Raw genomic sequence first — 206,418 nt, forward strand, 5'->3', positions numbered from 1 at the left:
AAAGGCAAACATTCCATCTTCTCACACATCCTCAGTCCCAATCCCTTCCGCGGGGTGGAGCAGCCCGGTAGCTCGTCAGGCTCATAACCTGAAGGCCGCAGGTTCAAATCCTGCCCCCGCAACCAAACATCTATGCAATACCAATAAAGCCCCCTCGTGGGGCTTTTTACACTTGGGGCCTGCAAGCGTCCGGATGCGGCCCGTATTATCCTCCAGAATTGATCGCTCGTTGAGAAACGAGGGTTCCCTCTTGCCAGAGACAAACGTCTGCAAGGGCGCATTCGCAGCGCCATGTCTGGTAGGGCGTGATGACGGGCGCCTTATCCCTTGGACAGCACGTCTTCGATACGGATCGGAAACTTGCGGATGCGGTTTCCCGTCGCGTGCCAGACGGCGTTGGCGATGGCGCCGACGGTTCCGGTGATGCCGATTTCGCCGACGCCCTTGACGCCGATCGGGTTGACGATCGCGTCATCTTCCGGGACGAGGATGGCCTCGAGCGGGGGGATGTCGGCATTGACCGGCACATGATATTCGGCAAGGTCGGCGTTCATGATCCGCCCCGTCCGCTTGTCCGTCACCGCTTCTTCGTGAAGGGCAAAGGAAATGCCCCAGATCATGCCGCCGAAATACTGGCTCTGCACCAGTCGGGGGTTGATGATGCGGCCGGCGGCAAAGGCACCGACGAGACGTGTGGTGCGGATCTGTCCGAGATCGGGGTCGATCTTCACCTCGGCAAAGACGGCGCCGTGCGAATACAGCGCATGGCCGGCCGCGACAGTCGGGTCGCGGTTCGACTTTGCCGTGCCGACGACATCGCTTCTCCCAGAGCGGGCGAGGATCTCTGCATAGCTTTCACTGCGGCTCTCGTCGTCGCGACGATAAAGGCGGCCGTTGCGAGCGGTGAGCCCGATATTGCCGGCACCGAAAAGGGGGGACGCGGGATCGTTGACGGCAAGGTCGGACAGTTGCGCGATGGCGTCGCCGCCGGCCTGATTGAGGGCGAGACCGGCGCTGGCGGTGTGGCCCGATCCGCCGGCGATGCCGGCGTCGGGAAGGGTCGAGAGGCCCGAATGGAACTCGACATGATCCGGATCGAGACCCAGAGCTTCGGCGGCAATCTGGGCGAGTGCGGTCCATGCGCCCTGGCCCATGTCGGCCGCGCCGGTTTCCACCAGTGCCGTGCCGTCGGCGCGCAGCGTCGCCCGGGCCTCTGCCGGAAAATGCGGACAACCGAAGACGGCAGTGCCCATGCCCCAGCCGACCAGCAGCCCGTTTTCATCCCGCATCTGACCTGCCGACAGCGGTCGGCGCGACCAGCCGAAGCGGGCGGCCCCCTCCTCGTAGCAGGTACGCAGCGCCTTGGACGAAAAGGGCTTTCCCGTCGCCGGCTCGGTTTCTGCATAGTTCTTGAGCCGGAATGCGAGCGGATCCATGCCACAAGCCTCCGCCGCCTCGTCGATCGCGACCTCGAGAGCCGCGGAACCGGACGCTTCCCCGGGTGCGCGCATGGGGCCGGGGGTACCCGTATCGAGCCGCATCCCTTCATGCTCGACCAGGATAGCAGGGCTCGCATAGAGCGGCAGAGATGCGTTAGCTGCAGGCTCCAGAAAGTCGTCGAAGGCTGAGGTGGCCGAAAGCGAGCGGTGATGCAGGGCGGTGAGCGTGCCGTCGCTCTTCATGCCGATCCGCAGCTTCTGCCACGTCTGGCCGCGGTGACCGACCGGGCCGTACATCTGGGCGCGGGTCAGCGCCAGCTTGACCGGACGGTTCAGCATGCGGGCCGCAAGGATCGCCAGGATTTGCGGCCCGTTGAGGATCGCCTTGGAGCCGAAGCCGCCGCCGAGGAAGGGCGAGCGGATGGTCACGTTTTCAACGGGAATGCCGAAGAAGGCGGCATAGGACGCGCAGCTCAGCGCCAGCGCTTGGTTCGGCATGTCGAGAACGACGCGGTCGCCGTCCCATTCCGCGACCACGGCATGCGGTTCCATGGTGTTGTGGTATTGCGGCGGCGTCTCGACCTCGGCTTCCACGGTGATGGCGGCGTTCGAGAAACCCGCCTCGATATCGCCATGTGCCGTCTTCGGCGGACCGCCGATGCCGACAGCCGGAGGGTCGAAGCGAATGCCGGTTTCCCGTCCGACGCGGGCCGGCTCGGTGTCGTATTGCAGATCGAGGAGGGCAGCACCTTCGGTGGCGGCTTCCAGCGTTTCGGCGATCACCAGCGCGATCGGCTGATTGACGTATCGGACGCTATCGTCCTGCAACACCTCGACGCGAAAGCCGAAGGGCGGCATCTTCTCGTTCGGATCGTGGAACAGCGGCGGACGATTGGCCGGCGTCAGCACCTCGACGACGCCGGGATGGGCCTTGGCGGCATCCACGTTCATCGAGCGGACACGGCCGCGGGCAATACGGCTGACGGCCATGACGGCGTACAACAGGCCTTCGGGGTGATTGTCGGCCGCATAAGTTGCGCGGCCCGTGACCTTGAGGATGCCATCGCGGCGGGTGAGCGGCTGGCCGGCATTGGAGCCGTAGCGGCTGGTGGCGGGCTGTTTTTCAGGCGACATGAAGATCTCCCTTCGGTGCGGGAATGTGCTGTTCCGGGAATGGCGAGGCGGGGAGGGCGGGCATGACCTTCGGCGTGCCCTCGTGAGCGAGCGTCAGCGCGCGGACGAGGATGCGGTTGGCGAGCGTGATCTTGAACGCGTTGTCGCCGGAGGGTCGTGCGTCCGCGAGGGCTGCGGTCGCGGCCTTCTCGAAGGCTTCGCGCGTTGCGCGTTGCCCGACGAGCGCTGCCTCCGCCGCATGCGCACGCCAGGGCTTGGCGGCGACGGCGCCGAGCGCAAGCCTTGCTGCGCGGATCGTGTCGCCGTCCATGTCAAGCATGGCGGCGGCGGACACCACCGCGAAGGCATAGGAAGCGCGCTCCCGCAACTTCACGTAACGGGCATTTTCAGAAAAGGCAGCAGCCTCGGGCGGCAGGCGCAGGCCGCTGATGAGGTCGCCCGGCAGAAGTGCGGACTCCCGTGCGCTTGTGGCATCGGGAAGGCTGTGGAGGTTCTCGATCGGGATGTCCTTGCGTCCTTCGACACCTTGGATCTCGACCACGGCACCGAGGGCTGCCAGAGGCACGCAGAAATCCGAGGGGTGCGTGGCAATGCACTGTTCTGTCCAGCCGAGAACGGCGTGGAGGCGGTTTTCGCCGTGCAATGCGTCGCAACCGGAGCCGGGTTCGCGCCGGTTGCAGGCGCTGGCGGTATCCTGGAAGTAGGCGCAGCGCGTTCGCTGCAGGAGGTTTCCGCCAACCGTCGCGGCGTTGCGCAGCTGTGCAGAGGCGCCCGACAACAGGGCCTCCGCGATGGCGGGGTAGGTGGTGGCAAAGCGGGTGTCGTAGGCAAGGTCCGCATTGCGCACGAGCGCGCCGATGCGCACGCCGCCGTCCGGCAGCCACTCGATACGATCGAGGCCCGGAAGCCGGCTGATGTCGATCACGCGTTCCGGACGGGTCACGCCGATCTTCATCAGATCGAGCAGGTTGGTGCCGCCCGCGAGATAGACGGATCCCGGGACGGCTGCGGCCGTCACGGCCTCGGCGAGGCTTGCCGGGCGGATGAAATCGAAGCGGTTCATGCGGCGTTCCTCCCGCTTTCTTGTAACCCTGTGTTTGGCCCCACGGTTTTCTGCGAGAGAACGTGGCCTGCCTCCAGCACGGCCTGGGTGATGCCCTGATAGGCTCCGCATCGACAGATATTGCCGCTCATCAGTTCGCGCACACGCTCCGGATCGTCGCCGGCATGGCCCTCGGACAGGAGACCGACCGCGCTCATGATCTGGCCCGGCGTGCAGTAGCCGCATTGCAGGCCGTCGCAGGCGATGAAGGCTGCCTGAACCGGGTGTAGGTCGGTACCGTCGGCAAGGCCTTCGATGGTGGTGACGGTGCTGCCGTCGAGGCTTGCGGCCAGCGTCAGACAGGCATTGATGCGCCGGCCATTGAGCAGAACGGTGCAGGCGCCGCACTGGCCGCGGTCGCAGCCCTTCTTGGTGCCGGTGAGGTGAAGCCGCTCGCGCAGGAGGTCGAGCAGCGTTACGCGCGGATCATCGAGCGCAATGCTGTTCGGCTGACCATTGACGGTGAGGCTGATGGAGAAAGGCATGGGGTGCTCCAGTCAGGATTGTGGTGTATGGAATAGGACCGCAGGCGCGGTGAACGCTTTGACGAGATGGGACGGATGCTGTTGAACCGTCGCACGAGGGATTGGCGTTCCGGTCGACGCTGCCTCGATGTGATATGCAATATACGGAGGGTTCCTCCGTTTAGCAAGGGCACATGCGCAAGTTGCGGGCAACGAGTAAGCAGATGGACCAGCAAAGTACAAAAGCAAGCCGCAAGCCGCGGGCAGATTCGGTTCGCAACCGGGAACGTTTGCTGGAGGCGGCCACCGCCATCTTCCGGCTCGGCGGGGCGCAGGCGAGCCTCGAGGCCGTGGCCCGGGAAGCCGGCGTCGGTATCGGCACCCTCTACCGGCATTTCCCGACACGTGAGGCGCTGTTCGATGCCGTCTACCGGCATGAAGTGGACATTCTCGCCGATCTCGCCCGGGAGCTTTCGACGGAGGACGACCCGGTCGCGGCGCTCAAATCCTGGCTTCAGGCCAATGTCCGCCTTGTCGCGACCAAGAAGGGGATGATCGAAGGTCTGCAGCTGGCCGTCGTCGGCTCGTCCGAGCTCAAGGCCTATTCCTACGAGCGCATGATCGGCGCCATCGATCTTCTGCTCGAACGGGCGACCGCGGCAGGCATGATCCGGGACGACGTGTCGCCGGACGAGTTGCTGCGGACCCTGCTCGGCATCTTCTACAGCCACGGGCCGACGGACTGGCAGCCGACGGCACTTCGGATGGTCGACGTGTTCGTCGACGGGTTGCGCAAACGCTGATCGTCTTTCGATCCGCATCTGTGCGCAGCAAAGCTTTCGGGCTATGGCAGGCAGACCCTCCTCCTTTGCGATTCGACATCATGCCCGTCTCCCAGTCTTCCCTTCGCGGTGTCGTCATCGCGTTCATCGCCTATGCTGTGTTCGCGTTCAGCGATGCCTCGGTCAAACTCATCGACGGCGCCATTCCCGCCTATCAGGTCGCCTTTGCGGGCGCCGTCTTCGGGCTGGTCATCCTGCCTCTGATCAAGGCGCGGGAGGATTCCTGGCTCGATATCGTTCGAACCTCCAACCGTACGCTCTGGCTGCTGCGCTTTGCCTGCGGTGCCATCGGCTCCATCGCGTCGATCATCACCTTCACCAAACTGCCGATGGCGGAGGCCTTCTGTCTTCTGTTCCTGCTGCCGTCCTTCGTCACGATCCTTTCCGTCATCTTCCTGAAGGAGGACGTGCGCTGGCAACGCTGGACGGCCGTCATCGTCGGCTTCATCGGTGTGCTTATCGTGTTGCGGCCAGGCTTTCGCGAGCTTTCGGTCGGGCATCTCGCGGGTGCCATCGGCGGGTTGAGCGCCGCCATCGCCATCGTCATCCTGCGGGGCATGGGGCCGACGGAAAAACGGATGTCGCTCTATGGCGCAGGCCTTCTGGGCGTTCTCGTCGTCAGCGGTCTTCTGATGCTGTCGAACATTGCGATCCCGACGCCGATGCAGTGGGTCTTCATCGCAAGTTATGGCATTCTTGGCTCCGCCGGCAACGCGCTGCTGATGACGGCGGCGCGGATGGCACCGGCAAACCTCGTGGCGCCGCCGCAATACAGCCAGATGATCTGGGCGATCCTTTTCGGCTATTTCATCTTCGACGACACGATCGACCTGCCGATGGCGGGCGGCATCGCGCTCATCGTCTTTTCCGGCCTGCTGACGCTGATGCGGGAGCGCAAACGCGGCACGCCGCTGCCTTCCGCCGTCGTGTCACCCGATGCACAGGCCTCGCTCGCCACGGCCGAGCCGGAGCCGGATACACGGGGCTGACGCCCGGCAATGTCGCCTTTGTGATCGCCTTCCGGCCACGAGGCAGGCACCAGAGGACTGGTCTGCCTTACGCTCCGCCCTAGCTCCGGCTTATGGATCCGCGCAATGCCATGTCGCGGAAATCTCATAAGAACATGGAGCAGAAAATGCTAAATCAGGGCGACCTTGATCTATCCCGGAGGGATCTTCTGATGGCCTCAGCAGCAACCGTCGCGGTGAGCGGCGTCGCCTCCAAGGCCCGGGCACAGGCACAAGTGCCTGCCGGCACAAAGGTGACCGGCATGCCGGCCGGCGAGACCTCCAGCGTCTCCTTCAAGGTCAACGGCCAGGACCAGACCTTATCGGTCGACAACCGCACGACGCTTCTCGATGCGCTGCGGGAGCATCTGCATTTGACCGGCACCAAGAAGGGTTGCGACCACGGCCAATGCGGCGCCTGCACGGTGATGGTGGACGGACGGCGGATCAATTCCTGTCTGTCGCTCGCCATCATGCACGAGGGCGACGAGGTGGTGACAATCGAGGGTCTCGGCGAGCCCGGCAACCTTCACCCGATGCAGGCCGCCTTCGTCAAGCATGACGGCTACCAGTGCGGCTATTGCACCCCGGGGCAGATCTGTTCTTCGGTCGCTGTGCTCGAGGAAATCAAGGCGGGCATGCCGAGCCACGTGACCGGCGATCTGACAGCCAAGGTCGAATTCAGCCTGGAAGAAATCCGCGAGCGGATGAGCGGGAACCTCTGTCGATGCGGGGCCTACTCCAACATCGTCGACGCCATTGCGGACGTCGCGGGGAGGCCGGCATGAAGTCCTTTACCTATGAGCGTGCAACCTCCGTCGAAGCCGCGGCCAAAGCGGCGGCGAGCCATGATGCCGCGCGCTTTATCGCCGGCGGCACCAACCTGCTCGACCTGATGAAGCTCGAAATCGAGACGCCGACCCATTTGATCGACGTCAACACGCTGGGGCTCGACACGATTGAGGCGACACCCGAGGGCGGCTTGCGAATCGGGGCGCTCGTCCGCAACACCGATCTGGCTGCCGACGAACGGGTGCGGCGCGACTATGGCCTGCTGTCGCGCGCGCTTCTGGCTGGTGCCTCCGGGCAGCTGCGCAACAAGGCGACCACTGCGGGCAATCTTCTCCAGCGGACGCGCTGTCCCTACTTTTACGATACCAACCAGCCCTGCAACAAGCGCCAGCCGGGCAGCGGCTGTTCCGCCATCGACGGCTTTAGCCGGCAGCTGGGTATTGTCGGTATTAGTTCTTCCTGTATCGCCACGCATCCGAGCGATATGGCGATTGCCATGCGGGCGCTCGATGCCGTGGTGGAGACCGTGGGCGCGGACGGTGCGAAGCGCAGCATTCCGATCGCCGACTTTCACCGGTTGCCGGGTGATACGCCACATATCGAAACGGAGCTGAAGAAGGGCGAGATCATCACCGCTGTCGTGCTGCCGAAGCCGATCGGCGGCAAGCAGATCTACCGGAAGGTTCGCGACCGTGCGTCCTATGCCTTCGCGCTCATCTCCGTCGGCGCCGTGATCCAGCCGGACGGCACCGGTCGCGTTGCCGTCGGTGGGGTGGCGCACAAGCCGTGGCGTCTCGATGCGGCGGACGAGGATCTGCCGAGCGGTGCCGGCCGTGTGACGCGCCGCCTGCTGCTCGACGCTGAGCCGACGGAACACAATGCCTACAAGGTGAAGCTGGTCGAGCGGACGCTTGGCGCTGTTCTTGCCGAAGCGAAGGGTTGAGATCATGAAGTTCGACACACCTGCAACACAGAACCCGATCGACCGCATGACGGTGGTCGGCAAGCCGATAGAGCGCATCGACGGGCAGCTGAAGACGACCGGCCGCGCGAAATATGCTTATGAGTGGCACGACGACGCCTTGTCCTATGCCTATGGTTACCCGCTCGGTGCCGCCATCGCCAAGGGCCGCATCCGCGCAATGGACGTGTCGGCCGCCGCCCGAGCGCCCGGCGTCATCACGATCGTGACCAGCGACAGCATGCCGGACCTGAAGACCGCCAAGCGCAATACCGCCAAGCTGTTTGGCGGACGTGAGATCCACCACTATCATCAGGCGGTCGCGGTCGTTGTTGCCGAGACCTTCGAGCAGGCGCGTGCTGCCGCGCATCTCATCAAGGTGGACTACGAAGAGACGAAGGGTGCGTTCGACCTCGAGGCGTCGATGGAAGGCGCCAAGAAGCCCGAGGATGGAGAGCCGGATTCGGCAGCGGGCGATTTCGCGCCGGCCTTCGAGGCGGCGACCGTCCAGTTCGACCAGACCTATACGACGCCCGACCAGTCGCATGCGATGATGGAGCCGCACGCCTCCATCGCCGCTTGGGACGGGGATGCGCTGACGGTGTGGACGTCGAGCCAGATGATCGACTGGTGGCGGTCCGATCTGAGCGTTGCGCTCGATATGGACAAGGAGAAGATCCACATCATGTCGCCCTTCATCGGTGGCGGGTTCGGGGCAAAGCTCTTCCTGCGTTCGGATGCGGTGCTGGCGGCGCTGGCCGCGCGTGCGGCGCGTCGGCCGGTCAAGGTGGCGCTGCCCCGGCCGTTCCTCATGAACAACACCACGCACCGGCCGGCAACGATCCAGCGCATCCGCATCGGGGCCGGGCAGGACGGCAAGATCACGGCGATCGCGCATGAAAGCTGGTCGGGCGATCTGGAAGGCGGCAGCCCGGAGGCCGCGGTGCAGCAGACGCGGCTGCTCTATGCCGGTGCAAACCGGATGACAGCGACGCGGCTTGCCGTGCTCGATCTTCCCGAGGGCAACGCCATGCGCGCCCCGGGGGAGGCACCCGGCCTGATGGCGCTCGAAGTCGCCATGGACGAGATGGCGGAAAAGCTCGGGCAGGACCCGGTCGCCTTCCGCATCCTCAACGATACGCAGGTCGATCCGGAAAAACCGGAGAAGGCCTTCTCGCACCGCGATCTCGTCGGCTGCATGAAGCTCGGCGCCGAGCGTTTCGGCTGGGACAAGCGCAGCACGCGCGCCGGCGCGGTGCGGGATGGCGACTGGCTGGTGGGCATGGGCGTTGCGGCCGCGTTCCGCAACAACATGGTCATGCCGTCAGGTGCCCGCGTGAAGTTCGATCGCGACGGTGTCCTCACTGTCGAGACCGACATGACGGATATCGGCACCGGCAGCTACACGATCATTGCCCAGACCGCGGCGGAAATGCTGGGCCTGCCGCTCGACCGCGTCGCCGTCAATCTCGGCGATTCCCGCTTTCCGGTGTCGTCCGGTTCGGGCGGGCAGTGGGGCGGCAACAGCGCCACGGCCGGCGTCTACGCGGCCTGCGTCAAGATGCGGGAGGCCGTTGCCCAATCGCTCGGGTTCAATGCCGAAAGCATCGACTTTGCCGACGGCATGGTGATCTCGGGCGACCGGCGCGTGCCCTTGGCCGATGCCATTCGGGAGGCGCCGCTGGTCGTCGAGGATACGATCGAGTATGGCGATATTTCCGAGGAGAAGCAGCAGTCGACCTTCGGCGCGCATTTCGTGGAGGTCGGGGTCGATATCGCCACCGGTGAGGTCCGTATCCGGCGCATGCTCGCCGTCTGCGCGGCCGGCCGCATCCTCAACCCGATGACGGCACGCAGTCAGGTCATCGGTGCGATGACCATGGGCGTCGGTGGCGCCCTGTCGGAAGAGCTTGCGGTTGACAAGAAGCGCGGCTTCTTCGTCAACCACGATCTCGCCGGTTACGAAGTGCCCGTGCATGCGGATATTCCGCACCAGGAGGTCATCTTCATGGACGAGACCGACCCGATGTCGTCGCCGATGAAGGCGAAGGGCGTAGGCGAACTGGGGCTGTGCGGCGTGGCGGCGGCGATCAACAACGCCGTCTACAATGCAACTGGCATTCGGGTCAGAAACTATCCGGTGACGCTCGACAAGCTGATCGGGGCGCTGCCCCAGATCAGCTGAGAATAGAGTTGTCTTTTGCTCTCAAGGCTGGCGCTTCCTTGGCGCCAGCCTTATGTCGTTTCGACGAAAAACGGGATGGGGAGGAGATCATCGATGATCCGGCATATCGTGCTTTTGAAATTCAAGGACAGCGTCTCGGAAGCCGACAAGCAGTCGATCTATCAGGAACTCAAGGCACTTAAGGGACATGTCGATGGCATCCGTGCCTTTCATGCCGGCCCGAATGTCAGCGTCGAGACCGAGATGATGCGCGGTTTCAACGATGCGTTCTGGTTCGACTTCGACAGCGCGGCTGTACGCGATGCCTATCTGGTCGATCCGCATCATCAAGCCGCCGGTGCTCGGATCGTCGCCCATACCAAGGGCGGGCCGGACGGTGTCATCGTCGTTGATCTTGAGTTCTCATCCGCTGCCGGTCAGGCGCGCAGGGCCTGACTTTGTTGAATCATCCTTTCGCCGGAGTCCGGCCGTACATCCTCCTGCAGCCTAGCGCCGTCTCCCTTTAGGAAGGCTGCGATCGCGGCGGCCAGTGGCTCGTGGACGCGTCGTCCCTCTGCCGCAATACTGGCGGAGAGGAGGCCGTTCTGGCAGGCGCGCTTGTCATCCCAGCCGGCATGGTTGACGATCGGGTAGAGGCAGAGGCCCTCGAGCGGCACGCCGGCCTTCATGGCGGCCACAGCCTCCTGTGCCACATAGGTGAACCATGCGGCGCGACGGTCATCCTCGATGCCGGTTTCCGCGATCATCATCGGCTTGCCGTAGCGGGCATAGGTTTCGATGAGGATGGTCCGGAGCGGCTTGTAGAGCGGGTGGCCGATATCGATCGGCGGGCCACCATGGATCCATTGGTTGTTGAAGTAGTAGTTGACGCCGATGACATCGAGATAGCGCTCGGCGCCCCCGATCTGTGGCCACATGCGGCCGCTCAGAAGATCCCATCCCTGGAACTGCGACTGGCGATGACCTTCGGCGACCTGGGCTTCCCAGGGTCTCGATGGGTCGGTAATGACGTTGATCACGGGATCGCAATGCACGAAGCGGGCACGGGGATCGACGGCGAGAATGGCATCCATTCCGGCAATCGCTGCCCGGGCTAGCTGTACTTTCAGCTCGAAGCCGCGGCCGTGCGCGAAGGGATTGAGATAGCCGGCATCGCCCGCGCCCCAGGAGAAGAAGGAGATTTCGTTGACCGGACAATAGAACGGGATCTCGTCGCTCTCTTCCCGCACGATGCGCGCGCAGGCGCCGGCGAACCGGGCGAAGCGATCCACGAAATGGGGCGTCCAGATATCGATATCGTCGGGCCAGCCATAATGCAGCACATCCCAGATGACTTGCGTGCCTGAGCGCGCAGCCGCCTGCAGCATGGGCCGCACGCTCGACCAGTCGAAAGTGCCGTTGTTCTCGATCAGATGCCAGCGAAAGCCGTCGCGCACCGTGCGGATGCCGTGCTCTCGCAGCTGGCGATAGTCACGCTCGGCATGGATGTCGTGGCCGATGTCGTCGATCATGTCGAGCCGGGGACCGAGTGGCTCCTCCTGCGTCGGGCGCAGGCGATGCGTCGAGCACTCGAACCCGCCCTGGACGAATGACCGGAAAAGACCGGTGGGGCCGCGGGGCGTGCGCGTCGCAACGACATCTTCGAAAAGGCGCTCCCACTGCGGTACGACGGCTTCCACGGAATAGAGGCGCTTGACCTTCTCGCGCAAAGCACTGCCGAGTGTCCGGCGAAGGCTCGAGTCCGATATCAAACGGCGACCGGCATCGGCGACGGATGCCGGATCGTCATAGGGGACGATGAGTCCGGTGGTGCCGTCCTCGATCTGCTGCAATGCGCCGTTGTCGGGCGTTGATATGACCGGCAGACCGGCAGCACCGGCCTCCGCGATGACATGCGGCATGCCTTCGCCGCGCGACAGCCACACGAAGATGTCGAACGCCTGGAGCAGGTCCGGAATGTCCTTCCGGTCGCCAAGGAACTGGAGCACATCCGACAGCCCGAGGGCAGCAGCGCGTTGTTGCAGCTCCACTGCATATTCCGGCATGAACGCATCCGGCCCGCCGACGATGACGAAGCGGGCATCGGCGTTTTCGGCCTTGAGGAGCGCTGCCGCCTCGATGACGTCCTTGACGTTCTTTTTCGGATCGAGCCGCCCGATCCAGCCGATCAGGATATGGCCGTCGGAGATACCGAGTTTCGCGCGCATCGATGCCCGCTGCGACGGATCGAAGGCTGCGAGATCGACCATGGAAGGGATTTCGATCGCATCCGCCTCGCGCCCCGGCATGCGCGAGGCTGCGGCATCACGGATGGATCGGCAGACGCCGACATAGCGCGTGGTCAGATGCTTCGGCCCCGCCAAGGCCTCGGACACGAGCCCGCCATGCTCGATCAGCGGCGGGCGGATGTGCAGGCGCTCCAGCGCCGGGTAGATATCGGCGACGTTCTGGCAGGAGACCACAACGTCATAGCCGGGCACCTTACCGGCGAGGTAGGAGACGGTATCCTCGAACGACATGGCGTAAGGGGCTGTGTCGACGGAAACACCGAGTTCCCGCAACTGCTCGTGTGTCTGCTCCGGCATGCCGGGCTTGCGGAAGCAGGCGACGACATCGATGCGGTAGCGCGCGGGATCGAGCGCCTTTGCCAGAAGCCGGACTTCGGTTTCCTCTCCGCCGACGACCAGCCAGGCGAAGACGAAGAGGATACGGATCGGCGGGTCGCCCGGTGCTGCCTCTTGTGCCGTCTGCATCATGCGCCGACCTTGAAGACGACCTGCAGGAAGTCGGGGCGATGCTCCACGAGATCCTGAAGGAAGGCCGGACCATCCTCGAACGGCACCACATGCGTGATCATGTGCTCACGGATCGCAGCCCCGTCATGCCGCAGGAGATCGACCGTTTCATTCGCCAGACGCTGGCGGTTCCAGAGCGCCGACAGGCCGCGGGGCACGCGGTTGATCTGGGCGCAGCGGATGTTGAGGCCGTTGTGGTGGAACTCCTCGCCAAGACGCAAATGGTCCGCACCACCTTGGTAGAAGGCGAGGTCGATGACGGTTCCCTGGGGACGCAGGGCCTTCAGCGCGGTCTGGAGACTGCCGGAATGGGCTCGTGTCTGGAAGACGAGATCGGCGCCGCGACCCAAGCCGCCATCATGCCAGCGGGCCTTGGCGTGCTGCCAGGCCTGGTCCTCCGTCATGGCGGTGAGGCCCATGGCCTCGGCCTTCGCGCGGCGGAAATCCGAAGGGTCGGTGATGACGACATCGGAAGCCCCGAGCTTGCGGGCAAACAGCGCCGTCATCAGGCCGACGGTGCCGGCGCCGATGACCAGCACGGGACGGCCGGCAACGCCGGCGCCGAGGTTCGAGACCTGGGTGCCCATGGCTTCGGCGTCGGCATGGAGAATACCGTTTGCGGCGATCGGCCCCATCTGTGCGACGAAGACGCCGAGGAGCGGATCGACCTCCGGCGGCATGGGCACGAGGACATCGTGGTACGGGTCGGCTGTATGGCCGGTCTTGTGGGCATAGGTCGTCGCCAGCACGTCGCCTTCGGCATAGCCGTTGGCTCGAGACTCTGACACGCGCGCGACTTCCATATAGCCGAGGAAGGGGACGGGATAATGGAGGTCCGGCTCGTTCTCGATGAAGACGCCCCGGCCGGCATCGAAGCGCGAACGGAAATAAGGATTGGTATTCTTCAGGAACGTGAGCTCGGTGCCGGCGGAAAGGCCTGTATAGAGCGTTTCCAGCCGCACCTGGCCATCGGCGGGCGGACCTTCCTCATATTCGAGAACATAGGCGCGGCCCGGAGCTTCGATGCCGAGCGAACGGATCTTGCGATGACCGGGCGGCATTCCGCGCGGTGCTTCCTCCGGTCGCGGCTGGAACTGGAGCGGTGCCGGCGGTGTCCGGGTGATCTTGGGGAGGTCGAGATGGACAGGCTGGCCGCTGCGTGACGAAGCGACCACAGCCAGCGCCAGGCGGTGCGTGGCGACGGCGTCGGCATAGGGGCAGCGGATGCGATTCTCGCCGCCGCGCACCGCATCGATGAAGTCGCGATCCTCGCGCCAGACCGGATCGCCGTCCGCCTGACGGACGGGCCGGCCACGACCGACATCGACCATGATGTCGCGATCGGTGAGCTCGATGGCGAGCTTGTCGGCGAAGATGTGCAGACCGACGCGATGGCTCCAGCCGAGGAGGCATGTCGAGGCGATGTTGGCGACGACGCCTGACTGGAAGGTAAGGCTGGCGGTGCTGACGGTTGGCACATTGAGACCGGGGAACTCCTGACGTTCGGCATGGCCGGCACGGCCATAAACCTCCGTCACCTCACCGATCAGGAAGCGAGCGAGATCCAAAAGGTGCGTGGTCTGCTCGACCATCTGGCCACCGGACTTGTCTTCTTTCCACCACCATTGCGGCGGGGGCGTCGAATCCAGCCAATAGCCCGACAGGAGCTGCGCGGGGTTATCGGCCAGCAGCGCACGTGCTTCCTCGACCGTATCGAGATAGCGCCAGTGATACCCGACCGCCGTCACCAGGTTCTTCGCCGCGATGCCCGCCGCGATCTCTTCAGCAAGGGCGATATCGAGCGAGACCGGCTTTTCCACGAAGAAGGAAATGCCATGGGCGATCAGGTCGCGCTCCGGCTCGCCATGGGCAAAGGGCGGTACGCAGACGTAGACGGCGTCGAGGCTTTCGTTCTCCAGCATCTCGCGGTGGCCGGTGAAGGATTTCGCGCCGAAGCGACGGGCTGCGGCATCGGCCCGCGCCGCATCCGGATCGGCAAAGGCGACCAGTTCGACATCCTCGAAGCTTGCAAGGATGTCGAGATGGCGGTGGGCGATGCCCCCGACGCCGATAAAGCCGAGACGGGTCTTTTGCATGGAGTGGTCCTTTTGCAGGGATGAGTTCGGCGTGAGGAACGGCCGGTAGACGGAGGCGGTTTCCGCGGCCATACGCGCGGCGGAGAAATGCTGGTGGAAGCGGTCGCGCCCTGCCTGTCCGACGGCCGCGCGCTTGGCGGGATCGTCGAGAGCCTGGGCGATCATCTCGGCGAGCGAGGAGGGATGCCCGGGCTCAGCGAAGAAAGCGTGATCCTCGCCCAACGCCTCGACGGTGCCGCCGATCCGCGTGGCAACCACGGGTACGCCCAGCGACATGGCTTCCAGCACGGCAAGCGGCAGGCCCTCGAACAAAGAGGGGAGAACGAAGAGATCGGCTACCGCAACGAGATCCGCGATATCGTCGCGGTGGCCAAGGAAACGCACGGCATGGGCGACGCCAAGGTCCGTCGCCAAGGCTTCCACGCGCGCCTGTTCTTCTCCGGATCCGACCAGAAGAAGAATGACGGTGGGGTGGTTGGCGATGATCGCGGGCAGGGCGCGGATCAGGGAGGCGTGATCCTTCTGGGCGGAAAAGCGTGCGACCGAGAGGAGGACGGTGCGCCCGGCGATGTCCATGGCCGCGATCGTCTGCTCCGCCAAGGCTTTCGGTTCGAGCGAGAAGATGCCGTTGCGGACCACTGTGATGCGCGATGGGTCGATATGATTGCCGACATAGGTTTCGCGCGACGCTTCGGACACGACGATGTGGTGGGCGAGGGCAGCGGTTTCCGCGCTGTAATGCGCCTTCTGGTCCGGGTCGGTCAGCAGATAGGGCAGGTGTTCCGTCCGGATGACGGGAATGCCCGTTGCGATGCCCGATGCTGCAAGGGCATGGGCTTCCCAGCCGATGCCGGCATGGACATGCAGCAGATCTATGTCTGTCTGTTGCAGCCACACCTGAAATTCGTCAGCAGACGCCAAATCCTTGACGGCAAGACCCTGCCGCGCAGCCTTGGCGAGAAGACGGTCGGCGCTCTCGGTATCGGCTGCGATGATGACGTCGTGATCCCGCTGCAATCCACGGGCCAGTGCCAGCATGTGCTCGCCCAGCCCCGAGGGGTCACGGCTATCGGTTGCAAGGACGATGCGCGGGCGTCTTGCGGGCTGCTCAGGCATGGGGTGTCGGCTGCTCCGGTGCTGCCCGCGCCACGAACGGTCCGGTCGCCTCGGCAGGCAGGGGTGCAGGTGCGCTCATGGACTGCTCGATCAGCAGGCGCATCTTTCGCGCCGTATCATCCCAGGATGAGCGGGCGAGAAGAGCATCCACCGATTCCAGCCAGGGCTCGGACGATTGACACAGAGCCAGCGCCGCGGCGCAGGCTTCGACGAAGCTTCTTGAATCCCCTGCAATGTAAACGCCGGGGACTTCGCCATAGCTACGAACGACGTCCGTTATCGGTGTGCTGACGACCGGTCGGCCAGCGGCAAGGTATTCCGGTGTCTTGGTGGGGCTGATAAAGCGGGTCGCGTCATTGAGCGCAAAGGGCATCATGGCCACATCCCAGCCTGAAAGGTAGGCTGGCAGCTCGGCGTAGGTCTTCTGCCCGAGATAGTGAATGTTGGCCGCTCGGGGCAGATCGTTCTGCGAGATCTTGACCACGGGCCCAAGGAAGATGAACGACCAGTCTGGACGGGCGGCGGCGATATCGCGGATCAACGCAAGGTCGAGCCGTTCGTCTATCACGCCGTAGAAACCGAGGCGGGGACCCTTGATGCCGGCCTGATCCGGCGGCGAAGCCTGACCGTTGCGGGCGTTGCGGAAATGATGCGCATCGACGCTGGAGGGGAAAGCATGAACGTTGTCGTGACGGTCCCGCTTCGCCTCGTAGAGGCTGTCGCCGCCGGTGAAGACAACGTCGGCTCGAGCCAACAGCGCCTGTTCCATGGCCTTCAACTGCGGTGGTGCGAACTTGAAGTTGGCAAGCTCATCCATGCAGTCGTAGACGACCGCTGCCGCATCCACATGGCGGGCAAAGGCAAACATCAGCGGCGTGTAGAACCAGAGAATCGGCTGCCGGCCGCCTTGCAGCGCCAGGAGATCATCAAGCAGGCGCGCAAGTGCGGTCTCGCGCTCACTCTCGCTCCACCAATGCGGCACGCGCGGACGGATCGCCTTGACCGTGGTGCCGGCAAAGGGGTGAATTTCGAGATACGCCAGATGGTGGTCGGTCGGGATATATTCCTCGAAGAAGAAGACCTGCCGATCGGCTGAGAAGCGCTGCATGAGATGCTGCGGCCGCTGGAGCACGAAATCCCAGCGCAGATGGGAGAAACAGACGAGCGGTGCGTCGGTGCAAAAAATGCCCTCGGAAACCTTTGAAAACGCACCCAGTAAATTCATCGAGCTCCCTTCCGTCAAGCTTGCAGGGAACTGCTTGGACCTCTCTAGGTTCCAGGGGTAGGCGGTCTTTTTTTGTCACTCGGCGACATCAGAGCTTCCAGCCTTCGGATCGAGTGCGGCCATGTCCAGTTTGCCCGGACGACAGCGCGCGGATCGAAGCTCGAAAGTGTTTTCAGCATGTCGGCGATCGCAAGGTGAAAGTCTTCCGCCGAAGCCGTTCGGCCGGTCTTGGGCGTGATGAACTGGCCGCCGCAGGAGAGCGCGCTGTTGGCAAGAACGGGAAGGCCGGCCAGCATGTATTCCGTCAGGATCGCGGGCGCTCCGTCATCGACACCGCAGACGACGCCGATGCGCGCCGTGTTCATCAGTCGGTTGACCTCCTCGAAGGGCACGCCCGGCGGGTCGATGATATCGACCGAGATACCGCGTTCGGCGACCTGCTGTCGGAACGCGTCCGTCAGTTCGCCGTAACCGCAGACGCAGAGCGCTCGTAGCGAGCGCGGCAGCTTCGCCATGGCATCGAACAGGATGTCGTGGCGTTTATAGCTTTGAGCGGCGGCGACATAAATGATGTCGTAGGTTTTCGGCATGTCGAGCGGATGGAACGTCGTGTCCGAGGCAAATTCGGGCCCGATCGGCAGGATCGCGGTCGGCATGTCGGGGTGTCGTTCGTGCACGGCGTCCGACTGCCACTGGGCGCCTGTCAGGATGAGGTCGAAATACCGGCTGACCTCCGGCGGAATGCGCAGGGCCGGAGCATCTATCGAATTGTAGATCTTGAAACTGTCGCGACAGGCGAGAAGGATCTCCTCGCTGACACCAAGACCCCAGACGCAGAGGATGTGCGGCGCGCCGAAGGCGGCGATATGGCCGAGCATGTCGTTGGATGCGAAAGGGGCATCCGGTCCGTTCATTCGGAAAACGCGGCGCTTGAGGTGCGAGCTTGGGCCGGCACGTGTCTCCGGCGGATGGCCGCCGCGCCAGTGCGTCCAGATCTCGGCGCTATCGACGAGGCCCGCCTTCAGGCAGGCGAGCGGCAGGCGCTCAATATAGCCGCCATCGACAGCGATATCATCGCGGTTGGCAACCATTTCCGGTATGTCGCCGCGCCGTCCCGACGCCCAGGCTTCGCGCGCTTCCTCCACCGTTGGGAGGGGAGCGTCATCCGGATGCCCGTCCTGAAAGTCGCTGATGACGACGATGCGTCTGCCTGTCATGGACGGAGTTTGCCTTTTCTTGTCTTGGATGTGTTCGCGTTGGCGTATTAGTTGGTCACGCAGGTGCGGCGTGGTCCGCTATAGGGCTGGTAGGTGTTATCCGAGGCGCGGTAGGACGAATAGCGCGCCTGACACTGGCGCACGTGATCGTCGGTCACGGCGTCGGAGGAGGGCGACATCCGGCCGATATCGTTGGTGGAAGCCACATCCATATAAGGGGAGATGCAGGCCTTCCGGTCGCCGCTATAGGCGCTGTAGCTGTTGTCGTCTGCGCTGTAGGACCGGTAGCGTTGCTCGCACCATGCCTGATGCTCGGGGTTACCGATGGCCGGGTCGCGTTCCAGTGCCAGATCGGTGTCCGCGCTCGGCGCGCCCGGCTGGGTCTTGTCGATCTCGGCGGAAGCGTTGTTCCTCAATATGACGGGTTGGGCGACGGTCAGGTTGTCGGACGATGCCAGATCCACGGGCGGTGCGGCGGGTGCACGCTCAAGCCCACGGTCGGCGGTCGAGACGCGCTTCGGCTCGGACGACCAGAGGTCGGCCACACTGATATTGGCAAGTGCTTCCGTCGCGGGCTTCGCCATCAGGGCGGACGCGCTGAGAAATCCCGCAACGAAGAGCGTCATGGCGACGGTGAGGAAGAAAGCGAGCGCGGCCGTGGCTTTCATGAGAATGCTCCTGACATGCAGACAAACGTGTCGATTCCCAAGGAATCTGCCCGTCAACGCATGCTGTGGCGCAGAGTTCCGACAGCTTTCGCGTGTCGAAAACATCAAGTGTTAGGAGGATACGATAAGGCCCGCGTGCGCTTCGCTCTTACGCGGGGCAAATTCGCCGGTCAGACGCTCTTCAGATAGAGGACGATCGAGGTCGCCATGCTGCTGACGGTGGCGAGGACGACGATGCCGACAAGCACTGCGAAGATGATTTTCGCCCGGCGGGAAGGCGGGGCGTGGTGGTCGAGATCATGGTTGGACATGCCGCATCTTGGCCGATCCCGCCACCTGCCGTCAATGGCAGGCGGCGGGATCGGTCAGCGACGGATTGGCGCATCGGATCACGGGACGGTGTCAGGCCTGCCACTTGAGCAGGATCGTCGACAGTGGCGGCAGCGTCAGCGACAGGGACTGCGGCTTGCCATGGGCGGGGTGATGCTCCGTCCACGCCTCGACATTGCCGAGGTTGGAGCCGCCATAGACGCCTGCATCGCTGTTGAAGACCTCTTCCCAATGGCCCTCCATGGGCACGCCGATCCGGTATCCCTGGCGCGGCACCGGTGTCATGTTGGAGACGGCAAGGATCATCGAGGTTCTGTCCTCGTTGATGCGCAGCATGGCGAAGATCGAATGCTCGGCATCGTCCGACACCGCCCAGTCGAAGCCCTGGGGATGCAGGTCGCCATATTGCAGGGCCGGTTCCGCGGCATAGAGACGGTTAAGGTCGCCAACGAGCCGCTGCATGCCGGCATGTTCCAGCCGGTCGAGCAGATCCCAGACGATCGAGGCGTCATGGTTCCACTCCGTTTCCTGCGCGATCTCGCCGCCCATGAAGAGCAGCTTCTTGCCAGGATGGGCCCACATGAAGCCGAAATAGGCGCGCAGATTGGCGAGCTTCTGCCAGGCGTCACCCGGCATCTTACCGAGAAGCGAACCCTTGCCGTGCACGACCTCGTCGTGGGACAACGGCAGCATGAAGCGCTCGGAGTAAGCATAGACCATGCCAAACGTCATCTGCCCATGATTGTAGCGCCGGTAGACCGGGTCTTCCTCCATGTAATGGAGCGTGTCGTGCATCCAGCCCATGTTCCATTTGAAGTCGAAGCCGAGGCCGCCATTCTCGACGGGCTCTGTCACACCGGGCCATGCAGTCGATTCCTCGGCGATCATCAGGACATTCGGGCAACGCTGGTGCACGATGCTGTTAAGATGCTTGAAGAACTCTACGGCTTCGAGGTTCTCCCGCCCGCCATATTCGTTCGGAATCCACTCGCCGGCATTGCGGCTGTAGTCGCGGTAGAGCATGGAGGCGACCGCATCCACGCGCAGCGCATCGACATGGTATTCCTCCAGCCATTCGAGCGCGCTGGCGATCAGGAACCCCTTCACCTCGTTGCGGCCGAAATTGTAGATGAGCGTGTTCCAGTCCTTGTGGAAGCCCTCGCGCGGGTCTTCGTGCTCGTAGAGAGCGGTGCCGTCGAAGCGGGCGAGGCCCCAGACGTCGGTGGGGAAATGAGCGGGTACCCAGTCGAGAATAACGCCGATGCCGGACGCGTGGCAGCGATCAACGAAATAGGAGAAATCCTCCGGCGTGCCGTACCGCCCGGTCGGCGCGAAGAGGCCGAGCGGCTGGTAGCCCCAGGAGCCGCCGAAGGGATATTCCATGATCGGCAGCAGCTCGATATGGGTGAAGCCCAGCCGTGCGGCATAAGGGATCAGTCGCTGGCTGAGCTCGATCCAGTCCAGCGGACGGTTTCCGTCCTCGGCGATCCGCAGCCAGGATTCGAGATGGACCTCATAGACTGAAATGGCCGCTTCCCCGTCGCGGATCTCCGTCTTCCGGCGCATCCAGTCTTCGTCGGTCCAGGGATAAGGCGATGCGGAGGCAACGATGGAGGCGGTGGCGGGGGCTGCCTCGCTCGCGCGCGCGATCGGGTCCGCCTTCTGCGCCAGAACGGTGCCGGAGGCGTCAACGATCTCGAACTTGTAGCGTTCACCCTTGCCGAGGCGCGGGATGAAGATTTCCCAGACACCGGCGGAAGGGCGCAGCCGCATAGGATTGCGGCGTCCATCCCAGGCATTGAAGTCGCCAACGACGGACACGCGCCGCGCATTCGGTGCCCAGACGGCGAACCGTACGCCCTCGATGCCATCCACATCCATCACCCGCGCACCAAACGTTCGGCCGAGACTGTAATGCGTGCCCTGCGAGAAGAGGTGCAGGTCGAGATCGCCGAGCAGCGGGCCAAAGGCGTAGGGGTCCTCGGTTTCCTGCACGGCTTCTGGCCAGGTGATCTGCAGCCGGTAACGGGGAAGGTCGGTCAGGGCCGCAAAGAGGCCGGCAGGATGCACGAGTTCAAGGCTCGTTGCGACGGCGCCGCTTGCCGGATCGAGAAGGTCGATCCCGACGGCGCCCGGCATCAGCACGCGGACGATGGTCCGGTCGGCATGCGGATGAGGGCCGAGAATGGCGAAGGGGTCGCCGTGGCGTCCATCGATGAGGGCGGTGATGGCATCGTGGTCGATACCCTGGAGAAGATCAAGGCGTTCCAGCATCAGGCGTTACTTTCCGAAAGTCGGCGAACGATGGCGGAGAAGCCAGCGAGCGGGATGGGCAGCCATTTCGGCCGGTTGCGGGCTTCGTAGGCGATTTCGTACGTCGCCTTTTCCAAGAGGAAGAGGTCGAGGATCTGCGTGCGGATCGCTTCCGGCATGCGCAGGTGGTCCGACGTTTCGGTCACCGTGAAGTAGCTCGACAGAAATGCCGCCTCGGCCTTTTCGATGAAGGCGCGGATGAGTACCGTCCTTCGGTCGTCGTTCGGGTCGGTCACCGCCTCATTGTCGAGTTCGGCCGTTGCACCGAGGTAGCTCAGCGACCGCAACAGGCCGGCGACATCGCGCAGGGGGTTGGTCTTTGCGCGGCGCTCGTCGAGGTTCCGGGCCGGCTCGCCTTCGAAGTCGATGAGATAGGCATCGGCTTCTGCGACGAGGATCTGGCCCAGGTGAAAGTCACCGTGGTTGCGGATCATGAGCGTGTCCGCGGCACGATCTGCGAGCGCGCCGATGGAGGCGAGCAGGGTCTCGCGCCCCTCGACCAGTCTTGAGATCTCGCCGCCAAGCGCCGGATCGACGTCGGCACGCGCGCCGTCGAGGATATCGAGACCGTCCGAAATCTGGCCGATCACCTGACGGCGCAGGTCTTCGATGTCGTTCGTCCCGGCACGAACGGGGGCGAAAGCCTCATCCTCAGTCGGTTTCGCCAGGGCGACATGAAGTTCGCCCAGGCGCGTGCCGACGTTGGAGACGAAGTCCATCAGTGGCGAGAATAGGCCTTCCTGCACATCGGTGGGGGCGATGTCGGAAACGGAGGTCAGCGTATCGTCGAGCGTGCGGCGCAGAGTGCTAAGCATCCAGGTCCAGGCATCACCTTGATTGCGGATGGCGCCCTGAATGATGATCAGCGTCGAGCGCGTGCCGTCCGGCGCGATGCGGGCGATCTCGCCGAGCAGCGGTGCGGTGTTGGCGTAGCCGACGCTGGTCAGATAGCGCGTCATCTCCACTTCCGGATGGATGCCCGGGAAGATGTGGCGGATGAGCTTGGTCATCGCGATATCGCCGACGATCAGCGAGCTGTTGGACTGCTCGGCCGACAGCCAGTGGATCGGCAGATCGTCGCGCACGTCGATGCCATCGAGCTGGTCGCTTCCAATGAACTCCAGCGTGCCGCTGCGTCCGGAGATCTGGGTGCGTTCGCGCAGCCCCTTGAGGACGCCGCGGGCAAAGGCTTCGACCGCAAAGCCATCCGTCAGGAAGCCGACACGGCGACCCTGCCGCAGACGGGCAAGCGCCAGCTGTTGGGCGAGAGCCGGCGGGTTGGCATCGTCCCAGGCGATCGCGAGCGGCAGCATGTAAGTTTCGGTATGCCCTTCGAGTTCCGCCTCGAGTTCGCCGAGCAGGATGTCGTGCGGGAAGCCCATGGGCACGGCGCTGACGATCCTGGCGCTATGCAGCGTTTCGCCCTTGGAGCCGAACCAGCGGCGCTTGGCGAGATAGGAGGGGAGGACATCGCGCGACAGGACGTTTGACAGACGCGGCTCCTCGACCACTTCCAGAAGGTCGCGGCGCAGCACCATGGTCGCGAAATCGGGCAGTTGTTCCGGCGGGTCGTTGCGCCAGGTCGGGCCGTCTGCTTCGGCAACCAGCTGGAACCAGAAAAAGCCGTAGGGTGGCAGGGTCAGGAGATAGGTGAGCTGGCCGATGGGCGGGAAGGGCGACATGCCGGTCAGCTCAATCGGTACGCGGTTCTCGAATTCGGAGAGATCGAGTTCGACGGCCTGCGGCAGGCGGGAGAGGTTGAAAACACAGAGGATCGTGTCGCCTTCATACTCCCGGAGATAGGCGAGGATCTTGCGGTTGCCGGGCTTGAGGAAGCGCTGCGTGCCGCGGCCGAAGGCGACGTGACGACGGCGGAGCGCCAGCATGTGCCGCATCCAGTTCAGGAGCGAATGCGCGTCCGCCGATTGCGCCTCGACGTTCACGGCCTCGTAGCCATAGAGCGGATCCATCACCGGGGGGAGGACGAGGCGAGCGGGGTCAGCGCGGGAGAAGCCGCCATTGCGATCCGGCGACCACTGCATCGGCGTCCGCACGCCATCGCGGTCTCCGAGATAGATATTGTCGCCCATGCCGATCTCGTCGCCGTAATAGATGACGGGCGTGCCGGGCATGGAGAGCAGGAGCGCGTTCATCAACTCGACCCGGCGGCGGTCGCGCTCCATCAGCGGCGCGAGGCGACGGCGGATGCCGAGATTGATGCGGGCGCGGCGGTCGGCGGCGTAGATATTCCAGAGGTAGTCCCGCTCCGCATCCGTCACCATTTCGAGCGTCAGTTCGTCATGATTGCGCAGGAAGATCGCCCACTGGCAATTTTCCGGGATATCGGGCGTCTGGCGCATGATGTCGGTGATCGGAAAGCGGTCTTCCTTGGCGATCGCCATGTACATGCGCGGCATTAGCGGGAAGTGGAATGCCATGTGGCACTCGTCGCCGCTGCCGAAATACTCGTTGGTATCTTCCGGCCACTGGTTGGCTTCGGCCAGCAGCATGCGCCCCGGATGGCTCGCATCCAGCGCCGCGCGGATCTGCTTCAGGATGTCGTGGGTTTCGGCCAGGTTCTCGTTGTTGGTCCCCTCGCGTTCGATCAGGTAGGGGATGGCGTCCAGCCGAAAGCCGTCGATGCCGGTTTCCAGCCAGAAGCGCATGACCGACAACAGCTCTTCGAGGACCTGTGGGTTGTCGAAGTTCAGGTCCGGCTGGTGGGAGTAGAAGCGGTGCCAGTAATAGGCGCCGGCCACCGGGTCCCAGGTCCAGTTGGATTTCTCCGTATCGATGAAGATGATGCGGGTTTCCGGGAACTTCTGGTCCGTATCCGACCAGACGTAGAAATCACGCTCGGGGGAGCCTGCCGGCGCGTTGCGGGCACGCTGGAACCACGGGTGCTGGTCGGAGGTGTGGTTGATGACCAGTTCGATGATGACCCGAATGCCCCGATCATGAGCGGCATCCACGAAGGCCTGGAACTCGTCCATCGTGCCGTAATCGGGGCTGACATCGCCGTAGTCGGCAATGTCATAGCCATCGTCCCGTCGCGGCGACGGGAAGAAGGGGAGTAGCCAGATCGCGGTGACGCCCAGCGACGAGATATGGTCGAGCTTCTCCTGCAAACCCTTGAAGTCACCGATGCCATCGCCGTTTCCATCGTGAAACGACTTGATGTGCAGCTGGTAGATGATCGCGTCTTTATACCATAGCGGGTCAGAAGAGCCGCTTTCGCCATGCGCGTGCGGGCGGGTGCGGCTGTCGTCCTCAGCCTGATCGGTGAGCATATCCATGTCGGTTCCTCCCTATCGAACCCGCCAGATGCCGAACGGCATCGACGGATCGAGGCGGATGCGTTGTATTTTTCCCGTCCAGGTGAAGGCCCGGTTGGCAATGAGGTCTTCCATCGGAAGCGAGCCGTCGTCGGGAAGGTTCCATGACCAGAGCGGCACTTCGACATCCGCTTCCTGCGTCGCGTTCGGATCGAGGCTGATGGCGATCAGCACCACGTTCTCGCGGCCGGCGCTGGCCTTTTCGAAGAACATGACATTGTCGTTCCAGGCGGGCAGCAGCGTCAGGCCGAGATGCGAGTGAAGCGCCGGGTTCTCGCGGCGGATGCGGTTCAGAAGCGCAATTTCGCCCTTGATGTGGCCCGGCCGGTCATAGTCCCATGCCCGGATCTCGTACTTCTCGCTGTCGGCATATTCCTTGCGCTTGGCATCCGGCCGGCCTTCGCAAAGCTCGAAGCCATTATAGACGCCCCAGAGCCCCGACAGCGTTGCGGCGAGCGCGGCGCGGATGAGATAGGCCGGGCGCGGCGCGTTCTGCAGGAAGTCCGGGTTGATATCGTGCGTGTTGACGAAGAAGTGCGGGCGGAAGAACTCCTTCGGCTCCTGCGTCGTAATTTCCCGCATGTACTCTTCGAGTTCCCACTTCTCGTTGCGCCACGTAAAGTAGGTGTAGGACTGCGAGAAGCCGACTTTCGCCAGACGGTACATGACCTTCGGCTTGGTGAAGGCTTCCGATAGGAACACGACCTCGGGATGACGGCCGCGAATATCGGCGATCAGCCACTCCCAGAAGGGAAACGGCTTGGTGTGGGGATTGTCGACGCGGAAGAGTTTTACGCCTTGATCGACCCAGTGCTGAACGACATCGCGCAGCGTCTCCCACAACGATGGCACGGCGTCCTTCGCGTAGAAATCAACGTTGACAATGTCCTCGTACTTCTTCGGCGGGTTTTCGGCATAGCGAATGGTGCCGTCCGGTCGCCAGTCGAACCAGCCGGGGTGATCCTTCAGCCAGGGGTGATCCGGCGAGGCCTGGATGGCGAGATCGAGCGCGATTTCGAGTCCGTGATCGGCGGCAGCCGCGACCAGCCTGCGGAAATCCTCAAGCGTGCCGAGTTCCGGATGGATGGCATCATGACCGCCATCCGGCGAGCCGATGGCATAGGGGCTGCCGGGATCTGTCGGGCTGGGCGTCAGCGTGTTGTTGCGGCCCTTGCGGTTCGTCGTGCCGATCGGGTGGATCGGCGGGAAATAGAGGACGTCGAAGCCCATCTCACGGATGGCGGGTAGTCGGCCGATGACATCATCGAACGTACCGTGACGGTTCGCATCGCCGCTCTGCGAGCGCGGGAAGACCTGAAACCAGCTGGCAAAACCAGCTGCCTTCCGCTCGGCATCGACGGGGATGACGGCGGAGCGGACGCTGAACGGCCGGCGGTCTGCGCGGGCCATGAGGGCGAAGGTTTCCGGTGCCAGCAGCCGCTTGGTCTTCGCGTCCGCATCCTCGTCCGCCAGCGTTGCAAGAAGCGCTTTCAGTTCGGGTTGAACCCGCTGGGGGCCATGTTCTTCTGCGGCCTTGATGAAGTTGATGCCTTCCTGGATTTCCAGCGTCAGATCGAGATTGGCCTCGTGCTTCTTGCCGAGTTCATAGCGGAAGATAGCGTAAGGGTTGCGCCAGGCCTCCACGACGTATTCGTGGCGACCCATGCGCTTCAGGGTAAATTCCGCCTTCCAATGGTCGTTAATGACGAACTGCATCGGAACTTCTGTCCATTCCTGCGCATCCACCGGACGCCAGAGCAGGACGGCTGCCAGCGGATCATGGCCGTCGCCGAAGATATCGGCTTCCACCTTCACGACATCGCCGACGACGCGCTTTACCGGGAAGCGGCCGTCATCAACCGCAGGTGCGACTTTCTCGATGGCCAGACGCGGCGTATCAGCGGCCGCGCGCGCATCCATAGCGGCGCCTGCCATGAGGATCGGCTTGGACGCCGTGCCCTCGAAGATGCGTAGCTCGCCCGGTGCAAGCCGCACATCGGCATCGAGCGCGCGTTCGGGTCGGGCGATATCGCACAGCGGCAGGAAGGCGGATGCCGCCTCGCGGATCGCATTGAACGGTGCTGCGGCGCTCCGGCGAAGATCGCGGTTGCAGACGATGACGCGCACGGTCTCAGCCTGACGAAGGTCCGCGTGATCGCCCTGAACGAGAGCGCTCACGGATGTCGCGCTGCCGGCAATCAGGGTGAGCGGCGTTGCAGCCGAGGGTGTTGCGGCAGCAAGCCGTTCGTTGAGGGATCGTATCTCGGAGGAGATGTCGAAGGCGCCTTGGGATTTCAGGGCGCGGATGCCGCTGCCATGACCATGCATCGGGTTCAGCGGTGTCGATGCGCCGAACTCGAAGCCCATCGGGATCAAAATGCCCTGGCCGATCGTCGCGGAGAGGCCGAGCGTGCGGATGGCGTGCCGCTTCAGGATCTCGATGCTCTCCGTGCCATGGGCGATGCGCTTGGCGAACGGTGCTTCGGGAAAAGCGATTTGGTAGCCGAAATTCCGCTGAAGCTCGTACTCGTCGAGAAGCCAGCGATCCCTGAGGTTCCACCAAGCGAGCGACGAGAAGCTGGCCTCGAATCCGGCTCCGGCAAGGGCTTTACGATCTTCGAAGGTCGTGCCCGGCGTCCAGGCGAGGAAACGGACCTGCGGCTGACGCTGATGAACGTTCGAGATCAGCGTCCGCCATGCATTCGCCGGTATGGCAGCAAGGCCGACGCAGCGGAAGCCGCTGACACCGGCGTCGGCGAGCGTCTGGATGCGATCCGCCCACGTGGTGATCAGCGTGGCTTCCGAGTCCGCGTCATGTGCGTGGACAGCCCGGCTGCCGGCGACGGTGGGCGAGATACGCGGATCGACGGAGCCGCTTGTGTCGGAATGTGTATCTGCTTCGCGTCCGACGACGAGATCCAGCATCAGGGAGAGGCCATGTCGCCGCGCGGCATCGACCAGAGCCGACACGCCGTCCTCGACGCTCTCGCCAAGCCCGAGTTCCGGGTTCAGCTTTTCGAAGTCGGCCGTGACGAACAGGCTGGTTGTCTCACCCTTCTGAAAGACGGGTGCTGATAGTACCGTGTCGAAACCGAGCGTCGCAGCATGCGCAAAGGCCGCGTCCCACGCCTCCATCCCCCGCAATTGCAGGGGGTGGACGTAGTAGATCCGCGGCGGCGTGATGACAGGTGTGTGTGCTTCGGCTAGCGAATGAACATTCATGGGCTGTCTCGCGTTGTTTCATCGAGAACCGTGCGAACCCCAAGCTTGTTCCACATCGTCTTGCCGATCATGGCAGAACGATGCCGTCAGCCACGCGCAAACGTCATCCTACGACCGCGGGCGTTCCTCCCGCATGACCGTGGATATGGCGACGAGAAGCGGCGCTTCGGACAGGGCTTCGAGCGCCAAGGACAGCTTCGGCTTCCAGTTCGGATAGCTGTCGCTCGTTCCCGGAACGTTGGTCGGGTTCTTCTCTCCGGTCATATCGGCGAGACGCACGGCAGAGAGCGCCGATGCCGTCCTGGCGATGAAGCGGTGGGCGTCGATGACGATACGGGTCAAGGCCTGATCCTGTGCCGAACCCGGAGGCAGGTGGGGAGGTTGCTTGATACCCGCGTCGTCCAGTGCCCGTGCCAGATCCTTCCGCTCCGTCTTGCGCTCTTCCTGATGCGCCTTGGTGATATCCGGCGGCAGGATGCCGTGTTCGGCGCGGGTGGTGATATCCGCACCACGCCACCAACCGGCGAGCGTCTGGTGGTCATGCGTGGAGATGCAGGCGAGCGACAGTGCCGGATACTCTTGCCCCGGCTTGAAGCCGTCTTCGGTGCGCTCGTAGGAGAGGATCCGGTAGGAGAGGATGCGTGCCTCCGTGAGGTCGTCCTGCAGGCCATCGGGGAGGACGCCGAGATCCTCGCCGATGACAAGGCATTCATGGTGCCCGGAGGTTTCCGCGAGAATGCCGAGGAGATCCTTTTCCGGATATTCGACATAGGCGCCGCCATCCGGCTTGAGGTCGAGCGGGACAAGGAACAGGCGGCGCAGGGCCGCGGCGTGATCGATGCGGATGGCGCCGGCATAGCGCATGGCGGCGGTTACCATGCGCTGGTAGGGCGAGGGGTCGCCGCTGGCGATGGCGGCCGGCTGGAAGGCGGCGAGATGCCAGTCCTGTCCTTCGGCCGCGAAGGGATCCGGCGGGCTGCCGACGGTGGCCGCGGAGACGTAGAGATCGCGCTCGCCCCAGGTGGCGGCGCCATCGAGCGCTTCGCCCACCGCGAGATCGAGATAGAGTCCGATCCGCATGCCGGCTGCTTTCGCAGCCTCGGAGGCCGCGTCGAGTTGGCCGTGCGCCAGCCATTGCAGCCACATATGGAAGCGGATCTCGTCCTCGTGCGTTTCGGCAAAGGCTGCGACGTCAGGGCTCTCCGGGTCCTTGAAGCTCTCCGGCCATGCATGCCAGCCGGCGCCGAGGCCCTGGGCCGACATCGTGAAGGACAGGGCTTCGAACAGCGCGTGGAGACGCAGAGGCGCGCCCTCGCGCGTGATGAAGGTCTCGAAATTCTCGGGGTTGGATGATCCGTTCTGTTCGGGCGTCCAGCCTGCCCAGATGTTGCGCAGCGCTTCCAGCTTCAGGCTGCAGACGCCGACATAATCGACCAGCGTGGTTTCCCGCAATTCGGCTGCCCTGCGCTCCACATCCGGATGCGGCTCATAACCGGGAACGCGATCGACGGCGATATAGAGCGGGTTCAGGCGCTGGCGACTGGAGGGTTCATAGGGGCTGCAACGATCGGGGTCGGCGAGGAACGGCGCGTGCAGCGGCGTCAGTCCGATGAAGTCGGCGCCGAGCGGACCGAACACGCGGGCGATATCGCAGAGATCCTGAAAATCGCCGATGCCCCAGTTGCGGGACGAGCGAAGCGCGTAGGGCTCGAGCGTCACGCCCCAGACGCGGGTTTTTCCGAGGAAGGGCGGGAGGTAGGAGGCGGGCAGGGTTTTCGTCGTCGCGGTCTTCTGCCCGACCAAGGGCTTGCCCGGTTGCTCGGGGGCATCGAGATCGACGTTCAGCGCCTCGAGAATTTTGATCTTCGTCTCGGTGGAGACCGTAACCTCGTCCTTCTCAGGGCTCGGTCGTGTTTCGCCGATACCGTGCCGGCGTGCAAGCTCGTCGATCGTCTCGCGCTTCATGGATGTCGTCGCCTTCTGAGGAAGTCCTGATATGGGTAATTCAGGGAGACCTAAGGCGGTTCGTCCGGATGGCAAACGGCGGCGATGCGAATGTCGTGACGTGGGTCGCTTCCTAGAGGCGGGTAAGCCCGGCTGCCCGCCTCAGTGGCTCGTCGCCGCCTTGGCTTGGCGCATGGCGGCCAGATATTTCTCGCCAGGGCGCGAGGCCATGGCGGCAACCTTGATGCGGGTCTGTTCGCGGTGGGCCTCCGCACGCTGGCGGGCGGCTTCGCCCTGGGCGATCAGGATCCGGACGCTTTCGCGCAATTCGATCTGCTTATCCATCGCATACCTCATGCTGCTGCGAGATCGGCAACCTCGCCGAACTGGATGATCAGGCGGGGATCGCTCATGTCCCCGGACTCCTCGTCGACCTTGACCGCATAGGCCGCCACGCCGGGAAAGCGGGTGGACATGGAGGTTGCGATCTTCTCGGCGCTGACGGCATTCGACGCCTGGCGCATCTCGCCGGGGGCAACGCCGCCGCGGACCTTCTTGAAGGGCAAGACAATGAATTTCTCTGCTATTGCCATCTCGAACCATCTCCTGATTTGTTCTCTAAATGTTCTATTTTTGAACGCATGTCAAGGGATCCGTTTCCGGATGGGCAACCATTGCTTTCGAAGGGACATCGCAAGCGTGGAGCAGGTCTTTCTTTCAGGTGTATAATTGACAAAATAATACTTCTTTAGATTGTGTAAAAGATCGTAAATAAAAATATAAATTAATTAGAATGCCACATTAAACCGGTTTTAACGCTCTTGAGGGAAAGTTCTCTCTATCAGATCGGCCCGGGGAACCGGCTCCTGATCCGCATGAAGCGGATCGTCATGAGTGCCCGATCATTTCCCATTTTTCTCGACCTCGGCACCTCCCCGTGCCTCCTAAATGCATGAACGGTGCCGTACCGGCACCGCCATTAACATTCCTGTCCCTCATGGGGACGCGGCTGTGGGCTCTGCCGCGCCCGTCGTTAAGGTTCTCCTCGTATGTCTGTTCAAGATCCCATGCCCTCGGTGCCTCTTGTGCTTCCGGTTGCGTTGACCATTCGCCAATCCCGAGACATTGCCGAAATGCTGCGGACTGCTTTCGAGCACCCCGGCGACGTTGTCATCGATGTTCCGGAAGCTGCTGAAGCCGATCTTTCGTTCATCCAGCTTCTCGAAGCCTCGCGGCGCTATGCCGAGACGCTCGGCCGCAGCTTTTCCCTCTCAAGACCCGCTGAAGGCAGCCTGCTGTCGACGCTCGCGCGCGGCGGATTTCTCACCGACATGACCCCGCAAGACAGCCGGTTCTGGCTGCACGGCAAGGAACAGATGCAATGAGCGCCCATATTCTCACCGTCGATGACAGCGCCAGCATCCGGATGACCACCCGGATCGCGCTGACGGGTGCCGGCTATCAGGTGACCGAGGCCGTGGATGGTGTCGATGGTCTGGCCAAGGCCAAAGGCGGCCGCTTCGACATGATCGTCACCGACCTGAACATGCCCAACATGAACGGCCTTGCCATGATCCAGGCACTACGCGCCTCGCCCGCCCATACCGGCATTCCGATCATCTTTCTGACGACCGAGTCGGATGCCGAGATGAAGGCCCAGGCCAAGGCCGCAGGCGCGACGGGCTGGATCACCAAGCCGTTCGATCCCGAGCAGCTCGTCAAGATCACCCGGAAGGTGTTGGGCAAATGAACCTGATGGATCCTGTGCAGGTCTTTCGCATGGAGGCCGCCGAGCTGTTCGTCGTCATCGAGGAGGGTCTTCTCGACCTCCTCGGCGATCTGTCGAACCAAGCGCAGATCGACGCCGTGTTTCGCGGTCTCCACACGCTGAAGGGGTCGGGCTCCATGTTCGGCTTCGAGGCGCTGGCGGCCTTCACCCACCATTGCGAGACGGCGTTCGACCGGGTGCGCAAGGGCGAGGTGCCGGCCACGGCCGAGCTCGTGGCGGCGGTGCTGGAAGCACAGGATCACATGAAGGCGCTGGTGGACACGCCGAACGGCGACCATGAGGCGACCGGAAACGGCTTGCTGGCAAAGCTGCAGGCGGCCGTGGGCGCCAAGGCTGCGCAGGGCTGTGTCGTCGCGGCCCCGCTGCCGGCGGCCGTTGCGGGTACCTCCTCTGCTGCCGCGCCGGCGGCCACGCGCTGGCGGCTGCGCTTCCGCCTGCCGGTCAATGCCATGGCGAACGGCACCAATCCCCTCGGCCTGCTCGACGAACTGGCCGATCTCGGCGACTGCACCATCAAGGCCGATACCTCCGCCATTCCGAGCCTCGACGCGATCGAGCCCGACGACCTTCATATCGGCTGGACGGTGGAGCTGACGACGACACAGCCGCAGCCGCGCGCCGCCATCGAGGACGTCTTCATCTTCGTCATGGACGATATGGAGATGGTGCTTGAAGAGGTCTCTTCCGCGCCGGCCCCGGCCGTCGCCTCCGCACCAACCCCAGCCTTGGCCCCGACATCCGTCGCGCTCCCTCTCGCCGACGCTGCACCATCCGAGCCGGCGCGCGCCGTCAATACCGCGCCTGCCATCGCCGATGCCAAGCAGACGAAGCCCGCGGCCGAGAACGTCCGCGTTCCCGCCGAACGGCTGGACGAGCTGATGGACCGCGTCGGCGAGCTCGTCATCGCCCAGTCCCGTCTGTCGCAGCTGGCCGGCGTCAGTGCCGATATCCAGCTGCGCTCGGTCTCCGAAGACGTCGAGCGTCTGTCGGGCGAGCTGCGCGACACGATGATGGTGCTGCGCATGGTGCCGGTCGGCAGCCTGTTCGGCCGCTTCCGCCGCCTCGTCCACGATCTCGCCCGGGAAACCGGCAAGGAGATCGAGCTCGTTACCGAAGGCGAGACCACGGAGGTCGACAAGACGGTGATCGAGCGCCTGGCCGATCCGCTCGTCCATCTCGTGCGCAATTCGATCGATCACGGGCTGGAGATGCCCGAGGACCGCCTGGCCTCCGGCAAGGCGCGCGCCGGCCGCGTAACGCTGTCGGCCCGTCAGGCCGGCGGCGAGGTCATCATCACCATTCGCGACGACGGGCGCGGCATCGACCGCGAGCGCGTCCGCGCCAAGGCCGAGGCCTCCGGCCTCATCCAGCCCGGTCAGATGCTGCTCGATCAGGAGTTGCTGCAGCTGATTCTTCAGCCGGGCTTTTCCACAGCCGCCCAGATCACCAGTCTTTCCGGCCGCGGCGTCGGCATGGATGTCGTCAAGAAGACGGTCGAGGCGCTCCGCGGCGTCATCGACATGCAAAGCACGCCGGGCGAAGGCTCCGAGATCTCGCTGCGCATCCCGCTGACGCTCGCCATCATCGACGGGCTTCTCGTTCGGGTCGGCACGGGCTCCTACGTCATTCCGCTCTCGGCAGTGGAAGAGTGCCTGGAACTGTCGGCCGAGGAGGACCTGCGCTCGCGCGGTCGCAGCTTCATCTCGCTGCGCGATCACCTCGTGCCCTTCCTGCGGCTGCGCGAGCTGTTTCGCACCGGCACCCCGCCGGATCGCTACCAGAAGATGGTGGTCATCTCCACGGGCAACGAGCGCGTCGGGCTCGTGGTCGACCAGATCATCGGCGACCACCAGACCGTCATCAAGGCAATGTCGAAGCTGCATCACGACGTCGTCACCTTCTCGGGCGCCACCATTCTCGGCGACGGCAATGTCGCGCTGATCCTCGACGTCACGCATCTCGTGACCGTTGGCCAGCAGCAGGAGGCGCAGTTGCGGGCTGCCGGATGAACAAGCATATCAGGAAACACGAGACCGACCTGCTCTGGAGGGACCGCGAGGATGTCGCCGTCCTGACCTTCAATCTCAATGGCGAAACCTTCGCCATTGAGGCGACGGTGGTCCAGGAGATCCTCGACCTCCTGCCCGAAACGCGGGTGCCCGGCGCCAAGGCCTTTCTCGGCGGCGTCATCAACTTCCGCGGCAAGGTCATTCCGCTGGCCGACATTCGCCTCGCCTTCGGCATGGAGGCGGGCGAAGCGACCATCGACAGCCGCATCATCGTCGTCCAGCTCGACATCGACGGCGAGCCCTGCCTCGTCGGCATCCGCACCGACAAGGTCTACGAAGTCACCACCCTTGCCCAGGCATCCAGCGAACCGCCGCCCAGCATCGGCATGCGCTGGCGTGCCGACTTCATCGACTGCCTCGTCAAGCGAAACGGCGAGTTCATCATCGTGCCGAACCTGAAGAAGATCTTCTCGGTCGATGTCACTCCGACGGGAATGCTCTTCACGGGCTAGGGCTCCGGTTACACCGATTCCGACATTCGGCCGACCTTTCATATCCGTCACTCTTCACCCTATCCACGAAAGCGAAATCCCGATGCGGATGACGATCAAACTGAAACTGGCCGGCGCGTTCGGCTTCCTCATTCTTCTCTCATGCGGCATGGCGGTGCTTGCCATCGTCAACCTGTCCTCGCTGAACAGTTCGATCACCGACATCATCCAGGGACCTGCGGCAAACCTCAGGGATTCCAGCGATCTCTCGGATGCCGTTCTGACATCCATCCAGCAGGAAAAGAACGCCATCATCAACACCGATGCGTCGCTGATCGAAGGCTACGTATCGTCCGTCACCGGACAGCGCGAAACGATCGCCCGGATCGTCAAGAGCTTCGACCGCGAAACGAATCCGCTCATCCGGCAGAAGGTCGCTGATTTCCAAGCGACCTATCCGGCCTGGGTCAAGATGCAGGACGGCGTTCTGCAACTCGCGAAGGAGAACACGCCCGACAGCAATCGCCGCGCGGGCGAGATTTCGATGGGCGACGGTGCCCAGGTCACCAAGGCATTGCTGACGTCCCTCTCGGGCCTCAACGACCAGATCGCCGCCGACCTGACCACGACCGATCAGGCGACCAACGCGCAGTATGAATTCTCCCGCAACGTGTTGATCGGCAGTCTTGTTGCCATGCTCCTGATCTCCACGGCCGTCGCTTCCATCATTGCGATGGGTATCAATAGCGGCTTGAAGAAGATCCGCATCATGGCCGAAGCCGTTGCCATCGGTGACCTCGACCAGACCGTTTCCGTCAAGACGAACGACGAGATCCGCGATGTGGTCGATGCCGTCATGGTCATGACCGGCAATCTGCGCGAAACGGCCAAGTCCGCCGACCAGATCGCCAATGGCGACCTGACGAACACGCCGAAGCCCCTCTCCGACAAGGACATTCTGGGCAGCTCCCTGCAGCTGATGGTCGAGCGCCTACGCGGCGTTGTCGGCGATGCGCTGTCGGCCTCCGACAACGTCTCCTCGGGCAGCCAGGAACTGTCCTCGAGCTCCGAACAGCTGAGCCAGGGCGCAACCGAGCAGGCCTCGTCCGCCGAGGAAGCCTCCGCTTCGATGGAAGAGATGGCGGCTAACATCAAGCAGAACGCCGACAATGCCGCCCAGACGGAGAAGATCGCCCGCCAGTCGTCCAAGGATGCAGAAGCCAGCGGTGCTGCGGTTGCCCGCGCTGTCGTCGCCATGCGCACGATTGCCGAGAAGATCTCCATCGTTCAGGAAATCGCCCGCCAGACCGATCTGCTGGCGCTGAACGCCGCCGTGGAAGCGGCCCGTGCCGGCGAACATGGCAAGGGCTTTGCGGTCGTTGCCTCCGAAGTGCGCAAGCTGGCCGAACGCAGCCAAGCGGCGGCCGCCGAAATCAGCGGTCTCTCCGGCGAGACGGTGCAGGTGGCGACCGAAGCCGGCGACATGCTCGGACGCCTCGTGCCCGACATCCGCAAGACGGCCGAACTGATCGCCGAGATCTCGGCTGCCTGCCGCGAGCAGGATATCGGGGCCTCGCAGATCAACGAGGCGATCCAGCAGCTCGACAAGGTGACGCAGCAGAATGCCGGTGCTTCCGAGCAGATGTCGGCGACCTCAGAGGAACTGGCCGCCCAGGCCGAGGAGCTTCAGGCCTCCATCGCCTTCTTCCGGGTGGACAACGTCTCGCACAAGCATCAGCCGGCCCCGATCGCCGCCGCTCCCCAGCGGTCCACGCATCATGCGGCCCATCATGGGGCAACGGCACGCCCGGCCGCCGCCCCGCGCAAGCCGGCAGCTGCCGCCCCCCGCCAGAGCGTTTCTGCCCAGCAGGCCCGCGTGAAGGGTTTTGCGCTGGATATGTCAATGGGCGGCCCGGACGCCGACGACGCCGACTTCAAGCAGAGCGCCTGAGATGGACCATATGCCTGCGGAGTCCCAGTTCGTCACCTTCAGCCTCGGGGAAGAGCTGTTTGCCGTTCCCGTCACCGTGGTCCGGGAGATCCTGGACCACGAGGACCCGTTCAAGATCCCGCACGGGCCCGACTACCTGATGGGCCTGCGCGACGTGCGCGGCCAAGGCGTACCGATCATCGACCTGCGCCTGCGGCTGGGCATGACGCCCACCGTGCGCACGCCGCACACCCGCATTCTGGTGCTCGACATTCCCTTGGGCGAGAAGGATCTCGCCCTCGGGCTGGTGGCCGACAAGGTGTTCGAGGTGACCCCCTTCCGGCGCGACAGCATCGAGCAGGCGCCCGATATCGGCGTGCGCTGGCGGTCGGACTACATCCGCGGTGTCGTCCGCCGCGAAACCGGCTTCGTCGTCATCATCGATCTTGCCCGGCTGTTTTCGGATAGCGGATCGGCGCTTGCCGCGACAGGCCTGCCGGAGCGCAGCGTCGCATGAGCACGGCAAGGCCCGCCATCCCAGGAGCATCTTTTCCGTGACACAGGCCGCTTCCTATCAAAACGCTTCCCGTCATGGCGCTTCCTCTACGGAAGGCGGACGGCTGAGTGCGCGCAACTTCAAACGGCTTGGCGCCTATATCTACGACTATAGCGGCATCAAGATGCCGCAGAGCAAGGCCACCATGCTCGAAGGCCGGTTGCGGCGGCGGCTGCGCGCCACCGGCATCGAAACGCTCGACGCCTATTGCGACTTTCTGTTCGACGGGCATGGGATCGAGCGCGAGGCGATCCACCTGATCGACGCCGTCACCACCAACAAGACGGATTTCTTCCGCGAGCCGAACCATTTCGACATTCTGCGCCAGACGATCCTGCCGGGATTGAAGGAACAGGGCGTGCGGCGCGTCCGCACCTGGAGTGCGGCCTGTTCCACGGGTGCGGAGCCCTACACGATGGCGATGGTGCTGGAGGACTACCGGCAGACCTGCAACGGCCCTGATTACTCGATCCTGGCCACCGATCTCTCGACACAGGTTCTCGAGGTCGCGACCAAGGGTATCTATACGGAGGAGATGATCCGGCCGGTTCCGGCCGATCTGCGCCGCCGCTTCGTCATGACCGCTCGGGACCCGGCGCGCGGTGAGGTGCGCATCGTGCCGCAGCTACGCTCCCGCGTCGGCTGCATGCGGCTGAATTTCATGGACGACGTCTATCGTGTCGGCGAGCCGATGCATGTGATTTTCTGCCGTAACGTGCTGATCTACTTTGACAAGAAGACCCAGATGCATGTGCTGAACCGGCTGGTCGATTGCCTGCTTCCCGGCGGGCATCTGCTGATCGGTCATTCCGAGTCGATCACCGGCATGAACCTGCCGGTCCGCCAGCTTGCCAATACCGTCTTCGTGAAGGAATAGCCTGTGCCCGGCAAACAGATCCGCGTCCTGATCGTTGATGATTCCGCCAGCGTCCGGCAGACGCTGACGGCCGTTTTGGAATCCGACCCGGGCATTACCGTCATCGGCGCGGCCTCGGATCCGTTCATGGCCGCCAAGCGCATCCAGGAGGAAATTCCCGACGTCATCACGCTGGATGTGGAGATGCCGCGCATGGATGGCATCACCTTCCTGCGCAAGCTGATGTCGCAGCGGCCCATTCCCGTCGTCATGTGTTCATCGCTGACGGAGACGGGTACGGAAACGCTGATGCAGGCGCTGGAAGCCGGTGCCGTCGATGTCATCCTGAAGCCGAAGATCGGCGCGGCGGACTATCTCGCCGAACAGGCGGCCCGGATCTGCGACGTTGTCAAGAGTGCGGCCCAGGCGCGCGTCCGGCAGAAGGCCGGACGCGTCGTGTCGGCATCTGCAGGCGGACCCAGCGAGAAGCTGACGGCCGATGCCATGCTGCCGCCGCCCTCAGGCAGGGCCATGGCGCGTACCACGGAAATGGTCGTCTGCATCGGCGCCTCCACAGGCGGCACGGAAGCGTTGCGCGAACTGCTCGAACGGCTGCCGTCGAATGCGCCCGGCATCGTCATCGTCCAGCACATGCCGGAGAAGTTCACCGCCGCCTTCGCCAAACGCCTGAACGGGCTTTGCGAGGTGGAGGTGAAGGAGGCCGAGGATGGCGACCCGGTGCTGCGCGGCCATGTGTTGATTGCACCCGGCGACCGCCACATGATGCTGGAGCGGCAGGGTGCGCGCTATCACGTCTCGGTCCGGCCCGGGCCGCTCGTCTCGCGTCATCGCCCGTCGGTGGATGTACTGTTCCGCTCGGCCGCGCGGGCGGCCGGCAGCAATGCCATGGCGGCGATCATGACAGGAATGGGCGACGACGGTGCGCGCGGCATGCTGGAAATGCATCAGGCCGGCGCCTTCACGATCGCCCAGGACGAAGCGACGTCCGTCGTCTTCGGCATGCCGAAGGAAGCGATCGCCCGTGGCGGCGTCGACCGGATCGTGCCGCTCGGACAGATCGCCATGGAAATCCTCTCCGAGGACAGGCGTCGCTAGCTGTTTTAACCCGGCCTTAACCATGACGCCGCAAAACTCGTTCCGGACGCCATGTGAGCGGCGGTCGGGACGGGCGATGACAAGCTCTGTGACGGAAACGGGGTTTGCAATGGCTATCATCACTTTCGCCAATACCAAGGGCGGCGCCGGCAAGACCACGGCCGTGCTGCTTCTGGCGACGGAACTCGTGCGGCGTGGCCATCGCGTGGCGATCATCGACACCGATCCGCAACGCTGGATCTCCCGCTGGTTCGAGGCCGCAGATCCCGTCGCCAACCTGACGGTCGCCACCTTCGTTTCGCTCTCGGCCTTGCCGCGCACGGTCGAGGAATATCGCTCCGCCGATTACGTGATCATCGATCTCCCCGGCGCCCAGTCGCCCTTGCTGGCGACCGCGCTCGGCCTGTCCGATCACGTGCTGATCCCCATACAGGGCAGTTCCATGGATGCGCAGGGCGGGGCGCAGGTTCTGGAGCTGCTGTCCTATCTCGACCGCAAGGCCGGCATCCGCATTCCCCATTCCGTGGTTCTCTCGCGGGTCAATTCCATGGTCACCACACGCGGTCTTCTCGCCGTCAAGATGCTGCTGCAGGAGCGCTCGGTGCATATGCTCTCGACCCCGATCATCGAGCGCGCCGCGTTCCGCGACATGTTCGAGTACAAGACCTTCCTGCATCTCATGAACCGCGACCGCGTCAGCAATCTCGACAAGGCGATCCTCAATGCGGAACGCTATGCCGACGAGGTGCAGGCGCTGGTGAAAGGCCGGGCGAGGGGCGCTGAGTCCAACCTTTCCCTCAAGGCCGACGCAGCCTGACGGGGGTCGAGGCTAGAACAACGCGTCTTCGAAGAGATCGTCGTCGCTCATCGCAGCAGCTGGCGCGGCCGCCGCAGGTGCTGTGTCCAGCTCTTCCGTCGGGAAGATCGACAGGTGAATGTCGCGCTCCTGCGCCATCGTGTAGGTCCGGTAGATGGTCTGCGACAGGCTTGCCGCTGCCGCTGACGGCACGGGTGCACCCAGATCATCGGCGAAACGGCCGGCCATCTCGACGCAGGCTTCCAGAACGGTGCCGAGGCTGCTTTCGAAGTCGAGCGCGCCGATGGCCGCAGCGATCTTTCCGAAGACGGCATCGCCCTGTTCGTTGAAGGCGTCGAGATTTTCATCCATCTGCGTCGAGACGGCGGAGATCGACTGGAGGGCCATGTCGAGCGGCATTGCGATATTCGCGATCTCCGAGCCGCTGCCGGACGAAAGCGAGGCGGCGGAGGTTTCGATCCGCCGCATGCCGGCGACGACATTGTCGGCGGGCTCTTCCAGCCGGCCTGCAAACGTGCGCAGTTCGCCACTGACGACGTTGACCGAGCGACCGGCATCGCCCAGCCGCGAGCATCGCAGGTTGGAGTTCAGCGCCATGTAGTGGATGTCGACCTTGATCGACCGGATCATCTCGATCGCGGTGATCAGCGTCTGCACGGCATCGACGACGGAAGCGACGAGCGCCGTCGCATCGCGGCTGCGACCCTCGACACGGGCGGCAAGGTCGCAGGCGTGACGAATGTCGCGCGCGATGACCTTCAGAATGTCCTCGTCCGGCGCGTCGCGAAAGCCCGCAAGCTCCGACCGGAGGTCGAGAATGCGGGAAGCATCCGCCGTGAAGCTCGAGATCGTCGTGAAGACGCTGGCACATTTCTTCCGGAAATCCAGCAGTGTCTCTTCCAGCTGGGCATGGGCCAGATGCAGGACGCAGGCGGCGATGCCGTCTCGCTCGGCACTGCCGAGATGCCGGCCATCGCCTTCGAGGAAGGCATCGAGATGGGTGAAGCTCGCCTGGACATGCTCGATCCGCTGGCGCGTGATGTCGCCGATCTGAAGGGCAGACAACGCCGCGGCGATCTTCGTCTGGACGTTGGCAGCAACAGCCCTGACCTCGCCGGCGCGCTTGGCCATGGCCGCGTGCTGCGCGATCAGCCGGGTCGCATTGCCGGTGAGGTTGGCGACGATCTCGGGGATGGCGACGCGAAAATCGCCGAGGACGGAGGAGGAAAAGCTGCGTGCGGTGGACAGTTCGCCTTGCATGGATTTGAGCTCGGCTGCGAAACGCTCGATCTCGCCGGCGCCCGAATGGATGCGGTCACGGATTTCGTCGGCGAAATCGGCAAACTCATCGAGGCCGGCACCGGTGATCTTGACGGTGATGGCGAAGACCTTGAGGTAGCGAAAGGTCTCGTGCATGTCATCGACATGGCGGCGCGATGCGGCGCAGAGATCGGCGATCTCGTCGAAGGACAATTGCCGTTCTGCCATGATGTCCGGCAGGCGGGCGAGCTCTGCGATCGTCCGGTGCAGACCGGCAATCGCCGCCGTGGTTGTCTCGCCGTCCAATGCGCCGGTGACACGATCGAGTGTGCCGACGAGCCCGGTCACGAGCTCCATGACGGCCACGAGAGAGGCTCCGCCATCCAGAAACGCCGTCTCGATCCGCTGATGCGCCTGTGTCAACCTGTCTTCGAGGTTGCCGCGTGCATAGGTGCTCGACTGGGAATTACGCAGGGCTAGCGGCATGGTTCTGGGTCCATTCTTCGTTCCCCCGACGTATATCGGAAAGGCCCGAAGGTGCCGTAAAGGAGCAGGCTTAAGGGATCGTAACCTGAGGTTTTATTCAGCGTGCAACCTTTCGGCTCGCTCGATGGGAACTTTTGCGCCGGTCATCCGTTGCTGCCTCGGCGCGCCGAGACTTGGTCAAACGCCTCTTCCTGTCGCGGAAACCACTGTTGCCCCGGCCGTACGCGCCAGCGATGATATCCTCTACGTCACGATCGTCGAAACCTTACGATCTCCCCAGACAAGGAACAGAACCCATGGACCAGTCCGTAAAATCGCGCCGTAAGGCCGACCTGAAGACGCCGACAGGACTTTCGCAGGAAGGTGTGAAGGACATTTCCGGAGGCGCGACCGCCCTTCTGGCCGATGTCTTCGCCCTGTATCTGAAGACGAAGAATTTTCATTGGCATATGTCCGGCGCGAATTTCCGCGACTACCATCTGCTGCTCGACGATCACGGTGCCGAACTTCTCGCCATCACCGACCCGCTGGCCGAGCGTGTTCGCAAGCTCGGCGGATCGACCCTGAAGTCGATCGGCGACATCTCCCGTCAGCAGCGGATCAAGGACAACGACGCCGACTTCGTCCATCCGCACGAAATGCTGGCGGAACTTCGCGACGATAACGGAGCCCTGGTCCAGAGCATGCGGGAACTGCATGACGTCTGCGACGAGCATGGCGACGTCGCAACGGCGAGCCTGCTCGAAAACTGGATTGACGACGGCGAGAAGCGCGTCTGGTTCCTGTTCGAGATTCTGCGCGACACCAACGCCTGACGGGTGACTGATCGGTCGTTCCGGACGACGTATGAATGAAGAGAGGCGCAGGCCTTGCAGCCTGCGCCTCTCTTCATGTTCGATGGATTGTCGAGATTTCGCTTAGATCTTGCCGTCCTGCAGGCGCGACAGCAGGTACTTGCCGTAGGTGCTCTTGCCGAGCTTCTTGCCGAGCACTTCCAGCTGGTTGGCGTCGATGAAGCCGTTGAGGTAGGCGATTTCCTCCGGGCAGGCGATCTTGAAGCCCTGGCGACGCTCGAGCGTGGCGACGAATTCGCCAGCGTCGAGCAGGCTGTCGGGGGTTCCCGTATCGAGCCAGGCATAGCCGCGGCCCATCAGTTCGACGCTGAGATTGCCGCGCTCCAGGTAGACCCGGTTGACGTCGGTGATCTCAAGTTCGCCCCGTGGCGAGGGCTTGAGGTTGGCGGCGATCTCGACGACGGCGGCGTCGTAGAAGTAGAGACCGGTTACGGCCCAGTTGGACTTCGGCTCTGGCGGCTTTTCCTCGATGGAGAGCGCCTTCATGCTCTTGTCGAACTCGACCACGCCGTAGCGTTCCGGATCGGCGACGTGATAGGCGAACACGGTGGCACCGTCCGTGCGGGCGCTTGCGCGGTCGAACAGCTCGGTAATCCCGTGGCCGTAGAAGATGTTGTCGCCGAGGATGAGGCAGGAGGGATCCGAGCCGACGAAGTCGGCGCCGATGATGTAGGCCTGTGCCAGACCATCCGGGGACGGCTGCTCGGCATAGGTGAGGTTGATGCCCCAGGCGCTGCCGTCACCCAGCAGACGCTGGAAGTTCGGCAGGTCGACCGGGGTCGAGATGATCAGGATGTCCTTGATGCCGGCCAGCATGAGCGTCGACAGCGGATAGTAGATCATCGGCTTGTCGTAGACCGGCATCAGCTGCTTGGATGTGACCAGCGTCATCGGATGCAGGCGCGTACCGCTGCCGCCGGCGAGAATAATACCCTTCATCGAAATACTCCTAAATGAATTATGCCTGGAGGATGCGGGTAACGACCGTTTCGGTCGCTGCGCGCCAGTCCTGCAGGGTGACGCCGTGCGTGGCGGAAAGCTTGCTGCCGTCGAGTTGGGAATTGGCCGGGCGCTTTGCCGGCGTCGGATAGGCACTCGACGGGATCGGGTTGACTTTCGCCGACGGGCCGCCTTGCTCTGCCGACAGGCGGAAGATCTCGGTTGCAAACTCTGCCCAGCTGGCGCGGCCGGCATTGGTCAGGTGGAAGATGCCGCGCAGCGCCGTGTCGTCGCTCTTCAGCAGGTTGCCGGCAACGGCAAGGACGGCATCGGCGATGTCGAGTGCCGATGTCGGGCAGCCCACCTGGTCGGCGACCACGTTCATCTCGTCGCGGTCGGCTGCCACGCGCAGCATCGTTTTGACGAAGTTCTTGCCATAGGGGCTGTGGACCCAGGCGGTGCGCAGAATGGCATGGTTCGGCGTGGCCGCTGCCACGGCCTCTTCACCGGCAAGCTTCGAGCGGCCATAGGCGCCGATCGGCGCGACCGGATCGCTCTCGACATAGGCGCCCGACTTGGTGCCGTCGAAGACGTAATCGGTGGAGATGTGGACGATCGGAATGCCGAGACCGGCCGCCGCTCTGGCCAGCGCGCCCGCCGCCTCGCCATTGACCGTAGTGGCGAGGTCTTCCTCGCTTTCCGCCTGATCCACGGCGGTGTAGGCGGCAGCGGAGATGATGATATCAGGCCGGACCGTTGCGATGGCCGGTCCGAGTGTTTCCGGTGCGCTGAAATCCACGTCCGGGCGGCCGAAGGTGACGATGGCGATATCAGGATGGTTGGCGGCCCGCTCGATGATCGAGCGGACGACCTGTCCTTCCTTGCCGGTGACGAGATATTTCAGGGCCATCAGGAAGCCTTCGGCTGCGTCTGGATGAGGCCGAGGCGGCCGCCATCATAGCCGTCGCGCAGCGGCTTCCACCACCACTCGTTCTCCAGATACCAGCGCACCGTCTTCTCGATGCCGGTGTCGAAGTTCTCGAGTGCCTTCCAGCCGAGTTCCGTTTCCAGACGCGTTGCGTCGATCGCGTAGCGGGCGTCGTGGCCCGGGCGGTCGGTAACGTGCTCGATCAGCTTGGCATGCGGCGCGCCCTGCGGACGCAGCGTGTCCATGAGTTCGCAGACGCGGTGGACGACGTCGATGTTGCGCCGTTCGTTGCGGCCGCCGACATTGTAGGTCTCGCCGATCTGGCCGCGCTCGGCGATGAGATCCAGCGCGCGGGCGTGATCCTCGACATAGAGCCAGTCGCGAATGTTGGCGCCGCTGCCGTAGACCGGCAGCTTCTTGCCGTGCATCGCGTTGAGGATGATCAGCGGGATGAGCTTTTCCGGGAAGTGGTAAGGGCCATAATTGTTCGAGCAGTTCGACACGACGATCGGCAGACCGTAGGTGCGCTGCCAAGCCTTGGCCAGATGGTCCGACGAGGCCTTGGAGGCCGAGTAGGGCGAGCTCGGGTCGTAGGGCGTCGTTTCGGTGAAGAGGCCGTCGTCGCCGAGCGAGCCGTAGACCTCGTCCGTGGACACGTGCAGGAAGCGGAAGGCGTCCTTGGCATCGGCTTCCAGCGTGTTCCAGTAGGCGCGCGCGGCTTCGAGCATGGTGAACGTGCCGATGACGTTGGTCTGCACGAAGTCGGCAGCACCCGTGATCGACCGGTCGACATGGCTTTCGGCGGCCAGATGCATGACGCGGTCCGGGCGGAACGTGTCGAAGGCTTCCTGGATGGCGCTGCGATCGCAGATGTCGGCCTGCAGGAACCTGTGGTTTGCCTGGTTGCTGATGCTTTCGAGAGAGGTCAGCGTGCCGGCATAGGTCAGCTTGTCGATGGTGAGAACCTCGTAGCCCTTCTCAAGGACGAGATAACGAACCACGGCCGAACCGATGAAGCCGGCGCCTCCGGTAACAATAACGCGCATAGTCGGGATTCCTGATGGTTACGAGTTGGCGTTGGGGCCGGTATAGGTGAAGCTTTCCTTCAGGTCGGCCAGCAGCGGCTGCAAGGTGTCCTTCTTCGACAGGACGGGCGTCCTGGCGACATCCGGCCAGACGACGCCGATGGCCGGATCGTTCCAGCGAAGCCCGCGGTCGTGTTCGGCGCTGTAATAGTCCGTCACCTTGTAGCTGACCTCCGTGGCCGGCACCAGAGTGCAGAACCCATGGGCAAAGCCCGCGGGAACCCACAGCTGATGGCCGTTCTGCGCGGTCAGTTCCGCGCCGACATACTGGCCATAGGTGGGCGAGCCGACGCGGATATCGACGGCGACGTCGTAGATGGCGCCGGCGATGCAGCGCACGAGCTTGCCCTGCGCGCGTGGTTCCAGCTGGAAGTGCAATCCGCGCACCGTGCCGGCATCTGCCGAAAGCGACTGATTGTCCTGACGGAACTCGACCTTGGCAGCCTGTTCTTCGAACAGGGACTGGCGGAACGTTTCCATGAAGTAACCACGGTCGTCACCGATCTTGTTCGGCTTGATCAGGATCACGTCGGAAATCGAGAGGCGCTCAAAATTCATCCAAAAGTCCATCTATCGTTGCTGAAATATCGATTGGCTGCCAATGCTTGTACCAACTTGTCTGTGCAGCTTTCAAGACATGTGTGAGAAGCAGGCCCCGGAGAGGCAGGATTTCCGTCTAATCCTTAATGGAGCCGTCTTCGCGATCGCGCGTTAGGTTGACGTTGTAGTAGGGATCGTTGGTAATCCGCTGCTTCCAACGGGCAAGGACCGTTTCGGCTTCGCGGCGGAATCGGTCCGCTTTCTCCCCTGTCATGTCGAGGCCGCGGGTGGCGCTTTCCAAGTGGATGAGGCGCGCTGCCGGCACCATGAGATTGCGGTAGCCGGCAGCATCGAGCTTGAGGCAGAGATCGACGTCGTTGAAGGCGATCTGCAGGGCGGCTTCATCCATGCCGCCGACCTCGGCATATTTGCGGCGCTCCACGATGAGGCAGGCGGCGGTGACGGTGGAAACGCGGTGCGTGGCGACGAGGCTGTCCATGTAGCCGCGATCATCCCCAGCCTTGAACTTCTGTGGATGCGCGGTGACGAAGCCGACGCCGCAGGCCATGCCGCCGTGCTGCACGTGGCCGGAGGGGTAGAGGAGCTTTGCGCCGACCGCGCCGATGTCCGGCCGCACGGCTTCCGCAACCATGTCCTTCAGCCAGGAGGGCTCGATGGCGAGGATGTCGTTGTTGACGAGGCCGAGAACCGCACCCTTGGCCTCCATCGCCGCCTGGTTGTTCAGATGTGCGAAGTTGAAGGGGCCCGGCACCTTGACGATGCCGACCTGTCCGCCCGCCACGATCTCATCGAAATAGGCCAGCGTTTCCGGCTGCGTACTGCCGTTGTCGATGATGAGGATATCGAAGCTCGGATAGTCGGTCTCGCTAAGCAGCGAGGCAACGCCATTGCGCAGGATGCCGACGCTGTCGCGTGTCGGGATCATCAGCGTGACGTGCGGCCAGCCGCCGACCGGCGCCTCTGGAGGCTGCGGCAGGGAGGCGATGGGCTTTGGCGTGACATGACGATGGTTCAGCACGTCGGGGATATGCAGAACGTCCGTTTCCGCGGCGCCAGACAGCACGGTCGCCAAAACGTCCTGCCACCGGTCGGACGACCCGCCGAGAGCTTGGCTTAGCCGATCCTGACGGATCGTGACGAAGGTGCCGATATAGCCGGTCGAGGCCTGAAAGTCCGGATCCCAATCGGGCTTGAAGAGCGGGTCGCGGCGCTCGCCCGAGACCCAATGATCCTCGTCCGTGTAGATGATGTCCGTGCCCTTGCCGCGTCTGGCGAAGATCTCTTCCGCAAGACGGAACAGCGCCGCGGGAGAAAGCCGGTCGCCCGCGTCGATATGCACGATGTGGTTGCCCTGCCGACTGTCGAGGGCTGCGGACAGGTCAGCGGGAAAAGTGGCGCCGGGGACGATGGTCTCGATCTGTTGCCGTTCCCCTGCCGTCAATGGGCGGGGTGAAAGGATGTCGAGCGTCCAGTGCGGATAGATTTGTTCTGCGAGCGATGCCAGCGTCTCGGTAATGGGCATCGTTTCCGAAGCGTCCCATTCGACGAGGACCGCCAGAGCCGGCTTCTTCGGCCAGCGTGCGATGTTCTTGCGGGCTTGATCTGGGGCAAGCTGCGACGGCGTCTCGTAGCGGCGGATCCAGCGCTGGTAGGCGTCGAGCGCGGGGTTCGCAAGGCATTGCACCAATGCTTCTTCCATGGCCGACGGGCCTTCGTTCCGGCGCTTGGCCAGGGCTTCGCGCGTCGCGGCGCGGTCCCGTTTCCACGCATGACGCACGACGCGGCTCAGCCCGGTCTGGCGCAGGCCGATCTGTGTGACGGTGAAGGGGCCGGCGGCGTTGGACGGGTCGAGCCGGAGGCCGAGGATGGGCGCTTCCAGCCGGCAGACGGCGTGGAACCGGCCATTGCGCGGGACGAGGCGGAAGGTCGAGAAGGCCTGCCACTGCGGTGCATGCTCGACATAGAGGATCGGCTCGATGATCGGCGTCGTCATGTCGATGCCGAAATCGATCTCGACCCAGCCTGGGGCGCATGCGGTGGCGCACCGGATCTCGAATTGCGGATTGTCGGTGGTTCCCGTGAGAACGCCGTCGCGAATGACCAGATTGGCCTTGGGCACCAGTTCGGCCTTTAGGTCGGTCGAGCAGGTGAGGGACGGGAGACGCGGGCGCGTCGTCGTGTCCGCCGCCGGTGCGGTATCAGTAAGATCGACGCCGGCACGCGCCAGTTCGCCCGAGAGGTCGTCCAGCAGGGCATGGAGGCGCGGTGAAAGCGGGGAGGCGGGCGGTGGCGCTGAAGGGCGCTGGATCACGCTGTTTTCGGGCAGGAGCGCGACGCGCAAGCCGGCCATCTCGTGCTCGACATTTGGTCCGTCCGGCAGCGCGCGGATGGTCTCGAACATCGTCAGCGCCTCCGGCAGCCGGTCGAGACGTTTCAACAGGTGGGCGAGGTGCAGTCTCGGATCCCATTCCGTGCCGTCGCACCGGATCGCCGTTCGATAGGCCTTCTCGGCTTCTTCCAGAGCGCCCGCGTCCTTCAGCAGATGCGCGAGCTGGACCCAGCGCGGTGAAGACGTGATCTCGCGCCGGAGTTCGCCCGTCATGGCGGTGATGGCTGCAAGACGGCGTTGGTCGTCCAGGGAGATCTCGGCGGACACGAATGGCTTCTCCGAAAGCGTGCGATGCCGAACGCTTTAAACGATCTCTGCGCGAAGGGAAACGCCGACGTCCGCCCGCAGGCTGCACGGGCCGGCGATCCGGGTGGCTAGCGTTTGCGATGTTCTTTTCAGCCCTATGGTCAGCAAGCGGCAAGCTCGCCGCTTCATGGTCGTTTTCCCGTGGGAGAGATTGCGGGGTGCGCTATAGTTTAGCGTAACAGGATTGGAAGAAAGCCGCAGACATGCCGCATCGCAGGGACGCTCGCAACAAGCAGACAGGGCGCGCTACCAGCGTGGCAGCGGGGGATCTGGAGGAGGAGCAGACGCTTGGCCAGCAGCTGCGCATGATGCAGCAGGCCTTCGTCGCCTCGCCGTCGCGGCGCATCATCCTGTTGCTGGCTGCCGGGCTCCTTGCGGTCATCATCGCCATTGCCATCGGGCAGATCTTTCTCAATCGCTGGTACAAGCCGTTCTACGACACGCTGGAGCGGCGCGACCTGCCGGCCTTTCTCGGGCAATTCGTCGTCTTTGGGCAGATTGCCGGCGTCATCCTCGTCCTCAACGTCATCCAGACCTGGCTTGGACAGTGGATCAAGATCAAGCTACGGGAAGGGCTGACGCGGGATTTGATCACCGAGTGGATGAAGCCGACGCGGGCGTTCCGCCTTGCCAATGCCGGCTCGCTCGGCATCAATCCGGACCAGCGCATCCACGAGGATGCGCGGCATCTGACCGATCTGACGGCCGGTCTCGGCATAGGGCTCGTGCAGTCCGGCATCCTGCTCGTCAGCTTCATCGGCGTGCTCTGGTCGCTGTCGGCCGGTTTCGTCTTCCGGTTCCAGGGCTATGCCGTGGCCATTCCCGGCTACATGGTCTGGGCCGCCATCCTCTATGCCGGCATCGCCTCGTGGCTCAGCTGGCTGGTCGGACGGCCGCTCGTGAAGCTGAACGGCGAGCACTACCAGCGCGAGGCAGCGCTCCGGTTCTCGCTCATGCGCGTCAACGAACATATCGAGGCGGTGTCGCTCTCGGGCAGCGAGGCGAACGAGAAGCGCCGGATCGAGCGCGATCTTGCCTCGGTGCTGGAGATCAGCCGCGGCCTGATGTTTGCGATGACCCGGCTGACCTGGGTGACGGCCGGTTACGGCTGGGTCACGGTCATCGCGCCGATCGTCATCGCGGCGCCGGTGTTCTTCGCCGGGAACCTTTCCTTCGGCGGGCTGATGATGGCCGTTGGCGCCTTCAACCAGGTGCATGCGTCGCTGCGCTGGTTCGTCGACAATATCGAAGCGGTGGCCGACTGGCGCGCGACGCTGCTGCGGGTTTCCGCTTTCCGCTCGGCCATGCTGATGACGGACGAGCGCTACGAGAACGACAAGCGGATCGTCTATGCCGAGCCGGGTTCCGGCAGCATCGTCATGGACGACCTTGCGGTGGCGTCGCCGTCCGGCAGCGTCAAGCTCGCCGATACGCATGTCGAGATCCTGCCCGGAGACCGGGTGCTGATCACGGCCCGAACCGACGTCGACAAGAGTTCGTTCTTCCGCGCGGTGACGGGCCTCTGGCCCTGGGGGCGCGGGCGGCTCGCCCTGCCGCCGTCGGACAGCATGGCGTTCATTCCGCGCACACCTTATTTTCCGCCCGGCAGCGTGGCGGAAACCTTGATCCATCCCGCCGCACCCGACCGGTTCCCGCGCGAGCAGCTCGCCTCGGTATTGACGCGCCTCGGGCTCGATCGTTTCGTGGCAGGGCTCGATCAACCGTTGCAGTCGCAGGTGAAGCCCACGGAGGCGGAACTGCGCCTGCTCGCCATCGCCCGGCTCGGCCTGCACAAGCCGCGCTGGATCGTGGTCGAGGAGGTGCTCGATACGCTCGATCCGGAAACCTACCAGCGTGTCGTCACCTTCTTCACCGTGGAGACGGCGAAGGCTGCCATTATCAATATCGGGCGGATGCAGCCGAACGACACGTTCTTCAAGCGCGTGCTGCACCTGGAAAACGACCCTGGCGGCAAGACGCTGAAGCGCCTGCAACCGCGAAGCCTGAGGACGCGTCGCGACGGTTAGGCGGCTTTTTCGCGCCGCCATTAATCGGCTATTGGCGAATTTGGCCTATCCCGGATGAAGCCGCCCTCCGGGGCGGACGCTACGGCATCCGCGCCTTTGGCGGATCGGGAGGTTCGACGTGGAAGGACCGCTGCAACATCGCTTTTCCCTCGTCGTGGCGACCCTCGGGCGGGTCGAAGAGATCGAGCGCCTTCTGATGTCGCTCGTCGCGCAGCAGCGTCGGGATCTCGAGGTTCTGTTCGTCGATCAGAACGGTGACGACCGGCTCGTGCCGGTTCTCGCGCGATTTTCCCAGGAGATCGACATCGTCCATATCCGATCAGTGGAAAAGGGCGTCTGTCGCGCGCGAAACCGCGGTGCGGCGCAGTCGCGCGGCATCTGGCTGATGTTTCCGGACGACGACTGCTGGTACCCTGGCGATTTCTTCCGGACGCTGGAGGCGCTGATGGCGTTAGAGCCGGCCGACATCTATAGCGGCCGGCCGACGGCGCCCGATGGACGGACGATCATGGGGAGCTTTGCCACGGAGACGACGGTGCTGACACGGGACACGGTCTGGAATACGCTGATGGAGTGGATCGTGGTCGTGCGGAAACCGGTGTTCGAGGCCGCAGGCGGGTTCGATGCGGCTCTGGGGCCGGGGTCGGGCACGATCTGGGGCGCACACGAGGTCCAGGATATGGTGCTCAAATGCCTCGAGACCGGCGCCAGCGGACAGTATTATCCGACACTCACGGCCCATCATCCCGAAGACCATGGCGATCGGCGGACGCGCGAGAATGCGCAGAAGATGTATCGCTACGGGGCGGGGCTCGGCTATGTACTGCGGCGGCACGGTTTTTCGATGGGGCGGTTTCTGCCGGAAATCCTTCGTCCGCTGGCCGGTATCCTCGTTTACGGTCTCAAGGGTGATAGGGCGATGGCCCGCCGCTCGCGACATTTGCTTCTCGGTCGCCTGCAAGGGTGGCGTACCGCGCCTGCCCGAAATACGGCGCCGCAGACCGTTCTCAAACCCGTCTCGCCCAAGGTCTGAAGGGTCGGATCTTCATGAGAATGATCGAATATTAACCGCTGCCGCCTTAGATTGACGAGCCGCGCACGCTTGTGCGTCCAACCAACGGAACCGAATGCGCGATGACTGCCGTCAGCATGGATGCCATCCAGATGCCCCGTCCTGCCGGTCGGCCGGTCACGTTCGAGAACACCGTTGGCCTCTTCACGCCGGCACAAGGAGTGATAACGCGCGCCGCCGTTCTGTTTATCAGCCCCTGGGGGCTGGAAGAGCTTTGCGTGCATAAGGCGTGGCGCGAGCTTGCCGATAGTCTTGCCGATGCCGGCATGGCCAGCCTGCGCTACGATCATCCCGGCACAGGTGATGCTCTAGACCTGTCCGAACCCTCAGGTCTCGAACCCTTCACGACGACAGCGCTGGCCGCTGCGCGATGCCTTCGCGATCTCACCGGGCTTGAACGTCTGGTGGTGGTGACGCAGGGGTTCGGATCGCTGTCGGTTCCGGACCTTCTGAAGGCCAATGCCCCCTCGCTTCGGTTTGCGGGCGTCGCGCTTCTCGCCCCTGTCACGAGCGGACGGCGGTATCTGCGCGAGCTTTCGCTCTGGGCAAAGGTCGTGGACGAAGGATTGGGCCTGCCGCCCGGTAGCGGCGGTCCAGGCACGTCCATCGCCGGTCTGGTGATGGAGGACAGCGTTGCCGCCGCCGTGCGCAGCGCGGATCCCAAGGCATTCAAGCCGGCGGGATCGACGCGTTTTTTCATCGCGGAACGGCCGCAATCGGATGCTGACGGTGCGCTGGCTGTTCAGTTGCAGACGGAGGGTGCCGATGTCACCCGGGTCGTCTTCGACGGCTATTCCGATCTCGTGTCGAACCCGACCATCGCCGAGACGCCTGTTGCCGTCTTCAAGGCCTTGACCAGCTGGATCCTCGGCCTCGATGCTTCTGAGCTCGAAAAGGGTGCCGGGCCGGGAGCGCCGTCTTCCGGCGTTCTCGACGGCGGCAGCTTCATCGAATGTCCCATGCGGTTCGGCGCCGGTGACCGATTGTTCGGTGTCCTCTGCACGCCGGCCGATGCCATTCCCGTGGGGACTGCCCTTTTGCTCGGTACCGGCTACGACCGGCAGTCCGGTTGGGCGCGCTCGACGGTCGAGACGGCGCGGATGCTGGCCGCATCCGGCATCGCCTCGTTCCGGTTCGACGCCGCCGGCATCGCCGACAGTCCGCCGGTGCCGGAGGGCGACCGACAGGTGCTCTATTCGCCCGGACAGATTTCCGATGTGCGCGCCGCGCTCGATCGCATCGAGGCCATCGGCCTGCCCAACCCCGTCTTCGTCGGCCGCTGCAGCGGTGCTTACCTTGCGTTCAAAGCGGCACTGGCCGATCCGCGGTGCCGCGGGGTCATTGCGATCAATATTCTGACCTTCGCCTGGGATCCGCGCGACGATGTGGATCAGATGATCCGCTACAATCCGCGCTCTCTCGACGACTACAAGCGACGCGCCCTGCGCATGGAGACGGCCTACCGGTTGATCTCCGGCAAGATCGACGTGCCGCGCGCCGCCGGCAATATCCTGAAGATCGTCGCCCGCCGCGTCTCGCGGACGGCAGCGCCGGTGCTGGGTTCGCTGTCGGTCGAAGCAAGGTTGCGCAATGGGGTGCACCGCGCGTTCCGCCAGTTGCGCGAACGTCATGTGCCCGTTTCGCTCGTCTACAGCGAAGGTGATATCGGCCTTGCGCGGCTGACCCAGCATTTCGGCCGGGACGGCCAGCTTCTGGCACGGTATCCGAACGTTTCGCGCATCCTGCTCGCCAATGCCGACCACAACGTCACACCGCCCAAGGCGCGGCGCGAACTGCGGGAGCATATCCGCGACACGATCCTCGCGATCGTGTCGGGCACGTGCAAGGCATCGTGACCGGATCGTCACTGGATAATTCCGGGCGCTCTATACGTGGATCAGAAGGGAACGGGGAGGGCGCTGCCGATGGCGGCGACGTCGCCTGAGGGACGCGCCGGCTTCTCCCTCGTCTCCGGCTGTGTCGATTGCGGCACCAGCTGGATGCGGCGGGCGGGGCCGGGCGCGAGGTGGAACCAGTTGTCGGACGGCAGGAAGCCGGGGCAGGCGATGTGCACCGACAGGGCGAGGCGATCGGTCGCGATGTCGAGCGTGAAGCCCGCATCGTTCTCGATCAGGGCGGCCGTCAGCGTCGCATCGTGGATCGCCGGGCGGCGGCCGAGCGGGAAGTGGAAGGCTTCGGCGATCGGTTCGTTCGATTCCGCCGAGATGAGGCGGGCGACCGTTACGTTGTGCTGTGGGCCGGCGAAGCGGTAGGCATAGGTCGTATCGAAGAAGGCGCCGAAGAGATCGGTTGCGGGCAGACGGAGCCTCGATCGAGCAGGCAGGACGACGTCTCGGCGGCCGGAGATGACGGGCTGGCGGCCCGCGCGCAGGCAGGTGAGTTCGAGCCGCACCGCTTCGTCGCGCGCCGTGTCGTTGACGAGATGGATGTCGAGGCCGTTCGTTCCCTCGTCGAGGAGAAGCACCTGGACCGGGCGGAAGGCGCGGCGGACGGCGTGCCAGACGGGCTTCGGCAGGCCCGTGGCATCGACGAGACCCCAGCCGGCGCCGGCCAAGAGGTCCTGAAACGTCCAGACGAGCGCGCCGCCGCAGGCGGAGCCCGCGCGGCGCCATTCCGAGAACGTCGCCTCGATCACCTCGCCGGTCACTGCGCGGGAGAGGTCGAGATAGCGCGCGGGATCTTCCCGCCGCAGGCGGGCCGGATCGAGATCGTAGAGGCGGCCGAGATAGTGGTCGCGCGTATCCTCGAAATCCCACGAGGCATCGCGGTCGCGGGGAACGCGGGCCTTCCAGCGGGGATCGTGGACGGGGGCGACAGGCAGGTGCGCATCGAGCGTCACTTGCTCCGGCACGTTGGCAAAGGCGAGGCATTCGGCAGCAAAGCTGGCATCGGCGCGGCGCGCATCCTCGAGCGGTCGTTCATAGGCGCCGACGCCGTAGTAATGGCCGATGCCGGCATTCGGCGAGAAGGGCTGCGTGCCGCCGAAGGGGGAATTGGGGACGTAGGCGATGTCCGGCCGCTCGTTGGCCACGATGCCCGGCAGGACCGTTTCGGTGAGAGGGCCGGCCCAGACCCGCTCGGCGAGACCCATCATCGCGGCCTGCTGGTACATCTCGCTGCCGCCGCAGAAGACGGCGAGCGACGGCGAGGCGCGTGTCGACCGCAGCAGCGTCTCGACTTCTTCGCGCAGCAGGGCGGCAAAGGCCTCGTCGTCGGCCGGATAGTCGAAATTGGCCAGCATGGCGTCCTGCCAGACCATCAGCCCGAGTTCGTCGCAGAGCGCGAAGAAGGCCTGCGTTTCGTAGGTCATGGTGCCGCCGATGCGGATCATGTTCATGTTGGCGTCTGCCGCAAGCCGCAGCCAGGGCGCATAGGCTTCCCGTGTTCCCGGTAAGCCTACGATATCCGCATTGGTCCAGACGGCGCCGCGGCAGAAGATGTCGATGCCGTTGACCTTCAGGGCGAAACGCGTGCCCTCGGCGCCGCGGTCGATCTCGACCCGGCGGAAGCCGGTGCGGCCGAGGACGAGACGGTCCTCACCCATGAGAATCTCGACTTCGTGAAGCACCGGTTCGCCATGGCTGCGTGGCCACCAGGGTGCGATGCCGGGCAGGGAAAGCGTGGCTTCCGCGCGGCCGTTTTCAACGATAACGGTAGTCTCGTGGCTGGCACAGCGCAGCCTGATTGGCCCTGTTGCTGTCGTCTCGAAGCGGACGTTCAGGTGCCCGGTGCCGTCGGCATCGAGCGAGGCGGCGATATCGACGGCGCTGACGGAAGCCTGTTCGGCGCGGCGGAGTGTGACGGGGCGATAGGGGCCGGCGGCATGGATCTCCGGGCACCAACCGGGCATGTAGCCGAGCGCCGTGGTGCGCACGCCGCGCAGGCCTGCGGGAACGATCATCTTGGTGCGCCAGCGCGCCCGCTTCAGCTTGCGGGACAGATGCGGCAGGAGCGCCCGGCAGCAGATGGCGAGGCGGTCGTTGCCGCTGAGGTGCACGGGGACGTTGTGGCTCATAAACATGCTGTGCGAGGACAGGATCTTCTCGCCATTGAGAAAGACGTCGGCAATGGTCGCCAGGCCTTCGAAACGGAGAACGGCCTCACCCGGCGGTTCATCCGCGATGACGGCGAGGAACCAGGCATCCTGCCCGTTCAGCGGGTGGGGGGCCGTGCGGTCGAATTGGCCCGCCGCTTCCAGGGCTCCGGCGACGGTGCCGGGAACGATCGCGGGGATGCCGTCATCGTCAGCCAAGGTCGATGGGTCGGCGTGGAGCCCCGGGGGCGTCAGGACGAGGCGCCAGCCTTGCGTCAGGGGGCGTGCATCCACGAGACGAAGGGGGGCGGGCAGCGTTGTCATGATGTCCTGAGGTTTCCTGTCTGTCGGCCGCGAATGTGGGATCAGCCGAGCTTTGCCGCCAGCCCCTGCATCAGAGCGTCCCAGGCCTCTGCGGCCGGCGTCAGCGTGCCGGCCAGCGCATCGAACTTCTTGCGGTTGACCGCGCGGGCGACCTGGAACTGCACGGTCTTGCCGACCTCGGAGATCTTCAGGGCCGCGAGGCGTTCCGCCTCATAGCGACCGTCCGGCGAAAGCCATCCGAGATGGGTGGCGAGCAGCTCGTAATTCGCGCCGAACTGGCGCAGCGTGTTGAAGGCGTATTTGTGGAAGAAGTCGAAGTCGCGGCTGGCCAGCGCCTCCACCTGCGCCGGGAACACGGCGGCGAAGGCCCGAAACGGATTGTCTTGCGGGCGGCGGGCGAAGTGAAACGCGAGCAGCGCCTGCGCCTTCTCTAGGATCCGCGCCTCGTCCGGCAGCACGGTCGGCAGCTTGGCGAATTCGGTATAGGGCAGGAGCGGCAGGGCCTCCGGGTGCCCAAGCGTCTGGAACAGGCCGTCGAAATCGTCGCCTTCCAGATGGAAGAAGCCGCCATTGTGGAAATAGTCGAGGCTACGGGAGGCCACGTCCAGCCGGTTGATGCCGATCGTCGTCTTGCCGTGCTCGCGGCCATAGGCGACGCCCGCGGTGTCGGGCATGAAGAAGCTGTCCATCTCGACGAGGCAGAGACGGCCGCGGGCGATCTGGGTCTGCAGATGCCGCTCGACCTTGTCGAAGATGGCGAGTTCCGTGCAGGTTATGCCGTAGAGAGCTTCGAGGTCTTCCAGTGGCACCTTGAAGAAGGTGAACTGGTCGCCCTCGAAGTCTTGGCCCAGCGTGAAGCCGAGCATGGCTTCCGGCGGCAGGCCCAGCGTGTTCAAGACCTCGATCCAGAGATCGATGTAGCAGTTGGTCTCCGGCCACATGCGCTCTTTGTCGTGGAGCGCATGTGGGCGATAGGTCTCGGGCGCGATGCCGGGGAAGACGGCTTGCATGGTTCGATCAGCCCCAGAGCGTCTTGCGGACGTGTGCCGGCCACTCGTTGACGTCGAGGCCGTGGTGCTTGAAGAGCGCCAGCGCGATGCGCTCCAGGCCGAAGCCGACGCAGGCGGTGTGCGCCGTTTCGCCGTCGTCCGTCGTCAGGCCCCAGGTCTTGCCGAAATGGTCCTGATGGTAGTTGAAGCTCATGCAGGCGGTGGGGCCGGCATTGGCGTTGACGGGGATCAGCAGCTCGAACTTGAGGTTCTGGTTGCGCTGGTTGTTCTTGTACATCTTACCGGCGCGGCCGAAGAAGGGGTCGTTGGCGACGTCGATCTCGACGGGCAGGCCGACCGATTCCATCAGCTTGGTGCCGCGCTCCATCCAATCCTGACGGAAGGCGACGACGTCCGTTGGCTTGCCCATGCGGACATATTCGCGCATGCGGAACAGCTGCATGCGGGTCGGCTCTTTCGACGGCTCATGACGGAAGCAGTAGGACTGCAGGTCGAAGAGACCGCCACCGACGGGCAGGGCGCCACGCTTGGCGATCGTCGGGTAGAGCGGGTAGCAGGCCGCGGGCGTCAGCACGATGTCGGTCGCCTGCTGCTGGCCGGTCCAGTCCTTGCCTTCCTCCATGCAGGTCAAGAGGCTGACATGGTCGAGCTCGCAGCCGCAGAAGGAGTGGATGGTGCCGGCGAGCTGCGGGAAGCTCTTCATATAGCCCGAGCCTTCGAAATGGGCGCGGTTCATGCCGGGCGGGAAGCGGATGGTCTCCGGCTTGTCCACACCGCCGAGACCGTCGATGACGGCTTCGAAGCGGGTGATGACGTCTTCGAACGCACCGCTGCGGCCATAGAGGCCATCGACGCCGGTGTCGATGAGGAGGCCGGCCGCAAACAGCCGGTCGAGCAAGGGAAGCTGCATATCCATGGTCGGTTACCCCAGAAGGTTGGTTTCAATCTTGTTCACGAGAAGCATGTTCGACGTATTGGCGAGAATGCGGTCGTTGGAGATCATCAGCTGCGCCGACTGGGCGTCGCGCAGGTGGCGTCCGAGCGAGAACGGGGTGCCGTTCTTGTAGCCCATGATGCCGGTGATCTGCATGGCGTGGTCGATGATCTCGGGCACGGTCCGGGAGACCGCGATCTTCACGTTGTTCATCGCGACGGAGAAGCCCATGGAGGAGAGCAGTTCCGGCTCGGCAAGGGCTGACTCATAGCGGGCAAGGCCGGCCGTGACGTTGGCGCGGACCTGTTGCAGGAGGCTGGAGGCTTCCGCGAGGTGCAGTGCGCCGGGCGGTGTCTGGCCGGGGCTCTTGCGGGCTGCGGCGCGCACGAACGCCTGGGCGCGGGTCATCGCATTGACCGCGATACCGTACCAGACGCCGCCCCAGAGCAGGTGCGAGCTTGCCAGCATCGACTGTGCCGCGATTTCCGCGAAGGGCTTGGGCAGGATCTGCTCCTTCGGGGCTTCGCCCTTGAAGAGATAGCCTTCCGAACAGGTGCCGCGCATGCCGAGCGTGTCCCATTCGTTGGTGCGCTCCAGCGTGTACTGGTCCTTCGTGAACACGGTCATGACCTGGTCGGTCGTCACGGCATCCGGATGGGCGCGGGAGGTGATGAGGATCGCATCGGCGTGGCGGCCATAGGAAATGACGGTCGCATCCTTCTGGAGCCGGCAGGTGTCGCCATTGATCTCGATGGCGCAGATCGAGTTGCGCATATTGCCGCCGATGCCGCCTTCCGTCGTCGCCGAGGCGATGAGGAGCTGCTCGTCGACGATGCGGCGCATGAAGCTCTGGTGCCAGGGGCTGTCGATGCCGTGGGACACGAGGCTCGACAGCTTGATGTGGTGCATGGCAAAGACCATGGCGGAGGCGGAGCAGGCCTGGCCGAGAACGGTGCAGACTTCCGCGATCTGCGCGGTCGTCGCGCCCTCTCCGCCCAGGGTGACGGGGATCTGGATCGACAGCAGTCGTTCCGAGATCAGGGCATCCGCCGCTTCACGCGGGAAGCGGGCATTGCGGTCCACGTCGTCGGCGTGCTGGCCGGCGATGCCGGCCACGCGGCGGGCGCGCTCCAGCAGCGTCGACCCTTGAGCGTTGAGGGCGACGTCCATCAGGCGGCTTCTTTCCCGGCCACCAGCTGGTTGACCGTCTGCTCGATGATAGCGATCGTGGAGAAGGACTTGCGGTTGAGCAGGTTGTCGGGAAACTCGACGTCAAAAGTGTCTTCGAGCGCCAGCATCAGCTGCACCGAGCCATGCGACGACATGCCGGCCGCATAGAGGTCCGCATCGTCGTCCAGACCGGCTGCCGAAGGCAGGGAGGCATATTGGGCAAGCATCTCACGGATCTGGGTCTTCACGGCGTCACTCCTTTGCAGCGCGGGGCCTGTGGCTCTGATGACGCAGGGATAGCGGTTGCAGGCTAAAAACGGGCTAAGGAATATAGCTAAAGTTTCCTCAAGCCACGCCTGATATGGCCCGACGCCCGGGACGTCCGTCCTTAAGTCCCTGCAAATGCTGTGCTTCGCATCAATGTAAGTCACGACGTTCAGGGGTTGTTAACCATAAGCTGTCAATTCTTCGGATCGAGAACCTCGTGCGGGCTGCAGGTCATTGTCCGAACCCGCCGAGCCGAGATGTGAGCGCGGACAAAACAACCTGGCGTGGATATGGAAGCCCTATGGACATCGACGTCTTTCAACTTCCGTCGATCGTGATGCGCCGCATCGGCATCGTCATCGTGACGGCGCTGATCTTCGGTGGCCTGGGGTTTGCCTTCGTTCTCAGCCAGCCGGCCGTGTTCCGTGCCTCCACCCAGATCCTGCTCGACCCCGAGCGGCTTGCCGCCGTCGGCCAGTCCGCCGGCGATACCGCCGCACCGGCGCAGGCGCAGCAGGCGATCGACAGCCAGATCTATGTCATGCAATCCTTCAGCGTTCTCTCCGAGGCTGCGCGCAAGCTCGCATTGCAGGAGGATCCTTTCTTTCAGGCAAAGGTGGGTCTGATCGGCCGGCTTCTCGGCCGGTCGCCGTCGCTCCCCGTTTCGGAAGAGGCGGCAGCGGCGGGCGCCGCAGCGACGCTCGCGCAGAACCTCATTATCGCGCGCGCCGACCAGTCGCTGGTCTTCACCATCACGGCTCAGCATCCGAACGCGGCGCGCGCGGCCGAGATCGCCAATACCGTCTCTGCGATCTACCTGGAAAAGGCGAACAAGATCGGGTCCGACAAGAGCCTCAAGGCCAGCATGAGCCTTCAGGTCGAGGCCGAAGAGCTGCGCAAGCGGTTGCTCGAAGCCGAAGACAAGGTCGTCAAGTTCCGCACGCAGAACGGTCTGATCAGCACCGGCGAGAAGGGCCTCGTGACCGACCAGCAACTCGAGGCTGTGACGCAGCAGCTCGGCAGTGCCCGCGCCGCCCTCGAGCAGCAGCAGATCAATTACAATCAGGTTCGCACGTTGACGACGGGCGATCTCGCCTCGGGCGCGATCCCCGAAGCGCTGCAGCAGACGTCGGTGACGACGTTGCGCACGCGCTATGCGCAGACGCTCGACCGGCTGGCGGAGCTGCAGACCAGTCTCGGCAGCCGCCATCCGCAGCTCCAGACCGCGCAGGCGCAGGCCGAAAGCATGCGGCGGGCGCTGGAGTCGGAATTGAAGCGGGTTCAGGACTCGGTGCGCAATACCTATGAGCGCAGCAAGGCCAATGTCGCGGCGCTCGAAACGCGCTTCGCCGCGCTTCGCAACGCCAATGGCGACAGCGGCGATGCGCGCACGACCCTTGCGCAACTGCAGAGCGAGGCCGATGCGATCCGCGGCGTCTACACCTCATTCGTCACGCGCTCGGAGGAGTTGAGCCGCCAGTACGATATCGGTTCGGGCAATTCCCGCATCATCTCGGAGGCCCTGCCGCCGATAAAGACGACGCGCGCCTCCGCCCTGCTGGTCGCCATCGCCGGCGTCCTGTTCGGGGCGGCGGCCGGATCGGCCATCGCCGTCGGGCTGGACCTGCTCGACGGGCGGGTGACCTCCGACCGGCAGATCGTCGATACGCTCGGCGTTCCCGTCATCGCGCGGATCGCGGCTCGGCAGACGCGGGGAACATCGGATGTGCCGGACGATGGCTGGCCTTCCGGGCGTTCGCGGCGCAACGTCGGTCTCGTCGCGCGGATGAAGCGCCGCCTGCCGTTTTCCGGCAAGGCGGCTGCACGGTCGCATGCCGCAGAACGCCAACGCGAGGCGGGCGTCACGCGCTCGGCCTATGTGCTGACCGATGCCGTTGCGGCCCTGCCGGCCCGGATCGTGTTTCTTTCGCCCGGCATGGAAAAGCCGGATGAAACGCTGGTGGGCGACATCGCGCTCGCGCTGGCCGATACAGGTGCGGCCGTCGATATCGCAGCGGCATCCGTGCCTGCCTCGTCTCTGCTGGCCGGCACGCTGAAGCGCATGCAGATGGGCGGTGTCCCTGCTTTTGAAAGCGTCAGTTACCGCCGTCTCGATCGCCATGCCATGCCGCGGCAGCGCAGCCGCGCTTCCGGCTCGCTCCTGTCGGCGGCAGTCAAGCCGGCACCCGCCGACTTTTCCGTGGTCGATGCGACCGGCGAAGAGAATGCCGCGCGGTTGATGGCCTTCGTGAAGGATAGCGACGCGATCGCCATCGTCATCCGGCCCGGCCGGGTGGGTCGCGCCGACCTCAAGGATCTCGCACAGACGCTCGGCCCCTGGAGAACCAAACTCGTCGGCGTCGTGATCGTTGAGGCGGTCGCCTGATGAGCGTTATTCAGGACGTGTCCGCGCGATATGCCCTGCCGGTCGGCGGTCTCGCGGCCAAGAATGACGACGCCTGGCGGGGGCTCTACACGCGGCTTGCGGCCTTCAGCGTCATCGGCGGCCTCGTCTTCAACGCGCTTCTCTGCCTCGTCAACACACGGGTGATGCGGGTCTCCGACGGGCATGTGATGATGTCGGAAATGGTGCTGGTCGGCTGCGTCTTCATCGTGGCGCTCGGGTGGCGCACGGCACCCTACATGCTGCTGGCCGTCTATATCTCCTACATGATCTTCCTCTTCACCATGCGCGGCGCACCGGACCTCAAGGCCGTGCGCGACATCCTCATCCCCATCGGATTCTATTTCGCCGGCCGGACGCTGCAGGACTTGAAGCTGGCGGATCGGCTGGTCTTCATCTCCTCGGCTATCGTGGTGGCTGTCGGCCTGTTCGAGTACATGGCGCTCGACGTCTACATCTCCTTCTTCAACGTCATCGGTTATTATCTCGCCCGCGGCAGCGTCACCGTCGATCAGCTCTACGGGCAGACGACCGGCCTCTTCATCAGCGGCATGCGGCCGAGCGCACGCACCATTCTGCCGTTTCTCGGCATGCACCGCGTGTCTTCGGTCTTTCTGGAGCCGGTTTCCGTCGGCAATTTCGGGGCGATCGTCTATGGCTGGTGCCTCTTCCGGCCGACCATGCGCCTGCGCTTCGTGACGCTCTTTCTCGCCCTTACGGTCATCGCGCTCGGCGATGCGCGGTTCGGGCTCTATACCTGCATCCTGATGACGCTGCTTCTGCCGGTCTACCGCTTCATGCCGCGCTTGGCCTGGTACGTGCTGCCGTTCATCATGCTGTCGGTGCTCGCCTATTACGGCATCCAGTCGGGAACGCAGGGCGGGCCGAACGATATCGGCGGGCGGTTTCAGGTGACGGCGCATCTCCTCACCTCGCTCGACCTACGCGTGGTGTTCGGCGCCCAGACGACGACGCAGTTCACGGCGGATTCGGGGCTTGCCTATACGCTGACGAAGTTCGGCCTGTTCGGCTTCATGGGGCTATGGGGCCTGCTCGTCTTCGCGCCGCTCAACAGCGTGAAGGCCCGCACTTTCCACGGCATGGTCATCGTCTATCTGCTGCTGCTGATGATCATCAGCGACAGCGGCTACTCCATCAAGACCGCGGGACTGCTGTGGTTCCTGTTCGGCACCATTTCGGTGCTCGACGATGCGGCGCTCGGTCGCAAGCCGCGAGACCCGCGGCCCGCAGTGACGGGTGGCAGCAGCCTCAGCGCGACCTGACCGCGTCTAAGGCCGGGCAGGCGTCTTCCTCGCGGGCGAGCTTGCGCGTCGTCAGGGCTTTCAGCTGCAGCCTGTCGCCGGTGTCCGTCGGTTGAATGTTGAGGGGTTCGTCGGGCGACCACCAGTCGCCGGCGGCCCAGTAGGTCCAGCCGATCCAGACGTCGTTTGCTTCTGCCATCACATCGACCATGCGGGCGAGCCCGATCATGCAGTCCGATGTCGCCGATCCCCCGAACTCGCCGAGGAAGCCGCGTGTCTTGTTGGCCCGGAACCAGTCGGTCATGGCGCGAAGCGCGGCGGCCGCATCGTCGCCACGCGGGCAATCGTCGTTGGTGCCGGAGAAATCGCTGTCGAGATACTGGTGCACCTCGAAGGCGAGGTTGTTTGCCGTATCCTTGACGTCGATCATAGTGGAGGCATTGGAAGAGCCCTCGATATCGGCCTGCCAGCTGTGCGCGCCCGTCCAGGAGACGCCGGGCACCAGCACGAGGTTCTTCGCACCCGTCTTGCGGATCGCGGCGATCGCGGCATTGGCCGGCGGCAGCCAGGCGGTGGGGGGCATGTCGAACGGTTCGTTCATCAGCCCGAAAACCACGCCCTTCTGGTTGGCGAAGACCTTGGCCAAACGCGCCCAGACATCGGCGAGCGCTGCGTCCGGCACGTCCTTCGTGCCGATGATCTTCTCGTTATAGCGGGCGAAATTGTGGAGGTCGAGAATGACGGTCTGGCCGTGCGCGCGCATGGCCGCGACGCTTTCTTTCAGACGGGCAAGCTCCTCCCGGTCGAGTGGGCCGTTCAGCCTGCGCTGGATTCGCTCCCAGCGAAAGGGGAGGCGGACGGTGTTGAAGCCCTTGCCGGCGAAGTAGTCGATCGTTTCCTGGGAGGGGTAGGTATATTCCTTGCCGAACACGCCGGGCATGGTGCCGAACTCTGCGCCGGCGAGATTGATGCCATTGAAGCAGCCGGCGAGTGCCGGCTGGACGCCGGTGGAAAGACAGGCCGCCAGCGCGACAAGACGGGCGGCGCGTCCGGCGAGAGAACGTGTCGGTTGCATGGTGTCGGTCCTCATCGGGCAGGGGCGGTCGTGTCGAACGACATAGCGGGGGGCGACACGGAGGCAAGGCCGAGAACCGAGCGATAGACGTCGCAGTAACGGTCCGCTACGGCGCTCCAGCCATAGGCGTGGGCTGCCGACATCAGATCGGCCCGGAGCGCAGGCCCCTGGGCCTCAAGGCGCACATAGGCGGCTTCCACCCTATCGGCTGTTGCAGCGATGTCGGCAAAATCACAGAGCGACAGCGCGGGATGCCGGCCCGCGAGATCGACGAAGGCGGCGTTGGCATTGAGCACCGGAAGCAGCCCTGCGCTCATCGCCTCGACGGCCACGAGGCCGAAGCCTTCATAGTCGGACGCTGATACGAACAGGGATACCTCGGCGAGGCGATGGTGGATTTCGGGATTGGTCAGGCCCTTGTGGACGGTCACGGCCGCCTCGACTCCCTGCTTGCGGGCCTCGGCCTGCAGCATATCCACCGTGAGGTCGGAGGGAACGCCGATGATGTCGAGGCTCCAGTCGGGATGGCGGGCCTTCAGGGCGGCCGTCAGCGCGATCAGCAGGGGCAGCCGCTTGTTGGAGGAGAAGCGGCCGATGGTAACGAGCCGGCGTGCCGGCACTTTACTGGCGGCGTCTTCGAATTTGCCGATATCGACGCCGTTCTCGATCAGGCGAACGCGGTCGCGGGCGATCGGCTGGAAGGTGCGCACATCCGCCTCGCTGCAGCCGATGATGTTGGCGTAACCCTGGGCGGATACGCGCGTGACGCTGTTGAACCACGTCGCCTTCAGGGCCGAAAAGGCCTTGGTGTGGAAGAAGCCGCCATGGGTCGTCGCGACCATCGGGCGACGGTGAAGGAGGCGTCCCCAGGACAGGGCATCGAAGAAGAAGTCGATGGCGTGGACATGGACGAGATCGGCGTCGCGCAGATGCCGGAAGACGGCAGGTGCCACGGGATAGCGCGTGGAGCCGCGCCAGGGAATGCGGACGATCTCGATGCCGTCGATGACCTCCTCGACGGGCAGGCGTCCCCGTTCCGGCTCGGAGAAGAGGCTGTCGCAGGTAACGACGCGCACGCGAAAGCCACGTTCGGGGAGCGAATGGCAGAGATTGGCGACCACGTCTTCCAGGCCGCCGCGATTGGGCAGGAACTGCCGCACGACCTGAACGATCAGCGGCTTTTGCGCTTGCGACGTCATGTCCTTCCGCTCCTGCTTGCCCACCTCAGGCTCCTTGATTCTCGATCGTCTTTGGTGCGGCGACCGCCGGCGGAAACGTGCGTCCGACGGTCGATGGGTTCGTCGTGACGGAGCCCTCGCCACCGCGCGATCCCCGGCGGTTCCATGCGCCTCTTGCGACCGACAGGGTTTCATCGAAGATCGCCCGTTCCTGAAAACGCAGGAGTGCGATGGAGATAAGCATGCTGAAGCAGGCGGCCGCGAGAAGAGCGACGGTCGAGGCCGCAAGGAAAAACTGGAGCACACCTGCCGCCACGACCAGAACGGCGGAGGGGAAAAGTGCGCGAAAAATGCGCCGGGGCATCTGGGAGAAGAGAATGAGCAGGCTGCAATCGAGATAGCCGCGGCAGAGGAAGGCGATGGCGGCACCGAGGATGCCGAACTGGTGCGTCAGGACCAGCAGCAGGAGGACATAGGGCACCATCTGCGCCACATGGATCTTCGCCGTCATGTCGGGGCGGCCTTGCCCCTGCAAAAGAGTGTAGGGGGCGAAGGTCAGGGCATTCGGCCAGCTGCCCATGAGCAGGACGATGGCGACGGTGCCGGCGATCGCCGTGAAGGGCGGTCCCATCCACAGGTCGAGGAACGGCCGCATGAGAAGGATGCCGGCCGCGCAAAGCCCGGCATAAAGAATGCCGCTCACCATCATCGCGCGTTCGGAAATGGCGATGGCTTCCGCGCGTGGCAGGCTCGACAGCCGGGGAAACAGCGTGCGGGCGAGCGAGCTGGTGAAGACCTGGCTGCGCATCACGAGGTTCATCGGCACGGAATAGTAGGTGACGGCGCTGACGCCGAGCGTCTTGCCGATGACGATCTGATCGAGCGTGTTGAGAACCGGCAGGACGATGGAGGAGAGCGTGATCCAGCCGCCGTAGTTCATCAGCGAGCGGACCTTGGCGAACCGGAACCGGTCGAAACGGAAGCCCTGCTCGGTATAGAGCGCGATCAGCGTCGCCACGACGACGGAGGCCGCGCGGGAGAGGGCGGCGGCGGGAATGATGACCGAGAGATCGGGCGAGATGAATATGGCGCAGAGGACGGGCACGATCTGCCCGACGATCATGCCGCCGATCTGCAGCGCATTGGCGAGCAGGAAGCGCTCGCGCGATTCGAGGATGCCGATGGAGAAACCGGAAATGAGTGCGAGCGGCAAAAGACAGGCGATGAACGGCAGGGCGGCCGCGATTTCGGCTTCGAGTTCCGGCGGTACGGTGAAGACGGTGAGTAGGAGGAAATTGCCCGCGAAATAGAGCAGTATGGCGCCGAGGCTCGCCAGTGCCATATTGAGAAGGAAAGAGGTCGCGACGATCTCGGAGCGTTCCTGCTTTGCGGAAAACGGCAGGCGCGACAGGGCATTCGTCGAGGCCCGCGACAGGCCGAGATCGAGGAAGCCGAGATAGCCGAGCAGGACCCAGACGATCGACATGACGCCGTAGCGGGCGTCGCCGATATGGCGCACGAGAATGGGCACCGTCACGAGCGCGATCACGATCGGCGCGATCGCTCCCGCAACGTTAATGGCGAAATTCACCGATAATTGCCGTTTGGGCTTTTCCGTGGACATAGGGTCTTCCCGGGTCATTGCCGTCACCGAACAGGACACAGCCTCGCTTTTGGACGCGGATGGTCGTTCAGCGGGCAGATGTAGCGGGCAAAGACTAATGGATGCTGCAGAGATCCGGGCATGTGCTCGGAAGGGTAACCGGGATGTTAACAGGATTCGGACGATGCATCTGCGCCGCCGGGGGGAAAGCCGGTTGGCTGGAAGCGCCATGGCGACGACGCGGTAGTGACCGGATGGCCGGTTCCTGCTAGCGGATGTCGCGAAGCGGATGGACGGAGGGTTCGCAAGCACGGTAGCTTGCAGCCTGCCGGACGATTGCGTCCGCGGCGATCTGCGAAGGCGAGAGACAAACCCCATGAAGAGCTATGTGCTGACCGTCAGCTGCAAATCCACCCGCGGCATCGTGGCTGCCATTTCCGGCTATCTGACCACGCAAGGCTGCAATATCGTTGATAGTTCGCAGTTCGACGATCTCCAGACCGGTCTCTTCTTCATGCGGGTCAGCTTCATTTCCGAGGAAGGCGTCACCGAGGCTGCGATCCAGGACGGGTTCGTGGCCATCGCCGAGACCTTCGCCATGACGTGGCAGATCCACGACTCTGCAAAGCGCATGAAGGTACTGCTGATGGTGTCGCGTTTCGGACATTGTCTCAACGATCTTCTCTACCGTTGGAAGATCGGCGCGCTGCCGGTCGAGATCGTCGGTGTGGTGTCCAACCACTTCGAGTACCAGAAGGTGGTCGTCAATCACGACATTCCCTTCCATCACATCAAAGTGACGAAGGAGAACAAGCTCGAGGCCGAGGCGCGGCTGATGGAGATCGTCGAGCAGTCGAATGCGGAGCTGATCGTGCTGGCCCGCTACATGCAGGTTCTTTCGGATGCCGTCTGCAAGAAGATGTCGGGCCGCATCATCAATATCCACCACTCCTTCCTGCCGAGCTTCAAGGGTGCAAACCCCTACAAGCAGGCCTATGAGCGCGGCGTGAAGCTCATCGGCGCGACGGCGCACTACGTCACCGCGGATCTCGACGAGGGCCCGATCATCGAGCAGGACATTGCCCGCATCACCCATGCGCAGTCGCCCGACGATTACGTCTCCATCGGCCGCGATGTGGAAAGCCAGGTTCTCGCCCGCGCCGTGCATGCCCATATCCACCACCGCGTCTTCATGAACGGCAACCGCACCATCGTGTTTCCAGCAAGCCCGGGCTCCTACGCGTCCGAGCGGATGGGCTGAGGCTTTTTCGCTCGCGATGGCGGGTTGACAGGCGCGGTCGCTTCACGCTCCCATGCGGGGTGAGGAGGGCATGACCTCCGTTCCCGCTCCGCTTGCTCATCCGGATGACACTATGGTCCAGACATCGCCGCCACGGCTGGTTATCCGGCTCGATCTGCCCGGCCCGTCGGGGCCCGAGCGGCTGGGGCGCGGCAAGATCGCGCTTCTCGAACATATCCGCGAGACGGGGTCGATCTCGGCTGCGGGCCGTGCCATGGACATGAGCTATCGCCGCGCCTGGCTGCTGGTCAGTGCCTTGAACGCAATGTTCGAGGAGGATTCGGTCACCTCGCAGCGCGGCGGCAAGCAGGGCGGCGGCGCGGTGGTGACACCGTTCGGCGAAGCGCTGATCGCCCGGTTCCGGGCCATGGAGGAAAAGGCTCTGGCGGCCATGTCGGACGATATCGTATGGCTTGAGGCGCATCGCGCCTCGTCTTGAGGCATGTCGTTTTCCCGAAACCGCTCCACCCTTTCTTTCGGGCGACATGCTTTCAGGGATCCAGCGCCACCGTCTTGATCACGGCATGGACCGGCATTCCGGGTGCAAGGCCCAGCATATCGGCGGAGACGCTGGTGATGCGCGCGGTCAGCCGCGTGCCGGCACAGTCGAGCGCGACATCGACCTGATCCCGACCGGACGGCTCCATGCCGGTGATGACCCCTTCGATGATGTTCAGCGCGCTCAAGCCTTCAGGCCTCTTCGTGGCGAGCATGATGTCGCGGGCGGCGGTCCGCAGGCGCAGACGCTGTCCGGGTAGCCGCTCGGTGCCGACCAGCCAGAATGTCAGGCCGCCAGCGGCGACCTTGACGATGCGGGGATCGGGCTGGTGTGGTGCAACCCTCGCCTCGATCACGGTTCCCGCCTCGCGGCGGCTGATCGCCGCGCTCGATCCGGGCAGGCTGAGCATCTCCGACGCGGTGCCGCTTGCGGTCAGCCGGCCGTTTTCGATCATCAGCACGCGATCGGCGAGCTGGGTTACCTCCGTGACGGAATGGCTGACATAGAGGATGGGGATGTCCGTCTCGTCGCGCAGACGCTTGAGATAGGGCAGGATTTCGGCCTTGCGCGCGTCGTCGAGGGCGGCAAGCGGTTCGTCCATCAGGAGAAGGCGTGGGCGTGCCAGAAGCGCCCGGCCGATCGCCACGCGCTGCTTTTCACCGCCGGAGAGATTGGCCGTGGGGCGGGCGAGCAGCGGGGCGATACCGAGAAGGTCGACGATGCGCTCGATGTCGCCGGTGCCGACAGGGGCTTTGGAAAACCAGCGGCCGTAGAGCAGGTTCTGCCGCACGCTGAGGTGCGGAAACAAGCGGCCCTCCTGAAAGACCGTCCCGAAGCGCCGGCGGTGCGGTGGCGTGACGGTCCGGCTTGTCGTGTCGAGGATCGTTTCGCCATCGAGCCGCACATAACCCTCGTCAGGGCGGATCAGGCCGGCGAGGATGCGGATGAGCGAGGTCTTGCCTGAGCCCGAGCGGCCGAACAGAGCAGTGATGCCGCCATCCGTCGAGAAGGCGATGTCGAGCGAGAAGGCGTCGAGCCGGTGACGCACGGAGACATCGAGCGTCATGTGCCGGACACCCTGCGGGCGGCGGCAGTCGCCAGCCATTCCGACAGCAGAAGTGCCGCCATGGAGAGGACCACCGAGACGAGCGTCAGGCGGAGCGCGCCGCTATCGCCGCCCGGCACCTGCGTGAAAGTGTAGATAGCGGCCGACAGCGTCTGCGTTTCGCCTGGAATGTTGGAGACGAAAGTGATGGTGGCGCCGAACTCGCCCATGGCCTTGGCAAAGGAGAGGATCATGCCGGCGATGATGCCGGGCAGGATTAGCGGCAGGGTGATGGTGGCAAAGACCCAGGCGGGCGAGGCGCCGAGCGTGGCGGCCGCCTGCTCCAGCCGCCTGTCCACCGCCTCGATCGACAGGCGGATGCTGCGCACCATCAAAGGAAAGCCCATGACAGCGCAGGCAAGGGCCGCGCCCGTCCAGCGGAAGGAGAAGACGAGGCCCGTATAGGTTTCGAGAAACGCGCCGACCGGACCGCGCCGCCCGAACAGGATGAGCAGCAGGAAACCGGTAACGACCGGCGGCAGGATCAGCGGCAGGTGGACGATCCCGTTCAAGAGGGAGCGCCCCCAGAACCGACCGCGGGCCAGCGCCATCGCCGCCAGAAGCGCTAGGGGCAGGCTCGCCAGCATGGCGACGGCTGAGACCTTCAGGCTCAGCCGGATCGCCGTCCATTCCGCATCGCTGAGCGCAAGCCAGTCCAAAGTCGCAATGTCCTTCACGCCGCCGGGCCCGGTTTAAAGGCCGGATGGAAGCCTTTTCCTATTTGGCGAGAACGGTAAAGCCCTGTGCCTCGAAAAGCGGCTTTGCGGCCGGTGAGCGGACGAAATCGAGATAAGCGGCCGCGTCTGGATGGGTGCTCTCCGAGAGGATCGCGATCGGATAGACGATCGGCGGGTGAGAGCTCTCCGGGAAGGTGCCGACGATCTTGACCGAGGGGTCGGCGGCAGCGTCCGTTTCGTAGACGATGCCGAGGGGTGCCTCGCCCTTGGAGACGAGGAGGAGGGCGGCGCGGACGTTCTCGGCTCCCGCGACATCCTTCTCGACCGAAGACCAGACGCCGAGCTTTTCCAGCGCCGCCTTGCCGTATTTGCCGGCCGGCACGGAGTCCACCGCGCCCATGGCGAGCTTGCCGCCGGCAAGCTGCGCCTTCAGGTCGAAGCCCTGGCCGATCTCCACCGGCTTGGCGTCTGAAACCGGCGCGACGAGGACGAGACGGTTGCCGAGAAGCGTCGAGCGGCTGTCCTCGCGGATCAGCTTCTTGCCTGCGACGTAGTCCATCCAGGCGAGATCGGCGGAAATGAAGATATCGGCCGGTGCGCCCGCTTCGATCTGCTTGGCCAGCGCCGAGCTTGCGGCATAGGAGGCCGTCACCGCATGTCCGCTCTGCTGCTGCCAGGCGTCGTTCACAGCATCGAGCGCGTTCTTGAGGCTCGCGGCGGCAAAGACCGTCACTTTCTCCGCGGCCATGGCCGGCGTCGCCAGCGCCGCTGCTGCGACAATGAGAGCCGTCAACACGGCCCGTACGTTCGTCTTCAGTCCTTGCATTGTCAGCATTATAGCATCTCCAGAGATCGAAATATCTTGAGGAATATAACGTGCGCGAGGCGATTGGCCAGCGATATGTTTGTGGAAATACATTGCAATAGTGCTCTTGCGATGCCGGCGCGATGATCTATCGTTTCCCGCTCGTGGGACGACCGGCAACAAGCAGGAGACGGCAGGATGGACGGGACGGTGAGGCTGGAGGAAAGCTGGAAACAAGCGCTTTCGAAAGAGTTCGACAGCGCCTACATGGGCACGCTCAAAGGCTTCCTTCAGGCGGAGAAGCAGGCGGGGAAACAGATCTTCCCCAAGGGGTCGGAGTATTTCCGGGCCTTGGACCTGACGCCGCTCGAAAAAGTCAGTGTCGTCATCCTCGGGCAGGACCCCTATCACGGCGAGGGGCAGGCACATGGGCTGTCCTTCAGCGTACGGCCCGGCGTGCGCATTCCGCCGTCGCTCGTCAATATCTACAAGGAACTTCAGAACGATCTCGGCATACCGCTGGCGCGCCATGGTTTTCTCGAGCATTGGGCGGAGCAGGGGGTGTTGCTTCTCAACAGCGTGCTGACGGTGGAGCGGGCTCTGGCTGCATCTCACCAGAAGCGGGGATGGGAGACGTTCACCGACGCCATCATCCGGGCGGTCAACGATCAGCCTCGGCCGGTGGTGTTCATCCTCTGGGGCTCCTATGCACAGAAGAAGGCCGCGTTCGTTGACCAAAGCCGGCATCTGGTGCTGCGCTCGGCGCATCCGTCACCGCTGTCGGCGCATAACGGCTTCTTCGGCACGGCGCCGTTCTCCAAGGCGAACGCGTTTCTCGAGGCCAATGGCCGCCCGCCGATCGACTGGGCGCTGCCGCCGCTCTGAATGCCGGTATTATGCCCGCGGGTGCGTACCCGCGGCGCCGGCCCGGCGGGCGACGACGCTTTCGCGCCAGACGGTGAAGATGCCGGCGGCGACGACGATGACGGCACCGACGATCATGTTGACGCTGAGCACCTCGCCGAAGACGGAAACGCCGATGATGCTGGCAAAGACCAGCTGCAGGTAGGTCAGCGGCTGCACTTCCGACGCGTCGAGATATTCATAGGCCTTGATCAGAAAGAAGTGGCTCGATGTGCCTGTGATGCAGAGGAGCCCCATCCACAGCCAATCGACCGGGGCGAACCATGTCCAGTAGAACGGGCCGATCAGCGTGATCGCCACGGCGCCGGCAGCGCCGGTGTAGAAGAAGCTCGTCATGGCCGTATCCTCGCGGCTGACGAGGCGGGTGGTGACGACGTAGAAGGCGAAGATCAGCGCGGAGGAGACGGGAACTACGAGCAGAGAGGCCGATTCGTCGCCGGTCGGGTCCAGGATAACGATGACGCCGATGAGGCCGACGAAGATCGCCGTCCAGCGCCGCCAGCCGACACGCTCGCCGAGAATGACGATCGAGAGAAGGGCGACGAAGATCGGCCCGACGGAGAAGATCGCTTGGGAATGGGCGAGCCCGACGCTGGCGAAAGAGGCGATGACCAGCACGATCTGGCTCACCAGCAGCAGCCCGCGCACGATCTGCAGGACGGGGTGCTTCGTGGTCACCGCCGCCTTCAGCCCGCCGCTCGACCGTGCCGCCAGGATGAGAACGAAGGCCGCAAACGCCCAGTAGCGGATCATCGTGATGAAGACCGGGGGATAGAGCCCGCCCATGTGCTTGGATGTCGCATCCTGCAACGTGAAGATCAGGATCGCGACGAAGACGAAGAGATAGCCTTTGCGCTTGGATGTCATCAGTCGTCTTGCCGTGCTCGCCTCGACGACCGTGTTGGACGCGCTCAGGTCTTAGGACATGCCCCGGTCGGGCACGCTTGTCTCTACTGCATAATTCCGGGGACCGGTATCGGTTTCAGGAGGAATTATCCAACCGGTATAAAGTGGTAGAGCGACGTTAAGGTGCTGCAGGAAACGGCGCTCCCGAGCCGGGAGCGCCTGTTCGTCCTGTCAGTCTTCCCGGAAGGTGCGCTGCATCTGCTCGGTCAGCGGCTTGGCGAGATAGGAAATGACGGTGCGGTCGGCGATCTTGATATAGGTTTCCGCCGGCATGCCCGGATAGAGCGTGAGGCCTTTGAGGGCGCTAAGGCTCTCCGGCTTCGGGCGGATGCGCAAGGGGTAGTAGCTTGCGCCCGTGCGCTGGTCGGTTACCTGGTCCGGAGCGATATTGGCGACCTCGCCCTCGACCATGGGTGTGGTGCGCTGGTTGAAGGCGCTGAAGCGGATCTCGACTGCCTGGCCAAGCGTGATCTGGTCGATATCGCTGGTGGCGATGCGGGCTTCGACCGTCAGCGTGTCGGCGGCGGGAACGACGAGCATCAGGACCTCGCCGGCATTGACAACGCCATCGACGGTGTGGATGGCAAGCTGGGAGACGCGGCCCGATAACGGCGAGCGGATGTCCAGTCGCTTCAGCTGGTCGAGGGCGGCCACGCCACGATCCTCATATTCCGCGATGCGCGCTTCGACATCGGTCAGGTCCTTGGCGTTCTCCGTCCGGCGATCTTCGTCCAGCTGCAGGATCTGCAGGTCGATCTCGCTCGATTTGCCGGCGGCCTGCGCGCGGGCGGCGATGCGGGCGCCGCGGTCGCCTTCGAGCTGGGCGCGGTCGCGCTTGAGGGCGGTGACGCGCTGCATGGAGACGAGGCCCTGGGCATAGAGCTTGTCGACGCCTTCAAGCTCCTGGCTGATCAGCGTCAGGCTGTCGGCGATGGCGTTGAGCTGAACCGTCTGCCCCTCGATCTCGTCCTTCAACTGGGCCTTGCGGGAGGCGAGCTGGTTCTTCATGCCGACCAGCGCGCTCCGGCGGCTGTCGAAGAGGCGTCGTTCGCTGTCCTCGAAGCCGGTGGAGACCATGTCCGTCGGCACGACCTGCGTGATTTTCGGTACTGTGAAGGTCTTTTCTCCCGCCTGCTCGGCGAGGATCCGGGCGCGGCGGGCATAGAGCTGGGCCAGCGTGTTCTGGACGATCGACAGGTTGGCGCGCACGGTGGTGCCATCCAGCCGCACGAGCACCTGCCCGGCCTCGACGGTTTCACCCTCGCGCACGTTCAGTTCGCCGACGATGCCGCCGGTCAGGTGCTGGATCTTCTTGACGTTGTTCTCGACGACGACGGTGCCGGAGGCGACGATGGCGCTCGAAAGCTCCGTCGTTCCGGCCCATCCGCCGATGCCGCCGACGAGCACCACCGCCATGACGCCGACGGCCGTGATGTGGCGGGAGAGGGAGCGGCGCGACTGTGCCGGGGGAAGCGCGGCGGACGATTCGCTGGTGCTCATGATGCGGTTTCCTGTCCATTGCCCACGGCTTTCAGCGCGGGCGGCTGCGCCTGCAGCTGTGTCTGGAAATTCGGCTGGAACGGTTGTCCGGCTGCGGGGCGGGGCGGTTCCCGCCGCAGGATCTGCGCCAGAACTTCGTCCTTCGGCCCGAACGCCTGCATGCGGCCCTCGTTCATCATCAGCACCAGATCGACGCTCGCCAGCGCGCTCGGGCGGTGGGCGACGACGATGACGATGCCGCCGCGGGCACGCACGCCGAGGATCGCTTCGCTCAGCGCCTGCTCGCCTTCGGCGTCGAGGTTGGAGTTCGGCTCGTCGAGAACGACGAGGAAGGGCTCGCCGTAAAGCGCGCGGGCAAGGGCGACACGCTGTCGCTGACCGGCCGACAGGGACGAGCCGCCATCGCCGATCTCGGTTTCATAGCCGTTCGGCAGTTTGAGGATGAGGTCGTTGACGCGGGCGGCCTTGGCGGCCTCGACGATCGCGCCGGGTGCGGCGTCTTCCTCGAAACGCGCGATGTTCTGCGCCACCGTGCCGGAGAACAGTTCGACGTCCTGGGGCAAATAGCCGATATGTTTGCCCAGGCGGTCGCTGTCCCACTGGTCGAGCGCTGCGCCATCGAGACGCACCGCGCCGCGCAGGGTCGGCCAGATGCCGATCAGCGCGCGGGCGAGCGAGGATTTGCCGGAGGCGCTCGGCCCGATGATGCCCAGCGCACTGCCGCTTTTCAGGGTGAAGGTGACATCCGCAAAGGTCAGGCGCTGAACGCCGGGCGGTCCGCCGGCAATGCCCTCTGCGGTCAGCTTTTCGCGCGGCACCGGCAGTTCCAGCGGTGCATCGCGTTCCGGAAGGGCGGTGAGGAGTTCGCCGAGACGCTTCCAGCTCTGGCGTGCCGCCACGAAGGAGCGCCAGTTGCCGATCGCCAGTTCCACCGGCGCCAGCGCCCGGGCGGTGAGGATGGAGCCCGCAATGATGATGCCGGGCGACGCCAGGCCCTCGATGACGAGCACCGCGCCGGTGGCCAGAACCGCCGACTGGAGGATCATGCGGGACACCTTCGACAGGGCGCCGTAGCCGTTCGAGACGTCGGAATTGACGAGGTTGTGGTGGCGATAGGCATCGTTGCGCTCGCCCCAGAGAGTGGACATGCGGCCGAGCATGCCCATGGACTGCATGACCTCGGCATTGCGCTGGGATGCCTGAGCGAAGGCATTGCGCAGGTTTCCGGTTTCCGACGCCTTCTTGGACGGGCCCTGCGTTCCCCGGTTGGTGAGGAAGGTCAGGGCGATGAGGATCAGTGAGCCGACCACCGAGACCATGCCGATGACCGGATGGAACAGGAAGCAGATACCGATGTAGAAGGGCAGCCAGGGCAGGTCGAAGAAGGCGGCGGGCCCTGCGCCCGAGAGGAAGGCGCGCACCTGATCGAAATCGCGCAGCGGCTGCAGGCCATCGCCGGCCGTGCGCATCTTCAGCGGCTGGCGGACGACGGTGCGGTAGATCCGCCCGGTCATCGCCTCGTCCAGCGCACCGGCGATACGCACGAGCATGCGGCCGCGGATCCACTCGAACGCGCCTTGGAAGGCGTAGAGCATGAGCGCGAGAATGCAGAGCGCGACGAGCGTCGGGATGCTGCGGCTCGGCAGGACGCGGTCGTAGACCTCCAGCATGAAGAACGAGCCGGTGAGGTAGAGCACGTTGACGAGCGCGCTGGCGACGCCGACGCCGATGAAGGCGCCTTTGCAATCCCGCAAAGCCTGCGCCGGCTCGGCGCCTGAATGTCTGGTCTGTGTCATCGTTACCCCGAGTGCCCGGCAGCCGCCTGCCATCCCGAACGTGAGCCACCCACTGCGGTCGCTCTTGCCCTTGTAGATGCGGGCACATTAGAGAACATGATGTCAATTTTTCATCACCGAACGGACATTTTCGATTTTATTTTAGCATTACCCGTTTCTCGGTTCCACGGGCTATAGGCACGGGCAGAATGCCGCAGGCCCTGCGGCGCGGCGAATGCTCTGCGTGATCGTGCCTTGAAGGAGAAGCCATGCGACGGATTCTGGTGATCGGCATCGGTACGGGACATCCCGACCACCTGACGCTCGAGGCCATCCGGGCGATCGGCGATGCGGACGTGATCTTCGTGCCGACCAAGGGCGAGGACAAGGCCGAGCTTGCCGATGTCCGCCGCAGCATGATCGCCCGGCATGGAGCGGCGGGCGCAAGGCTGGTCGATTTTGCCGTGCCACGGCGGCAGACGGATGGCGTCGGCTATCGGCAGGGTGTCGATCTCTGGCATGCCGAGATCGCCGATATCCACGAGGGGTTGTTTCTCGACCATCTGGCAGAAGGGGAAGTGGGGGCCTTCCTCGTCTGGGGCGATCCCATGCTCTACGACAGCACGATCCGTATTCTGGAGCGCGTGCGCGACGGCGGGCGCGTTGCGTTCGAGGTTTCCGTGCTGCCGGGCATCACCAGCATGCAGCTGCTGGCGGCCCGCCACCGTATTCCCATCAATGGCATCGGTCAGCCGGTGACCATCACCCCCGGCCGCCGGCTTTCCGAGATTTTTCCGCAGACGGCTCAAGCGGTCGTGGTGATGCTCGATGGCGAAGAGGCGTTTCTGGCGGTCGAGGACCCTGAGACCGAAATCTTCTGGGGCGCCTATCTCGGCCTGCCGCAGGAGATCACGATTGCCGGGCGGCTCGGTGCGGTGCGCGAGGCGATCGTTGCGGCGCGCGCCGCGGCACGGGCGCGGCATGGCTGGATCATGGACATTTATCTCCTGCGCACGCCGGCGTCGTCGTCGGCTGCATAGAAGACGTGCCTTTGAACCGGGATTTGCACGGCCCTTGCCGCATGCTGTATGACGGCTGATCGAAGGGCACCGACATGATGATGGCCGGGATGGCAATGCACAGGGATAGGACGACGACGGGATCACCATCGGCGCTGCGTCGCGGTGCCTGCCCGACGCTGGCAGCCCCGATGCAGACCGGCGACGGACTGCTTGCGCGGCTGCGGCCGGCCTCCGGCTTCTTCACGGTGGATGCTTTTCTGGCCCTTCTGGATGCGGCGGACGCGTTCGGCTCGGGCAGGCTCGACATTACCGCGCGAGGCAACCTGCAGATCCGGGGTCTGCGGGCGGAGAGCGTTGCGCCCTTGTCGGCCGCTATTGCCGGTGCAGGCATCATGCCGTGCGAGGGCATTGCCGTGGAAATGCCGCCTCTTGCAGGGCTCGACCCGTCCGAAGTGGCCAATTCACGCCCGCTTGCCCGAGAGCTTGCCGACCGGATCGGCGACAGCGGCCTTCATCTTGCGCCGAAGCTGGCCATCATTGTGGATGGCGGGGGGAGGCTGCATCTCGATGGTGTCACGGCTGACATCAAGCTCGTGGCGCAAGCTGCCAGTGGCCAACCGCTCTGGCATCTGCTCGTTGGAGGGCAGCAGACGGGTCTTGCGGGCACGGGAGACGAGATGATCGAAGCGGCGATGTCCGTCGTTGGGCGCATCGCGGCCTGCGGACCTGCCGCGCGGGCGCGCGATCTTCCGGCGGATCGGCTGCCGTCCAGTTCTTCGTCGCTCGTCAAACGGGACATAGCCATGTCGCCGGTTGGCCGGTTCGATCTCGGTACGCATGTCGTGCTGGGGGTGGCGCCGACATTCGGACAAATGGAAGCGCAGGCCGTTCGACAGCTGGTCCTTGCCGCCATGGCCGGGGGCCTGTCCGAGGTGCGGCTCGCGCCTGGCAGAGCGCTTCTCTTCGTCGGTCCTGCCGGGCGCGAGACGTCGGCGCTTGCTCTCCTCGCCAAGGCGCTCGGCTTCGTCGTGGAAGCCGACGATCCGGCGTTGCGCATCGATGCCTGTGCCGGTCAGCGTGGCTGTGCCTCGGCGCGTATCGACACGCACGCCGTCGCAGAGCACCTGATTGCGCACGCTCCGGCGCTGATGGACGGCTCGCTCGACCTGCATGTGTCCGGCTGTGCCAAGGGTTGCGCCCGGCCGCGTGCTGCGGATCTCACGCTGGTTGCGGCGTTCTGTGACGGCCAGCCGGGGCTCGGCATCGTCGTCGGTGGGCGCGCCGGTGACAGTCCGGTTGCGACAAAGCGGCTGGAAGACGGCGCTTGCGCCATCACGGCGCTTGGCCAATGGGTTGCCGAGACGATAGAGAAGGGCGAATCGGCTGCCGCCTGCCTGAAACGGCTGGGGCCGGCGCGGATCGCCGCCGCCTTCTCAGGGGCTCGCTTCAACGGGATTGACCATGCCGGCTTATGACTACATCCGCGATGGCGACGCCATCTACGAACGCTCCTTCGCCATCATCCGGGCGGAAACCGACCTGTCGCGGTTTTCGCCGGAGGAGGCCGACGTTGCCGTGCGCATGGTGCACGCCTGCGGGCTGGTGGAAGCGGCCCGCGACTTCGTCTTCTCGCCAGGCTTCGTCACGGCGGCGCGCACGGCGCTGGCCGCCGGCGCCCCGATCCTCTGCGATGCCTTCATGGTGGTGAACGGGGTGACGCGCGCGCGGCTGACGGCTGGAAACGACGTGATCTGTACCCTGCGCGAACCGGAAACGCCGGGGCTTGCCCGCGAGATTGGTAATACGCGGTCCGCCGCCGCGCTGCGGCTCTGGGGCGAGCGGATGGGCGGCGCGGTGGTTGCCATCGGCAATGCGCCGACCGCGCTCTTCCATCTCCTTGAAATGCTGCGTGACGGCGCACCGAAGCCGGCGGCGATCCTCGGCATGCCGGTCGGCTTCGTCGGCGCAGCGGAATCCAAGGATGCCCTTGCCGAACAGTCCTATGGCGTGCCCTTCGCCATCGTCCGCGGCCGGCTCGGGGGCAGCGCCATCACGGCCGCTGCCATCAACGCCCTGGCGAGGCCGGGCCTGTGAGAGCGTCGATGACGGGAGATATGGAGACGAGTGTCGGCGGCGCAGCCCTTGCGGGCGTGGCGGCCGGACGCCTGATCGGCGTCGGCACCGGGCCGGGCGATCCGGAGTTGCTGACGCTGAAGGCGGTGCGGGCGCTGGCCGAGGCCGATGTGCTCGCCTATTTCGCAAAGGCCGGTCGGCGCGGCAACGGGCGCACCATTCTCGATGGCCTGGGGAAGGCGGACGGCGTTGCCGCCTTGTTTGCGCCGGGGCAGATGGCGGGCATCCTGAAGCCCGGTCGCATCGAGCTGCCGCTCTATTATCCCGTTACCGTCGAGATCGACAAGGAGCACGACGACTATAAGGGCCAGATCACCGGCTTCTACGATGCGTCTGCCGCGAGCGTCGCCGCGCATTTGGATGCCGGGCGGACGGTGGCGATCCTCAGCGAAGGCGATCCAATGTTTTACGGGTCCTACATGCACCTGCATGTGCGGCTTGCCGGTCGTTACGCCGCCGAGGTCGTGCCGGGGGTGACGGCAATGTCCGGCTGCTGGTCGCTCGCCGGCCTGCCGATCGTGCAGGGCGACGACGTGCTGTCGGTCCTGCCGGGCACCATGGACGAGGCCGAACTCTGCCGCCGGCTCGGCGATACGCAGGCGGCGGTGATCATGAAGGTGGGGCGCAACCTGCCAAAAATCCGCCGCGCGCTTGCCGCTTCCGGCAAGCTTGAAAACGCTGTCTATGTCGAGCGTGGCACGATGGCGAATGCGGCGATGACGCCGCTTGCCGACAAACTGACCGATGAAGCGCCCTATTTCTCGCTGGTGCTCGTGCCCGGCTGGAGCGGCCGCATCATGGACGGTTCCGCATGAGCGGCCGCCTGACCGTCGTCGGCACCGGCCCGGGCGATCCGCGCCAGACGACACCGGAGGCGCTGGAGGCGATCGCTGCGGCCAGCCATTTCTTCGGCTACGGACCTTATCTCGACCGCCTCTCGCTGCGCCCAGATCAGGTGCGCGTCGCCTCGGACAATCGCGAAGAGCTCGATCGCGCCAAAGCGGCGCTGACGCATGCTGCAGAAGGCGCCGACGTCTGCGTCGTCTCCGGCGGAGATCCGGGCGTCTTCGCGATGGCCGCTGCCGTTTGCGAGGCGATCGACCATGGGCCGGACATCTGGCGCGAGATCGACTTTCGCGTGACGCCCGGCGTGACGGCCATGCTGGCGGTTGCCGCCCGGATCGGCGCGCCACTCGGGCACGATTTCTGCGCCATTTCGCTCTCGGACAATCTGAAACCCTGGGAGATCATTACCCGGCGGCTGGCGCTGGTGGCGGAGGCCGGGCTCGTCATCGCGCTCTACAATCCCATCAGCAAGGCGCGGCCGTGGCAGCTCGGCGCTGCCTTCGACGTGTTGCGGCCTATCCTGCCGGCGCAAACGCCCGTGATCTTCGGCCGCGCCGCCGGCCGGCCGGACGAGCGGATGCGCGTCATGCCGCTGGCCGAGGCGGATGCGACGGTTGCCGACATGGCAACCTGCGTCATCATCGGCTCGCCGGAAACACGCGTCATCGCCCGGCCCGGCCGTGGCGATCTGGTCTACACGCCGCGTTTCCTGCCCGGAGCGAGAACGTGATCGATGCGGGCGAGCGCCTCCTCCACCGTGCCGACCGTGGGCAGCGCAGCCTCGCTCGAGCGTTCGACGAGGATAACGGGTATCTTCAGCGCTCTGGCCGCTGCGATCTTGCCATAGGTGGCACTGCCGCCGCTGTTCTTGGCGACGATGCAGTCGATGCCGTGCTCCACGAGCAAGGCATGCTCTTCGGTTTCACCAAACGGCCCCGTCGCGAGGATGTAACGAACATCCGGCAGGGTGAGGGGCGGATCGACGGGATCGACGCTGCGCACGAGATAGGCATGCTGCGGCGAGGCTTCAAACAGTGCTGCCTCCTGTCGGCCGATCGCAAGGAGCACGCGCCGCGGCGTTTTGCCCAGCGCTGCGACGGCGGCATTCATGCTCTCGACGCAGGTCCAGAGGTCGCCCGGCTGGCGCTCCCAGGGCGGACGGCGAAGGGCGAAGGCGGGGATGCCGGTTTCCAATGCGGCTTTCGCGGCGTTGTTCGAAATACGGGTCGCAAAGGGATGTGTCGCGTCGATAAGAAGATCGAAGTTTTCGGCTCTCAGCGTCCGCGCGAGGCCCTCGGCGCCGCCGAAGCCGCCGATGCGTGTAGGGACAGGCTGCGCCATCGGCGCGCTCGTTCGGCCGGCAAGGGAGAGCACCACGTCGTGCGCAGTCGTGGCCAAGGCACCCGCCAGCACGCGGGCTTCCGTGGTGCCGCCAAGAATAAGGATATGATGGCTCATGCGTGACGGCGAAAACGCTTCCCTGACGACGGAACCCTGGCTGACGATCATCGGCCTTGGAGAAGACGGTCTAGCGGGTCTCGGCGAGGAGGCCAAGCAGGCGATCTCCGCGGCGCGTCTCGTCTTCGGCGGCACGCGGCATCTGGCTCTGGCCGCGCCTCTGATCACGGGGGAAAGCTGCCCCTGGTCGAGCCCGTTCGAGACCGCCATCGATGTCGTGGTGGCGATGGCCGGCATGCCGGTCGTCGTGCTCGCCTCCGGCGATCCCTTCTTCTTCGGCGTCGGCGTCACCCTGTCGCGCCGCATCGATCCGGCCCAGATGCGCGTCCTGCCTGCGCCCTCGGCCTTCAGTCTTGCGGCGGCGCGGCTCGGTTGGGCGCTGCAGGATGTCGTCTGCCTGTCGCTGCACGGCCGGCCGCTCGATTTGATCCGCCCGCATCTGCACGGGGGAACGCGTATTCTAGCGTTGACCTCCGACGGGGACGGGCCGGCGGCCGTTGCCGAACTCATGCGCAATACCGGCTTCGGCGCCTCCGCCTTCACCGTGCTCGAAGCGATGGGTGGGCCGCAGGAGCGGGTGAGCCTTCATACAGCAGGCGGTTTCGATCTCGTGGATTGCCATTCCCTCAATGTCTGCGCCATCGAGGTGGTCGCTGGGGCGAATGCGCGGGTTCTTGGACTGTCCCCCGGGCTTCCCGATGATCTGTTCGATCATGACGGGCAGATCACCAAGCGGGAGGTTCGGGCGCTGACGCTCTCGGCGTTGTCTCCACGGCGTAGCGAATGGCTTTGGGATATCGGCGCGGGTGCCGGGTCCATCGCGATCGAGTGGATGCTGGCCGATCCATCGCTGCGCGCTGTCGCCATAGAAGCGCACCCGGAGCGGGCGGCGCGGATTGCGCGCAATGCCCAGGCCTTCGGCGTGCCTGACCTTCGCGTCGTGGAAGATGCCGCGCCACAGGCGCTGGCTGGTCTTGCCGGGGAACGCCGGCCCGATGCAATCTTCGTTGGTGGCGGCGGTACCGTGCCCCGTGTGATGGATGCGGCGCTTGCAGCCCTGCGGCCCGGCGGGCGGCTGGTCGCGAATGCGGTGACGACGGAGATGGAAGCGGTGCTGCTCGCCGCTCACGCCGCCCATGGCGGTAGCCTGACCCGAATCGACATCGCCCGTGCATCACCTGTGGGCACGATGACGGGCTGGCGCCCGGCCATGCCGGTGACGCAGTGGGCTTGGACCAAGCCGCTGCAAGACGACACCGGCGAAGACGTACACGACCGCACGCAGGGAGAGCCGGCATGACCGTTCATTTTATCGGTGCCGGTCCGGGTGCTGCCGATCTCATCACCGTGCGCGGGCGCGATCTGATCGCGGCCTCGCCTGTCTGCCTGTTTGCCGGCTCCATCGTATCGCGCGACCTGCTCGGCTATTGCCCGCCGGGTGCCCGGATCGTAGACACGGCTCCCTTGTCGCTGGACGAGATCGAGGCGGAATATGTGCGGGCGGAGGCTGGTGGCGAGGATGTGGCGCGGCTGCATTCCGGCGATCTCTCCGTCTGGAGTGCGGTGGCCGAGCAGGTGCGGCGGCTGGAGGCACATGGTATCGCCTATACGATGACGCCCGGGGTGCCGGCTTTTGCGGCGGCGGCGGCGGCACTTGGGCGTGAACTGACCTTGCCGGCGCTGGCGCAGAGCCTCGTGCTCACGCGGGTTTCCGGTCGTGCCTCGCCCATGCCGAATGCGGAGACGCTGGCCAATTTCGGCGCGACGGGTGCGACGCTCGCCATTCACCTTGCCATTCACGCGCTGCCGCAGATCGTCGCCGAGCTCACCCCGCTCTATGGCGCCGACTGCCCGGTGGCCATCGTCGTCAAGGCGTCGTGGCCGGACGAGCGGGTGGTGCGCGGTACGCTGGAGGATATCGAGGCGCGTGTAGCGGAAAACCCGATCGAGCGGACGGCGCTGATCTTCGTCGGGCGGACGCTCACGGCCGACGGGTTCCGCGAGAGTGCGCTTTACGATGCGGGTTACCAGCGGCGGTTCCGCGGGCGCGACGGGCTTTAGATGTCGATGCCCGGATCGGCTTTTGCCGTTTCCGTCTTGCGCGGGACGTCCGCGCTCTTTTCCGCACGGTCGCGATAGAGCGCGGACTGGCCGAGCAGCATTAGCGTGACCGGCGTGGTCACGATCATGAAGATCACGATGAGGACTTCATGCACGATCCAGCGGTTCTGGAGTACGGCGAAGGCGAGCATCGAGGACATGGCGATCAGCAGGACACCGCCGCTGGTGCAGAGCGTCGGCGCGTGCAGGCGCTCGTAGAAGCTCGGGAAGCGGACGAGCCCTATGGCGCCGGCCAGCGTGATGGCGGCGCCCGACAGCAGGAGCAGGCAGACGGGGATGGCGGCCCAGACCGGCAGATCGACCAGAAATGTCATTCGATCACCTCGCCGCGCATCAGGAACTTGGCAAAGGCTATGGTCGAAACGAAGCCGAGCATGGCGATCGTCAGAGCGGCTTCAAAATAGAGCACGTTGGCCGTGCGGATGCCGAAGGTCAGCAGCAGCAGCATGCCGGTGATATAGACCGTATCGAGCCCGAGAATGCGATCCTGTGCCCGCGGCCCTTTGGCGACGCGGTAGAGCGCGCAGATCATGGCAAGGCCGATCATGATCTGCGAGATCAGTACCGACCAGATGATGAGAAGTTCGGTCATTCGAAGATCTCCTTGAGAAGCCGCTCGTAACGGTTGGTGACGATGGACTGCCAGTCCTTGCCGTCGGCCGTGTCGAGCACGTGAATGAGGAGCATGCGGGTCTGGCGATCATATTCGAGCCAGGCGGTGCCGGGCGTGGTCGTGAGGATGCAGGCGAGCAACGCGAGGGCGTTGTCGTCCTTCAGCGTCAGTTCCAGCATGACGAAGGCTGACTGGACGGGCGGCTTGCGACGCGAGAGGACGGCGCCGAGCACCGCGACGTTGGATTGCGCGATATCCTTGATCACGGTGCCTGCCAGACGGAGCGCGGCGCCCGGCCGGCGCAGGCGCGACTTGCTCGGCTCCAGATTGACCATGGCCCAGGAAAGGGACACGGACAGGATGGTGCCCAGCACGATCTGTCCCGGCGACACCGACTGGTTGACGAGCAGCCAGAAGCCGAGAAGCAGGAGCGACAGAAGCGGATAGGGGAACCAGTAGCGCATCACGATCCCCCGTGGGAAACGACCGGCACGGCATCGCGCACGCTGCCGATGTAGATCTGCGGCTGCGACAGGGCCGTTGCCGTATCCTGGAGATAGCGCAGCGCGTGACCGGACTGCAAAGTCAGGAAGCCGCAGGCGGCGAGAAGCACGAGCACGGGCGTGATCTCGATCAGCCGGACGCGGGGCACGGTGCCCTCGATCGAATTCCAGAAGGTGCGGATGCCGACCCGGTTGAGCGCGATTAGCGCTGCAAGGCCCGAGAGGATGAGCAGCGCTACGAAGGTCCACTGCGCCGCCGTGATGGGGGCGTTTTCGCCGAGGCTCGCAAACAGCCCGTGTAGGATCGCGAACTTGGCGACGAAGCCCGACAGGGGCGGCAGGCCCGCCATCAGCATGGTGCAGGCGACGAAGCAGATGCCGAGCACGGCCATGGTGCCGGGCACGGCCGCGCCGACTTCCTTCTCGGCCTCGTCGTCATCGCCGTCGCCATAGGCTTCCATCGTGACCGCGAGAACGTCGGCGCCCGCGTCTCTGGCGCGCTCCACGAGGTCGATGAGCAGGAAGAAAGCGCAGATGCCGAGCGTGGACGAGATCAGATAGAACAGTGTGCCAGGAATGACGCCGGTGATGCCGAGGCCGATGGCGGCCATCAGCGAGCCGGACGAGATCAGCACGTAGTAGCTCGCAAGCCGGCCCATCGCCTGCGACGCCATGACGCCGATCGTGCCGAAGGTGACGGTGAGCAGGCCGCCATAGAGGAGGACGCCCTGTCCGAAGCCTGCGGAGGTGCCGGCCTCATTGCCAAAAAGAAGGAGCGACAGGCGGAGCAGGATATAGACACCGACCTTGGTGAGGATGGCGAACATCGCCGCGACGGGTGGCGTTGCCGCGGAATAGGCTTGGGGCAGCCAGAAGCCGAGTGGCCACATGCCCGCTTTCACGAGAAATGCGACGCCGAGAACGGCAGCGCCGGCCTCCAGCAGCATGCGGTTCTCGGCACTCAGATCCGGAATGCGCAGAGCGAGATCGGCCATGTTGAGCGTGCCGGATGCCCCGTAGATCAGGCTGACGCCGATAAGGAACAGCGACGAGGCGGCGAGATTGATGGCGATGTAATGCAGGCCCGCCTTGACGCGCACGGGGCCGGATCCGTGCAGCATCAGGCCGTAGGATGCGGCCAGCATGATCTCGAAGAAGACGAACAGGTTGAACAGGTCGCCCGTCAGAAACGCGCCGTTGACCCCGACCAGCATGAACTGGAACAGCGTGTGGAAATGGGGACCGGCCTTGTGCCAGCGCGCCATGGAGAACATCTGGGCGCAGAGCGCCATCAGCGTCGTCAGCGTGATCATCATCGCCGAAAGGCGATCGACGACGAGGACGATGCCATAGGGGGCAGCCCAGTTGCCGAGTTGGTAGACGAGCGAGCCATTGTCCTGCGCCGTGGCGGAGGCGATCATCAAGGCCGTGCCGGTGAGCAGCAACACGAGCGTCGCACCGAAGCTCAAGCTACCTTTCAATATTCGCCGGCGCTCGTCGATCGGGATCAGAGCCGCAGCGGTGACGAAGGGCAGGAGGATCGGCAGGATGATCAGGTGTCCGAGCCAGTTCATCGCTCTTCCCTCCCATCCACATGGTCGTTGCCGGTAAAGCCGCGCGAGGCGAGCAGCACCACGAGGAAAAGTGCGGTCATGGCAAAGCCGATGACGATGGCGGTGAGCACCAGCGCCTGCGGCAGCGGATCGGTATGGGTGAGGAACCCGCCGGCCACGCCCTTTTCGAGCACCGGAGGCGCGTTAAGCCGCAGGCGTCCCATGCCGAAGATGAAGAGGTTGACCGCATAGGACAGCAGCGCCAGCCCGACGACGACCTGATAGGTTCGCGGACGGAAGAGGAGCCAGATGCCGGAGCCCGCGAAGACGCCGATGCCGGCGGACAGAACGAGTTCCATCAGTTCTTCTCCTTTCCGGACAGTTTGACGCTGCGCATATGGGCGCGCGGCGAGCGGACGGACTGGTGGGCAAGCGCGATCAGGATCAGTACGGTGGCGCCAGTCACGAGCGAGAAGACGCCGAGATCGAACAGGATGGCGCTGGCGAGCGGCATCTCGCCGATCAGCGGCAGGTCCGCATAGCGCGAATGCGTGGTGAGAAAGGGATAGCCGAACATCCAGGATCCGAGCCCCGTGGCGGTGGAGACCAGAAGGCCGACGCTGATCCAGCGCAGCGGATGGATGCGCAGCCGCTCCTCAACCCAGCGCGTGCCGCTGCTCATATATTGCAGGATGAAGCCGATGGAGAGGGCGATGCCTGCCGCAAAGCCGCCGCCCGGCAGGTCGTGACCGCGGAAGAACAGGAAGGCTGCGAACATGCCGATGACGGGGAAGAGCCAGCGCATGATGACCGAGGGGATGTGCAGATATTCGGCCACGCTCTCCCCGGTTTCGCGCTCGGGGTGGCGCGCATCGAACGCATTCTGGACGCGCTGCTGTTCCGGACGCTCGAGGCTTTCGGCCGCCGGGCGGAAGCGCAGGAGCAGCGAGAACACGGTGAGCGCGACGATGGCGAGCACCGCGATTTCACCGAACGTATCGAACCCGCGGAAGTCGACGAGGATCACGTTGACCACATTGGTGCCGCCGCCTTCGGAATAGGCACGCTCCAGGAAGTAGCTGGAGATCGTCTCCGGCATCGGCCGCGTCATGACCGTGTAGGAGATCAGCATCAGGCCGACCCCAGCGGTGACCGCGACCACCAGATCGCGAAGGCGGCGCATGCGCACGCCGACGGACATGGCGGCGGCGTCGCCCTTCTCGAAGCGCTTGGGAAGCCAGCGCAGGCCGAGGAGAATGAGAACCGTGGTGACGATTTCGACCAGAAGCTGGGTGACGGCCAAATCCGGTGCCGACAGCCAGACGAAGGTGATGCAGGTGACGAGGCCCGCGCCGCCGAGAAGAACGAGGGCCGCGAGACGGTGGAACTTCGCCTGGTAGGCCGCGCCGACGGCGCAGGCCATACCGATCAGCCAGAGAATGGCGAAGACCGGATCTATGCCGCGGAAAGCGAAGTCGGTAGGCTGGAAGCGGCCCCATAAAAGGGGCGCGGCCGTTGCGGCAATGGCTGTGAAGATGAGGATGCGCATCTGCGGCTGGAGACGCCGCGTGCCGGCCTTCATCTCCACCATGCGTGCCCATTTCCAGGAGATGGTGACGAGAATGCGCTCGAAGATGCGCTGGCCCTGCAGCCTGCGGAAATAGGGCGGGCCCTCGACGCTGGTGGCAAGATAGGGCCGCATGACGACATAGAGCAGGATGCCGGCCACGAGCGCGAAGAGGCTCATGAAAAAGGGCAGGTTCCACCCGTGCCAGACGGCAAGGCTGTAGACCGGCGTCGCATCGCGCAGCACGGAGACCACGGCCGTGTGCAGCAGCGGCCCGATGGTGAGGCTCGGCACGATGCCGATCACGAGGCAGGCGAGCACGAGGAAGCCGATCGGCGCGATCATCCAGGGCGGCGGCTCATGCGGCTCGCTCGGCAGGTCGTGCGGCTTCGGGCCGAAGAAGACGGTGTAGATGAAGCGGAGCGAGTAGGTGACGGCAAAGAGGCTCGCTAGCGTCGCCACATAGGGCGTCAGCGTGTCGAGAAGGTTGACCCGGTGCGTTTCGATGGCTTCCGCAAAGAACATTTCCTTGGAGAGGAAGCCGTTGAGGAGTGGCACGCCCGCCATGGAGGCGCTCGCGACCATGGCGAGCGTGGCGGTTATCGGCATGTATCGAAACAGCCCGCTGAGGCGCCGCATGTCGCGGGTTCCGGTCTCGTGATCGATGATGCCGGCTGCCATGAACAGCGATGCCTTGAAGGTCGCGTGGTTCATGGTGTGGAAGATCGCGGCAACGGCGGCCAGCGGACTGCCGAGGCTGAGGAGAACGGTGATGAGACCGAGATGGCTGATGGTGGAGTAGGCGAGCAAGCCCTTGAGGTCCTGCTGGAAGATAGCGAAGTAGGCACTGAGCAGCAGCGTCGAGAGGCCGGCAAGGCCGACCAGCCAGAACCAGGCATCGGTGCCTGCCATGACCGGCCAGAACCGGGTGAGGAGGAAGACGCCAGCCTTGACCAGCGTGGCCGAATGGAGAAAGGCGGAGACCGGCGTGGGGGCCGCCATGGCCTGCGGCAGCCAGAAGTGGAACGGAAACTGCGCGCTCTTGGTCAAAGCACCGACGAGCACCAGAACGAGGATCGGCACATAGAGCGGATGGTCTCGGATCGTATCGCCGGAGGCCAGCACCACGTCGAGATCATAGCTGCCGACGACATGGCCGACGAGCAGCAGGCCGACGAAGAGGCAGAGCCCGCCGGTGCCCGTGACGGTCAGCGCCATGCGGGCGCCGTCTCGCGCATTGGCATTGTGATACCAGTAGCCGATCAGCAGGAAGGAGATGATGCTCGTCAGCTCCCAGAAGATCGAGAGGAGGATGAGATTGCCCGAGAGCACGAGGCCGAGCATGGCACCCATAAAGGCGAGGAACATCGAGAAGAAGCGCGGAACCGGATCTTCCGCCGACATGTAGTAGCGCGCATAGACCACGACCAGCAGCGCGATGGCGCTGATCAGGGCCGAAAATAGCCAGGAGAAGCCATCCATGCGCAGCGTAAAATTCAGGCCGAACTGCGGAATCCAGGCGATATCGGTGCGCAGCACGCGGCCTTCGATCACGAAGACATAGAGCGACGTGGTGATCGCCAGACACAGGAAGGCAATCGTGCCCGAAAGCCAGGCGGCCAGCGTGCTTCGGTCGCTCGGCAGGCTGATGGCGATGAGGCTTCCCACGAACGGCGTGAGCACGAGCAACAGCAACAGGGTTTGCGCGATCTCTATGGTCATTTCCCCAGTTTGATCGTTACGATGTCAGCTTCCTCGCGCCGGCCTCTGCGCGATGCAGCGGTGGACGAAGCCTTCGGGGCCGGGTGGCATGAAGGGTCGGCGCGAGCGAACGCCGCGCGACACGCCGGAAATTTATGCCGGTATTCCGCCGCGATGCCAACCCGCGAAAGTGGCAAATAGACGCCCCTCGTCGTTTTTCCAGTTTGTCTTATAAACATCATGCGGTGTTTTCGGCGGGCAGGAGCCCTGCCTAACGTTTCGTGGCCGGGAGAGCCAAGGAAACATTGCGTTACCCATTCGTGATGGGCGACAGGAGGCCGGCCTGAAGATGGCGAGCGCTGCCCGGAATGCAAAACGCACCGGAGAGAGCATCTCCGGTGCGTTTTCACGTCGGTCTTGTTGCCGTCGCTTATTTCGTCGCGACTTCGATGCTCGAGCCGCCGCCGAGGGCGACGTTGAGGGCGACGTAGTTGGCGGCCAGGCTGCGGATGGCGGCTGCAAGCTGGATCCGGCTGTTGGACAGCGTGCGTTCCGCGTCGAGCACGTCGAGCAGCGAGGTCGCACCGCCGCGATAGCTTTCGCGGGCAAGGCCGAGAGCCTGTTCCGAGGAGGCAACGACCCGGCGCAGGGCGGACACCGTCTCATAGTTCTTACGCAGCGCGATCATCGCATTCTCGACTTCCTCGATGCCGTTGAGGACGGTCTGCTTCCAGACGAGATACTGCTCCTGTGCGACGGAGCGTTGCGCTTCGACATTGGCACGCAGGCGGCCGCCGTTGAAGATCGGTACGTCGAGCGTCGGGCCGAAGGACCAGCTCGTCAGGTTGCCCGTGACGGCATTGCCGAAGGTGCGGCCGGCGTTGATCGAGCCGCTGAGCGAGAGGCTCGGATAGAGCTGCGCTTCGGCCACGCCGATGCTAGCGGTTGCGGCAGCCAGCTGCCGCTCGGCAACGCGGATGTCGGGACGGTTGCGCACGAGATCGGCGGGAACGCCGACCTTGGTGTTGAACTTCGGCCACGGCTGCGCTTTGCCGCGTGTCAGCTCGGCAGTGATCGAGGTGGCGGGAAGGCCGAGCAGCGTTGCGATATGGTTCGCCGCTTGGTGGAAGCCGGTCTCATAGGCCGGAAGTTCGGCAAGCGTCGAGTTCACGAGGCCTTCGGCCTGCACGACGTCGAGGCTCGATGCGGCGCCGGCGCTGCGGATGTCGTTGGTCAGCTTCAGGGTCTCGCGGCGCGACGACAGGCTCAGCCTGGCAAGGGCCAGAGCTTCCTGATTGTAGCGAGCGTCGATGTAGGACGTCACGAGATCCGAGAGATAGGCGAGACGAGCGACGTTGATGTTGTTGTACGCGGCATCGAGCGACGCGTTGGCGCTTTCGCGAGCACGGCGGTACTGGCCGAAGAGATCGAGCAGCCAGGAGGCGCCGAGGCCGCTATCGAGCGACTTGGTCTCGGTGTGGCTGGTGCCGGAGGTCTTCTGAAGGTACGAGCCGTCGGAGCCCTGCACGTTGCCGGAACCGCTGCCATTCAGCGCGGGAAGGCCATCGGCACCGGCGATCACGACGTTGGCGCGCGCCTGGACGATGCGTTCGATCGACTGCTGGACATCAAGGTTCTGGTTCATGCCCTGGGTCACGAGAGCGTCAAGCTTCTTGTCGTGGAAACTCTGCCACCAGGGGTTCAGGGTCACGTTGGCTGCGGGGGCGTCGGCCTTGGAAAATTTGGCTGGCAGGTTGTCGGACGGCGTCTGGTAATCCGGACCCACCACGCAGCCGGACAGCAGGAGCATGCTCATGGGAAGGAGCGCTTGAGCAATCTTCATAAGGGTCCCCATCCGGCAAACGATGCGCCGGTAACGAATGATTCACAATTGGTCTTTAGCATGTTCACCATCCGAAGCGAGGAAACAATCCAAAAGCTGAGGGCCTTCCGCATTATTGTCTGAAAGTGTTCCCCGCATGCCACGCTTCGCGAGCGTCATGTGGCGCGCAACGCATGGGCGAAGATGACGAAGTCTGTTCTAAATATCTGTAATCGCTTTCGATTTTTGGTATGTCCCAATCCATGCCACTCACGCGGATTGTGTTTTCCTTATTCCTTTTTCGGCCGTCTACCGGACGATCGAAGCGCGGCATTTCGCGTTTTCGGGCCTCAGAGCTGGCTTACCGAGGAATTCCGGTGTCCTTTCCATCGGACAGGGCGGACGCTGCATCGCACGGCCGCCGCGATATTGACGACGAACGGTCGAGACGGAGGCGTGCGGGAGAATCACTGTCGGTCGACCGGCTGGAAACAGTCATGCCGCGAAAAAGTGCGATCGCCGGGAACAAAGAGGCGTGATGTTTCGCGCATTCGAGCCGGTTGCAAAATCCTCTTGAAACCGGATTACACGTCGTCCGTCACCGGAGCGCCCGCGTCGATCATCGACACCAGCGTCTCCAGCCGGTCGGCGTCGCGCGGCAGCTTGTCCGTTCGCAGGCGCGAGATGCGGGGAAAGCGCATGGCGACGCCGGATTTGTGGCGGGAGGAGAAGGCGATGCCTTCGAACGCGACCTCCACCACGAAGCCCTGGTCGGGTTCCGCTCTCACCGAGCGAACCGGGCCGAAGCGTTCGACCGTGTTGTTGCGGACATAGCGGTCGAGCACTTCAAGCTCGGCATCGGTAAAGCCGAAATAGGCCTTGCCGACAGGCACGAGAACGTCGCCCTCGCCCTTGTCGCTCGCCGTCCAGACACCAAAGGTGAAGTCGGAGTAATAGCTCGACCGTTTGCCATGACCGCGTTGGGCATACATCAGCACGGCGTCGATATTGTAGGGCTCGCGCTTCCATTTGAACCACGGCCCTTTCATCCGCCCGGGTGTGTAGGGCGAGTCGCGGCGTTTCAGCATGATCCCCTCGATGACGGGATCGGGCGGCGCGGTTCTGAGCCGGTCAAGTTCCTCCCAGGACGAGAAGGGTACGAGCGGCGAGAGGTCGAAATGCAGCGGCGGCGTGGTGGCGATCAGTCTTTCCAGCGCTTCGCGCCTGACGTCGAAAGGCTCCGGGCGCATGTCGCGCGGGCCATCGAACAGGAGATCGTAGCCGCGCAGGAAGGCCGGATATTCCTCGATGGTCTTGCGGGTCACGACCTTGCGGTTCAGGCGCTGCTGCAGATCGGAGAAGCTGCGCGTCGCCTGATTGGAGCGCAGCGTTCCCCCGACCAGAAGCTCGCCATCGATCACGCCTTCGAAATCCACCGCTTCGAGGATGTCGGGGAAGGCCCCGGAGATATCGTCGCCGCTGCGGGAATAGAGCCGGCGGGTGCCCGAGAGATTGGCCAGCTGTACGCGGATACCGTCCCATTTCCATTCGGCGACGAAATCGGCGGGGTCGATACTATCGAGATCCTTGTCACCGACCGGCGTTGCCAGCATGACCGAGTGGAAGACGGCGGGCATGGTGAGTTCCGGGCGACCGGAATGGCCATCGAGCCAGGCGAACAGCTCGACGTAAGGCGGCAGGAGGCCGTGCCACAGCGTTTCGATTTCGCCGACATCGACCGTGCCCATCTCGCCTAGCGCCTGCTTGACGAGGCGGGACGAGACGCCGATGCGCATGGAGCCGGTGATGAGCTTGAGGAAGGCGAAGCGGCTGGAGCCATCAAGGCGATCGAGCAGGGTGCGCACGAGGTTGCGCACGTCCGCGCGGCCCACCGACTGGAGCTGCGCGACGATCGATCCGAGCGAGAGATCGCCCACGTCGGCACCATCGGGCTCGGTGCCCTCCCAGACGAGCGAGATGGTTTCGGCGAGATCGCCGACATAATCATAGGAATACTGGAAGAGGACCGGGTCCATCCGCTCCAGCATCAGTTGGCGCAGCACGTTCGGCTTGACGGTGGAGAGTGTCAGCGTGCCGGCGAGAGCAGCCAGCGCATAGCCGCGGTCCGGGTCTGGCGCCGTGCGGAAATAGTCGGTCAGGAGCCGGATCTTCGCATTGCGCGAGGGGGTGAGGACCAGACGGTCGAGAAGTTCGGCAAAATCCCGCATCATTCGCCCTCGTCGTCATAGCCGACCAGATGCAGCGGGCGGGCCTTGATGCCCTCCAGCTCGCACCAGCGGACGAGCGCTTCCTCGCGCCCATGGGTCACCCACACCTGCCCCGGCCGGATCTCACGGATGGTGTCGGTCAGTTCCGCCCAGTCGCAATGATCGGAGATGATGATCGGCAGTTCGACGCCGCGCTGCTTTGCCCTCTGGCGCACAAGCATCCAGCCGGAAGCGAAGATCGGGATCGGATCGGGGAAGCGGCGTGCCCATTTGTCGGCAAAGGCCGAGGGTGGGCCGATGACAACGGCGCCTGCAAAGGCCGGCTTCTCCTTCGCCGTGACAGTCGCCGGGCGCAGTTCGCCGAGCGGAATACCCTTGGAGAGATAGTAGTCGCAGAGCTTGACCAGCGCGCCGTGAATGTAGATCGGCTCGTGATAGCCCGCCTCGCGGAGCAGCATGATGACCCGCTGGGCCTTGCCGAGCGCGTAGGCGCCGACCAGATGGGCGCGCTCGGGAAATTGGCGCAGCGAGGTCAGGAGCTTGCCCACCTCGTCCGCATCCGGCGGATGATGGAAGACGGGCAGGCCGAAGGTCGCTTCCGTGATGAAGACATCGCAGGGCACGGGCTCGAAGGGGAGGCATGTCGGGTCGCGGCGGCGTTTGTAGTCGCCGGAGACGACGATTTTCGTACCCCCGCGACTGACCGCGATCTGGGCGGAGCCGAGAACATGGCCGGCTGGATGGAAGCTGACAGTCACGTCGCCGATTGTCATCGTTTCGCCGAGCACCGCCTCCTGCGACCGGCGGCAGAAATCGGCGCCGTAGCGGATCGCCATGATTTCCAGCGTCTCCCGCGTCGCCAGCACCTCGCCATGGCCGGAGCGGGCGTGGTCTGCATGGCCGTGGGTGATCAGGGCCTTGTCGACCGGATGCACCGGATCGATGTAAAAGCCGCCCGCTTCGCAGAACAGGCCCTTGGGCGTGGGATAAAGCAGCGTTTCCGGTCTCATGAGGATCTAAATAGCCGGACCGGGGCCGGCCGCCAGAGAGGCGGCCGGGATTCTTTGCAACCGACGCTTACGCGCGGGACAGCGTTTCGGTGATCAGCGCCATCACGGCATCCGCATCGATATCCGTGCAGACGGTCTGGCTCGGCAGCTCGTCCCAGGGGCTGGGCGGGAAGGATCGGCCATCGGCCTTCTGGATGGTCTGGCCATCCGCGATGCCGCCGCAGACGACACGGATCGCGCCGGTTCGTGTGGTGAAAAGCTCGGGCGCCACGACATAGACGCAAGCGCAGCTGTCATGCACGACCATGCCGTCGGCGACGATGTGGGCGTAGAAGTCGATGTAGAAATCGGAGATATCGGCCAGCAGTTTTGCGCGCGGGCCGGAGGCGGCGGCGATGGCTGCGAGTGCCGGGCGGGTCATGACCGTCTTCATCGTCACGTCGAGGCCGATGACGGTCACGGGCCATGCTGCACCCATCACGATGTCGGCGGCCTCCGGATCGCCATGGATATTGGCCTCTGCGGCGGGCGTGATGTTTCCGGCGACGTCGAAAGCGCCGCCCATGATGACCACGGCCTTCACCAGCGAGACGATCTCCGGATCTTCCGCGAGCGCCCGGGCAAGATTGGTCATGCGTCCCACAGCGACCAGCGTGACCTCGCCCGGATGGGCGCGCACCGTGTCGATGATGAAGCGATGGGCGGGACGCGCATCGGGTTCGCCCTCGACCGTGTCGGGGACCCCGATATTGCCGAGGCCGTCGTGCCCATGGATCATGACGGGCCAGTCGACATGGGCGCGTGCGGGGTCGATCGTCTCGGCCACGCCCTTTGCAACCGGTGCCGGAATGTCCCAGGCATTTTTGAGGAACAGCGCGTTGCGGGTCGTCGTCTCGATGGACGCGTTGCCGAAAATGGTCGTGATGCCCAGAAGGTCGATGTCAGGGTGCTGGTGCAAGAAGAGCAGCGCCATGGCGTCGTCCACGCCGGGATCGGTATCGAAAATGACTTTGTGCATGATGTCCCCTCAGGCCTTGGTGCCGCGCTGGAAGCGGCGAATGCTGAATGGCGCGAGCGCCGGTTGCTCGCCCTTGTCGAACAGGTCCGCGACGAGCCGGCCGGTGGTGGCCGAAAGCGTGAGGCCGAGATGGCCGTGGCCGAAGGCGAGCGCGATGCGCGGGTCGTCAGGGCTGAGGCTGATGACCGGCAAGCTGTCGGGCGTCGAGGGACGCCGGCCCATCCATTCCGTGCCGCCTGTCTCGGGCAGCGCGGGCACGTAACGGCGCATCTTGGTGCGCATCGCTTTCGCGCGGGCGAAGTTCGCAGGTGCGTCCGGCCGTGCCAGCTCCACGGCGCCGCCGACCCGCAGCGCATTGTCGAACGGCGTGGCGCAGAAGCCGTGCTCTGAGAAGAAGATCGGCATGGGCAGCGTCACTTGAGGATCGGCGAAGGTCGTGTTGTAGCCGCGCTCGGTTTCCAGAGAGACGCGAAGACCGAGGCCGCGCACGAGGTCGCGCGACCAGACGCCCGCGGCAATCACGGCCTTGTCGAAGGTGTGCGTGGCGCCGGCGGATGTCGTGAGCGTGATGCCATCCGGGCTCGGGCGGACCGCGGAAATGCTGGCATCGACCAGGGTCGCCCGGGCACGGACGTGCGCCTGCAGAGCGCGCAGGAAGGTCTCGGGGTGGCGGAAGGTGTGGTAGCCGGCCGAGAAGATGCCGCCTGCAAGCGAGCCCTCGAGGGCCGGAATGCGCGCGCGAACGTCGGCGGGGCTCAGGCGCTCCACCGCAAAGCCGAGCAGCTTTGCCGTTTCGCTTTCGTGGCGGAAGGCCGCATCGAGCGACGTTGGTGTGTCGAAGATCGTCATGGCGCCGGTGTGCTGCACCGGATCGACAAGGGAGGCCATGTCGGCGAGGTGCCTGTGGTCGTCGAGGACGGTTCGCATCAGGCCGAGGAGGGCGGTGCGGGTGCGGGCGGCCTGTGCGGGGCGGGCCGAGCGCAGAAAGGCGAGCAGCCAGGGGGTGAGGGCCGGCAGGTCGCTCCAACGCAGCGTCAGCGGCCCCAGCGGATCGGCAAGCCAGCGCGGGGCGGACAGAAGCATGTCCGGTCGGGCAATGGGGTCGATCTCCGGGATCGCCATAATGCCGGCATTGCCGACCGAGGCGGGAAGCCCGGTCGCGTCCTGCTCGAACAGCGTGACGTCATGGCCGCGCGCGATCAGGTGGATTGCCGTCGCACAACCGATGATGCCGCCGCCCACTATGCCGATCCGTGCCATGCCGTCCTGTCCGATGCTCAAGAAGTCTCTTGCCCAAGGTCATGCGCCATCCGCCCATCGGCAATCAAGGGCAAACGCAAGGGTGCGCACGGTTTTTCACGAAGCGCGGGCCACCGTGGGGCTGCGTGGATTAAAGCTTCCTCAACCCTGTTCGTTTACGGTCCAGCCGTGATGTCTGCCGCTGGCAGGCCATTTGGAGCGCGGGATTGGGCATGGAGCGGCGGAGGTGAAAGGTTTTTCCCTGAAGGTGCGGCTGTCGAAGAAGCGTCTTCTCGGCGCAGCTGTCGTTCTGGTCCTCGTCGGCGGCACTGGCGCTTATGTGCTGCAGAGCGGCTTGCTTTCGCATGAGGAGGCCAAGGTCAAGGCTTCCCAGCCCTCGGGCGTCGCCTGCACCACGACGGATCTCATCAAGCTCAATCGCGGCGGCCAGCGCTGGCTGCGCAAATATGTCCGTACGGACAATGTCGACGGCATCGAACGGGTGCGCACCGCGCTGCGCATTGCCGGCGTGCTCGCACAGTCGGAGAAGGCGGATCTCTATCAGATCGTCGTGCTCGACCGGGCGGGGCCAGAGGGCCGGGCGAACCTGCGCGGTGCCGCGATCGGCGCCGAAGTGCTGTTTGCGCCCGACCCGACGAAGTTGCCGGACATGGACCAACCCTTCATCGCCCGCTACGCCGACGGCAAGGCCAACGCCGTTGGTCTCTTTTATGGCGAGCGCAAAGCGCTTTCTCCCGAAGACATTCGTACGACGCTGACAGCAATGACCGATCGCGCCGATTGCGAGACGCTGGTCGCCGATGCATCCGTTGCGGTCGAGGGCGATGCGGTGGGCGGACACGGCAAGCCCGCCGGGCATGGCGAGAGCGCGGCCGAGGGACATGGCGCACCTGCGGAAGGCCACGGCGAGGCGCCGGCAGAGCATGGTGCGCCTGCCGAAGGGCCTGATGCGCCGACAGCCGCTAGCGAATCAGGCCACGAGGCACCCGTGAGCGAACACGCAGAAGGCGAGGCCGGTGGCGCGCAGACCGTTGCGGCAGAGGGCGGATGGTTCTCGACCGTAACCGCCTGGATCCCAGGCATGGGCGGCAAGGCCGCGCATGCGGATGGCGAAATATCGAAGGCTGCGGAACCTGCCCGGGATGGCATGTTGTCCACGGTCATGCGGCTGATCCCGGGAATGGGTGCGGACAAGGCGGAAGCGCCGGTGGCGAACGCCGATCATGCGCCCGAGACGCCTGAGCCCGGCACGTCCAAGCATGGTGCGCCCGAACAGGCGGTGACGGCTCCCGAGGATGGTCACGAGACAGATTCAGCGGGAACCGGGGGGCATGCAGCGGATGCGGCCCATGCGCCGAAGACGCCTGAGCCTGAGACGCCCGAGCATGGCACCTCCGAGCAGGCGGTGACGGTTCCCGAGGCCGATCACGAGAAGGATACGGCGGAAACCGAGGGACATGGCAAGGTCGCGGAAGACGCAGCCCACGCACCCGTCGCGGCCGAGGTGGAGCACGAGGCGGCGGTACCGCATGGCGTGACGCCCGAGGAAACCGGCGCCACGCATTGATGGCGCCGATCCTGAAAGACTCTTTCCTCAGTCTGCCTTGCGGCGGGCGGGGAAGAGGATGACGTCGCGGATCGACGGGGCGTTGGTCAACAGCATCACCAGGCGATCGACGCCGATGCCGAGACCGCCTGCGGGCGGCATGCCCTGGTCGATCGCATCGAGAAAATCGTCGTCCAGCTGCTTTTCCTTCTCGCCGCGGGCATGGGCCTGCTCGAGTTGCTCCACCATGCGGCGGCGCTGTTCTTCCGGATCGTTGAGCTCCGAGAAGGCGTTGCCGACTTCCCAGGCATTGCAATAGGTCTCGAAGCGTTCGACCAGACGCGGCTCGCCCGGCACTTCCTTGGCAAAGGGCGAGATGTCCTTGGGGAAATGCGTGACGTGGCTCGGCTGGATCAGCGTGCCCTCGACCTTCTCCTCGAAGATGAAGGCGAGGCATTCGCCCCAGGTCCAGTCCTTCTCGATCTCGAAGCCGGCCGCCTTGGCGGCGGCACGGGCTTCTTCGTCGGTCTTGATGGCGAGGAAATCGATGCCGGTAACGTCCTTCACGGCGTCCGGCATGGGGACGCGCTTGAAAGGGCCTGCGAAGGATAGCGTCTTATCGCCGAAGGTCACCTCGGTCGAGCCGTGGATGGCCATGGCAAGCGACGAGAACAGGCGTTCCACGAGGTCCATGATGTCCTCATAGTCGGCATAGGCCCAGTAGCACTCCATCATCGTGAATTCGGGATTGTGCCGGGTGGAGACGCCTTCGTTGCGGAAGTTGCGGTTGACCTCGAAAACCTTGTCGGCCAGGCCCGAGACCAGCGTGCGCTTCAGGAACAGTTCCGGCGCGATGCGCAGATACATGTCGAGCTTCAGCGTGTTGTGGTGCGTCTTGAAGGGCTCGGCGGTCGCGCCGCCATAGACGGAATGCAGCATGGGGGTCTCGACCTCCATGAAGCCGTCTTCTTCCATGAATCGGCGGATGCCGGAGATGATGCGCGCGCGCTGCTGGAAGCGGAGCTTCGAGTCCTCGTTGGTGAGAATGTCGAGGTGCCGCTTGCGGTAGCGCAGCTCGATGTCCGACAGGCCGTGCCACTTCTCCGGCATGGGCAGCAGCGCTTTGGTCAGCATGGTGATCTCTTGCGCGTTGATCGTCAGTTCGCCGCGCTTGGTGCGGCGCACGACGCCGGTGACGCCGATGATGTCGCCGATATCGACCATCGGCAGCAGGGCGCGGGCTTGCTCGGGCGTCGTGTCCTTGTGCGAGAAGATCTGGATTTTAGCCCCGGCATCGCGGATGTCCATGAACATGCCGGAATTACGCGACGAGAAGACGCGGCCGGCTACGGTGACCACATCTTCGGTCACGGCGTCAGGCTCCAGCCCTTCATATTTTTCCGCAAGCTCGGCGTTGGTGATCGTGCGGTGGAAGTGCGCGGGATAGACGTCACCGATCTGCTCGCGCAGCAGCTTCAGCTTCTGGGCGCGGACTTCGGTGACGTCGGATGAGAGGGCGGTGTCAAGCTTTTCGGTCATGGTTGCCTGTCCTGTGGCGGCAAGGCCGCGAAATGGTTCGATCTGATGATGATCTGTGGTGGGTGTGGCTGCCCCTCACCCTAGCCCTCTCCCCGCAAGCGGGGAGAGGGGACGTGCCCGACGGCCGCTCGGAGTCCCTTCTCCCTCGCCAAGCGGGGAGAAGGTGCCAGCAGGCGGATGAGGGGCTGCCATCCCCAATATTATTTTCCTGCGTTCGCCGCCATCGCTGCAACCACCTGGCCCGCGACCTTCAGGCGCTGGCGCACGACGGAGCGGCCGAGGATGGCCATGCTGTCGAAAAGGGGCAGCGAGCGCGACGAGCCGGAGATGGCGATGAACAGTGGTGCGAGCACGACCTTCAGCTTCTTGCCCATGCGGTCGGAACTGGCGCGCAGTTCGGCTTCCACCGATTCCGCGTTCCACTCGATGATGGTTTCGAGATCAGGCTGGACCGTTTTGAAAATTTCGACCAGCTCTTCCGGCGCAGTCTTCACCTTAGCGAAGGACGACGCGTCGAGGCCGAGATCGGCCTTCAGCAGGAAGCCGGCGAGATCGGGCAGATCGCCGAGCTTGGAGATGCGCGACTGGGAGAGGCGCAAGCCTTCCTTGATCCGGTCGTTCTCCATGGCCCAGGCCAGCACGCGGCCGACGAACTCTTCTTCTGAAAGACCTTCGCGCAGCCAGCGGCCGTTCAGCCAGTCGAGCTTCTGGACGTCGAAGATCGCGCCCGCTTTCGACAGGTTTTCCGGATCGAAGTGCTGGGTCAGCTGCGCCATGGTCAACATCTCCTCGCCTTCGGCGATCTGGATGAAGAACAGGCCGAGGAAGTTCATCAGCGCTTCCGGCAGGTAGCCGAGCGCGGAATAGTAGGAGATCGACGTTGGGTTCTTGCGCTTGGAGAGCTTCGACTTGTCGGCATTGCGCATCAGCGAGAGATGCATGAACACCGGCGGCTCGAGGCCGAGATAGCGGTAGAGGAGGATGTGCTTGGGAACCGAGGACAGCCATTCCTCGCCGCGCGCCACATGGGTAATGCGCATCAGGTGGTCGTCCACGACGTTTGCCATGTGATAGGTCGGCATGCCGTCGGCCTTGAGCAGGACCTGCATGTCGACGGCATCCCACGGAATTTCGACCGGGCCGTAGACGCCGTCGACGAAGGAGCAGACGCCTTCCGTCGGGATCTTCATCCGCACGACGTGGGGCTCGCCGCTTTCCACGCGGCGCGTCACTTCCTCGGCGCTCAGGTGCAGGCAGAGGCCGTCATATTTCGGCGGCTTGCCAGCGGCGCGCTGCGCTTCGCGCATTTCGGTGAGGCGCTCTGACGTGCAGAAACAGCGGAAGCCGTGGCCGGCATCGACGATCTTCTCGACATAGGGCTTGTAGATATCTTTGCGGTCGGACTGGCGATAGGGGCCGTAGGGGCCGCCGATATCGGGGCCTTCCGACCATTCGAGCCCGCACCATTTCAGCGCGTCGAGCACCTTGGTCTCGAACTCCGGCGTCGAGCGCGTCGCGTCCGTGTCTTCGATCCGCAGGATGAAGGTGCCGTTGTTCTTTTTGGCGAAGAGATAGTTGAACAGCGCGATATAGGCCGTGCCGACATGCGGCTCGCCGGTGGGGGAGGGAGCGATGCGCACCCGGACTGGTGTGTCTGTCATGATCTCGGCCTGTTGGCGTGCTGCTGGCGTTTCCGGGCAAGCGCCGCCGCACCGGCCCAGGCCCTCGAAGGCGGAGACGCGCGGCCACGCGCCTTGCGAGGGGCGGCCGGGCGTCTTCAATCGCGGGCGTGAGACCATATTCCCCGGCGCGCGTCAAGGCGGAGGCGGTGCGCGGCAGGTCTTGGCATAGAGGATAAGGGCCCGGCATGGCGGCCGGGCCCTTTCGATCAGGCGATCAATGCTGCGTCGGCGTCACGCCGCCGTTTGCGGCGCGCTCCCGCTCGCGCTTGCGGCGCGTGAACATGTTGAGCGCCTCGACGCCGGCCGAAAAGGCCATGGCGGCATAGATGTAGCCCTTGGGGACGTGGACGCCGAAGCCTTCGACGATCAGCGTGCCACCGATCATCAGCAGGAAGGCGAGGGCCAGCATGACGATGGTCGGATTCTTCTCGATGAAGTTGGCCAGCGGCGTTGCGGCCAGCAGCATCACCGTGACGGCGGTGATGACGGCGATGAACATGATCGGCACGTGCGGCGTCATGCCGACGGCGGTGATGATGCTGTCGATCGAGAAGACAAGGTCGAGGATCAGGATCTGGCCGATCGCCGCGCCGAAGGTCATCTTCACGACGTTCTTGCCGGCGCCGACGAGGTCTTCCTTGTGGTCCTGGACGTCGACCGAATGGTGGATTTCCTTCGTGGCCTTCCAGACCAGGAAGATACCACCGGCGATCAGGATCAGGTCCTTGCCGGAGAAGCCCATGCCGGCGATCGTGAACAGGTCGGAATCGAGCTTGACGATCCACGCGATGGCGAAGAGCAAGCCGAGGCGCATGATGAGAGCCAGGCCGATACCGATCTTGCGGGCCCTGTCGCGGTGCTCCGGGGGCAGCTTGTTCGTCAGGATGGAGATAAAGATCAGGTTGTCGATGCCGAGCACGACTTCCATGACGACGAGCGTGATAAGCGCAATCCAGGCGGCTGGGTCTTGCATGAGCAGCAGGAATTCCTGCATCGGGGCGGGTCCTTCTTCGATAGGAGTGGCCTCTTTGAGAGGCTGATACGGGATGCCTGCGGCGTGCAGGCGTCAACGTTCCCCATGTAAAGGCAAATCGCCACACGACAAGTCGCCTGGCGTGCGCCAAACCCGTACCGAAGTCACATTACTTCACGTTTTCGCGATATAGAACTTTAGAAACATCGCGATGGCCGAGCGAACCGTCCGGTCGATTTCGTCCGCGTCCGGCGGAACAGGCAGCCAGCCGAACAGACGGCGCTTGAAAAGGCCGGGCATGCAGAGCTCGATGAACTGCCGCGCGGCGAGATCCGTATCCTCGATCTCCAGCAGCCCATCGGCGATCTTGCTTTCGAGATAGGTCTTCAAGATCGAGTAGCCGTTTTCCGGCGAGGCCGAGAAGAAGCGCTGGCAGAGGGCCGGCATGCGCTCGCTGACGCTCAGCGCCATCTTCATGCCGCGCACGGTCTTGTCCGAGCATATATGGGTGACGAACGTTACGCCGAAATCATGCAGGACGGCATCGACAGGCCCGTGATTGCTCTGCAGCACGTGCTTCATGCTAGCAACCACCTTGGCACGCTCGCGCTCGATCATGGCCGCGAACAGGTCCTCCTTGCCGCCGAAGTAAACGTAGATCGTGCCCTTGGAGACCCCGGCCTCGCGGGTGATGTCGTTCATGCTGGCGGCATCGAAGCCCACGGCCATGAAGACGCGCTTGGCGCCGTCGATGATCTGGTCACGTTTGACCGGATCCTCGCCCGCCACCCGTCGGCCGCCCGTCCCGGCATCTGCCATGGACGCGCCGGGCTGCAACGCTTCGGCGACGGGAGCATCGGCCTTGACGGTTATCGTTGGGGCATCGGCTGGCTGCAGCGCAGGCATCGCATTCTCCCATCATGAACTTTTCGAACCGAGCGGTTCGATTTCGCTTGATATGCGGGATGGACTTGCCTATGTCAAATCGAACTGAGCGGTTCAGTTTGCTTTTCTTACTATTTTCTCGCGCCAATTTTCGGGGACGTCGACCATGGCAGGTTCCAGCAAGACATCGGCAGCGCATGTACGGCCGGTGGGTGAGGATTTCGACACGGCGGATGGTGCGCCCACGGCCCGTGCCGATGATGTGCCTGCCGCCGTTGCGCCCATCGCCGCACCCGCTCCCGATGCACAGGCAAAACAGCCGAAGCGCCGCCGTCTGGTCGTGCCGATCATCGGGCTTGCCGTTCTCGGGGCTGCGGGCTGGTTCGGCTATGAGTGGTGGACCAATGGCCGCTTCATGATCTCGACCGACGATGCCTATATCGAAGGTGACCTGACGTCGATCGCCCCGAAGGTCTCCGGCTATGTCGAGACGGTGAACGTCGTCGCCAACCAGCGGGTGAAGGCGGGCGATCCGCTCGTCACGCTCGACAATGGCGACTACCGGATCGCCGCCGATCAGGCGCAGGCCCAGATCGAAACCGAAAAACTGTCTCTTGCGCGATTCGATGCGCAGATCGCCGGTGCGCAGGCGAGCCTGCTGCAGGCCCGGGCGCAGAAGACCGCCTTGGAAGCGACCGTGCGCGGGGCCGAAATCACGCAGAAGCGTGCCAGTGACCTCCAGTCGAAGGCCGTGGGTTCGGTCGCTTCCCTCGATAGCGCCAATGTGTCGCTGGACCAGGCGCGGGCCAACGTGCTCGCAGCCGATGCGACGATCGCGGCCGCTGCCGCCAACGTCTCGGTGCTGCAAGCCCAGCGCGCCGAGGCCGAAAGTACGATCCGCTCGCTGGAACTGTCGCGCGACAAGGCTGAGCGGGATCTCGCATTTACGGTCCTCAAAGCCCCTTACGACGGCGTCGTCGGCAATCTCGCGGTTCAGGACGGGGATCTCGTCTCCGCCGGCCAGCGCCTTGCGGCCCTCGTGCCCGTGAACAAGCTCTATATCGATGCGAACTTCAAGGAGACGCAGATCGCCGGTCTCGTGCCGGGCTCCAAGGTGAAGGTGCATGTGGACGCCTATGACGACAAGCCGATCGAGGCGACCGTCGAGTCCATCGCGCCGGCCTCCGGTTCCGTCTTCTCGCTGCTGCCGCCGGAAAATGCGACGGGCAATTTTACCAAGGTCATCCAGCGCGTGCCGGTGCGCATCGCCCTGCCGCAGGACGTGCTCGACAGCGGGCGCCTGCAGGCCGGCCTGAGCGTCGTCGTGGATGTGGACACGCGCACCGCGCCGCAGACGACCGACACGGCCGCCGCGCGGTAACACCTCGTTTCTCCTTCTTCCCGGGCGACAGCGGCTCCGCCCTGCCGCCCGGGACGACATTTTCTGACGATATCGAGCGTTCTGCGGGCCTTTCGACAGGCGGCGGCGTTCGCACGGGAGCAACCCTATGGCTGCGAGTGCAACTGCGACCGCCGGCGGGCGGCCTGGCGCGATGACGGCGGGCTCCGGCTCCGGCGCCAGGGCCGGCGCGGAAGAGAAGATGGACCCGCGCCGGCTGATCGCGTTCTTCGCGATGGTGGTGGGCATGTTCATGTCGATCCTCGACATCCAGATCGTCTCCGCATCGCTTGCCGAAATCCAGGCCGGGATCTCTGCCGGTTCCGATGAGATCGGCTGGGTGCAGACGGCCTATCTCATCGCCGAAGTCATCATGATCCCGCTTTCGGGTACGCTCGCGCGTATCGTCTCCACCCGCGTGCTCTTTGCCTGCTCGGCGGCCGGCTTCACCGTTGCCAGTGCGCTTGCAGCAACCGCCACGAACATCGACCAGATGATCATCTACCGCGCGCTGCAAGGCTTCATTGGCGGTGGCATGATCCCCTCCGTCTTCGCCGCGGCCTTCACCATCTTCCCGCCCTCCAAGCGCAACATCGTCTCACCGATCATCGGTCTCATCGCGACGCTGGCGCCCACCATCGGGCCGACCGTTGGCGGCTATCTCAGCCATGCCTTTTCCTGGCACTGGCTGTTCCTCGTCAACATTCCCCCGGGGATCGTGGTGGCAATCGTCACCTGGAACTACATCGACTTCGACAAGCCGGAGCTTAGCCTCATCAAGAAGTTCGACTGGTGGGGGCTTCTCTCCATGGGCGTCTTTCTCGGCTGCCTCGAATATGTGCTGGAGGAGGGCAATACGAACGACTGGTTCAGCGACGGTCATATCCTCTTGGGCGCCGTTGCCTGCGTCGTCGCGGCCGTGATCTTCTTCTACCGAGTGTTCACGGTCGATTTCCCGGTGGTGGATCTGCGCGCTTTCTCCAATCGGAACTTCGCCTTCGGCTCCCTCTTCTCCTTCATCATGGGTATCGGGCTCTACGGGCTCACCTATCTCTACCCGCTCTATCTCGGGCAGATCCGGCATTATGATTCGCTGATGATCGGCGAGACCATGTTCGTCTCGGGCGTCGCCATGTTCTGCACGGCGCCGATCGCCGGCATTCTCTCGGGCAAATTCGACCCGCGCGTGCTGATGGTCATCGGCTTCGCCTCGTTCTCCAGCGGCACCTACATCATGACCAACATCACCACCGACTGGGATTTCTACGAGCTTCTGGTGCCTCAGATCCTGCGCGGATTCGGCATGATGATGTGCATGGTGCCGATCAACAACGTGGCGCTGGGCACGCTGCCGCCCGACAGGATCCGCGGCGCGTCCGGCGTGTTCAACCTCACCCGAAATCTCGGTGGCGCGGTGGGGCTTGCGGCGATCAACACGATTCTCACGCGACGGCAGGACGTGCATTACGCCCAGCTTTCCGAGCATGTGACCTGGAGCAATCCGGAGGCGATGGAGCAGTTGAAACAGATCGCCGGGAACTACAACGCCCACGGCATGGACGGCGCGACGATCGCCATGAAGCAGCTTGCCGGCATCGTCCAGCGGCAGGCGTCCATCCTGTCGTTCGCCGATATCTTCGTGCTGCTGACAGGCCTGTTCGGTGCCCTGATCTTCTGCGTCCTCGTGATCCAGAAGCCGAAGCCGGTGGCGCCCAGTGCCGGCGGCGGGCACTGACAGAAAGCTAGTCCTGGTGATCGACGCCGGCATTCATGCCGGCGTTTTTCGTTTCGATGATACTCCCTGAAAATTTCTGATTTACGTACATCAAGAATTCCTCTAGACCTCGTTTCCGGAGGAGCCATGCGACCGACCGTTCACGATATCGCTGCAGAAGCGGGCGTCAGCCTGGCCACGGTCGACCGGGTCCTGAACCGGCGGCCGGGCGTGAAGGCGGCGACGCGCATGCGGGTCGAGGCTGCCATCGCAGCCATCGGGTTCGTCCGCGACATGGCGGCCGCGAACCTTGCCAAGAGCCGGGTCTACCCCTTCACCTTCATTCTTCCCGCCGGTGACAACTCGTTCATGCGCGGGCTGGAACAGCATGTGCGCGACGCCATGGCGCGGCCTTCCGCCGACCGTGTGGCGATCTCGCTGGTCATCGTTCCCCCGTTCGACGGTGCAGCCGTTGCCCGTGCGCTCGATGCGGCGATCTCCAACGAGCCGGCGGGCATCGCCGTCGTGGCGGTGGATGCGCCCGACGTGGTGGACGCTGCGCGTCGCGTGCAGGCGTCCGGTATTCCCTTAGTAACGCTGGTGTCCGACCTCGGTCCTTCCTGCCGCGATCATTTCGCCGGCATCGACAATCACGCGGCGGGGCGCACGGCCGGCAGCCTGATGCGCCGCTTCGTCGGGCAGGAGCGCGCCACCATTGCCGTGCTCGCCGGCTCGATGCTGGTGCGCGACCATCGCGACAGGCTCGACGGGTTCCGCGCCGCGCTGTCCGATACCTGCCGCGTGCTGCCGGTGCTCGAGGGGCAGGACGATCCGGCAGCGACGGAGCGGCTGATCGCCAATCTTCTGGCGCGGCATCCGGATGTCGCGGGCATCTACAGTCTCGGCGCGGGCAATCGCGGCCTGATCGCGGCCCTGCAACGTCATGACCGGCCGCGCCCCCGCGCCGTCATCGCGCATGAACTCACGCCCCATACGCGCGCTGCGCTCGAAGGCGACCTGATCGATGCCGTGCTCAACCAGGATGCAGGCCATGAGGTGCGCAGCGCCATCCGCGTTCTCAAGGCCAAGGCCGACGGCATTCCCGCGGTGGAGGCGCAGGAGCGCATCCGTATCGATATCTTTCTCAAGGACAACCTGCCGTTCGCAGACGATGCGGACGGCATGTCCCTTCGCCCATCCGGCGCCGCAAGTGGCGCAAACTAGGAGCATTCCATGTATCTCGGCATCGATCTCGGCACGTCCGGCGTCAAGGCGCTGCTTATCGACGGCGAGCAGCGCATTATCGGTTCGGCGACCGGCGCCTGCGACGTGCTGCGCCAGCATCCCGGCTGGTCCGAGCAGGACCCGGCCGACTGGGTCCGCGCCACGCAGGAGGCGATCGCCGGCCTGAAGGCATCGCATCCGACCGAGCTTGCCGCCGTGCGCGGCATCGGCCTGTCCGGGCATATGCATGGCGCGACGCTGCTCGATGAGAGCGACAGCGTGCTGCGCCCCTGCATTCTCTGGAACGACACGCGGTCCCATGCCGAGGCCGCAGCGCTCGACGCCGATCCGCAGTTTCGCGCCATCACCGGCAATATCGTGTTCCCCGGCTTCACAGCGCCGAAGCTCGCCTGGGTGGCGAAGAACGAGCCGGACGTGTTTGCCAAGGTGCGCTGGGTGCTGCTGCCGAAGGACTATCTGCGTCTCTGGCTGACGGGCGAGCACATGTCGGAGATGTCGGATTCCGCCGGCACGTCCTGGCTCGATACGGGCAAGCGCGCCTGGTCGGAAAGCCTGCTGGCGGCAACGGGTCTCAGCGAACGGCAAATGCCGTCTCTGGTCGAGGGAACGGCGCCTGCCGGCACGCTGAAGTCGGATCTTGCGGCCGGCTGGGGCATGGGTGCCGGGGTCGTGGTGGCTGGCGGTGCCGGCGACAATGCGGCGTCTGCCTGCGGCATGGGCACGATCGGCGAGGGGCAGGCTTTCGTTTCGCTCGGCACGTCGGGCGTGCTCTTTGCGGCGAATGCGCGCTATTTGCCCAATCCGGAAAGTGCCGTTCACGCCTTCTGCCACGCGCTTCCCGACACATGGCACCAGATGGGCGTCATCCTGTCGGCCACCGATGCGCTGAACTGGCATGCCGGCGTCACCGGCCGCAGCGCCTCCGAGCTGACACAGGAGCTGGGCGATACGCTGCAGGCGCCGACCGGCGTCACCTTTCTTCCCTACCTCTCGGGCGAGCGGACGCCGCACAACGACGCGACCATCCGCGGCGCCTTTATCGGCCTTGGCCATGAGAGCGGCCGGGCGGTGCTGACGCAGGCGGTGCTGGAAGGCGTGTCCTTCGCCATCCGCGACAGCCTTGAGGCCTTGAAGATTGCGGGGACGCAGCTGCACCGAATGACCGCGATCGGCGGCGGATCGCGGTCCGCCTATTGGCTGTCGTCAATCGCGACCGCGCTCGACCTGCCGGTCGACGTGCCGGCCGATGGCGACTTCGGTGCGGCCTTCGGGGCTGCCCGTCTCGGCCTTGTCGCTGCCACCGGTGCCGACCCGCTTTCCGTCTTCACGCCGCCGAAGACCGCCCACACGGTGGAGCCGGTCGCTTCGCTGCGCGAGGCCTATGAGGACGCCTATCAGCGCTATGGCCGGCTCTATCCCGCCATCCGCGCCGCCTACTGATCCCGAACACAGACACCACTGGAGGAGACATCATGAGCACCGGTTATTTCAAGGACATCCAGAAGATCCGCTTCGAAGGGCCTGACAGCACCAACCCACTGGCCTTCCGCCATTACGACCCGAACGAGGTGGTCATGGGCAAGCGGATGGAAGAGCATCTGCGTTTTGCGGTTGCTTATTGGCACACCTTCGTCTGGCCGGGCGGCGATCCCTTCGGCGGACAGACCTTCGAGCGCCCTTGGTTCGAGGACAGCATGAAGGCGGCGAAGCTGAAGGCCGACGTCGCGTTCGAATTCTTCGACCTGCTGGGCGTGCCTTATTACTGCTTCCACGATGCGGACGTGCGGCCGGAAGGCAAGAGTTTCGCCGAGAACACGAAGAACCTGAACGAGATCGTCGATTACTTCGCCGGCAAACAGCAGGAGACGGGCGTTAAGCTGCTCTGGGGCACCGCGAACCTCTTTTCGCATCGGCGCTATATGTCGGGTGCAGCCACCAATCCGGATCCTGATGTGTTCGCCTTCGCGGCTGCGACGGTGAAGACCTGCATGGACGCGACCGTCAAGCTCGGCGGCGAGAACTATGTGCTCTGGGGCGGGCGCGAAGGATACGAGACGCTGCTCAACACCAACCTGAAGCAGGAACTCGACCAGCTCGGCCGCTTCGTCAACATGGTGGTGGAGTACAAGCATAAGATCGGCTTCAAGGGCGCGATCCTGATCGAGCCGAAGCCGCAGGAACCGACCAAGCACCAGTACGACTACGACGTCGCAACCGTCTACGGCTTCCTGAAGTCCTACGGGCTCGAGAATGAAGTCAAACTCAACATCGAGCAGGGGCATGCCATCCTGGCCGGTCACTCCTTCGAACACGAGCTGGCGCTCGCCAATGCGCTCGGCCTGTTTGGCTCGATCGACATGAACCGCAACGACTACCAGTCCGGCTGGGATACCGACCAGTTCCCCAACAACGTCCCGGAAATGGCGCTCGCCTACTATCAGGTTCTGGCCGGCGGCGGCTTTACCACCGGCGGCACCAATTTCGACGCCAAGCTGCGCCGGCAGTCGCTGGATGCCGAAGATCTTCTCATCGGTCACATCGGCGGCATGGATTGCTGCGCTCGCGGCCTGAAGGCTGCGGCGAAGATGGTCGAGGACAAGGCGCTGTCCGGTCCGCTGGACGCGCGTTATGCAGGCTGGAGCACGGAAGATGGCCGCAAGCGCCTGACATCCATGTCGCTCGAGGACCTTGCCGCGCATGTGGAAGCGACCGACCTCAATCCGCAGCCTCGCTCCGGCCGTCAGGAATATCTGGAGAACGTGGTCAACCGCTACGTCTAGGCGATCGAGACATGATCCATATCCGGCGCGTTCGTGGAAGCGAACGCGCCGGATATGCTTTCCGCGCGCTGCAAACCCTATTTTTCAGGGTAATCGTACTTTAACAATGTCTTAGGGAGGGTTGAACACCTCTCCGTGATCAGGCAGACAAAGCTGCTTTACGTACCTCATCAATTGCGCTAGCTTCGATTTCGGAGGAGATTCAGCGTGATTTCGACAGCACCTTTTGGCGCTTGCGACGGACACCCGTCAGCGCGCCGATCTGTATTTCTACGCTTGCATTGCGCACCTCGCGTTTCGTCTGGGGCGTTCGCGATGCGGAGCGTTGCATGAACACCGCTTCGCCCCTGCTGCAAACGAGCGGACTGTCCAAGACGTTCGGCATCGTCGAGGTGCTGAAGGGTATCGACCTCACGATCGAGGCCGGCAAGGTACACGCGATCATTGGCGAGAACGGCGCCGGCAAATCGACGCTGATGAAGTTGATCGCCGGCAATCTTCCGCCGACGCGGGGAGAGATCCTGATCGACGGCCAGCCGGTTACGCTGTCGGGGCCTGTTGATGCGGAGGCGCGCGGCATCGTGCTGGTGCATCAGGAAATCCTGCTCGCGCCCGATCTCACCGTCGCCCAGAACATCTATCTCGGCCGCGAAATGGTCCGTGGCCTGACGCTTAATGACAATGCGATGAACGAGGGTGCGCGCGAGGCTGTCCATGCACTCGGAGCCCACATCGATCCGCGCACGGTCGTTGCCCGGCTGTCGATCGCGCAGCGCCAGCTCGTGCAGATCGCCCGCGTGCTGCTGGTGCCTCACCGGGTCGTCATCTTCGATGAGCCCACCGCATCCCTTACGCCGCACGAGACGGCGGCGCTTCTTCAGCTGATACGGCACATCCGCGACCGTGGCGTCGCCGTGCTCTACATTTCGCACCGCCTGCCGGAGGTCAAAGACATCGCTGATACGGTGACTGTGCTGCGCGATGGCCGCACCGTCGCCACGCACGCGGCCTCCACCTTGCAGCCCGCCGACATGGCGCGGCTGATGGTCGGGCGCGACGTCGCCAAGCTCTATCCGGATCGTGTATCCGTCGCGTCCCGCGAGGCGGTGCTGGAGGTTTCCGGCCTGTCCGTGCCCGGCTATGCGACGAATGCCAGCTTCAGGCTCGGCAAAGGGGAGATCCTCGGCTTTGCAGGTCTCGTCGGCGCGGGGCGGACGGAGCTGATGGAGGGTCTGGTCGGTCTTCGCCCGGCGCATGGCACAATCATGCTGCACGGGCGCCCGGTCCAGTTTCGCGATGTGCATGCCAGCCTCAAGGCCGGCATCGTCTATCTCTCGGAGGACCGCAAGGGCAAGGGGCTGCTGCTTTCCAAGGATCTGCGCGTCAACCTCACGCTCGCATCGCTCGGTCGTTTCGTGCGCGGGTTTCAGGTGGATCGCAAGAAGGAACACGCGGCGCTCGATACGGCGATTAAGGATTTCGATATCCGAACCGGCCGCAAGGACCTTTTGGCCGGGCAGTTATCGGGCGGCAACCAGCAGAAGCTGCTGATCGCCAAGATGATGTTGCTCGACCCGCAGATCGTCATCATCGACGAGCCGACACGCGGCATCGATATCGGCACCAAGGAACAGATCTATGCCTTTATCGCCCGCCTGGCCCAGGAGGGCCGGTCCATCATCGTCGTCTCCTCGGAGATGCCGGAGCTGATCGGCATCTGCGACCGGATCGTCGTCATGCGGTCGGGGCGCATCGTCGGCGAGGTCGCGGGCGAGCGGATGACGGAAGACGATATCGTCGTGCTGGCCACGGGGGTGTCCGGGGGCGTTTCTGGGGAGGCCGCGTGACGCGGGGGACAATGACCAATATCACGGCAGACGGCGCAAAGCCGGCACGATCCATTCGCAATATCGACCTCGGGGCCGTCGCGCCCTTCATCGCGCTGGCGCTGCTGTTGGTGCTCGGCGCCTTCGCGCATCCGAATTTCCTCAGCATCGACAACCTGACCAATGTGCTGGCGCGCAGCGCCTTCATCGCGGTCATCGCCGTCGGCGCCACCTTCGTCATTTCGTCCGGCGGGCTCGATCTCTCCGTGGGGGCCATAGTCGCCTTCGTCGCGAGCGTGATGATCCTGTTTTTGAACAGCGGTGCGGCGGGCAGTCCCGGCATGACGCTTCTGGCGGGGGTCGGCATCGCCGTTCTTGTGGGGGCGGCCTGCGGGCTCGCCAACGGGCTGGTGACCACCGTCGGCCGCATCGAGCCGTTCATCGCGACGCTCGGCGCCATGGGCATCTATCGCGGGTTGACGACATGGCTCTCGCAGGGCGGCGCCATCACGTTGCGCGATCCGGCCGTCCAGTCGCTTTACCGGCCGGCCTATTTCGGCACTATCCTCGGCGTTCCCGTGCCGATCGTCGTGATCTTCGTCACGGCGGCCATCGGTGCTTTCGTGCTTTATCGCACGCGCTACGGACGGCATGTCGTCGCGGTCGGTTCCGATGAAGATGTCGCGCGCTATTCCGGCATCAAGGTCAACCGCGTCCGTACCATTGCCTATATCATCCAGGGGCTCTGCGTCGCCATTGCGGTTCTCATCTACGTGCCCCGGCTCGGATCGACATCGGCGACCACGGGCATTCTCTGGGAGTTGCAGGCGATCACCGCTGTGGTGGTCGGTGGCACGGCGCTGCGTGGCGGCGTCGGGCGCATCTGGGGGACGATCTGCGGCGCGTTCATTCTGGAGATCGTCGGCAACATCATGCTCCTGTCGAACGTGGTCAGCGAGTATCTGCTGAGCGCGATCCAGGGCGCCATCATCATCATCGCCATGCTGGTCCAGAGGTTCCTGATCAGGCGGCCATGAACGGGATAAGGGTTTGCGAGCGCCCGGGCCAATGCCCAGAAGCCCGCATCATCGGGAGGAGAGAAACATGAAAAAACGTATTCTGGGACTGGCATTCGTTATGGCGCTGGCAGGCACGGCCCTGTCATCTGGTGCCTTCGCGCAGGAGACGAAGACGATCGGCGTGTCGATCCCTGCCGCCGACCACGGCTGGACGTCCGGCGTGGTGTTCCATGCCGAGCGCGTGGCGAAGCTTCTGATGGCCGAACATCCCGGCCTCAACGTCATCGTCAAGACATCGCCGGACGCTGCCAATCAGGCAAACGCCGTGCAGGACCTCAACACGCAGGGCATCGACGCGCTCGTCATCCTGCCGTCCGATCCGGATCCGCTGGTCAACGCCATCCGGGAAGTCAAGGACAAGGGCAAGTTCGTGACCATCGTCGACCGCGCACCGAGCGTCAATGACGACACGATCCGCGATCTCTACGTGGCCGGCAACAACCCCGCGCTCGGCGAAGTCGCCGGCAAGTACATCGCGGGCAAGACGCCGGACGCCGAAGTGGTCATCATCCGCGGCCTGCCGATCCCGATCGACCAGCAGCGTCAGGACGGGTTCGACAAGGGCATTGCCGGCTCCAACGTCAAGGTGCTCGACCGTCAGTTCGGCAACTGGAACCGCGACGATGCCTTCAAGGTCATGCAGGACTTCCTGACCAAGTACCAGAAGATCGATGTGGTCTGGTGCCAGGACGACGATATGGCTGTGGGTGTGCTGCAGGCCATCGAACAGTCCGGCCGCAAGGACATCCAGTATGTGGTGGCCGGTGCCGGCTCCAAGGACATGATCAAGAAGGTCATGGACGGCGACAAGATGATCCCGGTCGACGTTCTCTATCCCCCGGCCATGGTCGGCACGGCGATGGAACTGACGGCGTCCGCGCTCTACGATCAGGTCCCGGTCAGCGGCACCTATACGCTGGATGCGACGCTGGTGACCAAGGAGAATGCCGAGAAGTTCTACTTCCCGGATTCGCCGTTCTGATCAGCGATCGAGGGCCGCCTGCGGACATCCCGCAGGCGGCTTTTTCATGCCTTGAGCGGACGAAACGTCGCGCTGTCTATGGCCGGAACGGGTTGCGCCCATATGTCAGAGTGATACCGTACCGCTCGGCTGCAACGTTGCAGGCGGGCGTGATCGTAAAGAGGATGGCAGGCCGAAAGGTCTGCTCGACAGGATCGCTGCGCTGCGGCCGATCGACAGGATGGAGGAGTTGTAAGATGAAGACGATCAAGGGGCCGGGCTTGTTTCTGGCGCAGTTTGCGGGCGATGAGGCCCCGTTCAATTCCTTCGATGCCATCACGAAATGGGCGGCCGATATCGGCTACAAGGGCGTGCAGGTACCCACATGGGATGCGCGCCTCATCGACCTGAGACAAGCTGCGGAGTCCAAGGGCTATTGCGACGAGCTGGCAGGCCAGGCGCGCGACAACGGCGTCGTCATCACCGAGTTGTCCACCCATCTTCAAGGCCAGCTGGTCGCCGTGCACCCGGCCTATGACGAGGGCTTCGACGGGTTTGCAGCACCGGAGGTGCGGGGCAATCCGAAGGCGCGTCAGGAATGGGCCGTCGATCAGGTGAAGCTCGCGCTGACCGCGTCGAAGCACCTCGGCCTGAACGCGATGGCGAGCTTCTCGGGCGCGCTTGCCTGGCCCTATCTCTACCCGTGGCCACAGCGTCCGGCAGGGCTGGTGGAAACCGCCTTCGACGAACTGGCGAAACGCTGGAAGCCGATCCTCGACCATGCCGAGGATTGCGGCGTCGACATATGCTATGAGATCCATCCCGGCGAAGACCTGCATGATGGCATCACCTACGAGATGTTTCTGGAGCGCACCGGCAACCATGCCCGCGCCTGCATGCTCTACGATCCTTCGCACTACATCCTGCAATGCCTCGACTATCTCGACAATATCGACATCTACAAGGACCGCATCCGGATGTTCCACGTCAAGGACGCGGAGTTCAATCCGACCGGCCGGCAGGGCGTCTATGGCGGGTTTCAGAGCTGGGTGAACCGGGCCGGCCGCTTCCGGTCGCTGGGCGATGGGCAGGTGGATTTTGGCGCGGTGTTCTCCAAAATGACGGCGAACGATTTCGACGGCTGGGCCGTGGTCGAGTGGGAATGCGCGCTGAAGCATCCGGAGGATGGCGCTCGGGAAGGGGCCGAGTTCGTCAAACACCACATCATCCGCGTGACGGAAAAGGCGTTTGACGATTTCGCCACTGGGGGAACGGATGAAGCTGCCAATCGGCGCATGCTCGGCATCTGACGACACCGCGTTTACGCGACATGAAAACGGAGAACAGGAATGGCCATCGAAGGTAAGGTAGCGGAGGCGCGGCAGCCGCGCATCCGGCTCGGAATGGTGGGCGGCGGGCAGGGTGCTTTCATCGGCGCGGTGCACCGCATGGCAGCGCGTCTCGACGACCAGTTCACGCTGGTCGCAGGCGCTTTGTCCTCGACGCCCGAAAAGGCGCAGGCCTCGGGCCTCGAACTCGGACTCGATCCGGCCCGCACCTATGCCGATTATCGGCAGATGGCGATCCGCGAGGCGAAGCTAAAGGACGGCATCGAGGCTGTGGCGATCGTCACGCCGAACCATGTGCATTACGAGGCGGCGCGGGAGTTTCTGAAGCGCGGCATCCACGTCATCTGCGACAAGCCGCTGACCTCGACACTTGGCGACGCCCGCAAGCTGAAGGCGCTGGCGGACGAGAGCGAGGCCCTGTTCATCCTCACCCACAACTACACCGGCTATCCCATGGTGCGGCAGGCGCGGGCCATGGTCGCGAAGGGCGATATCGGCACGGTGCGGCTCGTCCAGGTGGAATATCCGCAGGATTGGCTGACGGATGCGGTCGAAAAATCCGGCTCCAAGCAGGCGGAATGGCGCACGGACCCGGCGCGTTCCGGCGCGGGTGGCTCGACCGGCGATATCGGCACGCATGCCTATAATCTCGGTGCCTTCGTTTCCGGATTGGAGCTCGAGGAGCTCGCAGCCGATCTCGACAGCTTCGTGGAGGGTCGTGCACTCGATGACAACGCCCATGTCATGATGCGTTTCAAGGAGAAGGACGGCGTGCGCGCCAAGGGTCTGCTCTGGTGCAGTCAGGTGGCGCCGGGCCACGAGAACGGGCTGCAGGTGCGCGTCTACGGCACCAAGGGCGGGCTTGAATGGACGCAGAAGGACCCGAACTATCTCTGGTACACCCCCTTCGGCCAGCCGAAACAGCTCCTGACCCGCATGGGTGCCGGCGCGCTTGAGGAGGCCAACCGGGTTTCCCGCATTCCCTCCGGCCACCCCGAGGGGTACCTCGAAGGCTTTGCGACGATCTATGCCGAGGCTGCCCGCGCCATCCAGGCGAAGCGCTCGGGCAGTAAGGTCGATCCGGCCGTCACCTATCCCACGATCGATGATGGCATGAAGGGCATGCTGTTCGTGGATGCCTGCGTGCGGTCATCGAAGCGGAACGGGGCCTGGGTCTCGGTCTGACGCTCCACACGTTTGCAGATTATCGCCACCGGATGTTCCACGTCCGGTGGCTTTTTCGTGTGTTCTTCACGTCTCCGGTCATCCGCCGTTCATGTTCGCGTGGATAGTCTTCACAGCTCGCCGAGGTTTACGGCTCTGGCTTTCCCTGCGCGGCAGCGGTATGGGCGTCGGCCGAGACGACGATTGAAGAGGACACGAGTGATGACCGATCCCAAGACGCTGGCTGCGCGCTTTCCCGGAGATTTCCTGTTCGGGGTGGCCACGGCCTCCTTTCAGATCGAAGGCGCGTCGAAGGCGGACGGGCGCAAGCCGTCGATCTGGGATGCGTTTTCCAACATGCCGGGCCGCGTCTTCGGCCGGCACAATGGCGATGTCGCCTGCGACCATTACAATCGCCTTGAGGACGATCTCGACCTGATCGCGAGCCTCGGCGTGCAGGCCTATCGCTTCTCCATCGCCTGGCCGCGCATCATTCCCGATGGCACCGGGCCGGTGAACGAGGCCGGTCTCGATTTCTACGACCGGCTGGTGGATGGGCTGAAGGCGCGCAATATCAAGGCGTTCGCGACGCTCTATCACTGGGACCTGCCGCTGACGCTCGCGGGAGACGGCGGCTGGACCGCGCGCTCCACGGCGTTTGCCTTCCAGCGCTATGCCCGCACCGTCATCGCCCGTCTCGGCGACCGGCTGGATGCGGTTGCGACCTTCAACGAGCCCTGGTGCTCGGTCTGGCTCAGCCATCTCTACGGTATCCACGCGCCGGGCGAAAAGAACATGGAGGCGGCGCTGCATGCGATGCACGTCACCAATCTCGCCCACGGTCTCGGCGTTGCCGCCGTGCGCGAAGAGCGGGCGAACCTGCCGGTCGGCATCGTCATCAATCCCATGCATGTCTATGCCGGTAGCGACAGCGAGGCCGACAAGGCGGCGGCCGAACGGGCGTTCGATTTCCACAATGGCGTGTTCTTCGGCCCGATCTTCAAGGGCGCCTATCCCGACAGCGTGCTCGAGGCGCTCGGCTCGCGCATGCCGGAGGTCGAGGCCGGCGATATGGCCGTGATCAGCCAGAAGCTCGATTGGTGGGGCGTGAACTACTACACGCCTATGCGCGTCAGCGATGATGCGACCGAGGGTGCAGAGTTTCCGGCCACCAAGCCGGCACCCTTCGTCAACGAGGCAAAGACCGATATCGGCTGGGAAATCTTCCCGCAGGCGCTCGGCGATCTCATCCGCACGGTCAACGAACGCTACGATCTGCCGGATTGCTACATCACCGAGAACGGCGCCTGCTACAATATGGGCGTCGAAAACGGCGAGGTGAACGACCAGCTGCGGCTCGATTATATCGCCGAGCATCTCGCTGTCACGGCCGACCTGATCGCCGAGGGCTATCCGATGAAGGGCTATTTCGCCTGGAGCCTGATGGACAATTTCGAATGGGCGGAGGGCTACCGCATGCGCTTCGGCATCGTCCATGTCGATTACGAGACCCAGGTCCGCACCATCAAGAAGAGCGGTCTCTGGTATCGGGATCTCGCAAGGGCGTTTCCGAAAGGAAATCACGCCGCGGGTTGAGGCGAAAAAGCGGCCGGTGTTCAGCCGGTACGCTGCATTTCGTCAAGATCCCGCTTCAGGAGCCGGTTTGCCAGATCACTGAGGGATACACCCTGCCGTCCGGCTTCCTGCGATAGAGCATGGAGGACATCGTCGTCGAGATGCACGGGGAGCACGAGGCTGGCACCCCGGCGGTAGAATTTTCCGCGCTCGGCATTCGAGAAGTCGTATTCTTCCTTCATGGTATGCTCCGATATTGCAAACGTTCGCGCGCCGTCGGTCGCCGTGCTGAAATCAGTCTAATCGAAATACGATCAGCTGCCAAATCCGTATAGGTATGGCAGACGACGATCAGATGGGATGATCGGGTCATGCCCATCGTGATCCATCTATCCTCGCTGTCGCTATGATGCTCGTCATACTGCGATAGCATAAGGGGATCGTCGAAAATGGTGAGCGCCTCGACGAACGAAACGCCGTGTTTTCGAAGATTGGTTTTTGCTTTGGCCGGGTTCCAATCGAACTCGAAACGGACTGCCGCCATACGCTCCCCCTTTCGGCCTCAGCTTCCCAAATGCTTCGATCCGCGCTTCTTCGCAAGCTCGATCTGGCGCTGTCGCTGCCGGTAGCGCTCGCGGTCCTCGTCGGTTCGCGTGTCATGACAGTGAACGCAGGCCACACCTTCCTCATGCACCGGTGAGGCGCGCTCTTCCAGCGTCAGCGGCTGGCGGCAGGCATGGCAGAGCGTGTGCTCGCCTTCGCCCAGCCCATGCGTCACAGACACGCGATCGTCGAAGACGAAGCAGGCGCCTTCCCACAGACTTTCCTGCGGCGGCGTTTCCTCCAGATATTTCAGGATGCCGCCCTTGAGGTGGTAGACCTCGTCGAAGCCCTGGCTCTTCATGAAGGCCGTCGCCTTCTCGCAGCGTATACCCCCGGTGCAGTACATGGCGATCTTCGGCTTGTTGTGCAGGCCGGTACTGTTCTTCACCCAGTCCGGAAATTCGCGGAACGTCTTCGTCTGCGGATCGAGTGCGCCGCGGAAGGTGCCGATCGCGGTCTCGTAATCGTTGCGCGTGTCGATCACGAGCGTTTCTGGGTCCGAGATCAGCGCGTTCCAGTCCTTCGGCTCCACATAGGTGCCGACGATCGTCAGGGGGTCGATATCCTCGACGCCCATGGTGACGATCTCCTTCTTGATCCGCACCTTCATGCGCAGGAAGGGCATGGCCACTGCGCGGCTTTCCTTGTGTTCCAGATCCTTGAATTCCGGCTGGGCGCGGAGGAAGGCGAGCACGGCGGCGATGCCGGCCTCCGTGCCCGCGATCGTTCCGTTGACGCCTTCCTGCGCCAGGAGCAGGGTGCCCTTCACCCCGTTCTCGTCGCAGACGGCCTGCAACGGATCGCGCAGATCCGCGAACCGGTGGAGCCGGGCGAAGTGGTAAAGGGCCGCCACCAGAAACGCGCCTTGGGCTTCCTGGAGCAGTGTCGTTGCGCTGTTCGTCATGGGCGGTGAAATACCGCGTTCGGCGCGCGCGCGCAATCACCCGGCTGCGCCGGACGAATGCCTTACCCCTGATGCGACGGGTGGAATGCGCGCAGGCGATGACCATCGGGGTCGGCGGCGGTAAAGGTGTAGCCGAAATCGGCCTCGACCGGGGCCTGCAGGATCGGCAAGCCTTGTGCCTTCCACCTGTCATGGCATTCGTTCACGGCCTCGGCGTTCTCCAGCACGAAGCAGAGTTCGGTGCTGCCGGGGGCGACGGCGACGGGTGGTTCGATCGTATGTTTCGACCAGAGGCCGAGCATGGTCGACGGGTTCATGCGAAAGAGGGCGAAGGTCTTTTGTGCTTCCAAAGCGGCGGTTCCGAGAATGCTCTCATAAAAGGCGGCGCTTGCCAGCGGATCGTTGACGACGAGAAGGATGTAGGTCGGTTGCATGGCTGTCTCCTGATGGGCCGGACTGTCCGGCAGATCGGGTTTAGGCCGTGCTCCTGTCAGTTTCTGTCAGCATGGGACACGCCTGTCAGAGATCGTGGACGATGCCGTTCTCGCGGCGCCATTCCGCCAGAAGCACCTCGCCGCGACGGGGGCAAATCTCCTGCGTCGGCGTGACGTCGATCATGCGGTCGATGCGGAAATGCCGAAACCCTTCCCGCAACTCGCACCAGGCGACGAGGATTCGCAGCCCTTCGAAATAGCCGAGAGCAACGGGCCAGATACGGCGCTGCGTTTCCTGTGCACGCTCGTCGCGATAGGCGATGTCGAGTTTCACGCCCGCCTTGATGGCATCGCGCAAGGCTGCGACATCCCGCTCGGGGCTTTCCTTACGGCGGGTGTTGGGGACGAGGAGGGCGGATGTCTCCAGCTCCCGCCGCAGGTCGCCGGGAAGAACGGCCGCGATCTTGGCGAGCGCGTGCGCCGCGGATTGCTTCAGGCGGTCGTCGGTATTGGCGCGGACCCAGCGGGCGCCGAGTACCAGCGCCTCGATCTCCTCGCTCGACAGCATGATCGGCGGCAGCAGGAAGCCGGGATTGAGCACGTAGCCGAGGCCCGGCGCGCCGGTGATGTCGGCACCTTGCGCCTGCAGCGTCGCGATATCGCGATAGAGCGTGCGCAGGCTGACGCCGGTTGCCTCCGCCAGGGCCACGCCGCTGACCGGCCGGCGGTGGGTGCGCAGGATCTGCAGAAGATCGAGAAGGCGGGCAGAGCGGGACATGGTGGAAAGGGATAGCCGGTGGCCACGCGCTTCTCAACAGGGATGGACCGTTTGTCCGCCGCCTCAGGCGGCAGCAAGCCAGAGGATGGCGATACGCTCGGCCTCCTTGCCGGCAACGTCGCCGAAGAGGGCATCGCCGTCGGCGAGCGCGTGACGCTCTTCGGCGCGCATTTCGAGGCCGATGGCATGGCGCAGGATGGCGATGTCCTGCGGCGGCAAAAGCTCGGGTTCGCGGGCGAGCGTGTCACCCAGGACAGCGAGATCGTGGATGAAACCGAGGCGGTCGATCAGCGCCTTGACTTGCCGCTCGCGCGCCAGAATGATGCCGGGCCAGGCCGCCTGCAGCAGGAGATGATAGAAACGATAGTCCTGCGTGCGCTTGCGCAGCGTATGGAAATGCTCCGGCGTCGGCTGCTGGTGGCTGGCGGCAAGGGCAAGCTGGGCACGCTCCACCGTCTTGCGCCATGCCGCGGCCAGCATGTAGGCCGTCGGGCGGACGCCGTTGGCGAAGCTGCGCTTTCCCACAGCAGCCTTGGCATCGCGCAGTTCGGCGATCATCGCATCGATTGTCGCGTCGAGATCGCTCTCCGCGGTCACCACCCAGCCCTTGCGAACACGCAGCGCCTCGACCGCGCGCTCGGCTGCGGCCCGCTCTTCATCAGAGAGGCGCTCTGACAGGATCGTCGCGGTGTCGATCAATGCGGTCGCATCCCGGAGATCGGCCACGGTGCGCGAAGCGTCCCGCAGGCGGGCATTTTCGCTTTTGTAGAACTTGCGCGCCTCGGGTGCGGCAAGCCGGTAGAGTGCGCGCGTGCGTTTCAGGCAGCGGCGCGCGACATGGATGGCCTCGGAGGTTCCCTCCGGGCGCAGTTCCAGTGCCGAGATGGCCTTGTCGAGTTCTCGCCCTGCGATGCGCTGGAATTCGTCGGTGAAGCGTTTCGCGGGTTTCAGTCTGTAGGCCATGATCGTTCCTGTCTGTCTGCCCCGATGCCGCCGGCGGCGGCTTCGTCTCTCAGCGTCCGTCCGGCGAGATGTCCGGGCGCTGCTTGTCATCTCGCGTCGCCAGCGCAAAGTTCGAATAGCGCCGGTCGTCCGTGACCTCCTGGCCGATCCAGTCCGGCAAAACAGGGTCGTCGTTTTCGGTGCGCATTTCGACCTCGGCAACGATCAGCCCGGCATAGGGTTCCTCGAACACGTCCACTTCCCAGACATGCGTCTCGCCCTGCACGCGGTAGCGCGTCTTGGCAATGACGGTGCCGATGGCAGATGCGATCAGTTCCTCGCCGTCACCGAGCGGCACCTCGTACTCGAATTCGTCCCGTGTCAGCATGCCCGTGCCGATCTTGATGGTCAGGCGGGCGCTCTCGCCATCGATCAGGCGAATGCGGACGGTGCGGTCGTCCATGGCGGCGAGATAGCCCTGGCGCATGGTGGCGCCCGGTCCGGCCTCCGCCCGCCAGCTTTCATGCTTCACAAGGAACTTCCGTTCGATTTCCTTGGCCATCCCGTTCCTCGCGCAATGTCTTGATAACCGTGTCCTTGTCACAAAACCAACGTAATTCAGAAAATGCGAAAGTCCACCATGTCACCCCTGCGATACCGCCGCATAAGGGCACGGAGGCATCTCGACATTGGCGGATGCGGGCGGTATTGCGAAGGAAGATTCAATCGATTGAGGAGTGAAGCCGCATGATCGAGAAAACCGAACGCCTTCTGTCCGTCCTCAAACTGCAGCCGGTCGTGCCGGTGCTCATCATCGAAGACTTGGCGACGGCCGTGCCGCTCGCCCGGGCATTGGTGGCCGGCGGCCTGAAGGCGATTGAGATCACCCTGCGCACGCCGGTAGCCCTCGCCGCCATCGAGGCGGTCGCCAAGGAGGTCGAAGGTGCCGTGACCGGTGCCGGCACCATCCTCAACCCCGAGCACTATGCCGCTGCCGTCGAGGCCGGCGCACAGTTCATCGTCAGCCCGGGAACGACGCCCGACCTGCTGGATGCCGCCGACGATCACGAAGCGTCGTTCCTGCCGGGCGCTTCGACCGCCAGCGAGGCGATGATCCTGCGGGCAGAAGGCTACGAGGTCATGAAGTTCTTCCCGGCCGAGCAGGCAGGCGGCGCGGCTTTCCTCAAAGCCCTGTCCTCGCCGCTCGCCGGCACGCTGTTCTGCCCGACCGGCGGCATCTCGCTGAAGAACGCGATGGACTACCTCTCGCTGTCCAACGTCATCTGCGTCGGTGGCTCTTGGGTCGCGCCTAGGGAACTGGTGGCGGCCGGCGACTGGGCGGGCATCACAAAGCTGGCATCGGAAGCCTGCGCACTGACCGCCTGAGGCTACTGCTTGAAGATGGAGCCTGCCGGAAACGCTTGTTCGATCAGCATCTTAGCTGGCTGATCGATGCAATGTCTGCCGGCAGGATATCGCTCGACCGTCCGGGCCGTGCATTTGTTTTCCGCGTGCGACGTCCTATGTCACCTCCTCAGATGAACCAATCAGGAGGTTGACGACAGGATGTTCGACGCGAAAAAACTGCTGGACCAGTTTCTCGGCTCTCAGGGACTTGGGGGGCAGGGGCTTGGCGGCCAGGGGAACCAAGGCACGCAGGACCGTTCCGGATCTCAGCCCGGATCACAGGGTTCGTCGCAGGGCGGCTTTCTCGGCGGTGCTGGCGGAAGTTCCGTCGGCGGTGCGCTCGGCGGCCTGCTTGGCGGCGGCTCGATGAAGGACAAAGCCGGGCAGATCGTCCAGATGGCCCGCAACAATCCTTTGAAGACCGGCGGTCTTGCCGCCGTGTTGCTTGGCACGGGCGCTGGGCGCGACATCGCGGGCACGGCGCTGAAGCTCGGCGGCCTCGCGGCCATCGCCGGTCTCGGCTATACCGCCTACAAGAATTATCAGGCGGGCCAAGCACCGCAGCGGGTCGATCCGCAGACGGCACCCGAAATCCTGCCGCCGCCGGACAATTCTGGTTTCTCCATCTCGCCCTCCGTTGTCCGCAACGATTTCGTGCTGGTGCTCGTGCGCGCCATGATCGCAGCCGCGCGTGCCGACGGGCATATCGATGAGAGCGAGCGTGCCCGCATCATGGAGCGTGTCGGAGCCAGTGGCCTCGACAGCGAGGCAGAAGCCTTCCTGCGCGACGAGCTTGCGAGCCCGGTCGATATTGACGGTCTGGTGGCTGCCGCCCGCACCGAGGAGGAGAAGGTCGAGCTTTATACCGCTTCGCGCCTGACCATCGAGCCGGACAGCCGCACCGAGCGTGGCTATCTCGACATGCTCGCCGGCCGTCTCGGCCTGCCGGATGCGCTGGTCGATCACATCGAGGCGACGGTCGCCTCCGCCAAGGTGCCGGCAGGCAGCAGCCCGTCTGTGGTCGATCCCTCGATCATCTGACGTTCCCACCTCTGTTGTCCATGCGCAGCGGTGATGACCGCATCACCGGATTGCATTTGCACCGCCGCGCACCTTCGCCTATGCCGGAAAGCAAGGTCTGCCGGCTTGATGCCGGGGCAGGCCATGTCTCGATCTGGGCGAGGATGACATGATGAACCGCGATCTTACCAAATGGGCAGGATGCCCGGCACCGAAGCCCGTGACGCTGGAGGGCGCCTATGTCGTTCTCGAACCGTACGACCGGGTGCTGCATCTTCAGGCGCTCTGGGATGCCTTCGGCGGTCTCGCGATCAACGAGCGTCTGCGCTATTTCCCGCAAGCTGCCTTTGCCGATGCCGACGCCTTCGGGGTATGGCTTGATGCCGCTCAGGCCAACTGGGTGACGCTGATCTTCCGGGACAAGGCCAGCCGCGACGTCGTGGGCATGGCGAGCTACATGCGGCCGGACCCCACTTTCGGCGTCGTCGAGGTCGGCTCCGTCGCGCATAGCGATGCCATGGCGCGCTCGCCACTGGCCACCGAGGCTCATTACCTCATGGCCCGGCATGTCTTCGAGGATCTCGGATATCGCCGCTACGAATGGAAGTGCCACAACGACAACACGCCGAGCAAGGTCGCGGCGGTGCGGCTCGGCTTCACCTTCGAAGGCATCTTCCGTCAGCACATGGTGGCCAAGGGTGCCAACCGCGATACGGCGTGGTTCTCGATGATCGATGGCGAATGGCCTGTGCTGGAGGCCGCGTTCAAGGCATGGCTCGCGCCGGAGAATTTTGACGCCGAAGGGCGGCAGCGTCGGCGCCTCGAAGACCTGCGAGCGGACATTGCCGCCACCATCGGTGCGGCATGAAGACGCTCGATCCGCGGGACCGCTCGGCGGCCATTGCTGCCGCGGTCTTTCTGGTGATCTTCGGTGCCGGCTTTATGTTCCTGCCCAGAGCCATGCTCTATCTGGGCACGATATCGCCCTATCTCGCGGCTGCCGTCGGCACTCTGTTCGTGCTGGCTTTCTTCTTCGTGTTCTGGCTACGCGCCCGTTACCAGCGCCGTCGCTGACCCCGCTTCGCCTGAAAAGGGCTTCAGCCCTGCAGCGATGCGCCGAGCAGGGCAAGACCGAGGCCGAGGACCAGGACGGCGCCAAAGATCTCGATGCCGTTCGTCACCCGCATGGCCGTGCCGGCGCTCGACGCGTAGCGCACGGCGAGATCCTTGGCGGTGACGGCAAGGGTGGCCAGCACCGAGACCGTGATCGCCGTGCCCATGGACATCGCCAGTACGGACAGCACGCCGCCGAGATAAAGCCCGTTCAGCAGCGCGAAGGACAGCACGATCAGCGCACCCGAGCAGGGACGCAGGCCGACGGCCAGTACGGCCGACCAAGCCTCACGCAGCTGGAAGCGATCGCCCTTCAGCATGGACGGATCGGGCGCATGGGCGTGGCCGCAGCTGGAGCAAACCTCTCCCGGCCCATGAGCATGTCCCGCGTGATCATGATGGTCATGGCCGTGCGCGTGCCGGTGATGATGGTCATGGGCTTCTGGCGTCGCATGAGCGAAATCGAGACCACCGGCAAGCGCCAATGCAGGCCCTCGGGAAGGGCGGGCAAGCGCCCGCATCTTGCGGAACAGGAGCCAGGCGCCGAAGGCGGCGACCAAGGCATAGCTGACGCGCTCAAGGAAGGTCGTCGCCTGCGTCATCGAGATCGAGCTACCGCGCAGCACCAGATAGGCCGCACCGACGAGCAGGATCGCGACGCCCCCTTGCAGGAAGGACGACATGAAGGACAGGGTGACGCCGCGCTTCAGTTCGGTCTCGTTGGCGATCATGTAGGACGAGATGACGGCCTTGCCGTGGCCGGGACCTGCCGCATGAAAGACGCCATAGGCGAAGGACAGGCCGACCAGCGACCAGAGGTGCCAGGGATTGTCGCGCATGCCTTTCAGCGCATCGGTCAGGGTCCGGTAGAAACCCTGCTGCTCCATGTTCACCCAGGAGAGAAAGCCGCCGAGAAAGCCGGATGTGTTGAATGCCGGCTCGGCGGTGCCGATGCCGAGCGGGGACTGCGCATGGGCCGCTGCGGCGGCCAGCACCAGCAGGGCGCCGGTCATGAGGGGGAAGCGAAGGGCGCGGGTCAGCATGTGAATTCGATCCTCGTCGCAAAGAGCTTCGACATGTCGGTACCGGTCGGGTCCGTGAAGAAGGCGTCGGTCAGCGTCGACTGGTTCTGCGAGATCACCTCGTCCGGGTCCGGCCGCACCACCTTGTGCTGGCAGGCAGCAAGCTTGTCGCCGACGACGGCAAGATCGCCATCGCTCGGGAAGTCGATCGCGGTGTAGAGCGTCGGGTCGTAGATGCCGAACGACATGGTGCCCTTCAGCGGCATGGACTCGGCCGGCTTGACCGCGAAGATCAGCAGCAACTGGTTGTCCTTGAAGTCGGCATGGATCGCATCCGGCTTGGAAACCTTCACCAGCTTCCCGTTGTCGTAGATCGTTGTGTAGTAATTGTATTCGCTGAGCGAATCCAGAACGGTCTGCCCGACCTCCGCCAGTTCGTCCGGATCGAGCGTGGCGTTGGAGTTCTTGTCGAAATCGAGAAGAACGCTTGCCGAGAACAGCTCGTCGAAGCGCCAGACATTGCGCAATTGGCTGATATGGCCGGTGTCGTCCGAGACGACCTCCAGACGCGCCTCCGCGAAGATGTGCGGATGGGCGAATGCCTGCGCCGGGAGAATGAGCGCTGCGGCAAGCCCGGCAAGCAGGCCTCGCGACGAAAGGGTACGTCTCATGGAAAACAGGGTCCTTGCCTATAGCGCTTCCGGCGCGAAAGATCTCGTGTCCGACGCAGACGCGGAGCAGGTCGCCCTGTCATCCGGCCGAAAGTAGACGGAATTGGGACAGCCGCGCCGTGACCCGTCTCGTCTTGCTTAAGCATCCGCTCTTTTGCGAAACCATCCATACAGGAAATCGACCAGTGTACGCACCTTCGTCGGCAGATACCGGCGATGGGGATAGATGGCATAGATGCCGCGATCATGCGGCAGGAAGTCGTCGAGCACCGCCACGAGGCTGCCGTCCTCCAGCTTCTGCCGGGCGATGAAGTCGGGCACTCCGGCGACGCCGAGGCCCGATTCTGCGGCACGCAGGCTGGCGAGCGGACTGTTGACCTCCATCGGGCCGCTGACCGGCACCGAGAAGTTCGTGCCGTCGCGATCCACGAACCGCCAGTTGCTGTAGGAGCGACCATTGGTGTCGATCACACAGGGCATGTGGGCGAGATCCGAGGGATGTGTGATCGGTCCGTGCTTTTCGAGGAAGGCCGGGGAGACGCACATCTTGACGTGGAAATCGTCGAGCTTGCGGGCGATGAGGGTGCTGTCCTCCAAGCGCGTAATGCGGATGGCGACGTCGAAGCCTTCCTCGACCAGATCGACGAAGCGATCGTCGGAAATGATTTCCAGCGAGAGTTCGGGATGGGCAAGGCCGAAGTCGATCAGGGATTGCCCGATATCGGCATCGATGAAGGTGCGCGGCGCGGAGATGCGCAGGCGTCCCTTGAGGTCGCTGTTTCCGGCGCGCACGAGATCGGCGAGATTGTCGATCTCCTTCAGGATTTCGGCGGCGGTGCGATAATATATGTGTCCGGCTTCCGTCAGGGAGAATTGCCGGGTGGTGCGGTTGAGGAGGAGGGCGCCGAGTTCGTCCTCCAGTTCGCGCACATATTTGGAGAGCAGCGCCTTGGAGCGGCCGACGCGGCGGCCGGCCGCGGAAAAGCCCTCGGCATCGACGACGTCGATGAAGGCTCGGATGCGTGTCAGTGTGTCCATCTCGGCTCCCTTGCGCGGCGCGCGTGCCTCCTGGCCGGACATTATCCGGGAACCATTATCGCGCGCCACCATTCAAAACATAGGGTTGGCGATGTCCGCAACCCTGTTGATGATCCGGTGCGGGCCGGACGACCATCCGTTCGTTGTTTGAAGCTGGTGCGAGGCTTGCGGCGGGGCGAAAAAAGATCGGGCGCGGACCAAAAACCGCTTGATTACGACAGGGATATTTCTTATCTCCGCTCTGCCCAAAGTCGCACGTGCCTGTGGGTGTCCGCCGATCCCTCGTTTGGTGAGGAAATCGGTAAGGTACCTGGATCTAACCGCTCCAGTCGTTTTTCCGGCCAACCGGAATTGCGAGGACATCTTGAAGCAACGACGGTGCGGGCCTTTTTGTTCTCTGCCGGCTTTCCATCAGCCGGGGTTACTGAAGAGGCACACCTTCATTGCCGGACGTGCGGTAGGTTCCAACCTCCAATCCATGGCAGACAAAGCCGGATGAACGCCTCGGCGGGCTTCATCCACAATTCGCGCTGTACGAGCGCCGTCTAGGATTCCGGGGTCTCCACCGGCTGGTATCCGAGCGCGCACCCGTACGCCCTTTGTCCTTCACACCTCGGCGAGGCCTCCTCGCTGATCGTGAAGCCTAACGTATTGGGATTGAAACCATGACGACTGCTCGCATCATCGACTTCCTGAACACCCGTCGCCCCGAAGGCCCTTGCCTCGTCGTGGATCTCGATGTCGTCCGGGACAATTTCAAGGCTTTCCGCCACGCGATGCCGGACAGCTCGATCTATTACGCCGTCAAGGCCAATCCCTCGCCGGAAATCCTGCGCCTGCTCGCCGGTCTCGGCTCCAACTTCGATTGCGCCGGCGTGGCTGAAATCGAAATGGCGCTGGACGCCGGTGCGACTCCCTCGCGCGTCTCCTACGGCAACACGATCAAGAAGGAACGCGACATTGCCCGTGCGCATGCGCTCGGCGTTTCGCTCTTCGCGGTCGACAGCCATGAAGAAGTCGAGAAGGTTTCGCGCGCCGCTCCCGGTGCCCGCGTATTCTGCCGCGTCCTGACGGATGGCGAAGGTGCCGAATGGCCGCTGTCGCGCAAGTTCGGCTGCGTTCCCCAGATGGCCGTCGACGTTCTCGTCTACGCGCACCAGCTCGGTCTCGTCTCGCACGGCGTCTCGTTCCATGTCGGCTCACAGATGACCAAGGTCGATGCCTGGGACGTGGCCCTTGCCGATGCCAAGCGCGTTTTCGTGCAGTTGGCCAAGCAGGGCATCGAGCTGAAGATGGTCAACATGGGCGGTGGTTTCCCGACCAAGTACCTGCGCGACGTTCCCTCGGCTGAAGCCTATGGCAAGGCCATCTATGCGGCGCTGCGCAAGCACTTCGGCAACCAGCTTCCGGAAACGATCATCGAGCCGGGTCGCGGCATGGTAGGCAATGCCGGTGTGATCAAGGCGGAAGTCATTCTGATTTCGAAGAAGTCGGACAATGACAACCACCGCTGGGTCTTCCTCGACATCGGCAAGTTCGGCGGTCTCGCCGAGACGATGGACGAGGCGATCCGCTACCCCATCCGCACCGCGCATGATGCGGACGAGATGGAGCCCTGCGTGCTCGCCGGCCCGACCTGCGACTCGGCCGACGTGATGTACGAGAAGAACATGTACCCGCTGCCCGTGTCTCTCACGATCGGCGACGAAGTTCTGATCGAAGGCACCGGCGCCTACACGACGACCTACTCGGCCGTCGCCTTCAACGGCTTCGACCCGCTGAAGTCCTACGTCATTTGACGTTTCCGGCTCCCGCCAATGGGAGCTCGCGGTTCCCGGACACGGGAACCGCACCTTCACAATGATCCTTCGATACCGTTTGAATCGGTTTTGAGTACGGGAGGCCTTGCTATGGCCGCTGTTCTTGATTCTGTCCGCGCCTTCTTCGCGCAGAATGCCTTCACCATCGACGCCGAGAACCCCGGTGATATCGTTGCGCGCGAGCGGCTGCTCGATCGCGCCATGGGCCCGAACCGTCGTCGCAAGTCGTCCGAGCAGCTTCGCCGCGGCCGTGTTCCGGCCGAAGGTCTGGCGCTCGTCGCACGCGATTGCGATGGCCATGTGATCGGTACCGTGCGCCTGTGGAACGTCGATGCCGGCGTCGATGCGGAAGGCCGTGCCATTCCGGCGCTTCTCCTCGGTCCGCTCGCGGTCGATGCCGCGCAGGAGGGCAAGGGTGTCGGCGGCGCACTGATGCGTGCGGCGATCGGCGAAGCAATGTTGCGCGGACACGGCGCCATCCTGCTTGTCGGCGATGCGCCCTATTACGAGCGCTTCGGCTTCCAGGCGCACCATGCCCAGCACCTTGTGATGCCCGGCCCGTTCGAGCGCCATCGTTTCCTTGGCCTCGAGCTGAAAGACGGCTGGCTGAAGGGTGCCGCCGGCATGCTGACTGCCAGCGGGCGCAAGCTCTCGCAGGCGATGCCGATGCGGAAGGTTGCCTGAATGCACATCTTGGTCAAACGGCCGCCGGTGCGGTCGTTTGACTTGGCGGCAAGCCTGATCTAGCATGCGGCAGTACGGGTTGGAGCCCCGGCCGTCCGCAAGCCGTTCCGGCTTTGGTGAAGTCTCTTTTCACAGTCTTTTCGGTCATCCCTCCCGGCATGTTCCCGATGGCAATGCGGACCCCACGGATATCACGGCATGCCATTGCTGGAGAGATCCCGTTGCAATCATCATTATCACCACCCCCATTGCCCTGCCTCGACGCGCTCAAGGAGCAGGCGAAGCGGCTGCGGTCGTCCGTTGCCGCGCGCGGTATCGATATGTCCCATTCCCGCGCTCTGGAAACGATCGCGGAGCAGTATGGCTTCCGGGACTGGAATACCCTTCATGCGGCCGTCGGCAACCGGCCGCCGCTCGATCCCTATCAACTGGGTTCGCGCGTGCGCGGTTTCTATCTCGGCCAGCCGTTCGAAGCGCAGGTTCTCGGTGTGCAGGCGCTGACGGCGCAGGCTGGGCGGTACCGGTTGACGCTCGATTTCGACGAGCCTGTCGATGTCGTGACCTTCGAGAGCTTCTCGTCATTCCGCAAGCGGGTCCACTGCACGATCGACGCATCCGGGCGAACGGCTGCGAAGACATCGAACGGCAGGCCGCACGTCGAATTGCTGTGGTGAGGCGTCACGTTGACGTGAGGGCGGCGCGCGAGACGCGCCGCCACCTTGCGGCCCGGCCGAGAATGCCTACCTCGGTTTCATGACATCGATCTCCTCCACATCCGTCCTCGCGCTCGCTTTGTCGGGCATTCTTGTCTGCTCACCGGCCTTGGCCCAATCGACAGTTGCTCCGACTGCGGTCACGACTTCCTTGGATACGACGCGGCTGTCTAGCGTCCTCAATGACGCCGCCCGCCTCTCGCCGTTGGAGACGGTCGTCGTCGCCCGCAACGGAGAGATCGTCGCCGAGCGGGGCTACCGGTCGAACAAGACGACGGACAGCACCAATATCAAATCCGCCTCCAAGACCATCATCTCCGCCATGGTCGGGATCGCGATCGAGAAGGGGCTGCTGACCGGCGTGGACCAGCCGATTGCGCCGATCCTGTCGCGGGACCTGCCGGCCAATCCGGATCCGCGGCTGGCGAAGATCACCATCGGCAACCTCCTCTCCATGCAGGCGGGGCTCGACCGGATGTCCGGGCCGAATTACGGGCGCTGGGTTTCAAGCGGCAACTGGGTCCGGTTCGCGCTGGCGGCGGATTTCGTGGACGAGCCCAGCGGGCAGATGCTCTATTCCACCGGATCGACGCATCTTCTGTCGGCCATTCTCACCAAGGTCGGGGGGAAATCGACGCTGGCGCTGGCCCGCGAATGGTTTGCGCCGGTCGAGGGCTTTCGTATCGCGGCCTGGGAGCGCGACCCGCAAGGCGTCTATCTCGGCGGTAATCAGATGGCGATGAGCGCCCGCTCGCTTCTGGCCTTTGGCGAGCTCTATCGCAACGGCGGGCGAACGCCGGATGGCCGACAGGTGGTGCCGGAAAACTGGGTCACGCAATCCTGGACCGAGCGCACGCACTCCCGCTTCTCGGGCGATGGTTACGGCTATGGCTGGTTCACCCGTGAGATCGGCGGCCACAGGGTGCATTTCGCCTGGGGCTTTGGCGGGCAGATGCTCTATATCGTGCCCGACCGCAAGATGACCGTCGCCATGACCTCCAATGAGGGCGCGCCGTCTGCCCGAACCGGCTATCGCGACGACCTGCACGATCTTCTCGCCCGGATCATCTCGACTGCGGGCGCGTGATGCGGACAGACCCTTGCGGTACTGCATCGCAAGGGTTTAGCGACCGGTTGGTGGCCTCACGCGCGGCGGATGGAGAGAAGCGTGTAGTGGAAGGGACCCTTGATCCCATCCTTCGGATAGGTGGAGATGCTGACGCGATCGCCCTGATTGCCGCCGAGGCAGGTCACGGTGGTTTCCGTCATGGAGTGGAAGAAGGCGACGTGTCCTCCGTTGGTCTTCTCACCCTTCCGGCTGAAGACGACTATATCGCCGGGCTGGGGCGCCGCGGTTACGTCATTTCCCCATTTTTCATCATGCCACGACCGCGCCCATTTGCTGTCCGTGCCTTTGATCCCCGCCTGCTCGACACAATAGTTGACGAAAGAGGAGCACCAGGCGGTTTCGTCGGGCGCTTTCCCGCCTTCGGTGGTGGCATGGTACATGACGATCCGCGGGTTGTTGCCGGGTCCGGGAACCTCCGCGACACCCAAGGCAAGTTCCGCATTGGCGATATCGATCGGTTTCCGGGACCCACTGCCGGTGAAGGCTAGCGGCAGGCCGCCGATCTCGGCCTTGAGATAGGAGTTGTGCATATAGCCGTCTGACGCGCCGTCGCCCTGGATATCGACCTGCGTCCAGTCGCCGATCTGTTTCACGCCGCGCACGAGCGTGTCGAACGGATACTTCTGGATGACGCCGAAGGTCTCGCCGGGGCCGGCCCGCAGGTTGAGGCCACCACGCGCGGTGATGGCGAAGGTGGCGGATGCGCCGACGGTGCGCGGGGTTTCGACAGGACCGCCAGCCGAGAACTGGCCGAAACTCGCCTCCGCCGAATTGAAGACGTTGCCGTCATAGTCGATGCCGCCGAAGGGCAGATCGTGCTCCATGTCCTTCTGGAACAGTGTCCAGAGACCGTCCTTCAAAGCGCTTCGCGTGCCGGACCATCCAAGCGATCCGGAAAGCCAGATGAGATCGACGAGACCCTTGTCATGGAGTTTGCGCGCGACGAGACCCGACCCGTAGACGCCGAGGACGTAACGCCCGTCGAGTTCGGCTTTGACCTTGGCGAAGTAGCTTGCGATCTGGGCGAGATCGGCCGCGGCGACATAATCGTGATCGACGGCGAAGTAGATGCCGGAACCGGTCGGCTGACCGAGTTCCGCTGCAAGCTTCAAGGCGCGTTTTGCGTCGCGGGTGCCATTGGCGTCGGAAAAATCGCCCAGCTTACCGTTCGCGCCACCCCCGGCCTGAAACACGACGGCCACGGTGAGGCCGGCTGCGTGAAGCGCCGTGAGTTCTGCCTTGGTCAAGCACTTCGTCGGCAGGTTGCTGCTGTTGCCGATGTTGTAATACCGGATCACGGAGACGACTCCAAGATCGGCAAGCTTCTGCGCATAAGGCCCGACATTGTGGGCGACGTCGATGATCTGCTGCATGTCCCTTCTCCGGTTCAGCGGAAAATTAGGCATGCAGAATTTTTAATTCAATCAAAAATATAAGTGATTTATAAATACGTCTTATGCGTGCTTCTGGTTGTGCGCCTACGAGGTGAGGTCGATGACGCCGGCTTCGCCAGCTTCCGTTCCGAATGCCAGTTGCTGACCGGATCTCGACCACGCGAAAGCGCTGACCGCACCCTTGCCGGGACGGCGCAGCAGAACCTCCTTGCTGTCGGCAAAGCGAACCGCGAGCACCATGCCGTCGGAATAGCCGATGGCTGCGACCTCTTCGGACGGGTGGCAGGCGACCTGCGAGACCATGACGTCGGCGCGCGTGCCCAGTTCCAGCGGCGCCTTGCCCATGGGGCCATCCTTGGACTGGAAGGGCCAGACGATGGCGGCCGGGGCACCGGAGGATGCAAGCCATTTGCCGCGTGTCGACCACGACCAGGACTTTACCTTAGCCGGGTAACCACTCATGCGCATGTGCCGTGCTTCCGCACCGGGCTTGGTGTCCAGCTTCCAGCCATGCAGGGCGTTTTCCTGCATCATGGTGACGACGAAGCGCCCGTCCGGCGAGAACGTCACACCTGTATGCGCGCCCTTCCAGTCGAGATCGATAGCCGGGCTCGATGTCGCTACCCAGTGCAGGGACACGCCGTTGTAGCGCGCGAGCGCGATGCGAAGCCCCTTCGGCGCGAAGGCGATGCCCTCGACCGTACGCTCTTCGGTAAAGTCGCGCGTTGTGCCGTCCGACAGCCGCACGGTCGCCGTCTTGCCGGTCGCGAAAGCGACAGCGCCCTGCGGGCCGGCGGCAATCTTGGAGATCCACTTGCGCGGCGCATGGGCGAGTTCCGTCACGCCGCCATCGCGCGTGATGCGGAGCACCCGGCCATCTTCTCCGCCGGTCAGCAGCGTGTCGGTCGCGTCGTCGCGCAGCGCGACGAGCAGGCCTTCATGGGCCGGCGTGACCGCATGGCCGCCATCCAGACGATGCACGAGACCTGCGGCATCGGCAAAGACGGGAACGTCGCCCAGATAGGCGACGCCGACGATATGGGCTTCAAGATCGAGCGGGGCGACGGTCGGCATCAGTTCGGCTTTGCCGCGCAGGCCTGGAAGGTGCGTTCCAGCTTTTCGCGATCGAGATCGCGGCCGATGAAGACGAGGCGGCTTTCGCGCGGCTCGCCGTCCTTCCACGGGCGCTGGTGGTCGCCCTCGATGATCATGTGCACGCCCTGTACCACGTAACGATCGGCGTCTCCGGCAAAGGCGATGATGCCCTTGAGGCGCAGGATGTTCGGGCCGTCGGTCTGGGTGATCTTCTGGATCCAGGGAAAGAACCGATCCGGATTCATCTCGCCTCCGCGGAGCGAAACCGACTGCACGGTCACGTCATGGATGTCGGATGGGGCATGCGCGTGCCCATGGTCATGGCCGTGATGATCGTCGTGTCCATGATGGTGGTGATCGTGCCCGCAATCGGGACCGCAGGCGTGATCATGATCATGATGATGATCGTCCTGCTTCAGGAAATCCGGCTCGTTCTCCAGCGCCCGCTCCAGGTTGAAGGCGCCCTGGTCGAGGACCATGGCGAGATCGATTTCCGAGCGCTGGGTGCGATGGATACGGGCGGACGGGTTGATGACGCGGATCGTCGCCTCGACCTTGGCCAGTTCTTCCGGCGTCACGAGGTCGGTCTTGTTGAGAAGTACGACATCGGCAAAGGCGATCTGGTCTTCGGCCTCGCGGCTGTCCTTCAGGCGCAGCGGCAGATGCTTGGCGTCAACGAGCGTGATCACCGCGTCCAGTTCCGTCTTGGCGCGAACGTCGTCATCCATGAAGAAGGTCTGGGCGACCGGAACGGGATCGGCAAGGCCGGTCGTTTCCACGATGATCGCATCGAAGCGGCCGGGACGCTTCATCAGGCCTTCGACCACACGGATCAGGTCGCCGCGCACCGTGCAGCAGACGCAGCCATTGTTCATCTCGTAGATTTCTTCGTCGGATTCGACGATCAGGTCGTTGTCGATGCCGATCTCGCCGAATTCATTGACGATAACAGCATATTTGCGGCCGTGATTTTCCGAGAGAATGCGGTTCAGCAGCGTCGTCTTGCCGGCGCCGAGATAGCCGGTGAGGACGGTGACGGGGATGGGCTTCTGGACGGGTGCTTCGGACACAGGTGCTTCGGACATGGGAAACCTCGGGGGCTGAGGAAAAGGGCCCACCGGCACGCCGGAGGGCGGCCAATGCGCAGGATCGTCGCGGTGATATAGGAGATGGCGCACGGCAGTGCAAATGCTCTGCTGCAGATATTCCAGCCTTTATAACATTACATGGTTTTGGTCCGCTCAGGCGTCGAACTGCGCGAGATCGAACGCGGCCACATCCGACAGGAGGGCGAGCAGGCCGGAGACCGCATGGTCGAGCAGGTGTTTGCCCCGCTCGGCCGTGGCCGCAGCGGCATTTCCGGCTGCGCCCTTGCGGTTCAGGTCGCGCATACGCCAGCCGAAGGCATGGGGGCCATAGGCGCGCAGATGCGCAAATTGCGCCTGCCAGTCGCTCTGGCGCGAGGAGAAGGCCTCCGCCCGTGCCCGATCTACCTTGTCGGGGTGAAGGGCGAGCATGACCGAGGTTTCGATGTCGCCGGCGTGAATGTCGATGGATTTGGCGATCGGATCGATCCAGCCTTCGGGCTGGCCGAACCGGGTCCAGCTGGTGGCGACCGCCAGCATGTCGTAGCGCACCCGCGCTTCCGTCGCGACGATGGTCATCAGGGGAGCATTGCCGCCATGGGCGTTGAGCATGACGAACTTGCGGATGCCCTGCGCCTGCAGTCGGCCGGCAATGCCGAGCCAGCGCTCGACGGCCTCGTGGTAGGTCAGCGTCTTCGTTCCCGCGACATCCATGTGCTCGATCGAGTAGCCAACGGGCTCGGTCGGCAGGACGGTGACCGGCAGATCGCCGCGCGCGGCGATGAGGCGCTCCACCACGCCGTCTGCGATCAGCGTGTCGGTCTCGAACGGCAGATGGGGCCCATGCTGCTCATGCGCGCCCAGCGGCAGAACGGCGATCCAGCCGGCGCGTGCGGATGGGGCTAAGCCCGGATCGTTGTCCGCCCAACGGGCTGCGGGTTTCGTCATCGCATGTCTTTCCTGGCAGTGTCCCCGCAATAGGCGTTTCGCAAGGTCTTGCGGCCCTATTGTCATATGAGTCATACAAGCTCGACAAGGCGGTGCAAGCCTTCGGCAGGCAGGGGAGCGAGCATGGGCAAGAAAGACAAGTCCGAGAAGAAAGCCAAGCAGAAAAAGATCAAGATCGCCGATCACACTGGCATTGACGGGGAGGATGCTCTGGAGACAGCGTCCGCGCCGGTTCTGGCACCTCTGCTGGCGCAGGCGGCTCGCTCCATGCGGACCGTGCTGTCGCGCAATCTTCTGGAAAGCGGGCTTTATGCCGGGCAGGACGGCGTGATGCTGGCGCTGGCGGAGACCGACGGCATGACCGCCGGTGCGCTTGCCGGCCATCTCGGCGTCAAGGCGCCCACGATGACCCGCACCATCGGCCGCATGGAAGCCCAGGGGTTTCTCGAGCGCAAGGCCGATGCGGGCGATGCCCGGCTGACCAAGGTCTACCTGACGGCGAACGGGCGCGAGCGGCTGCAGGCCATCGAGGCTGCAGCGGACCTTTCGGAAGCCACCGCGCTCAAGGGCATGACGGACAAGCAGATCCGTACGCTCGCCAAGCTCCTGAAGGTCGTGGATGCCAATCTGCAAGGTGCCGAGTAGGCCTTGCCACGCCCTCTCGCGCAGGGATTGCAGTCTCGATTTAAACAGTTTAAAGAGGGTTTAAGAGCGCTTTCAGGCATTGCGGAAGGCGTTGGGGAGAGGGCCGTGCGAACCGGGAGGACACGTGGCGCAGAAGATCAAGCTGTCGACGATCGCGGAAACGCTGGGTGTTTCCACCGCGACCGTTTCCCTCGCTTTGCGTGACAGTCCCCTTGTCGCATCGGTGACGCGGGACAAGATCAAGGATCAGGCACGGGCGCTGGGCTACATCTACAACCGCCGTGCCGCCAGCCTGCGCACCTCGCGCTCCGGCATTATTGGCGTCGTCGTGCACGACATCATGAACCCGTTCTATGGCGAGATTCTCAAGGCCATCGAGGCGGAACTCGACCGCGACCGCCAGACCTTCATTCTCTCCAATCACTACGACTCGGTCGAAAAGCAGCGCGTCTTCATCGAGACCCTGCTGCAGCTCGGCGGCGACGGGGTGATCATGTCGCCCGCCATCGGCACGCCGCCGGAGGATATCAAGCTCGCCGAAGACAATGGCATGCCGGCGATCCTCGTGGCGCGATCGATCGAGGGCGTCGATGTCCCGATCTTCCGCGGCGACGACGCCTACGGCATTTCGCTCGCCACCAACCATCTGATCAGCCTTGGCCATCGCTGCATCGCCATGGTCGGGGGAACGGACCTGACCTCGACCGGCCGCGACCGCTATCTCGGCTACGTGCAGGCGCTGCGCAAGGCCAATATCGACGTCGATCCCGATCTGCGCATTCCCGGCCCCCGCTCCATGCAGGGCGGCTTCGAGGCGGCGGTGCATCTCTTGTCCCTGCCGCAGAAGCCGACGGCCGTCGTCTGCTGGAACGATCTCGTCGCCATCGGCATGATGAACGGCATTGCACGTGCGGGCCTCGTGCCGGGTCGCGATGTGTCCGTCACCGGCTATGACGATCTCGAGGAAGCGGCCATCGCCACCCCGGCGCTGACGACCGTCTGGAACGGGCAGTCGGATGTCGGCCGCAGTGCCGCGCGCGCGCTGCTCGACCGGCTCAATGGCAGCCACGAGCCGGACGGCATTCATCTGATCAAGCCGGAAATGCGGATCCGCCAATCGACCGGGCCGTTGCGGCTGCAGCAGGGCGACTGATCGATCTGTTTGCAGGTCGTCTGTCTAATTTCCAATCATCTCAAAGATCGGTAACCCGCAGCTTCGGTTGACGCGCGGGATCGTTGCGGTAGTTTCCGCTGCGCTGATCCTGCCGCCAAGACCTGTTGCGGCGGCTTCCCTCCGCCGATGTCTGAAAGGATTTACCATGTCGCAAGATCGCCCGGTCATTCTCATCCCCGGCAAGATGCACCCGCGCGCGCTCGAACGCATGACCGATCTCTTCGATGTCCGGCAGATCGACGGTGCGGATGCGAGCCTGATCACGCCGGACCTTGCCACAGGCGTTGTCGGCATCGCGACCTTCAATAAGGTCCCGGCAGCGCTGATGGATGCGCTGGAAAATCTGGAGATCGTTTCCAATTTCGGCGTCGGCTATGACGGCGTCGATGCTGGGCATGCCGCCGGCCGCGGTATCGTTGTGACGCATACGCCGGATGTTCTCAACGACGAGGTTGCCGATACGGCCATCGGCCTTTTGATCAACACGCTGCGCCGTCTGCCGGCCGCCGAGCAGTGGCTGCGTGACGGGCGCTGGGTCAAGGACGGGCCGTTCCCGCTCAGCCCGCTGTCGCTCAGCGGTCGCAAGGTCGGTTTCTACGGGCTCGGCCGCATCGGGCAGGCCATCGCCCGGCGGCTGGAAGGCTTCGGCCTTGAGATTGCCTATCACACCCGCTCGCGCCGTGATGGCGTGGCCTATGCCTATCACGATACCCTGCTCGGGCTCGCACAGGCCGTGGATACGCTGATCGTCATCGTGCCAGGCACTGCCGAGACGCGGCACACCGTCAATGCGGAGATCCTGCAGGCGCTGGGGGCGGACGGCGTCGTCATCAATGTCGGGCGTGGCATCACGGTGGACGAGACCGCGCTGATCGCGGCGCTCGAACAGGGCGTGATCGCCGGCGCGGGGCTCGATGTCTTCGAGCGCGAGCCGCATGTGCCGCAAGCGCTGATGGCTCTGCCGCAGGTATCGCTGTTGCCGCACGTCGCCTCGGCGTCGGTTGCCACCCGTAACAAGATGGCCGACCTCGTGGTCGACAATCTCGTTTCCTGGTTCAAGACCGGCAAGGGGTTGACGCCGGTGTCCGAAACACCGTTTACGCGGCCGGCTCGCTAACCGGCTGCTTCGTCTCGCTATAGGCGCGGACGGCTTGTCCGAAGGCCGCAAACAGGTCGTTGGAGGTCTTGTCGCGGCCGACCCAGTATTCCGGGTGCCACTGCACACCGACCGCGAACGCCTTGGCGCCGATGACCGACACGGCTTCCACGGTGCCGTCGTCCGCCACCGCTTCCACGGCGAGGTTCGGCGCAAGGTCGGAAATCGCCTGCCGGTGCAGGGAATTGACCTGCACCACGCCGGCGCCGACCACGCCCGCAAGGCAGCTTCCCGGTTCCACCATCACGGTCTGGCGGATGCCATAGGCGATGTCGAGATCCTTGACGTCGGGCTTGCGATGGTCCTGCCGGCCGGGAAGATCCTGGATCTCGGAGGCGAGCGTGCCACCGAGTGCGACGTTCAGCTCCTGGATACCGCGGCAGATGGCCAGTACCGGAATTCCGCGGGCGAGCGCCCGGCGGATCAGCGGCAGGCTGGTGGCGTCGCGGCCGGGATCGAACGGCCCATCGGTCTCCAAAGCCTCCCGTCCATAGAGCGTGGGATGGACGTTCGAGCGCGAGCCGCTGACCAGAAGCCCGTCCACACGATCGAGAATGGCATCCGGCTCGTTGCCTGCCTCGAGCGCTGGCACGAGAAGCGACATGACGCCCGAGCCGTTCAGCGCGGCGCGGACATATTGATGCGGTGCGGCATGCCAGACATTGCCCTCGATCTCACGGAAATCGGCGGGTATGGCGATGATCGGCTTCGGCATGGGATTCTCCGGTGCGTGGGGTCTGCTTCCGATTTGCCGGGAACCCGTCGCGCCGTCAATGCCTCGCTTTACGGGGGAAAATGCGATCCCGCCCGCGGGACGTGTCCCTGTGTAAGATACAGCTGTCGCTCTCGCATCCTTTGCTCTACGGGCCCAGACTGTCTATGGGCCTTGACGTCGCGGGGCAGGGCAGGCATGTCTTGATGCCAAGAGGTGCCGCGTCTTGCGGCGTGGAAACTTGCGGGGAGAGAGACGATGGCCGAACATCACACGGGACCTTCCGAAACCGGTGCGCCGATGGATTATCCCGAGCACGAGAAGACCTATCTTCATTTCCTGAGTGCCGCGAAATTCCTGACCATCTTCTGTGTGGCGCTGTTGATCGCCATGGCGGCAGCCTTCTTCACCACCGCCGGCTGGTTTACGGGCTTCGTGCTGTTCGTGCTCCTCAACATCGCCGGTGTCGTGCTTCTGCGCTGAGGCCCTTGCTGACCGTCCTTGCCGGTCTGCTCACGAAAATTCGTTGTATCTCTGCGTGATTTGCTCTTAGCTGCCGGCGTTGCCCAAGCAGCGAGAGGGATCAGGATGACGGAAACCACACGGCCGCTCGGCGCCACGGTCAACGGGCGGTGGACGCGGTTTGCCGTGCGCTCGCAGACGGCCGAGCGCATCGACCTCTGCCTGTTTCATGCCGATGGCGAGACCGAGCTGCGCCGCCTGCCGATGGGCCGCGAGGAAGGCGATGTCTTCGCGATGACACTGCCGGACGCGCCGGTCGGAACCCGCTACGGCCTGCGCGCCCATGGTGTCTATGATCCCGATCGCGGCCTGTGGTTCGATCCGGCAAAGCTTCTCGTCGACCCTTACGCGCTGGAACTCGACCGCCCGTTCCGCCACGATGCCCGCCTGACGCAGTTCGGCGCGGAGACGGCGGATCTCGTACCGAAGGCGCTGGTGACAAAAGTGCCGAAAGCCCGCGTCGCCCCGCCCCGCTTCTCAACGGATGGGCTGATCTACGAGGTGGCCGTGCGGCCGTTCACCATGCTGCATCCGGATGTGCCGGACGAGCAGCGCGGGACCGTGGCGGCGCTGGCGCATCCGTCCGTCATCGCTCATCTCAAGCGCATCGGCGTGTCCGCCGTCGAGCTGATGCCCATCACCGCCTGGATCGATGAGCGCCACCTGCCGCCGCTCGGGCTGACCAATGGCTGGGGCTACAACCCCGTCGCCTTCATGGCGCTCGATCCGCGCCTGGTGCCCGGCGGCCTGACCGAACTCAGGGACACCGTCGCCACGCTGCATCGCGAAGGCATCGGCGTCATTCTCGATCTCGTCTTCAACCATTCGGGCGAAAGCGACCGGCAGGGCGCGACGGTCTCCATGCGCGGCCTCGACAACGCCGTCTACTACCGCCATGCCGAAGGTCAGCCTGGCCAACTGGTGAACGACACCGGTTGCGGCAATACCATCGCTTGCGACCACCCGACGGTTCGCTCGCTGATCCTCGATACGCTGCGCCATTTCGTCAGCGCGGCCGGTATCGACGGGTTTCGCTTCGATCTCGGCTCTATTCTCGGGCGCGATGCCGGTGGCTTCCGGCGGGATGCGACCCTTTTTTCGGAGATGCTGGCCGATCCGTTGCTGAAGGATTGCGTGCTGATCGCCGAGCCTTGGGATATCGGGCCCGGCGGCTATCAGCTCGGCCATTTTCCGCCACCCTTCCTCGAATGGAACGACCGCGCGCGTGACGACATCCGGCGCCTGTGGCGCGGCGATGGCTGGATGATCGGATCGCTGGCCGGTGCGCTGGCCGGCTCCTCGGATATCTTCGCGCAGCACGGCGGCACGCAGAGCCGCAGCGTCACCTTCATCGCCGCCCATGATGGCTTCACGCTCAGGGATCTCGTCTCCCACAGCCACAAGCACAACGCGGCGAATGGCGAAGACAATCGCGATGGCCACAACGAGAATCATTCCTGGAACAACGGTGCCGAAGGGGCGAGCGACGATTCCGGCATCGTCTCTGCCCGCACGCGCGACGTGAAGGCGCTGCTCGCCACTTTGTTTGCCACCCGCGGCGCGATCATGATCACGGCGGGCGACGAGTTCGGGCGGACGCAGCAGGGCAACAACAACGCCTATTGCCAGGACAATCCGATCACGTGGCTCGACTGGGCCTCGGCGGACGAGGCGCTGATCGCGCAATGCGCAGCCCTCGGCGAACTCCGCCATCGTTTCGATGTGTTTGAGGGCGACAGCTTCTTCACGGGCCGGGGCGATGTCGCCTGGGTCCGCCTGGACGGCAAGCCGATGGAGGTTGCGGACTGGGAGGGCGAGGGCACGGACGGGCTCGTCATGCTCCTCTCGACCCGCGATGCGACGACGCGCAAGGCCTGCCGTCTGGCGGTGGTCTTCAATCGCGCCCATGCGGCGGAGGCACTGACGCTACCCGGCAAAGGGTGGCAGTCGCTGTTGCCGGACGCGGGAACCCTTGAAGAGGTCTCCGCCCGTTCGGTTGGCTGGTATGTGGCGCCCGGACGTTCTTGAAGGGTTGCAAGCGATGCGACAGGAATGATCGATATGGATGCGAACGGTACGAAGACGACCAGCGTCAGGGAGATCGCGCTCGGGGAGGTCAAGGACCTCGTGGGTCAGGAGGTCGGGATCTCCGACTGGATCACGGTCTCTCAGGATATGATCGACCGCTTCGCCGATGCGACGCAGGATCATCAGTTCATCCACACCGATCCGGTGCGGGCCGCAGCCGAGACGCCCTATGGCGGCACGATCGCGCATGGGTTCCTGTCGCTCTCGCTTCTCTCGGCCATGAACTACAATTGCCTGCCGGCCGTGCGCGAGCAGACCATGGCGATCAATTACGGCTTCGACAAGGTCCGTTTCCTTGCGCCCGTTCACGCGGGCGCGCGGGTTCGCGGCCACTTCACCCTCACGGAAGCCCGCTTCCGCGGCGCCGGCATGCTCGTCGTCACCTATGAGGTCTCGGTCGAGGTAGAGCATGAAGGCAAGCCGGCGCTGACCGCGACCTGGCTGACGATCATCCAGTTCGACCCGAAGGACCGGCCGGAGGATGCCTGATGTCGCGACCAGCGATGCGGCCGTCCGCGCGGCGTTCCGGTCGCAGTCCGTCAGTTGTCGTGCGCTGGGCTCGCCTTTCGTCGCAACGCTCTGCGACCTCGCCGCCGAACGCCTGACGGCCACGCATCCTGTCGGGCGGCATATCCTCGGCTGGACGGGTGATCCGTCATCGTCCGCCGACTCCGTACCGCTGCGGTTCGCCGGATCCTTGCATGCCCTCGTTCTCGACGGCGCCAATCCCGCCCTTGCAGAGGCTTATCCGCCGCATGCGACGGATCCAGATGGTCTCTGGAATGCGGTCGAGCGTGCCTGTCGCGAGCATGCCGACGCCATTCTCGCGCGCCTTGCTTCTCCGCCGCAGACGAACGAGGTGCGGCGGTCGGCAGCACTGCTGCCGGGCTTCCTCACCATTGCCAAGCGGTTCGACAAGCCGATCTGTATCTCCGAAGTCGGCGCGAGTGCCGGGCTGAACCTCCTCTGGGATCGTTACGCCTACCGCCTCGGAGACTTTGCCTGGGGTGATCCACAATCGCCGGTGATGCTCGCGCCCACATGGACAGGCGGGCCTCCACCCGATGTGCCCCTTACCGTTCGGGACCGGGCTGGCTGCGATCTCCGGCCTCTCGATCCGGCACATCCCGATGATGCGAAGCGGCTTCTGTCCTATCTCTGGGCGGATCAGGCCGACCGGGTGGAGCGGACCCGTGCCGCGCTGCGTCTTGCGGCTCTGTCCGGGCTGAAGGTCGACGCGGCCGATGCCGTGGACTGGCTGGAGCGTCGGCTCGCCGTCACCCGCCACGGCTGCGTGCATGTGATCACCCACACGATCGCCTGGCAGTACCTGCCGGCCGAGGCGCGCGAGCGGGGCGAGGCGCTGATCGAGAAAGCCGGTCGTGCAGCCACTGAAGGAGCCCCGCTTGCGCAACTGTCACTCGAAGGCGACGGCCGGGAGCGGGGCGCTGCCCTGACGCTCCAGATGTGGCCGACCGGCTCGCGGCATGAGATCGGGCGCGCAGACTTTCACGGCCGCTGGGTCGATTGGCGCGGCTGGCCGGACGTTTCCTGACGCCGGTTGGCGCCGATCAATGCTGGTCTCAGTGACCGGCGTCCTGAGCGCCGGCCGCCAGCAGTCCCGAGACGTAAGGGGCGAACGAGCGCCAGCACTCGACGCGAAACGCGGTTTCGCCCGTGCGGTAGAGCACGATCTCCGCCTTGCCGAAGACGGTGCGCGAGCAGGCGCCGACGGGGAAGGTCTTCAGCGACAGGTCCTGCGGGCAGCCGGCATTGATGGTGGCGGAGGCGCCCGGTCCGTCCACGAGAACGGCCGTGTTGCGGTGGGAGATGTCGGTTGCCGAATGCAGCGCGCCGGCGGAGCCCACGAGGCCCAGCAGATCGGTGTTCGTTTCGTCGATCACGAGCCACTCGTCCGGGCCGAGCCAGAGAGCGTGGCGGGTGCCGCTCGTGGCCGAAGCCTTCGGGCGTGTCGGCAGGGACAGGCCGAGTGCTGCCGAGAGCGCTGCCACGGCGTCCGGCTTGGCGCGGAGCGAAAGGCGACTGGCCGGTGCCGCCGGCGTCAGGCGAACGGTGGCGGAGCCGCCGTGGAAGCCGCCAAGCGGCAGGGTGCGTGTTGCGAGATCAGCCATGGATGCGGCCACCTTCCTTGTCAAAGAACACCATGTCGCTCACCTCGACGGCAATCGTCCGGTCGGCCATCGGCACGTAGAGGGTCTGGCCGAGCCGTGCCTTGCCGCCGGCCACCACTGCCATCGCGATGGAGCGTCCGCAGTTTTCCGACCAGTAGGACGAGGTGACATGACCGAGCATGGTCATGGGCTTCGGCTGGTTGGGGTCGGCGACGATCTGCGCGCCTTCCTCCAGCACGACGCTCGGATCCTTCGTCAGCAGACCGACGAGCTGCTTGCGGCCTTCGCGCACGAGGTCGGGACGCTTCATGCCGCGGATGCCGACGAAGTCGGTCTTCTTCTTGCCGACCGCCCAGGACAGGCTGGCATCGTCCGGCGTCAGCGTGCCGTCGGTATCCTGGCCGACGATGATGTAGCCCTTTTCGGCGCGCAGGATGTGCATGGTCTCCGTGCCGTAGGCACAGCCGTCGACGGCCTCGACCCGTTCGCGGATCGCGTTCCAGACATCGGGACCGAAATCGGCGGGGACGTTGACCTCGAAACCGAGTTCGCCGGTGAACGACATGCGGAAGAGGCGCGTCGGCACGCCGCAGATCCTGCCCTCAGTCACGCTCATATGCGGGAAGGCCTCGTTGGAGATGTCGATGCCCTCGACCAGCGGCGCGATGATCTCGCGCGCCTTCGGGCCCTGCAGGGCGATGACGGCCCACTGCTCGGTGGCCGAGGTCAGCCAAACATTCAGATGCGGGAATTCCGTCTGGAGATAGTCTTCCATGTGGTGCATCACGCGGGCGGCACCGCCCGTCGTGGTGGTCACATGGAAGCGATCGTCCGACATGCGGCCGACGACGCCGTCGTCATAGATGAAGCCGTCTTCGCGCAGCATGATGCCGTAGCGGCAGCGGCCCGGCTTCAGCGTGTCCCAGCTGTTGGTGTAGATGAGGTTGAGGAAGGCGGCTGCATCCGGGCCGACGACCTCGATCTTACCGAGCGTCGAGGCATCGAACATGCCGACCGTCTCGCGCACCGTGCGGCACTCGCGGTTAATAGCGGCGTGCATGTCTTCGCCGGGGCGAGGATAGTACCAGGCGCGCTTCCACTGGCCCACATCCTCGAAGGCCGCGCCCATGGCTTCTTCGGCCTCGTGCATCGCGGTCTTGCGGGTGGGGTCGAACAGGTCGCCGCGCGAATGGCCGATCAGCGTGCCGAAGGTGACAGGCGTGTAGGGCGCGCGGAAGGTGGTGAGGCCGACTTCGGGAATGCCGCGGCCGAGGGTTTCCGCGGCGATCGCGAGACCGTGGATGTTGGAAAGCTTGCCCTGGTCGGTCGCCATGCCGTTGGTGGTGAAGCGCTTGATGTGCTCGATCGAGTGCATGCCTTCGCGCACCGCGAGCCTGATATCCTTGGCGCAGACGTCGTTCTGGAAGTCGATGAAGGCCTTCACGTCGTCCTCGGCCCCGGCGCCATAGGCGGCGCCCGCCATGCCGCCCGTCCAGGCGAAGGCCTGCGTGCCGGAAATCTCGAGCCGCGTGCTGGCCTGGAAGCCGGCTGCCTGCGCGGCAAGCTCGCCACCGGCCACAGCTTCGGCAAGGGTCGCGGCGATGTCGGTGGTGCCGTTGCAGGCGCCGACCGAAACGCAGTCTTGCGCGTAGATGCCCGGAAGGAACCGCTGCGTTTCCGCGTCGAAGGCCACCTTGCCGCGCGATTGCGAGAACATGTGCACCGACGGCGTCCAGCCGGAGGAGGTGATGAGCGCATCTACCACGATCGAGCGGGCGCTGCTGCCGCCGCTGACGCGACGAACTGTTATGGAGGAGACGCGCAGCTTGCCCTTGGTGTCGGTCACGGCATGGCCGGTGAGAACCTCGATGCCGAGAGCCTGCGCCTGCGCCAGGACGTCAGCACCCGGCTGCTCGCGGCTGTCGACGATGGCCGGGATGGCGATGCCGGCACGGTGCATGTCAAAGGCGGCTTCATAGGCGCTGTCGTGGGCAGTGTAGACGCCGACCTTGCGGCCGATGGCGACGCCGAAATGGTTGAGATAGGTCCGCGCGGCCGAGGCCAGCATTATGCCGGGACGGTCGTTGTTGGCAAACACCATGTGGCGCTCGATGGCGCCGGTGGCGATGACGACGCGCTTGGCGCGCACCTGCCACAGCCGCTCGCGCGGAGCGGTGCGGGCCGGGCGGGAGACGTGATCGGTCACGCGTTCGGCCAGTGCCACGAAGTTCTGCGCATAATAGCCGAAAGCGGTCGTGCGGGTGAGCACCGTGACATTGTCCATGGCGGCGAGCCGGCGGGCGGCATCCTGCGCCCAGGCATAGCCATCCTGACCGTCGATCGTCACGCCGGCATCGTAATGCAGCGCGCCGCCAACTTCCGGCTGCTCGTCGCACAGGATGACGCGCGCGCCGGTGGCGGCAGCAGCGAGCGCCGAGGTCAGGCCGGCGACGCCGGCGCCCATGACCAGCACGTCGCAATGGGCGTAGCGGCTGGCATATTCGTCGGTGTCTTCTTCCGTCGGCGACACGCCGAGGCCGGCTGCGGCACGGATACGGGGCTCGTAGATGTTCTTCCAGGCCTGCTTCGGCCACATGAAGGTCTTGTAGTAGAAGCCGGCGGCGAAGAAGGGTGCCAGAATGTTGTTGATGCCGCCGACGTCGAAGGTGAGCGAGGGATAGCGGTTCTGCGATGCGACGGTCATGCCGTCGAAGACTTCCTGCACGGTCGCGCGCACATTCGGCTGGCGGCGGGCATTGTCGCGCATCACGTCGATCAGCGCGTTCGGCTCTTCCGGGCCGGCCGAGACGATGCCGCGCGGGCGGTGGTACTTGAACGAGCGGCCGACGAGGTGGACGCCGTTGGCGATCAGCGCCGAGGCGACGGTGTCGCCCTGCAGGCCCTGGTAGGTGCGGCCATCGAAGGTGAAGCGCGCGGTCTTGGCCGGCGTCAGGCGTCCCTTGCCGGGAATGCGGTTCGCTGCACCCATGCTGTCGGCTTTGTCTGTCCGCTTGGCGCCGCTCATTCCGCGCGTCCTTCCGTGGCTTCGTAGGTTTCGACGACGGTCTCGTCGGTCATGGCGGCGATCGGCAGCGATGGTTTGGGCTCGCCCGCCTTGTAGGTCTTGAGGAACCGGTCGCTGACGGTGTCACGCGCCGCGTTGAAGAACCGGCCGCAGCCGGCGATATGGCGCCAGCGCTCGAAGATCAGGCCCTTGGGGTTGTCCCGCAGGAAGAAATATTCCTCGAATTCCTCGTCCGAAATCGCCGCGATGTTCTCCGGCCGGGCGATATGGGCGTCGCCGGCGGCGCGGAACTCGAGTTCGGAGCGCTCTTCCTCGCAATAGGGGCAGTGGATCAAAAGCATGGGCGTGTTCCTGATGCGGGGGAGGACAGGCGAAAGCGGCGAGCCGGGGCGATCATCGTCAGTGCGCCACGGCCGCGGCTGCCGCCTCGTCGATCAGGCGTCCGGTGCGGAAGCGGTCGAGTGTCAGGCCCGCCGCCAGCCGGTGCGGCTCGCCTTTCGCGATGAGGTGCGCGAACAGGTTGGCCGACCCCGGTGTCGCCTTGAAGCCGCCGGTGCCCCAGCCGCAATTGACGAACAGGTTCGGCACGGGCGTGACGCCCTGGATCGCCGAGCGGTCCGGCGTATTGTCTGTGATCCCGCCCCACTGGCGCATCATCTTGACGCGGCGGAAGATGGGGAACAGCTCGCAGATCGCGTCCAGCGTATGGGTGATGATCTGCAGGCCACCGGTCTGGGAGTAGGAATTGTACTGGTCGGTGCCGGCGCCGATCACCAGTTCGCCCTTGTCGGACTGCGAGATATAGGCGTGCACCGTGTTCGACATGACGACGCAGGGAAAGATCGGCTTCAGCGGCTCGGACACCAGCGCCTGCAGCGGCACGGAATGCAATGGCACGCGAACACCGGCCATGGCCATGATCACCGAGTTGTGGCCCGAGGCGGAGACGCCGATTTTCTTCGCGCCGATGAAGCCGCGGTTGGTATCGACGCCGGTCACGGCACCGTCCGGCCCGCGGCGGATGCCGGTGACTTCGCAGTTCTGGATGATGTGGACGCCGCGGTCGGAGGCTGCGCGGGCATAGCCCCAGGCCACCGCATCGTGGCGCGCCGTGCCCCCACGTCGCTGCAGAGCGGCGCCGTTGATGGGGAAGCGGGCGGAGGCGGAGATATCGAGCGGTGGACAGAAGTCCTTCGCCTGCTCGGGCGACAGCCACTCATTGTCGATGCCGTAGAGGCGGTTGGCATGGATATGGCGCTTGAACACCTGTTGGTCGTGGATGCCGTGCGACAGCATCATCACGCCGCGCGGGGAATACATGACGTTGTAGTTCAAGTCCTGCGACAGGTTTTCCCAGAGCTTCAGCGAATGCTCGTAGATGTCCATGCTCTCGTCATAGAGATAGTTGGACCGAATGATGGTGGTGTTGCGGCCGGTATTGCCGCCGCCGAGCCAGCCTTTTTCGAGCACCGCGACATTGGTGATGCCGTGCTCCTTGGCGAGGTAGTACGCAGCACCCAGCCCGTGGCCGCCGCCGCCGATGATGATCGCGTCATAGGCCGGGCGCGGCTCGGGAGAGACCCACTGCGCTTCCCAGCCCTTGTGCGCCCGCATGGCTTCGCGTGCCACGGCAAAAACCGAATATTTGCGCATTCGCCTCATCTCCTGTCCGGGGTGCCCCGATCCGTCTGTCCAACACATCGCAAATCGAGGCGCGTCGCAACGTCCATTTTGCGACGTGGCAGGCCTTCACTTTCGACACTGCGAAAATGGCAGGACTGCAGGCTTTGATAAGCAGGACTATGACAGCGGCCAACTGCTTCCAATCAATGGGCGAATAAGGGACCGGCGTGGCACGACTGAGGCAGGGCCCACCCTTGAGATGTCGCTTTTGTGTGCCAGATACCCTGAAACAACGCCGCACTCCGGCGCGGGTGGACTTTGCAGCATCGATCTGCTACTTGCCGCCCATCATCGCAGCGCTCGAGCCCTTGCGATCAACGAACCATGCCGTCCGGCGGTGCCTCAAGCGCAGCCTCGGGTTCGGCCCATACACAGCAGCCTGAGCTTGTCTCGGCTCGATATCAAGGAATGTAAACACGTGCAGGTACTCGTTCGCGACAACAATGTTGACCAGGCGCTTCGTGCGCTGAAGAAGAAGCTGCAGCGCGAAGGCGTCTTCCGCGAAATGCGCGCCCGCGAGGCGTATGAAAAGCCGTCGCAGCGCCGCGCGCGCGAAAAGGCCGAAGGCATCAGCCGCGTTCGCAAGCTGGCCCGTAAGCAGGCCCAGCGCGAAGGCCTACTGCCCATGCCGAAGTCTGCCGCCAAGTTTGCGGCCAAGGCACGCTGATCGGCGCTTGCTCCGAGAATGGTGACGGCGGAGGCGATGCATGCGCCGCCGCCTTTTTTGCGTTAGACGTATCCGGTGGCAGTCGCGTATTTGCTGTGGATGCGGCGCTTGCGTGAACGAACTGCCTGTTGCGGCGTTACCGTGGCAGCCGGGGCGAGACTGCGGACCTGTGACGTGCCTGAGGCATTCTTGATTTGAGGGATCGATCTTGACATCGACTGTGACGACAGAGGGTTTCGCCAGCCGGGACGCATCCCGCAAAGGCACGCAGCGCTCCAGCCGCCTGGGCATCCTTTCCGCGTTTGGAGCAGCCCTGCTTCTGACGGCCTGCCAGACGGATCCCTCGAACGACAGCACGCTGCAGGTCGAGCGGGCGCAGGGATCCGAGCAGAACATCGCCTCGCTGTCGGGCGTCATCAACAGCAATCCGAGCGACCCCGAAGGCTACAATGTGCGCGGCTCGGCCTATGGTCGCGCCGGCGAATTCCGCCGCGCGGTGGCCGATTTCAACAAGGCGATCGAGCTGAACCCGCGTTTCTACCAGGCCTATGCCAACCGGGCTTTGGTCGAGCGCAACATGGGCGATCTTGCCGAAGCGCTTGCCGACTATAATTCGGCGCTGCAGCTCAACCCGCGCTACGACGTCGCCTATATCGGTCGCGGCAATCTCTATCGCCAGAGCGGCCGGCTGGATCAGGCCTTTGCCGACTTCAATAAGGCGATCGAGAACGACACGACCGATCCGCGCGCTTATCACAATCGCGGTCTGATCTACCAGGCACGCAACCAGCATGGACAGGCGATCGAGGACTTCTCGACGGCCATCTCGCTGTCGCCGAGCTCGCCTGAGCCGTATAATGGTCGCGGCATCTCCTATGTCGCCCAGAACGACGACGACAACGCATTCGCCGATTTCAACACAGCCATCAACCTCAATGGCAAGATCGCGGAATCCTGGGCCAATCAGGCGCTGGTCTACGAGCGCCGTGGCGAAAAGGCGAAGGCGCAGCGTTCCTACGGCCATGCCCTGCAGCTCGATCCGAAGTACGAGCCCGCCCGGACAGGCCTTGCCCGCGTCAAAGCGGCATCCTGAGACCTTCAATCGCATTTCATAAAAAACGCCGCTTCGAAGCGGCGTTTTTCGTTTGTGGTTTTACTGACGGGCCGATGATCAGGTGATGACTGTCGGTTCCGTGCGGCCGGTGCGTTCCTTGATGCCGGCCAGTGCGTCCGCGGCTTCGATCAGGTCGGCCAGGGCGACCTGGGTATCGACATCGTGCTTCGTCGCATCCGGCTCGAAGCGCTCGATGTAGACGCGCAGCGTCGCGCCTGACGTTCCGGTGCCCGACAGGCGGAAGACCACGCGGGAGCCGCCCTCGAACAGGATGCGGATGCCCTGATTGTTGCTGACGGAGTGGTCGACCGGATCGTGATAGGAGAAATCATCTGCCGTCTCGATCGTGAGATCGCCGAGCTTGCGGCCGGGAAGGGTGGTGAGTTGCTCGCGTAACGCATCCATCAGGCCGTTGGCAGCAGCAGAATCCACCTCTTCATAGTCATGGCGCGAATAGTAGTTGCGGCCATAGGTCGTCCAGTGCTCGCGGGCGATATCGACAACGCTTTCCTTGCGGACAGCGAGGATGTTCAACCAGAGCAGCACGGCCCAGAGACCATCTTTTTCGCGGACGTGGCTTGAGCCGGTGCCTGCACTTTCCTCGCCGCAGATCGTCGCAAGACCCGCATCGAGCAGGTTGCCGAAGAACTTCCAGCCGGTCGGCGTTTCGTAGATGCCGATGCCGAGCTTTTCGGCCACGCGGTCGGCCGCACCCGAGGTGGGCATGGAGCGCGCGATGCCGGCAAGGCCTTTGGCGTAGCCGGGCGCCAGCGTCGCGTTTGCGGCGAGCATGGCCAGGCTGTCGGAGGGCGTTACGAAGATGCCCTTGCCGATGATCAGGTTCCGGTCGCCATCGCCATCCGAAGCCGCGCCGAAGTCGGGCGCGTTCTCGCCCATCATTTCCTCGTAAAGCGCGCGGGCGTGGACGAGGTTCGGATCCGGGTGGTGGCCGCCGAAGTCGGGCAGAGGCACGAAGTTCAGCACCGAACCCTTGGCGGCACCGAGACGGTTTTCGAGGATTTCCTTGGCATAGGGACCCGTGACGGCGCTCATGGCATCGAAGACGATGCGGAAGCCGCCGGCGAGGTGGGCGCGGATGGCCGTAAAGTCGAACAGGGTTTCCATCAGTTCGGCATAGTCGGAAACTGGGTTGATGACCTGCACGGTCATGCCCGCGACCTCCTGCTCGCCTTCGGCGTCGAGATTGACGTCGGCGACATCGGCGATCTTGTAGCGCTCGATGGTCTTGGTGTGGGCGTAGATCGCGTCCGTTACCTTTTCCGGTGCCGGGCCGCCATTGCCGATATTGTACTTGATGCCGAAGTCTTCGGCCGGACCGCCCGGATTGTGGCTGGCCGAGAGAACGATGCCGCCGAAGGCTTCGTACTTGCGGATGACATGGGAAGCGGCTGGCGTCGAGAGGATGCCGCCACGGCCGACGAGGACCCGGCCGAAGCCGTTCGCCGCCGCCATCTTGATGGCGATCTGGATGACCTCGCGGTTGTAAAAGCGGCCGTCACCGCCGATGACCAGCGTCTTGCCCGCAAAGCCTTCGAGGCTGTCGAAGATCGACTGAATGAAGTTCTCGGCATAGTTCGGCTGCTGGAACACCGGCACCTTCTTGCGAAGCCCCGACGTTCCGGGTTTCTGGTCGGTATAGGGGGTCGTGTTTACGGTTTTCGTCATGATTCAACCTTTCGCAAGAAGACCGGCATAAAGCGCGGCGTAGCGCGTGGCACTCATATCCCAGGAGACATCGGATTTCATACCGCGCGCTTGCAGGCGCGCCCAGATTTTCGGTTGGCGCCACAGGGAAAAGACGCGGCGGAGTGCGAGCCGTAGGCTTTCCTCCGAGACGGGGGAGAACAGGAAGCCGGTGGCGACATTCGCCGCCACCGCCGCCTCGTTGGCATCGATGATCGTATCGGCAAGGCCACCGGTGCGGGCGACCACCGGCACGCAGCCATAGCGCAGGCCGTAAAGCTGCGTCAGGCCACAGGGCTCGAAACGCGAGGGCACGAGGATGGCGTCGGCGCCCGCCTGCATGAGGTGCGACAGCGGTTCGTCGTAGCCGACAACGATGCCGACACGACCTGGGTGCACGGCGGCGGCCGTCCGGAACGCAGCCTCGAGCGCGGGATCGCCGGAGCCGAGGACGGCCAGCGTACCGCCGTTGTCCACGATCATGTCGATGACACCGGCCAGCACATCCATGCCCTTCTGGTCCGTCAGGCGACTGACGACGCAGAAGAGCGGCCCGTCCGTTGCGACTAGGCCGAAGCGCTCGCGCAGGGCATCGCGGTTTGCCGGCCGCTTCTTCAGGGTGGCGGCTGCATAGGGTGAGACGATGTGCGGATCGGCTGCCGGGTTCCACACATCCGTGTCGATGCCATTGACGATGCCGTGGAGGTCGGCGATGCGGTTCGCCAGAACGCCTTGCAGGCCCATGCCGAATTCTGGGGTCAGAATTTCCTGCGCATAGGAGGGACTGACGGTGGTGATGGCCGTTGCCGCCATCAGGCCGCCCTTGAGGAAGGAGACGTCGCCGTAATATTCGACGCCCTGCACCGAGAAGGCGCCCCAGGGAAGGGCGAGTTCCGGAAAGGTGCTGGCGGGAAACTGGCCGCGGAAGGCGATATTGTGGATGGTCAGCACGGTCGGGACATGGGCGGCACCGCCATGCTGCATATAGACCGGGGCAAGGGCTGACTGCCAGTCATGGCAATGGACGAGGTCCGGCGTCCACTCCGGCAGGACGCCGCGCGCGATCTCGGCCGCCGCCAACGACAAGGCGGCAAAGCGGCGGAAATTGTCGGGGTGGTCGAGGCCTTGTGGGTCGAGATAGGGTCCGCCCGGCCGGTCGAACAGCGCAGGGGCGTCGAGCACCAGAAGGTCGAGACCTTCATGCTCGGCAGCCAGAAGCGCGGCGGGATAGCCGAACAGCGTGTCGAAACCGCCGAGCCGCGTCGTCTCTCCGATCTTCGCCATGACGGCGGGGTAGCCGGGTAGAAGCGTGCGCATGCGTATGCCATGGGGTTTGAGCGCCGCGGGCAGGGCGCCCGCGACGTCGGCCAGGCCGCCGGTCTTGATCAGCGGAAAGACTTCGGAGGCGACCGAAAGGACGTTCATCGTCCTCACAGTCCCAGCTTGTCGATCATCGGTTGTGTGATCAGGCAAATGCCGTTTTCCGAGCGACGGAACCGCTTGGCGTCGAGTTCCGGATCCTCGCCGACGACGAGACCTTCCGGGATCACGACGCGGCTGTCGATGACGACGTTCTTCAGCTGCGCGTGACGGCCGATTTTGACGCTCGGCAGGATGACGGCGCCGTCGAGGCGGGAGAACGAGTTCACGCGGACGCCGGTGAAGAGCATGCTGCGGTTGAGCGATGCGCCGGAGATGATGCAGTCGCCCGAGACCAGCGAGGAAGTGGCCGAACCGCGGCGGTTCTCGTCGTCATGGACGAACTTCGCCGGCGGCTTGATCTCGGCAAATGTCCAGATCGGCCAGGTGCTGTCGTAGATGTCGAGTTCGGGTGTGACATGCGTCAGGTCGATATTGGCCTGCCAGTAGGCATCGATCGTGCCGACGTCGCGCCAGTAGGCCTCACGCTCGAAGTCCGAGCGCACGCAGGACTCGTTGAAGCGGTGCGCGATCGCCTTGCCGTGCTGGACGATGTAGGGAATGATGTCCTTGCCGAAGTCGCGGCTGGAGGTCGGATCGGCCGCATCGCGCCGCAGGATGTCCATGAGGAACTTCGTGTGGAACACGTAGATACCCATGGAGGCCAGCGCCATCTCCGGATTGCCGGGGATGCCGGGCGGGTCGGAGGGCTTCTCGACGAAGGCGATGATGCGGTCCTTCTCGTCCACATGCATGACGCCGAAGCCGGTCGCTTCCATGCGCGGGACCTCAAGGCAGCCGATGGTGACGTCGGCGCCGCTGTCCACGTGCTGCTGGAGCATCAGCTCGTAGTCCATCTTGTAGATATGGTCGCCCGCCAGGATGACCATGTACTCGACGCCGTGGTCCTCGATGATGTCGATGTTCTGGTAGACGGCATCCGCCGTGCCTTCGTACCATTGTGTTTCCGACACGCGCTGGGAGGCTGGCAGGATGTCGAAGCTCTCGTTTCGCTCGGGTCTGAAGAAATTCCAGCCGTTCTGCAGGTGGCGGATCAGCGAGTGCGCCTTGTACTGCGTGGCGACGCCGATGCGGCGGATACCCGAATTCATCGCGTTCGACAGCGCGAAATCGATGATGCGGGCCTTGCCGCCGAAGTAGACGGCGGGTTTGGCGCGACGGTCCGTCAGTTCCTTCAGACGGCTTCCGCGGCCACCGGCCAGAACGTAGGCCATTGCGTCGCGAGCCAGCGGCTGTATGCGTTTTTCCATGATATCCTCCCGATTTTGCGGTCTCTTGGCCGGTCTGCCCGCCCTCTCAAACGGGCCGACCGGCATATGCTTTCGTCTCGGCCGGATGCCCGGCCTCGTCGGTTTTCAGTCCTTCTCGAGCATCAGCGTGGCGAGCGGGGGCAATGTCAGGTCCGCCCGGATTTCACCCGATGCGGTGCGCACGGCATGAACCACGCCGCCATTGCCTTTGCCGCTGCCGCCGTAGATCTCGGCATCGGTGTTGACGATCTCGCGCCAGCGCCCTTCGCTCGGCAGCGGGATCGAGTAGACCTCGCGGTAGACGGGGGTGAAGTTCGAGATGACGGCGACGGCCTTCTCGCCCGGTGCCTTGCGCAGCCAGGCAAAGACCGAATTGTCGCTGTCGTCGGCGATCAGCCACTCGAAACCCTCGCCCTCGCAGTCACGTGCATGCAGCGCCTGCTTGTTGCGGTAGGTGCCGTTCAGGTCGCGGATCAGGCGGCGCATGCCCTGATGCAGGGGGTATTCGAGCAGGTTCCAGTCGAGCCCGCGCTCCTCCGACCATTCCGCCCACTGGGCGAACTCCTGACCCATGAACAGCAGCTTCTTGCCGGGATAGCCCCACATGAAGCCGTAATAGGCGCGGAGATTGGCGAATTTCTGCCAGTCGTCGCCGGGCATCTTCGCCACGAGCGATCCCTTGCCGTGCACCACTTCGTCATGGGAGAGCGGCAACACGAAATTCTCGCTGAAGGCGTAGACGAGGCCGAAGGTCAGGTCGTTGTGATGATGCTTCCGGTGGATCGCGTCACGCGCAAGATATTGCAGCGTGTCGTGCATGAAGCCCATGTTCCACTTGAACCCGAAGCCCAGACCCCCGGTATGGACCGGTGCCGAGACGCCCGGCCAGGAAGTGCTCTCTTCGGCGATCGTCAGGATGCCCGGGTGGCTGCCGTAAACCTCCTTATTCATCGTCTGGAGGAATCGCACGGCATCGAGGTTCTCGTTGCCGCCATATTCGTTTGGAACCCATTCGCCGTGCTTGCGGGAATAGTCGAGGTAGAGCATGGACGCGACCGCATCGACACGCAGCCCGTCGAGATGGAACTTTTCCGCCCAGTAGAGGGCGTTGTTGACAAGATAGGCGAAGACCTCGGCGCGGCCGAAATTATAGATTGCCGTGTTCCAGTCAGGGTGGAAGCCCTGGCGGGGGTCCTCGTGTTCGTAGAGGGCGGTGCCGTCGAAGTTGCGCAACCCGTGTGCGTCGACGGGGAAATGGGCGGGCACCCAGTCGAGGATGACACCTAGACCGACCTTGTGGGCGCCGTTGACGAAGCGGGCAAAGCCCTCCGGCTCGCCGAAGCGGGCGGTCGGCGCATAAAGGCCGGTCGTCTGGTAGCCCCAGGAGGGATCGTAGGGGAACTCGCTGATCGGCAGGAATTCGATATGTGTGAAGCCCATGTCCACGCAATAGGGGATCAGTCGGGCGGCCATCTCGTCCCAGCTCAGGAACGCGCCGTTGTCGCCGCGCTGCCACGAGCCGGCGTGCACTTCGTAGATGGAGATCGGCTGGCGACGCGGGTCGGCAGACGCCCAGTGCGCGCGGTGCGCCTCGTCTTCCCAGACCTGTGCGATCTCGGATGTAGTGACCGACGCCGTCTGCGGTCGCAGTTCCGAGCGGCGAGCGAACGGATCGGCCTTCAGCGGCTGCAGCTGGCCGTCCTGTCCGATGATTTCGTACTTGTACGGCGTTCCCGCGGGGACGTCGGGAATGAAGATTTCCCAGATGCCGGTGTCGAGACGCAGCCGCATGACGTGGCGGCGCCCGTCCCAGGCATTGAAGGCGCCGACGACCGAAACGCGGCGCGCATTCGGTGCCCAGACGGCGAAGTGGAAGCCATCGACACCTTCATGGCGGACCGGGTGGGCGCCGAGCTTGTCGAACAGGCGAAGGTGCGAGCCCTCGCGAATGTAGTAGTCGTCCATGGGGCCGAGAACGGGGCCGAAGCTGTACGGGTCGGTGACCGTCCAGCGTGCGTCCGCGTTTTCGGCCTTATAGCGTACTGGCTGCACCTTGCGCAGGCTCACCGTGCCTTCGAAGAAGCCGGCTTCGTGGCGAAGCGCCAAGGTGCCGAGGTCCTTGCCGGACAAGGTCTCGACCGAGACGCTGGTGGCGCCCGGCAGAAAACACCGGACGACGACGTCCTTGCCGACCGCATGAGGCCCGAGGCTTGCAAACGGATTGGTATGCGTACCCTCGATAAATGCTGCTACCTCGTCATCCGGCAGACGCGCCGGCGACGAGGCCTCTTTCAGCTCGGAGGTCATCCGGCTCTCCAAATCTCATCGGCATACTGCCGAATCGTCCGATCGGATGAGAACCAGCCCATCCGTGCGGTGTTGCGGATGGTCTTGCCGTACCATTGGCTGGGATTGGTCCAGATCGCATCCACTTCGCGCTGCGCCTTGGCATAGGCATCGAAGTCGGCCGCGACCATGAACCAGTCGTGAGAATAGATGCCGTCGATCAGGCCGGAGAAGCGGTTGCGGTCATCGGGCGAGAAGACGCCGGACGCGATCGCCTGGAGGGCCTGCGAAAGCTCGCGCGACGCCTCTATGACGGCCCGTGGTTCGTGGCCTTCCTGGCGCAGGTTGGAAACTTCTTCCGCGGTCATCCCGAAAATCTTGATGTTCTCCTCACCGACGCAATCGCGCATTTCAACGTTGGCGCCGTCCAGAGTTCCGATGGTCAGCGCACCATTCAACGCGAACTTCATGTTCCCGGTTCCCGACGCTTCCATGCCGGCGGTCGAAATCTGCTCCGACAGGTCGGCGGCAGGCACCATGATTTCTGCCAGCGAGACGTTGTAGTTCGGAATGAACACCACTTTCAGCAGGCCGCGTACCGCCGGGTCGTTGTTGATCACGCGCGCGACGTCGTTTGCCAGCTTGATGATGAGCTTGGCGTTGTGATAGCTCGGCGCCGCCTTGCCGGCGAAAAGCTTGACGCGCGGGACCCAGTCGAGCTCGGGATGCGAGCGGATCTGGTCGTAGAGCGATATCGCCTCGATGATGTTCAGAAGCTGACGCTTGTATTCGTGGATGCGCTTGATCTGGATGTCGAACATGGCCGACGGATCGATGCGGATGCCCATCCGGCTCTGGACGAGCTGAGCGAGCCGCACCTTGTTGTTGCGCTTGATGGCTGCGAAACGATCCTGGAAAACGGCGTTGTCGGCATGCGGGTCCAGCGCCTTCAAGGCCTCGGCGTCATCCATGAAGTCGTCGCCGATCGTCTCGCGGATCAGCGAGAACAGCTCGGGATTGCACTGCATCAGCCAGCGGCGCGGGGTGATGCCGTTGGTCTTGTTGTTGATGCGCTTCGGGTAGAGCTTATGCAGGTCGGCAAACACCGTGATCTTCATGAGATCCGTGTGCAGCGCCGAGACGCCGTTGATCGAATGCGAGCCGACGAAGGCGAGGTTGCCCATGCGCACGCGGCGATCGCCGCTTTCGTCGATCAGCGAGATGTTGCGCACCTGCTGGTCGCTGTAATTCGCCAATTTGCGTGCCTCGAGCAGGATCTTCGCGTTGATCGCGTAGATGATCTGCATGTGCCGCGGCAGCAGGCGCTCGAACAGCGGCACGGGCCAGGTTTCCAGCGCTTCCGGCAGCAGCGTGTGGTTGGTGTAGGAGAAGGTTCGGCGGGAGAGATCCCAGGCGGTGTCGAAATCGACGCCGTGGACATCGGTCAGCAGGCGTACCAGTTCGGCGACCGACACGGCAGGGTGCGTATCGTTCAGCTGGATGGCGACCTTGTCCGGCAGGGAGGTGAAGTCCGGATATTGCTGGAGGTGGCGGCGCAGGATGTCCTGCAGCGAGGCGGAGGAGAAGAAGAACTCCTGGCGCAGGCGCAGTTCCTGGCCGGCCGGCGTCGCGTCGGCCGGGTAGAGGACGCGGGCGAGCGCTTCGGCCTTGTTGCTTTCGCGCAGAGCGCCGATGTGGTCGCCGGCATTGAAGGCGTCGAGCAGGATGGGGTCGATCGGATGCGCGCTCCAGAGGCGCAGCGTATTGGTGCGCTTGCCGCGCCAGCCGACGACCGGCGTGTCGCAGGCGGTAGCGATGACGCGCTCGGCGGGCTTCCAGACGTAGCGGGTCAGTTCCTCGTCGATATTGACGGTCTCGACCGAGCCGCCGAAGCCGATTTCGTAGGAGCTTTCGCGGCGCTCGAACTCCCAGGGGTTGCCATGCGCCAGCCAGGTTTCCGGCAGCTCCACCTGCCAGCCATCCGCCATCTGCTGGCGGAAGAGGCCGTGCACGTAGCGGATGCCGTAGCCATAGGCCGGGATGTCGACGCTTGCCATGCTCTCCATGAAACAGGCGGCAAGCCGGCCGAGACCGCCATTGCCGAGCGCGGCATCGGGCTCCAGTTCGGCGACCACGTCGATATCGACGCCGAAGGAGGCGAGCGCTTCCTTCAACTCGTCCATCAGGCCGATATTGGTCACGGCATCGCGCATCAGGCGGCCGATCAGGAACTCAAGCGACAGGTAGTAAACGCGCTTGGAACTGTCGGTGTAGGCCTTGCGGGTGGACTCCATCCAGTTGTCGGTGATGCGGTCGCGCACGACCAGGATGGCGGCCGTCAGCCAGTCATGCGGCTTGGCGACCTTGGGGTCCTTGCCGATGCGGTAGGTCAGGCGCTCGATGATCTCCTGCGCCAGAATTTCGGCGCTCGACTCGCGGCGCGCGGCGTTCGGAATTTTCTCATTTGAGATACGGCTGACCATGGATCCGGGCTACCCTTTTGGACGTTGTTCCGACACCACCGAAGGCGCATGCCGACGGAGAATTCCAGCAATGTATGCACCGATACGAAGCGCTTGCAATAAGTGTTTTCAAGAGGATGTAAAATGAAGCCGGCGGGCGGCGGGCGCGTGCTCGGTGGCGCAAGGCTTCATCGCCGCCGCTTCCGATCCATCGGCCGCAGCGTGCTGCAACCGGATGATCTGCAAGTACGAAAAACCCGCGCGAACGGGTCGCGCGGGTTTGAAAGAGGTGACGTCGATGTCGGTTTACTGCGTCAGCCGGACCATGAGGTTGCTGGCCTTGTCGCCGATCGTCTTGAAGGCTGCGACGAGATCCTCGCTCTTTTCTGCCTGGAAGTAATAGGTCGGGTCCGTGGCGCAGCCCTGCAGAAGATCCTGGCCGCGCTTGGGTGCCTTGAAGGCGACGGTGAAGACCTTGATGCCGTCGTCGCGAGCCTTGTCGCAATAGAACTTCGTGGCGGCGTCGGATCGCATCGCCTGACTGTCGCCGGTTCTGTTCTGGTAGAAATTGTTCTCGCCATCCGTCATGAAGACGATGTACTTGGTCGGTGTCGCCCCGGTCTTCTGCGCATGGGCCTTCGTCTCCGTGTTTCCCGACAGGTCCCTGTAGGCAGAGGTGAATGCGTCGCTCGAATCTGTTCCTCCCTCTGCCACGAGGGTATTGACGTAGGTTCCCGTGCCGGCCGTTCCCCAGGCGAGCACGCCGGCTGCATCCTGCGCGTCGTTGTAGGAGACGGCGGAGGTTCTCACATAGATCGAGGTCGGATCGGCGGTCTTCAACTGGGTCAGTAGGCTGTTCACGGCCTTCTTGAGCGTCGCGATCTTTGAGACGTAGCAGGGCGTGCTCCACTTCGCGTAGGGCCAATAGGCCTCCTCGTAGATGTAGCAGCCATTGGTCGAGGTGTCCTTGGTGTCGGTCTTCCAGGCCATCGAGCCGGATCGATCGAGCACGAGCACCATCGACAGGGCGTTCTTCGTGTCCGAGACGCCTTCCGACTTTCCCGTGGCCGACAGGCTGATGCCGTTGCCGCTCACGAGGCGCGTCATGGCATTGAGGTCGATGGACAGGTTGGATTTGACGCTGATGTCGTAGCCCTTCGCGCCCGTCTGGAGGGTCTTCGGCTCGATCGTGACCGATGTGTTGTCGATCAGTAGCTTATCCGCCGCAGCCTGCTTTATGAGGGCTTCCGCCGCCGCGGGCGTACCGACCTCTATCGCGCTGGAATTGGTCTTCCGCATGGCCATGACCACGTACTCGTGCGCCGTTTCGCGGGCCTCGTCCACGCTCATATGTTTGTTGGCAAGGCCGGAGGCGGCGGCAAGTGCGCCGCTGTCCACCGCCGCCTGGAGTCGGTTTTTCTGGAGCACGATGTTGGTGGTGTCGATCGCCACGCCGGCGCCGAAGAGAACCACGGGAAGCGCTACGGCCGCCATCAGCGCGATGTTGCCGCCCCGATCCTCCAGGCAACGCCCGATCATGCCGAAAAATCGCTTCATGTTCCGCTCCTGCGCCCACGGTCCGCTTCGCGATATCGCGGAAGCCCATCTTGCTGCTTCGATATCACGGGTTCGTTGGCGACTGCTTACAAGAGCGCTTAAACTTTTACGGACAAGGCAGGCTTTCGGGCATGAACCTGTCTCGCATTGCGGACAGGTGGTGCAGAACAGGACAGATGAACGAGAAAAGGACCGTCAGGACACGGGGACGACATCGACGGCCTGGTCCGTCTTGTGGCTGCCGTAGCTCTTGAGGACGCCGATAACCGGCGCGACGTCCGAATAATCGCGGCCGTGGCCGACGACGATGTGATCCGTGCCGGCGGGCACATTGTTGGTGGGGTCGAGCTCCACCCAGCCCAGCATCTTGCCGCACCAGACGCGCACCCAGGCATGCATGGCGTCGGCACCTTCCAGCCGCTCCTTGCCCGGTGGCGGCAGCGTGCGCAGGAAGCCGCTGACATAACCGGCGGGAATGCCGAGTGCGCGCAGCGCGACGATCATGATATGTGCGAAGTCCTGGCAGACGCCCTTCTTCAGCCGGAAGGCCTCGATCGGCGTGCTGTCGACCGACGTCGCCTTGGGGTCGTAGGTAAAGTCCTTGTAGATCCGCTCGCACATCAGGCCGGCGATCTCGCGGACGGTCATTCCGGGCTTGACCATCCCCCGGGCATAGGCCGCGATCGTCGGGTCCTCGGCAAGGCGCGGGCTCGTTGCCAGGAAATGGTGGGGGGAGCCGGGATCGAGCGACCAGACGGCGCCGATCTCTGCGGGAAAGGCGGCGAGGTCCGGCGAGAAATCCGCCGTGGGCATCGCAGCTTCCAGCTGGACCCGCGCCTTCATATGGATGATCAGCTCGTCGTGAAGCTTGCGAAAGAGGATCGACGTCGAGGGGTTTTGAAAGAAATCCAGCATGTCGGTGCGTTCTTCGGGCACCGGCGTGCAGGTGACGGTGCCCGCCACCAGACGCTGGCGCGACGGCAGGGACAGCGGCAGCACGCGCACGATGTGGCGTCCGCCGGAAACCGGGATCTCGTAGCTATAGGTGATCTTGAGGCTGATATCGTAGAGCATGGATCCCCCGCGGTCTGGTCCGTCCCGACTCTATGCCCTGTTTGACGTTTCTGCGCATTCTAAAAGCGGCCGCGTCACGAAAGCATAAGACGGCTCGGATGGCGCGCCATCAGCTCAGATAGGTCTGCGCGAGAATGTCGGAGAAGCGTTCCATCTCCTTCTCGAGGTGCTCGTAGACCTCGCTCGTCATGCCCTCGGGCGTCATCACTGCGAGACCCGAATGCAGGCGCACCGCCTCACGGTAGAAGGGCGACATCTGGCCGTTCTGGTAAGCGTTCGGCAGCTGTTCGACCTCGGCGCGGATTTCGTTCAGCTGATAGAGGATGGAGCGCGGGTTGAGCGGATCGAGCGCCAGGAGGTCGGTGACCGTCAAAGGCGCGGTGTTGACGTTGTAGCGGCGGCGATGGGTCATGACGCTGTCGCCGATCTCCAGCAGCATGTCGAGCGCGCCGTCCGGCGCATCCCGGCCCGACATATGGCCGAGCAGGCGGGTCATGTGCATGCCGCGCTCGAGATAGCGGCCGATCGACAGGAAGCGCCAGCCGGTGAAGCGGTACATGTTTTCGTGCACGAGACCGGCAAAGCCGGCGAGCTTGCGCAGCAGAATGGTCATGGCGTGCGTCGCGTCGTCGCCGGCCTCTACCGTCGCGCGGAACTTGCGCACCGTCTTCGACAGGTCGTTGAGCGCCAGCCAGCCATCGGCCGAGAAGCGGTCGCGGATGTTGCTTGCCGAATAGAGCGCGCTGTCGATATTGGCGACGAGACTGTCGGGCACCGGCTGCGCCGAGTCGATGTCGAGCACCTTCAGATATTCGGAGACGTCCTTCAGCAGCGGCATTTCGCTGTTGGCGTTTTCGGCAAAGCGCCCGTGCCAGGCCCGCAGGATGCGCAGGGCGCCTTCCGAGCGCTCGATATAGCGGCCGAGCCAGAACAGGTTGTCCGCAGCCCGGCTCGGCAGGCTGCCGGGCATGGTGCGGATGAAGGTTTCGTCGGAGGTGAGGAGCGTGGTGCGCTCGACAGGGCGATCGCTGACGATCCAGACGTCGGCCGCCGAGCCGCCGGCCTGCATGGCGATAGCGGCGGCGTCCGCCCCACTTGAGATCCGGGCAAAGCCGCCGGGCATGACCTGCCAGCCGTTGCGCGTGCGGGCGAGATAGACGCGCAGGCTCATCGGGCGGGGCGTCAGCTTGCCATCCACCCAGGCGGGCGTGGTGGAGAGCGTGACGACTTCCTGGCCGACCAGCTTCTGCCCGTCATTGGCCAGCCAGTCGCGGATCGACAGCTTGGCGTTTTCGCGCATGGACGAGCCGAGTACAGATCGGCCGTTGTCGTCGAAGAAGGGGCGCGTGGAGTAGGCGGGGCCGATGACCATCTTCTCGATGTTGCGGGCCACCTGCTCGCGCTCGGGTTTCTGTCCGCACCACCATGTGGCGATGCTCGGCAGCAGCAGGTCTTCGCCCAGCAGATGATGGCAGATCGTCGGCATGAAAGCGAGGAAGGCGCGCGTTTCCAGAATGCCGGAGCCGAGGGCGTTGACGATGGAGACGGTGCCCGCGCGCAGCGCCGCGAGCAGGCCGGGGGTGCCGATGTGAGAGCGCTGGTCGAGTTCGAGCGGATCGGCGAAGGAGGAGTCGAGGCGGCGCCAGAGAATGCCGATCGGCTTCAGGCCGGCCACGGTACGCACCATCACGCGCCCGTCCACCACAGTCAGATCTTCGCCCTCCAGCAGCATGAAGCCGAGATAGCGGGCGATGTAGGCGTGCTCGAAATAGGTCTCGTTGGCGAGACCCGGTGTCAGCACGGCGATGCGGTCGTCCGGCGAGCGCTTGCGCATCTGCAGCGCATCGCGGAAGGCGACGAAGAAGCGGGCGAGACGGTGGACATGGGTCTCGGCATAGATGTCGGAAAAGGCGCGCGTGGTCGCCACCCGGTTTTCCAGCGCGAAGCCGGCGCCGGAGGGGGCCTCCGTGCGGTCGGCCAGCACCCACCAGTTTCCGTCCGGGCCGCGGCCGATCTCGAACGACACGAAATGCAGGAAGTTGCCGTCGGCCGGCTGCACGCCGACCATGGGGCGCAGGAACTCGGTATTGCCCGCGACCAGCGCCGGCGGCAGGAAGCCTTCGTTGACGAGCGTGTTCGGCCCGTAGATGTCGGCGGCGATCCGCTCCAGCAGGTCTGCGCGCTGGATGAGGCCAAGCGACAGCTCTTCCCATTCGCGTTCGGCAATCAGCACCGGGATGTGCGACAGCGGCCAGCTACGCTCGGAGTTCTCCTTGGTGCCGTAGGCGCGATAGAAGACGCCGGCGTCGCGGAGATAGCGGTCGGCCCGGGCGAAGCGGTTGGCAAGCTCCGCCTCGTCCATGCGGCCGATGGCCGAGACGAGATGCTGCCAGACGGGGCGGACATTGCCCTGCGCATCCACCATCTCGTCGGCGATGCCCGGCAGGGCGCGATAGTCGGCCACCGGGTTCCCCGTCCGCTTCGGGATACCAGCGGCCGTCCCGGCCAATCCCGCTTTGATGGCCTCCCCTTTGATGGTCCCGGCCGTCGGCTTCTGTGTCATGTCGTCCTACAGTCCCGCCGGCCGACGTAGATCGAGCGTGAAGGGGAACTCCGGCGACGGGGTTTCCGGCGTCAGCGCATAGCCGCCGGCCGTGTGGCCCCAGGGCTCGAACCGCGCCAAGCGCCGCGCCTCCGCCTCGTTGCCGTTGACCGGGAACGTATCGTAATTGCGGCCGCCGGGATGGGCGACGTGGTAGATGCAGCCGCCGATCGAGCGGCGCGACCATGTGTCGTAGACGTCGAAGGTCAGCGGGGTGTTGACCGGGAGCACCGGATGCAGGCCGGCTGCCGGCTGCCATGCCTTGTAGCGTACGCCGGCCACCGAGACGCCGTTGACGCCCGTCGGGGTGAGCGGCACCGGGCGGCCGTTGCAGGCCACCGTGTAGCGGCCGGGATTGGCGGTCTCGAATCGAACCTGCAGGCGCTCCACGGAGCTGTCGACATAGCGCACCGTGCCGCCGATCGCGCCCTGTTCGCCCATGACGTTCCAGGGCTCCAGCGCCTGCCGCAGTTCGAGCTTCGTGCCCTCATAGGTGACTTCGCCGCAGAAGGGGAAGCGGAACTCCAGCTGTGCCTCGAACCATTCCGGGCGGAAGTCGAAGCCATTGGCGCGCAGGTCGGCCAGCACGTCGAGGAAATCAGCCCAGACGTGATGCGGCAGCATGAAACGGTCGTGCAGGGTGGTGCCCCAGCGCACCAGCCTGCCATCGGCCGGGTTCTGCCAGAAGCGGGCGATGAGTGCGCGCACCAGAAGCTGCTGGGCGAGCGACATGCGCGCGTTCGGCGGCATTTCGAAGCCGCGGAACTCGACGAGGCCCAAGCGACCCGTCGGGCCGTCCGGGGAGAACAGCTTGTCGATGCAGATTTCCGAGCGGTGCGTGTTGCCGGTGACATCGGTCAGCAGGTTGCGGAACAGGCGGTCGGTCAGCCACGGCAAGGGAGCCGTGCCCTGGCCGGGCAGGGGCACCTGCGCCATCGCCGTTTCCAGTTCGTAGAGGCTGTCGTGACGGGCCTCGTCGATGCGCGGCGCCTGGCTGGTCGGGCCGATGAACATGCCGGAGAAGAGATAGGAGAGCGACGGGTGGCGCTGCCAGTGCAGCACGAGGCTCTTCAGCAGGTCGGGACGGCGCAGGAAGGGGCTGTCGTTCGGATTGCGCCCGCCGACCACCACATGGTTGCCGCCGCCGGTGCCGGTGTGGCGGCCGTCGATCATGAACTTGTCGGCGCCGAGGCGCGACTGGCGCGCTTCCTCGTAGATGACCGAGGTGATGTCGACGCATTCCTGCCAGTTCGCTGCAGGGTGCACGTTGACCTCGATGACGCCGGGGTCCGGCGCGACGCGCATGACGTTGACGCGCTCGTCGTGCGGCGGCGCGTAGCCTTCGATGTGGATGGCGAGGCCGAGGTCGCTTGCGGCGGTTTCGGCCGCGGCGATCAGGTCGAGATAGTCCTCGACCCGCTCCACCGGCGGCATGAAGATGCAGAGGCGGCCGTTCTGGGGCTCGACTGTGATCGCGGTGCGTACGGCGCCGCCGATTTCGGCGAGCACCTGCTCGTTGCGGTCCTGCTGGGCTTCCGCAGCCTGGAAGGATGCTTCGGCCATTGCCCGATCCGGCTTCGGCTCGGCTTTCTCACCGGGCTTCTCGGTCACACCGGCAGCACGACCCGGGCCGACGGGGAAGTCCGGCAGGGCGGTGCGGGGGATCGAGGGATCCGCCTCGTGGATATAGGGGAACTGCGACGGCGGGATGTAGGGTAGGGCACCGAGCGGGATGCGATAGCCGACAGGGCTGTCGCCGGGCACGAGGAAGATCTTGCCGCGGCGCGTGCGCCAGCGTTCGCTCATCCATTTACGCCCGCCCATCTGTCCGCCGGAGGCCTGTGCGTTCCAGGCCTGCACGGGCAGGACGAAGCCGGTGGGAACCGTCAGGCCGCGCTCGAAGACGCGGGCGATGCGGCTGCGCTCCTCGGCGTCCTTCAGCTTGGAATTCGACGGATCGACGTTCTCGGGCAGACTGCCTTCCTTGATGATCCATTCGGCTGGGTCCTCATAGGCCGGCAGAACCATGTCCGGCTCGATGCCGAGCGCGACGGCGATGCCGGTCAGAAGCTTTTCGGCCTCTTCCGGTCCCGCTTCGGTGTCCACGTCCTCGCGCGCGACGAGCTCGGGATTGCGCCAGATCGGCACGCCGTCCCGACGCCAGTAGAGCGAGAAGGTCCAGCGCGGCAGGCTTTCGCCGGGGTACCACTTGCCCTGGCCGTAATGGAGGAAGCCGCCGGGCGCAAAGCGCTCGCGCAGGCGCCGGATCAGATCGTCGGCCTTGCCGCGCTTGGTCGGGCCGACGGCGTCCGTATTCCATTCGCCGGATTCGAAATCGTCGATCGACACGAAGGTCGGCTCGCCGCCCATGGTCAGGCGGACGTCGTTGGCGGTGAGAGCGGCATCGACCTCATGGCCGAGCGCGTTCAGCGCATCCCAGCTTTCGTCGGAGAACGGTTTGGTAATGCGCGGATGTTCGGCGACGCGGTCCACCCGCATCTCGAAGGCAAATTCGGTCCGGGTGTCGGGATCGCCGGCGAAGCCGCCGGAAATCGGCGCGGCATTGCGGTAATGCGGCGTGGCTGAGAGGGGGATATGGCTTTCGCCGGTCAGGAGGCCGGAGGTCGGGTCGAGGCCGAGCCAGCCGGCGCCGGGAAGATAGACCTCGCACCAGGCGTGCAGGTCGGTGAAATCGACCTCGGTGCCGGAGGGGCCATCGAGCGCCTTCAGGTCCGGGGCAAGCTGTATGAGATAGCCGGATACGAAGCGGGCGGCGAGGCCGAGATGGCGCAGGATCTGCACCAGAAGCCAGCTGGAGTCGCGACAGGAGCCGAGCGCGTTCGTCAGCGTTTCCTCGGGCGTCTGCACGCCGGGTTCCATGCGGATGACGTAGTTGACGGCCTGCTGCAGGCGCATGTTGATGCCGACGACGAAATCGACCGTGTTCATCGGCGTCCGGTCGAGGCCGTCGAGATAGGCCTGCAAGGCGGGGCCGGCCGGCTCGGGCTGGCTGTAGATGGCAAGGTCTTCGCGAATGTCCTCGGGATAGTCGAACGGCCAGGTCTCCGCGCTCTCTTCGACGAAGAAATCGAACGGATTGTAGACCGTCATGTCGGCGACAAGATCGACCTCGATCTTGAACTCGGTCACCGGGTCGGGAAACACGTACCGCGCGAGATAGCTGCCATAGGGGTCCTGCTGCAGCGTCACGAAATGGTTGGCGGGCGTCACCTTGAGGGAGTGGCTCAGCACCTTCGTCTTGGAATGCGCGGCCGGCTTGAGGCGGATTACCTGCGGGCCGAGGCGGACCGGCCGGTCATAGGTATAATGAGTCAGATGGTAGATGCTGGCTTTGATCGACATGCGGTCCCCTCGATGACGGATGGAATGTGTGCAATGCAACGAAATAAAGCAAGGCTGAAAAATCGGCAGGTCGGCCGCGGCTCTGCCATCGCACCCAGATGCAAAATGACCCGACCGAGCGATGCCCGGTCAGGCGTAAGTTTCGAATCTCATACATGATCCGCCCGCACCGGCAGGCAGGTATGACTCTCAAGAGGAGGAAAGCGGGCCTGCGGTCGGCGCAGGCCCGGATGGCTCGGTCTAGAGCGTTTCCGCGTTTTTCCGAATCGCGAAAACCCTCTATCTCATTGTTTCAACGCAATTCCGGACGCAAAACCGCTGCGCACTTTTGCTGGAGGAATTGCCCTAATCCGGCAGGATGCGCACAGCGCCCTTGTCGGCCGAGGTTGCGAAGGCGGCATAGGCCTTCAGCGCCGTCGTCACCTTGCGCTTGCGCAGCTCGGTCGGCTTCCAGCCATTGGCGTCCTGCTCGGTGCGGCGCAACGCCAGTTCGTCCTCGGACACGCGCAGCGAGATCGTGCGGTTGGGGATGTCGATGTCGATCATGTCACCCTCGCGCACGAGGCCGATCAGGCCGCCATTCGCCGCTTCCGGCGAGACATGGCCGATGGAGAGGCCGGAGGTGCCGCCCGAGAAGCGGCCGTCGGTGATGAGCGCGCAGGCCTTGCCGAGGCCCTTCGACTTCAGATAGCTCGTGGGATAGAGCATTTCCTGCATGCCGGGGCCGCCCTTCGGGCCTTCGTAGCGGATGACGACGACGTCGCCGGCGACGACCTGGTTGGACAGGATCGCCTTCACCGAGGCGTCCTGGCTTTCGAAGACGCGAGCGGGACCGGAGAATTTCAGGATCGACTCGTCCACGCCGGCCGTCTTCACGATGCAGCCGTCGAGCGCGATGTTGCCCTTGAGCACGGCAAGGCCGCCATCCTTGGAGAACGGGTGCTGTGCGTCGCGGATAACGCCCTTTTCACGGTCGAAATCGAGTTCCTTCCAGCGGGCGCTCTGGCTGAAGGCGACCTGCGTCGGCACGCCGCCGGGCGCTGCGGAGAAGAGTTCGAGAGCTGCCGGATTGTCGGTGACGGCGATATCCCACTGCGACAGCGCGTCGCCGAGGGTCTTTGCATGCACCGTCGGCAGGTCGGCATTGATGAGGCCGGCGCGGTTGAGCTCGCCGAGGATCGCCATGATGCCGCCGGCGCGGTGCACGTCTTCCATGTGCACGTCGGCCTTGGCCGGCGCTACCTTGGAGAGGCAGGGCACCTTGCGCGACAGGCGGTCGATATCGTCGAGGTTGAAGTCGATCTCGCCCTCGTGGGCGGCCGCCAAGATGTGCAGGACGGTGTTGGTCGAGCCGCCCATGGCGATATCGAGCGCCATGGCGTTCTCGAAGGCGCCCTTCGAGGCGATCGTGCGCGGCAGCGCGGTTTCGTCGTCGCCTTCGTAATAGCGCTTGGTCAGGCCGACGATGGTGCGGCCGGCTTCCAGGAACAGCTTTTCGCGATCCGAATGCGTGGCGAGCGTCGAGCCGTTGCCGGGCAGGGACAGGCCGAGAGCTTCCGTCAGACAGTTCATGGAATTGGCGGTGAACATGCCGGAGCAGGAGCCGCAGGTCGGGCAGGCCGAGCGCTCGATGGTCTGGACGTCCTCGTCCGACATCTTGTCGTCGGCCGCGGCCACCATGGCGTCCACGAGGTCGAGCGCATGGATCTTGCCGTCAGACAGGAGAACCTTGCCGGCTTCCATCGGGCCGCCGGAGACGAAGATGGTGGGGATGTTGAGGCGCAGCGAGGCCATCAGCATGCCGGGGGTGATCTTGTCGCAGTTGGAAATGCAGACCATGGCGTCGGCGCAATGCGCATTGACCATGTACTCGACGCTGTCGGCGATGATCTCGCGGGATGGCAGCGAATAGAGCATGCCATCGTGACCCATGGCGATGCCGTCATCGACCGCGATGGTGTTGAATTCCTTGGCGACGCCGCCGGACGCCTCGATCTCGCGGGCGACCAGCTGGCCGAGGTCTTTCAGATGTACGTGGCCCGGCACGAACTGGGTGAAGGAATTGACCACGGCGATGATCGGCTTGCCGAAGTCGCTGTCCTTCATGCCTGTGGCGCGCCACAGGCCGCGGGCGCCGGCCATGTTGCGGCCGTGGGTGGTGGTTCTGGAGCGATAAGCTGGCATGGCGTTTCCTCGAAGCGTTTATGAGGCTCGGGCGGGGCCTGGTTTGGCTTGGGCGCGACGTCCGACGACAGTTTCGGGGTCTCTAGCGTAAAACAGTCGTCGCGTCACGGTCTTCATACGGCAATCCGGTACGGTGCGATCAGGTTTTTGAACGACCAAGTTCTTCGCATCTGCAAAAGAGTTTGCTCATGCAGCACGTGTGGCGGGAACCAACAGGCGGGGATGCCTGTTGATGCAGCGCCCGCGTGACGGTCCGTCACGTCATCCCGGGTTCCCGTGCCGTTTCGTCCGCTCCTCTCAGAAGGCAGGTCTTCCACGATGACAGTTCCGATCGCCACCTATCGGCTCCAGTTCCGCAACGGCATGACCTTCGACAAGGCCATCACGCTGATCGACCACTGGAGGGCGCTCGGCATCAGCCATCTCTATGCCTCGCCGATCTTTGCTGCGACGGAAGGGTCGACCCATGGTTATGACGTCACAGATCCTAATGCGTTCGACGTGGCGCTCGGCGGACGCGAGGGCTTCGACCGGCTGTCGGCGGCGCTGAAGGCCGCCGATATCGGCCTGATCCTCGATATCGTGCCGAACCATATGGCGGCGTCGCTCGAAAACCACTGGTGGCGGAGCGTGGTTGAATGGGGGGAGCAGAGCCCCTACGCGCATTATTACGACATCGACTGGTCCCGTCCGCTGACCATTGCCGAACTGGGTAAAAGCTTCGACGAAGCGCTGGATGACGCGGAAATCGAAATCCGGCTGGACGAGGTCGCTGGCAATTTGGCACTCGGCTATTACGAAAGCAATATTCCGCTGCACCCGTCGAGCTATAGTGCCGTGCTCGACGGTGCGCCGGGCACGCTCGGCGCGAAGATTTCGGCATTGGCCGCCTCCGCTTCCGCGCAAGAAGACGAGGCGTTCCACCACACGATGCAGACGCTGGTTACGGGCAGTTCGGAGAGTGACCGGAAGGCGCTGTCCTCTTTCCTCGCCGGCCTGCCGGTGGAGCGGGTGAAGGCTGCGCATGACGCACAGGCCTTCCGGCTGGTGCATTGGAAGACGGCGGCGAGCGATCTCAGCTATCGCAGGTTCTTCGAGGTAGCAGGCCTTGCCGGTCTTCGCGTCGAGGCGCCCGACGTCTTCGATGCCGCGCACCGGCTCGTTCTGGAGCTCGTCAAGGACGGTACGGTCGATGGGCTGCGAATCGACCATGTCGATGGTCTCGCCGACCCCGTGGGGTATCTGAAGACGTTGCGCGATGCGGTCGGTCCCGACGTTTATCTCGTGGTCGAAAAGATCATCGAGGAAGACGAGCGTGTTCCCGCAAGCTGGCCCATCGCGGGAACGACCGGCTACGAGTTCATCGCTGCTCTCGCGCACCTGTTCGTGGATTCGGCTCAGGCGAAGACGCTGGACGCGGCCTATGCCGACTTTGCCGGGAGCAAGGACTATGCGGCGATCCTGACGGACGCCAAGCAGCTGATGCTGGATCGCAATTTCGAAGGCGAGATCAAGCGGCTCGTGGCGCTGGCCGGTTCGTCTGTGGGTGAGGCATACGACGCCAAGGCACTGGAGCAGGCGCTGAAGGCCTTGATCACGGCGTTTCCGGTGTACAGGACCTACGGCACGCGCGATGCGCTGGGCGAGGACGACCGCGAGATTCTCGATGGTGCGGCGGAAGAGGCGGCGCGCACGCTGTCCGGCGACAGCCGCGAGGCGCTCGACGCCATCGTCGCGGTGCTCTCGGGTGCGACGGAGGGTGATGCCTTCGAATTCCGCAGCCGGTTCCAGCAGGTGACCGGGCCGATCATGGCGAAAGCCATGGAGGACACCGCCTTCTATCGCTACCACCGCCTTCTCGCTCTCAACGAAGTGGGCGGCAACCCGGCGGAAGCGGAGATGTCGATCGCGCATTTCCATGCCGCCATGCAGCGCCGGGCAGCCGAGCAGCCGCATGCGATCACCACCACCTCGACCCATGACACCAAGCGCGGCGAAGATGCGCGCGCCCGGCTCTATGCCATCAGCGAGGCGCCCGATGTCTGGGCGAAGGCTGTCGCCCGGTGGCATGATATGAATGCCCACCTCATCCAGACGCTCGCCGATGGCCCGGCGCCGGAGCTTGCGGTCGAATGGGCGCTCTACCAGGCGCTGGCCGGTGCCTGGGAGGAGACGTCCGCGACGCCGGACGCAGAAGTGCTTGAAGCGTTCAAGGAACGCTTCTCCGCCTATGTGGAAAAGATGCTGCGCGAGGCGAAGGAACGTAGCGACTGGTCCGAGGTGGACGAGGACTATGAGAACGCCGTGCAGGCCTTTGCCGCCGGACTTCTTTCGCCGGATAACAAGACGTTCCTAAACGATTTCCTCGAGACCGTGCAGCCGTTCGCTGAAGCCGGCTTCGTCAATGGCCTGACCCAGACGCTGGTGAAGATGACGGCGCCGGGCGTGCCGGATGTCTATCAGGGGTCTGAACGCGCCGATTTCAGTCTGGTCGATCCCGACAATCGCCGCATGCCGGATTATCCGGCGATGGCAAGGCTTCTCGAATCAGCAGATGGCTTTCTGTTCGACACCACAGCTCTTGCTTCGGGACAGGCGAAGGTCGCTCTGACCGCTGGGCTGATTGCGGCGCGACGTGCCTCGCCAGACCTGTTTCAGGATGGCGACTATCGCGCACTTGAGGTCTCGGGGGAGGGTTCCGATAGCGTCGTTGCCTATGCCCGCCGGGTGGGCGATGCGGCCGCGATCGTCATTGCGCCCTGCAAGGTGCTGGCATTGCTGGAGAAGGGCGCTCTGGAGCGTGCCTTCGACGCGATCGAGGTATCCCTGCCGGAAGATTTGGCCGACCGTTCGTACCGCAACGTCCTGCAGGGCGGAACGGTCGATGCGGGCCTGGCCCTGCATATGCGCAATATCTCCGGAGCACCCTACATTCTCCTGATCACGGAATAGTTGCCGCCTCAGATCGCATCGCATGGAACTTTCTGACCCTCGTGGCGTTTCGAAGCGCCACGAAGTTTGGCCATGCGTAACGGTCGGGGGGAAGTGCACGTGTTTCATGTCGGCCAGAAGAATGACGGCGATCGTCTCGGCGAGGATTCTTCAAGTGGCGGTGAGACGGGTATCATCCGGATCGGTGAAAATGCCTGGCGTCGGGAGATGGCAGACAAGATCGCCTTCATGATCGATGGCAAGGCGTATTTTCAGACGCTGGATCAGGCGCTGCGGCTTGCTTACCGGCGTATCTGGATCATCGGCTGGGATTTCAGCCCCGACATTCGCCTGACACCCGAAGATCCGGAAAGCCCGACGCTTGGAAGCCTGCTTCTTTCGCTGGTCGAGGCGAAGCCCGAGCTTGAAATCCACATCCTCGTCTGGGCCATGGGGCCGATCTATTCCGGCAAGTCGCTGAAGCTCTTCCGCAAGAAGGGCTGGGCGAGTCATGCCCGCATCCACCTGAATTTCGACACGCATCATCCGCTGCGCGGTTCGCATCACCAGAAGATCGTCTGCATCGACGACACGACCGGCTTCATCGGCGGCATCGATCTGACTGCCCGCCGCTGGGACGACAGCGACCACAAACCGGGTAACCCCCTGCGCGTGACGCCCGATGGCGAGACCTACGAGCCGGTGCACGACATGCAGGCCGCCGTTTCCGGCCCTGCGGCGCGCATGCTCGGCGATATCTGCCGCGAGCGCTGGCTGTCCGCCATGGAGGAGACGATCGCACCCGTCGAAGGCGCGGCCACCGCATGGCCCGAAAGCCTCGTGCCCGCCTTGACCGGGTGCCTGGTCGCGATTGCCCGCACCACGCCGGCGACGATCGGCCATGACGGCATTCACGAGTCCATCCACATGCTGACGGATGCGCTGAAATCGGCGCAGCGCATCGTCTATATCGAGGCGCAGTATCTCGCTGCTTTCGGCATTGCCGATATCCTCATCGAGCGCCTGTCGCGGCCCAATGGCCCCGAAGTGCTGATCGTCGTCACGCGTATCTCGCATGGCTTCATCGAGAAGGTGATGATGGGCACCAATCGCGACCGCCTGATCCGCCGGCTCAAGCGCAATGATCCGCATGACCGTCTGCGGGTGATGTATGCCGTCGTGCCCTGCGACGACGCGGACGGGGAGCAGGAGGTTCTGGTGCATTCCAAGCTCGTCATCATCGACGATCGCTTTCTGCGCCTGGGGTCCTCGAATCTCAACAATCGTTCCGAAGGCATGGACACGGAAGCCGACATGGCGATCGAAGCGGTCAACGAGGATCAGCGTGGCGCCATCGCCGATGTCCGCTATCGGATGCTGGCCGAGCACCTCAACTCCACGCCAGAGGGGGTACGAGACGCCATCCTCAGGCTGAGTTCTCTACATGACGGCGTGGAATCGCTGAACACCGGTCGCCGCGGCCTACGTCACTTTGATATCGATCTCGCCCAAGGCGAGGAGGACCCGTTGCCCGGCACCGATATCGTTGATCCCGCCGGGCCGATCCATCCGATCGACACGCTACGCCGCCGCGCCGGCGCTATCGCCAGCCGCATTTTCGGCCGCGCCTCGTAAAGGGTCGTTCGGCGCTTGACGTCCCTCAGGCCGGCGATCCCGCATGCCGACCCTGTGGCTCATCGCCCCTGCTTGACGTTCCCTCCAAGGTCTTGTCCTTCATCACGATCTCGCTGATCAGAAGGGTCGGAAGACCGATGGCGAGCGGGATGAAGTAATAGATCACCCGGAAGGCGATGACCGCGGCGACGGACTCCGCGCCCGGCAGGATATGCGCGACCGTCGCCTCCAGCACGCCGATGCCCCCGGGGACGTGGCTGATGATCGCAGCGACGTTTGCGATGATCGAAACGGAAGCGACCTTGAGGTAGCCGGCCTCGGCAAAAGCCGAGAGCATCTGGTGCAGGCTTGCCGCCACGAAGGCAAAATTGAGCGTTCCCACGACGATCTGTGCCGCGGCGATCGGCAGCTTCGGCAGGTCGAAGCTCCAGTCCCTGATCGTCAGCGGCTTTCGCACGAAGGCCGATAGAACAAGGTAGATGACGGGGGCGATCAGGGACGCGATGCCGATGGCAAAGACGGCGCTGCGGCTGAGCCCGGTCATGTCGGCCGCATCCTGCGGGCGAAGCAGCAGGCTGGCGCCACCAAGGGTCATGAGCCCCAGCGCGACGGTGACGCCGCAGAACAACACGATCTTTGCCACATCTTCGGCCGTCAGCCCCCAGCGTGCATAATAGCGATACCGGACGGCACCGCTGCTGAGAGCGGCGACGCCGACATTGTGCCCAATGGACAGGCTGACGAAGGAGGCCAGCGCTGTCTTGTGAAAGGGCAGGCGCTTGCCCGTGTAGCGCACGCCCAGCGCATCGAAGCAGGAAAGGCACGCATAGGAGGCGGCGGCAAAAGCGAGACCGAGAAGCAGATGCGAGACCGGTATGGCCCGCAGCGCGGTCAGGATCTCGTCCAGCGTATACTGACGCAACGTCTGGAAGAGCAGATAGAGGGCGAAGAGAACGGCCGCGACGGCGACCAGGCGGAAGATGATGCGAAGGCTCATTCTGTGGTCGCTCTCTTGAGATACGGACTTAGAAAACAGTGAAGGGGACGTTGTGAATGTCCCGTACACCGCAACGCAGCACGCATTCGCCACTGCATCATCGCACGGAACGAATTGGGGCCCCTCCGGGTTCCCTCGCCATGTCCGAACACGATATCCAGCCTTCGCTCGACCCCGCCGCTGCTACGCTGCCTCAAGCCTCCGGCGTCCTCTCCATCCTCACCTACAATGTCCACAGCTGTATCGGTACCGACCGGCGGATGGACCCGGAACGCATCGCCGAGGTCATCGCCGCGGCGCGACCGGATGTCATCGCGCTGCAGGAACTCGATGTCGGCCGCGCCCGCACCGGGGGCATCGACCAGGCAGCGCGCATCGCCGATCTCCTCAGGATGACGTCGCATTTCCATCCCGCGCTGCATGTGCGCGAGGAGCAGTATGGCGATGCCATCCTGACGGCACTGCCGTCGCGCCTGATCAAGGCCGGACCCATCCCGTCCGTGGGCGAGACGCGCGGCGCGCTCTGGGTGGAGGTCATGGTCGACGGACGCCCCGTGCAGATCTTCAATACGCATTTCGGCCTGAGGCGGGGAGAAAGACGGCAGCAGGCGGAGACGCTTCTCGGAGATGCCTGGATCGGCAACGACGCCTGCCGGGACCAGTCCATTATTTTGACCGGAGATTTCAACGCGATCCCCTCATCGGTCGCCTATGGCCTTCTCAAGCGCCGGCTTCTGCCCGTCCGCGTCGGTGTTGGCGCTGGCAGTGCTACGGGGATGAGGATGGCACCGACCTTCCCCTCGCGCTTTCCGCTCCTGCGCCTCGACCATATCTTCGTCTCCGAAGGGATAGAGACGATCACAACGGGCCCTGTGCGCACGCCGCTTTCGCGGATCGCGTCCGATCACCTGCCGCTGCAGGCAAGCCTGAGGATCGGCGGTTCGTAAACCTTCGGAACCTTCGCCAGACCGGGCCGTTAGTCTCGCGAACGTAATGGAAAGGATGAGATCATGCCAAATCGTGACCCACTTCCGACGCCCGAAACCGATACGCCACGGGGCCCAACGTCGACACCGGGTGTCCCCGATCGCGGACAGGACCCATCACCGGTGCCACCCGTGATCGCCCCGGGCGATACGAAGAACCCGAATGATCCGGCCCTGCTGCCGATCGGAGATCCCGCCGGGATCGCCTGAAACGGAAGCAAGATTCCTATATATGACAAAGGGCCTTTACAGAAATGTAGAGGCCCTTTTTAGGATGATGCACCCTTTCAAAGACTGCCCTCCCCTTTGAAATAGCCCGGATATTGTACGAATTCGGGGTCGGGTTTTCCCGGAACCGGCGAAGGTGGCGTCTCGCCTTCCTCCTCATCCGCCAGAAAACCGTGCGTGCGCATCCATTCGCGAAGGATGCGACGGACCGCTTCGTCACGCGAGATGTTCTGCTGACGGGCGTGGGCGGCAAGGGCTGTTTCGAGATCGGTGGGGAGGGTCGTCATGTGGCAAGCCTCTCGGGTCTGGTGTCGATGCCGGACAACGTCTGCGTGTCCGGATCGTTCCCGATCCTCCCGAGACCACCAGTGAACGGGCGGCGGCATCGTCCGCCGCTTCAAAGCCCATCCATTCGGCAGGCTGGCCTGCGGCGCAGCGAACCGATATCCACTGCGCCGTTCCGTTAACGATATGAAAAGGCAACGTCGTCTTACGGTGTCACCGTCAGCTTGTCCTGCATGCCTGCCTCGTAGTGACCCTTGATGTTGCAGAATACCAGATAGGTTCCCGCCTTCAGGCGCGTCTTCAACTGGCCATCGGCACCCGGCTTCAGGTCCTCCACCTCGCCGAGGCTCTTCAGCTTGCTTTCATCGACCCGGTGCTTGGTCACCTCCAACGGGATTTTCTGGTCGGCGGATTTCAGCCGCACGACGATCATCTCGTGCTCCTCGCCGACGGCGGCATTGTGCACGCTGAAGACGGTGGCCCCAGCCTTGACGGTCGCGGGCTCCAGGCTCAACCCCATGGTACCGCCACCTTCACCGGTTTCCACGACCTTGATCGTGTTTTCGGCAAAGGCCGCTGTGCTAAGAAGCGCACATCCGGCAGCCGTGAAAAGGGAAAGCGCCGTTCGGGACAGGGAGATCATGGGACAATCCTTCAGATAAGACCTCGCGCCGCGCAGGGTGCATCCGCATCCTGCCACGCGAGCGATGATCCTCGCTGACGGACCCTGTCGATCAGCCGTCGAAGCCGGGCGGGCTCGATCATTGATATGAAAAGTGTCCCGTTGTCGGCGGCTGCCGGAAGCTCAGAGACCCGCCGCCTTCCGCAGCACATCGTCGATTCTCGACTGCCACCCCTTGCCCGTTGCCTTGAAGGCGTCAATGACCTCCGGGGAAAGTCTGATCGAAATCTGTTGCTTCGGCTTCTCGACGGCCGGCCGTCCGCGTTTTGCTTTCTCCCCATCGATGCTGGCAGCAAGATCAGGGAATACCTCGCGGAAAGGCTTTGCCGTCTTCCCTTCGTCAGGCTGGAGGGGGCGTTCGATGTCGGGATCGGGACCGATCAACTCGCCCGTCGCATCCTCGATCCACCAGCCGTCCGCGTCCTGATGAACGCCGCCGGCGCGAATGATCGCCTGCATCTGATCATTGTAGATCTGCCAGCGCCGCAGCATTTCGGCATCGTCGTTCTCACCAAGGTCTTTCGTCACAAAACTGGGCCATGTCTTCGGCATGAGCTTATGTCCTTTCCGTGCGGTTTGCCCGGCGCATGGAGATAACCGACAGGGCTTACGAGCCGAGGGGGCGGAAAACAACCGCGACGACCAACGCGCCGTTAAATCACCGATGGCGAGGAACCGTCCATCTTTCGCGCTCTCGATGCGGGCGGTTTCGAAGAACGCGATCGTCAGGTCCGCGAAGTCGAAGCCGTGCTTGGAGATGTTTGAAAGACGCTTGGGTTCATCGTACGTGATTTTCATGTGATTAAACGTATCACATAAATCAAGGCGCGCAATAAAGGCTAATCCAAAAGACGGAGTAAATGCTTTTCGACAACGCTGACAAGCGGCCTCCGCAAGATTGCGTGCCAGTCCCCGGAAACGGAAAAATCCGCCGAAGCGGATTTCTCAACGTATTCGAGATTAGGATGGTGGGCGTGACAGGGATTGAACCTGTGACCCCTACGATGTCAACGTAGTGCTCTCCCGCTGAGCTACACGCCCATCCGTGCCGCGCATAGACCACAAACCTTTTTGAGCGTCAACAGGCATCGTGATGCTTTTTTGACAAAAGAGGTGGGCCGGTGCGGGGGCTGGTGCCGGCGCCTTGTCAGGCAGCTAGCATCTTGTTCACTTCGTCGACCAGGTCGCGCAGGTGGAAAGGCTTGGAGAGGACCTTGGCGTCCTTTGGAGCCTTGCTGTCGGGGTTCAGCGCCACGGCGGCGAAGCCGGTGATGAACATCACCTTCAGGTCCGGGTCGAGTTCGGTCGCGCGGCGCGCGAGTTCGATCCCGTCCATTTCCGGCATGACGATGTCGGTGAGGAGGAGCGAGAAGGGCTCTTCGCGCAGCCGGTCGTAGGCACTGGCGCCGTTATCGAAGGAAAGGACCTTGTAACCGGCTTTTTCCAGCGCCTTCACCAGGAAACGGCGCATGTCGTTGTCGTCTTCTGCGAGGAGAATTTTGGGACTCATGGATTTCCAGCCGTTGCTGTCTAGGTCTTAATGATACTGACGGGAAGGTGCGGTCGCCTCATGAAACCGTTTCGGAGTAAATATCCCGTGAAGACCGGCCGTCAAGGGCCGGGCGCCACGCGAGCCCGCAACCCTCGTGAGGGGCGACTATGGACACAGATGCGGCCAACTGGCAACATGAACGAAGCGGCAAGATGACGACATGGTAAAAAGGATCGCGATGGAGGAGACGGTTCGGGAGCACGACCTGTTTTGCGTTCGCGAGCCGGACCATCAGCGAATTCCCTTTGTTTTCAACTCTCCGCACAGCGGCAGGCTCTATAGCGACGCGTTTCTGGCGCAGTCGCGGCTCGATGCGCGCACGATTCGCCGCTCCGAGGATCATTATGTGGATGAGCTTTTCGGCCGTGCGGTCGGGCTCGGCGCACCGATGCTGGTCGCGCATTTCCCCAGGGCTTTTCTCGACGTCAATCGCGAACCTTACGAGCTCGATCCACGCATGTTCGACGGTGCATTGCCGCCGCATGCCAATATCAGCTCCATGCGGGTCGCCGGCGGCCTCGGCACCGTGCCGCGGCTCGTTGCCGAAAACATGGAGATCTACCGCTCCCGCCTGCCGGTCGAGGATGCGCTGGAGCGGATTGAGACGATCTACAAGCCGTATCATGCGACGCTTCGGCGGCTGATCGCGCGCACCCATGTGCTGTTCGGGCGGGCGATCCTGATCGATTGCCATTCCATGCCGGGCAATGTCCGTGTGGCGGGCAGCAGCATGCGGCCGGATATCATCATCGGCGATCGCTACGGCACCAGTGCGTCTGCCGATCTCTCCCGTATGGCGGTGACGCTGCTGGAGGATCTCGGCTTCACGGTGACGCGCAACAAGCCCTATGCCGGCGGGTTCATCACCGAGCACTACGGGCGTCCGAGGCGGGGCCTGCATGCGCTGCAGATCGAGATCAATCGCGGGCTCTATGTGGACGAGACGACGCTCGTGAAGAAGCCGGAATTCGACTGGCTGGCGCATATTCTCGGAACGTTCTTCGCGGAATTCGCAGCCCATGTGGAGAGCTCGACCGAGAGCCTGCCGCTCGCCGCGGAATAGCGCGCTCAAGGTGTCTCCCGATATGCGCGATCCGGTTCTGCCATAGGTGGCGACCGGCAAAAAAAACCGCGCTTGTGGCGCGGCTAAGTCTAGGGAGGAAACACCCAAGGAGGGTATTTACAGCCACGAGTGACTGTAAGGCGAGTTTGATATTGCGGCGCACAATTGTCAAGGCCACTTTGCCGCGCGTGACGAATCGGCGGCGGGCTAAGCCTTAGCTTTCGCAAAAGAATTTCTGACTTTGCCCAATCATTGAGCGGAAATTTCGGCATGGCGTGCGAATGTGCATATGTCTTGTGCGGATCGCCTGAAAACTGCTGAAATCTTGTTCTGCATTTTCTTTTGAAAAAATTCGTCTAAGCATCCTCAGGTCGATCTTCACGCCCATCTCCAGGAGAGTGCCATGTTGCCGGACCGCCCGTTCTTCGATCGCCTTGCAGATGCAGCCAAGGCGGAGACGTTGCCGCGGTTTCGCATGGGAATCGGTGTTTCAAACAAGCTGGAGAGCGGGTTCGATCCTGTGACGGAAGGCGACCAGGCGGCGGAGCGGGCGATCCGGGCGCTGATCGAGGACGCTTTTCCGGAGCACGGCATCCTTGGCGAGGAATACGGCACCGTGGGTGCGGATCGCGATTACGTCTGGGTCATCGATCCGATCGACGGCACGCGCGCCTTTATCTCCGGCCTGCCGGTCTGGGGCACGCTGATCGGTCTCTACCACAAGGGCCGGGCCGTGATGGGGCTGATGGATCAGCCTTTCACCGGCGAGCGCTTCTTTGCAGCCGATGGCGTCACGCATTACCGGGGGCCGGAGGGCGAGCGGACGCTGGCCACGCGCGACTGCGCGTCGTTGTCGGAAGCCACGATGTTCACGACCTCGCCCACACTTTACCACGGCGACATCAAGACGAAATTCGAGGCGGTGCAGGACAAGGTGCGCCTCGCCCGCTACGGCTGCGATTGCTATGCCTTTGCACTGCTGGCGGCCGGGCATATCGATCTCGTCATCGAAGCAGGCCTGAAGCCCTACGATGTCGGCGGGCTCATTCCGCTGATCGAGCAGGCCGGCGGCATCGTCACCGACTGGAACGGCGGGCGCGCGGAAATGGGTGGCGAGGTGATCGCGGCGGGAAGTGCGGCGCTCCACGCCGAGGCTCTGGCGATCCTCCGGGGCTGACCCGCAAAGAGGCTCAGAGCACGAGCATGTCGTCGCCGCTCAGGCTTTCCGTCACGTCGGGGCCCGTGCTGCCGGGTATGAAGGCTTCGATCGCCGCGATCGCCTGCGCACGGTAGCGGTCGTCCTCCTGGAAGACCTCGTGGCGGGCGCCGTCGATGGGGATGAGCGTGGCGGCGCGGAAGTTGCGGGCCAGCGCCTCGATGGCGGCATAGGGCACCAGACGGTCGCGCGTGGGGGCGAGCAGCAGCGTTGGTACCGTAATGCGCGTCAGGTGCTCGCGGCGCGTGACGCGGCGGATGGCGCGAAAGGTTTCGTGCAGCCAGCGCGCGCTCGGGGGTCCCAGTGCAAGTTCGGGATGCGCCTGCGCAATCTCGGCGTTGCGGGTGTAGCGCACGGGGTCCGAGGAAACGAGGTTCTGCGGAAAGAGCATGGGCCGTTCCTTCGAGAGGGCCAGGGCGCCCAGGCCGAACAGGCTGAAGGCAGCCGAGAGCAGGCCGATCTTGCCATGGCTCATGCGCTGGTTGCCCAGCGCCACGAACGGCGCATTCAGGACCATGCGGTCGATCCGCGTTGCCAGTCGCGGGGCCTGTGCCAGCGCCACCAGCGCGCCCATGGAGTGGGCAACGAGGAAGAATGGCAGGCGCGTATCCGGCAGCACGATCTTTTCGAGGAAGATCGACAGGTCCTCCTCGTAATCGGAAAAGCGGCGCACATGGCCGCGGCGCAGCTGCTTCAGCAGGCGCTCCGATCCCGCCTGTCCTCGCCAGTCGAACGTCGCCACCCAGAGGCCGCGGGCGAGCAGATCGCCGATCATCTCGAAATATTTCTCGATCGATTCATTCCGACCGTGGAGGAGAACGACGGTGCCCTTGGCCGCGGTGTCGCCGCTGCGGAAGACGGCGTATCGTAGGCGTCGTCCGCCGGCGCCGGTAAAGAAGCCGACGGTGTGCCGGCGCGGATCGGCGGCAGCAGGCGGCAGCGGGTTATCCGGCGTTGGAAACAGGCGCGGCTTCAGAAGCGTTTCATCTTCCGCGCGCGGCACGTCTCCGGATCTGGTCGCTATCGCGGCGACAGCGTTCCCAGGGTTGCCGGTGTCATGTCTTTGCGGAGCGGAGCGTGTCTGCATCTGGGGTTCCCGATCGGCGGTCTCGGCGTCGTGCGGCCGCGCCGTAAGGCGTCATCCTAGACCCGCGGCCTTTCGGGCGAGTGAACGACAGACGACGCGGCCGGACGTCAAGGAATAGTGCGAGCGCGATGGGCGGTCAAAGGATTGTCGTCTGTTCTCCGCTGCGTCCGACCATAAAAAAGGGGCCGGAGCGGCGGGGAACCGCTTCCGGCCCGGAAGGGCGAAACAGGGGCGCAACGGGGAATGCAACCTTTCAGGGACGATCCGGCTGCTGTCTTGCTCCTGTTCCGATGACCCCGTTCTAGCGCAGCTCAGGTGAACCGAAACGGAACCGGCCGTTCATCCCCGGTTTATGTCAGCTTCGGCACGCTCGTATGGTTACGCCATCATGCGAAATCAAGGGCTTGGCTTGATGGCGGGGGACACTGAGAAAATTCCGATGCCTGCGATTTTGTCTCTGGAACGCCTCTTGACGGTCGAAATCGTCATTCCCATCTCATGGTCACGGGCGCCGAAGAGGGCCCGGCCACCGGCCTCGCCATCGCCGCTTACGGGATGACGGGCCAGAGAACCGCAACACGTTGCTCGAATAGTGAGGACACCATGCGTCACGTTGATTTTTCTCCGCTTTACCGCTCCACCGTCGGCTTTGACCGGCTGTTCACCATGCTCGACAGCCTAGGCCAGCCCGACCAGTCGCAGAGCTATCCGCCCTATAATATCGAGCGGACCGGCGACAACACCTACCGGATCACCATGGCGGTTGCCGGTTTCGACGAAAGCGAGCTTTCGATCGAAGCGCGGGAACACACGCTGACGGTCAAGGGCGAGAAGAGCGAGGAGCAGACGGCTGAAAACCAGTTCCTGTATCGCGGCATTGCCAAGCGCGCCTTCGAGCGCCGCTTCCAGCTGGCCGAATATATGGAAATCCGCTCCGCTTCCCTGAAGAACGGCCTGCTGCACATCGATCTCCTGCGCGAGATCCCGGAAGCTGCCAAGCCGCGCCGCATCGAGATTTCGGCCGCGCAGAGCGCACCGAAGCAGATCGAGGCGAACCAGGTGGACGCCAGCGTCAACTGATCGGCTTATCGCCTGATAGAAGAGACGGCGTCCCGAATGGGGCGCCGTTTTTCGTTGTTGCTCTCAAGCGCTGCGGCAGCCTTCGAGGAAGGCATCGACGTCGGCCGGCTCGGTGGCAAAGCTGGTGACCAGGCGATACAGCCCCTCGTCGGTTCCGAGCGTGCCGGCCAGCGCATGCGGCACGGGCCAGTCGTAGAACAGCGCGCCCTTTTCCTTCAGCGCCTCGGCATTGGCGGTCTTCAGGATCACGAAGAGCTCGTTGGCATTCGACGGCCAGGCGAGGCGGGCGCTGTTGCTGTCGGCGATGCCGTCGGCCAGGCGTTTGGCCATGGCATTGGCGTGCCGCGCAAGGTCGAGCCAGAGGTTGTTGTCGAGATAGGCTTCGAGCTGGGCCGAAACGAAGCGGGTCTTGGAGAAGAGCTGGGCCGAGCGCTTGCGCAGATAGGGCATATCGCCGGTCTTTGCGGGATCGAACAGGATTAGCGCTTCGGCGCACCAGCAGCCGTTCTTGGTACCGCCGAAGGAGAGGATATCGACGCCCCGCTTCCAGGTCATTTCTGCCGGTGTCGCATCCAGCGCGACCAGCGCATTGGCAAAGCGCGCGCCGTCCATGTGCAGTGGCAGGTTATAGCGTTGCGCAATCGCGGAAATCGCGGAAATCTCGTCGAGCGTGTAGACCGTGCCGGCCTCCGTCGCCTGTGTCAGCGTCACGGCCATCGGCTGGCCCGCATGAACGAAGCCGGGCGGAAAGCGCTTGATCTCGGCCTCCAGCCGCTCCGGCTCCATCTTGCCGAAGGCGCCATCGACCGGTGCCATGCGCGCGCCGAGCGAGAAGAATTCGGGCGCGCCGCATTCGTCGGAATTCACATGCGCCTCGCGGTGGCAGAAAACGTGGCCGCCGGGGCGGGTGACGCTGGCAAAGGCCAGCGAGTTGGCCGCCGTCCCGGTGCCGACGAAGAACACCGCGACCTCCCGCTCGAACACCTCCGCCAGCATCGCCTCGACCCTGCGGTCGAGCGGGCTGGTGCCATAGGCGGGGGCAAAGCCCGGGGCCGCCTTTACCAGGCTTTCCGCAATGAGAGGATGGGCGCCGGCCCAGTTGTCGGAGGAGAAGATCATGGGGGCTTCCGATGGTCGAGAGAAGAGGGCGGATCCTAAAGCGCATAGGCGCGCCGAACCTTCACACGACCATAATCACCCGGCGTCGGCAATCCAATCCAGACGAGAATGATCAGGACAATTGCAGACCAGTTTGAAACCAAAGGAAAGGCTAGGGCCATTCCGCGCAACATTCTTTCGTCAACCTTGGAAAAGCCGACATTTTCGGATCGATGACGCCGATTATTTAAGCGGTCTCCCTTGCAGTCACCGGAGCTTTCTGGCATAGAGCCTGTGAAATAGGACAGGCTTGCTGTCCTATTTCGGTCTGAAGACCGAATGGCCCGAAGCGCACATCCAAGCAGCGCGGGGCCTGAACAGGGAAACACCGTCTCATGCGGCGAGCGATCGGCTCACCCATGCGGTTGGCTCGATGCCGGTGTTCCCTGTCGAATGGTCGCGGATCATCTGACCCGGCACCGCCAAGCTTCGTTTGCGAGCGGCACAGGATCATGCAACGATAGACCGGGCGTCACAACGCGGTTGAAGCCGCGAGTGCGCCCCGACGACGGCAGGCCCGAGAGAGAAGGGCCGCAACTGGAGGGAAGACGATGACGCAGATCACGCCATCACATGACGCCGCATCCCATCGCGTAGAGGCCCAGGCCACCGCGACGACGACGGCCGTGTTCCCGAAAGCCTTCCCGGAAAACACTTACAAGAGCGGCCTGCCGGCAAAGCAGGGTCTCTACGATCCGCGCAACGAGCACGATGCCTGCGGCGTCGGCTTCGTCGCGCATATGAAGGGCGTCAAGTCGCACCAGATCGTGCGCGACGGCCTGTTCATCCTCGAAAACCTGACGCATCGCGGTGCCGTGGGTGCCGATCCGCTGATGGGCGACGGCGCCGGCATTCTGGTGCAGATCCCGGACCGCTTCTTCCGTGAGGAAATGGCGGCTCAGGGCGTGACCCTGCCGAAGGCGGGCGATTATGCCGTCGGCTATCTGTTCATGCCGCAGGACGAAGCGCAGGTTACGCATTTCAAGCAGGTCATCGCCGATGTCGTTGCTGAAGAGGGGCAGTCGCTGCTCGGCTTCCGCGATGTCCCGGTCGACAATGCCTCGCTGTCGAAGGCGCCGCACATCGCCGCCACAGAGCCGCGTCACGTGCAGGTGTTCATTGGCGCCGGCCGCGATGCCGCGACGAATGCCGAGTTCGAGCGTCGTCTCTTCACGCTGCGCAAGGTCATCTCGAACCGGATTTACGACGCCTACAAGGGTGCGGAAACCGGCTTCTATCCCGTATCGCTGTCGACGAAGACGATCATCTACAAGGGCATGTTCCTCGCCTATCAGGTTGCGGCCTATTTCAAGGATCTGGAAGATCCGCGGTTCGAGAGCGCGGTCGCGCTCGTGCACCAGCGTTTCTCCACAAACACCTTCCCGTCCTGGAAGCTCGCGCACCCCTACCGCATGGTCGCCCATAACGGCGAAATCAACACGCTGCGCTCCAACGTCAACTGGATGGCGGCGCGTCAGGCGTCCGTGTCCTCGCCGCTCTTCGGTGCCGACATCTCCAAGCTGTGGCCGATCTCCTATGAGGGCCAGTCGGACACCGCCTGCTTCGACAACGCGCTCGAATTCCTGGTGCAGGGCGGCTATTCGCTGTCGCATGCGGTGATGATGCTGATCCCCGAGGCCTGGGCCGGCAACCAGCTGATGGGGCCTGAGCGCAAGGCATTCTACGAGTACCATGCCGCCCTGATGGAGCCGTGGGACGGACCGGCCGCGGTCTGTTTCACCGACGGCCGGCAGATCGGCGCGACGCTCGACCGCAACGGCCTGCGTCCGGCCCGCTACCTCGTCACCGATGACGACCGCGTCATCCTCGCCTCCGAAGCCGGCACGCTGCCGGTGCCGGAAGAGAGCATCGTCAAGAAGTGGCGTCTCCAGCCGGGCAAGATGCTGCTGATCGACATGGAAGAAGGCCGTATCATCTCCGACGAGGAGGTGAAGTCCTCGCTCGCCGGCCAGCACCCCTATCGCAAGTGGCTCGACAACACGCAGCTGATCCTCGAGGAACTGAAGCCCGTGGAGCCGCGCGCGCTGCGTCGCGACGTGTCGCTGCTCGATCGCCAGCAGGCCTTCGGTTACACGCTCGAAGACACCAAGATCCTGATGTCGCCGATGGCGACGACGGGTCAGGAAGCGATCGGCTCGATGGGTACGGACACGCCGATCTCGGCCATGTCGTCGAAGTCGAAGCTGCTCTACACCTATTTCAAGCAGAACTTCGCGCAGGTGACCAACCCGCCGATCGACCCGATCCGCGAAGAGCTGGTGATGAGCCTCGTCTCGTTCATCGGGCCGCGGCCGAATATTCTCGACCATGTCGGGGCATCGCATGCCAAGCGACTGGAAGTGCGCCAGCCGATCCTGACCAATGGCGATCTCGAAAAGATCCGCTCTATCGGCCACACGGAAGACCGTTTCGACACCAAGACGCTCGACTTCACCTATGATGTCGCGCGCGGCGCCGAAGGCATGCCGGAAATCCTGGACCGGCTGTGCGAGCGGGCGGAAGCCGCCGTCAAGGGCGGCTACAACATCATCGTGCTCTCCGATCGTCAGGTCGGTCCAGACCGCCTCGCCATTCCTGCGCTGCTCGCGACCGCTGCCGTGCACCACCACCTGATCCGCAAGGGGCTTCGCACCTCGGTCGGCCTCGTGGTGGAATCGGGCGAGCCGCGCGAGATCCACCATTTCGCGCTTCTCGCCGGCTATGGTGCCGAAGCCATCAACCCCTATCTCGCCTTCGACACGCTGACGGACATGCACAAGCGCGGCGAGTTCCCGAAGGAAGTCGACGGCAGCGAGATCGTCTACCGCTACATCAAGGCCGTGGGGAAGGGCATCCTCAAGGTCATGTCCAAGATGGGCATCTCGACCTACCAGTCCTATTGCGGCGGGCAGATCTTCGATGCGGTCGGTCTCTCGAGCGAGCTGATCGAGCGCTACTTCTTCGGCACGGCAACGCAGATCGAAGGCATCGGCCTCAAGGAGATCGCCGAGGAGACCTTCAACCGTCACCAGGCGGCCTTCGGTCCCGATCCGGTGCTGACCAACACGCTGGATGTCGGCGGCGAATATGCCTACCGCATGCGCGGCGAGGGCCATGCCTGGTCGCCGGACTCGATCGCTTCGCTTCAGCATGCCGTGCGCGGCAATGCGCAGGACCGCTACCGCGAGTTCGCCGACATGGTGAACGGCGACGCGTTGCGCATGAACACCATTCGCGGCCTCTTCACCATCAAGGGTGCCGAAGGTCTCGGCCGCACGCCGATCTCGATCGACGAGGTCGAGCCGGCAACCGAGATCGTCAAGCGCTTCTCGACCGGTGCCATGTCGTTCGGCTCCATCTCGCGTGAGGCGCACACGACGCTCGCCATCGCCATGAACCGGATCGGCGGCAAGTCGAACACCGGCGAGGGCGGCGAGGAGAGCGATCGCTACTTCCCGCTCCATGACGGCTCGGCCAACCCGGAACGGTCGGCCATCAAGCAGGTGGCCTCCGGCCGCTTCGGCGTGACGACGGAATATCTGGTCAATGCCGACATGCTGCAGATCAAGGTGGCGCAGGGTGCCAAGCCCGGCGAGGGCGGGCAGCTGCCCGGCCACAAAGTGGACGCGACCGTTGCCAAGACCCGGCATTCGACGCCGGGCGTCGGCCTCATCTCGCCGCCGCCGCACCACGACATCTACTCGATCGAAGATCTGGCGCAGCTGATCTACGACCTGAAGAACGTCAATCCGGAGGCGAACGTTTCCGTTAAGCTCGTCTCGGAAGTCGGCGTCGGCACGGTTGCCGCAGGCGTCGCCAAGGCGCGCGCCGACCATATCACGGTCTCCGGCTATGACGGCGGCACCGGTGCATCGCCGCTGACCTCGCTCAAGCATGCCGGTTCCCCATGGGAAATCGGCCTTGCCGAAACCCACCAGACGCTGGTGCTCAACGGCCTGCGCTCGCGCATAGCCCTGCAGGTGGATGGCGGCCTGAAGACCGGCCGCGACGTCATTATCGGTGCGCTTCTGGGTGCCGACGAGTTCGGCTTCTCCACCGCGCCGCTGATTGCGGCCGGCTGCATCATGATGCGCAAGTGCCACCTGAACACCTGTCCGGTGGGCGTGGCGACGCAGGACCCCGTCCTGCGCAAGCGCTTCAAGGGTGCGCCCGAGCATGTGGTCAACTACTTCTTCTTCGTTGCCGAAGAGGTGCGCGAAATCCTCGCCTCGCTCGGCGTCTCGAAGTTCGACGACATCATCGGCGCTTCGGAACTGCTGGAGAAGGACACGCTGATTTCGCACTGGAAGGCGAACGGGCTGGATTTCTCCAACATCTTCTACAAGGTCGATGCGCCGAAGGCCGCGACCTACTGGACGGAGAGGCAGAACCACCCGATCCACGACATTCTCGACCGCAGGCTGATCGCGGAAGCGATGCCGGCGCTGGAATCCAAGATCCCCGTGAAGATCGAGGCGACGATCAAGAACGTCGACCGGTCGGCTGGCGCGATGCTGTCGGGCGAACTGGCCAAGCGCTGGCGCCACAAGGGGCTGAAGGACGACACGATCTTCGTGACACTGCGCGGCACGGCAGGCCAGTCGTTCGGCGCGTTCCTCGCACGCGGCATCACCTTCGATCTGATTGGCGACGGCAACGACTATGTCGGCAAGGGCCTCTCCGGCGGCCGCATCGTCGTGCGTCCCTCCGAGGCGTCGAAGATCAAGGCGGCGGAGTCGATCATCGTCGGCAACACCGTGCTCTACGGCGCGATCTCGGGCGAGTGCTACTTCAACGGCGTGGCCGGCGAACGCTTCGCCGTGCGCAACTCGGGCGCCATCGCGGTGGTCGAGGGCGTGGGCGACCATGGCTGCGAATACATGACGGGCGGTGTGGTGGTCGTGCTCGGCGAGACGGGCCGCAACTTCGCGGCCGGCATGTCGGGCGGCGTCGCCTATGTGCTGGACGAGAGCGCCGACTTCCCGCAGCGCTGCAACATGGCCATGGTCGAGCTGCAGCCGGTGCCGGAGGAAGACGACATGCTGGAGAAGCTGCATCACCACGGCGGCGATCTCATGCACAAGGGCATGGTGGACGTCTCCGGCGACATGACGCGCCATGACGAGGAGCGGCTGGTGCAGCTCATCTCCAACCATCTCCACTACACGGGTTCGCCCCGCGCCAAGGAGATCCTCGACAACTGGGCGGACTTCCGGCCGAAATTCCGCAAGGTCATGCCGGTCGAGTACCGTCGTGCGCTCGAGGACATGGAGCGGATGAAAATGGCGGAGGCTGCCGAGTAATCGGCGGTCTCGCCCGGGGCGGCGCTGGTCGCGGCCTCGGTTCGACCCTCCGGCGAAGCGTCTTGCCCGATCCTTCAACGGGCAGACAGCGCGCCGATCCGGCCTCTCCTGCGGGTCTTGCCAGGAGCCGATATGGGCGCGCCCGATCCGGCTCGGGCGTTCTCGCGAAAACCCGAAATATGCGCATCCCGACCCGCGCAAGAATGAACATGGTGTAACGTGTCCAGTGACCTTCTCGACATCGTCGCGTCGAAGGCTGCCATCCCGGTCTCCTGGGTGACGCCGCCGGTCGGCGAGGATTATCTCAATCTCGGCGACGCCCTGTCGCCGGTGATCGTTTCGATGATGTCGGGACTGCCGGTGACGCATGCGCCGAGCAAGAGCCGCAAGACCCGTCTTGCTGCCGTCGGCACCATTGGCCACATGATGGCGGGCGGGCATGTGCATGTCTGGGGAACGGGCACGTCGCCGAACCTCAATCCCGGCCAGCATGCCGACGAGAAAATCCCCTATACCCGGCCAGTCGATACGCGCTTCACCTTCCATGCGACGCGGGGGCCGTTCAGCCGCCGCGTGCTCGGCAGCGACGGGCCTGCCGTCTATGGCGATCCGCTCTGGCTGCTGCCGCATTTTCACGATGCGCCCGTCAAGAAGACGCATGAACTCGGCGTCATCCTGCATCTGGCGGAACTGTCCGAGCGCACCTTCGACGCCCGGCCGAAGGACACCGAAGGCCGCCATCATGTGGCGCCGTTGGATACGGGTTCTGTCAAGCTGATCAACACGGTCACGCCGACGACGATTGCTGCGCTGCGCGAACGGCTGGATGAAATCCTCTCCTGCAAGCGGATCGTCTCGACCAGCCTGCACGGCATGGTCTTTGCCGAATCCTACGGCATTCCCTGCCTCTATTTCTCGCCACGGTCGCGCAGCACCGGACTCGGACGCATCGATCTCTCCGACGAAAGCGGCGTCATCGACCTGCGCTTCGTCGATCTCTATCGCGGTCTCGGTCTGTCGGACCTCGACATCTGGTACCAGCCGCGTCAGGTCAAGACGAACTGGCAGGCCGTGATCGACGCTATCGACCGGGTGTGGGCGCCGAAGGTCTTCGACGACAAGCCGTTGATCGACAGCTTCCCGCTGCCGCTCGCCATGATGGGCAAGGGCGCCCGCGGAAGCGCCTTCGATGCGCCGTTGATCGCTGCGCTGCCGACCCAGCGAAAACGGCTTCCGGGCCAGGCCTTCATCGAGGGGCTGGCGAACCGGTTCTTCAGGTGACGGCCATGAAACGTCTCATGGTCATGAAATTCGATTGAGTGTTCGCCCTATCTGGCGACAATGCGATGAAAAGCCTGCCGGATCTCCGGCAGTCAGGAACAGAAACGGGTGGACGCGGAGCGGGTGGCATCAGCGCTTCCACGGCGACGATTGAGGGTTACGTCATGGGCAAGGTTACAGGTTTCATGGAAATCGACCGGCAGCTGGCAAAGTATCAGCCGGCCTCCGATCGTATCCGCCATTTCCGGGAATTCACGATCCCGATGTCGGAACCGGAAGTGCAGAAGCAGGCGGCACGCTGCATGGATTGCGGCATCCCCTTCTGCCACGGCCCGACCGGCTGCCCGGTGCACAACCAGATCCCCGACTGGAACGACCTCGTCTACAGCGGCAACTGGGAAGAGGCGATCCGCAACCTGCATTCGACCAACAACTTCCCGGAGTTCACCGGCCGCATCTGCCCCGCGCCTTGCGAGGAGGCGTGCACGCTGAATCTCGAGGATGCTCCGGTCACCATCAAGACCATCGAGCAGGCGATCGCCGACAAGGCCTATGAGATGGGCTACATCGTGCCGAAGCCGGCGGTGACGAAGACCGGCAAGTCGATCGGCATCATCGGTTCGGGTCCTGCCGGCATGGCGGCGGCCCAGCAGCTGGCACGCGCCGGCCATGCGGTGCACGTCTACGAGCGCGAGACCAAGGCCGGCGGCCTGCTGCGCTACGGCATTCCCGACTTCAAGATGGAGAAGAACTTCATCGACCGCCGCGTCGAACAGATGACCGGCGAAGGCGTCACCTTCCATTACGGCGTCAATGTCGGCGTCGACCGCACGGTGGAAAGCCTGCGCGAAGAGCATGACGCGGTGCTCTATTGCGGCGGCTCCGAGACGCCCCGCGATGCCGGCCTTCCCGGCGGTGATTTCGCCGGCGTGCACGATGCCATGCCCTATCTCGTCCAGCAGAACCGCCGCGTCGGCCGCGAAAATATCGACAGCGTCGGCTGGCCGTCGGATCCGATCCTTGCCGGCGGCAAGCACATCGTGGTCGTCGGCGGCGGTGACACGGCGTCGGACTGTGTCGGCACGGCGTTCCGTCAGGGTGCCGTCAAGGTGACCCAGCTCGACATCCGCCCGCAGCCGCCGGAGAAGGAAGACAAGCTCGCCGTGTGGCCGTTCTGGGCGACGAAGATGCGGACCTCCTCCTCGCAGGCCGAAGGCGCCGTGCGCGAGTTTCAGGTGGCAACGCTCGAATTCGTCGGCGAAGACGGCGTTCTGACCGGCGTGAAGTGCTGTCAGGTCGACGATCGCCGCAAGCCGGTTCCCGGCACGGAGTTCGTCATCAAGGCCGACCTCGCCTTCATCGCCATCGGCTTCAGCGGTCCGCTGAAGGCGGGCGTTCTGGAGGAGCTTGGCGATGCACTCGCCATCAATACCGACCGCCGCGGCTCCAGCAACGTCATCGCCGACGACAAGGACTACCGGACATCGGTCGACAAGGTCTGGGCTGCCGGCGACGTGCGCCGTGGCCAGTCGCTCGTCGTCTGGGCCATCCGCGAGGGCCGTCAGGCAGCACGCGCGATCGACGAGGCCCTGATGGGCTCCAGCGTTCTGCCGCGCTGATTTCGAGCGCGCACTATCAATAGACGGATGTCCGGCGAATGTCGGGCGTCCTCGAGGCCGCCTTTATCTCTCAGGCATTTCGCTGGTCGTAGGCCAGTCGCGCCTGGTCGATCGTTTCCTGATGCTCGAACGCCCAGTTGCCGAGTGTCTGCACGGGTTCGCGCAGCGACTGCCCGAGATCGGTCAGGGCATATTCCACCTTCGGCGGAATGGTCGGGTAGATCGTTCGTGTCACCAGCCCGTCCCGCTCCAGGTTGCGCAGCGTCAGCGTCAGCATGCGCTGGGAAATGCTGCCGAGCGCGCGCTTCAGCGCGTTGAACCGCTTCGGCCCCGGCGTCAGCAACATCACCACCAGCATCGACCATTTGTCGCCGATCCGGGAGAGGAGGGCGCTGGCCAGACGGCAGTCATGGGTCTCATGCAGCGTCTCCAGCGTCATGTCCGTATTTGCAGGTGTCAAGAATGTGCCTCCTTGCGCATGCGCATCCACGTCATTCATAGTGCCTCGGTATGGAAAAGTAACTCCCTGATGTCACCGCAATCGGTGACGAAGCGGGCTTTGGCTTTCCATGCAGACCTTATTCGAACGACCTGCACATGGTGCACCAAAGGATAGATACATGAAACTCCTTCACCTCGACTCCAGCATTCTCGGCGACCACTCCGTCAGCCGCGCGCTGTCCAAGGCCGCCGTCGAACGGATCACGGCGGACAATCCCGCGATCGAGGTCACCTATCACGATCTCGTCGCCGAGCCGATCGCCCACCTCACCGGCCGCTATCTCGCCGGCCAGAGCGACGATGTGCAGCACGATCAGGCGCTTCAGGAAGATCTGGCGCTCGGCGGCAAGGTGTTGGAAGCGTTCCTTGCGGCCGATATCGTCGTCATCGGCGTGGCGCTCTACAACTTCTCGATTTCGAGCCAGCTGAAAAGCTGGGTGGACCGCATCTGCGTGGTCGGCAAGACGTTTCGCTACACCGAAGCAGGCCCGGAAGGTCTGGCGGGTGACAAGCGCGTCATCCTGACGATCGCGCGTGGCGGCCTGTACGGTCCGGGCACGCCGTCGCAGCCCTTCGAACATGCCGAGACCTACCTGCGGTCGGTTCTCGCCTTTATCGGCGTCACCAATCCTGAGGTCATCGTGGCCGAAGGCCTGGCACTCGGTGCCGAGCCGCGTGAAGCCGCAACCAAGGCGGCCCTTGAAACGGTCGCCACGTTGAAGGCCGCCTAGAGCAATTCCAGCAAAAGTGCGCAGCGGTTTTGCGTCCGGAAGTGCGTTGAAACACTTTAAGGAAAAGTCAGGGCGCCCGCTCGGAGCCTATCGGAGCGGGACGGCCTGCCATGGCGGTGCGGCCCCCAGCCTGGGGCCGGTTCCGGTCTTTGGCGGGGCTGCGGCCGCCGATGGCGACGGATCGGTACTGCCAAGAGATGGGCTTGCTGCCGGTGAGGCTGCCTCCGGTGTCACGGCCGGCGGCGCTAGCGCCGTCTTCACCAGCCGGAAGTCGTCGATCCGGCCGAACGGGGCGGGCGGGGCTTCGCCTTTCTCGATCAGCAGGTCCCGCGCGCTGCGCCCCGTGCTCGCCGGCAGGCTGGCGTCGTCCAGCAGCGCGGACGCGCCGTCGAGGTCGGGATCGACGAGGCTGATCGGCTGCGTCTTGATGATGGTCTCGCTGGTCGGGGCCGTGACCACGAGGTCCTTCATGTCGCTCGGATCGGGAATGTCGCTACCGGGCGCAGCCGTCTCGCCCAGAAGGCGGCGGATGTCTTTCTCCACGTAGAAGGCGAGCTTGCGCTTGCCGGCCGGTGTCAGGTTGATGCCGTCGGCACCGCGGAGGCGCACCTGCTGGCCATTGATGTCGGAGCCCGTCGTCACGAACTTGCCCTGCTCGTCGACGAAACCATCCCAGATATCGATGAACTGCCCACCGACCTTCTCCGCCTCGGTGCGGAAGATGCCGTTGAAGGTCACCATGTCCGCCGTCATCGCGGGGGACTGGAAGGACGGCATGCCGACCCAGAGAAGCGGCACGTTGCGGCTGCGGGCAAGGGCTGCGAAGGCCGCGACGCGCCGTGTGTACTCGGCCATCCAGGCATCCGTGCGGTATTTTTCCCGCACCGCGCCGATCTTCATCTGCTGGCGGTCGTTGGCGCCGAAGCTGACGACGATCAGAGCCGGCTTCACGTCATCCGCATAGACGGGGAGCATGTTGGGCCAGTCGAAATAGTCGTCGCGCACCATGCCGGACGAGCCCTCGCTGCGGTTTTCGACCACGATGCCCGGGCTGTCGGCAAAGGCGGTCTGCAGGCCGTCACTGAGGCTGCCGGCGATGAAGTCGCCGACGACGAGCACGGTCTTGGCATCCGCCTGTTTCGCCACGATCTCGGGCGCCGGCGTCTCGACGGGTGCGGGGCGGGCCTTGGCCCGCTGCGGCTTCGGCTTCGGCTGACGCCGTACCGGCGGCGGGGCCTCGCGGTATATGTTCCCGCCGTCGCCATCGTCCTCGTAAACGCGCTGCTGCTGGCGCGGCCGGCCGAAGAACATGTCGAGGATCGTTCGTCGTTCCTGCGCTTCGGCCCGGCTGACAGGCGGGAGCAAGACGACGGTGGGCAGAGCGATGACGATGGCGAGAATGAAGGCCGCAATCCGGCGCAGACGCGCATGCCGCGACGGTTGCGGCGAGACTTTGCTCGGATCAGCGCGTGGTGTCACCGCTTTGGGCATCTCGGCTCGAGGCATCGACATCTGCATTCCGGCCGGGCGTCCTGCCCGGTCCTTTCATTTCCGCCAGACCATCTGACGATGGCTTGCCCGTCCCGGATCCTGCGCCCGGAAACGGCCTGGTTGCCCGGTGTCGCCGATCAATCCCGCAGGGCGCGGAGAAGGTTCTGCGTCGGCTGGCCGTCCGGGGTCATGCCCTTGCGGTTCTGGAAGGCCTGGATCGCGGCCTTGGAACCGGAGCCGAAATTGCCATCCACCTCGCCGTCGTAATAGCCAAGTTCCTTGAGGCGCGACTGCAGTTCGAACTTCTGCTTGACGTCCAGCGTGCCGTCCGGCCGGCTCCAGGCCTGCTGCATGCCGCCATAGCCGGCAATTTCGTCGGCAAGAAGACCAACGCCGAGGGCGTAGGAGTCGGAGGCGTTGTAGCGCTTGATGACGGAAAAATTCTTGGTCATCAGGAAGCCCGGGCTGCCGCTGCCGCCTGGCATCTTCAGCGTGGCGCGGATGTTGCCGTCGCGGAAGCCCTTGCCGTTCGGACGGGTGAAGCCGAGTGCCGCCCACTGCTTCAGCGTTTTCGTCTGGCCCTGCAGATCGGAGCCGCCGGCGGGCACCGCCGTCTCGTAGCCCCAGGTCATGCCCGGCTGCCAGCCGTTCTTCTTCAGGAGGTTGGCGGCGGTCGCCAGCGCATCGGGGATCGAGTTCCAGATATCGCGATGGCCGTTGCCGTCCGCATCGATCGCATAGAGCAGGTAGCTCGTGGGAATGAACTGCGTGTGGCCCATGGCGCCGGCCCAGGAGCCGTTGAGTTCGCGTGGGCTCACATCGCCCGACTGCAGGATCTTCAGCGCGGCGATCAGCTGAGTCTTGGCGAATTTCGCCCGCTTCGGATCGGCATAGGCAAGGGTGGCCAGCGCTCGCGGCACGTAATGCAGCCGGTCGTCCTTCTCCAGGACAGCGCCGTAATTGGACTCCATCGACCAGATGGCGAGCAGCACGTTGCGATCGACGCCGAAGTGCTTCTCGATCGCATCCAGCGTGCGGCGGTGCTTCACCGACATTTCCTGGCCGACCTTCTGCGTGTAGGGGTTCACGCGGCTGTCGATATATTCCCAGATCTTGTGCTTGAATTCCGGCTGGTAATTGGCCTTCTCGATCACGGTCTCATCGGGCGTCTTCACGCCGGCAAAGGCCTTGCGATAGGTGCTCTCGGAGATGCCAGCCTTGGCGGCCGTCGGATAGAAACCGTTGATCCATGTCTGGAAGCCGGCATCGGCGAAAGCGGGCGTGGTGGCGAGGAACGCGGCGGCGGCAAAAAAGGCGGCGCGGAGGCGGCGGCGAAGGGGCAGACTGTTGCTGTTCATCGGTCTGTCGTTTCCGTAATCTCGGTCTCGCGCGTCGGGGCCGACGGGCGAGACATCACTGTACCATTCCAGAACCGTCCCATCTTGCGCTGCCGGTGACGGATCCGACGAGTGCCGGCTCTGCTGTGAGGGCCGGTTTGAGGAAGAGTATCGAAATGAGGTCAACAAGTTCTTTACCATGCCGAAGGACTTGCGTCTTCCTTAGGGAAAAAATAGCCTCTTACCCCTAGATACGTTCACGTTCTTGTGACGCGCATGTTGCATGTTCACCGGGCATTCACCCGGGGTCGTGCATCTAGGCGGTGCATGCACGACGCTCCTTTCGGGCCGACTTTTGGTGGCTGGACGTCGACGCTCTGGAAACTGCGGGGAAGTCCGATAGATCCATGTCATCCGTCGCCGGGCTTGGGGGAGAGGTGCGCAGCAATTGCGGGGAAACGGAGTTGCCACGAACGAGAACATCGGGATCGACGTTCATTTTAAGCCGGTTTCCGGTAAGACGACATCACGCCACGGTGGATCAGCGATCGTTGATCCCCACCGTCCATTTTAAAGAATGACTGAGAACTGGAGATATTGATGAGTGAGAAGCGTAAGGTCCGAAAGGCCGTCTTTCCTGTTGCCGGCCTCGGCACGCGTTTTCTGCCCGCCACCAAGGCTGTCCCGAAGGAAATGCTGACGGTCGTCGACAAGCCGGTCATCCAGTATGTCGTCGATGAGGCGATCGAAGCCGGTATCGAGCACCTGATCTTCGTGACGGGTCGCGGCAAGGGCGTCATCGAAGACTATTTCGACATTCAGACCGAGCTCGAGCAGACGCTGCGCGAGCGCAACAAGACTGCCGAGCTGACGCTGCTCGCCGACATTCTGCCGAAGGCCGGCATGGCCAGCTTTACCCGCCAGCAGGCGCCGCTTGGTCTTGGTCATGCCGTTTGGTGCGCCCGCGATATCGTCGGTGACGAACCCTTCGCGGTTCTCCTGCCCGACATGATCATGCGCGGCGAAAAAGGCTGCCTCAAGGGTATGGTCGAGCTGTACGAGCAGAGCGGCGGCAACGTGCTCGCCGTGGAGGAATGTGCGCCGGAAGTGGCCCACAAGTACGGCATCGTCGGCGTCGGCGAGACGATCGGCGAAGGCTTCGCCATCAACGCCATGGTCGAGAAGCCGGCCGCCGGCACCGCCCCGTCCAACTACTTCATTAACGGCCGCTACATCCTGCAGCCGGAGATCTTCAATATCCTGGAAACGCAGGAGCGCGGCGCCGGCAACGAGATCCAGCTGACCGACGGGATGCTGAAGCTCCTGAAGAGCCAGGACTTCGCCGGCTACGTCTTCCGCGGCGAAACCTACGACTGCGGCGCCAAGGATGGCTTCATCCTCGCCAACGTCGCTTTCGCACTGTCGCGCGACGATATCCGCGGCTCGGTCGAAGGTCCCCTCAAGGCCCTTCTCGCCCGCTGATCGATCGATACCGAACAAAAGAGCCGCGTTGCATCAGCAGCGCGGCTTTTTTCGTTTCGGGACGGGTGTCGTCTGTTTTTTGCCGCATTGTCCGACGCCGAAGCGATTCCGCGTCGGCTGGAAATGCTTAGCGCCGCAGCGTCAGCCCGACGCCGATCCGGGCGACGGAGGTGGCTTGCCCGCGGTCCGGTGTCGTCCGCTCGTAGCTGACATCGCCGGTCAGTGCGAGATAGCGGTTGATGTCGTAGGTGAGGCCGGCGCCTGTCAGCCAGACCTTCGTATCCGACGAGGCGCTGCCGGAGGGATAGTTGCGGAAGGTCAGGCTGTTGGAGAGCCGCGCCACGAGGGCCGAGCGGAGTTCGTGCGTGACCCGGCTCGACAGCGTATAGGCGAGCGCGCCGCTTTCGCCCGAGGTGGTGGAGGGCTCCAGCGTCGTGGATAGGCCGGTCATGACATCCGTGCCGCGCTGCGGCGACCAGTTGATGAGACCGTCGATGGTGGCGCCGTTCAGGTTCTTCAGCCGCGCGTCGTCGAAGCGGTAGGTGTTGTAGCCGAGCGCCAGCTCGCCCTTCAGCTTCTCGCCGAGATCGGCTTCCACCCCGGCGCGGCCGGAATAGGTCTTGTAGGATCGGCTGTAACCCAGGCTGTCTGAGCGCAGCTCATAGACGCCCCGGCCGATGGAGGCTTCGAGGAAGGGGATGAGGGCCGGCGACAGCTCGTAGCCGATGCGCGTCGTCAGCGTGCCGACATCGCGGTTGCGGTCTTTCTGCGACAGCGTGGTGCCGTCGGAGAGATCGACATCGGAATAGGTCAGGCGGTTGACATCGACCTTGGCCGAGCCGCGCAGGATGCCGAAATCGTGCTCGATGCCGGCGCCGAGCGAATACTGGTTGACGCCGGCCTGCGTTTCCGCGCCGTTGATCGCGTTCGGGTCCGTCGCATCCTCGCGGTCGAAGCTATAGCCGGCGCGAAGCGTCGCCATCGTGTCGTGGCTGATATCGAGCCGCAAGGCGCCGTCGATGTCGGCCCGCGGCTTGGTTTCGCCAGTGCCGGAGAGGTTGCGCTGCCAGTAGCCCTCGCCGGTGATGCTCAGCTGGTGGCGGGACCAGTCGGAGGTCAGCGTGCCCTTGAGGCCGGTTTCGGTATAGGTGCGCCGCTCGCGGCTGTCGCCGCTGCGTGTCGTCTCCGAGTTCACCGTCTGGCCGATCGAGGGTTTGAGGGTGAAGGTTCCGAGCGGGATGCCGGGCACGTCGTCATCGTCGGCGAGCGCCGATTTCAGGCCATCGACGCCGGTTTCCCGCAAGTTGGACCGGATCAGGTCTTGATCGCGCAGCAGCCCGCCGCCGACCACGGCGTCATCGCCGATGGCGCCGGTGATATCGGCGTCACCGGTTGCCGTCGGCGCGCCGCCCGCTATGGGCACGGCCGCTGCGGCCGCGCCGGCCGCCTGTGGGCTGAGTGTTCCCGAGGTCGGATCCTGCGGTCCTGCAAGGTCGGTATCGCCTGCGTCATCCTCCACCGCCTGCGCCCGGGCGGTGCCGGGCAGGGCAAGCGATGTGAGGCAGACGGAAAGGAGCAAAATGGCCATGGCGGCACGAGCGGGCCGAACGGCACGCGCATCAGTGTCCGGGAGGTGAGAAGGCGCCATGGGCCAGGTCCGCAAGCTCGAAGCAATTGTTTCGCAATCGTAAACGCTTGTGGTTAACCAATCCTTATCTGCAGGCTTCCTCGCTTAAGCTTTCGGCTCAGGCGGCTGTGGCTTCTTCCACGAGAAGCCGCTGGCCATCTGCGGAGACGACGCGGACGCGGGCGCCGGTCGGCAGGTCGGGGCCGCTGACGGGCCATGTCGTGTCGCCGAGGCGAACGCGGCCCCGCCCTTCGGCGATCGGTTCCTCAAGGATGGCCGTGCGACCGATGAGGCTGCGTCCGCGCTGGTTCAAGAGCGGCGTGTCGGAGGGGTGATCGAAGCGCGCCAGCAGGCGGCGGCCGACGACCACGGAGACGACGGAGAGGATGGCGAACAGCGGTAGCTGCACATGCCAGCCGAAGACGTCAGCATTCCAGAAGATCAGCGCCAGCGCGCCGGTGACGATCGCCGCCATGCCGATCCAGACGAGGAAGACGCCGGGAACGAAGATTTCAGCCGCGAGCAGCACAAGGCCGAGCACCCACCAGGCCCAAGGGCCGAGTTCCTCGATGACGCGCGCAACCATCAGACGCCGGTCCGCGGCGGGGCGAAGGGCGAGGGGGTGTTCGGTGCGCTCGGGGGCACGGATCGCGTCGAGCCGCGCGGACGTTCCGGTGCGGTCGGGACGTCGCCGAAGACCTCGCGGGCGATGGCGCCGATGCCGCCGAGCGAGCCGATGAGCGCGGAGGCTTCCATCGGCATCAGCACGATCTTCGAATTCGGCGCGGTGCCGATCGCGGCGATGGCTTCGGTGTATTTCTGGGCGACGAAGTAGTTGATGGCCTGCACATCGCCGGCCGCGATCGCCTCGGAGACCATGCGGGTCGCCTTCGCTTCGGCCTCGGCCAGGCGTTCGCGCGCCTCGGCATCCCGAAACGCCGCCTCGCGCTGGCCTTCGGCCTGAAGGATCGCCGATTGCTTGGCGCCTTCGGCGCGCAAGATCTGCGCATTGCGCGAGCCCTCCGCTTCCAGCACCTGCGCGCGCTTTTCGCGCTCCGCCTTCATCTGGCGCGCCATCGCATCCACGAGGTCCTTCGGCGGCTGGATGTCCTTGATCTCGACGCGGGTGACCTTGATGCCCCAGGGCCCGACCGCCTCGTCCACCACGCGGAGCAGCTGATCGTTGATCTTGTCGCGGTTGGACAAGAGCTCGTCCAGATCCATCGAGCCCATGACGGAGCGGATATTGGTCATGGTGAGGTTGAGAATCGCGCTCTGAAGATTGGAGACCTGATAGGCCGCCTCCGCCGCGTTCAGCACCTGATAGAAGGCGACGGCATCGGCCGAGCAGCTGGCATTGTCCTTGGTGATGACCTCCTGGGTCGGCACATCCAGCACCTGCTCCATCACGTTCATGCGCGCGCCGACACGGTCGATGAAGGGAATGATCAGGTTCAGACCGGGCTCCAGCGTGCGCGTATAGCGGCCGAAGCGTTCGATCGTATGGCGATAGCCTTGCGGGACCGTCTTAATGCCGGCGATGAGCACGAGGATGACCAGGACCGCAAAGGCCACCACAACGATATCGAATCCGCCCAAGATCATCTCCTTCATCCACCAATTGGCCCCGGCTTAGCATGTCGGGGCGCGATGCGGAACCTTGCCGTTCCCGCGACGCGGGAACGGCGGAGATTAGATGCTCGGTGCGCCCAGCACCCTGCCCAGCGAAACGGCCTCTGGTGCTGCCACATCCACCCAGCCGCCGAGTTCGCGGCACACGACATGTTCGAGGACACGCATGCCGTCGTCGCTGTCGTTCAGGCAGGGGATATGCGTGAACTTTTCGCCACCCGCATGGTGGAAGGTCTCGGCAGCCTCCACCGCGATTTCCTCGAGCGTTTCCAGACAGTCGGACACGAAGCCTGGGTTCATCACCGCGATCCGCTTGATGCCCTTCTGTCCGAGCGCCTCCACGGTCTTATCCGTATAGGGCTGCAGCCACTCTTCAGGGCCGAAGCGCGACTGGAAGGTCACCTGCAGCTTGTCCTTTGACCAGCCGAGCCTCTCGCGCAGCAGGCGCGCCGTCTTGTAGCACTGGCAGTGATAGGGGTCGCCCTTCTTGAAGTAGGACTGGGGAATGCCGTGGAAGGAGGTGAGCACGACTTCCGGCTCCCAGTCCAGCGTCGCCAGATGCGTTTGGATCGAGTTCGCGAGGCTTTCGATATAGACCGGGTCGTCGTGATAAGGCGGAACGGTGCGCAGCGCCGGCTGCCAGCGGGACTTCAGCAATAGGCGAAAAGCCTCGTCGTTGACGGTGGCCGTCGTGGCGGCGGCATATTGCGGATAGAGCGGGAAGAGCAGGATCTTCTCGCAGCCGGCCTGCTTCAGCGCCTCCATGCGCTCCGGAATCGACGGCTGGCCGTAGCGCATGGCCCAGTCGACCACGAGATTGTCGTGACCGGCAAGGCTCGCCGCCATCTTCTCCGCCTGGCTGCGTGTGTAGGTGCGCAGATAGCTTTCGTTCAGATCCTTGTTCCAGATCGTCTCATAGGCCTTGCCCACCTTGGCGGGGCGCGTGTTGAGCACGATGCCGTAGAGGATCGGATACCAGAACACGCGCGACCATTCGATGACGCGCTTGTCGCTCAGGAACTGCTTGAGATAGCGCCGCATGGACACCTTGTCGGTGCCATCAGGCGTGCCGAGATTGACCAGGAGGACGCCGACTTTTCCAAAGGCCACTTTCGGGTGGTCGGCGGGGAGGGGCGTGACGGTCATGTTCATGGCGATGTCCTAGGCAAGAGATGGAGACGCTACCCGGTACGGACGCGGCCTGCATCGGTTCACATCGCCTTATGTAAAACAAAAACCAGCCCGGGGAAGCCCGAGCCGGTGCAATAGGATGAGGCCGATTGTCTCATTGGCTGGCCGGATGGCGTTTGCCACGACGTGACGTTTGCTGAAAGCGCGGGGTCTGCGGGCTGTTGTCCCGCTTCGAAGGTCGGCCACGAAGCCTTCGTGTTCCACCGGGACCACGCGGGCATCATTAGATGACCGCGTGGGAGACCCCGTCAGCGCGGCGGCAGGGTCAGTTCCGTGCCGACATGCAGCCTCTCGGGAACCGGATTGCCGTTCGCCCCGGCAATCGTCTTCCACTTTTCGCCATCGCCGTAGACGGACTTGGCGATGTCCCACAGCGTATCACCCTTGACGACGACATGGCGGGTTTCGGCCGGTGCCGTGGCTGCTGGTTCCGGCGTGGCCGGTGCGGCTGCTGCGGGCTCTGTCGGTGCCGGTGTCGTTTCAGGCGCAGGCGTTGCAGGAGCGGGCGCTACCGGGGCGGCAGGTGTTGCAGGTTCAGGCGTTGCGGGTGCGGGGGCCGGTGCTGCCGGAGCCGTTTCAGGCGGCGTTGCTGGTGCCGCTGGGGCAGCCGGAGCCGCTGCAGGCGCCTGAGCCGTCGTCGTCGGGGTTGCGGCCGGCGGGGCGGCGGGGGCCTGCTTTGCC

General features: G+C 64.2%; 166 protein-coding genes, 2 tRNA genes and 2 pseudogenes. 74 read left to right on the top strand and 96 right to left on the bottom strand.

The genetic code is table 11. The features are described from left to right. The first annotated feature begins 48 nt into the window (after positions 1-48). Positions 49-125, top strand: a tRNA-Met gene (locus G8E10_RS19100). A gap of 195 nt (positions 126-320) precedes the next feature. On the opposite strand, the gene G8E10_RS19105 is transcribed toward G8E10_RS19100, so the two are convergent. From G8E10_RS19105 to G8E10_RS19115, 3 genes are read right to left on the bottom strand one after another with little or no spacing between them, the layout of a single operon-like run. Further along, a complete protein-coding gene (locus G8E10_RS19105; protein WP_167130344.1) occupies positions 321-2,573 on the bottom strand; it encodes a xanthine dehydrogenase family protein molybdopterin-binding subunit in 2,253 nt (750 codons plus the stop codon). After that, complete coding sequence (locus G8E10_RS19110; protein ID WP_167130345.1) at positions 2,563-3,636, bottom strand: FAD binding domain-containing protein; 1,074 nt, start codon at positions 3,634-3,636, stop codon at positions 2,563-2,565. Before G8E10_RS19110 ends, G8E10_RS19105 begins: the two co-directional genes overlap by 11 nt. Next, positions 3,633-4,160: a (2Fe-2S)-binding protein gene (locus G8E10_RS19115; RefSeq protein WP_167130346.1), complete on the bottom strand. Its 528-nt coding sequence runs from the start codon at positions 4,158-4,160 to the stop codon at positions 3,633-3,635. The genes G8E10_RS19110 and G8E10_RS19115 overlap by 4 nt, the downstream gene beginning before the upstream one ends. 203 nt (positions 4,161-4,363) lie before the next feature. Between G8E10_RS19115 and G8E10_RS19120 the strand changes: the two genes are divergently transcribed. The 6 genes from G8E10_RS19120 (at position 4,364) to G8E10_RS19145 (ending at position 10,361) form a co-directional block, all read left to right on the top strand. Continuing rightward, a complete protein-coding gene (locus tag G8E10_RS19120; RefSeq protein WP_167130347.1) occupies positions 4,364-4,942 on the top strand; it encodes a TetR/AcrR family transcriptional regulator in 579 nt (192 codons plus the stop codon). An 80-nt stretch (positions 4,943-5,022) separates the two neighbouring features. Then, a complete protein-coding gene (locus tag G8E10_RS19125) occupies positions 5,023-5,970 on the top strand; it encodes a DMT family transporter (RefSeq protein WP_167130348.1) in 948 nt (315 codons plus the stop codon). Positions 5,971-6,104: 134 nt separating this feature from the next. Further along, the gene (paoA, locus tag G8E10_RS19130) at positions 6,105-6,776 is read left to right on the top strand and encodes an aldehyde dehydrogenase iron-sulfur subunit PaoA (RefSeq protein ID WP_207901558.1); all 672 of its coding nucleotides are present in this window, start codon (positions 6,105-6,107) and stop codon (positions 6,774-6,776) included. Next, positions 6,773-7,723 (top strand): FAD binding domain-containing protein, encoded by a 951-nt coding sequence (locus G8E10_RS19135; RefSeq protein ID WP_132715166.1) that lies wholly within the window; start codon positions 6,773-6,775, stop codon positions 7,721-7,723. The genes paoA and G8E10_RS19135 overlap by 4 nt, the downstream gene beginning before the upstream one ends. A gap of 4 nt (positions 7,724-7,727) precedes the next feature. Continuing rightward, positions 7,728-9,926: an aldehyde oxidoreductase molybdenum-binding subunit PaoC gene (paoC, locus tag G8E10_RS19140; protein ID WP_167130349.1), complete on the top strand. Its 2,199-nt coding sequence runs from the start codon at positions 7,728-7,730 to the stop codon at positions 9,924-9,926. Positions 9,927-10,019: 93 nt separating this feature from the next. Then, the gene (locus G8E10_RS19145; protein WP_167130350.1) at positions 10,020-10,361 is read left to right on the top strand and encodes a Dabb family protein; all 342 of its coding nucleotides are present in this window, start codon (positions 10,020-10,022) and stop codon (positions 10,359-10,361) included. Here the strand turns inward: G8E10_RS19145 and G8E10_RS19150 are convergent. From G8E10_RS19150 to G8E10_RS19205, 12 genes and pseudogenes are all read right to left on the bottom strand, one after another. After that, a complete protein-coding gene (locus tag G8E10_RS19150) occupies positions 10,343-12,682 on the bottom strand; it encodes a glycosyltransferase (RefSeq protein WP_281517683.1) in 2,340 nt (779 codons plus the stop codon). The genes G8E10_RS19145 and G8E10_RS19150 overlap by 19 nt on opposite strands. Beyond that, positions 12,679-15,933 (bottom strand): glycosyltransferase, encoded by a 3,255-nt coding sequence (locus tag G8E10_RS19155; protein WP_167130351.1) that lies wholly within the window; start codon positions 15,931-15,933, stop codon positions 12,679-12,681. Before G8E10_RS19155 ends, G8E10_RS19150 begins: the two co-directional genes overlap by 4 nt. A 76-nt stretch (positions 15,934-16,009) precedes the next feature. Further along, positions 16,010-17,158, bottom strand: a pseudogene (locus tag G8E10_RS19160) (glycosyltransferase family 1 protein); the annotation flags it as partial. Between the two features lie 44 nt (positions 17,159-17,202). Next, positions 17,203-18,375, bottom strand: coding sequence for a glycosyltransferase (locus G8E10_RS19165; RefSeq protein ID WP_167130353.1), 1,173 nt, complete (start codon positions 18,373-18,375; stop codon positions 17,203-17,205). A 47-nt stretch (positions 18,376-18,422) separates the two neighbouring features. Then, positions 18,423-19,043 (bottom strand): BA14K family protein, encoded by a 621-nt coding sequence (locus tag G8E10_RS19170; protein ID WP_167130354.1) that lies wholly within the window; start codon positions 19,041-19,043, stop codon positions 18,423-18,425. A 170-nt stretch (positions 19,044-19,213) separates the two neighbouring features. Then, on the bottom strand, positions 19,214-19,354 hold the full coding sequence (locus tag G8E10_RS19175; protein WP_165917091.1) for a hypothetical protein: 141 nt from the start codon (positions 19,352-19,354) through the stop codon (positions 19,214-19,216). 91 nt (positions 19,355-19,445) lie between these two features. Then, positions 19,446-21,647 (bottom strand): 1,4-alpha-glucan branching protein GlgB, encoded by a 2,202-nt coding sequence (gene glgB, locus G8E10_RS19180; RefSeq protein WP_425530854.1) that lies wholly within the window; start codon positions 21,645-21,647, stop codon positions 19,446-19,448. Continuing rightward, positions 21,647-24,976: a maltose alpha-D-glucosyltransferase gene (treS, locus tag G8E10_RS19185; protein WP_167130432.1), complete on the bottom strand. Its 3,330-nt coding sequence runs from the start codon at positions 24,974-24,976 to the stop codon at positions 21,647-21,649. Before treS ends, glgB (G8E10_RS19180) begins: the two co-directional genes overlap by 1 nt. Positions 24,977-24,994: 18 nt before the next feature. Then, positions 24,995-28,243: a maltotransferase domain-containing protein gene (locus G8E10_RS19190; protein WP_167130355.1), complete on the bottom strand. Its 3,249-nt coding sequence runs from the start codon at positions 28,241-28,243 to the stop codon at positions 24,995-24,997. Positions 28,244-28,351: 108 nt separating this feature from the next. Further along, positions 28,352-30,208 (bottom strand): 4-alpha-glucanotransferase, encoded by a 1,857-nt coding sequence (malQ, locus tag G8E10_RS19195; RefSeq protein WP_167130356.1) that lies wholly within the window; start codon positions 30,206-30,208, stop codon positions 28,352-28,354. A gap of 141 nt (positions 30,209-30,349) precedes the next feature. Continuing rightward, positions 30,350-30,532, bottom strand: a complete 183-nt coding sequence (locus tag G8E10_RS19200; RefSeq protein ID WP_062475557.1) for a hypothetical protein — start codon at positions 30,530-30,532, stop codon at positions 30,350-30,352. Between the two features lie 8 nt (positions 30,533-30,540). Then, a complete protein-coding gene (locus G8E10_RS19205; RefSeq protein WP_092930611.1) occupies positions 30,541-30,780 on the bottom strand; it encodes a hypothetical protein in 240 nt (79 codons plus the stop codon). Positions 30,781-31,254: 474 nt separating this feature from the next. Here G8E10_RS19205 and G8E10_RS19210 point away from each other — a divergent pair, with 474 nt between their 5' ends. The 9 genes from G8E10_RS19210 to G8E10_RS19250 all read left to right on the top strand — a co-directional run bounded on the left by G8E10_RS19210 (position 31,255) and on the right by G8E10_RS19250 (position 39,751). Then, on the top strand, positions 31,255-31,572 hold the full coding sequence (locus G8E10_RS19210; RefSeq protein WP_281517696.1) for an STAS domain-containing protein: 318 nt from the start codon (positions 31,255-31,257) through the stop codon (positions 31,570-31,572). Next, positions 31,569-31,937, top strand: coding sequence for a response regulator (locus G8E10_RS19215; RefSeq protein WP_092930607.1), 369 nt, complete (start codon positions 31,569-31,571; stop codon positions 31,935-31,937). Before G8E10_RS19210 ends, G8E10_RS19215 begins: the two co-directional genes overlap by 4 nt. Continuing rightward, on the top strand, positions 31,934-33,985 hold the full coding sequence (locus G8E10_RS19220; RefSeq protein WP_167130358.1) for a chemotaxis protein CheA: 2,052 nt from the start codon (positions 31,934-31,936) through the stop codon (positions 33,983-33,985). Before G8E10_RS19215 ends, G8E10_RS19220 begins: the two co-directional genes overlap by 4 nt. Next, positions 33,982-34,497 (top strand): chemotaxis protein CheW, encoded by a 516-nt coding sequence (locus G8E10_RS19225; RefSeq protein WP_110800901.1) that lies wholly within the window; start codon positions 33,982-33,984, stop codon positions 34,495-34,497. Before G8E10_RS19220 ends, G8E10_RS19225 begins: the two co-directional genes overlap by 4 nt. 82 nt (positions 34,498-34,579) lie before the next feature. Beyond that, positions 34,580-36,427, top strand: a complete 1,848-nt coding sequence (locus G8E10_RS19230) for a methyl-accepting chemotaxis protein (RefSeq protein WP_167130359.1) — start codon at positions 34,580-34,582, stop codon at positions 36,425-36,427. A 1-nt stretch (position 36,428) separates the two neighbouring features. Then, positions 36,429-36,923, top strand: a complete 495-nt coding sequence (locus G8E10_RS19235) for a chemotaxis protein CheW (protein WP_110800899.1) — start codon at positions 36,429-36,431, stop codon at positions 36,921-36,923. Positions 36,924-36,960: 37 nt separating this feature from the next. Continuing rightward, a complete protein-coding gene (locus tag G8E10_RS19240; RefSeq protein WP_207901572.1) occupies positions 36,961-37,839 on the top strand; it encodes a CheR family methyltransferase in 879 nt (292 codons plus the stop codon). 3 nt (positions 37,840-37,842) lie between these two features. Next, positions 37,843-38,934 (top strand): protein-glutamate methylesterase/protein-glutamine glutaminase, encoded by a 1,092-nt coding sequence (locus G8E10_RS19245; RefSeq protein ID WP_132715304.1) that lies wholly within the window; start codon positions 37,843-37,845, stop codon positions 38,932-38,934. Positions 38,935-39,043: 109 nt separating this feature from the next. Then, complete coding sequence (locus tag G8E10_RS19250) at positions 39,044-39,751, top strand: ParA family protein (RefSeq protein ID WP_110800897.1); 708 nt, start codon at positions 39,044-39,046, stop codon at positions 39,749-39,751. A 12-nt stretch (positions 39,752-39,763) separates the two neighbouring features. Here the strand turns inward: G8E10_RS19250 and G8E10_RS19255 are convergent, their stop codons facing one another. Beyond that, entirely contained in the window at positions 39,764-41,497 is a 1,734-nt protein-coding gene (locus G8E10_RS19255) for a chemotaxis protein (protein WP_110800896.1), read from the bottom strand. Positions 41,498-41,793: 296 nt separating this feature from the next. Here G8E10_RS19255 and G8E10_RS19260 point away from each other — a divergent pair, with 296 nt between their 5' ends. Then, on the top strand, positions 41,794-42,312 hold the full coding sequence (locus G8E10_RS19260; protein WP_110730283.1) for a Dps family protein: 519 nt from the start codon (positions 41,794-41,796) through the stop codon (positions 42,310-42,312). Between the two features lie 102 nt (positions 42,313-42,414). On the opposite strand, the gene rfbA is transcribed toward G8E10_RS19260, so the two are convergent. The 5 genes from rfbA to G8E10_RS26240 form a co-directional block, all read right to left on the bottom strand. Further along, entirely contained in the window at positions 42,415-43,290 is an 876-nt protein-coding gene (rfbA, locus tag G8E10_RS19265) for a glucose-1-phosphate thymidylyltransferase RfbA (protein WP_110800894.1), read from the bottom strand. Positions 43,291-43,309: 19 nt separating this feature from the next. Beyond that, the gene (gene rfbD / locus G8E10_RS19270; protein WP_167130433.1) at positions 43,310-44,194 is read right to left on the bottom strand and encodes a dTDP-4-dehydrorhamnose reductase; all 885 of its coding nucleotides are present in this window, start codon (positions 44,192-44,194) and stop codon (positions 43,310-43,312) included. A 5-nt stretch (positions 44,195-44,199) separates the two neighbouring features. Continuing rightward, a complete protein-coding gene (gene rfbB, locus G8E10_RS19275; protein WP_167130360.1) occupies positions 44,200-45,264 on the bottom strand; it encodes a dTDP-glucose 4,6-dehydratase in 1,065 nt (354 codons plus the stop codon). A gap of 18 nt (positions 45,265-45,282) precedes the next feature. Continuing rightward, positions 45,283-45,861, bottom strand: coding sequence for a dTDP-4-dehydrorhamnose 3,5-epimerase (gene rfbC / locus G8E10_RS19280; protein ID WP_167130361.1), 579 nt, complete (start codon positions 45,859-45,861; stop codon positions 45,283-45,285). Between the two features lie 118 nt (positions 45,862-45,979). Further along, positions 45,980-48,520, bottom strand: coding sequence for a glycosyltransferase (locus tag G8E10_RS26240; protein ID WP_167130362.1), 2,541 nt, complete (start codon positions 48,518-48,520; stop codon positions 45,980-45,982). Positions 48,521-48,762: 242 nt separating this feature from the next. On the opposite strand from G8E10_RS26240, the gene G8E10_RS19290 reads away from it, so the two are divergent. From G8E10_RS19290 to G8E10_RS19300, 3 genes are all read left to right on the top strand, one after another. Then, complete coding sequence (locus G8E10_RS19290) at positions 48,763-50,586, top strand: ABC transporter ATP-binding protein/permease (protein ID WP_167130363.1); 1,824 nt, start codon at positions 48,763-48,765, stop codon at positions 50,584-50,586. Between the two features lie 118 nt (positions 50,587-50,704). Further along, positions 50,705-51,619, top strand: a complete 915-nt coding sequence (locus G8E10_RS19295) for a glycosyltransferase (protein WP_167130364.1) — start codon at positions 50,705-50,707, stop codon at positions 51,617-51,619. A 101-nt stretch (positions 51,620-51,720) separates the two neighbouring features. After that, complete coding sequence (locus G8E10_RS19300) at positions 51,721-53,514, top strand: alpha/beta hydrolase (RefSeq protein WP_167130365.1); 1,794 nt, start codon at positions 51,721-51,723, stop codon at positions 53,512-53,514. Between the two features lie 41 nt (positions 53,515-53,555). On the opposite strand, the gene G8E10_RS19305 is transcribed toward G8E10_RS19300, so the two are convergent. The 5 genes from G8E10_RS19305 to G8E10_RS19325 are packed head-to-tail and all read right to left on the bottom strand — an operon-like array spanning position 53,556 to position 59,398. Beyond that, a complete protein-coding gene (locus tag G8E10_RS19305; RefSeq protein ID WP_167130366.1) occupies positions 53,556-56,036 on the bottom strand; it encodes a glycoside hydrolase family 2 protein in 2,481 nt (826 codons plus the stop codon). Between the two features lie 41 nt (positions 56,037-56,077). Further along, positions 56,078-57,046: a DUF1839 family protein gene (locus G8E10_RS19310; RefSeq protein WP_167130367.1), complete on the bottom strand. Its 969-nt coding sequence runs from the start codon at positions 57,044-57,046 to the stop codon at positions 56,078-56,080. A 7-nt stretch (positions 57,047-57,053) separates the two neighbouring features. Next, on the bottom strand, positions 57,054-57,962 hold the full coding sequence (locus tag G8E10_RS19315) for an amino acid--[acyl-carrier-protein] ligase (protein ID WP_110800886.1): 909 nt from the start codon (positions 57,960-57,962) through the stop codon (positions 57,054-57,056). Positions 57,963-57,968: 6 nt separating this feature from the next. Next, entirely contained in the window at positions 57,969-59,150 is a 1,182-nt protein-coding gene (locus G8E10_RS19320) for an acyl-CoA dehydrogenase family protein (protein WP_167130368.1), read from the bottom strand. After that, positions 59,150-59,398: an acyl carrier protein gene (locus tag G8E10_RS19325; RefSeq protein ID WP_092930570.1), complete on the bottom strand. Its 249-nt coding sequence runs from the start codon at positions 59,396-59,398 to the stop codon at positions 59,150-59,152. Before G8E10_RS19325 ends, G8E10_RS19320 begins: the two co-directional genes overlap by 1 nt. 320 nt (positions 59,399-59,718) lie before the next feature. Between G8E10_RS19325 and G8E10_RS19330 the strand changes: the two genes are divergently transcribed. Further along, entirely contained in the window at positions 59,719-61,803 is a 2,085-nt protein-coding gene (locus G8E10_RS19330) for a GumC family protein (RefSeq protein ID WP_165916999.1), read from the top strand. Continuing rightward, complete coding sequence (locus tag G8E10_RS19335) at positions 61,803-63,104, top strand: UDP-phosphate alpha N-acetylglucosaminyltransferase (RefSeq protein ID WP_167130369.1); 1,302 nt, start codon at positions 61,803-61,805, stop codon at positions 63,102-63,104. The genes G8E10_RS19330 and G8E10_RS19335 overlap by 1 nt, the downstream gene beginning before the upstream one ends. Here the strand turns inward: G8E10_RS19335 and G8E10_RS19340 are convergent. Genes G8E10_RS19340 through G8E10_RS19350 form a run of 3 tightly spaced genes read right to left on the bottom strand, consistent with a single transcriptional unit; the run spans position 63,091 to position 66,960 of the window. Continuing rightward, positions 63,091-64,158, bottom strand: coding sequence for a glycoside hydrolase family 5 protein (locus G8E10_RS19340; protein WP_167130370.1), 1,068 nt, complete (start codon positions 64,156-64,158; stop codon positions 63,091-63,093). The genes G8E10_RS19335 and G8E10_RS19340 overlap by 14 nt on opposite strands. Positions 64,159-64,169: 11 nt before the next feature. Beyond that, the gene (locus tag G8E10_RS19345; RefSeq protein ID WP_167130371.1) at positions 64,170-65,357 is read right to left on the bottom strand and encodes a glycosyltransferase family 4 protein; all 1,188 of its coding nucleotides are present in this window, start codon (positions 65,355-65,357) and stop codon (positions 64,170-64,172) included. A 25-nt stretch (positions 65,358-65,382) separates the two neighbouring features. After that, positions 65,383-66,960: a flippase gene (locus G8E10_RS19350; RefSeq protein WP_167130372.1), complete on the bottom strand. Its 1,578-nt coding sequence runs from the start codon at positions 66,958-66,960 to the stop codon at positions 65,383-65,385. Between the two features lie 355 nt (positions 66,961-67,315). Between G8E10_RS19350 and purU the strand changes: the two genes are divergently transcribed. Then, positions 67,316-68,200 (top strand): formyltetrahydrofolate deformylase, encoded by an 885-nt coding sequence (purU, locus tag G8E10_RS19355; protein ID WP_132665177.1) that lies wholly within the window; start codon positions 67,316-67,318, stop codon positions 68,198-68,200. A gap of 112 nt (positions 68,201-68,312) precedes the next feature. Next, complete coding sequence (locus G8E10_RS19360; RefSeq protein WP_167130434.1) at positions 68,313-68,678, top strand: winged helix-turn-helix domain-containing protein; 366 nt, start codon at positions 68,313-68,315, stop codon at positions 68,676-68,678. Positions 68,679-68,730: 52 nt separating this feature from the next. Here the strand turns inward: G8E10_RS19360 and modC are convergent, their stop codons facing one another. From modC to modA, 3 genes are read right to left on the bottom strand one after another with little or no spacing between them, the layout of a single operon-like run. Beyond that, positions 68,731-69,804 (bottom strand): molybdenum ABC transporter ATP-binding protein, encoded by a 1,074-nt coding sequence (gene modC / locus G8E10_RS19365; RefSeq protein WP_167130373.1) that lies wholly within the window; start codon positions 69,802-69,804, stop codon positions 68,731-68,733. Next, entirely contained in the window at positions 69,801-70,502 is a 702-nt protein-coding gene (gene modB, locus G8E10_RS19370) for a molybdate ABC transporter permease subunit (RefSeq protein WP_167130374.1), read from the bottom strand. The genes modC and modB overlap by 4 nt, the downstream gene beginning before the upstream one ends. A gap of 58 nt (positions 70,503-70,560) precedes the next feature. Continuing rightward, positions 70,561-71,355: a molybdate ABC transporter substrate-binding protein gene (gene modA / locus G8E10_RS19375; protein ID WP_167130375.1), complete on the bottom strand. Its 795-nt coding sequence runs from the start codon at positions 71,353-71,355 to the stop codon at positions 70,561-70,563. A gap of 168 nt (positions 71,356-71,523) precedes the next feature. Here modA and ung point away from each other — a divergent pair, with 168 nt between their 5' ends. Further along, positions 71,524-72,210 carry a uracil-DNA glycosylase gene (gene ung, locus G8E10_RS19380; protein ID WP_167130376.1) on the top strand — a complete coding sequence of 229 codons (687 nt, stop codon included), beginning with the start codon at positions 71,524-71,526 and terminating at the stop codon, positions 72,208-72,210. A gap of 9 nt (positions 72,211-72,219) precedes the next feature. Here the strand turns inward: ung and G8E10_RS19385 are convergent, their stop codons facing one another. The 3 genes from G8E10_RS19385 to G8E10_RS19395 form a co-directional block, all read right to left on the bottom strand. After that, entirely contained in the window at positions 72,220-73,116 is an 897-nt protein-coding gene (locus tag G8E10_RS19385; RefSeq protein WP_132665181.1) for a DMT family transporter, read from the bottom strand. A 210-nt stretch (positions 73,117-73,326) separates the two neighbouring features. Next, a complete protein-coding gene (locus G8E10_RS19390; RefSeq protein WP_167130377.1) occupies positions 73,327-74,655 on the bottom strand; it encodes an HlyD family type I secretion periplasmic adaptor subunit in 1,329 nt (442 codons plus the stop codon). Continuing rightward, positions 74,652-76,451: a type I secretion system permease/ATPase gene (locus G8E10_RS19395; protein WP_110800956.1), complete on the bottom strand. Its 1,800-nt coding sequence runs from the start codon at positions 76,449-76,451 to the stop codon at positions 74,652-74,654. The genes G8E10_RS19390 and G8E10_RS19395 overlap by 4 nt, the downstream gene beginning before the upstream one ends. A gap of 248 nt (positions 76,452-76,699) precedes the next feature. Here G8E10_RS19395 and cobF point away from each other — a divergent pair, with 248 nt between their 5' ends. The 5 genes from cobF (at position 76,700) to G8E10_RS19420 (ending at position 81,161) form a co-directional block, all read left to right on the top strand. Continuing rightward, complete coding sequence (gene cobF, locus G8E10_RS19400) at positions 76,700-77,470, top strand: precorrin-6A synthase (deacetylating) (protein WP_167130378.1); 771 nt, start codon at positions 76,700-76,702, stop codon at positions 77,468-77,470. An 89-nt stretch (positions 77,471-77,559) separates the two neighbouring features. After that, entirely contained in the window at positions 77,560-78,927 is a 1,368-nt protein-coding gene (gene cobG, locus G8E10_RS19405; protein ID WP_167130379.1) for a precorrin-3B synthase, read from the top strand. Then, positions 78,914-79,546 (top strand): precorrin-8X methylmutase, encoded by a 633-nt coding sequence (locus G8E10_RS19410; RefSeq protein ID WP_132665185.1) that lies wholly within the window; start codon positions 78,914-78,916, stop codon positions 79,544-79,546. Before cobG ends, G8E10_RS19410 begins: the two co-directional genes overlap by 14 nt. Before the next feature lie 8 nt (positions 79,547-79,554). Then, positions 79,555-80,400 carry a precorrin-2 C(20)-methyltransferase gene (locus G8E10_RS19415; protein WP_281517684.1) on the top strand — a complete coding sequence of 282 codons (846 nt, stop codon included), beginning with the start codon at positions 79,555-79,557 and terminating at the stop codon, positions 80,398-80,400. Beyond that, on the top strand, positions 80,397-81,161 hold the full coding sequence (locus tag G8E10_RS19420) for a precorrin-3B C(17)-methyltransferase (protein WP_167130380.1): 765 nt from the start codon (positions 80,397-80,399) through the stop codon (positions 81,159-81,161). The genes G8E10_RS19415 and G8E10_RS19420 overlap by 4 nt, the downstream gene beginning before the upstream one ends. Here the strand turns inward: G8E10_RS19420 and G8E10_RS19425 are convergent. Continuing rightward, complete coding sequence (locus G8E10_RS19425) at positions 81,125-81,889, bottom strand: cobalt-precorrin-6A reductase (RefSeq protein WP_110800868.1); 765 nt, start codon at positions 81,887-81,889, stop codon at positions 81,125-81,127. The two genes, G8E10_RS19420 and G8E10_RS19425, sit on opposite strands and share 37 nt — an antisense overlap. Here G8E10_RS19425 and cbiE point away from each other — a divergent pair. Both cbiE and cobM read left to right on the top strand, forming a co-directional pair. Then, the gene (gene cbiE, locus G8E10_RS19430) at positions 81,888-83,189 is read left to right on the top strand and encodes a precorrin-6y C5,15-methyltransferase (decarboxylating) subunit CbiE (protein ID WP_167130381.1); all 1,302 of its coding nucleotides are present in this window, start codon (positions 81,888-81,890) and stop codon (positions 83,187-83,189) included. The genes G8E10_RS19425 and cbiE overlap by 2 nt on opposite strands. Then, a complete protein-coding gene (cobM, locus tag G8E10_RS19435) occupies positions 83,186-83,950 on the top strand; it encodes a precorrin-4 C(11)-methyltransferase (RefSeq protein ID WP_132665189.1) in 765 nt (254 codons plus the stop codon). The genes cbiE and cobM overlap by 4 nt, the downstream gene beginning before the upstream one ends. Here the strand turns inward: cobM and mnhG are convergent. The 11 genes from mnhG to G8E10_RS19490 form a co-directional block, all read right to left on the bottom strand. Further along, positions 83,947-84,324: a monovalent cation/H(+) antiporter subunit G gene (mnhG, locus tag G8E10_RS19440; RefSeq protein ID WP_110800865.1), complete on the bottom strand. Its 378-nt coding sequence runs from the start codon at positions 84,322-84,324 to the stop codon at positions 83,947-83,949. The two genes, cobM and mnhG, sit on opposite strands and share 4 nt — an antisense overlap. Further along, the gene (locus G8E10_RS19445; protein ID WP_110730251.1) at positions 84,321-84,602 is read right to left on the bottom strand and encodes a K+/H+ antiporter subunit F; all 282 of its coding nucleotides are present in this window, start codon (positions 84,600-84,602) and stop codon (positions 84,321-84,323) included. The genes mnhG and G8E10_RS19445 overlap by 4 nt, the downstream gene beginning before the upstream one ends. After that, entirely contained in the window at positions 84,599-85,087 is a 489-nt protein-coding gene (locus G8E10_RS19450; protein WP_110730250.1) for a Na+/H+ antiporter subunit E, read from the bottom strand. The genes G8E10_RS19445 and G8E10_RS19450 overlap by 4 nt, the downstream gene beginning before the upstream one ends. Next, a complete protein-coding gene (locus G8E10_RS19455; protein WP_132448590.1) occupies positions 85,087-86,700 on the bottom strand; it encodes a monovalent cation/H+ antiporter subunit D in 1,614 nt (537 codons plus the stop codon). Before G8E10_RS19455 ends, G8E10_RS19450 begins: the two co-directional genes overlap by 1 nt. Further along, entirely contained in the window at positions 86,697-87,038 is a 342-nt protein-coding gene (locus G8E10_RS19460; RefSeq protein WP_092930522.1) for a Na+/H+ antiporter subunit C, read from the bottom strand. The genes G8E10_RS19455 and G8E10_RS19460 overlap by 4 nt, the downstream gene beginning before the upstream one ends. Then, positions 87,038-89,962, bottom strand: coding sequence for a monovalent cation/H+ antiporter subunit A (locus G8E10_RS19465; protein ID WP_425530857.1), 2,925 nt, complete (start codon positions 89,960-89,962; stop codon positions 87,038-87,040). The genes G8E10_RS19460 and G8E10_RS19465 overlap by 1 nt, the downstream gene beginning before the upstream one ends. Positions 89,963-90,377: 415 nt before the next feature. After that, positions 90,378-91,790: an efflux transporter outer membrane subunit gene (locus G8E10_RS19470; RefSeq protein ID WP_167130383.1), complete on the bottom strand. Its 1,413-nt coding sequence runs from the start codon at positions 91,788-91,790 to the stop codon at positions 90,378-90,380. A 563-nt stretch (positions 91,791-92,353) separates the two neighbouring features. After that, entirely contained in the window at positions 92,354-93,997 is a 1,644-nt protein-coding gene (locus G8E10_RS19475; protein ID WP_167130435.1) for a cisplatin damage response ATP-dependent DNA ligase, read from the bottom strand. Beyond that, a complete protein-coding gene (locus tag G8E10_RS19480; protein WP_167130384.1) occupies positions 93,997-95,007 on the bottom strand; it encodes a ligase-associated DNA damage response exonuclease in 1,011 nt (336 codons plus the stop codon). The genes G8E10_RS19475 and G8E10_RS19480 overlap by 1 nt, the downstream gene beginning before the upstream one ends. Before the next feature lie 67 nt (positions 95,008-95,074). After that, complete coding sequence (locus G8E10_RS19485) at positions 95,075-96,025, bottom strand: nucleoside hydrolase (RefSeq protein WP_167130385.1); 951 nt, start codon at positions 96,023-96,025, stop codon at positions 95,075-95,077. Between the two features lie 9 nt (positions 96,026-96,034). After that, complete coding sequence (locus G8E10_RS19490) at positions 96,035-97,306, bottom strand: NAD(P)/FAD-dependent oxidoreductase (protein WP_281517685.1); 1,272 nt, start codon at positions 97,304-97,306, stop codon at positions 96,035-96,037. Positions 97,307-97,511: 205 nt separating this feature from the next. On the opposite strand from G8E10_RS19490, the gene G8E10_RS19495 reads away from it, so the two are divergent. Further along, positions 97,512-98,852: a hypothetical protein gene (locus tag G8E10_RS19495; protein WP_167130386.1), complete on the top strand. Its 1,341-nt coding sequence runs from the start codon at positions 97,512-97,514 to the stop codon at positions 98,850-98,852. Between the two features lie 27 nt (positions 98,853-98,879). Here the strand turns inward: G8E10_RS19495 and lysS are convergent, their stop codons facing one another. From lysS to G8E10_RS19515, 4 genes are all read right to left on the bottom strand, one after another. Beyond that, positions 98,880-100,370: a lysine--tRNA ligase gene (gene lysS / locus G8E10_RS19500; RefSeq protein WP_167130387.1), complete on the bottom strand. Its 1,491-nt coding sequence runs from the start codon at positions 100,368-100,370 to the stop codon at positions 98,880-98,882. A 200-nt stretch (positions 100,371-100,570) separates the two neighbouring features. Continuing rightward, positions 100,571-102,031 (bottom strand): glutamate--tRNA ligase, encoded by a 1,461-nt coding sequence (gene gltX, locus G8E10_RS19505; protein WP_167130388.1) that lies wholly within the window; start codon positions 102,029-102,031, stop codon positions 100,571-100,573. 235 nt (positions 102,032-102,266) lie between these two features. Next, positions 102,267-103,046, bottom strand: coding sequence for a TerC family protein (locus G8E10_RS19510; protein WP_110730240.1), 780 nt, complete (start codon positions 103,044-103,046; stop codon positions 102,267-102,269). A 153-nt stretch (positions 103,047-103,199) separates the two neighbouring features. After that, entirely contained in the window at positions 103,200-103,844 is a 645-nt protein-coding gene (locus tag G8E10_RS19515; RefSeq protein ID WP_132665264.1) for a TetR/AcrR family transcriptional regulator, read from the bottom strand. Positions 103,845-104,076: 232 nt separating this feature from the next. On the opposite strand from G8E10_RS19515, the gene G8E10_RS19520 reads away from it, so the two are divergent. The 11 genes from G8E10_RS19520 (at position 104,077) to G8E10_RS19570 (ending at position 119,023) form a co-directional block, all read left to right on the top strand. Further along, positions 104,077-105,291: an HlyD family secretion protein gene (locus G8E10_RS19520; protein ID WP_167130389.1), complete on the top strand. Its 1,215-nt coding sequence runs from the start codon at positions 104,077-104,079 to the stop codon at positions 105,289-105,291. A gap of 127 nt (positions 105,292-105,418) precedes the next feature. Beyond that, a complete protein-coding gene (locus G8E10_RS19525; protein ID WP_167130390.1) occupies positions 105,419-107,044 on the top strand; it encodes a DHA2 family efflux MFS transporter permease subunit in 1,626 nt (541 codons plus the stop codon). Positions 107,045-107,170: 126 nt separating this feature from the next. Further along, a complete protein-coding gene (locus G8E10_RS19530) occupies positions 107,171-108,247 on the top strand; it encodes a LacI family DNA-binding transcriptional regulator (RefSeq protein WP_167130391.1) in 1,077 nt (358 codons plus the stop codon). A gap of 9 nt (positions 108,248-108,256) precedes the next feature. Continuing rightward, on the top strand, positions 108,257-109,708 hold the full coding sequence (gene xylB, locus G8E10_RS19535; RefSeq protein WP_167130392.1) for a xylulokinase: 1,452 nt from the start codon (positions 108,257-108,259) through the stop codon (positions 109,706-109,708). A gap of 32 nt (positions 109,709-109,740) precedes the next feature. Then, positions 109,741-111,048 carry a xylose isomerase gene (gene xylA, locus G8E10_RS19540; protein ID WP_167130393.1) on the top strand — a complete coding sequence of 436 codons (1,308 nt, stop codon included), beginning with the start codon at positions 109,741-109,743 and terminating at the stop codon, positions 111,046-111,048. Between the two features lie 329 nt (positions 111,049-111,377). After that, on the top strand, positions 111,378-112,895 hold the full coding sequence (locus tag G8E10_RS19545) for a sugar ABC transporter ATP-binding protein (protein ID WP_167130394.1): 1,518 nt from the start codon (positions 111,378-111,380) through the stop codon (positions 112,893-112,895). 11 nt (positions 112,896-112,906) lie between these two features. Continuing rightward, positions 112,907-113,911 (top strand): ABC transporter permease, encoded by a 1,005-nt coding sequence (locus tag G8E10_RS19550; RefSeq protein WP_167130437.1) that lies wholly within the window; start codon positions 112,907-112,909, stop codon positions 113,909-113,911. A gap of 67 nt (positions 113,912-113,978) precedes the next feature. Then, positions 113,979-114,935, top strand: coding sequence for a substrate-binding domain-containing protein (locus tag G8E10_RS19555; RefSeq protein ID WP_110730233.1), 957 nt, complete (start codon positions 113,979-113,981; stop codon positions 114,933-114,935). A gap of 236 nt (positions 114,936-115,171) precedes the next feature. After that, complete coding sequence (locus G8E10_RS19560) at positions 115,172-116,224, top strand: sugar phosphate isomerase/epimerase family protein (RefSeq protein ID WP_167130395.1); 1,053 nt, start codon at positions 115,172-115,174, stop codon at positions 116,222-116,224. A gap of 39 nt (positions 116,225-116,263) precedes the next feature. Beyond that, positions 116,264-117,448, top strand: coding sequence for a Gfo/Idh/MocA family protein (locus G8E10_RS19565; RefSeq protein ID WP_167130396.1), 1,185 nt, complete (start codon positions 116,264-116,266; stop codon positions 117,446-117,448). Positions 117,449-117,649: 201 nt separating this feature from the next. Then, positions 117,650-119,023, top strand: a complete 1,374-nt coding sequence (locus G8E10_RS19570) for a GH1 family beta-glucosidase (protein WP_167130397.1) — start codon at positions 117,650-117,652, stop codon at positions 119,021-119,023. A gap of 20 nt (positions 119,024-119,043) precedes the next feature. Here G8E10_RS19570 and G8E10_RS19575 read toward each other — a convergent pair whose 3' ends face one another. The 7 genes from G8E10_RS19575 to G8E10_RS19605 form a co-directional block, all read right to left on the bottom strand. Beyond that, on the bottom strand, positions 119,044-119,244 hold the full coding sequence (locus G8E10_RS19575; RefSeq protein WP_132713868.1) for a ribbon-helix-helix protein, CopG family: 201 nt from the start codon (positions 119,242-119,244) through the stop codon (positions 119,044-119,046). After that, on the bottom strand, positions 119,241-119,546 hold the full coding sequence (locus tag G8E10_RS19580; protein WP_132713866.1) for a BrnT family toxin: 306 nt from the start codon (positions 119,544-119,546) through the stop codon (positions 119,241-119,243). Before G8E10_RS19580 ends, G8E10_RS19575 begins: the two co-directional genes overlap by 4 nt. An 18-nt stretch (positions 119,547-119,564) precedes the next feature. Further along, positions 119,565-120,509 carry an oxygen-dependent tRNA uridine(34) hydroxylase TrhO gene (gene trhO, locus G8E10_RS19585; RefSeq protein ID WP_132713865.1) on the bottom strand — a complete coding sequence of 315 codons (945 nt, stop codon included), beginning with the start codon at positions 120,507-120,509 and terminating at the stop codon, positions 119,565-119,567. A gap of 62 nt (positions 120,510-120,571) precedes the next feature. Then, complete coding sequence (locus tag G8E10_RS19590) at positions 120,572-120,943, bottom strand: VOC family protein (RefSeq protein WP_132665207.1); 372 nt, start codon at positions 120,941-120,943, stop codon at positions 120,572-120,574. 85 nt (positions 120,944-121,028) lie between these two features. Continuing rightward, a complete protein-coding gene (locus G8E10_RS19595) occupies positions 121,029-121,721 on the bottom strand; it encodes a helix-turn-helix transcriptional regulator (RefSeq protein WP_167130398.1) in 693 nt (230 codons plus the stop codon). 63 nt (positions 121,722-121,784) lie between these two features. After that, complete coding sequence (locus tag G8E10_RS19600; RefSeq protein ID WP_167130399.1) at positions 121,785-122,684, bottom strand: CHAD domain-containing protein; 900 nt, start codon at positions 122,682-122,684, stop codon at positions 121,785-121,787. Between the two features lie 49 nt (positions 122,685-122,733). Beyond that, a complete protein-coding gene (locus G8E10_RS19605; RefSeq protein WP_167130400.1) occupies positions 122,734-123,225 on the bottom strand; it encodes a CYTH domain-containing protein in 492 nt (163 codons plus the stop codon). 185 nt (positions 123,226-123,410) lie between these two features. Between G8E10_RS19605 and G8E10_RS19610 the strand changes: the two genes are divergently transcribed. The 4 genes from G8E10_RS19610 to G8E10_RS19625 all read left to right on the top strand — a co-directional run bounded on the left by G8E10_RS19610 (position 123,411) and on the right by G8E10_RS19625 (position 126,164). Beyond that, positions 123,411-124,049, top strand: coding sequence for a 2-dehydro-3-deoxy-phosphogluconate aldolase (locus G8E10_RS19610; RefSeq protein WP_167130401.1), 639 nt, complete (start codon positions 123,411-123,413; stop codon positions 124,047-124,049). Positions 124,050-124,229: 180 nt separating this feature from the next. Next, a complete protein-coding gene (locus G8E10_RS19615) occupies positions 124,230-125,111 on the top strand; it encodes a tellurite resistance TerB family protein (RefSeq protein ID WP_281517686.1) in 882 nt (293 codons plus the stop codon). A gap of 151 nt (positions 125,112-125,262) precedes the next feature. Next, entirely contained in the window at positions 125,263-125,958 is a 696-nt protein-coding gene (locus G8E10_RS19620; RefSeq protein ID WP_167130402.1) for a GNAT family N-acetyltransferase, read from the top strand. Further along, positions 125,955-126,164, top strand: a complete 210-nt coding sequence (locus G8E10_RS19625) for a hypothetical protein (protein WP_110730221.1) — start codon at positions 125,955-125,957, stop codon at positions 126,162-126,164. Before G8E10_RS19620 ends, G8E10_RS19625 begins: the two co-directional genes overlap by 4 nt. 23 nt (positions 126,165-126,187) lie before the next feature. On the opposite strand, the gene G8E10_RS19630 is transcribed toward G8E10_RS19625, so the two are convergent. The 3 genes from G8E10_RS19630 to G8E10_RS19640 all read right to left on the bottom strand — a co-directional run bounded on the left by G8E10_RS19630 (position 126,188) and on the right by G8E10_RS19640 (position 128,934). Then, positions 126,188-127,246, bottom strand: coding sequence for a nickel/cobalt transporter (locus G8E10_RS19630; protein WP_167130403.1), 1,059 nt, complete (start codon positions 127,244-127,246; stop codon positions 126,188-126,190). Further along, entirely contained in the window at positions 127,240-127,896 is a 657-nt protein-coding gene (locus G8E10_RS19635) for a DUF1007 family protein (protein ID WP_110730219.1), read from the bottom strand. Before G8E10_RS19635 ends, G8E10_RS19630 begins: the two co-directional genes overlap by 7 nt. A gap of 138 nt (positions 127,897-128,034) precedes the next feature. After that, entirely contained in the window at positions 128,035-128,934 is a 900-nt protein-coding gene (locus G8E10_RS19640; protein WP_110800949.1) for a LysR family transcriptional regulator, read from the bottom strand. Positions 128,935-129,599: 665 nt separating this feature from the next. Between G8E10_RS19640 and odc2 the strand changes: the two genes are divergently transcribed. The 4 genes from odc2 (at position 129,600) to G8E10_RS19660 (ending at position 133,238) form a co-directional block, all read left to right on the top strand. Next, the gene (gene odc2 / locus G8E10_RS19645; RefSeq protein ID WP_110730217.1) at positions 129,600-130,733 is read left to right on the top strand and encodes an ornithine/lysine decarboxylase; all 1,134 of its coding nucleotides are present in this window, start codon (positions 129,600-129,602) and stop codon (positions 130,731-130,733) included. 111 nt (positions 130,734-130,844) lie between these two features. Further along, positions 130,845-131,438 (top strand): GNAT family N-acetyltransferase, encoded by a 594-nt coding sequence (locus tag G8E10_RS19650; protein WP_132448562.1) that lies wholly within the window; start codon positions 130,845-130,847, stop codon positions 131,436-131,438. Positions 131,439-131,659: 221 nt separating this feature from the next. Continuing rightward, positions 131,660-132,112, top strand: a complete 453-nt coding sequence (locus tag G8E10_RS19655) for a glyoxalase superfamily protein (protein ID WP_425530855.1) — start codon at positions 131,660-131,662, stop codon at positions 132,110-132,112. Between the two features lie 79 nt (positions 132,113-132,191). Continuing rightward, a complete protein-coding gene (locus G8E10_RS19660) occupies positions 132,192-133,238 on the top strand; it encodes a serine hydrolase domain-containing protein (protein ID WP_167130404.1) in 1,047 nt (348 codons plus the stop codon). 56 nt (positions 133,239-133,294) lie between these two features. Here the strand turns inward: G8E10_RS19660 and G8E10_RS19665 are convergent, their stop codons facing one another. The 4 genes from G8E10_RS19665 to G8E10_RS19680 form a co-directional block, all read right to left on the bottom strand. Continuing rightward, positions 133,295-134,653: a TIGR02594 family protein gene (locus G8E10_RS19665; RefSeq protein WP_167130405.1), complete on the bottom strand. Its 1,359-nt coding sequence runs from the start codon at positions 134,651-134,653 to the stop codon at positions 133,295-133,297. 105 nt (positions 134,654-134,758) lie between these two features. Further along, positions 134,759-135,748, bottom strand: coding sequence for a WD40 repeat domain-containing protein (locus tag G8E10_RS19670; RefSeq protein WP_167130406.1), 990 nt, complete (start codon positions 135,746-135,748; stop codon positions 134,759-134,761). Then, entirely contained in the window at positions 135,748-136,854 is a 1,107-nt protein-coding gene (locus G8E10_RS19675) for a CobW family GTP-binding protein (protein WP_281517687.1), read from the bottom strand. The genes G8E10_RS19670 and G8E10_RS19675 overlap by 1 nt, the downstream gene beginning before the upstream one ends. A gap of 156 nt (positions 136,855-137,010) precedes the next feature. Next, positions 137,011-137,802, bottom strand: coding sequence for a creatininase family protein (locus G8E10_RS19680; protein WP_167130407.1), 792 nt, complete (start codon positions 137,800-137,802; stop codon positions 137,011-137,013). Positions 137,803-137,925: 123 nt separating this feature from the next. Between G8E10_RS19680 and G8E10_RS19685 the strand changes: the two genes are divergently transcribed. From G8E10_RS19685 to G8E10_RS19695, 3 genes are all read left to right on the top strand, one after another. After that, positions 137,926-138,447, top strand: coding sequence for a MarR family winged helix-turn-helix transcriptional regulator (locus G8E10_RS19685; protein WP_110800831.1), 522 nt, complete (start codon positions 137,926-137,928; stop codon positions 138,445-138,447). Positions 138,448-138,571: 124 nt separating this feature from the next. Next, a complete protein-coding gene (locus G8E10_RS19690) occupies positions 138,572-139,600 on the top strand; it encodes a LacI family DNA-binding transcriptional regulator (protein WP_092930444.1) in 1,029 nt (342 codons plus the stop codon). Positions 139,601-139,766: 166 nt separating this feature from the next. Then, complete coding sequence (locus G8E10_RS19695) at positions 139,767-140,738, top strand: 2-hydroxyacid dehydrogenase (protein WP_167130408.1); 972 nt, start codon at positions 139,767-139,769, stop codon at positions 140,736-140,738. Here the strand turns inward: G8E10_RS19695 and G8E10_RS19700 are convergent. After that, on the bottom strand, positions 140,719-141,492 hold the full coding sequence (locus G8E10_RS19700; RefSeq protein ID WP_167130409.1) for a gamma-glutamyl-gamma-aminobutyrate hydrolase family protein: 774 nt from the start codon (positions 141,490-141,492) through the stop codon (positions 140,719-140,721). The genes G8E10_RS19695 and G8E10_RS19700 overlap by 20 nt on opposite strands. A 255-nt stretch (positions 141,493-141,747) precedes the next feature. Between G8E10_RS19700 and G8E10_RS19705 the strand changes: the two genes are divergently transcribed. From G8E10_RS19705 to G8E10_RS19720, 4 genes are all read left to right on the top strand, one after another. Next, positions 141,748-141,972: an aa3-type cytochrome c oxidase subunit IV gene (locus tag G8E10_RS19705; RefSeq protein WP_110800828.1), complete on the top strand. Its 225-nt coding sequence runs from the start codon at positions 141,748-141,750 to the stop codon at positions 141,970-141,972. 105 nt (positions 141,973-142,077) lie between these two features. After that, positions 142,078-144,039 (top strand): glycogen debranching protein GlgX, encoded by a 1,962-nt coding sequence (gene glgX / locus G8E10_RS19710; protein WP_167130410.1) that lies wholly within the window; start codon positions 142,078-142,080, stop codon positions 144,037-144,039. Positions 144,040-144,072: 33 nt separating this feature from the next. Further along, on the top strand, positions 144,073-144,588 hold the full coding sequence (locus G8E10_RS19715) for a MaoC family dehydratase (protein WP_167130441.1): 516 nt from the start codon (positions 144,073-144,075) through the stop codon (positions 144,586-144,588). Continuing rightward, positions 144,581-145,654 (top strand): DUF2332 domain-containing protein, encoded by a 1,074-nt coding sequence (locus G8E10_RS19720; protein ID WP_167130411.1) that lies wholly within the window; start codon positions 144,581-144,583, stop codon positions 145,652-145,654. The genes G8E10_RS19715 and G8E10_RS19720 overlap by 8 nt, the downstream gene beginning before the upstream one ends. A 28-nt stretch (positions 145,655-145,682) precedes the next feature. Here the strand turns inward: G8E10_RS19720 and G8E10_RS19725 are convergent, their stop codons facing one another. From G8E10_RS19725 to G8E10_RS19740, 4 genes are read right to left on the bottom strand one after another with little or no spacing between them, the layout of a single operon-like run. Further along, complete coding sequence (locus G8E10_RS19725) at positions 145,683-146,231, bottom strand: sarcosine oxidase subunit gamma (protein ID WP_167130412.1); 549 nt, start codon at positions 146,229-146,231, stop codon at positions 145,683-145,685. Continuing rightward, positions 146,224-149,220, bottom strand: a complete 2,997-nt coding sequence (locus G8E10_RS19730; RefSeq protein ID WP_167130442.1) for a sarcosine oxidase subunit alpha — start codon at positions 149,218-149,220, stop codon at positions 146,224-146,226. Before G8E10_RS19730 ends, G8E10_RS19725 begins: the two co-directional genes overlap by 8 nt. 32 nt (positions 149,221-149,252) lie before the next feature. Continuing rightward, positions 149,253-149,597 carry a sarcosine oxidase subunit delta gene (locus G8E10_RS19735; protein WP_110730202.1) on the bottom strand — a complete coding sequence of 115 codons (345 nt, stop codon included), beginning with the start codon at positions 149,595-149,597 and terminating at the stop codon, positions 149,253-149,255. A 58-nt stretch (positions 149,598-149,655) separates the two neighbouring features. Next, positions 149,656-150,909, bottom strand: a complete 1,254-nt coding sequence (locus G8E10_RS19740; RefSeq protein ID WP_167130413.1) for a sarcosine oxidase subunit beta family protein — start codon at positions 150,907-150,909, stop codon at positions 149,656-149,658. 448 nt (positions 150,910-151,357) lie between these two features. Between G8E10_RS19740 and rpsU the strand changes: the two genes are divergently transcribed. Beyond that, the gene (gene rpsU, locus G8E10_RS19745) at positions 151,358-151,606 is read left to right on the top strand and encodes a 30S ribosomal protein S21 (RefSeq protein ID WP_062595880.1); all 249 of its coding nucleotides are present in this window, start codon (positions 151,358-151,360) and stop codon (positions 151,604-151,606) included. Between the two features lie 283 nt (positions 151,607-151,889). Then, positions 151,890-152,699, top strand: a complete 810-nt coding sequence (locus G8E10_RS19750; RefSeq protein WP_245420090.1) for a tetratricopeptide repeat protein — start codon at positions 151,890-151,892, stop codon at positions 152,697-152,699. Positions 152,700-152,777: 78 nt separating this feature from the next. On the opposite strand, the gene G8E10_RS19755 is transcribed toward G8E10_RS19750, so the two are convergent. From G8E10_RS19755 to ilvD, 10 genes are all read right to left on the bottom strand, one after another. Next, positions 152,778-154,406 carry an alpha-D-glucose phosphate-specific phosphoglucomutase gene (locus G8E10_RS19755; protein ID WP_167130414.1) on the bottom strand — a complete coding sequence of 543 codons (1,629 nt, stop codon included), beginning with the start codon at positions 154,404-154,406 and terminating at the stop codon, positions 152,778-152,780. A 3-nt stretch (positions 154,407-154,409) separates the two neighbouring features. Continuing rightward, a complete protein-coding gene (glgA, locus tag G8E10_RS19760; RefSeq protein ID WP_167130415.1) occupies positions 154,410-155,849 on the bottom strand; it encodes a glycogen synthase GlgA in 1,440 nt (479 codons plus the stop codon). 5 nt (positions 155,850-155,854) lie between these two features. After that, complete coding sequence (glgC, locus tag G8E10_RS19765; RefSeq protein WP_110800945.1) at positions 155,855-157,117, bottom strand: glucose-1-phosphate adenylyltransferase; 1,263 nt, start codon at positions 157,115-157,117, stop codon at positions 155,855-155,857. Positions 157,118-157,219: 102 nt separating this feature from the next. Beyond that, entirely contained in the window at positions 157,220-159,421 is a 2,202-nt protein-coding gene (gene glgB, locus G8E10_RS19770) for a 1,4-alpha-glucan branching protein GlgB (RefSeq protein WP_167130416.1), read from the bottom strand. Beyond that, positions 159,418-161,883, bottom strand: coding sequence for a glycogen/starch/alpha-glucan phosphorylase (locus G8E10_RS19775; RefSeq protein ID WP_110800821.1), 2,466 nt, complete (start codon positions 161,881-161,883; stop codon positions 159,418-159,420). Before G8E10_RS19775 ends, glgB (G8E10_RS19770) begins: the two co-directional genes overlap by 4 nt. Positions 161,884-162,168: 285 nt before the next feature. Continuing rightward, positions 162,169-163,419 carry a vWA domain-containing protein gene (locus G8E10_RS19780; RefSeq protein ID WP_281517692.1) on the bottom strand — a complete coding sequence of 417 codons (1,251 nt, stop codon included), beginning with the start codon at positions 163,417-163,419 and terminating at the stop codon, positions 162,169-162,171. A 195-nt stretch (positions 163,420-163,614) separates the two neighbouring features. Then, entirely contained in the window at positions 163,615-164,493 is an 879-nt protein-coding gene (locus G8E10_RS19785) for a transglutaminase family protein (RefSeq protein WP_132448543.1), read from the bottom strand. Positions 164,494-164,602: 109 nt separating this feature from the next. After that, complete coding sequence (locus G8E10_RS19790; protein ID WP_167130417.1) at positions 164,603-167,056, bottom strand: circularly permuted type 2 ATP-grasp protein; 2,454 nt, start codon at positions 167,054-167,056, stop codon at positions 164,603-164,605. Between the two features lie 6 nt (positions 167,057-167,062). Next, entirely contained in the window at positions 167,063-170,458 is a 3,396-nt protein-coding gene (locus G8E10_RS19795) for a transglutaminase family protein (protein WP_167130418.1), read from the bottom strand. Positions 170,459-170,803: 345 nt separating this feature from the next. Further along, complete coding sequence (gene ilvD / locus G8E10_RS19800; RefSeq protein WP_167130419.1) at positions 170,804-172,642, bottom strand: dihydroxy-acid dehydratase; 1,839 nt, start codon at positions 172,640-172,642, stop codon at positions 170,804-170,806. Positions 172,643-172,960: 318 nt separating this feature from the next. Between ilvD and treY the strand changes: the two genes are divergently transcribed. After that, the gene (gene treY, locus G8E10_RS19805) at positions 172,961-175,594 is read left to right on the top strand and encodes a malto-oligosyltrehalose synthase (protein WP_167130420.1); all 2,634 of its coding nucleotides are present in this window, start codon (positions 172,961-172,963) and stop codon (positions 175,592-175,594) included. Between the two features lie 99 nt (positions 175,595-175,693). Beyond that, the gene (locus G8E10_RS19810; RefSeq protein WP_343289833.1) at positions 175,694-177,208 is read left to right on the top strand and encodes a phospholipase D-like domain-containing protein; all 1,515 of its coding nucleotides are present in this window, start codon (positions 175,694-175,696) and stop codon (positions 177,206-177,208) included. Between the two features lie 25 nt (positions 177,209-177,233). On the opposite strand, the gene G8E10_RS19815 is transcribed toward G8E10_RS19810, so the two are convergent. After that, positions 177,234-178,205: a lysylphosphatidylglycerol synthase domain-containing protein gene (locus G8E10_RS19815; RefSeq protein WP_167130422.1), complete on the bottom strand. Its 972-nt coding sequence runs from the start codon at positions 178,203-178,205 to the stop codon at positions 177,234-177,236. Between the two features lie 140 nt (positions 178,206-178,345). On the opposite strand from G8E10_RS19815, the gene G8E10_RS19820 reads away from it, so the two are divergent. Together G8E10_RS19820 and G8E10_RS19825 are read left to right on the top strand one after the other, a co-directional pair. Continuing rightward, a complete protein-coding gene (locus G8E10_RS19820; RefSeq protein ID WP_167130423.1) occupies positions 178,346-179,152 on the top strand; it encodes an endonuclease/exonuclease/phosphatase family protein in 807 nt (268 codons plus the stop codon). A 63-nt stretch (positions 179,153-179,215) separates the two neighbouring features. Next, positions 179,216-179,401, top strand: a complete 186-nt coding sequence (locus tag G8E10_RS19825) for a hypothetical protein (protein WP_092935720.1) — start codon at positions 179,216-179,218, stop codon at positions 179,399-179,401. 77 nt (positions 179,402-179,478) lie between these two features. Here the strand turns inward: G8E10_RS19825 and G8E10_RS19830 are convergent, their stop codons facing one another. The 5 genes from G8E10_RS19830 to cpdR1 form a co-directional block, all read right to left on the bottom strand. Then, positions 179,479-179,706, bottom strand: coding sequence for a hypothetical protein (locus G8E10_RS19830; RefSeq protein WP_110800812.1), 228 nt, complete (start codon positions 179,704-179,706; stop codon positions 179,479-179,481). A gap of 203 nt (positions 179,707-179,909) precedes the next feature. Then, positions 179,910-180,347: a plastocyanin/azurin family copper-binding protein gene (locus G8E10_RS19835; RefSeq protein WP_167130424.1), complete on the bottom strand. Its 438-nt coding sequence runs from the start codon at positions 180,345-180,347 to the stop codon at positions 179,910-179,912. A 162-nt stretch (positions 180,348-180,509) separates the two neighbouring features. Further along, positions 180,510-181,184 (bottom strand): BrnA antitoxin family protein, encoded by a 675-nt coding sequence (locus tag G8E10_RS26090; RefSeq protein WP_281517693.1) that lies wholly within the window; start codon positions 181,182-181,184, stop codon positions 180,510-180,512. Between the two features lie 168 nt (positions 181,185-181,352). After that, a tRNA-Val gene (locus tag G8E10_RS19850) sits at positions 181,353-181,427 on the bottom strand. Between the two features lie 106 nt (positions 181,428-181,533). Further along, entirely contained in the window at positions 181,534-181,896 is a 363-nt protein-coding gene (cpdR1, locus tag G8E10_RS19855) for a response regulator CpdR1 (protein WP_018327941.1), read from the bottom strand. A 220-nt stretch (positions 181,897-182,116) separates the two neighbouring features. Here cpdR1 and G8E10_RS19860 point away from each other — a divergent pair, with 220 nt between their 5' ends. Both G8E10_RS19860 and hisN read left to right on the top strand, forming a co-directional pair. After that, on the top strand, positions 182,117-183,001 hold the full coding sequence (locus G8E10_RS19860) for an N-formylglutamate amidohydrolase (protein ID WP_167130445.1): 885 nt from the start codon (positions 182,117-182,119) through the stop codon (positions 182,999-183,001). A gap of 403 nt (positions 183,002-183,404) precedes the next feature. Continuing rightward, positions 183,405-184,178: a histidinol-phosphatase gene (hisN, locus tag G8E10_RS19865; protein WP_132665239.1), complete on the top strand. Its 774-nt coding sequence runs from the start codon at positions 183,405-183,407 to the stop codon at positions 184,176-184,178. A gap of 13 nt (positions 184,179-184,191) precedes the next feature. Here the strand turns inward: hisN and G8E10_RS19870 are convergent, their stop codons facing one another. Beyond that, entirely contained in the window at positions 184,192-185,193 is a 1,002-nt protein-coding gene (locus G8E10_RS19870; protein WP_425530858.1) for an alpha/beta fold hydrolase, read from the bottom strand. Positions 185,194-185,907: 714 nt separating this feature from the next. On the opposite strand from G8E10_RS19870, the gene G8E10_RS19875 reads away from it, so the two are divergent. Then, entirely contained in the window at positions 185,908-186,384 is a 477-nt protein-coding gene (locus tag G8E10_RS19875; protein ID WP_110730292.1) for an Hsp20 family protein, read from the top strand. Positions 186,385-186,447: 63 nt separating this feature from the next. Here G8E10_RS19875 and G8E10_RS19880 read toward each other — a convergent pair whose 3' ends face one another. Next, entirely contained in the window at positions 186,448-187,503 is a 1,056-nt protein-coding gene (locus G8E10_RS19880; protein WP_110730180.1) for a threonine aldolase family protein, read from the bottom strand. Between the two features lie 289 nt (positions 187,504-187,792). Here G8E10_RS19880 and G8E10_RS19885 point away from each other — a divergent pair, with 289 nt between their 5' ends. The 4 genes and pseudogenes from G8E10_RS19885 (at position 187,793) to G8E10_RS19900 (ending at position 195,745) form a co-directional block, all read left to right on the top strand. After that, positions 187,793-187,954 (top strand): hypothetical protein, encoded by a 162-nt coding sequence (locus G8E10_RS19885; RefSeq protein ID WP_165929853.1) that lies wholly within the window; start codon positions 187,793-187,795, stop codon positions 187,952-187,954. 250 nt (positions 187,955-188,204) lie between these two features. Beyond that, positions 188,205-192,845, top strand: a pseudogene (gene gltB, locus G8E10_RS19890) (glutamate synthase large subunit); the annotation flags it as partial. A 219-nt stretch (positions 192,846-193,064) separates the two neighbouring features. After that, positions 193,065-194,126 (top strand): polysaccharide pyruvyl transferase family protein, encoded by a 1,062-nt coding sequence (locus G8E10_RS19895; RefSeq protein ID WP_167130427.1) that lies wholly within the window; start codon positions 193,065-193,067, stop codon positions 194,124-194,126. A gap of 164 nt (positions 194,127-194,290) precedes the next feature. Next, positions 194,291-195,745 carry a glutamate synthase subunit beta gene (locus G8E10_RS19900; protein WP_110800943.1) on the top strand — a complete coding sequence of 485 codons (1,455 nt, stop codon included), beginning with the start codon at positions 194,291-194,293 and terminating at the stop codon, positions 195,743-195,745. Positions 195,746-195,815: 70 nt separating this feature from the next. Here the strand turns inward: G8E10_RS19900 and G8E10_RS19905 are convergent, their stop codons facing one another. Continuing rightward, positions 195,816-196,184: a winged helix-turn-helix transcriptional regulator gene (locus tag G8E10_RS19905; RefSeq protein WP_110736087.1), complete on the bottom strand. Its 369-nt coding sequence runs from the start codon at positions 196,182-196,184 to the stop codon at positions 195,816-195,818. A gap of 181 nt (positions 196,185-196,365) precedes the next feature. Here G8E10_RS19905 and G8E10_RS19910 point away from each other — a divergent pair, with 181 nt between their 5' ends. Continuing rightward, complete coding sequence (locus tag G8E10_RS19910) at positions 196,366-196,977, top strand: FMN-dependent NADH-azoreductase (RefSeq protein ID WP_132665244.1); 612 nt, start codon at positions 196,366-196,368, stop codon at positions 196,975-196,977. An 87-nt stretch (positions 196,978-197,064) separates the two neighbouring features. Here G8E10_RS19910 and G8E10_RS19915 read toward each other — a convergent pair whose 3' ends face one another. Beyond that, positions 197,065-198,489 (bottom strand): SGNH/GDSL hydrolase family protein, encoded by a 1,425-nt coding sequence (locus G8E10_RS19915; protein WP_281517695.1) that lies wholly within the window; start codon positions 198,487-198,489, stop codon positions 197,065-197,067. 116 nt (positions 198,490-198,605) lie between these two features. After that, a complete protein-coding gene (locus tag G8E10_RS19920; protein WP_132713797.1) occupies positions 198,606-199,826 on the bottom strand; it encodes a lytic murein transglycosylase in 1,221 nt (406 codons plus the stop codon). Between the two features lie 579 nt (positions 199,827-200,405). Here G8E10_RS19920 and galU point away from each other — a divergent pair. After that, positions 200,406-201,287, top strand: coding sequence for a UTP--glucose-1-phosphate uridylyltransferase GalU (gene galU, locus G8E10_RS19925; protein ID WP_092930376.1), 882 nt, complete (start codon positions 200,406-200,408; stop codon positions 201,285-201,287). Between the two features lie 127 nt (positions 201,288-201,414). Here the strand turns inward: galU and G8E10_RS19930 are convergent, their stop codons facing one another. The 5 genes from G8E10_RS19930 to G8E10_RS19950 form a co-directional block, all read right to left on the bottom strand. After that, positions 201,415-202,935 (bottom strand): outer membrane beta-barrel protein, encoded by a 1,521-nt coding sequence (locus G8E10_RS19930; RefSeq protein ID WP_425530856.1) that lies wholly within the window; start codon positions 202,933-202,935, stop codon positions 201,415-201,417. A gap of 97 nt (positions 202,936-203,032) precedes the next feature. Further along, a complete protein-coding gene (locus tag G8E10_RS19935; RefSeq protein WP_110800800.1) occupies positions 203,033-203,500 on the bottom strand; it encodes an NfeD family protein in 468 nt (155 codons plus the stop codon). Beyond that, on the bottom strand, positions 203,500-204,519 hold the full coding sequence (locus tag G8E10_RS19940) for an SPFH domain-containing protein (protein WP_110800799.1): 1,020 nt from the start codon (positions 204,517-204,519) through the stop codon (positions 203,500-203,502). The genes G8E10_RS19935 and G8E10_RS19940 overlap by 1 nt, the downstream gene beginning before the upstream one ends. 87 nt (positions 204,520-204,606) lie before the next feature. After that, complete coding sequence (gene hemH / locus G8E10_RS19945; RefSeq protein WP_167130447.1) at positions 204,607-205,692, bottom strand: ferrochelatase; 1,086 nt, start codon at positions 205,690-205,692, stop codon at positions 204,607-204,609. 293 nt (positions 205,693-205,985) lie between these two features. After that, positions 205,986-206,418: LysM peptidoglycan-binding domain-containing protein (locus tag G8E10_RS19950; RefSeq protein WP_167130429.1), on the bottom strand; the 433-nt coding region annotated here is incomplete at its 5' end.

The organism is Ferranicluibacter rubi, assembly GCF_011603255.1.
Taxonomy (GTDB): domain Bacteria; phylum Pseudomonadota; class Alphaproteobacteria; order Rhizobiales; family Rhizobiaceae; genus Ferranicluibacter; species Ferranicluibacter rubi.

Excerpts from the sequence above, each read along its gene's own strand:
- malQ (WP_167130356.1), bottom strand. The coding sequence starts at position 30,208 with ATGAAGCGCGAGACGATCGACGAGCTTGCACGCCGGCACGGTATCGGC.
- G8E10_RS19625 (WP_110730221.1), top strand. The coding sequence starts at position 125,955 with ATGAAGACGCTCGATCCGCGGGACCGCTCGGCGGCCATTGCTGCCGCG.
- G8E10_RS19190 (WP_167130355.1), bottom strand. The coding sequence starts at position 28,243 with ATGAATGTTCATTCGCTAGCCGAAGCACACACACCTGTCATCACGCCG.
- odc2 (WP_110730217.1), top strand. The coding sequence starts at position 129,600 with ATGACGACTGCTCGCATCATCGACTTCCTGAACACCCGTCGCCCCGAA.
- lysS (WP_167130387.1), bottom strand. The coding sequence starts at position 100,370 with ATGACCGAAAAGCTTGACACCGCCCTCTCATCCGACGTCACCGAAGTC.
- rfbC (WP_167130361.1), bottom strand. The coding sequence starts at position 45,861 with ATGAATTTTGAGCGCCTCTCGATTTCCGACGTGATCCTGATCAAGCCG.
- treY (WP_167130420.1), top strand. The coding sequence starts at position 172,961 with ATGACAGTTCCGATCGCCACCTATCGGCTCCAGTTCCGCAACGGCATG.
- G8E10_RS19425 (WP_110800868.1), bottom strand. The coding sequence starts at position 81,889 with ATGAGCCATCATATCCTTATTCTTGGCGGCACCACGGAAGCCCGCGTG.
- G8E10_RS19145 (WP_167130350.1), top strand. The coding sequence starts at position 10,020 with ATGATCCGGCATATCGTGCTTTTGAAATTCAAGGACAGCGTCTCGGAA.
- G8E10_RS19630 (WP_167130403.1), bottom strand. The coding sequence starts at position 127,246 with ATGCTGACCCGCGCCCTTCGCTTCCCCCTCATGACCGGCGCCCTGCTG.
- G8E10_RS19730 (WP_167130442.1), bottom strand. The coding sequence starts at position 149,220 with ATGGGTGCAGCGAACCGCATTCCCGGCAAGGGACGCCTGACGCCGGCC.
- ung (WP_167130376.1), top strand. The coding sequence starts at position 71,524 with ATGGACGGGACGGTGAGGCTGGAGGAAAGCTGGAAACAAGCGCTTTCG.
- trhO (WP_132713865.1), bottom strand. The coding sequence starts at position 120,509 with ATGACGAACAGCGCAACGACACTGCTCCAGGAAGCCCAAGGCGCGTTT.
- G8E10_RS19525 (WP_167130390.1), top strand. The coding sequence starts at position 105,419 with ATGGCTGCGAGTGCAACTGCGACCGCCGGCGGGCGGCCTGGCGCGATG.
- G8E10_RS19555 (WP_110730233.1), top strand. The coding sequence starts at position 113,979 with ATGAAAAAACGTATTCTGGGACTGGCATTCGTTATGGCGCTGGCAGGC.
- cbiE (WP_167130381.1), top strand. The coding sequence starts at position 81,888 with ATGCGTGACGGCGAAAACGCTTCCCTGACGACGGAACCCTGGCTGACG.
- G8E10_RS19575 (WP_132713868.1), bottom strand. The coding sequence starts at position 119,244 with ATGAAGGAAGAATACGACTTCTCGAATGCCGAGCGCGGAAAATTCTAC.
- G8E10_RS19565 (WP_167130396.1), top strand. The coding sequence starts at position 116,264 with ATGGCCATCGAAGGTAAGGTAGCGGAGGCGCGGCAGCCGCGCATCCGG.
- glgB (WP_425530854.1), bottom strand. The coding sequence starts at position 21,647 with ATGCTGGAACGCCTTGATCTTCTCCAGGGTATCGACCACGATGCCATC.
- G8E10_RS19660 (WP_167130404.1), top strand. The coding sequence starts at position 132,192 with ATGACATCGATCTCCTCCACATCCGTCCTCGCGCTCGCTTTGTCGGGC.
- G8E10_RS19230 (WP_167130359.1), top strand. The coding sequence starts at position 34,580 with ATGCGGATGACGATCAAACTGAAACTGGCCGGCGCGTTCGGCTTCCTC.
- G8E10_RS19635 (WP_110730219.1), bottom strand. The coding sequence starts at position 127,896 with ATGAGACGTACCCTTTCGTCGCGAGGCCTGCTTGCCGGGCTTGCCGCA.
- G8E10_RS19170 (WP_167130354.1), bottom strand. The coding sequence starts at position 19,043 with ATGAAAGCCACGGCCGCGCTCGCTTTCTTCCTCACCGTCGCCATGACG.
- G8E10_RS19915 (WP_281517695.1), bottom strand. The coding sequence starts at position 198,489 with ATGTCGATGCCTCGAGCCGAGATGCCCAAAGCGGTGACACCACGCGCT.
- G8E10_RS19860 (WP_167130445.1), top strand. The coding sequence starts at position 182,117 with ATGGAGGAGACGGTTCGGGAGCACGACCTGTTTTGCGTTCGCGAGCCG.
- G8E10_RS19350 (WP_167130372.1), bottom strand. The coding sequence starts at position 66,960 with ATGTCCACGGAAAAGCCCAAACGGCAATTATCGGTGAATTTCGCCATT.
- G8E10_RS19415 (WP_281517684.1), top strand. The coding sequence starts at position 79,555 with ATGACGGGAGATATGGAGACGAGTGTCGGCGGCGCAGCCCTTGCGGGC.
- glgA (WP_167130415.1), bottom strand. The coding sequence starts at position 155,849 with ATGAACGTCCTTTCGGTCGCCTCCGAAGTCTTTCCGCTGATCAAGACC.
- G8E10_RS19300 (WP_167130365.1), top strand. The coding sequence starts at position 51,721 with ATGACTGCCGTCAGCATGGATGCCATCCAGATGCCCCGTCCTGCCGGT.
- G8E10_RS19135 (WP_132715166.1), top strand. The coding sequence starts at position 6,773 with ATGAAGTCCTTTACCTATGAGCGTGCAACCTCCGTCGAAGCCGCGGCC.
- G8E10_RS19795 (WP_167130418.1), bottom strand. The coding sequence starts at position 170,458 with ATGTCGATCAAAGCCAGCATCTACCATCTGACTCATTATACCTATGAC.
- G8E10_RS19580 (WP_132713866.1), bottom strand. The coding sequence starts at position 119,546 with ATGGCGGCAGTCCGTTTCGAGTTCGATTGGAACCCGGCCAAAGCAAAA.
- glgX (WP_167130410.1), top strand. The coding sequence starts at position 142,078 with ATGACGGAAACCACACGGCCGCTCGGCGCCACGGTCAACGGGCGGTGG.
- cobG (WP_167130379.1), top strand. The coding sequence starts at position 77,560 with ATGGCAATGCACAGGGATAGGACGACGACGGGATCACCATCGGCGCTG.
- G8E10_RS19550 (WP_167130437.1), top strand. The coding sequence starts at position 112,907 with ATGACCAATATCACGGCAGACGGCGCAAAGCCGGCACGATCCATTCGC.
- G8E10_RS19725 (WP_167130412.1), bottom strand. The coding sequence starts at position 146,231 with ATGGCTGATCTCGCAACACGCACCCTGCCGCTTGGCGGCTTCCACGGC.
- paoA (WP_207901558.1), top strand. The coding sequence starts at position 6,105 with ATGGAGCAGAAAATGCTAAATCAGGGCGACCTTGATCTATCCCGGAGG.
- G8E10_RS19120 (WP_167130347.1), top strand. The coding sequence starts at position 4,364 with ATGGACCAGCAAAGTACAAAAGCAAGCCGCAAGCCGCGGGCAGATTCG.
- G8E10_RS19740 (WP_167130413.1), bottom strand. The coding sequence starts at position 150,909 with ATGCGCAAATATTCGGTTTTTGCCGTGGCACGCGAAGCCATGCGGGCG.
- G8E10_RS19165 (WP_167130353.1), bottom strand. The coding sequence starts at position 18,375 with ATGACAGGCAGACGCATCGTCGTCATCAGCGACTTTCAGGACGGGCAT.
- G8E10_RS19315 (WP_110800886.1), bottom strand. The coding sequence starts at position 57,962 with ATGGATATGCAGCTTCCCTTGCTCGACCGGCTGTTTGCGGCCGGCCTC.
- G8E10_RS19600 (WP_167130399.1), bottom strand. The coding sequence starts at position 122,684 with ATGGCCTACAGACTGAAACCCGCGAAACGCTTCACCGACGAATTCCAG.
- G8E10_RS19155 (WP_167130351.1), bottom strand. The coding sequence starts at position 15,933 with ATGCCTGAGCAGCCCGCAAGACGCCCGCGCATCGTCCTTGCAACCGAT.
- hisN (WP_132665239.1), top strand. The coding sequence starts at position 183,405 with ATGTTGCCGGACCGCCCGTTCTTCGATCGCCTTGCAGATGCAGCCAAG.
- G8E10_RS19735 (WP_110730202.1), bottom strand. The coding sequence starts at position 149,597 with ATGCTTTTGATCCACTGCCCCTATTGCGAGGAAGAGCGCTCCGAACTC.
- G8E10_RS19260 (WP_110730283.1), top strand. The coding sequence starts at position 41,794 with ATGGACCAGTCCGTAAAATCGCGCCGTAAGGCCGACCTGAAGACGCCG.
- G8E10_RS19695 (WP_167130408.1), top strand. The coding sequence starts at position 139,767 with ATGTCGCAAGATCGCCCGGTCATTCTCATCCCCGGCAAGATGCACCCG.
- G8E10_RS19210 (WP_281517696.1), top strand. The coding sequence starts at position 31,255 with ATGCCCTCGGTGCCTCTTGTGCTTCCGGTTGCGTTGACCATTCGCCAA.
- G8E10_RS19385 (WP_132665181.1), bottom strand. The coding sequence starts at position 73,116 with ATGACATCCAAGCGCAAAGGCTATCTCTTCGTCTTCGTCGCGATCCTG.
- G8E10_RS19510 (WP_110730240.1), bottom strand. The coding sequence starts at position 103,046 with ATGCAGGAATTCCTGCTGCTCATGCAAGACCCAGCCGCCTGGATTGCG.
- G8E10_RS19485 (WP_167130385.1), bottom strand. The coding sequence starts at position 96,025 with ATGCACAAAGTCATTTTCGATACCGATCCCGGCGTGGACGACGCCATG.
- G8E10_RS19640 (WP_110800949.1), bottom strand. The coding sequence starts at position 128,934 with ATGGACACACTGACACGCATCCGAGCCTTCATCGACGTCGTCGATGCC.
- G8E10_RS19360 (WP_167130434.1), top strand. The coding sequence starts at position 68,313 with ATGGTCCAGACATCGCCGCCACGGCTGGTTATCCGGCTCGATCTGCCC.
- cobF (WP_167130378.1), top strand. The coding sequence starts at position 76,700 with ATGCGACGGATTCTGGTGATCGGCATCGGTACGGGACATCCCGACCAC.
- G8E10_RS19560 (WP_167130395.1), top strand. The coding sequence starts at position 115,172 with ATGAAGACGATCAAGGGGCCGGGCTTGTTTCTGGCGCAGTTTGCGGGC.
- G8E10_RS19665 (WP_167130405.1), bottom strand. The coding sequence starts at position 134,653 with ATGCAGCAGATCATCGACGTCGCCCACAATGTCGGGCCTTATGCGCAG.
- G8E10_RS19930 (WP_425530856.1), bottom strand. The coding sequence starts at position 202,935 with ATGGCGCCTTCTCACCTCCCGGACACTGATGCGCGTGCCGTTCGGCCC.
- G8E10_RS19610 (WP_167130401.1), top strand. The coding sequence starts at position 123,411 with ATGATCGAGAAAACCGAACGCCTTCTGTCCGTCCTCAAACTGCAGCCG.
- G8E10_RS19570 (WP_167130397.1), top strand. The coding sequence starts at position 117,650 with ATGACCGATCCCAAGACGCTGGCTGCGCGCTTTCCCGGAGATTTCCTG.
- G8E10_RS19175 (WP_165917091.1), bottom strand. The coding sequence starts at position 19,354 with ATGTCCAACCATGATCTCGACCACCACGCCCCGCCTTCCCGCCGGGCG.
- G8E10_RS19605 (WP_167130400.1), bottom strand. The coding sequence starts at position 123,225 with ATGGCCAAGGAAATCGAACGGAAGTTCCTTGTGAAGCATGAAAGCTGG.
- G8E10_RS19590 (WP_132665207.1), bottom strand. The coding sequence starts at position 120,943 with ATGCAACCGACCTACATCCTTCTCGTCGTCAACGATCCGCTGGCAAGC.
- G8E10_RS19290 (WP_167130363.1), top strand. The coding sequence starts at position 48,763 with ATGCCGCATCGCAGGGACGCTCGCAACAAGCAGACAGGGCGCGCTACC.
- G8E10_RS19115 (WP_167130346.1), bottom strand. The coding sequence starts at position 4,160 with ATGCCTTTCTCCATCAGCCTCACCGTCAATGGTCAGCCGAACAGCATT.
- paoC (WP_167130349.1), top strand. The coding sequence starts at position 7,728 with ATGAAGTTCGACACACCTGCAACACAGAACCCGATCGACCGCATGACG.
- G8E10_RS19680 (WP_167130407.1), bottom strand. The coding sequence starts at position 137,802 with ATGACGAAACCCGCAGCCCGTTGGGCGGACAACGATCCGGGCTTAGCC.
- G8E10_RS19900 (WP_110800943.1), top strand. The coding sequence starts at position 194,291 with ATGGGCAAGGTTACAGGTTTCATGGAAATCGACCGGCAGCTGGCAAAG.
- G8E10_RS19455 (WP_132448590.1), bottom strand. The coding sequence starts at position 86,700 with ATGAACTGGCTCGGACACCTGATCATCCTGCCGATCCTCCTGCCCTTC.
- G8E10_RS19200 (WP_062475557.1), bottom strand. The coding sequence starts at position 30,532 with ATGGATAAGCAGATCGAATTGCGCGAAAGCGTCCGGATCCTGATCGCC.
- G8E10_RS19255 (WP_110800896.1), bottom strand. The coding sequence starts at position 41,497 with ATGCCGCTAGCCCTGCGTAATTCCCAGTCGAGCACCTATGCACGCGGC.
- G8E10_RS19685 (WP_110800831.1), top strand. The coding sequence starts at position 137,926 with ATGGGCAAGAAAGACAAGTCCGAGAAGAAAGCCAAGCAGAAAAAGATC.
- G8E10_RS19470 (WP_167130383.1), bottom strand. The coding sequence starts at position 91,790 with ATGAAGATTGCTCAAGCGCTCCTTCCCATGAGCATGCTCCTGCTGTCC.
- G8E10_RS19520 (WP_167130389.1), top strand. The coding sequence starts at position 104,077 with ATGGCAGGTTCCAGCAAGACATCGGCAGCGCATGTACGGCCGGTGGGT.
- G8E10_RS19395 (WP_110800956.1), bottom strand. The coding sequence starts at position 76,451 with ATGACACAGACCAGACATTCAGGCGCCGAGCCGGCGCAGGCTTTGCGG.
- G8E10_RS19880 (WP_110730180.1), bottom strand. The coding sequence starts at position 187,503 with ATGATCTTCTCCTCCGACAACTGGGCCGGCGCCCATCCTCTCATTGCG.
- G8E10_RS19780 (WP_281517692.1), bottom strand. The coding sequence starts at position 163,419 with ATGAAGCGATTTTTCGGCATGATCGGGCGTTGCCTGGAGGATCGGGGC.
- xylB (WP_167130392.1), top strand. The coding sequence starts at position 108,257 with ATGTATCTCGGCATCGATCTCGGCACGTCCGGCGTCAAGGCGCTGCTT.
- G8E10_RS19390 (WP_167130377.1), bottom strand. The coding sequence starts at position 74,655 with ATGAGCACCAGCGAATCGTCCGCCGCGCTTCCCCCGGCACAGTCGCGC.
- G8E10_RS19460 (WP_092930522.1), bottom strand. The coding sequence starts at position 87,038 with ATGGAACTCGTTCTGTCCGCCGGCATCGGCGTCTTCGCGGGCTCCGGC.
- modC (WP_167130373.1), bottom strand. The coding sequence starts at position 69,804 with ATGACGCTCGATGTCTCCGTGCGTCACCGGCTCGACGCCTTCTCGCTC.
- G8E10_RS19105 (WP_167130344.1), bottom strand. The coding sequence starts at position 2,573 with ATGTCGCCTGAAAAACAGCCCGCCACCAGCCGCTACGGCTCCAATGCC.
- galU (WP_092930376.1), top strand. The coding sequence starts at position 200,406 with ATGAGTGAGAAGCGTAAGGTCCGAAAGGCCGTCTTTCCTGTTGCCGGC.
- G8E10_RS19340 (WP_167130370.1), bottom strand. The coding sequence starts at position 64,158 with ATGCAACCGACACGTTCTCTCGCCGGACGCGCCGCCCGTCTTGTCGCG.
- G8E10_RS19875 (WP_110730292.1), top strand. The coding sequence starts at position 185,908 with ATGCGTCACGTTGATTTTTCTCCGCTTTACCGCTCCACCGTCGGCTTT.
- G8E10_RS19310 (WP_167130367.1), bottom strand. The coding sequence starts at position 57,046 with ATGCAAGCCGTCTTCCCCGGCATCGCGCCCGAGACCTATCGCCCACAT.
- G8E10_RS19420 (WP_167130380.1), top strand. The coding sequence starts at position 80,397 with ATGAGCGGCCGCCTGACCGTCGTCGGCACCGGCCCGGGCGATCCGCGC.
- G8E10_RS19220 (WP_167130358.1), top strand. The coding sequence starts at position 31,934 with ATGAACCTGATGGATCCTGTGCAGGTCTTTCGCATGGAGGCCGCCGAG.
- G8E10_RS19615 (WP_281517686.1), top strand. The coding sequence starts at position 124,230 with ATGTTCGACGCGAAAAAACTGCTGGACCAGTTTCTCGGCTCTCAGGGA.
- G8E10_RS19250 (WP_110800897.1), top strand. The coding sequence starts at position 39,044 with ATGGCTATCATCACTTTCGCCAATACCAAGGGCGGCGCCGGCAAGACC.
- G8E10_RS19830 (WP_110800812.1), bottom strand. The coding sequence starts at position 179,706 with ATGACGACCCTCCCCACCGATCTCGAAACAGCCCTTGCCGCCCACGCC.
- G8E10_RS19335 (WP_167130369.1), top strand. The coding sequence starts at position 61,803 with ATGAGCGTTATTCAGGACGTGTCCGCGCGATATGCCCTGCCGGTCGGC.
- G8E10_RS19905 (WP_110736087.1), bottom strand. The coding sequence starts at position 196,184 with ATGACGCTGGAGACGCTGCATGAGACCCATGACTGCCGTCTGGCCAGC.
- G8E10_RS19720 (WP_167130411.1), top strand. The coding sequence starts at position 144,581 with ATGCCTGATGTCGCGACCAGCGATGCGGCCGTCCGCGCGGCGTTCCGG.
- G8E10_RS19515 (WP_132665264.1), bottom strand. The coding sequence starts at position 103,844 with ATGGCAGATGCCGGGACGGGCGGCCGACGGGTGGCGGGCGAGGATCCG.
- rfbA (WP_110800894.1), bottom strand. The coding sequence starts at position 43,290 with ATGAAGGGTATTATTCTCGCCGGCGGCAGCGGTACGCGCCTGCATCCG.
- G8E10_RS19675 (WP_281517687.1), bottom strand. The coding sequence starts at position 136,854 with ATGTCCGAAGCACCTGTGTCCGAAGCACCCGTCCAGAAGCCCATCCCC.
- ilvD (WP_167130419.1), bottom strand. The coding sequence starts at position 172,642 with ATGCCAGCTTATCGCTCCAGAACCACCACCCACGGCCGCAACATGGCC.
- G8E10_RS19410 (WP_132665185.1), top strand. The coding sequence starts at position 78,914 with ATGCCGGCTTATGACTACATCCGCGATGGCGACGCCATCTACGAACGC.
- modA (WP_167130375.1), bottom strand. The coding sequence starts at position 71,355 with ATGCTGACAATGCAAGGACTGAAGACGAACGTACGGGCCGTGTTGACG.
- G8E10_RS19125 (WP_167130348.1), top strand. The coding sequence starts at position 5,023 with ATGCCCGTCTCCCAGTCTTCCCTTCGCGGTGTCGTCATCGCGTTCATC.
- G8E10_RS19445 (WP_110730251.1), bottom strand. The coding sequence starts at position 84,602 with ATGACCGAACTTCTCATCATCTGGTCGGTACTGATCTCGCAGATCATG.
- G8E10_RS19150 (WP_281517683.1), bottom strand. The coding sequence starts at position 12,682 with ATGATGCAGACGGCACAAGAGGCAGCACCGGGCGACCCGCCGATCCGT.
- G8E10_RS19305 (WP_167130366.1), bottom strand. The coding sequence starts at position 56,036 with ATGACAACGCTGCCCGCCCCCCTTCGTCTCGTGGATGCACGCCCCCTG.
- purU (WP_132665177.1), top strand. The coding sequence starts at position 67,316 with ATGAAGAGCTATGTGCTGACCGTCAGCTGCAAATCCACCCGCGGCATC.
- G8E10_RS19670 (WP_167130406.1), bottom strand. The coding sequence starts at position 135,748 with ATGCCGACCGTCGCCCCGCTCGATCTTGAAGCCCATATCGTCGGCGTC.
- G8E10_RS19235 (WP_110800899.1), top strand. The coding sequence starts at position 36,429 with ATGGACCATATGCCTGCGGAGTCCCAGTTCGTCACCTTCAGCCTCGGG.
- G8E10_RS19935 (WP_110800800.1), bottom strand. The coding sequence starts at position 203,500 with ATGGTTGCGCGCGTCATCGAGGAACTCGGCCCTTGGGCCTGGTGGGTG.
- G8E10_RS19225 (WP_110800901.1), top strand. The coding sequence starts at position 33,982 with ATGAACAAGCATATCAGGAAACACGAGACCGACCTGCTCTGGAGGGAC.
- G8E10_RS19715 (WP_167130441.1), top strand. The coding sequence starts at position 144,073 with ATGGATGCGAACGGTACGAAGACGACCAGCGTCAGGGAGATCGCGCTC.
- G8E10_RS19755 (WP_167130414.1), bottom strand. The coding sequence starts at position 154,406 with ATGACGAAAACCGTAAACACGACCCCCTATACCGACCAGAAACCCGGA.
- glgB (WP_167130416.1), bottom strand. The coding sequence starts at position 159,421 with ATGACCTCCGAGCTGAAAGAGGCCTCGTCGCCGGCGCGTCTGCCGGAT.
- gltX (WP_167130388.1), bottom strand. The coding sequence starts at position 102,031 with ATGACAGACACACCAGTCCGGGTGCGCATCGCTCCCTCCCCCACCGGC.
- G8E10_RS19825 (WP_092935720.1), top strand. The coding sequence starts at position 179,216 with ATGCCAAATCGTGACCCACTTCCGACGCCCGAAACCGATACGCCACGG.
- G8E10_RS19650 (WP_132448562.1), top strand. The coding sequence starts at position 130,845 with ATGGCCGCTGTTCTTGATTCTGTCCGCGCCTTCTTCGCGCAGAATGCC.
- G8E10_RS19785 (WP_132448543.1), bottom strand. The coding sequence starts at position 164,493 with ATGCTCTACGATATCAGCCTCAAGATCACCTATAGCTACGAGATCCCG.
- G8E10_RS19775 (WP_110800821.1), bottom strand. The coding sequence starts at position 161,883 with ATGGTCAGCCGTATCTCAAATGAGAAAATTCCGAACGCCGCGCGCCGC.
- G8E10_RS19790 (WP_167130417.1), bottom strand. The coding sequence starts at position 167,056 with ATGACACAGAAGCCGACGGCCGGGACCATCAAAGGGGAGGCCATCAAA.
- cobM (WP_132665189.1), top strand. The coding sequence starts at position 83,186 with ATGACCGTTCATTTTATCGGTGCCGGTCCGGGTGCTGCCGATCTCATC.
- G8E10_RS19910 (WP_132665244.1), top strand. The coding sequence starts at position 196,366 with ATGAAACTCCTTCACCTCGACTCCAGCATTCTCGGCGACCACTCCGTC.
- G8E10_RS19705 (WP_110800828.1), top strand. The coding sequence starts at position 141,748 with ATGGCCGAACATCACACGGGACCTTCCGAAACCGGTGCGCCGATGGAT.
- G8E10_RS19215 (WP_092930607.1), top strand. The coding sequence starts at position 31,569 with ATGAGCGCCCATATTCTCACCGTCGATGACAGCGCCAGCATCCGGATG.
- G8E10_RS19820 (WP_167130423.1), top strand. The coding sequence starts at position 178,346 with ATGTCCGAACACGATATCCAGCCTTCGCTCGACCCCGCCGCTGCTACG.
- mnhG (WP_110800865.1), bottom strand. The coding sequence starts at position 84,324 with ATGACATTTCTGGTCGATCTGCCGGTCTGGGCCGCCATCCCCGTCTGC.
- G8E10_RS19835 (WP_167130424.1), bottom strand. The coding sequence starts at position 180,347 with ATGATCTCCCTGTCCCGAACGGCGCTTTCCCTTTTCACGGCTGCCGGA.
- G8E10_RS26090 (WP_281517693.1), bottom strand. The coding sequence starts at position 181,184 with ATGAAAATCACGTACGATGAACCCAAGCGTCTTTCAAACATCTCCAAG.
- G8E10_RS19450 (WP_110730250.1), bottom strand. The coding sequence starts at position 85,087 with ATGCGCTACTGGTTCCCCTATCCGCTTCTGTCGCTCCTGCTTCTCGGC.
- G8E10_RS19530 (WP_167130391.1), top strand. The coding sequence starts at position 107,171 with ATGCGACCGACCGTTCACGATATCGCTGCAGAAGCGGGCGTCAGCCTG.
- G8E10_RS19545 (WP_167130394.1), top strand. The coding sequence starts at position 111,378 with ATGAACACCGCTTCGCCCCTGCTGCAAACGAGCGGACTGTCCAAGACG.
- G8E10_RS19320 (WP_167130368.1), bottom strand. The coding sequence starts at position 59,150 with ATGGACGTCGCCCTCAACGCTCAAGGGTCGACGCTGCTGGAGCGCGCC.
- xylA (WP_167130393.1), top strand. The coding sequence starts at position 109,741 with ATGAGCACCGGTTATTTCAAGGACATCCAGAAGATCCGCTTCGAAGGG.
- G8E10_RS19700 (WP_167130409.1), bottom strand. The coding sequence starts at position 141,492 with ATGCCGAAGCCGATCATCGCCATACCCGCCGATTTCCGTGAGATCGAG.
- hemH (WP_167130447.1), bottom strand. The coding sequence starts at position 205,692 with ATGACCGTCACGCCCCTCCCCGCCGACCACCCGAAAGTGGCCTTTGGA.
- cpdR1 (WP_018327941.1), bottom strand. The coding sequence starts at position 181,896 with ATGAGTCCCAAAATTCTCCTCGCAGAAGACGACAACGACATGCGCCGT.
- rfbB (WP_167130360.1), bottom strand. The coding sequence starts at position 45,264 with ATGCGCGTTATTGTTACCGGAGGCGCCGGCTTCATCGGTTCGGCCGTG.
- G8E10_RS19815 (WP_167130422.1), bottom strand. The coding sequence starts at position 178,205 with ATGAGCCTTCGCATCATCTTCCGCCTGGTCGCCGTCGCGGCCGTTCTC.
- G8E10_RS19620 (WP_167130402.1), top strand. The coding sequence starts at position 125,263 with ATGAACCGCGATCTTACCAAATGGGCAGGATGCCCGGCACCGAAGCCC.
- G8E10_RS19595 (WP_167130398.1), bottom strand. The coding sequence starts at position 121,721 with ATGTCCCGCTCTGCCCGCCTTCTCGATCTTCTGCAGATCCTGCGCACC.
- G8E10_RS19480 (WP_167130384.1), bottom strand. The coding sequence starts at position 95,007 with ATGAGACCGGAAACGCTGCTTTATCCCACGCCCAAGGGCCTGTTCTGC.
- treS (WP_167130432.1), bottom strand. The coding sequence starts at position 24,976 with ATGCTCACCGATCAGGCTGAGGACGACAGCCGCACCCGCCCGCACGCG.
- G8E10_RS19205 (WP_092930611.1), bottom strand. The coding sequence starts at position 30,780 with ATGGCAATAGCAGAGAAATTCATTGTCTTGCCCTTCAAGAAGGTCCGC.
- G8E10_RS19920 (WP_132713797.1), bottom strand. The coding sequence starts at position 199,826 with ATGAACAGCAACAGTCTGCCCCTTCGCCGCCGCCTCCGCGCCGCCTTT.
- G8E10_RS19475 (WP_167130435.1), bottom strand. The coding sequence starts at position 93,997 with ATGCGGGATTTTGCCGAACTTCTCGACCGTCTGGTCCTCACCCCCTCG.
- G8E10_RS19330 (WP_165916999.1), top strand. The coding sequence starts at position 59,719 with ATGGACATCGACGTCTTTCAACTTCCGTCGATCGTGATGCGCCGCATC.
- G8E10_RS19940 (WP_110800799.1), bottom strand. The coding sequence starts at position 204,519 with ATGATCTTGGGCGGATTCGATATCGTTGTGGTGGCCTTTGCGGTCCTG.
- G8E10_RS19110 (WP_167130345.1), bottom strand. The coding sequence starts at position 3,636 with ATGAACCGCTTCGATTTCATCCGCCCGGCAAGCCTCGCCGAGGCCGTG.
- G8E10_RS19345 (WP_167130371.1), bottom strand. The coding sequence starts at position 65,357 with ATGACGTCGCAAGCGCAAAAGCCGCTGATCGTTCAGGTCGTGCGGCAG.